Annotated in this window: 197 protein-coding genes, 7 tRNA genes, 3 rRNA genes, 4 pseudogenes and 1 riboswitch (2 of these 212 cut by a window edge); of the genes and pseudogenes, 140 read left to right on the forward strand and 71 right to left on the reverse strand. The window is 65.8% G+C overall.

Annotated features, from left to right (window positions below; genetic code table 11):
- The 3 genes in view from pheS to AC1MDG_RS07560 are tightly spaced (at most 48 nt apart) and all read left to right on the forward strand, a layout consistent with a single transcriptional unit that may run on beyond the window.
- Positions 1–154, forward strand: the 3' end of a protein-coding gene (gene pheS, locus AC1MDG_RS07550; RefSeq protein ID WP_479808418.1) for a phenylalanine--tRNA ligase subunit alpha. It extends 908 nt beyond the left edge of the window; the window shows 154 of its 1,062 coding nt (coding positions 909–1,062); its start codon lies beyond the left edge, outside the window; it ends in the stop codon at positions 152–154.
- A gap of 2 nt (positions 155–156) precedes the next feature.
- A complete protein-coding gene (pheT, locus tag AC1MDG_RS07555) occupies positions 157–2,700 on the forward strand; it encodes a phenylalanine--tRNA ligase subunit beta (protein WP_479808419.1) in 2,544 nt (847 codons plus the stop codon).
- Between the two features lie 48 nt (positions 2,701–2,748).
- Positions 2,749–3,429: a 4'-phosphopantetheinyl transferase family protein gene (locus AC1MDG_RS07560; protein WP_479808420.1), complete on the forward strand. Its 681-nt coding sequence runs from the start codon at positions 2,749–2,751 to the stop codon at positions 3,427–3,429.
- A gap of 44 nt (positions 3,430–3,473) precedes the next feature.
- Here the strand turns inward: AC1MDG_RS07560 and AC1MDG_RS07565 are convergent, their stop codons facing one another.
- From AC1MDG_RS07565 to AC1MDG_RS07580, 4 genes are all read right to left on the reverse strand, one after another.
- Positions 3,474–4,841 (reverse strand): M1 family metallopeptidase, encoded by a 1,368-nt coding sequence (locus AC1MDG_RS07565; protein WP_479808421.1) that lies wholly within the window; start codon positions 4,839–4,841, stop codon positions 3,474–3,476.
- A gap of 51 nt (positions 4,842–4,892) precedes the next feature.
- A complete protein-coding gene (locus tag AC1MDG_RS07570) occupies positions 4,893–8,837 on the reverse strand; it encodes a Pls/PosA family non-ribosomal peptide synthetase (protein WP_479809044.1) in 3,945 nt (1,314 codons plus the stop codon).
- 234 nt (positions 8,838–9,071) lie between these two features.
- Positions 9,072–10,037: a quinone oxidoreductase family protein gene (locus tag AC1MDG_RS07575; protein ID WP_479808422.1), complete on the reverse strand. Its 966-nt coding sequence runs from the start codon at positions 10,035–10,037 to the stop codon at positions 9,072–9,074.
- 133 nt (positions 10,038–10,170) lie between these two features.
- Positions 10,171–11,259, reverse strand: a complete 1,089-nt coding sequence (locus tag AC1MDG_RS07580) for a fatty acid desaturase family protein (protein ID WP_479808423.1) — start codon at positions 11,257–11,259, stop codon at positions 10,171–10,173.
- A gap of 167 nt (positions 11,260–11,426) precedes the next feature.
- On the opposite strand from AC1MDG_RS07580, the gene argC reads away from it, so the two are divergent.
- The 11 genes from argC (at position 11,427) to AC1MDG_RS07635 (ending at position 23,002) form a co-directional block, all read left to right on the forward strand.
- Positions 11,427–12,458 (forward strand): N-acetyl-gamma-glutamyl-phosphate reductase, encoded by a 1,032-nt coding sequence (argC, locus tag AC1MDG_RS07585; protein WP_479808424.1) that lies wholly within the window; start codon positions 11,427–11,429, stop codon positions 12,456–12,458.
- Positions 12,455–13,621, forward strand: a complete 1,167-nt coding sequence (argJ, locus tag AC1MDG_RS07590; RefSeq protein ID WP_479808425.1) for a bifunctional glutamate N-acetyltransferase/amino-acid acetyltransferase ArgJ — start codon at positions 12,455–12,457, stop codon at positions 13,619–13,621. Before argC ends, argJ begins: the two co-directional genes overlap by 4 nt.
- Positions 13,622–13,653: 32 nt before the next feature.
- Positions 13,654–14,601 carry an acetylglutamate kinase gene (argB, locus tag AC1MDG_RS07595; RefSeq protein WP_479808426.1) on the forward strand — a complete coding sequence of 316 codons (948 nt, stop codon included), beginning with the start codon at positions 13,654–13,656 and terminating at the stop codon, positions 14,599–14,601.
- A complete protein-coding gene (locus AC1MDG_RS07600) occupies positions 14,598–15,878 on the forward strand; it encodes an acetylornithine transaminase (protein WP_479808427.1) in 1,281 nt (426 codons plus the stop codon). The genes argB and AC1MDG_RS07600 overlap by 4 nt, the downstream gene beginning before the upstream one ends.
- A complete protein-coding gene (argF, locus tag AC1MDG_RS07605) occupies positions 15,875–16,882 on the forward strand; it encodes an ornithine carbamoyltransferase (RefSeq protein ID WP_043480220.1) in 1,008 nt (335 codons plus the stop codon). The genes AC1MDG_RS07600 and argF overlap by 4 nt, the downstream gene beginning before the upstream one ends.
- On the forward strand, positions 16,882–17,445 hold the full coding sequence (locus tag AC1MDG_RS07610) for an arginine repressor (RefSeq protein WP_043480222.1): 564 nt from the start codon (positions 16,882–16,884) through the stop codon (positions 17,443–17,445). The genes argF and AC1MDG_RS07610 overlap by 1 nt, the downstream gene beginning before the upstream one ends.
- Positions 17,446–17,457: 12 nt before the next feature.
- Positions 17,458–18,663, forward strand: a complete 1,206-nt coding sequence (locus tag AC1MDG_RS07615; RefSeq protein WP_479808428.1) for an argininosuccinate synthase — start codon at positions 17,458–17,460, stop codon at positions 18,661–18,663.
- Positions 18,664–18,668: 5 nt separating this feature from the next.
- A complete protein-coding gene (gene argH, locus AC1MDG_RS07620; RefSeq protein WP_479808429.1) occupies positions 18,669–20,096 on the forward strand; it encodes an argininosuccinate lyase in 1,428 nt (475 codons plus the stop codon).
- 255 nt (positions 20,097–20,351) lie between these two features.
- Entirely contained in the window at positions 20,352–21,560 is a 1,209-nt protein-coding gene (locus tag AC1MDG_RS07625) for an IS110 family RNA-guided transposase (protein WP_479805105.1), read from the forward strand.
- A 133-nt stretch (positions 21,561–21,693) separates the two neighbouring features.
- On the forward strand, positions 21,694–22,233 hold the full coding sequence (locus AC1MDG_RS07630) for a pyridoxine/pyridoxamine 5'-phosphate oxidase (RefSeq protein ID WP_479808430.1): 540 nt from the start codon (positions 21,694–21,696) through the stop codon (positions 22,231–22,233).
- A 31-nt stretch (positions 22,234–22,264) separates the two neighbouring features.
- Complete coding sequence (locus AC1MDG_RS07635) at positions 22,265–23,002, forward strand: maleylpyruvate isomerase family mycothiol-dependent enzyme (RefSeq protein WP_479808431.1); 738 nt, start codon at positions 22,265–22,267, stop codon at positions 23,000–23,002.
- Positions 23,003–23,017: 15 nt separating this feature from the next.
- Here AC1MDG_RS07635 and AC1MDG_RS07640 read toward each other — a convergent pair whose 3' ends face one another.
- Positions 23,018–23,512, reverse strand: coding sequence for a methylated-DNA--[protein]-cysteine S-methyltransferase (locus AC1MDG_RS07640; RefSeq protein ID WP_479808432.1), 495 nt, complete (start codon positions 23,510–23,512; stop codon positions 23,018–23,020).
- A 45-nt stretch (positions 23,513–23,557) separates the two neighbouring features.
- Positions 23,558–25,072, reverse strand: coding sequence for an AlkA N-terminal domain-containing protein (locus AC1MDG_RS07645; protein ID WP_479808433.1), 1,515 nt, complete (start codon positions 25,070–25,072; stop codon positions 23,558–23,560).
- A 94-nt stretch (positions 25,073–25,166) separates the two neighbouring features.
- On the opposite strand from AC1MDG_RS07645, the gene AC1MDG_RS07650 reads away from it, so the two are divergent.
- From AC1MDG_RS07650 to rrf, 7 genes are all read left to right on the forward strand, one after another.
- Positions 25,167–25,820: a DNA-3-methyladenine glycosylase gene (locus AC1MDG_RS07650; protein ID WP_479808434.1), complete on the forward strand. Its 654-nt coding sequence runs from the start codon at positions 25,167–25,169 to the stop codon at positions 25,818–25,820.
- 80 nt (positions 25,821–25,900) lie between these two features.
- Positions 25,901–26,458 (forward strand): adenine phosphoribosyltransferase, encoded by a 558-nt coding sequence (locus AC1MDG_RS07655; RefSeq protein ID WP_043480238.1) that lies wholly within the window; start codon positions 25,901–25,903, stop codon positions 26,456–26,458.
- Positions 26,459–26,627: 169 nt separating this feature from the next.
- Positions 26,628–28,856, forward strand: coding sequence for a HelD family protein (locus tag AC1MDG_RS07660; protein ID WP_479808435.1), 2,229 nt, complete (start codon positions 26,628–26,630; stop codon positions 28,854–28,856).
- A 100-nt stretch (positions 28,857–28,956) separates the two neighbouring features.
- Complete coding sequence (tyrS, locus tag AC1MDG_RS07665) at positions 28,957–30,270, forward strand: tyrosine--tRNA ligase (RefSeq protein ID WP_479808436.1); 1,314 nt, start codon at positions 28,957–28,959, stop codon at positions 30,268–30,270.
- 508 nt (positions 30,271–30,778) lie between these two features.
- Positions 30,779–32,302, forward strand: a 16S ribosomal RNA gene (locus AC1MDG_RS07670).
- 555 nt (positions 32,303–32,857) lie between these two features.
- Positions 32,858–35,983, forward strand: a 23S ribosomal RNA gene (locus AC1MDG_RS07675).
- Positions 35,984–36,194: 211 nt separating this feature from the next.
- Positions 36,195–36,311, forward strand: a 5S ribosomal RNA gene (gene rrf / locus AC1MDG_RS07680).
- Together the 16S, 23S and 5S rRNA genes form the textbook arrangement of a ribosomal RNA operon.
- Before the next feature lie 208 nt (positions 36,312–36,519).
- Here the strand turns inward: rrf and AC1MDG_RS07685 are convergent.
- On the reverse strand, positions 36,520–36,861 hold the full coding sequence (locus tag AC1MDG_RS07685; RefSeq protein ID WP_479809164.1) for a hypothetical protein: 342 nt from the start codon (positions 36,859–36,861) through the stop codon (positions 36,520–36,522).
- 73 nt (positions 36,862–36,934) lie between these two features.
- Here AC1MDG_RS07685 and AC1MDG_RS07690 point away from each other — a divergent pair.
- The 3 genes and pseudogenes from AC1MDG_RS07690 to AC1MDG_RS07700 all read left to right on the forward strand — a co-directional run.
- Positions 36,935–37,000 (forward strand): annotated as a pseudogene (locus tag AC1MDG_RS07690) (hypothetical protein); the annotation flags it as partial.
- A 171-nt stretch (positions 37,001–37,171) separates the two neighbouring features.
- Entirely contained in the window at positions 37,172–38,620 is a 1,449-nt protein-coding gene (locus tag AC1MDG_RS07695) for a hypothetical protein (protein WP_479809045.1), read from the forward strand.
- A gap of 448 nt (positions 38,621–39,068) precedes the next feature.
- The gene (locus AC1MDG_RS07700; protein ID WP_144406351.1) at positions 39,069–39,275 is read left to right on the forward strand and encodes a hypothetical protein; all 207 of its coding nucleotides are present in this window, start codon (positions 39,069–39,071) and stop codon (positions 39,273–39,275) included.
- 176 nt (positions 39,276–39,451) lie between these two features.
- Here the strand turns inward: AC1MDG_RS07700 and AC1MDG_RS07705 are convergent, their stop codons facing one another.
- Positions 39,452–40,456: a hypothetical protein gene (locus tag AC1MDG_RS07705; protein WP_479808437.1), complete on the reverse strand. Its 1,005-nt coding sequence runs from the start codon at positions 40,454–40,456 to the stop codon at positions 39,452–39,454.
- Positions 40,457–40,510: 54 nt separating this feature from the next.
- Between AC1MDG_RS07705 and AC1MDG_RS07710 the strand changes: the two genes are divergently transcribed.
- From AC1MDG_RS07710 to AC1MDG_RS07755, 10 genes are all read left to right on the forward strand, one after another.
- Positions 40,511–41,377 carry a hypothetical protein gene (locus tag AC1MDG_RS07710; protein WP_479808438.1) on the forward strand — a complete coding sequence of 289 codons (867 nt, stop codon included), beginning with the start codon at positions 40,511–40,513 and terminating at the stop codon, positions 41,375–41,377.
- 6 nt (positions 41,378–41,383) lie between these two features.
- Positions 41,384–42,376, forward strand: a complete 993-nt coding sequence (locus AC1MDG_RS07715; RefSeq protein WP_479808439.1) for an HAD-IIA family hydrolase — start codon at positions 41,384–41,386, stop codon at positions 42,374–42,376.
- A gap of 22 nt (positions 42,377–42,398) precedes the next feature.
- On the forward strand, positions 42,399–42,599 hold the full coding sequence (locus AC1MDG_RS07720) for a hypothetical protein (protein ID WP_043480326.1): 201 nt from the start codon (positions 42,399–42,401) through the stop codon (positions 42,597–42,599).
- 2 nt (positions 42,600–42,601) lie between these two features.
- Positions 42,602–43,414: a TlyA family RNA methyltransferase gene (locus tag AC1MDG_RS07725; protein ID WP_479808440.1), complete on the forward strand. Its 813-nt coding sequence runs from the start codon at positions 42,602–42,604 to the stop codon at positions 43,412–43,414.
- A gap of 13 nt (positions 43,415–43,427) precedes the next feature.
- A complete protein-coding gene (locus AC1MDG_RS07730) occupies positions 43,428–44,450 on the forward strand; it encodes an NAD kinase (protein ID WP_479808441.1) in 1,023 nt (340 codons plus the stop codon).
- A gap of 3 nt (positions 44,451–44,453) precedes the next feature.
- Positions 44,454–46,193 carry a DNA repair protein RecN gene (recN, locus tag AC1MDG_RS07735; protein ID WP_479808442.1) on the forward strand — a complete coding sequence of 580 codons (1,740 nt, stop codon included), beginning with the start codon at positions 44,454–44,456 and terminating at the stop codon, positions 46,191–46,193.
- Between the two features lie 134 nt (positions 46,194–46,327).
- Positions 46,328–48,106, forward strand: coding sequence for a CTP synthase (locus AC1MDG_RS07740; RefSeq protein WP_479808443.1), 1,779 nt, complete (start codon positions 46,328–46,330; stop codon positions 48,104–48,106).
- A gap of 27 nt (positions 48,107–48,133) precedes the next feature.
- Positions 48,134–48,796, forward strand: coding sequence for an NUDIX domain-containing protein (locus tag AC1MDG_RS07745; protein ID WP_479808444.1), 663 nt, complete (start codon positions 48,134–48,136; stop codon positions 48,794–48,796).
- Positions 48,797–48,843: 47 nt separating this feature from the next.
- The gene (gene xerD / locus AC1MDG_RS07750) at positions 48,844–49,833 is read left to right on the forward strand and encodes a site-specific tyrosine recombinase XerD (RefSeq protein ID WP_479809046.1); all 990 of its coding nucleotides are present in this window, start codon (positions 48,844–48,846) and stop codon (positions 49,831–49,833) included.
- A 22-nt stretch (positions 49,834–49,855) separates the two neighbouring features.
- Positions 49,856–50,353, forward strand: a complete 498-nt coding sequence (locus tag AC1MDG_RS07755; RefSeq protein ID WP_479808445.1) for an 8-oxo-dGTP diphosphatase — start codon at positions 49,856–49,858, stop codon at positions 50,351–50,353.
- A 70-nt stretch (positions 50,354–50,423) separates the two neighbouring features.
- On the opposite strand, the gene AC1MDG_RS07760 is transcribed toward AC1MDG_RS07755, so the two are convergent.
- From AC1MDG_RS07760 to AC1MDG_RS07775, 4 genes are all read right to left on the reverse strand, one after another.
- Positions 50,424–51,563, reverse strand: coding sequence for a bifunctional 2-methylcitrate synthase/citrate synthase (locus AC1MDG_RS07760; RefSeq protein WP_479808446.1), 1,140 nt, complete (start codon positions 51,561–51,563; stop codon positions 50,424–50,426).
- 66 nt (positions 51,564–51,629) lie between these two features.
- Entirely contained in the window at positions 51,630–52,535 is a 906-nt protein-coding gene (gene prpB / locus AC1MDG_RS07765; protein WP_479808447.1) for a methylisocitrate lyase, read from the reverse strand.
- Complete coding sequence (locus AC1MDG_RS07770; protein WP_479808448.1) at positions 52,535–54,055, reverse strand: MmgE/PrpD family protein; 1,521 nt, start codon at positions 54,053–54,055, stop codon at positions 52,535–52,537. Before AC1MDG_RS07770 ends, prpB begins: the two co-directional genes overlap by 1 nt.
- A 10-nt stretch (positions 54,056–54,065) precedes the next feature.
- Positions 54,066–54,707 (reverse strand): GntR family transcriptional regulator, encoded by a 642-nt coding sequence (locus tag AC1MDG_RS07775; protein WP_043480354.1) that lies wholly within the window; start codon positions 54,705–54,707, stop codon positions 54,066–54,068.
- Between the two features lie 176 nt (positions 54,708–54,883).
- On the opposite strand from AC1MDG_RS07775, the gene AC1MDG_RS07780 reads away from it, so the two are divergent.
- A complete protein-coding gene (locus AC1MDG_RS07780; RefSeq protein WP_479808449.1) occupies positions 54,884–56,785 on the forward strand; it encodes an acetate--CoA ligase in 1,902 nt (633 codons plus the stop codon).
- Positions 56,786–56,825: 40 nt separating this feature from the next.
- Here the strand turns inward: AC1MDG_RS07780 and AC1MDG_RS07785 are convergent, their stop codons facing one another.
- Together AC1MDG_RS07785 and AC1MDG_RS07790 are read right to left on the reverse strand one after the other, a co-directional pair.
- A complete protein-coding gene (locus tag AC1MDG_RS07785) occupies positions 56,826–57,536 on the reverse strand; it encodes a response regulator (RefSeq protein ID WP_043480356.1) in 711 nt (236 codons plus the stop codon).
- Positions 57,533–59,164 carry a sensor histidine kinase gene (locus AC1MDG_RS07790; protein WP_479808450.1) on the reverse strand — a complete coding sequence of 544 codons (1,632 nt, stop codon included), beginning with the start codon at positions 59,162–59,164 and terminating at the stop codon, positions 57,533–57,535. The genes AC1MDG_RS07785 and AC1MDG_RS07790 overlap by 4 nt, the downstream gene beginning before the upstream one ends.
- Before the next feature lie 140 nt (positions 59,165–59,304).
- Between AC1MDG_RS07790 and AC1MDG_RS07795 the strand changes: the two genes are divergently transcribed.
- The 10 genes from AC1MDG_RS07795 to AC1MDG_RS07840 all read left to right on the forward strand — a co-directional run bounded on the left by AC1MDG_RS07795 (position 59,305) and on the right by AC1MDG_RS07840 (position 69,080).
- The gene (locus AC1MDG_RS07795; protein ID WP_043480362.1) at positions 59,305–60,642 is read left to right on the forward strand and encodes a cation:dicarboxylate symporter family transporter; all 1,338 of its coding nucleotides are present in this window, start codon (positions 59,305–59,307) and stop codon (positions 60,640–60,642) included.
- Positions 60,643–60,902: 260 nt separating this feature from the next.
- The gene (locus AC1MDG_RS07800; protein WP_043480364.1) at positions 60,903–61,802 is read left to right on the forward strand and encodes a ParA family protein; all 900 of its coding nucleotides are present in this window, start codon (positions 60,903–60,905) and stop codon (positions 61,800–61,802) included.
- An 83-nt stretch (positions 61,803–61,885) separates the two neighbouring features.
- The gene (locus AC1MDG_RS07805) at positions 61,886–62,704 is read left to right on the forward strand and encodes a segregation and condensation protein A (RefSeq protein WP_479809047.1); all 819 of its coding nucleotides are present in this window, start codon (positions 61,886–61,888) and stop codon (positions 62,702–62,704) included.
- Between the two features lie 101 nt (positions 62,705–62,805).
- A complete protein-coding gene (gene scpB, locus AC1MDG_RS07810) occupies positions 62,806–63,390 on the forward strand; it encodes an SMC-Scp complex subunit ScpB (RefSeq protein ID WP_479809048.1) in 585 nt (194 codons plus the stop codon).
- A 110-nt stretch (positions 63,391–63,500) separates the two neighbouring features.
- Entirely contained in the window at positions 63,501–64,721 is a 1,221-nt protein-coding gene (locus AC1MDG_RS07815; RefSeq protein ID WP_479808451.1) for a pseudouridine synthase, read from the forward strand.
- A gap of 3 nt (positions 64,722–64,724) precedes the next feature.
- Positions 64,725–65,834 carry a prephenate dehydrogenase gene (locus tag AC1MDG_RS07820; protein WP_043480372.1) on the forward strand — a complete coding sequence of 370 codons (1,110 nt, stop codon included), beginning with the start codon at positions 64,725–64,727 and terminating at the stop codon, positions 65,832–65,834.
- Positions 65,834–66,547, forward strand: coding sequence for a (d)CMP kinase (gene cmk / locus AC1MDG_RS07825; RefSeq protein WP_479808452.1), 714 nt, complete (start codon positions 65,834–65,836; stop codon positions 66,545–66,547). The genes AC1MDG_RS07820 and cmk overlap by 1 nt, the downstream gene beginning before the upstream one ends.
- Positions 66,548–66,608: 61 nt before the next feature.
- Positions 66,609–67,292: a lysophospholipid acyltransferase family protein gene (locus tag AC1MDG_RS07830; protein ID WP_479809049.1), complete on the forward strand. Its 684-nt coding sequence runs from the start codon at positions 66,609–66,611 to the stop codon at positions 67,290–67,292.
- Positions 67,293–67,302: 10 nt separating this feature from the next.
- Positions 67,303–68,853: a ribosome biogenesis GTPase Der gene (gene der / locus AC1MDG_RS07835; RefSeq protein WP_043480377.1), complete on the forward strand. Its 1,551-nt coding sequence runs from the start codon at positions 67,303–67,305 to the stop codon at positions 68,851–68,853.
- Positions 68,854–69,003: 150 nt separating this feature from the next.
- Positions 69,004–69,080: transfer RNA gene (locus AC1MDG_RS07840), tRNA-Pro, on the forward strand.
- Positions 69,081–69,178: 98 nt separating this feature from the next.
- Here AC1MDG_RS07840 and AC1MDG_RS07845 read toward each other — a convergent pair.
- On the reverse strand, positions 69,179–70,069 hold the full coding sequence (locus AC1MDG_RS07845) for an Fpg/Nei family DNA glycosylase (protein WP_479808453.1): 891 nt from the start codon (positions 70,067–70,069) through the stop codon (positions 69,179–69,181).
- A 147-nt stretch (positions 70,070–70,216) separates the two neighbouring features.
- Here AC1MDG_RS07845 and gcvH point away from each other — a divergent pair, with 147 nt between their 5' ends.
- From gcvH to AC1MDG_RS07870, 5 genes are all read left to right on the forward strand, one after another.
- Positions 70,217–70,603 (forward strand): glycine cleavage system protein GcvH, encoded by a 387-nt coding sequence (gcvH, locus tag AC1MDG_RS07850; RefSeq protein ID WP_043480382.1) that lies wholly within the window; start codon positions 70,217–70,219, stop codon positions 70,601–70,603.
- A 135-nt stretch (positions 70,604–70,738) separates the two neighbouring features.
- On the forward strand, positions 70,739–71,215 hold the full coding sequence (locus AC1MDG_RS07855; RefSeq protein WP_011691401.1) for an FHA domain-containing protein: 477 nt from the start codon (positions 70,739–70,741) through the stop codon (positions 71,213–71,215).
- A 23-nt stretch (positions 71,216–71,238) separates the two neighbouring features.
- Positions 71,239–71,955, forward strand: a complete 717-nt coding sequence (gene ftsR, locus AC1MDG_RS07860; protein ID WP_043430536.1) for a transcriptional regulator FtsR — start codon at positions 71,239–71,241, stop codon at positions 71,953–71,955.
- Positions 71,955–72,458 carry a bifunctional nuclease family protein gene (locus tag AC1MDG_RS07865; RefSeq protein WP_043480385.1) on the forward strand — a complete coding sequence of 168 codons (504 nt, stop codon included), beginning with the start codon at positions 71,955–71,957 and terminating at the stop codon, positions 72,456–72,458. The genes ftsR and AC1MDG_RS07865 overlap by 1 nt, the downstream gene beginning before the upstream one ends.
- Before the next feature lie 241 nt (positions 72,459–72,699).
- The gene (locus AC1MDG_RS07870) at positions 72,700–73,296 is read left to right on the forward strand and encodes a MerR family transcriptional regulator (RefSeq protein WP_043480387.1); all 597 of its coding nucleotides are present in this window, start codon (positions 72,700–72,702) and stop codon (positions 73,294–73,296) included.
- Between the two features lie 144 nt (positions 73,297–73,440).
- Here AC1MDG_RS07870 and AC1MDG_RS07875 read toward each other — a convergent pair whose 3' ends face one another.
- A complete protein-coding gene (locus AC1MDG_RS07875) occupies positions 73,441–74,277 on the reverse strand; it encodes a ParA family protein (RefSeq protein WP_479808454.1) in 837 nt (278 codons plus the stop codon).
- Between the two features lie 306 nt (positions 74,278–74,583).
- On the opposite strand from AC1MDG_RS07875, the gene AC1MDG_RS07880 reads away from it, so the two are divergent.
- The 5 genes and pseudogenes from AC1MDG_RS07880 (at position 74,584) to AC1MDG_RS07900 (ending at position 79,701) form a co-directional block, all read left to right on the forward strand.
- A complete protein-coding gene (locus AC1MDG_RS07880; protein ID WP_479808455.1) occupies positions 74,584–77,979 on the forward strand; it encodes a pyruvate carboxylase in 3,396 nt (1,131 codons plus the stop codon).
- Positions 77,980–78,082: 103 nt separating this feature from the next.
- Positions 78,083–78,184, forward strand: a pseudogene (locus tag AC1MDG_RS07885) (hypothetical protein); the annotation flags it as partial.
- Positions 78,185–78,244: 60 nt separating this feature from the next.
- On the forward strand, positions 78,245–78,571 hold the full coding sequence (locus tag AC1MDG_RS07890) for a helix-turn-helix domain-containing protein (RefSeq protein ID WP_479809050.1): 327 nt from the start codon (positions 78,245–78,247) through the stop codon (positions 78,569–78,571).
- Positions 78,572–78,609: 38 nt separating this feature from the next.
- Positions 78,610–79,422 carry an IS3 family transposase gene (locus AC1MDG_RS07895; RefSeq protein ID WP_479808456.1) on the forward strand — a complete coding sequence of 271 codons (813 nt, stop codon included), beginning with the start codon at positions 78,610–78,612 and terminating at the stop codon, positions 79,420–79,422.
- Positions 79,423–79,500: 78 nt separating this feature from the next.
- Positions 79,501–79,701 carry a hypothetical protein gene (locus tag AC1MDG_RS07900; protein WP_479808457.1) on the forward strand — a complete coding sequence of 67 codons (201 nt, stop codon included), beginning with the start codon at positions 79,501–79,503 and terminating at the stop codon, positions 79,699–79,701.
- 271 nt (positions 79,702–79,972) lie between these two features.
- Here AC1MDG_RS07900 and AC1MDG_RS07905 read toward each other — a convergent pair whose 3' ends face one another.
- Positions 79,973–81,811 carry an AMP-dependent synthetase/ligase gene (locus AC1MDG_RS07905; protein WP_479808458.1) on the reverse strand — a complete coding sequence of 613 codons (1,839 nt, stop codon included), beginning with the start codon at positions 81,809–81,811 and terminating at the stop codon, positions 79,973–79,975.
- Positions 81,812–82,037: 226 nt separating this feature from the next.
- Between AC1MDG_RS07905 and AC1MDG_RS07910 the strand changes: the two genes are divergently transcribed.
- Positions 82,038–83,129: an ROK family glucokinase gene (locus AC1MDG_RS07910; RefSeq protein WP_043480400.1), complete on the forward strand. Its 1,092-nt coding sequence runs from the start codon at positions 82,038–82,040 to the stop codon at positions 83,127–83,129.
- A gap of 31 nt (positions 83,130–83,160) precedes the next feature.
- Here AC1MDG_RS07910 and AC1MDG_RS07915 read toward each other — a convergent pair whose 3' ends face one another.
- The 3 genes from AC1MDG_RS07915 to AC1MDG_RS07925 are packed head-to-tail and all read right to left on the reverse strand — an operon-like array spanning position 83,161 to position 85,279.
- The gene (locus AC1MDG_RS07915; RefSeq protein ID WP_479808459.1) at positions 83,161–83,700 is read right to left on the reverse strand and encodes a hypothetical protein; all 540 of its coding nucleotides are present in this window, start codon (positions 83,698–83,700) and stop codon (positions 83,161–83,163) included.
- The gene (locus AC1MDG_RS07920) at positions 83,697–84,494 is read right to left on the reverse strand and encodes an alpha/beta hydrolase (protein WP_479808460.1); all 798 of its coding nucleotides are present in this window, start codon (positions 84,492–84,494) and stop codon (positions 83,697–83,699) included. The genes AC1MDG_RS07915 and AC1MDG_RS07920 overlap by 4 nt, the downstream gene beginning before the upstream one ends.
- Positions 84,491–85,279, reverse strand: coding sequence for an alpha/beta hydrolase (locus AC1MDG_RS07925; protein WP_479808461.1), 789 nt, complete (start codon positions 85,277–85,279; stop codon positions 84,491–84,493). Before AC1MDG_RS07925 ends, AC1MDG_RS07920 begins: the two co-directional genes overlap by 4 nt.
- Before the next feature lie 111 nt (positions 85,280–85,390).
- On the opposite strand from AC1MDG_RS07925, the gene AC1MDG_RS07930 reads away from it, so the two are divergent.
- On the forward strand, positions 85,391–86,134 hold the full coding sequence (locus AC1MDG_RS07930; protein ID WP_479808462.1) for a lysophospholipid acyltransferase family protein: 744 nt from the start codon (positions 85,391–85,393) through the stop codon (positions 86,132–86,134).
- A 78-nt stretch (positions 86,135–86,212) separates the two neighbouring features.
- The gene (locus AC1MDG_RS07935; RefSeq protein ID WP_479808463.1) at positions 86,213–87,604 is read left to right on the forward strand and encodes a class II 3-deoxy-7-phosphoheptulonate synthase; all 1,392 of its coding nucleotides are present in this window, start codon (positions 86,213–86,215) and stop codon (positions 87,602–87,604) included.
- Between the two features lie 114 nt (positions 87,605–87,718).
- Here the strand turns inward: AC1MDG_RS07935 and AC1MDG_RS07940 are convergent, their stop codons facing one another.
- Complete coding sequence (locus tag AC1MDG_RS07940; protein WP_479808464.1) at positions 87,719–89,863, reverse strand: Stk1 family PASTA domain-containing Ser/Thr kinase; 2,145 nt, start codon at positions 89,861–89,863, stop codon at positions 87,719–87,721.
- Positions 89,864–89,965: 102 nt separating this feature from the next.
- The gene (locus tag AC1MDG_RS07945) at positions 89,966–91,318 is read right to left on the reverse strand and encodes a lytic transglycosylase (protein ID WP_479808465.1); all 1,353 of its coding nucleotides are present in this window, start codon (positions 91,316–91,318) and stop codon (positions 89,966–89,968) included.
- 243 nt (positions 91,319–91,561) lie between these two features.
- Here AC1MDG_RS07945 and AC1MDG_RS07950 point away from each other — a divergent pair, with 243 nt between their 5' ends.
- Positions 91,562–91,915 carry an Rv2175c family DNA-binding protein gene (locus tag AC1MDG_RS07950; RefSeq protein ID WP_043480419.1) on the forward strand — a complete coding sequence of 118 codons (354 nt, stop codon included), beginning with the start codon at positions 91,562–91,564 and terminating at the stop codon, positions 91,913–91,915.
- A gap of 56 nt (positions 91,916–91,971) precedes the next feature.
- On the opposite strand, the gene AC1MDG_RS07955 is transcribed toward AC1MDG_RS07950, so the two are convergent.
- Both AC1MDG_RS07955 and AC1MDG_RS07960 read right to left on the reverse strand, forming a co-directional pair.
- Entirely contained in the window at positions 91,972–93,066 is a 1,095-nt protein-coding gene (locus tag AC1MDG_RS07955; RefSeq protein WP_479808466.1) for a polyprenyl synthetase family protein, read from the reverse strand.
- The gene (locus tag AC1MDG_RS07960) at positions 93,063–93,593 is read right to left on the reverse strand and encodes a hypothetical protein (RefSeq protein ID WP_479808467.1); all 531 of its coding nucleotides are present in this window, start codon (positions 93,591–93,593) and stop codon (positions 93,063–93,065) included. The genes AC1MDG_RS07955 and AC1MDG_RS07960 overlap by 4 nt, the downstream gene beginning before the upstream one ends.
- A gap of 140 nt (positions 93,594–93,733) precedes the next feature.
- Between AC1MDG_RS07960 and dinB the strand changes: the two genes are divergently transcribed.
- The 24 genes from dinB to AC1MDG_RS08080 all read left to right on the forward strand — a co-directional run bounded on the left by dinB (position 93,734) and on the right by AC1MDG_RS08080 (position 121,610).
- Positions 93,734–94,894, forward strand: coding sequence for a DNA polymerase IV (gene dinB, locus AC1MDG_RS07965; protein WP_479809051.1), 1,161 nt, complete (start codon positions 93,734–93,736; stop codon positions 94,892–94,894).
- A gap of 325 nt (positions 94,895–95,219) precedes the next feature.
- On the forward strand, positions 95,220–95,591 hold the full coding sequence (locus tag AC1MDG_RS07970; RefSeq protein ID WP_043480429.1) for a DUF3040 domain-containing protein: 372 nt from the start codon (positions 95,220–95,222) through the stop codon (positions 95,589–95,591).
- A 387-nt stretch (positions 95,592–95,978) separates the two neighbouring features.
- Entirely contained in the window at positions 95,979–96,407 is a 429-nt protein-coding gene (mraZ, locus tag AC1MDG_RS07975; protein WP_028271726.1) for a division/cell wall cluster transcriptional repressor MraZ, read from the forward strand.
- Positions 96,408–96,595: 188 nt separating this feature from the next.
- The gene (gene rsmH / locus AC1MDG_RS07980) at positions 96,596–97,594 is read left to right on the forward strand and encodes a 16S rRNA (cytosine(1402)-N(4))-methyltransferase RsmH (protein WP_479808468.1); all 999 of its coding nucleotides are present in this window, start codon (positions 96,596–96,598) and stop codon (positions 97,592–97,594) included.
- Positions 97,591–98,262, forward strand: a complete 672-nt coding sequence (gene ftsL, locus AC1MDG_RS07985; RefSeq protein WP_479808469.1) for a cell division protein FtsL — start codon at positions 97,591–97,593, stop codon at positions 98,260–98,262. The genes rsmH and ftsL overlap by 4 nt, the downstream gene beginning before the upstream one ends.
- Positions 98,263–98,306: 44 nt before the next feature.
- On the forward strand, positions 98,307–100,109 hold the full coding sequence (locus AC1MDG_RS07990) for a peptidoglycan D,D-transpeptidase FtsI family protein (protein WP_479808470.1): 1,803 nt from the start codon (positions 98,307–98,309) through the stop codon (positions 100,107–100,109).
- Positions 100,110–100,186: 77 nt separating this feature from the next.
- Entirely contained in the window at positions 100,187–101,839 is a 1,653-nt protein-coding gene (locus AC1MDG_RS07995) for a UDP-N-acetylmuramoyl-L-alanyl-D-glutamate--2,6-diaminopimelate ligase (RefSeq protein ID WP_479808471.1), read from the forward strand.
- A gap of 6 nt (positions 101,840–101,845) precedes the next feature.
- Positions 101,846–103,321, forward strand: coding sequence for a UDP-N-acetylmuramoyl-tripeptide--D-alanyl-D-alanine ligase (locus AC1MDG_RS08000; protein ID WP_479808472.1), 1,476 nt, complete (start codon positions 101,846–101,848; stop codon positions 103,319–103,321).
- Entirely contained in the window at positions 103,318–104,427 is a 1,110-nt protein-coding gene (mraY, locus tag AC1MDG_RS08005; RefSeq protein WP_479808473.1) for a phospho-N-acetylmuramoyl-pentapeptide-transferase, read from the forward strand. The genes AC1MDG_RS08000 and mraY overlap by 4 nt, the downstream gene beginning before the upstream one ends.
- Complete coding sequence (gene murD, locus AC1MDG_RS08010) at positions 104,409–106,010, forward strand: UDP-N-acetylmuramoyl-L-alanine--D-glutamate ligase (protein ID WP_479808474.1); 1,602 nt, start codon at positions 104,409–104,411, stop codon at positions 106,008–106,010. The genes mraY and murD overlap by 19 nt, the downstream gene beginning before the upstream one ends.
- Positions 106,011–106,012: 2 nt before the next feature.
- A complete protein-coding gene (gene ftsW / locus AC1MDG_RS08015) occupies positions 106,013–107,395 on the forward strand; it encodes a putative lipid II flippase FtsW (protein ID WP_479808475.1) in 1,383 nt (460 codons plus the stop codon).
- Positions 107,396–107,401: 6 nt separating this feature from the next.
- Positions 107,402–108,502: an undecaprenyldiphospho-muramoylpentapeptide beta-N-acetylglucosaminyltransferase gene (gene murG, locus AC1MDG_RS08020; RefSeq protein WP_479808476.1), complete on the forward strand. Its 1,101-nt coding sequence runs from the start codon at positions 107,402–107,404 to the stop codon at positions 108,500–108,502.
- The gene (gene murC, locus AC1MDG_RS08025; RefSeq protein ID WP_479808477.1) at positions 108,499–109,902 is read left to right on the forward strand and encodes a UDP-N-acetylmuramate--L-alanine ligase; all 1,404 of its coding nucleotides are present in this window, start codon (positions 108,499–108,501) and stop codon (positions 109,900–109,902) included. Before murG ends, murC begins: the two co-directional genes overlap by 4 nt.
- A complete protein-coding gene (locus AC1MDG_RS08030) occupies positions 109,895–110,779 on the forward strand; it encodes a cell division protein FtsQ/DivIB (protein ID WP_479808478.1) in 885 nt (294 codons plus the stop codon). The genes murC and AC1MDG_RS08030 overlap by 8 nt, the downstream gene beginning before the upstream one ends.
- 274 nt (positions 110,780–111,053) lie before the next feature.
- Positions 111,054–112,277 (forward strand): cell division protein FtsZ, encoded by a 1,224-nt coding sequence (gene ftsZ / locus AC1MDG_RS08035; RefSeq protein ID WP_043480462.1) that lies wholly within the window; start codon positions 111,054–111,056, stop codon positions 112,275–112,277.
- A gap of 45 nt (positions 112,278–112,322) precedes the next feature.
- Positions 112,323–113,030, forward strand: a complete 708-nt coding sequence (locus AC1MDG_RS08040) for a purine nucleoside phosphorylase YfiH/LACC1 family protein (RefSeq protein ID WP_479808479.1) — start codon at positions 112,323–112,325, stop codon at positions 113,028–113,030.
- Positions 113,023–113,769 carry a YggS family pyridoxal phosphate-dependent enzyme gene (locus AC1MDG_RS08045; RefSeq protein ID WP_479808480.1) on the forward strand — a complete coding sequence of 249 codons (747 nt, stop codon included), beginning with the start codon at positions 113,023–113,025 and terminating at the stop codon, positions 113,767–113,769. Before AC1MDG_RS08040 ends, AC1MDG_RS08045 begins: the two co-directional genes overlap by 8 nt.
- A gap of 88 nt (positions 113,770–113,857) precedes the next feature.
- Positions 113,858–114,394, forward strand: coding sequence for a cell division protein SepF (locus tag AC1MDG_RS08050; RefSeq protein ID WP_043480469.1), 537 nt, complete (start codon positions 113,858–113,860; stop codon positions 114,392–114,394).
- Positions 114,395–114,511: 117 nt separating this feature from the next.
- Entirely contained in the window at positions 114,512–114,799 is a 288-nt protein-coding gene (locus AC1MDG_RS08055) for a YggT family protein (protein ID WP_043480470.1), read from the forward strand.
- 173 nt (positions 114,800–114,972) lie between these two features.
- A complete protein-coding gene (locus AC1MDG_RS08060) occupies positions 114,973–115,671 on the forward strand; it encodes a DivIVA domain-containing protein (protein ID WP_043480474.1) in 699 nt (232 codons plus the stop codon).
- Between the two features lie 133 nt (positions 115,672–115,804).
- Positions 115,805–116,371 (forward strand): signal peptidase II, encoded by a 567-nt coding sequence (gene lspA, locus AC1MDG_RS08065; protein WP_043480477.1) that lies wholly within the window; start codon positions 115,805–115,807, stop codon positions 116,369–116,371.
- The gene (locus tag AC1MDG_RS08070) at positions 116,364–117,290 is read left to right on the forward strand and encodes an RluA family pseudouridine synthase (RefSeq protein WP_479808481.1); all 927 of its coding nucleotides are present in this window, start codon (positions 116,364–116,366) and stop codon (positions 117,288–117,290) included. Before lspA ends, AC1MDG_RS08070 begins: the two co-directional genes overlap by 8 nt.
- A gap of 36 nt (positions 117,291–117,326) precedes the next feature.
- On the forward strand, positions 117,327–120,884 hold the full coding sequence (gene dnaE / locus AC1MDG_RS08075; protein ID WP_479808482.1) for a DNA polymerase III subunit alpha: 3,558 nt from the start codon (positions 117,327–117,329) through the stop codon (positions 120,882–120,884).
- Between the two features lie 15 nt (positions 120,885–120,899).
- Positions 120,900–121,610 (forward strand): SDR family NAD(P)-dependent oxidoreductase, encoded by a 711-nt coding sequence (locus AC1MDG_RS08080; protein WP_479808483.1) that lies wholly within the window; start codon positions 120,900–120,902, stop codon positions 121,608–121,610.
- Between the two features lie 4 nt (positions 121,611–121,614).
- Here the strand turns inward: AC1MDG_RS08080 and AC1MDG_RS08085 are convergent, their stop codons facing one another.
- The gene (locus tag AC1MDG_RS08085) at positions 121,615–122,073 is read right to left on the reverse strand and encodes a flavin reductase family protein (RefSeq protein WP_479809052.1); all 459 of its coding nucleotides are present in this window, start codon (positions 122,071–122,073) and stop codon (positions 121,615–121,617) included.
- A gap of 179 nt (positions 122,074–122,252) precedes the next feature.
- Here AC1MDG_RS08085 and AC1MDG_RS08090 point away from each other — a divergent pair, with 179 nt between their 5' ends.
- The 3 genes from AC1MDG_RS08090 (at position 122,253) to nrdR (ending at position 124,909) form a co-directional block, all read left to right on the forward strand.
- Positions 122,253–122,825: a hypothetical protein gene (locus AC1MDG_RS08090; protein WP_479808484.1), complete on the forward strand. Its 573-nt coding sequence runs from the start codon at positions 122,253–122,255 to the stop codon at positions 122,823–122,825.
- Between the two features lie 83 nt (positions 122,826–122,908).
- Entirely contained in the window at positions 122,909–124,276 is a 1,368-nt protein-coding gene (gene hisD, locus AC1MDG_RS08095) for a histidinol dehydrogenase (RefSeq protein WP_479808485.1), read from the forward strand.
- Positions 124,277–124,411: 135 nt separating this feature from the next.
- Positions 124,412–124,909: a transcriptional regulator NrdR gene (gene nrdR / locus AC1MDG_RS08100; protein ID WP_043480499.1), complete on the forward strand. Its 498-nt coding sequence runs from the start codon at positions 124,412–124,414 to the stop codon at positions 124,907–124,909.
- A gap of 69 nt (positions 124,910–124,978) precedes the next feature.
- On the opposite strand, the gene AC1MDG_RS08105 is transcribed toward nrdR, so the two are convergent.
- From AC1MDG_RS08105 to map, 3 genes are all read right to left on the reverse strand, one after another.
- Positions 124,979–125,737, reverse strand: a complete 759-nt coding sequence (locus tag AC1MDG_RS08105) for an SDR family oxidoreductase (RefSeq protein WP_479808486.1) — start codon at positions 125,735–125,737, stop codon at positions 124,979–124,981.
- A 16-nt stretch (positions 125,738–125,753) separates the two neighbouring features.
- A complete protein-coding gene (ppgK, locus tag AC1MDG_RS08110) occupies positions 125,754–126,557 on the reverse strand; it encodes a polyphosphate--glucose phosphotransferase (protein WP_011691448.1) in 804 nt (267 codons plus the stop codon).
- Between the two features lie 71 nt (positions 126,558–126,628).
- A complete protein-coding gene (gene map, locus AC1MDG_RS08115; protein ID WP_043480504.1) occupies positions 126,629–127,507 on the reverse strand; it encodes a type I methionyl aminopeptidase in 879 nt (292 codons plus the stop codon).
- A gap of 125 nt (positions 127,508–127,632) precedes the next feature.
- Here map and AC1MDG_RS08120 point away from each other — a divergent pair, with 125 nt between their 5' ends.
- Positions 127,633–127,797, forward strand: a complete 165-nt coding sequence (locus AC1MDG_RS08120; RefSeq protein ID WP_144406352.1) for an SPOR domain-containing protein — start codon at positions 127,633–127,635, stop codon at positions 127,795–127,797.
- A gap of 57 nt (positions 127,798–127,854) precedes the next feature.
- Here AC1MDG_RS08120 and panB read toward each other — a convergent pair whose 3' ends face one another.
- A complete protein-coding gene (gene panB, locus AC1MDG_RS08125) occupies positions 127,855–128,760 on the reverse strand; it encodes a 3-methyl-2-oxobutanoate hydroxymethyltransferase (protein WP_043480506.1) in 906 nt (301 codons plus the stop codon).
- 268 nt (positions 128,761–129,028) lie between these two features.
- Here panB and glnA (AC1MDG_RS08130) point away from each other — a divergent pair, with 268 nt between their 5' ends.
- The 6 genes from glnA (AC1MDG_RS08130) to AC1MDG_RS08155 all read left to right on the forward strand — a co-directional run bounded on the left by glnA (AC1MDG_RS08130) (position 129,029) and on the right by AC1MDG_RS08155 (position 136,674).
- Positions 129,029–130,369: a type I glutamate--ammonia ligase gene (gene glnA / locus AC1MDG_RS08130; RefSeq protein ID WP_043480507.1), complete on the forward strand. Its 1,341-nt coding sequence runs from the start codon at positions 129,029–129,031 to the stop codon at positions 130,367–130,369.
- 9 nt (positions 130,370–130,378) lie between these two features.
- Entirely contained in the window at positions 130,379–133,390 is a 3,012-nt protein-coding gene (locus tag AC1MDG_RS08135; protein ID WP_479808487.1) for a bifunctional [glutamine synthetase] adenylyltransferase/[glutamine synthetase]-adenylyl-L-tyrosine phosphorylase, read from the forward strand.
- Positions 133,391–133,580: 190 nt separating this feature from the next.
- Positions 133,581–135,029 (forward strand): amino acid ABC transporter substrate-binding protein/permease, encoded by a 1,449-nt coding sequence (locus tag AC1MDG_RS08140; protein WP_479809053.1) that lies wholly within the window; start codon positions 133,581–133,583, stop codon positions 135,027–135,029.
- Positions 135,026–135,775, forward strand: coding sequence for an amino acid ABC transporter ATP-binding protein (locus AC1MDG_RS08145; RefSeq protein WP_043480514.1), 750 nt, complete (start codon positions 135,026–135,028; stop codon positions 135,773–135,775). The genes AC1MDG_RS08140 and AC1MDG_RS08145 overlap by 4 nt, the downstream gene beginning before the upstream one ends.
- A 99-nt stretch (positions 135,776–135,874) precedes the next feature.
- Positions 135,875–136,390 (forward strand): GNAT family N-acetyltransferase, encoded by a 516-nt coding sequence (locus AC1MDG_RS08150; protein WP_479808488.1) that lies wholly within the window; start codon positions 135,875–135,877, stop codon positions 136,388–136,390.
- 59 nt (positions 136,391–136,449) lie between these two features.
- Positions 136,450–136,674 (forward strand): AsnC family protein, encoded by a 225-nt coding sequence (locus AC1MDG_RS08155; protein WP_479808489.1) that lies wholly within the window; start codon positions 136,450–136,452, stop codon positions 136,672–136,674.
- A 131-nt stretch (positions 136,675–136,805) separates the two neighbouring features.
- Here the strand turns inward: AC1MDG_RS08155 and glnA (AC1MDG_RS08160) are convergent, their stop codons facing one another.
- The gene (gene glnA, locus AC1MDG_RS08160) at positions 136,806–138,230 is read right to left on the reverse strand and encodes a type I glutamate--ammonia ligase (RefSeq protein ID WP_011691460.1); all 1,425 of its coding nucleotides are present in this window, start codon (positions 138,228–138,230) and stop codon (positions 136,806–136,808) included.
- A gap of 303 nt (positions 138,231–138,533) precedes the next feature.
- On the opposite strand from glnA (AC1MDG_RS08160), the gene AC1MDG_RS08165 reads away from it, so the two are divergent.
- Positions 138,534–138,971: an RDD family protein gene (locus AC1MDG_RS08165; protein ID WP_479808490.1), complete on the forward strand. Its 438-nt coding sequence runs from the start codon at positions 138,534–138,536 to the stop codon at positions 138,969–138,971.
- 10 nt (positions 138,972–138,981) lie between these two features.
- Here AC1MDG_RS08165 and AC1MDG_RS08170 read toward each other — a convergent pair whose 3' ends face one another.
- The 3 genes and pseudogenes from AC1MDG_RS08170 to AC1MDG_RS08180 all read right to left on the reverse strand — a co-directional run bounded on the left by AC1MDG_RS08170 (position 138,982) and on the right by AC1MDG_RS08180 (position 140,649).
- On the reverse strand, positions 138,982–139,614 hold the full coding sequence (locus AC1MDG_RS08170) for an NAD(P)H-binding protein (protein ID WP_479808491.1): 633 nt from the start codon (positions 139,612–139,614) through the stop codon (positions 138,982–138,984).
- Positions 139,615–139,687: 73 nt separating this feature from the next.
- Positions 139,688–139,771 (reverse strand): annotated as a pseudogene (locus AC1MDG_RS08175) (hypothetical protein); the annotation flags it as partial.
- Positions 139,768–140,649 carry a helix-turn-helix transcriptional regulator gene (locus tag AC1MDG_RS08180; RefSeq protein WP_479808492.1) on the reverse strand — a complete coding sequence of 294 codons (882 nt, stop codon included), beginning with the start codon at positions 140,647–140,649 and terminating at the stop codon, positions 139,768–139,770. The gene AC1MDG_RS08180 and the pseudogene AC1MDG_RS08175, both read right to left, overlap by 4 nt.
- 102 nt (positions 140,650–140,751) lie before the next feature.
- Here AC1MDG_RS08180 and AC1MDG_RS08185 point away from each other — a divergent pair, with 102 nt between their 5' ends.
- The 4 genes from AC1MDG_RS08185 to AC1MDG_RS08200 are packed head-to-tail and all read left to right on the forward strand — an operon-like array spanning position 140,752 to position 144,085.
- Complete coding sequence (locus AC1MDG_RS08185; protein WP_479808493.1) at positions 140,752–141,774, forward strand: MFS transporter; 1,023 nt, start codon at positions 140,752–140,754, stop codon at positions 141,772–141,774.
- A 20-nt stretch (positions 141,775–141,794) separates the two neighbouring features.
- Positions 141,795–142,676: an aldo/keto reductase gene (locus AC1MDG_RS08190; RefSeq protein ID WP_479808494.1), complete on the forward strand. Its 882-nt coding sequence runs from the start codon at positions 141,795–141,797 to the stop codon at positions 142,674–142,676.
- A gap of 21 nt (positions 142,677–142,697) precedes the next feature.
- Positions 142,698–143,717, forward strand: coding sequence for an aldo/keto reductase (locus AC1MDG_RS08195; RefSeq protein ID WP_479808495.1), 1,020 nt, complete (start codon positions 142,698–142,700; stop codon positions 143,715–143,717).
- Positions 143,718–143,770: 53 nt separating this feature from the next.
- A complete protein-coding gene (locus tag AC1MDG_RS08200; protein ID WP_479808496.1) occupies positions 143,771–144,085 on the forward strand; it encodes a nuclear transport factor 2 family protein in 315 nt (104 codons plus the stop codon).
- Positions 144,086–144,155: 70 nt separating this feature from the next.
- On the opposite strand, the gene AC1MDG_RS08205 is transcribed toward AC1MDG_RS08200, so the two are convergent.
- From AC1MDG_RS08205 to lipB, 4 genes are all read right to left on the reverse strand, one after another.
- Complete coding sequence (locus tag AC1MDG_RS08205) at positions 144,156–144,518, reverse strand: DUF3817 domain-containing protein (protein WP_479808497.1); 363 nt, start codon at positions 144,516–144,518, stop codon at positions 144,156–144,158.
- Between the two features lie 120 nt (positions 144,519–144,638).
- The gene (locus AC1MDG_RS08210; RefSeq protein WP_043480530.1) at positions 144,639–145,403 is read right to left on the reverse strand and encodes a DUF4191 domain-containing protein; all 765 of its coding nucleotides are present in this window, start codon (positions 145,401–145,403) and stop codon (positions 144,639–144,641) included.
- An 89-nt stretch (positions 145,404–145,492) separates the two neighbouring features.
- Positions 145,493–146,500 (reverse strand): lipoyl synthase, encoded by a 1,008-nt coding sequence (gene lipA, locus AC1MDG_RS08215; RefSeq protein WP_479808498.1) that lies wholly within the window; start codon positions 146,498–146,500, stop codon positions 145,493–145,495.
- Complete coding sequence (gene lipB, locus AC1MDG_RS08220; RefSeq protein ID WP_043480535.1) at positions 146,497–147,165, reverse strand: lipoyl(octanoyl) transferase LipB; 669 nt, start codon at positions 147,163–147,165, stop codon at positions 146,497–146,499. Before lipB ends, lipA begins: the two co-directional genes overlap by 4 nt.
- A gap of 113 nt (positions 147,166–147,278) precedes the next feature.
- Between lipB and AC1MDG_RS08225 the strand changes: the two genes are divergently transcribed.
- Positions 147,279–148,982, forward strand: coding sequence for a serine/threonine protein kinase (locus AC1MDG_RS08225; protein WP_479808499.1), 1,704 nt, complete (start codon positions 147,279–147,281; stop codon positions 148,980–148,982).
- 13 nt (positions 148,983–148,995) lie between these two features.
- Here AC1MDG_RS08225 and AC1MDG_RS08230 read toward each other — a convergent pair whose 3' ends face one another.
- Positions 148,996–149,889 carry a TIGR01777 family oxidoreductase gene (locus AC1MDG_RS08230; protein WP_479809054.1) on the reverse strand — a complete coding sequence of 298 codons (894 nt, stop codon included), beginning with the start codon at positions 149,887–149,889 and terminating at the stop codon, positions 148,996–148,998.
- Positions 149,890–149,962: 73 nt separating this feature from the next.
- On the opposite strand from AC1MDG_RS08230, the gene AC1MDG_RS08235 reads away from it, so the two are divergent.
- Positions 149,963–153,526 (forward strand): S41 family peptidase, encoded by a 3,564-nt coding sequence (locus AC1MDG_RS08235; protein ID WP_479808500.1) that lies wholly within the window; start codon positions 149,963–149,965, stop codon positions 153,524–153,526.
- 149 nt (positions 153,527–153,675) lie between these two features.
- Here AC1MDG_RS08235 and AC1MDG_RS08240 read toward each other — a convergent pair whose 3' ends face one another.
- The 5 genes from AC1MDG_RS08240 to AC1MDG_RS08260 all read right to left on the reverse strand — a co-directional run bounded on the left by AC1MDG_RS08240 (position 153,676) and on the right by AC1MDG_RS08260 (position 159,908).
- A complete protein-coding gene (locus tag AC1MDG_RS08240) occupies positions 153,676–154,107 on the reverse strand; it encodes an OsmC family protein (protein ID WP_043480541.1) in 432 nt (143 codons plus the stop codon).
- Positions 154,108–154,360: 253 nt separating this feature from the next.
- Entirely contained in the window at positions 154,361–154,711 is a 351-nt protein-coding gene (locus AC1MDG_RS08245) for a hypothetical protein (RefSeq protein WP_043480543.1), read from the reverse strand.
- A gap of 163 nt (positions 154,712–154,874) precedes the next feature.
- The gene (gene sucB / locus AC1MDG_RS08250) at positions 154,875–156,632 is read right to left on the reverse strand and encodes a 2-oxoglutarate dehydrogenase, E2 component, dihydrolipoamide succinyltransferase (protein ID WP_479808501.1); all 1,758 of its coding nucleotides are present in this window, start codon (positions 156,630–156,632) and stop codon (positions 154,875–154,877) included.
- 126 nt (positions 156,633–156,758) lie between these two features.
- The gene (lpdA, locus tag AC1MDG_RS08255; RefSeq protein WP_028270850.1) at positions 156,759–158,141 is read right to left on the reverse strand and encodes a dihydrolipoyl dehydrogenase; all 1,383 of its coding nucleotides are present in this window, start codon (positions 158,139–158,141) and stop codon (positions 156,759–156,761) included.
- A 237-nt stretch (positions 158,142–158,378) separates the two neighbouring features.
- Positions 158,379–159,908 (reverse strand): leucyl aminopeptidase, encoded by a 1,530-nt coding sequence (locus tag AC1MDG_RS08260; RefSeq protein WP_479808502.1) that lies wholly within the window; start codon positions 159,906–159,908, stop codon positions 158,379–158,381.
- 321 nt (positions 159,909–160,229) lie between these two features.
- Between AC1MDG_RS08260 and AC1MDG_RS08265 the strand changes: the two genes are divergently transcribed.
- The 4 genes from AC1MDG_RS08265 to AC1MDG_RS08280 all read left to right on the forward strand — a co-directional run bounded on the left by AC1MDG_RS08265 (position 160,230) and on the right by AC1MDG_RS08280 (position 165,500).
- On the forward strand, positions 160,230–161,168 hold the full coding sequence (locus AC1MDG_RS08265; RefSeq protein ID WP_479808503.1) for a proteasome assembly chaperone family protein: 939 nt from the start codon (positions 160,230–160,232) through the stop codon (positions 161,166–161,168).
- A 48-nt stretch (positions 161,169–161,216) separates the two neighbouring features.
- Entirely contained in the window at positions 161,217–162,548 is a 1,332-nt protein-coding gene (locus tag AC1MDG_RS08270; RefSeq protein ID WP_479808504.1) for an MFS transporter, read from the forward strand.
- A gap of 65 nt (positions 162,549–162,613) precedes the next feature.
- Entirely contained in the window at positions 162,614–163,873 is a 1,260-nt protein-coding gene (locus AC1MDG_RS08275) for a DUF4192 family protein (protein ID WP_479808505.1), read from the forward strand.
- 304 nt (positions 163,874–164,177) lie between these two features.
- Positions 164,178–165,500, forward strand: coding sequence for an RNA polymerase sigma factor (locus tag AC1MDG_RS08280; protein WP_043480555.1), 1,323 nt, complete (start codon positions 164,178–164,180; stop codon positions 165,498–165,500).
- Positions 165,501–165,633: 133 nt separating this feature from the next.
- Here the strand turns inward: AC1MDG_RS08280 and AC1MDG_RS08285 are convergent, their stop codons facing one another.
- On the reverse strand, positions 165,634–165,855 hold the full coding sequence (locus tag AC1MDG_RS08285) for a DUF7455 domain-containing protein (RefSeq protein WP_028270844.1): 222 nt from the start codon (positions 165,853–165,855) through the stop codon (positions 165,634–165,636).
- 223 nt (positions 165,856–166,078) lie between these two features.
- On the opposite strand from AC1MDG_RS08285, the gene AC1MDG_RS08290 reads away from it, so the two are divergent.
- The gene (locus AC1MDG_RS08290; protein ID WP_479808506.1) at positions 166,079–168,187 is read left to right on the forward strand and encodes a DNA gyrase/topoisomerase IV subunit B; all 2,109 of its coding nucleotides are present in this window, start codon (positions 166,079–166,081) and stop codon (positions 168,185–168,187) included.
- Between the two features lie 92 nt (positions 168,188–168,279).
- Here AC1MDG_RS08290 and AC1MDG_RS08295 read toward each other — a convergent pair whose 3' ends face one another.
- Positions 168,280–169,287, reverse strand: coding sequence for a M56 family metallopeptidase (locus AC1MDG_RS08295; protein ID WP_479808507.1), 1,008 nt, complete (start codon positions 169,285–169,287; stop codon positions 168,280–168,282).
- Positions 169,288–169,293: 6 nt separating this feature from the next.
- On the reverse strand, positions 169,294–169,680 hold the full coding sequence (locus AC1MDG_RS08300; protein WP_479808508.1) for a BlaI/MecI/CopY family transcriptional regulator: 387 nt from the start codon (positions 169,678–169,680) through the stop codon (positions 169,294–169,296).
- A 274-nt stretch (positions 169,681–169,954) separates the two neighbouring features.
- Between AC1MDG_RS08300 and AC1MDG_RS08305 the strand changes: the two genes are divergently transcribed.
- From AC1MDG_RS08305 to AC1MDG_RS08320, 4 genes are read left to right on the forward strand one after another with little or no spacing between them, the layout of a single operon-like run.
- Positions 169,955–171,553 (forward strand): cytochrome ubiquinol oxidase subunit I, encoded by a 1,599-nt coding sequence (locus tag AC1MDG_RS08305; RefSeq protein WP_479808509.1) that lies wholly within the window; start codon positions 169,955–169,957, stop codon positions 171,551–171,553.
- A gap of 19 nt (positions 171,554–171,572) precedes the next feature.
- A complete protein-coding gene (gene cydB / locus AC1MDG_RS08310) occupies positions 171,573–172,622 on the forward strand; it encodes a cytochrome d ubiquinol oxidase subunit II (protein ID WP_479808510.1) in 1,050 nt (349 codons plus the stop codon).
- Positions 172,623–172,628: 6 nt separating this feature from the next.
- Positions 172,629–176,189, forward strand: a complete 3,561-nt coding sequence (gene cydD / locus AC1MDG_RS08315; protein ID WP_479808511.1) for a thiol reductant ABC exporter subunit CydD — start codon at positions 172,629–172,631, stop codon at positions 176,187–176,189.
- A 9-nt stretch (positions 176,190–176,198) separates the two neighbouring features.
- A complete protein-coding gene (locus AC1MDG_RS08320; RefSeq protein ID WP_479808512.1) occupies positions 176,199–177,263 on the forward strand; it encodes a GNAT family N-acetyltransferase in 1,065 nt (354 codons plus the stop codon).
- Between the two features lie 35 nt (positions 177,264–177,298).
- Here the strand turns inward: AC1MDG_RS08320 and AC1MDG_RS08325 are convergent, their stop codons facing one another.
- Positions 177,299–177,817 carry a DinB family protein gene (locus AC1MDG_RS08325; protein WP_479808513.1) on the reverse strand — a complete coding sequence of 173 codons (519 nt, stop codon included), beginning with the start codon at positions 177,815–177,817 and terminating at the stop codon, positions 177,299–177,301.
- A gap of 9 nt (positions 177,818–177,826) precedes the next feature.
- Complete coding sequence (locus tag AC1MDG_RS08330) at positions 177,827–180,325, reverse strand: DNA gyrase/topoisomerase IV subunit A (RefSeq protein WP_479808514.1); 2,499 nt, start codon at positions 180,323–180,325, stop codon at positions 177,827–177,829.
- A 53-nt stretch (positions 180,326–180,378) separates the two neighbouring features.
- Between AC1MDG_RS08330 and AC1MDG_RS08335 the strand changes: the two genes are divergently transcribed.
- From AC1MDG_RS08335 to AC1MDG_RS08350, 4 genes are read left to right on the forward strand one after another with little or no spacing between them, the layout of a single operon-like run.
- Positions 180,379–183,099, forward strand: coding sequence for a bifunctional acetate--CoA ligase family protein/GNAT family N-acetyltransferase (locus AC1MDG_RS08335; RefSeq protein WP_479808515.1), 2,721 nt, complete (start codon positions 180,379–180,381; stop codon positions 183,097–183,099).
- A 41-nt stretch (positions 183,100–183,140) separates the two neighbouring features.
- Positions 183,141–183,881 carry a DUF5998 family protein gene (locus tag AC1MDG_RS08340; protein WP_479808516.1) on the forward strand — a complete coding sequence of 247 codons (741 nt, stop codon included), beginning with the start codon at positions 183,141–183,143 and terminating at the stop codon, positions 183,879–183,881.
- A 1-nt stretch (position 183,882) separates the two neighbouring features.
- Entirely contained in the window at positions 183,883–185,121 is a 1,239-nt protein-coding gene (locus tag AC1MDG_RS08345) for an alkaline phosphatase family protein (protein WP_479809055.1), read from the forward strand.
- The gene (locus tag AC1MDG_RS08350) at positions 185,114–185,836 is read left to right on the forward strand and encodes a thymidine kinase (protein WP_043480579.1); all 723 of its coding nucleotides are present in this window, start codon (positions 185,114–185,116) and stop codon (positions 185,834–185,836) included. Before AC1MDG_RS08345 ends, AC1MDG_RS08350 begins: the two co-directional genes overlap by 8 nt.
- Positions 185,837–185,840: 4 nt before the next feature.
- On the opposite strand, the gene AC1MDG_RS08355 is transcribed toward AC1MDG_RS08350, so the two are convergent.
- Complete coding sequence (locus tag AC1MDG_RS08355) at positions 185,841–186,386, reverse strand: flavodoxin domain-containing protein (protein WP_479808517.1); 546 nt, start codon at positions 186,384–186,386, stop codon at positions 185,841–185,843.
- A gap of 99 nt (positions 186,387–186,485) precedes the next feature.
- Positions 186,486–187,952 (reverse strand): septation protein SepH, encoded by a 1,467-nt coding sequence (gene sepH, locus AC1MDG_RS08360; protein WP_479808518.1) that lies wholly within the window; start codon positions 187,950–187,952, stop codon positions 186,486–186,488.
- 357 nt (positions 187,953–188,309) lie between these two features.
- On the opposite strand from sepH, the gene AC1MDG_RS08365 reads away from it, so the two are divergent.
- Positions 188,310–188,609: a DUF4193 domain-containing protein gene (locus tag AC1MDG_RS08365; protein ID WP_043480587.1), complete on the forward strand. Its 300-nt coding sequence runs from the start codon at positions 188,310–188,312 to the stop codon at positions 188,607–188,609.
- A 40-nt stretch (positions 188,610–188,649) separates the two neighbouring features.
- Here the strand turns inward: AC1MDG_RS08365 and AC1MDG_RS08370 are convergent, their stop codons facing one another.
- Positions 188,650–189,138 (reverse strand): DUF3093 domain-containing protein, encoded by a 489-nt coding sequence (locus tag AC1MDG_RS08370; protein ID WP_043480590.1) that lies wholly within the window; start codon positions 189,136–189,138, stop codon positions 188,650–188,652.
- Between the two features lie 106 nt (positions 189,139–189,244).
- Here AC1MDG_RS08370 and dut point away from each other — a divergent pair, with 106 nt between their 5' ends.
- The 4 genes from dut (at position 189,245) to AC1MDG_RS08390 (ending at position 191,760) form a co-directional block, all read left to right on the forward strand.
- The gene (gene dut / locus AC1MDG_RS08375) at positions 189,245–189,793 is read left to right on the forward strand and encodes a dUTP diphosphatase (protein ID WP_479808519.1); all 549 of its coding nucleotides are present in this window, start codon (positions 189,245–189,247) and stop codon (positions 189,791–189,793) included.
- Positions 189,794–189,888: 95 nt separating this feature from the next.
- Positions 189,889–190,593 carry a DUF3710 domain-containing protein gene (locus AC1MDG_RS08380; protein ID WP_043480592.1) on the forward strand — a complete coding sequence of 235 codons (705 nt, stop codon included), beginning with the start codon at positions 189,889–189,891 and terminating at the stop codon, positions 190,591–190,593.
- A complete protein-coding gene (locus AC1MDG_RS08385) occupies positions 190,586–190,978 on the forward strand; it encodes a hypothetical protein (RefSeq protein WP_479808520.1) in 393 nt (130 codons plus the stop codon). Before AC1MDG_RS08380 ends, AC1MDG_RS08385 begins: the two co-directional genes overlap by 8 nt.
- Positions 190,975–191,760, forward strand: a complete 786-nt coding sequence (locus AC1MDG_RS08390; RefSeq protein ID WP_479808521.1) for a DUF3159 domain-containing protein — start codon at positions 190,975–190,977, stop codon at positions 191,758–191,760. The genes AC1MDG_RS08385 and AC1MDG_RS08390 overlap by 4 nt, the downstream gene beginning before the upstream one ends.
- Before the next feature lie 12 nt (positions 191,761–191,772).
- Here AC1MDG_RS08390 and AC1MDG_RS08395 read toward each other — a convergent pair whose 3' ends face one another.
- Together AC1MDG_RS08395 and AC1MDG_RS08400 are read right to left on the reverse strand one after the other, a co-directional pair.
- Entirely contained in the window at positions 191,773–192,531 is a 759-nt protein-coding gene (locus tag AC1MDG_RS08395; RefSeq protein ID WP_479808522.1) for a potassium channel family protein, read from the reverse strand.
- Entirely contained in the window at positions 192,532–193,203 is a 672-nt protein-coding gene (locus tag AC1MDG_RS08400; RefSeq protein ID WP_043480599.1) for a potassium channel family protein, read from the reverse strand. It abuts the gene before it with no gap.
- 155 nt (positions 193,204–193,358) lie between these two features.
- On the opposite strand from AC1MDG_RS08400, the gene AC1MDG_RS08405 reads away from it, so the two are divergent.
- The 13 genes and pseudogenes from AC1MDG_RS08405 (at position 193,359) to AC1MDG_RS08465 (ending at position 208,432) form a co-directional block, all read left to right on the forward strand.
- Complete coding sequence (locus tag AC1MDG_RS08405; RefSeq protein ID WP_479808523.1) at positions 193,359–195,335, forward strand: APC family permease; 1,977 nt, start codon at positions 193,359–193,361, stop codon at positions 195,333–195,335.
- On the forward strand, positions 195,332–196,693 hold the full coding sequence (locus AC1MDG_RS08410) for a class I SAM-dependent RNA methyltransferase (RefSeq protein ID WP_479808524.1): 1,362 nt from the start codon (positions 195,332–195,334) through the stop codon (positions 196,691–196,693). The genes AC1MDG_RS08405 and AC1MDG_RS08410 overlap by 4 nt, the downstream gene beginning before the upstream one ends.
- 154 nt (positions 196,694–196,847) lie before the next feature.
- Positions 196,848–199,658, forward strand: coding sequence for an aconitate hydratase AcnA (gene acnA / locus AC1MDG_RS08415; RefSeq protein WP_479808525.1), 2,811 nt, complete (start codon positions 196,848–196,850; stop codon positions 199,656–199,658).
- Between the two features lie 148 nt (positions 199,659–199,806).
- A complete protein-coding gene (gene dxs, locus AC1MDG_RS08420; protein ID WP_479808526.1) occupies positions 199,807–201,780 on the forward strand; it encodes a 1-deoxy-D-xylulose-5-phosphate synthase in 1,974 nt (657 codons plus the stop codon).
- Positions 201,777–202,337: a DUF402 domain-containing protein gene (locus tag AC1MDG_RS08425; RefSeq protein ID WP_479808527.1), complete on the forward strand. Its 561-nt coding sequence runs from the start codon at positions 201,777–201,779 to the stop codon at positions 202,335–202,337. The genes dxs and AC1MDG_RS08425 overlap by 4 nt, the downstream gene beginning before the upstream one ends.
- Complete coding sequence (locus AC1MDG_RS08430; protein WP_479808528.1) at positions 202,334–202,894, forward strand: hypothetical protein; 561 nt, start codon at positions 202,334–202,336, stop codon at positions 202,892–202,894. Before AC1MDG_RS08425 ends, AC1MDG_RS08430 begins: the two co-directional genes overlap by 4 nt.
- A gap of 35 nt (positions 202,895–202,929) precedes the next feature.
- Positions 202,930–203,148 (forward strand): helix-hairpin-helix domain-containing protein, encoded by a 219-nt coding sequence (locus AC1MDG_RS08435; RefSeq protein ID WP_043480605.1) that lies wholly within the window; start codon positions 202,930–202,932, stop codon positions 203,146–203,148.
- A gap of 87 nt (positions 203,149–203,235) precedes the next feature.
- Positions 203,236–204,213, forward strand: a complete 978-nt coding sequence (locus AC1MDG_RS08440) for an aldo/keto reductase (protein ID WP_479808529.1) — start codon at positions 203,236–203,238, stop codon at positions 204,211–204,213.
- Complete coding sequence (locus AC1MDG_RS08445) at positions 204,213–205,235, forward strand: nucleoside hydrolase (protein ID WP_479808530.1); 1,023 nt, start codon at positions 204,213–204,215, stop codon at positions 205,233–205,235. The genes AC1MDG_RS08440 and AC1MDG_RS08445 overlap by 1 nt, the downstream gene beginning before the upstream one ends.
- 93 nt (positions 205,236–205,328) lie before the next feature.
- Positions 205,329–206,147, forward strand: coding sequence for an ECF transporter S component (locus tag AC1MDG_RS08450; protein ID WP_479808531.1), 819 nt, complete (start codon positions 205,329–205,331; stop codon positions 206,145–206,147).
- A gap of 4 nt (positions 206,148–206,151) precedes the next feature.
- Positions 206,152–206,562 (forward strand): annotated as a pseudogene (locus AC1MDG_RS08455) (CbiQ family ECF transporter T component); the annotation flags it as partial.
- A 167-nt stretch (positions 206,563–206,729) separates the two neighbouring features.
- The gene (locus AC1MDG_RS08460; RefSeq protein WP_479809166.1) at positions 206,730–206,960 is read left to right on the forward strand and encodes a hypothetical protein; all 231 of its coding nucleotides are present in this window, start codon (positions 206,730–206,732) and stop codon (positions 206,958–206,960) included.
- Positions 206,957–208,432: an ABC transporter ATP-binding protein gene (locus tag AC1MDG_RS08465; protein ID WP_479808532.1), complete on the forward strand. Its 1,476-nt coding sequence runs from the start codon at positions 206,957–206,959 to the stop codon at positions 208,430–208,432. The genes AC1MDG_RS08460 and AC1MDG_RS08465 overlap by 4 nt, the downstream gene beginning before the upstream one ends.
- A gap of 80 nt (positions 208,433–208,512) precedes the next feature.
- On the opposite strand, the gene AC1MDG_RS08470 is transcribed toward AC1MDG_RS08465, so the two are convergent.
- The 9 genes from AC1MDG_RS08470 to AC1MDG_RS08510 form a co-directional block, all read right to left on the reverse strand.
- Positions 208,513–210,699 (reverse strand): 3-hydroxyacyl-CoA dehydrogenase NAD-binding domain-containing protein, encoded by a 2,187-nt coding sequence (locus tag AC1MDG_RS08470; RefSeq protein WP_479808533.1) that lies wholly within the window; start codon positions 210,697–210,699, stop codon positions 208,513–208,515.
- Positions 210,696–212,009 carry a thiolase family protein gene (locus tag AC1MDG_RS08475; RefSeq protein WP_479809056.1) on the reverse strand — a complete coding sequence of 438 codons (1,314 nt, stop codon included), beginning with the start codon at positions 212,007–212,009 and terminating at the stop codon, positions 210,696–210,698. The genes AC1MDG_RS08470 and AC1MDG_RS08475 overlap by 4 nt, the downstream gene beginning before the upstream one ends.
- A gap of 212 nt (positions 212,010–212,221) precedes the next feature.
- Positions 212,222–213,562, reverse strand: a complete 1,341-nt coding sequence (locus AC1MDG_RS08480; RefSeq protein WP_479808534.1) for an HRDC domain-containing protein — start codon at positions 213,560–213,562, stop codon at positions 212,222–212,224.
- A gap of 57 nt (positions 213,563–213,619) precedes the next feature.
- Positions 213,620–214,270, reverse strand: a complete 651-nt coding sequence (locus AC1MDG_RS08485) for a DUF3000 domain-containing protein (protein WP_043480615.1) — start codon at positions 214,268–214,270, stop codon at positions 213,620–213,622.
- A gap of 61 nt (positions 214,271–214,331) precedes the next feature.
- A complete protein-coding gene (locus AC1MDG_RS08490; RefSeq protein ID WP_479809057.1) occupies positions 214,332–215,420 on the reverse strand; it encodes a threonine aldolase family protein in 1,089 nt (362 codons plus the stop codon).
- Between the two features lie 37 nt (positions 215,421–215,457).
- Positions 215,458–216,162: an SDR family oxidoreductase gene (locus AC1MDG_RS08495; protein WP_043480617.1), complete on the reverse strand. Its 705-nt coding sequence runs from the start codon at positions 216,160–216,162 to the stop codon at positions 215,458–215,460.
- Positions 216,159–217,568, reverse strand: coding sequence for a DUF6421 family protein (locus tag AC1MDG_RS08500; RefSeq protein WP_479808535.1), 1,410 nt, complete (start codon positions 217,566–217,568; stop codon positions 216,159–216,161). The genes AC1MDG_RS08495 and AC1MDG_RS08500 overlap by 4 nt, the downstream gene beginning before the upstream one ends.
- Positions 217,569–217,724: 156 nt before the next feature.
- Complete coding sequence (gene msrB, locus AC1MDG_RS08505; RefSeq protein WP_479808536.1) at positions 217,725–218,210, reverse strand: peptide-methionine (R)-S-oxide reductase MsrB; 486 nt, start codon at positions 218,208–218,210, stop codon at positions 217,725–217,727.
- 14 nt (positions 218,211–218,224) lie between these two features.
- Positions 218,225–218,716, reverse strand: coding sequence for a hypothetical protein (locus AC1MDG_RS08510; protein WP_043480619.1), 492 nt, complete (start codon positions 218,714–218,716; stop codon positions 218,225–218,227).
- A 222-nt stretch (positions 218,717–218,938) separates the two neighbouring features.
- On the opposite strand from AC1MDG_RS08510, the gene AC1MDG_RS08515 reads away from it, so the two are divergent.
- Positions 218,939–220,183, forward strand: a complete 1,245-nt coding sequence (locus tag AC1MDG_RS08515; RefSeq protein WP_479809058.1) for an alpha/beta hydrolase family protein — start codon at positions 218,939–218,941, stop codon at positions 220,181–220,183.
- Here the strand turns inward: AC1MDG_RS08515 and ybaK are convergent.
- Genes ybaK through AC1MDG_RS08530 form a run of 3 tightly spaced genes read right to left on the reverse strand, consistent with a single transcriptional unit; the run spans position 220,167 to position 222,076 of the window.
- Complete coding sequence (ybaK, locus tag AC1MDG_RS08520; protein ID WP_479808537.1) at positions 220,167–220,679, reverse strand: Cys-tRNA(Pro) deacylase; 513 nt, start codon at positions 220,677–220,679, stop codon at positions 220,167–220,169. The two genes, AC1MDG_RS08515 and ybaK, sit on opposite strands and share 17 nt — an antisense overlap.
- Positions 220,680–220,692: 13 nt before the next feature.
- Complete coding sequence (locus AC1MDG_RS08525) at positions 220,693–221,154, reverse strand: SufE family protein (RefSeq protein WP_043480622.1); 462 nt, start codon at positions 221,152–221,154, stop codon at positions 220,693–220,695.
- A gap of 10 nt (positions 221,155–221,164) precedes the next feature.
- A complete protein-coding gene (locus tag AC1MDG_RS08530; RefSeq protein ID WP_043480623.1) occupies positions 221,165–222,076 on the reverse strand; it encodes a sulfurtransferase in 912 nt (303 codons plus the stop codon).
- A gap of 218 nt (positions 222,077–222,294) precedes the next feature.
- Here AC1MDG_RS08530 and zapE point away from each other — a divergent pair, with 218 nt between their 5' ends.
- Complete coding sequence (gene zapE, locus AC1MDG_RS08535; protein WP_043480624.1) at positions 222,295–223,332, forward strand: cell division protein ZapE; 1,038 nt, start codon at positions 222,295–222,297, stop codon at positions 223,330–223,332.
- A 75-nt stretch (positions 223,333–223,407) separates the two neighbouring features.
- On the opposite strand, the gene AC1MDG_RS08540 is transcribed toward zapE, so the two are convergent.
- The 6 genes from AC1MDG_RS08540 to AC1MDG_RS08565 all read right to left on the reverse strand — a co-directional run bounded on the left by AC1MDG_RS08540 (position 223,408) and on the right by AC1MDG_RS08565 (position 224,385).
- The gene (locus AC1MDG_RS08540) at positions 223,408–223,665 is read right to left on the reverse strand and encodes an antitoxin (protein ID WP_209745833.1); all 258 of its coding nucleotides are present in this window, start codon (positions 223,663–223,665) and stop codon (positions 223,408–223,410) included.
- Positions 223,666–223,839: 174 nt separating this feature from the next.
- Positions 223,840–223,914: transfer RNA gene (locus tag AC1MDG_RS08545), tRNA-Val, on the reverse strand.
- A gap of 37 nt (positions 223,915–223,951) precedes the next feature.
- A tRNA-Gly gene (locus tag AC1MDG_RS08550) sits at positions 223,952–224,024 on the reverse strand.
- A 55-nt stretch (positions 224,025–224,079) separates the two neighbouring features.
- A tRNA-Val gene (locus AC1MDG_RS08555) sits at positions 224,080–224,154 on the reverse strand.
- Positions 224,155–224,195: 41 nt separating this feature from the next.
- Positions 224,196–224,266: transfer RNA gene (locus AC1MDG_RS08560), tRNA-Cys, on the reverse strand.
- Between the two features lie 46 nt (positions 224,267–224,312).
- Positions 224,313–224,385, reverse strand: a tRNA-Gly gene (locus AC1MDG_RS08565).
- Between the two features lie 317 nt (positions 224,386–224,702).
- Between AC1MDG_RS08565 and AC1MDG_RS08570 the strand changes: the two genes are divergently transcribed.
- The 7 genes from AC1MDG_RS08570 to ribD form a co-directional block, all read left to right on the forward strand.
- Positions 224,703–224,777: transfer RNA gene (locus tag AC1MDG_RS08570), tRNA-Val, on the forward strand.
- Positions 224,778–224,880: 103 nt separating this feature from the next.
- The gene (locus AC1MDG_RS08575) at positions 224,881–225,762 is read left to right on the forward strand and encodes a PD-(D/E)XK nuclease family protein (RefSeq protein WP_043480625.1); all 882 of its coding nucleotides are present in this window, start codon (positions 224,881–224,883) and stop codon (positions 225,760–225,762) included.
- Between the two features lie 64 nt (positions 225,763–225,826).
- Positions 225,827–226,414, forward strand: a complete 588-nt coding sequence (gene def, locus AC1MDG_RS08580) for a peptide deformylase (protein WP_479808538.1) — start codon at positions 225,827–225,829, stop codon at positions 226,412–226,414.
- Entirely contained in the window at positions 226,411–227,331 is a 921-nt protein-coding gene (fmt, locus tag AC1MDG_RS08585) for a methionyl-tRNA formyltransferase (RefSeq protein ID WP_479808539.1), read from the forward strand. The genes def and fmt overlap by 4 nt, the downstream gene beginning before the upstream one ends.
- Positions 227,328–228,974: an RsmB/NOP family class I SAM-dependent RNA methyltransferase gene (locus AC1MDG_RS08590; protein ID WP_479808540.1), complete on the forward strand. Its 1,647-nt coding sequence runs from the start codon at positions 227,328–227,330 to the stop codon at positions 228,972–228,974. Before fmt ends, AC1MDG_RS08590 begins: the two co-directional genes overlap by 4 nt.
- Positions 228,975–229,019: 45 nt before the next feature.
- On the forward strand, positions 229,020–229,712 hold the full coding sequence (gene rpe / locus AC1MDG_RS08595; RefSeq protein ID WP_043480630.1) for a ribulose-phosphate 3-epimerase: 693 nt from the start codon (positions 229,020–229,022) through the stop codon (positions 229,710–229,712).
- Positions 229,713–229,772: 60 nt separating this feature from the next.
- Positions 229,773–229,925, forward strand: a riboswitch (FMN riboswitch).
- A gap of 116 nt (positions 229,926–230,041) precedes the next feature.
- Positions 230,042–230,686 carry the 5' portion of a bifunctional diaminohydroxyphosphoribosylaminopyrimidine deaminase/5-amino-6-(5-phosphoribosylamino)uracil reductase RibD gene (gene ribD / locus AC1MDG_RS08600; protein WP_479808541.1) on the forward strand. 534 nt of this gene lie beyond the right edge of the window, so the window shows 645 of its 1,179 coding nt (coding positions 1–645); the start codon lies at positions 230,042–230,044; its stop codon lies off the right edge, out of view.

Genomic DNA, 230,686 nt, shown 5'->3' on the forward strand with positions numbered 1-230,686 from the left:
CCGCGCCGCCGGCATCGATCCGGACGTCTATTCAGGTTTTGCCTTCGGCATGGGCATCGAGCGCACCCTTATGTTCCGCAACGAGGTGGGCGACATGCGCGACATGATCGAAGGCGATGTACGTTTCAGCGAGCACTTCGGGATGGAGATCTAACAGTGCGTATCCCACTTTCCTGGCTGCGTGAATTCGCGCAGGTACCGGCCGGAGCAACGGCCGAAGACGTCATGGCAGAACTGGTCAAGGTCGGTTTTGAAGAAGAAGCAGTCCACCGCCCCACGGACGCACTCCGCGGTCCCGTGGTGGTGGGCCAGGTACTGAGCCTGGTCAAGGAACCGCAGACCAACGGCAAGACCATCAACTGGTGCCAGGTCCGTGTGGTCCCCGAGGGCCAGGAACAGACCCTCACCGGTGAGGGCATCGACCCGTCCGGCGTCCAGGGCATCATCTGCGGCGCCCACAATTTCGTGGAAGGTGACAAGGTCGTCGTCACCCTTCCCGGTGCCGTGCTGCCCGGCGACTTCCACATTTCCGCCCGGAAGACCTACGGCCACCTGTCCGCCGGCATGATCGCCTCGGTCCGTGAACTGGGCATCGGCGAGGACCACGACGGCATCCTGGTGCTCTCCCGGATCGGGCTGGATCCCGAAATCGGCACCGACGCCATGGAACTGCTGGGCCTCTACGACCAGGCCGCCGAAATCAACGTCACCCCGGACCGCGGCTACGCGTTCTCCATCCGCGGCGTTGCCCGCGAATACGCCCACGCCACCGGGACAGCCTTCACGGACCCGGCGTCGAAGGTGCAGGCACCGGCCGAACTTGCTGGCGGCTACGGCGTCAAGCTCAACGACGACGCTCCCATCTACGGCAAGCCGGGATGCGACCGTTTCGTGGCCCGTACCGTCCGCGGCGTTGACGCCACCAGGCCGACGCCGCCGTGGATGGTCTCGCGCCTGCGGCTGGCCGGCATCCGCTCCATCTCGCTGCCGGTGGACATCTCGAACTACGTGATGCTGGAACTCGGCCAGCCCACGCACTGCTATGACCTGGATAAGCTGTCCGGCGACATTGTGGTCCGGCGCGCCGTGGCGGGGGAGAAGATCACCACCCTGGACGACAAGGAGCGGAAGCTCGACGTCGAGGACCTCCTCATCACCGACGGTTCCGGCGCGATCGGCATAGCCGGTGTCATGGGCGGCGCCGCCACTGAGGTCAGCGATTCGACGTCGAACGTCCTGGTTGAAGCAGCGCACTTCGACGAGGTGTCGATCGCCCGGTCACGGCGCCGGCACAAGTTGCCCTCCGAAGCGTCCAAGCGCTTCGAACGCGGCGTGGACTGGCAGGTTGCCGGCATCGCCGCGCAGCGGGTGGTTGACCTCCTGGTGGAGCTGGCCGGCGGTACGGCCGATGAGGCCGGGACCGACGTCGGCACGGCACCTGACGCCGTAAGCATCGAGTTGCCGGCGGCATTCGCCGCGGCCCGGATCGGCATCGACTTCACCGAGGAACAGATCGTCACGTCGCTTGAGGACCTCGGCGCTGCCGTGGTGAAGAACGACGCCGGCTGGACCGTCACTGCCCCGAGTTGGCGGAACGACCTGGAAACCAAGGAAGACCTTTCCGAGGAAATCGCCCGGCTGGTGGGCTACGACCAGATCCCGGCGACGCTCCCCGTAGCGCCTCCCGGCCGCGGGCTGACCCGCGTCCAGCAGCAGCGCCGCCGCCTGGTCCAAGCCCTGGCCGACGCGGGGCTCACCGAGGTCCTGGCCTACCCGTTTGTTTCGAAGGCGTCCAACGACACCTTCGGCGTGGCTGAGCAGGGGGTGGAGCGCAAGGCCGTCAAGCTGGCAAACCCGATCAGCGAGGAACAGGGCTACCTGCGGACGTCCATCCTGCCCGGACTGATCGAGGTGGCCAAGCGCAACCACTCGCGCGGCTTCCGCGACCTGGCGGTCTTCGAAGCGGGACTGGTCTTCCTGCCGGGGGACACGGTGGGTACCGCCTCGATTCCGCCGCTCGGCGTCAAGCCCGCGGACGAGGTGCTGGATGCCCTGTACGACGGCGTTCCGGACCAGCCGCTGCACGTCGCCGCGGTCCTGACGGGCCACGATTCGCCTGCTGCCGCGTCGCACACTCCGCGTGCCTGGGACTGGGCCGACGCGCTGGATATCGCCCGGCTCGCCGGTGATGTCCTCGGTGTCGAGATCGTCGTCAGCCAGGGCCACCACCAGGCCTACCACCCGGGACGGACCGCTCAACTGTCGCTGCGCTCCGGCGAAGTGATCGGCTACGCCGGTGAACTGCACCCCAAACTGCTGGCCGCTCATGACATGCCGGCACGCTCCGTGGCGCTTGAGCTCAACGCTGATGCACTCTTCGAAGCCGCCGCGGACGTCATCGTGGCCAAGCACATTTCCGGCTTCCCGGTGGCCACCCAGGACGTTGCCCTGGTGGTTCCCCAGGACATCCCTGCTGACGAGGTCCTGGCCGCCCTCCGCGAAGGAGCCGGCGAACTGCTGGAGGACGTGGCGCTGTTTGACGTGTACGCAGGAAAGGGCATCGACGACGGCAAGAAATCGCTGGCCTTCGGCCTCCGCTTCCGTGCCGCCGACCGGACGCTGACGGCCGATGAAGCCTCTGCCGCACGCGAAAGCGCCGTGGCTGTGGCTGCCGAACGGTTCGGAGCCGTTCAGCGCTAAGCCGTTCAGCGCCGGTTCCTTCGGCGCCTGCACGTGGAAGGGCGGGCCATGGCATCACAACTTGTTGTGCGTGCCTGCCCGCCCTTTGGCATGTCCGGGCCGGATGCCGCCGAGGCGGTCGCAGGGCTGGAACGCAGGGCCGGTGAACTCCTGGACCGCCCTGAACTCGAGCGTGCCCGTGCCATGGTGCCCCGGGCACGCGCGGATTTCCTCGCCGCCCGGATTTTCCAACGGCTGTTGGCCGCGGAGCTGCTCGGGGTGAGCGCTCAGGACCTCTCCGCCAGGTACAGCTGTACGCAATGCGGCGCCGGGCCGGGCGTTTCCCACGGGCGGCCGGGTTACACCCTGGACGGAGTTCCGGTGCCCCTGCTGCTGAGCCTGTCCCGGGCTGCCGGCTGGACCCTGCTGGCGGCTGTGACGGCGCCCGCTGCGGGGCAGCGGCTGGGCGTCGACACCGAGGATCCGCAGCGGTTGGAGTTTGAGGGCTTCGACACGGTGGCGCTGACCCCGGCTGAGCGACGGGCCGTGGAGCCGTTGCACGGGACTGCCCTGCTGCGTGGGCGTGCCCGGCTGTGGGCGCGGAAGGAGGCCTTCCTGAAGATGACAGGGGAGGGCCTCAGACGGGCGCCTGAGGCGCTTGACGTTCTTGACCGGCCCGGCATCCGGGACCTGGTCTCCGCCGAATCGGGGCTGCCGGACGATCTGGTTGCCGCCGTCGCCCTCGGCTGAAGCGCCGGCACCGTGAAACGCCCGCCGGGATGAAGCGCAGGCTGCTACCGGACGGGCAGGGCCGGCAGCGCCTCCTCGAACAGCCAGGGGTGGAGCAGGGATTCCGAATCGATTCCGGCTACGCGGTCCGCGGTCTGGATGAACCCGGCAGTGGAGACCGATCCGTGGCGGTTGCTGGCCGCCCAGTCGTGCAGCAGCGCAAAAAAGGCGAGGTCGCCGCACCGGATCCGCAGCGCATGCAGTGCGAGGGCGCCGCGCTTGTATACCCGGTCATCGAACATCAGCTCCGGCCCGGGGTCACCGACCATGAGATCCTGGCGTTCGCCGTCGAGCTTCCGCCAGGCGGCCGCAGCGCGGTCCGCAACGCTCATGACCCCGGCCGCCTCGGACCAGATCCACTCCGCGTAGCACGCGAAGCCTTCGTGCAGCCAGATGTCGCTCCACGCCGCAACCGTCAGGGAATTGCCGAACCACTGGTGGGAGAGTTCGTGGGCGATCAGCCGCTGCGACTCCCACCCCGTCGTCAGGTGGTTGGGGCCAAGGATGGCGAGCGTCTGGGCTTCCAAGGGAATTTCGAGCTCGTCCTCCGCCACCACCACGGTGTACTCCTGGAAGGGATAGGGGCCGAAGCTGTTGACGAAGGCCCGCATCATCTCCGGCTGTCGGGCCAGGCCGCGGCGTGCAGCATCCGCCAGGGCGGCAGGCGCTGCGACATGCTGGGCCACGCTGCCGGGAACCGCGGTGGTGTCGAGGGTCAGCACGTCATAGCGGCCGATCTGGACCGTGGCGAGGTACGTCGCCATCGGTTCGGCCTGCTCGTACGTCCAGGTCTCACGGCTGGAGCCTGTCTTTCGGGAGACCAGCAGGCCGTTGCAGACGGCCCGGTAGTTGGCGTCCGTGGTGACGGCGATCCGGTAGCTGGCCTTGTGGTGGGGGTGGTCGTTGCAGGGGAACCAGGAGGCGGCGCCGTTGGGCTGGCCCGCCACCAGCACGCCGTCGGTAAGTTCCTCCCAGCCCACCTCGCCCCAGAGGCCGCGGCGGGGAGCAGGATTTCCTTCATACCGGATGTCCAGCGTGAAGCGGTCGCCCGGCAGCAGGGCTGCGTCGGGGAAAACCACCAGCTGCTCCGCCCGCTGGCTGAACCTGCGCACCCGCTTGCCGTTCAGGGACACCTTGACGGCGCGCAGTCCCGCGAGATCCAGGACAACGGCCGACGTCGGCCGCTCCGCTTCCGCATGCAGGACTGCCCGGCCGCTCAGCTTGTTGCTGGCCAGTTTGTAGTCCAGGTCCAGTTCGTACCGTGTGACCCGGTAGGCGTTCGTGCCGTGCCCGGGGACGTAGGGATCCGGCGAGCCTGACGTCTCGTCCGGCCGGCGCGTGCCGCCAGGGCTGGATGGTGCTGCAAAACTCATAAACTGGCCTTCATCTCGCGGAAGTGGACGCCGGGGTTGACCGTGCTGGAGCTACTTGAGCCGCGGAGCCGGCACTGCCGGTCCGGCCCACGGGCTCACCGGATTGCCCATCCAGTACGTCGCGGCGGGAACGGTTTCCCCGCGCATGACCAAGGATGCCGGACCCACCGTCCCACCCTTCGCGATGCGTGCCCGCGGGAGGATGACGCCGTGTGGTCCCATGGTGGCTCCATCTTCGAGCGTAACAGTGTCAATGCTCATGATCCGGTCGTGGAAAAGGTGGGTCTGGACCACGCAGCCCCGGTTGACCGTCGAGCTTTCGCCCAGCGTCACAAGGTCCGCTTCCGGCAGCCAGTAACTCTCGCACCAGGTGCCGCGACCGATCTTCGCACCCAGCCCGCGCAGCCACCACACCAGGGCCGGAGTGCCTGACGCTGAACGCGCGAACCACGGTGCGCTCACCATTTCGATGAAAGTATCCACTACCTCGTTCCGCCAGATGAAGGAACTCCACAAGGCGTGCTCGCCGGGTTTGATCCTTCCCACCAGCAGCCATTTGGCCGCCACGGCGCTGGCGGCGGCTGCGGCACCTGCGCCGAGGATCACGATGCCGCCCAGGAGCGCTGCGATGCCGTAGCCCCACGCGGAGGCGAGCCAGTCGAAGGCGAGCATGACGCCGGCGGCCAGGCCGACGGTGAGCACTACCGGAATGAACCGGCAAAGCTCCCACAGGGCGCGCGCCACCTTCAGCCGCCGCGGCGGCTGGAAGGTCAGGGTGTTGTCCGTGGCGATGGCAGTACGCCGCAGCCGGACCGGAGGACTGCCCAGCCAGGAGGTGCCCGCTTTGGCCTTGGCCGGGGTGGCCGAGAGGACGGCCACCAGCGAGTTCTTGGGCACGCTTCGTCCCGCCCCCGTCATTCCGGAGTTACCGAGGAAGGAGCGTTTGCCGATCTTGGCGGGGGCAATCCTCATCCAGCCGCCGCCCAGTTCATAGGAGGCCACCATGGTGTCGTCCGCGAGGAAGGCGCCTTCGCCGACGGTTGTCATTTTGGGCAGCAGGAGGACGGTGGAGGCCTCCACGTTCTTGCCCACCTTGGCTCCCAGCAGGCGGAGCCAGACCGGCGTGAACAGGCTGGCGTAGATCGGAAACAGGACATCCCGGGCCAGGTCGAGGACACGTTCCGTGGCCCAGACCTGCCAGCCGATCCGGCTCCGCACCCTGAAATACCCTTCCTTGAGTCCGACGCCCAGCAACCGGGTGGTGGCAAGGATCAGCAGGAGGTTGGTGACGAACCAGGTGAGCGCCGCCAGGGGCAGCGAGGCAAGGACCTGGGGCGCGGCGGCAGATAGGGACTCGCTGCCGCGGATGAACATGAACACCACGAACGCCGCGGCGGCGGCGGAAAGGTAGGGGATGGTGGCCAGCACCGCTGATGCTGCAGCAAAGGCCGCGAACCAGAGCCGCCCGATCAGCGGGTGCGCCGGGGGCGGCATGTCCGGCCACGCCTGCTTGGCCTTGCCGATCCGCTCGGCGGGGGAACCTGAGACCAGCTGCCCGGCCTTGACCTTTCCGAGGACCGCCGACCCCGGCTCCACCTGGGCGCCGGCTCCGATACTCGTGCCGGGCATGAGCGTGCTGCGTGCCCCCACCGTTGCGCCGGCCCCGACATGCACCCGGCCGATGTGGACGGAGTCGCCGTCGATCCACCAGCCGGAGAGGTCCACTTCCGGCTCGATGTTGCAGCCGCGCCCCAGGGACAGCATTCCCGTAACCGGCGGCAGTGAATGCAGCTGGACGTCATTGCCGATCTTTGACCCGAGCGCCTTCGCATAGTAGGGAACCCAGGGAGCACTTGCCAGGCTGATGGCGCCCGACAGGTCCTGGATCTGTTCCGCCAGCCACAGCCGCAGGTGCACCTTGCCCGACCGGGGGTACGTCCCGGGAACCACGCTGCGGAGGAGCGTCCGGGCTGCCAGGACCGAAAGGGCCATCCGTCCGGCCGGGCTCACGAAGACCAGCCATGACGCAGCCACCCACCACCAGGAGACAACCGGAGCAGCCGTAAAGCCGGCAAGGGATGCCAGCAGGTTGTTGGCAACCATCACGTAGGTCAGCCAGCGCATGCCCACCAGAATGTGCAGGGGGACGCCCATCAGTGTCTGGAAAACCTGCGATTTCCGTGCCGTGGGCCGGACCTCCCGCTCAGGCGCCGGCCCGGCAATTCCCTCGGGCAGGGATTGCCGGGCGGCGTCGATGAGCGCCCCGACCCGGGGAGTGGCGTAAATGTCGGCCACCGTAATCGTGGGATAGCGGACCCGCAATGCCGATACCAACTGGGCAGCAGCAAGTGATCCGCCGCCGTGCGCGAAGAAGTCCGCATCCAGGCTCGACGCCGGTGTACCCAGCACGCTGCCCCACTGCTCCACGATCCAGCGCGCGTCGTCGGGAAGGTTCAGCGGGGCCTTGTCCGCATCAGCGGCTCCCGCTCCGGCCAACGGCCACGGCAGGGAGTGCCGGTCCACTTTTCCGCTGGTCTTGGTGGGCAGCGATTCCACCACGGCCAGGAGCGGGATGAGCGGTGCCGGGAGGCTGTGTCCCAGTAGTTCGCGGGCCGCGGCGAGATCGAGTTCCGCGGTGCCGGCAGCGGCGAGGTAACCGACGAGGATCTGGTTCCCCGCCGCCGTCGTGCGCACCGCTGCCGCCGCTCCGGCGACATCCGGCAGGGCCTGCAGTGCGGCGTCAATCTCGCCGAGTTCAATCCGCCGGCCCCCCAGCTTCACCTGCTCGTCGGCGCGTCCCATAAAGATGAGGCCCGCCGCCTCGTAGCGGACCAGGTCTCCGGACCGGTAGGCCCGGTTCCAGCCGAGGGACGGCATGGGCGCGTACTTTTCCGCATCCTTGGCGGGGTCGAGGTACCGGGCCAGCCCCACGCCGCCGATGATGAGCTCGCCCACCTCTCCTTCCCCCACCGGAACGCCGTTGGCATCCACCACGGCAAGGTCCCAGCCGTCCAGCGGCAGGCCGATCCGCAGGGGGCCCGGCACGCCCAGCGGCGCCGCGCAGGCAACCACGGTGGCTTCCGTGGGGCCGTAGGTGTTCCAGACTTCCCGGCCGTCGACGGCGAGGCGCTCCGCGAGCTCCGGGGGGCAGGCTTCGCCGCCGAAAATAAGCAGCCTCACGTTCTCCAGCGCTTCGCCCGGCCACAGCGCAGCAAGGGTGGGCACCGTCGAAACCACCGTAATCCCGTGGCTGATCAGCCACGGGCCGAGGTCCATGCCCGTCCGGACCAGGGACCGCGGGGCAGGAACAAGGCAGGCTCCGTAGCGCCAGGCCAGCCACATTTCCTCACAGGACGCGTCAAAAGCCACGGAGAGTCCGCCCAATACCCGGTCCTGGGGGCCGATCGGTTCGTCCTGCAGGAAAAGCCGGGCCTCGGCATCCACGAATGCCGCTGACGAGCGGTGCTGGACGGCCACACCTTTGGGCGTGCCCGTGGAGCCTGAGGTGAAGATCACCCAGGAGTCGTCGTCGGGCTCCGGCATCCGGGGGTGCGGGAACGGCCGGGGACGCTTGCTGTCCGTGACGATCCGGCCGTCGGCCCGGAGGATGGCGGCGACGCGGGCTTCGCTGAATACCAGCTTGGCGCGCTCGTCGGGGTCATCGGCGTCCACCGGCACGTAGGCCGCGCCGATCAGCATGATGGCCAGGATCGAAACGTAGAGCCGGTTGGTGCCGGACGGGATGCGGACGCCGATCTTGTCGCCGGCACCGAGGCCCGCCAGGTGAAGCTCCCGTGCCGTGGCCCGGACGTCGGCCATCAGCTGCGCGTAGCTCAGGCGCCGGTGGCCGTCGTCCAGGGCCGAAGCCTCGGGAAAGTTCCGGGCCGTGTCTTCGAGGATGTCGATCAGCGTGCGCTCCGGAGGCGCAGCGGCGGCGCCCGGCAGTTGCGGCGGATGCACGTTCCGCACGGCCGGAAGTGCCGCGCGTCCTGCCAGGGCGCCGGTCTCCGGCACGGGGGAGGATCCGGGCGCAAGCGGTTGTTCAGTCACGGGGTGATTCTTTCCGCTGAAGATGAACAGAAGGTGTCGCAGTTCGCCGGACGTTCGCCAAGGGTTCGCGTCCCGTTTACGGGCCCGTGTTAGCGGCCGCTATGACCTGGGCGCGTGTTACCGGGCCCTATGACCTGGGCCCCAGGACCTGGGCCCGTGGGCCTGGGCCCGTGCGCCGGATCAGGGAACCAGGATGATCTTGCCGGTGGTGCGGCGCTGTTCAAGGTCGTCGTGCGCCTGCGCTGCGTGAGCCAGGTCGTAGCGCCCGCCGATCCGGACCTTGAGGTTCCCGTCTGCGGCCGCCGCGAAAATCTCGTCGGAGCGCCAGCGGCGTTCCTGGGCGTTGCGGAGGAAGTGGTTTATGGTCGGCCGGGTCAGGTACAGGGAGCCGCCGGCATTCAGGCGCTGCGGATCGAACGGGGGAACCGGGCCGGATGCGGCGCCGAACAGAACCAGCGTGCCGCGGACACGCAGGGCGGAGAGGGAGCCGTCGAAAGTGTCCTTGCCGACGCCGTCGTATACGGCATCCGCGCCGGTTCCGTCGGTCAGTTCCCGGACTTTGGTGGAGAAACCGTCATAGGGGATGACGTGGTCGGCGCCGGCCTCGCGGGCCAGCTTCGCCTTGTCGTCGGTGGAGACAGTGGTGATGACGCGGGCGCCCTTGGCCTTGAGCAGCTGGATCGCCAGCAGCCCCACGCCGCCGGCCCCGGCGTGAAGCAGGATGGTGTGGCCCGGCTCCACGCGGAAAGAGGAATTGATGAGGTAGTGGGCAGTGATGCCCTGGAGGGGGAGGGCCGCCGCCGTGAAATCGTCCACGCCGCGGGGGACAGGCAGCGCCTTGTCCTCGTCCACCAGGATGTAGCCCGCGTAGCAGTTAGTGCCTTCGGCCGTAGCTACGCGGTCGCCCGCGGAGAAGACCGTGACGCCTTCGCCGATTTCCTCAACGGTGCCGGATGCCTCTGAACCCGGGGTAAACGGATACGCGACTTTGTACGTGCCGCTGCGCTTGTAGGTGTCGATGAAGTTCACGCCGGTGGCAGAGACTTTCACCAGCAGTTGGCCGCGTCCAGGTACCGGACGCTCCACTTCCGCGAGCTGCAGGACCTCGGGCCCGCCCGCCTGGCGGGCAACAATTGCGTGCATCATCTGTCTCCTTCCCTGGGCTGGGATTTCCAGGCCCGGATACAGGAACCATCCTAGGGACACCACCGCCAACGACGAAGTGACGGCCGGTAACCGGCCGTCACTTCGCAGCGAACGGGAATTTGGGGCCGTGTGCCTAGTAGCGGCGGGTAACGGTGGCCATGGGGCACTCGAAGTGGCGCCCGGCGGAGAGGCCCACGTCATTGAGGTAACGGACGATGATCCCGTAGGACTGCAGCAGCGTGGTCTCCGTGTAGGGGACCTGGTGTTTGGCGCAGAACTCCCGGACGATGACGGCGGCCTTGTCCAGCTGGGGGCGGGCCATGTCCGGGAAGAGGTGGTGCTCGGCCTGGCGGTTGAGGCCGCCGAGCAAAATGTCCATGAAGCGGCCGCCGGAAATATTCCGGGAGGTCAGGACCTGGCGGCTGAAGAAGTCAACGCGGCTGTCCGCCGGCAGGACCGGCATGCCCTTGTGGTTCGGGGCGAACGAAGCGCCCATGTAGAAACCGAAGACGGCGAGCTGGACGCCGATGAACGCCAGCGCCATGCCCCACGGCAGGAAAGTGAAGGCGAGGACCGGCAGCAGGCTCAGTCGTGCCACGAGGATGGGCATTTCGACCCAGCGGTGCGTGACCTTGGCGCGCCGGAAGATGAACTTGACCGAATCGATCTGCAGGCCGAGCCCCACCAGGAACAGGAGCGGGAAGAAGAACCAGCCCTGCTTGCGCGTGAGGAAGGAGAACCGTCCCTGCCGGTCGGCAACCGCTTCGGTGTGGAAAGCGATGGGCCCCGGTGCGATGTCGGGGTCCTTGGAAATGACGTTCGGGTGGTTGTGGTGCGCGCCGTGTTTCTGCTCCCACCAGGAATAGCTCATGCCGGCCACCGAGGTGGCGAGCAGCCTTGCGGCCCAGTCGTTGGCGCGGCGCGAGGCGAAGATCTGGCGGTGCCCGGCCTCGTGGGCCAGGAAGCTCAGCTGGGTACAGATGATGCCCAGGGCGGCTGCGATGAGGAGCTGGAACCAGCTGTCACCGATGAGCGCGAAACCGAACCAGGTGGCGGTCATCAGGAGCACCAGGACGGAGAAGACCGTGATGTAGAAACCGACGCGGCGTTCCAGCAGGCCGGCGGCCTTGACGCTCTTGAGGAGCTCGGAATAGCTCAGGACAACGGCGTTCGGTTGCCGGACACGCGACTGCGGGCGCTCCGAAGTGGTTGTGGGGGTCATGGACTCGGGGCCTCGTAACTGTTACGGGCAACGCTGCAGCCGACATTCGGACCGCACGGTCAGGATCACCCTTGTTCAAGCATACGCTGGGCGGCCTAACCCGGGCAGGCATGAGTGTATGCATAAATATCGGATTCTATGCATAGTCTTGCTGTATAGTCGTTTCCATGACTATTTCTGTTGCCGTTTCCGGTGCCAGCGGTTACGCCGGCGGCGAGGTGCTTCGCCTGCTGGCCGGACACCCCGACGTCACCATCGGCGCCATCACAGCACACAGCAACGCCGGTTCCAGACTAGGCGAATTGCAGCCGCATCTCCATGGTCTGGCCAGCCGCATCCTTGAGGACACCACCGTGGAGAACCTCTCGGGCCACGACGTGGTGTTCCTGGCGCTTCCGCACGGAGCCTCCGCTGAAATCGCGGCGCAGCTTCCCGAAGGAACGGTAGTGATCGACGCCGGCGCGGACCACCGCTTGGAAGATGCCGCCGCCTGGGAAAAGTTTTACGGCTCCCCGCACGCCGGAACGTGGCCGTACGGACTCCCCGAACTGCCGGGGCAGCGGGAAAAGCTGAAAGGAGCCACACGGATCGCCGTACCGGGTTGCTACCCGACGTCGGCCCTGCTGGCCCTGACTCCCGGGTTCGCCGGCAGCCTCCTCCAGCCCGACGACGTCGTGATCGTTTCGGCCTCGGGCACCTCGGGTGCCGGGAAAGCCGCGAAGGTGAACCTGATCGGCTCTGAAGTCATCGGCTCGATGAGCCCCTACGGCGTGGGCGGCGGCCACCGGCACACGCCCGAGATCGAGCAGGGGCTGGGCAACGCCGCAGGCGAGCCCGTCACAGTGTCCTTCACTCCCACCCTCGCTCCGATGAGCCGGGGCATCCTCACCACGGCAACCGCCCGCGTGAAGCCGGGCGTGACGGCAGCAGAGCTGCGAAGCGCCTGGGAAGAGGCGTACGACGACGAGCCGTTCGTGCACCTGCTTCCCGAGGGTCAGTGGCCCGCCACCAAATCCGTGCAGGGCTCCAACCACGCCGTGATGCAGCTGGCGTTCGACGCGCACACCGGCCGCGTCGTTGTCACCTGCGCCATCGACAACCTGACCAAGGGGACGGCCGGCGGCGCCGTGCAGTCCATGAATATCGCCCTTGGCCTGGCGGAAACCGCCGGCCTCAACCTGCAGGGAGTTGCCCCGTGAGCGTCACCGCCTCCAAAGGATTCCGCGCCGCCGGCGTCAAAGCCGGCCTGAAGGCGTCCGGGAAACCCGATCTTGCCCTGGTGGTCAACGACGGCCCGTCGAAAGCGGCGGCCGCGGTGTTCACCTCGAACCGCGTTGCCGCGGCGCCCGTCCACTGGTCGCGCGAAGTGGTGAAGGACGGCCGTGTCGACGCCGTGATCCTCAACTCCGGCGGCGCCAACGCCTGCACCGGCCCGCAGGGTTTCCAGAACACCCACACCACCGCAGAAAAGACTGCGGAAGCCCTGGGCGTCTCGGCCACCGACATCTTTGTTTGCTCCACCGGCTTGATCGGCGAGCAGCTGCCCATGGACAAAGTCATCCCGGGGATCAGCGCTGCCACGGCGGCCCTCAGCGCCGACGGCGGCCCGGCTGCGGCCACGGCGATCATGACCACCGATTCCGTGTCCAAGGAAGCCGTGTTCACCGGCAAGGACGCCGAAGGCAACGAATACACCATCGGCGGCATGGCCAAGGGCGCAGGCATGCTTGCTCCCGGGCTGGCCACCATGCTGGTGGTCATCACCACCGACGCGGACGTCCAGCCGGAAATGCTCGACGTCGTGCTCCGCGACGCCACCCGGGTCACTTTTGACCGGGCGGACTCGGACGGCTGCATGTCCACCAACGACACCGTGGTGCTGCTGGCATCGGGCGCATCCGGCGTCGTGCCCTCCGCAACGGAATTCGGGGCGGGACTGACGCAGGTCTGCGCCGAACTGGCCCGCAAGCTGATCGGCGACGCCGAGGGCGCCAGCCATGACATCGCCATCCGCACCTTCAATGCCGCCAGCGAGAAGGACGCCGAGATCGTCAGCAGGGCAGTGGCCCGTTCCAACCTGTTCAAGGCGGCCATCTTTGGCAAGGACCCGAACTGGGGCCGGGTACTTTCCGCCGTCGGCACCACCGACGCCGTGTTCGAGCCGGACCAGCTGAACGTTTCCATGAACGGCGTGCAGATCTGCCGCAACGGAAGCATCGGCGAGGACCGCAGTCTGGTGGACCTGGAGCCGCGCGAGGTCCACGTCGGGATCGACCTGCAGGCCGGCGAAGCCGAAGCCACGATCTGGACCAACGACCTCACGCACGACTACGTCCACGAAAACAGCGCCTACTCAAGCTAGGTGGCGCACCCACCTTCCGGGGAGACAGCAGCATGAACACCCAGACACGCGAGACAACCTCTATCGGTCCCGATACAACCAAGGCCGCCCAGGACAAGGCGGGAACCCTGATCGAAGCCCTGCCGTGGATCCAGCGCTTCGCCGGATCCACCATGGTGATCAAGTACGGCGGCAACGCCATGGTCAACGACGACCTGCGCCGGGCGTTCGCCGAGGACGTCGTCTTCCTGCACCACGTGGGCATCCACCCGGTGGTGGTGCACGGCGGAGGGCCGCAGATCAACGCCATGCTCAGCCGCCTCGGCATTGAGTCCGAGTTCAAGGGCGGGTTGCGCGTCACCACACCCGAGGCCATGGACGTGGTCCGCATGGTGCTGACCGGCCAGGTAGGCCGCGAACTTGTGGGCCTGATCAACTCCCACGGCCCCTACGCCGTCGGCATGTCCGGTGAAGACGGCGGCCTGCTGCGCGCCGTCCGCACCGGAACCGTCGTGGACGGCGAGGAAGTTGACCTGGGCCTCGTCGGGGAAGTCGTGGGCGTCAACCCCGAGGGCATCGTGGACATCCTCGCCGCCGGCAGGATCCCGGTGATTTCCACCGTTGCCCCGGAAATATCCGACGACGGATCCACCACCGGGCAGGTGCTCAACGTCAACGCGGACACCGCGGCGGCCGCCGTTGCATCGGCGCTGGGTGCCTCCAAGCTGGTCATCCTGACCGACGTCGAGGGCCTCTACGCGAACTGGCCGGACAAGTCGTCGCTGATCTCGTCCCTGACGGCCTCGGAGCTGCGGGAAATGCTGCCGCGGCTCGAATCGGGCATGATCCCCAAAATGGCCGCCTGCCTGCAGGCGGTTGACGACGGAGTGGAGCGCGCACACATTGTGGACGGCCGCCTGCCGCACTCCATGCTGCTGGAAACATTCACCACCGCCGGAATCGGCACGCAGGTGGTCCCGGACGAGGAAACGAACGTATGAGCCAGATAGAAAAGTCCCCGGTGGTTGAGCTCGTCGAAACCAAAGGCCACACCACAGGAGCCGAATGGCTGGCCCGCTACTCCTCCTCCCTCATGGGAGTCTTCGGCACGCCGCAGCGGGTCCTGGTCCGCGGCGCCGGGTGCCTGGTCTGGGACGCCGACGGCAAGGAGTACCTCGACCTGCTCGGCGGCATCGCCGTGAACGCCATGGGCCACGCCCATCCGTTCGTGACGTCCGTCATCTCCAGCCAGCTGGCCACCCTGGGCCACGTGTCCAACTTCTTCACCAGCCCCACGCAGATTGCGCTGGCCGAAAAGCTCCTGGAACTGGCCAAGGCTCCGGCCGGTTCCAAAGTGTTCTTCGCGAACTCCGGCACCGAAGCCGTGGAGGCCGCCTTCAAGCTGGCGCGCCGCAACTCCGGAGCCGAGGTGTCAGCCGGCCCCGGCGAAACAGTCAAACGGCGCACCAAAATCATCGCGCTCGAGGGTGCCTTCCACGGCCGCACCATGGGCGCCCTGGCGTTGACCGCCAAGGCCGCCTACCGGGCGCCGTTCGAACCCCTGCCCGGCGGTGTTGTCCACATCCCGTTCGGGGACATCGACGCACTCATCGAGGAAATCGATGAAACCACTGCGGCTGTCTTCCTCGAGCCGATCCAGGGCGAAGCCGGCGTCCGGCCGCTGCCCGCCGGTTACCTGAAGGCCGCCCGCGAAGCGACCACGAAGGCAGGCGCGCTGCTGATCCTCGATGAGGTCCAGACCGGCATCGGCCGCACCGGCAAATGGCTGGCCAGCGAAGACGCGGGGATCGTCCCGGACGCAGTGACGCTCGCCAAGGGCCTGGGCGGCGGTTTCCCGATCGGGGCACTGATTACCTTCGGCCCGGAAACGTCCTCGCTCCTCACCGCAGGCCAGCACGGCACCACCTTCGGCGGGAACCCGGTGGCCACGGCCGCCGCGCTGGCCACGCTGCACGCGATCGAGAGCCAGCGCGTCCTGGACAACGTCCGTGCGGTGGGGGAGCACCTCCGCTCGAAGCTGGCGGCAGTCGACGGCGTCACGGAAGTTCGCGGCGAAGGCCTCCTGATCGGCTTTGACCTGGACGCGGACATCGCGCCCGCCGTCGTGGCCGCAGGACTGGACGCCGGCTTCATCGTCAACAGCCCCGGTCCGCGGACCATCCGCCTCGCCCCGCCGCTGATCCTGACGGCCGAACAGGCCGACAGCTTCATCCAGGCCCTGCCCACGCTCCTCCAGACCGCAAAGGATGCCCAGTGACCAGCTCCGCAACAACCCGTCACTTCCTCAAGGACACCGACCTCACTCCTGCAGAACAGGCCGAGGTCCTGGACCTTGCCGTCCGGATGAAAGCCGCACCCTACAGCGTCCAGCCGTTCGCCGCCCAGGGCAGCGGGCGCAAGACCGTTGCGGTCATCTTCGACAAGACGTCCACCCGGACCCGGGTCTCCTTCGCCACCGGCGTGGCGGACATGGGCGGAAACGCCCTGATCATCAACCCGGGTGAGGCGCAGATCGGCCACAAGGAATCCGTGGAGGACACCGCCAAGGTCCTGGAGCGCATGGTTTCCACCATCGTCTGGCGCACCGGTGCACACTCCGGACTGGTGGCCATGGCCGAAAACTCCAAAGTCCCGGTCATCAACGCTTTGTGCGACGATTACCACCCCTGCCAGCTGCTGGCCGACCTGCTGGCCGTCAAGGAACACAAGGGCGAGCTCAAGGGCCTCACCATGAGCTACCTCGGCGACTCCGCCAACAACATGGCGAACTCCTATCTGCTGGCCGGGGTGACCGCCGGGATGCACGTGCGCATTGCTGGGCCGGACGGCTATCTTCCGGCTGCGGAGATCGTCGCTGCCGCGGAGGAACGGGCCGCGGAAACGGGCGGCTCGGTGCTGATCACCACGGACGCCGCCGAAGCGCTCAAGGGGGCCGACGTCGTCGCCACCGACACCTGGGTGTCCATGGGCCAGGAAGCCGAAAAGGAAGCCCGGCTGCAGCTGTTCCGCGACTATTCCGTCGACGAAGCGGCGATGGAACTCGCGGCGCCGGACGCCGTCGTGCTTCACTGCCTGCCGGCGTACCGGGGCTATGAGATTTCTGCCGGGGTCATCGACGGTCCGCAGTCGATTGTCTGGGACGAAGCCGAAAACCGCCTCCACGCCCAGAAGGCGCTGATGGCGTGGCTTATGCACCGGTCCGGCCTGGCCTTCGTGGACGGTCTTTCCCCCGTTGAAGGCACCGGGGAGAGCACGTTCTAGTGTCCACCAACCCTCCGGCGGCTCAGGGCGCAAGCCCCGCCACCAAAACCGCCAGGCTGGCGCGGATTACCGCGATCCTGACCGGCGAATCCGTCCGCTCGCAGGCAGAACTTGCCGCGCTGCTGGCGGACGACGGCGTCCAGGTCACCCAGGCCACGCTGTCCCGCGACCTCGTGGAACTCGGCGCCGTCCGGGTCCGCGGCAAGGACGGCGTGCTGGTGTACGCCGTCCCGGGTGAGGGCGGGGAGCGCGCAGCCAAGGCCGGGGTTACCCAGGAAATCCTCGACGCCCGGCTTGCCCGGCTGTGCGGGGAACTGCTGGTGACTGCCGAAGCATCGGCGAACATCGTGGTGCTCCGGACCCCTCCGGGCGCGGCGAACTTCCTGGCCCTGGCCATCGACCACTCGGTCATGCCATCCATCCTGGGGTCCATCGCCGGGGACGACACCGTGCTGCTGGTTACGCGGGACCCGCAGGGCGGCGCGGACGTGGCCGCCCGCTTCCTGCAGTTCGCCGAAGAAGCCGGCCATAAGCTTGAAGACAACCAAGAACCAAACAACTAAGGAGCATTTGAAGTGACTGAGCGTATTGTGCTGGCCTACTCCGGTGGCCTGGATACTTCCGTAGCGATCGGCTGGATCGGTGAAGCCACCGGTGCCGAGGTCATCGCCGTGGCCGTCGACGTCGGACAGGGCGGCGAGTCGCTGGAGACCATCCGCCAGCGTGCACTGGGCTGCGGCGCCGTCGAAGCCTACGTGGCCGACGCGTCCGATGAGTTCGCCAACGAATACTGCATGCCCACGCTGAAGGCCAACGCCCTCTACCAGGGCCACTACCCGCTGGTCTCCGCGATCTCCCGCCCGGTGATCGTCAAGCACCTGGTCAAGGCCGCCCGCGAATTCGGTGCCACCACCGTGGCGCACGGCTGCACCGGCAAGGGCAACGACCAGGTCCGCTTCGAAGTGGGCATCCAGACCCTCGGGCCTGACCTGAAGTGCATCGCCCCGGTCCGCGACCTCGCCCTGACCCGCGACAAGGCCATCGCCTTCGCCGAGGAAAAGGGACTGCCGATCGAGACCACCAAGAAGAACCCGTACTCGATCGACCAGAACGTCTGGGGCCGCGCCGTCGAAACCGGCTACCTCGAGGACATCTGGAACGCCCCCACCAAGGACATCTACGACTACACCGCCACCCCGGAATTCCCGCCGGCACCGGATGAAGTCACCATCACCTTCGAAGCCGGCGTTCCGGTAGCGATCGACGGCGTCAAGGTCACCCCGCTGCAGGCCATCAAGGAACTCAACCGCCGCGCCGGTGCCCAGGGCGTGGGCCGGATCGACGTCGTCGAGGACCGCCTCGTCGGCATCAAGTCCCGCGAAATCTACGAGGCCCCCGGTGCCATGGCGCTGATCACCGCGCACAGGCACCTGGAGGACATCACCGTCGAGCGCGAACAGGCCCGCTTCAAGGCCACCGTGGGCCAGCGCTGGTCCGAGCTGGTCTACGACGGCCAGTGGTTCTCCCCGCTCAAGCGCTCCCTGGACGCCTTCATCGAGGACACCCAGAAGTACGTTTCCGGTGACATCCGCATGACGCTGCACGGCGGCCAGGCAGTGGTCAACGGACGCCGCTCCGACACCTCGCTCTACGACTTCGATCTCGCAACCTACGACACCGGCGACACCTTCGACCAGTCGATGGCGCGCGGGTTCATCGAGCTGTGGGGCATGTCCGCCAAGGTTGCCTCCGGCCGCGACATCCGCGTCGCAGGAAAGTAGCCCGCGTGGCTGAGCAAAAGTCCGAAGCCACGAACACCGGCGCGCTGTGGGGCGGCCGGTTCGCCGGCGGCCCCGCCGATGCCCTCGCCGCGCTGAGCAAGTCCACGCACTTCGACTGGCGGCTGGCCCGCTACGACATCGCCGGGTCCAAGGCGCACGCCCGCGTGCTGCACAAGGCCAGGCTGCTGGACGACGCCGAGCTGGAAGGCATGCTCGCCGCACTGACGCAGCTGGACGAGGACGTCGCCTCCGGCGCCTACCTTCCGGCCGAATCCGATGAGGACGTGCACGGCTCGCTGGAACGCGGACTGATCGAGCGCGCCGGCACCCAGCTCGGCGGGAAGCTCCGCGCGGGCCGGTCCCGCAACGACCAGGTGGCCACGCTGGGGCGCATGTTCCTGCGCGACCACGCCCGGATCATCGCCCGCGGCGTGCTCGCCACGATCGATGCCCTGATGGAGCAGGCCAAGGCGCACCAGGGCGTGGCCATGCCCGGACGCACGCACCTCCAGCATGCGCAGCCGGTGCTGCTCAGCCACCACCTGCTGGCCCATGCCTGGGCGCTGCTGCGCGATGTGCAGCGGCTGCAGGACTGGGACAAGCGTGCAGGGGTTTCGCCCTACGGTTCCGGTGCGCTTGCGGGCTCCTCGCTGGGCCTGGACCCGGAGGCAGTGGCGGCGGAACTGGGCTTCTTCTCCGCGACCCACAACTCGATCGACGGCACCGCCTCGCGCGACGTCTTCGCCGAGTTCGCCTGGATCACGGCCATGATCGGCGTGGACCTGTCCCGGGTGTCGGAGGAAGTGATCCTGTGGGCCACCAAGGAGTTCTCCTTCGTGACCCTGCACGATTCGTACTCCACCGGTTCCTCAATCATGCCGCAGAAGAAGAACCCGGACGTGGCGGAACTGGCCCGCGGCAAGGCGGGACGCCTGATCGGGAACCTGACCGGGCTGCTGGCCACGCTCAAGGGCCTGCCGCTGGCGTACAACCGCGACCTGCAGGAGGACAAGGAGCCGGTCTTCGACGCCGCCGACACGCTGGAAGTCCTGCTTCCGGCCGTCTCCGGCATGATTGCGACGCTGAAGTTCAACACCGAACGGATGGAGTCGCTGGCTCCCCAGGGCTTCGCGCTGGCCACGGACATTGCCGAATGGCTCGTCCGGCAGGGCGTTCCGTTCCGTGAAGCCCACGAACTCTCCGGTGCTGCCGTGAAGCAGGCCGAAAGCCGCGGAGTCGAGCTCTGGGACCTGACGGACGAGGAATACGCGGCTATCTCGGAGCACCTGACGCCTGAGGTCCGCACGGTCCTGTCCACCGAGGGATCGCTCAACAGCCGCAACTCCCAGGGCGGGACGGCACCCGCCGCCGTCGAACGCCAGCTCGTCGCGCTGGAAGCCGAGCTTGCCGGCGTGCGGGAGTACGCGGGCTGACAGCCAGACGCTCGTTACCTTTTTCGTAGCCCAGTTCTGTTGCAGGATGTGGGTGTGCTTGCCTGACCGGCCCCGGCATGATTATCACGCTCTGTCGTTGGATGATCCTGAGAGTGTTGTCACCGGGGTCCGGGCGGGTGGCAGGGTGACCGCTAATAGGGGCAGGACAGTTTGGGAACGTCGTGCGTAACGTGGGTGCGGGGCTCTGACACCGAGGGTCAGGCTGGCACGAAAGTCAGTGTCCAGGACCGGGAGGTGCGCCAGGTGATCAGGAACCACGAAAACGTTGAAGTGTTCATCGGATTGGATGTCGGCAAGGGCGAGCATCATGCTGTTGCCTTGGACCGGACCGGGAAGAAGTTGCTGGACCGGGCCCTGCCCAACGACGAGACCCGGATCCGGGAGATCCTGGCCGAGCTTGAACACCACGGCCGAATCCTCGTGGTGGTCGACCAGCCCGCGACGATCGGCGCGCTCCCGGTTGCCGTGGCCCAGGCCGCAGGGACGCTGATCGGCTACCTTCCGGGTTTGGCGATGCGCCGGATCGCGGACCTGCACCCCGGGGAAGCAAAAACGGACGCGCGGGATGCGTTTATCATCGCCGACGCCGCCCGCACCATGCCCCATACTCTGCGCTCGGTCCAGCTCGCAGACGAGCAGACCGCCGAGCTGACCATGCTCTGCGGTTTCGATGATGACCTGGCCAAACAGGCCACCGCCACCTCGAACCGGATCCGTGGCCTGCTGACGCAGATCCACCCGGCACTCGAACGCGTCCTGGGACCCCGGCTGGACCACCCCGCGGTCCTGGATCTGCTGCGGACCTGGCCCACACCCGAAGCGCTTCGCCACGCAGGACGGCGCCGGATCGGGAACCGGCTGACCAAGCTCGCGCCCCGGATGGGCGAACGCCTCGCCGATGACATCATCGAGGCCCTGGGCCAACAGAGCGTGACCGTTATCGGCACGAACGCCGCAACCATCGTCCTGCCTGAACTGGCCGGCATGCTCGCCAGGATCCACGAAGGCCGCGCCACCGTCTACACCCAGGTCGAAGACCTCGTGGAGGCCCACCCTCTTCACCAGGTCCTGATGTCTTTGCCGGCCGTCGGCATCAGGACCGCAGCACGGATCCTCACCGAAGTCGCCGGCAAAGACTTCCCCACCGCCGGGCACCTGGCCTCCTACGCCGGCCTGACTCCGGTGACATGGCGCTCCGGGTCCTCCATCCGAGGCGACCGCGCCTCCCGAAGAGGCAACAAAGTCCTCAAACGCACCCTCTACCTCTCCGCATTCGCAGCCCTCAAAGACCCGCTCTCCCGCGCCTACTACGACCGCAAACGAGCCGAAGGCAAACGCCACAACCAAGCCCTCATCGCCCTTGCCCGACGCCGCTGCGACACCCTCTACGCCATGCTCCGCGACGGCTCCCTCTACCAGGCAAAATCACCCGCAGCAGCTTGACAAAAAACATAGGGACACTCTCACTTGTTGCGACCATTTGGCCGGCGCTCTCTCACTTTCCTCAAGAAAGCGAGAGAGCGTTGCCAATGTTCATGCCACAACTGAGAGAGCGTTCTGCGTTTATGGTGGGTGCATGAGCGAATCCTTCCGCCGGTACCTGCGTGCCCTGCCGGATTTCCCTGAGGCCCTGCCGGATTTCGATCCCTCGACAGCCCCGGCAGACCCGGCCGAGCTGTTCCGGCAATGGCTGGCAGAGGCGCTTGCCGCCGGGGAGCCCCAGCCGCATGCGTGCAGCCTGGCTACTGTGGGGGCCAACGCCCAGCCTTCGTCCCGGATGCTGATCCTCAAGGACATTGACGACGACGGCTGGCACATCGCAACCTCCCGCACCTCGCGTAAGGGGAAGGAACTCGCGGCCACTCCGAAGGCGGCGCTGAACTTCTACTGGCCCCTGCAGGGCCGGCAGGTCCGCGTGGCCGGGGGCGTCGTGGAGCTGTCCGCCGAGGCCTCGGCAGCGGACTGGCACGCACGGCCGGGCGCCGACGGCAGCGACAATCCGGACTGGCGGCTCTACGCCGTCCAGCCGCACGAGATTGAGTTCTGGCAGGCCCGCCACGACCGCCGCCATGTCCGCCACCGCTATGGTCCCGGTCCGGAGCGCGGCTCGCGTTAAGAGCGATTAACTGTCCGCTACGATGGCGGGTATGACCGCAATCACACCGGACGCGCTGCTCGCCGAACTCCATAAAGCTGCCGACGTCGTTGCCTCCCAGGCCGGCAAACTCGCCGAAGAAGACGTCACGGCTCCCTCGTTATTGCCCGGCTGGACCCGGGGCCATGTCCTCGCGCACCTCACCGGTATTTCGAACGCCATGGCCCGGCAACTTGAATTTGCCGCCCGCGGAGAGACGGTGGACCTTTATGACGGCGGTTTTGAAGGCCGCACCAAGGCCATCGACATGGCCGCAGGCCACACCCTTTCGCAGCACCGCGCCGATCTGGATTCTGCGCTGGAACGCGCCCTCCGGGCCTTCGATTCGCTGGATGCCGGCGGCTGGCAGGTGCCGATTTCCTATCGCGGCGGAGTGGTGCTGGACGGTGGCTTGGCCCTCTGGCGGGAACTCACGATCCACGCCTCGGACCTGAACACAGGACGTGGCCCGGAAACCTGGAGCCGGCCATTCTGCGAGCACCTGTTCGATTTCCTGGCAGCCCGCGTGCCGGAGGGCCAGCGGTTCGTGCTGCAGTCCCTCGGCCTGCCGCCGGTGACCATCGGCACGGGAATACGGTCCACCGTCATCAACGGCATGCTCACGGACATTGCGGCATGGCTAGCGGGGCGCGAGCCCTCGCTGGGCAGCCTGCGCGCATCTGCCGCTGCCGACGGTGTGGATCTTCCGGAGCTCCTGCCCTGGCCCTCAGGCGTTCCGGCCAGCAAGTAGGGTTGCCGGCCGCAGTCAGCGTTGTTCGCGTCCCAGCAGGCTTTCCTTGACCGCAACCCCCCACCTGAATCCGCCCAGCGTGCCGTCCGTCCGCACCACACGGTGGCACGGCACGAACAGGGCTGCCGCGTTAAAGGCGCAGGCGCTTGCGGCGGCCCGGACAGCTTTCGGGTTCCCGGACAGCGTCGCATACTCGGTGTAGGTCACGGGCCGGCCCGGGCTCACGGTCCGGAGGACATCCCAGGCATGGCTGCGGAACGGTCCCGATTTCTGCAGGACCGGCACACGCATGGCAGGCTCCGGGTCGCCGGCGTAAAAGGCACTGACGGCGTCCGAGATGTCGCCAAGTTCCATGACCGGGACGAACTCATCCGGTAGCAATTCGGGATGGATCTGCCCGGTCAGCTCCGCAGCCTCCGCGGTCCAGCCGGACGCCAGGACGGCGCCGTCGCGGGCAATGATGGTGAACGGACCGTCCGGGGTGGACAGGGTCAGCAGTTGGGCTTTCATTTCGTCGCTTTCGTGGGTTAAATCTTCGGGATTAACTCTTCAGGGTTAACTTGCCGCAATGGCCGGCAAAGCCTGCCGCCTCGGTGTGCGCCTGGAATGCCTGGCGGCAGCACGCCAGAGATGCATGGTGGCATAGGAGCGCCAGGGGCTTGCTTCGGTGAAGTCCGGTGTGAGTTGGCGAGGTTGCCGCCCAGCGGCCTGTCGGTCGCCATCGAGGGCGAGGATGCCGTTGCGCACGGCGGCGTCGTTGGCCAGGAACACATCCGGTGCCCCGAGCACCCGCATGGCAACGTATCCCAGGGTCCACGGTCCCACCCCCGGCAGTGGCAGGAGCTTGGACTGCAGGCTTGCGAGGTCGTCGCCGTAACCGAAGTCCAGGTCCCCGGCGGCCATGGCGGCGGCGGCCGCACGGACGGAGTCGATCCGCCGCTGCGGACCACGCAGCAGGCTGAATCCCGCGTCCGCGATCTGGGCCGCGGTGGGGAAGAGCCGGTGCAGGCCGTCCGCCGGCACCAGGCTCCCGCTTCCGCAGGCGGACAACTGGGTGAGCGCGGTCCGGGCGGCCGCGACCGTGATTTGCTGGCCGATCATGGCCCGGACCAGCAACTCCTGCGGATCCAGAGCACCGGGCATGCGCATGCCCGGGAAGGTCTTGACAGCTGGCGCCAGCCGCGGATCGGCTTCCAGCGCACTGTCGATGGCCACCGGATCGGCGTCGAGGTCCAGGAGCCGCCGGACCCGGCTCAGCAGTGACGGCAGGTCCCTGAGGTCCACCGCCCCGATGGTGAGGATCAGGGGCCGCCCCGGGGCGCCGGCGTCGTACTTCACACTGAAGCGGGCATCAGCATGGGGGAGTCGCAAAGTCCTCGCGTAGGAGGTTGCGGTGCCGGCCTCGATCCCGGGGATGGACCGGACGGCGAGGAAATCGAAGACGCCCGGATCGAACGGTTCACGGTAGGGCAGGTTCAGCGTCAGGGCCGTCGTTGCGGCCGGCGTCCGGTGGTGGCGCGCAGTGCCCCGGAGAGCCGTCGGCGTCATGTCGAAGACCTCGCCGATTGTTTCGTTGAACTGGCGGACGCTGCTGAATCCGGCCGCGAAGGCCACGTCGGCGAGCTTCATCTGCGTGGACACCAGGAGCGTCCGTGCGGTTTGCGCCCTGCTGGCCCGCGCCAGGGACAACGGGCCGGCGCCCAGTTCGTGGCTGAGGATCCGGTTGAGCTGCCGGGATGAGTAGCCGAGCCGAGAGGCCAGCCCCTCCACGCCGTCGCGGTTGATCACGCCGTCGTTGATGAGGCGCATGGCCCGCCCCGCGATGTCCGAACGGAGGTTCCATGCCGGCGTGCCCGGGACGGCTTCCGGCAGGCATCGCTTGCAGGCCCGGTACCCTGCGTCATGGGCCGCCGCGGAGGTTTCATAGAACGTGACGTTCTCCGCTTTCGGCGTCCGGGCCGGGCATGAGGGCCGGCAATAGATGCCCGTGGTCCGGACAGCGGTGTAGAACTGCCCGTCGAAACGGGTGTCGCGGGCATCGATTGCCCGGTACCGCTGCCAGAAGTCCATGGCTCCATCCTGTCAGCTCCGGGAACCCGGTGCTAGCGGAAATCGGACACGGCCGTGGGGTCCGGCTGAAAGCGGTCTTTGTTAAAGTCGATGCATGAGCTCCAGCCCGCCGCGCCCCGGACACGAACATGCCGTGCGGCAGTTGCTTTCCGGGGACGCCCGTCACGTGGCGCCCCTGGTGCTCGGCGCCGTCCTCACCTATGACAGCCCCGAAGGTACGGTTTCCGTGCGGATCACCGAAGTGGAGGCGTACCTTGGCCCGCACGACTCCCTGCACCCGGATCCCGGCTCCCACACCTTCCGCGGACAGACCGGACGCAACAAGCCCATGTTCGGACCGGCCGGGCACCTCTATGTCTACTTCACCTACGGGATGCACTATTGCGCCAATATTGTCTGCGGTCCGCCCGGAACGGCGTCGGCACTGCTCCTGCGGGGCGGAGAAATCGTCGACGGCGAGGATCTGGCACGTACCAGGCGCCCGACGTCGAAATCCTCCAAGGACCTGGCCAGCGGACCCGCACGGCTGGCGACGGCACTGGGACTGACGACGGCGGACAGCGGCCGGGACGCGCTCGCCGAACCGTTCAGGCTGGAGCTGCCGGTGGCGCGGGCACGCGACATCAGCACCGGGCCGCGGGTGGGGGTTTCGGGGGCTGGCGGCAGCCACGTCTATCCGTGGCGGTACTGGCTGACCGGCGATCCCACGGTCTCCCGCTACAAGGCCGCGAAGGCCCGTCCGGCCTAGGTCCGGGCGCTTTAGGTGCCCGGATCATGGCTTAGGGGCCGGATCGTGAAGATTGGCCGCCACCGGCATAGGGTGGATGGGTGAATCAAAGCGAGCCTGGCCAAGCCAGAAGAAGCGTTCCCGTGGACCAGCTGATCAACAGCCTCTGCGCCACGGTGCCGGACTATCCCAAACCCGGAATCATCTTCAAGGACCTGACCCCCGTCTTTGCCAACGGCTCGGCGTTCAGGGCCGTGGTGGAAGCACTCGTCGAGCCGTTCAAAGGACAGTTCGATGCCGTGGCCGGGGTGGAGGCCCGCGGCTTCCTGCTGGCGGCCGCTGCTGCCTACGCCACCGACACCGGTGTGATCACGGTGCGGAAAGCCGGAAAACTCCCTCGCAAGGTGGTCGCGGAGGACTACGCGCTGGAATACGGCACTGCGACGCTCGAACTGCACACCACTGATCTTCCGGCCGGGAGCCGGGTGTTGATTCTCGACGACGTCCTTGCCACCGGCGGAACTCTCGGCGCCGCCACACGGCTGTTTGAACGCTGCGGGGTCCATGTTGCCGGCGTGGGCGTGGTCATGGAACTTGGTGAACTGCGCGGCCGTTCTGCACTCAGCGGCCACCGGGTCCGCTCGCTCATCCGGCTCTGAGGGGTACTCCGGCCCGGAGCCGGCAGCGTCACCGCCGGCCCGGCACCCGGCGCAGCGGCGCAGCGGGGGAGCGGGGTGTGGGAAACCGGGCCACTGAAATGTTTCAGGCGCGTTCATCAAAATGGTTGTAGAATGGACGGTCTGTCTTTTGCGATAGGGGAAAGTCTCGATGCTCGACGCTGATTTGGCCCATGAACGGGACTATGTTGCCGGACTGTATGCCCGCCTTGATGAGTTACGCGAGGAAAAGCGCACTCAGCTTGCCCAGGTCCGCCGTGCCGGTGCCGTGGGAACCATGCAAAATGTTTCCGAAAGGGACGCCTTTGCGGCCCTTTATGAGGACCGCCTTGCCCAGCTGGACGCTGTGGACGACCGGCTGGTTTTTGGCCGCCTCGACCTGGATTCGGGGGAGGCCCAGTACATCGGCCGTATCGGGCTGACCACTGACGACCTCCAGCGGCTCATGGTTGACTGGCGCGCGCCCGAGGCCGGGCATTTCTACCAGGCCACTGCTTTCGACCGCCAGGGCGTGCGCCGCCGGCGCCACCTCATTCTGCAGGGCCGCGAAGTCAAGGCCATTGAAGACGACGTCCTCGACGCCGACATGCTGGCCGACAACGAATCGCTCCAGGGGGAGGGAGCGCTGCTGGCCGCCCTGAACTCCAAGCGCACCGGACGCATGTCCGACATTGTCGGCACCATCCAGTCGGAGCAGGACCGGATCATCCGCTCCTCCATCTCCGGAGCCGTCGTCGTCCAGGGCGGGCCCGGAACGGGCAAGACCGCCGTTGCGCTGCACCGCGCCGCGTACCTCCTCTACACCCACCGTGACCGGCTGAAGACCGCCGGCGTACTGCTGGTGGGTCCGTCGTCGTCGTTCATGAAATACATTGAGCGCGTGCTGCCGTCACTCGGCGAGACGGGCGTGGTCATGGCGAGCGTCGGCCGGCTGATGCCCGGCATAAATGCCGTACCCGAACAGGAAGCGGACGTCGCTGCCGTCAAGGGCAGGCTGGATATGGCCGAGGTGGTTGCCAACGCCGTGACCAACCGGCAGCGCATACCGGCTGAGAACCGGATCCTAGAGGTGGACGGCCGCAAGCTGGTCCTGACTCCCCGCCAGGTGCGCCGGGCCCGGGAAAAGGCCCGCGCCAGCCACAAGCCGCATAACGAGGCGCGCCTGACGTTCGTGAAGATCCTGCTCCGCGAGCTCACCGAGCAGATGACCGAGCTCGTCGAGGCCGGCAGCATCGGCAACAATGCGGACCGTTCGTATCTCGCCGAGGACGTCCGGACTGCCCGCGATGTCCGGATCGCACTGAATCTGTGCTGGATGCCGATGACCCCGGAAAAGCTCATCTCCGAGCTGTTCAGCAAGCCGGCCATCCTGGCAGCCTGCACGCCCCACCTGACTGACGCTGAACGCGCCCTCCTCAGCCGTCCGGCAGACAGTCCCTGGACCGAAGCCGACGTGCCGCTGCTGGATGAAGCCGCCGAACTGCTGGGCGAGCTTGATCCCGCAGCCGGCCGCGGACTGGCCCAGCAGGAGCACGACCGTGCCCGGGACATCGCCAACGCCAAGCAGACCCTGGTGAACATGGAAACCGCCGGGGTCGATGTGCTGATGACGGCCGAGGAACTTGTCGACCAGAACCAGGAACGCGAAGCACGGCTCACCGCCGCGGAACGGGCCACCAGCGACCGCACGTGGGCCTTCGGGCACATCGTTGTCGACGAGGCGCAGGAACTGTCTCCGATGCAGTGGCGGCTGTTGGTGCGGCGTTGCCCGCTCAAGTCGTTCACGATCGTGGGCGACATCGCCCAGACGAGTTCCGTGGCCGGCGCCAAGTCCTGGCAAAGCGCGCTGGAGCCGATGTTCGGCGACCGCTGGCAGCTCGAGGAACTCACGGTCAACTACCGCACGCCCTCCCAGATCGCGGAGGCGGCAGCCCGGATGGCCACCGCCGCCGGCCTGGTGATCTCTGCTCCCAAGGCCGTCCGGGAAGGCCGCTGGTCGCCGATCGTCGACCGCGTCGACGACGGGGCAGTCGTCAGCAGGCTCGTTGAGGTGCTTCCGGACGAGCTGGACGCGCTCGACGGCGGCCTGCTCGCCGTGATTGCCGACGGCGACCTGCTGCCGCAGGCCACTTCGGCACTGCGCGCTGCCTACGGCCGCCGTGTAGGTTCCGGCGCCGGCAGCTACGAGCAGGACATCGTCGTTATCAGCCCGCGGGAAGCCAAGGGCCTGGAGTTCGACGGCGTTGTTGTGCTGGAGCCCTCCATGATGCTCAATCAGGAGCACGGACGCGTCGGGGACCTCTACGTGGCCATGACCCGGCCCACCCAGCGGCTGCGGCTGATCGCAGCTGCACCGGTGCCTGCAGGCATCGAAAGATAATCCCGGGGGCGGGAGGGCCGGATTATCGCGGCCTCCCGCCCGCGGCCCGAGCGCTGTCACGCAGCGCTCGGAGCCGGGCAATCCTGCTAACTTAGATCACGTGTCCCAACTAAATGATCTCGAGTCCCAGCAGAACGATCCGACCTTTGCCAACATCTGGCAAGAGCTCAACTGGCGCGGCCTGGTCCACGTTTCCACTGATGAAGTGGAACTGGAGAAGCTGCTCGCCGGGGACCCGATCACCTATTACTGCGGTTTCGATCCCACCGCACCCAGCTTGCACCTCGGCAACCTCGTGCAGTTGCTTCTGATGCGCCGCCTTCAGCTCGCCGGCCACAGGCCGTTGGGCCTGGTTGGCGGATCCACCGGCCTGATCGGTGATCCGAGGCCGACGGCGGAACGCACCTTGAACACCAAGGACACCGTTTCCGAATGGGTTGGGTACCTCCAGGCCCAGGTCCGGCGCTTCCTGAGCTTTGACGGCGAAAACGCCGCCAGAATGGTCAACAACCTCGACTGGACCGCCCCGCTCAGCGCCATCGACTTCCTTCGCGAAATCGGCAAGCACTTCCGGGTCGGCACCATGCTCCGCAAGGATGCCGTTGCCTCCCGACTCAGTTCGGATGAGGGCATCAGCTACACAGAGTTCAGCTACCAGATCCTGCAGGGCATGGACTACCTTCAGCTCTTCCGTGACTACGGCTGTGTCCTGGAGACCGGGGGGTCGGACCAGTGGGGCAACCTCACCAGCGGCACCGAACTCATCCGCAAGGTTGAAGGCAAGCACGTGCACGCGCTGGGCACGCCGCTCATCACCAATTCGGACGGCACCAAGTTCGGAAAGAGCGAAGGCAACGCCATTTGGCTTGATCCGGAGATGTGCAGCCCCTACGCCTTCTACCAGTTCTGGCTCAACACCGCTGATGCCGACGTTGCCGCGCGGCTGAAGGTGTTCACCTTCCTGACCCGCGCAGAGATCGAAGCCCTGGAAGTTTCGATTGCCGAGCGTCCCTTTGCCCGCGAAGGCCAGCGCAAGCTCGCCTTCGAAGTGACCTCACTGGTCCACGGCGTGGAAGCTACGGAGAAGGTCATCGCCGCCTCCGCGGCGCTCTTCGGCGGCGGTGATCTCGCGGCGCTGGACGAGCAGACCTTGTCGGCCGCGACCGCCGAACTGCCCTCGGCGCGTGTTGACCCGGACGGAATGGGCATCGTGGACCTGCTGGTGGCTTCAGGGCTCTCGGACAGCAAATCGGCCGCCCGCCGGACAGTCGGTGAAGGCGGCGCCTATGTGAACAACACGAAGGTCACCGATCCGGATGCAGTTATTCCTGGCAGCGAACTGCTGCACGGGCGCTACCTGCTTCTGCGCCGCGGGAAGAAGAACCTGGCAACGGTGGAAGTGGCTGCTTCCTAGGGTCGGGCGCTTCCAGGAACTCATGTGCACGCTCCTTTCCGGCCGATTTGCGCGGCCGGGGAGGAGCGTGTAATGTTTTCTGAGTCGCCGCCGCTGAGTGGTGACAAACCCCCTACAAATGAGAAGCAATTCTTCATGCGCAAGTCGCAAAAATGAAAAGTTGCTTCGTATTACGCTGGGCGGATTCACTCCACCAAGTGAACTTCGGAAGAATAACCGGATTTGCAAAGTGGAAATGAATGAAATAAGATGGAAACATCGCAGCGAGGAAATGATAACAAAGAATTCAACGGAATTCAAATTTGTTTGAAAGTACTCGAATGTGTCTGTTGTTTGAGAACTCAATAGTGTGCCAAGTTTGTTGATACCAATTTATTTTATGGATTGGTTGAATGTGCTGGATTGTCCATCCCGTGGATGGTCTGGTGTTTTTGGCTGGTTTCAAATTTTGTGCAGTCTGGTTCCGCGTTTTCCCGTGGTGCCTGGTTGTGTCTGTTTTTGTTTTACTTCAACGGAGAGTTTGATCCTGGCTCAGGATGAACGCTGGCGGCGTGCTTAACACATGCAAGTCGAACGATGATCCCAGCTTGCTGGGGGATTAGTGGCGAACGGGTGAGTAACACGTGAGTAACCTGCCCTTAACTCTGGGATAAGCCTGGGAAACTGGGTCTAATACCGGATATGACTCCTCATCGCATGGTGGGGGGTGGAAAGCTTTTTGTGGTTTTGGATGGACTCGCGGCCTATCAGCTTGTTGGTGAGGTAATGGCTCACCAAGGCGACGACGGGTAGCCGGCCTGAGAGGGTGACCGGCCACACTGGGACTGAGACACGGCCCAGACTCCTACGGGAGGCAGCAGTGGGGAATATTGCACAATGGGCGAAAGCCTGATGCAGCGACGCCGCGTGAGGGATGACGGCCTTCGGGTTGTAAACCTCTTTCAGTAGGGAAGAAGCGAAAGTGACGGTACCTGCAGAAGAAGCGCCGGCTAACTACGTGCCAGCAGCCGCGGTAATACGTAGGGCGCAAGCGTTATCCGGAATTATTGGGCGTAAAGAGCTCGTAGGCGGTTTGTCGCGTCTGCCGTGAAAGTCCGGGGCTCAACTCCGGATCTGCGGTGGGTACGGGCAGACTAGAGTGATGTAGGGGAGACTGGAATTCCTGGTGTAGCGGTGAAATGCGCAGATATCAGGAGGAACACCGATGGCGAAGGCAGGTCTCTGGGCATTAACTGACGCTGAGGAGCGAAAGCATGGGGAGCGAACAGGATTAGATACCCTGGTAGTCCATGCCGTAAACGTTGGGCACTAGGTGTGGGGGACATTCCACGTTTTCCGCGCCGTAGCTAACGCATTAAGTGCCCCGCCTGGGGAGTACGGCCGCAAGGCTAAAACTCAAAGGAATTGACGGGGGCCCGCACAAGCGGCGGAGCATGCGGATTAATTCGATGCAACGCGAAGAACCTTACCAAGGCTTGACATGGGCCGGACCGGGCTGGAAACAGTCCTTCCCCTTTGGGGCCGGTTCACAGGTGGTGCATGGTTGTCGTCAGCTCGTGTCGTGAGATGTTGGGTTAAGTCCCGCAACGAGCGCAACCCTCGTTCCATGTTGCCAGCGCGTAATGGCGGGGACTCATGGGAGACTGCCGGGGTCAACTCGGAGGAAGGTGGGGACGACGTCAAATCATCATGCCCCTTATGTCTTGGGCTTCACGCATGCTACAATGGCCGGTACAAAGGGTTGCGATACTGTGAGGTGGAGCTAATCCCAAAAAGCCGGTCTCAGTTCGGATTGGGGTCTGCAACTCGACCCCATGAAGTCGGAGTCGCTAGTAATCGCAGATCAGCAACGCTGCGGTGAATACGTTCCCGGGCCTTGTACACACCGCCCGTCAAGTCACGAAAGTTGGTAACACCCGAAGCCGGTGGCCTAACCCCTTGTGGGAGGGAGCTGTCGAAGGTGGGACTGGCGATTGGGACTAAGTCGTAACAAGGTAGCCGTACCGGAAGGTGCGGCTGGATCACCTCCTTTCTAAGGAGCACCTACAATCACCCTGCCTCATGTATGTGAGTGTTCGGGGGTTGTCAGGAGTACGCCCGTTGCGCAGACGCTAGTTCTGCGGCGGGTGCTCACGGGTGGAATATCAACGAATAGCGGCCGCATGGTTTTGTCCTTGCCCAGTACGGATGTGCTGCTCTCTTGTGGAGCAGGGTGTCCTGGAACGGCGGGGGCGGAGTTGGTGCGGTTTAGTGTTTGGCACACTGTTGGGTCCTGAGGCAACAGGACCATGGCATGGCCGGTGTTTCCTTTGCGGGAGGCTCCGGTGGTGGTGTGGGTTTTGTTTGTTTCTGGTTTCCCGGCTGCAGCGAGCATGCACTGTTTGGGTGTGTGGGGTGTGTGGTACGGGGTTGTTGTTTGAGAACTACATAGTGGACGCGAGCATCTTTTATAAGAAGCAATTTCCAAGAATATGAACCTGGATCTGGCTGCGCGTGATGATGATTCCTTGTCTTTCGGGGCGGGGGGTGGTTGTTGGGTGTGGTTGGTTTCTGTGGTTCTCTCGAAAATTTCTGATTGATCTTTTGTGGTCAAGTTTTTAAGAGCACACGGTGGATGCCTTGGCATTAGGAGCCGAAGAAGGACGTAGGAATCTGCGATAAGCCTGGGGGAGTCGATAACCGGACTGTGATCCCAGGGTGTCCGAATGGGGAAACCCCGCCAGGGACGCGAGTTACCTGGTGACCCGCATCTGAACACATAGGGTGCGTGGAGGGAACGCGGGGAAGTGAAACATCTCAGTACCCGCAGGAAGAGAAAACAATAGTGATTCCGTTAGTAGTGGCGAGCGAACGCGGATCAGGCTAAACCGTTCCATGTGTGATAGCCGGCGGGCGTTGCATGGTCGGGGTTGTGGGACTTTCCGTTCTGTCTCTGCCGGGACAGTGGGGTGTGATGTGCAGGCATAGGTGAACGGTCTTGAAAGGCCGGCCAGAGAGGGTGTGAGCCCCGTAACCGTAATGTTGTGTACCGCCTGGAGAGTATCCCAAGTAGCACGGGGCCCGAGAAATCCCGTGCGAATCTGTCAGGACCACCTGATAAGCCTAAATACTCCCTAATGACCGATAGCGGACCAGTACCGTGAGGGAAAGGTGAAAAGTACCCCGGGAGGGGAGTGAAACAGTACCTGAAACCGTGTGCTTACAATCCGTCGGAGCCAGTCTGATTCTGGTGACGGCGTGCCTTTTGAAGAATGAGCCTGCGAGTTAGTGTTACGTCGCGAGGTTAACCCGTGTGGGGCAGCCGTAGCGAAAGCGAGTCTGAATAGGGCGTTGCAGTGGCGTGATCTAGACCCGAAGCGAAGTGATCTACCCATGGCCAGGTTGAAGCGACGGTAAGACGTCGTGGAGGACCGAACCCACTTCAGTTGAAAATGGAGGGGATGAGCTGTGGGTAGGGGTGAAAGGCCAATCAAACTTCGTGATAGCTGGTTCTCCCCGAAATGCATTTAGGTGCAGCGTTGCGTGTTTCTTACCGGAGGTAGAGCTACTGGATGGCTAATGGGCCCTACAAGGTTACTGACGTCAGCCAAACTCCGAATGCCGGTAAGTGAGAGCGCAGCAGTGAGACTGTGGGGGATAAGCTTCATAGTCGAGAGGGAAACAGCCCAGACCACCAACTAAGGCCCCTAAGCGTGTGCTAAGTGGGAAAGGATGTGGAGTTGCGAAGACAACCAGGAGGTTGGCTTAGAAGCAGCCATCCTTAAAAGAGTGCGTAATAGCTCACTGGTCAAGTGATTCCGCGCCGACAATGTAGCGGGGCTCAAGTACACCGCCGAAGTTGTGGCATTCACATTTTATCCAAGCCTTTGTGGTTCAGGAGTGTGGATGGGTAGGGGAGCGTCGTGTGGGCAGTGAAGTCGCGGTGTAAACCAGCGGTGGAGCCTACACGAGTGAGAATGCAGGCATGAGTAGCGAAAGACGGGTGAGAAACCCGTCCGCCGAATGATCAAGGGTTCCAGGGTCAAGCTAATCTGCCCTGGGTAAGTCGGGACCTAAGGCGAGGCCGACAGGCGTAGTCGATGGACAACGGGTTGATATTCCCGTACCGGCGAAAAACCGCCCATGCTGAACAGGGGATACTAACCGCCCGAGACCTGACCAATCACCCTTGTGGTGTGCGGTTTTTGGTGGAGCGCGGGACCTGATCCTGGGAGGTAAGCGTATTAACAGGTGTGACGCAGGAAGGTAGCCGAGCCGGGCGATGGTTGTCCCGGTCCAAGGATGTAGGGCGAACGGTAGGCAAATCCGCCGTTCATGATGCCTGAGACCTGACGGGACCCCCGTAGGGGGGGATTCGGTGATCCTATGCTGCCTAGAAAAGCATCGACGCGAGGTTTTAGCCGCCCGTACCCCAAACCGACACAGGTGATCAGGTAGAGAATACTAAGGCGATCGAGAGAATTATGGTTAAGGAACTCGGCAAAATGCCCCCGTAACTTCGGGAGAAGGGGGGCCCCAACCTTGATGGACACATGCTGTCCGGAGGGGATCGGGGCCGCAGAGACCAGGGGGAAGCGACTGTTTACTAAAAACACAGGTCCGTGCGAAGTCGCAAGACGATGTATACGGACTGACTCCTGCCCGGTGCTGGAAGGTTAAGAGGACCGGTTAGCCGCAAGGCGAAGCTGAGAATTTAAGCCCCAGTAAACGGCGGTGGTAACTATAACCATCCTAAGGTAGCGAAATTCCTTGTCGGGTAAGTTCCGACCTGCACGAATGGAGTAACGACTTCCCCGCTGTCTCAACCATAAACTCGGCGAAATTGCAGTACGAGTAAAGATGCTCGTTACGCGCAGCAGGACGGAAAGACCCCGAGACCTTTACTATAGTTTGGTATTGGTGTTCGGAGTGGCTTGTGTAGGATAGGTGGGAGACGTTGAAGCCCGGACGCCAGTTCGGGTGGAGTCATCGTTGAAATACCACTCTGGTCACTTTGGACATCTAACTTCGGCCCGTAATCCGGGTCAGGGACAGTGCCTGATGGGTAGTTTAACTGGGGCGGTTGCCTCCTAAAAAGTAACGGAGGCGCCCAAAGGTTCCCTCAGCCTGGTTGGCAATCAGGTGTCGAGTGTAAGTGCACAAGGGAGCTTGACTGTGAGAGAGACATCTCGAGCAGGGACGAAAGTCGGGACTAGTGATCCGGCGGTACATTGTGGAATGGCCGTCGCTCAACGGATAAAAGGTACCTCGGGGATAACAGGCTGATCTTGCCCAAGAGTCCATATCGACGGCATGGTTTGGCACCTCGATGTCGGCTCGTCGCATCCTGGGGCTGGAGTAGGTCCCAAGGGTTGGGCTGTTCGCCCATTAAAGCGGTACGCGAGCTGGGTTTAGAACGTCGTGAGACAGTTCGGTCCCTATCCGCTGCGCGCGCAGGAAATTTGAGAAGGGCTGTCCTTAGTACGAGAGGACCGGGACGGACGAACCTCTGGTGTGTCAGTTGTACTGCCAAGTGCACCGCTGATTAGCTACGTTCGGATGGGATAACCGCTGAAAGCATCTAAGCGGGAAGCTCGCTTCGAGATGAGATTTCCATACACCTTGTGTGTGAGAGGCCCCCAGCCAGACCACTGGGTTGATAGGCCGGATGTGGAAGCGAGGACTAACGACTCGTGAAGCTGACCGGTACTAATAGGCCGATAACTTACACCACACACCACTGCGTGAACGGCATTCAAAAGACGTTCACACCAAGCACTGGTAAAAAGATAACAAGACTGCTTGCGTCCACTATGTGGTTCCCAACCAACAAACCCGTTGCTTGAGAACCAAAAAACTACATAACAACACCACAACTGCCCTACCAGGCAGAGCATGTTGTAACCACAAAATTTCCCGACCCGCCAGGGTTGTGGAGCAAGGGTTACGGCGGTCATAGCGTGGGGGAAACGCCCGGTCCCATTCCGAACCCGGAAGCTAAGACCCACAGCGCCGATGGTACTGCACCCGGGAGGGTGTGGGAGAGTAGGTCACCGCCGGAACACCATTCAGGTCGAGAGCCCCAACCACACGGTTGGGGCTCTCCCACTTTAACCAAACAACAAAACTTTCACCCCTGTATTTGCATAGCGGTGGCTGTATCGCGAATGAATAACAAGGTTAGAATTTTGCCCTGTATCAAGGACCTTTAAGATATCCTCGGGTTCGGACTGCTGACCGGCTCCACTGTGGCTGCGGCGGCGTTCCTGACTACAACTTTGGGGGAAGTGGTTCGATGAAGCATCGGGGTATCTGGTCTACGGCGGCAATGCTTGCGCTCTGTTTTGCGATGGCGGTTCCGCCGGCCGCTTCGGCCGTAGTTGACCCGCCGTCGCCGACGCTGACGGCGGAGCCGACCACGGTGGCTCCGTCGGCGACATCAACTCCGTCCTCGACGCAGCCGGCGGGGGACCCGACCCTTTCGCCGTCGAACGCCGCCCCTGAAACCATTTCATCTCCGAGCGCCACAGCAACAAATACTGAGGCTCCCGGCAGCGCCTCCCGAACCACTGTTCCGGAGGCCACGGTCTCAACACCCGGACAGGATGCCATCGAGGCAGAATGGCAACGCCTAGGCGGCGCGGCGGGCGCGCTGGGTAATGCCGTCAGCGCAACAGAGTGCGGACTGAGCCAGGACGGATGCCGTCGCCAGTTCCAGAATGGAAAGATTCATTGGACGGCCGGCACGGGTGCATTCGCTACTGCCGGGGACATTGGTGCAGTCTGGGCTGCCCACCAGGAGGAAGCCGGTCGAATCGGGTACCCGGTAGGGTCGGTGGCCTGCCAGCCGAGCCCCTCCATCTGCCAGCAAAGTTTCCAGCGAGGGTTCATCGTTTCGACCGGCGGCGTCGGGACTTTCGCCGTGTACTCCCCGTACTCGGCGGTTTGGACCGCGTACGGTGCCGCGGCCGGGAGACTGGGCGTCCCCGTCGCAGCTGAAAAATGCGACGCCGGCGGCGCAGGCTGTTCACAGAGGTTCCAGCGCGGCTCCATCGTCTGGGCGGCAGGCAGCGGCACCGTTGCCCTCTACGATCCCTACTACAGTGTTTGGACCGCAAACGGGATGGGAGCCGGAAGACTCGGCTACCCGGTCTCCAACGAACGCTGCACCGCCAGTGGTTCCGGCTGTGTGCAACAGTTTCAACGTGGCTACGTGGCGTGGGTCCCTGGCATCGGTACGACGCTGGTCGCCGGGATCTACTCCTCAGTGTGGACCAATAACGGTAGTGAATCCGGCCGCCTGGGCCTTCCGATAGCGTCGGAAGCCTGCGGCCTGGTAAATAGCGGATGTTTCCAGAGATTTAGTGGCGGGTCGATCTACTGGAACGCCGGCAACGGTGCGTACGCGGTGTACGGAGGCTATGCGCAGATCTGGAGCCAGTACGGCAAGGAAGCCGGCCGGTTAGGCTATCCGGTCTCCGGTGAGCAGTGTGGACTTACAGGTCCGGGGTGCGTCCAGTCGTTCCAAGGCGGTTACGTATATTGGGCCGCGGGGATTGGATTCCATTCCGTATATGGTGTGTACGGCCAATTGTGGGGCGCAAAAAGAGCCCAAAACGGAGCCTTGGGCTACCCCGTGTCAGAGGAGTCCTGCCAGGTGAGTACCTGTGTCCAGCGTTTCGAGGGCGGGGCCATTCAATGGACAGCGGGCCAAGGAACTGCGCTTCGTTATTCGGAATGGGGATACTGCCGGGCGCTGAACGTTGGAGCTACCAAATACTCGGGCGGGGGCGCTGCCCGGGTGTCGTTCGCGATATCCCAGGGCTATGGCACCACTCCCGTGACCTTCACCAACTGCGTGAAGCGCGATGGAAAATATGTTCACGACTGGACAGTCGGCGGATACGCCGGGGAAAGCGGATTCGCCCGACCAGGGGTGGCAACAGGACCGACAACCGGGAAGTACTCTCCGACCGGATCGTATTCCATCACGCTGGCATTCGGTCTCTCGAATCCGGGAACGTCCCTCCCGTATCAGACACTCAATCCCTATTCCCGCTGGGGCGGACGCCTCAACACAAACTACAACAAGTATTTTGAATCCAGTGCAGATGTCTTCCCGGACGAAAATATGTGGTACTACGCCACCCGGCCGTCCGGAGATTACCGTCAGGGTGCTGTCATCAATTACAACCGGCCGCCGGATTCCAACATTGTGATGGATGCCGGATTCGCAATTTTCCTTCACGCAAATCCAGTTCCCACCTGGGGATGTATTTCTCTCAGCGAGGCCAACGTCGTCAGGTATCTTCAATCCGCCAACTACGGGGACCGGCTCATCATGGGAGTCAGTAACGATGTCTTTGAATAGGCGCAGAATCCGGAGGACTGTCCTGACAGTCCTGGCAGCCCTTGTCGCCGGCAGTGCCACGCTTGTTGCGTGCACTCCCGCGGGACCCTCATCGGGCGGGGCAACATCATCGTCTGGCGCACAGTCGGGCTCCTCGGGATCGTCGGCCAGCCCGAGCCCCTCGAACACGGCCCAAGTGGGAAGGGACGGGCGGACTGTTGACCCCGCAGCCAAGGCTGGATCCTGCACGCTGCTGACGGAATCAGACATCAAAAGTGCTTTGTCCTCATGGGCCACCGGGCTCCAGCCTGGGCAGGGAGAAGTATCAACGGACCGAGACGGGACGGCGATAGACTCCTGCGTCTACGCACTGGAGTCGGGAGCCGGGACGGATCACAGCGCTGTCATCGAGCAAAGGGAGTTCAAGACCCCGCAAGACTTGGTTGCCAGCGCTCCATTCGGCCTGTTGATGAAGGCGGAGGCAATATCGGGCTTGCGCGGGGACGCCAAGTACGGCGTGAACACCCTGACGGGGAGTACTGAGTACGTCGTCGTCTCGGTACTGGACAAGACCTCATCCAAGCTGCTCGTCTCCGTGCCGTCCGGCACGGCAGTACCAGAGGGCACGAATGCGAAGGAGATGCTGGTGGCCCTTGCGAAGAAGGCCGGCTTCTAACAGACCCGCCTATGATCATGGTCACTGTTGCCGCCTCGTGTCTTCGGGCCGGTGCCCGCCCGGCCCTGCCTCGCCTAGAATTGGGTGAGATGTACGGACTTCGAAGCGCTTGATTTCGGGTTGCGTGACAGAACGAAACACGAATAAGAGCGGCTGCAATCGCGCCAGTGGTCAGCTCATAACGGGAGGTAGCCAACATGGCTGAGCACAACGGCGGAAATCGAAACGGTAAAGACCGCGGCGGCTACGGGGGCGGCCGGCCTTCGGGCGGGGGACCGTTCCGGGCATCGAATAATTCCGGCGGCGATCCCCGCGGATTCCGCTCCAAGGATGATCGTAGCGATCGTCCGTCGCGTGAGGGCGGGGAGCGTAAGCCGTTTGGTGATCGTCCGTCCCGCGAAGGTGGCGGAGAGCGCCGCGGCTTCGCCGGTGGCACAGGTGACCGCGACCGTAAGCCGTTCGGTGATCGTCCGTCCCGTGAGGGCGGGGAACGTCGGAGCTTTGGTGGTGGCGGCGCCGGTGACCGTAAGCCGTTTGGTGATCGTCCGCGCCGCGAGGGCGACGGCGAACGTCGCAGCTTTGGCGCCGGTGACCGTGACCGGAAGCCGTTTGGTGATCGTCCGTCGCGTGAGGGCGGGGAGCGTCGCAGCTTTGGCGCCGGTGACCGTGACCGGAAGCCCTTTGGCGCCGGTGACCGTGACCGGAAGCCCTTTGGCGCCGGTGACCGTGACCGGAAGCCCTTTGGCGCCGGTGACCGTGACCGGAAGCCCTTCGGCGCCGGCGACCGTGACCGGAAGCCCTTCGGCGCCGGCGACCGTGACCGTAAGCCGTTTGGTGATCGTCCGTCGCGTGAGGGCGGGGAGCGTCGCAGCTTTGGCGCCGGCGACCGTGACCGGAAGCCGTTTGGTGATCGTCCGCGCCGCGAGGGCGACGGCGAACGTCGCAGCTTTGGCGGCGGCGATAACCGGAAGCCCTTTGGCGACCGCCAGGAACGTGCTCCCAGGAGCTTTGACCGTGGCGAATCCGGCCCCCGCGACTTCGGACGCGACCGCCCCGAGGACCGGCCAGCCCGCGTACCCAACGCCCGCGACCTGCGCAGTGCCAACCGCCCGGACCGTGAGCGCTCTCCCCAGATTGATGAGGATGTCACAGGCCAGGAACTGGACCGCGCCACCAAGCACGAGATCAAGACCCTCGAACCCAAGAGCGCGGAGTGGGTTGCACGCCACCTGGTGATGGCAGGCCGCCTCATTGACGAAGAACCGGAACTTGCCTTCCAGCATGCCCTGGCCGCCAGCCGCCGCGGCGGACGTCTGTCTGCTGTGCGCGAGGCAGTAGGCCTGACCGCCTACGCCGCAGGACACTACGGCGAAGCGCTGCGCGAGTTCCGCACCTACCGGCGGATCAGCGGCTCCAACGTGCACCTGCCCGTCATGGCCGACTGCGAACGCGGACTGGGGCGTCCGGACCGGGCCCTTGACGTCGCACGCTCCGAGGAAGCCAACGACCTCGACGCACCCGGCAAGGTTGAACTGGCCATCGTGGCCGCCGGGGCCCGCACGGACCTTGGCCAGCTGGACGCGGCAGTAGCCGAACTGGAAATCGCGCAGTTGGACATGAACCGCGCGTTCTCATACAGCCCCCGCCTCTTCCGCGCCTACGCAGACGCCCTCGCGGCAGTAGGCCGGACCGAGGAAGCCGCAAAGTGGCAGCGTCAGGCAGTGGTGGCGGAGAATGCGCTCGGCCTCGGCGCGGACGAGGAACCGGACATCATCGACCTCGGCTGGGACGAGGAAGAGGAAGCCCGTGAAGAGGAAGCACGCCGCCGCCTGCTCGCCCAGCAGCAGGCCGACAGCGCGCCTGCCGCATCGCCGGGTGTCCGCGACGACAGCCAGTCGGCCGTCGTCGAGGCTGCCGCCTCAGACGCAGCTGCCATTGACGAAGGCTCCGACGACGCCGAATCGGACTTCTTCGACTCCGACGACGCTGAATCGGATGAAGACTCCGTTGAAGAGGACGAACTCGAAGCCGGCACCACAGAGGAATCCGCCGACGATGCCCGCGATGCGGATGCCGCGCAGCCGGACCATGAAAGGGAATAACTGCGCATGAGCGGCGCCTCACTGATCTCGAGCTTCGACGCCCTGCTGTCGGACCTTGACGGAGTTGTCTATGCCGGTCCCCACGCCATTCCGGGCGCCATTGAGGCGCTCCGCCAGCTAGCCGGAATCGACGTCGGACTTGGCTACGTGACCAACAACGCGTCCCGGACCCCCGCGCAGGTGGCGGCCCATCTGCGCGAGCTCGGCGCGCCCGCGGAGGACGAGCAGGTAGTCAGTTCCTCGCAGGCTGCCGGCGAGCTGCTGGCGGGCCTCCTTCCGGCGGGTGCACGGGTTCTGGTGACAGGGAGCCCGGCCCTGGCGCATGAAGTGGAGCTGGTGGGACTGACGCCGGTCCACAGCGCCAAGGACAATCCGGTGGCCGTGGTCCAGGGGTTCAATCCCGAGATTGGCTGGAAGGACCTCGCCGAGGCCTCGTATGTCATAGCAGGCGGCGCCCTCTGGGTTGCCACCAACACGGACATGTCCATCCCGCAGGCCCGAGGCATCGCTCCGGGCAACGGAACCCTGGTGGCGGCCGTGGCGGCGGCCACCGGACAGCGGCCGCTCGTGGCGGGAAAGCCGGAGGCGCCGCTGTTCCGCACCGCAGCCAAGCGGCTAACCTCCGACCGGCCGCTGGTCGTGGGCGACAGGCTGGACACGGACATCCTCGGCGGGAACAACGCCGGCTTCGCCACCGTGGCGGTGCTCACCGGCGTCGACACCCGGGAATCCATCCTCGCCGCCCGCACGGCGGAGCGCCCGGACTACCTCATCAACGACCTCAGCGATCTGTACCGCCCGTACCCCACTGTGGAGGAGCACGACGGCGGCACGTTCCGCTGCGGTGCGGCTTCCGCCGTCGTGCGGGGAGAAGCAGTGCACATCAGCGGAGTTCCCGGTGACCTGGATTCGTGGCGGGCGGCCTGCTCGGCGTGGTGGACGGCGAATCCGCAGGCAGACGCTCCGCTGGCACCGTCCGTCGAGTGGCTGACGCACTAGGCCGACTCACTAGACTGGGAACATGACCGAGCTGAACAACTTGTCGGAAGCCGGCCGCAGCGTAAGCCGGGTGGGAGACGCGTCTGTTGACGCTGCCCTCAACCGTTTGACGGACATCCAGGGACTTCCCGTTGACGGGCATGCGGAGGCCTACTCGGCTCTTCATGATGCGCTGCTGGATGCGCTTAATGACGACGACCCGTCGGCTGAGGGTGACGCCTGAGTATGGCGAGGCTTGATCAAATGCTCGTCACCCGGGGGCTGGCGAGGTCCCGCACCCACGCCGCGCGCCTGATTGCCGAAGGCAAAGTCAGCTCGGACGGCACGGTTCTCGCGAAAGCCTCGGTGCAGGTGGACGACCTCACGCCCCTGGACGTTGCCGATGACGGGCGGGACAGCTACGTCAGCAGGGCCGGCCACAAGCTGGCCGGTGCACTGGATGCCTTCCCGGACGTCACCGCCGAAGGAAAGCGCTGCCTGGACGCCGGCGCCTCCACCGGCGGCTTCACGGAGGTGCTCCTGCGGCGCGGCGCGGACCACGTGGTGGCTGTCGACGTCGGACACGGGCAGCTGGTGCCCCAGCTCCGGGACGACCCCCGCGTATCCGTGCACGAGGGCCTCAACGTGCGCTACATGACGCCGGAAGGGATCGGCGGCCCCGCCGCGCTGACGGTCGCCGACCTGTCCTTCATCTCGCTGACCCTGGTGCTGGAGCCGCTGGCGGCGTGCACGCATCCCGGCGGTGACCTGGTCCTGATGGTCAAACCCCAGTTCGAAATCGGCAAGGACCGGCTGGGCCGCACCGGAGTGGTGAATTCCGAGCGTGAACGCCGGATGGCGGTAGAGAAAGTCGCCAATGCGGCGCTGGACGCTGGGCTCGAACTACGCGGCCTCGCGGCAAGCCCGCTGCCCGGCCAGGACGGAAACGTCGAATACTTCCTGTGGATAAAGCGCAGGATCACTTCAGACTTGCCTAAGATCGAAGAGCGGGACGCAGCCGTTGCTGCGTTGCTCGGAACAATCTGGCCGAACCACTAGAAAGCGGAACCCGATGAGCAGGCGTGTACTGGTCCTTGCCCACACCGGCCGCGAGGAATCACTGAAGGCTGCCTGGGAGGCGTGCGTCCAGCTGCACGCCTCAGGCATTGTTCCGGTGATGCAAAAATCCGAACTCAAGGACATGGAAGGGTTTTTCGGCCGGCTAGAAGACCCCGTTGAGATCCTTCACGACCACATCCAGCTCCCCGACGTCGAGCTGGTCATGGTGCTCGGCGGGGACGGCACCATCCTCCGCGCCGCCGAACTCGTCCGGGAAGTGGACGTGCCGCTCCTGGGCGTCAACCTGGGCCATGTGGGCTTCCTCGCCGAGAGCGAGCGGGCAGACCTTGCGCAGACGGTGGAATGGATTGCGAGCCGCGACTATACCGTGGAAGAACGAATGACCATCGACGTCCAGGTCTGGGTCCGCGGTCAGAAGATCTGGCACACGTGGGCACTGAACGAGGCCGCCATCGAGAAAGGCAACCGGGAACGGATGCTTGAGGTTGTCACGGAAGTGGATGAACGCCCGCTGACATCGTTCGGCTGCGACGGCGTGGTGATGGCAACCCCCACCGGCTCCACGGCTTACGCCTTCTCGGCAGGCGGTCCCGTGGTCTGGCCCGAGGTGGAGGCGCTGGTAATCGTTCCCATCTCGGCGCACGCGCTGTTCGCCAAGCCGCTGGTGGTCTCGCCCCGGTCCAGGCTGGCCGTGGAGGTCCTGAACCGGACCGACGCCCAGGGTGTGCTGTGGTGTGACGGCCGCCGTTCTGTGGACCTGCCGCCGGGCGCCCGCGTGGAAGTGACCCGATCGGCCACGCCGGTGCGGCTCGCGCGGACGCACCAGACACCCTTCTCCGCAAGGCTGGTCCGTAAGTTCCAGCTGCCCATCCACGGCTGGCGCGGCCCCATGCCCCAGGCCGAGTCCGTCCACACCGGACCCGTGCCCATCATCCGAACCCCCAGGCCCATGGCGACGCCGCCGGGTCCCCGGCACGCCGGGACGTCCGAGACAGATCCGACGACTGCGAAGTGAATCATGCTTGAAGAACTGAGAATCCGCGACCTCGGCGTCATCACCGACGCAACCCTTCCGCTCGGCCCGGGCCTCAGCGTGGTGACCGGCGAGACCGGCGCCGGCAAGACCATGGTGGTCACCGCCGTCGGGCTCCTCCTGGGTGCCCGCTCGGATGCCGGCGCCGTACGCAGCGGCGCGAAGAGCGCCTCGGCGGAGGCCGTCCTGAAGCTGGACGCCGGCCACGCAGCCGTCGTACGCGCGTTGGAGGCGGGTGCTGAGGTTGAAGAGTTCGATGGCGGCGCCGAACTGATCCTCGCCCGTCGCCTGGGTGCGGACGGACGCAGCCGTGCGTACCTTGGCGGGCGCGCCGCCCCGGTGGGGGTCCTCGCGGAGATCGGCGAAAGCCTGGTGGTGGTCCATGGCCAGTCGGACCAGATCAGGCTGAAGGGGGCGCCAGCCCAGCGCGGTGCCTTGGACAAGTTTGCCGGCGACGCCCTGGCGGGCCCGCTCGGTACATATCAGTCGCTGTACAGCCACTGGAAGGCCAGCCAGGCGGAGCTGGACACGCTGCGTGGTGCCGCACGGGACAGGCTTCGGGAAGCGGAATCGCTGCAGATTGCCCTGGCAGAGATCGACGACGTGGATCCGCAGCCGGGGGAGGACGAGTCCCTCAAGGCGGAGGCCGTGAAACTCGCCAATGTCGAAGAACTCAGGATTGCGGCAAACACCGCGCACCAGGCGCTCATCGCGGAGGACTACGGGGACGAGGGCGACGCCACCACCCTGGTGGACGCGGCTAAACGGACCCTGGAACATGTGGCCGAGCACGACGCCGAACTCGGCGCGGCAGCCGCGCGCCTGGCGGAGGTCGGTTTCCTGCTGAACGACATCGCCACGGAACTGGCGAGCTACCAGGCCGGGCTGGATTCGGAGGGGCCGGAGCGGCTCGCGGAAATCGAGGACCGGCGGGCTGCCCTGGCAAAGCTGGTCCGCAAGTATGCCCCCAGCATCGACGAGGTCCTGGTGTGGGCGGAGAACGCGCGTGTCCGGTTCGACGAACTGCAGGACGACTCCACCCGGATCGAGGCGCTGGACGCAGAGGTCGCCCGGACCGAGGCTGAGCTGAAGAAGCAGGCCACCGCGATCAGCAAAATCCGCGGCAAGGCCGCCAAGGAGCTGTCGGCACGGGTCAGCGCCGAATTGAAGGCCCTGGCCATGGCCGACGCGACCCTGGTGATCACCATCGAGCCCGCCGCCCAGCTGATGCCGTACGGCGCGGACGAGATCTCGTTCCTGCTCCAGCCCCACTCCGGCGCACCGGCCCGTCCGCTGGGCAAGGGTGCCTCCGGGGGCGAGCTTTCCCGCGTGATGCTGGCCATCGAGGTGGTCCTCGCCGCAGTGGATCCGGTGCCCACCTTTGTGTTCGACGAAGTGGATGCCGGCGTGGGCGGGCGGGCAGCCGTCGAGATCGGCAGGCGGCTGGCCATGCTGGCGCAGCATGTGCAGGTCCTGGTGGTCACGCACCTTCCTCAGGTCGCGGCGTTCGCGGACCAGCACATCACCGTCACCAAAACATCCGTCAGAGGGGCCGACGGCGGCACCGCCACCGGGTTCACCTCCAGCGATGTGCGGCTCCTCGATGGCCCGGAACGGGTCAAGGAGCTGGCCCGGATGCTGGCCGGCCAGGAAGATTCAGAAACAGCCCAGGCCCACGCCCAGGAGCTTCTGGACGACGCCAAGATGCTGCCGCAGCGGGCCTGAACGGCACTGCGAGAACCATCACATCGGCCGGCCCGCCGCCCGCGTTTTACAGGTAAACCTTGATCAGTGTCCCGCTGCGGGGGAGACTGAGTCATTTGGGGAATCCGATTTTCGACCCGTGGAAGGCTCAATTGATGATAGGCTCGAATTCCGTGGTGCAGCGATCAAATTCCCGTGTAAATTCCCGGTTCCCGGGCTCGTCCAAGACGACCAAACACATCTTCGTCACCGGCGGTGTGGCGTCCTCGCTAGGCAAGGGACTGACGGCTTCAAGCCTCGGCCACCTGCTGCGGGCACGCGGTTTGTCTGTAACTATGCAGAAGCTCGATCCCTACCTGAACGTGGATCCGGGCACGATGAACCCCTTCCAGCACGGCGAAGTCTTCGTGACTGACGACGGCGCCGAGACGGACCTGGATGTCGGCCACTACGAGCGCTTCCTCGATGAAAACCTTGAGGGTTCGGCCAACGTTACGACCGGCCAGGTCTACTCCACGGTTATCGCCAAGGAACGCCGCGGCGAGTACCTGGGCGACACCGTCCAGGTCATCCCGCACATCACCGATGAGATCAAGCGCCGGATGCGGCTTCCTGCCGAAGGCAAGAACGCCCCGGACGTCATCATCACCGAGATCGGCGGAACCGTTGGCGATATCGAGTCGCAGCCCTTCCTCGAGTCTGCCCGCCAGGTGCGCCAGGACATCGGCCGCAACAACGTCTTCTTCCTGCACGTCTCCCTGGTCCCGTACATCGGGCCGTCCCAGGAACTGAAGACCAAACCGACGCAGCACTCCGTTGCCGCGCTCCGCTCCATCGGCATCCAGCCCGAGGCGATCGTGATCCGTTCGGACCGCGAAGTCCCGCAGGCCATGCGCGACAAGATCGGCCGCATGTGCGACGTCGACCTCGACGCCGTCATCGGCTGCCCGGACGCACCGAGCATTTACGACATCCCCAAGACCCTGCACACGCAGGGGCTGGACTCCTACATCGTGCGTGCGCTGGACCTGCCGTTCAAGGACGTTGACTGGACCAGCTGGGACAAGCTGCTCGAAGCGGTCCACAATCCCAAGCACGAAGTGGAAATCGCCTTGGTCGGCAAGTACATCGACCTGCCGGACGCCTACCTTTCCGTCACCGAGGCCCTGCGTGCCGGCGGCTTCGCCAACGACACCAAGGTCAAGATCCGCTGGGTCCCCTCGGACGAGTGCGAAACACACGAGGGCGCAGTCAACTCGCTCGCCGGCGTGGACGCCATCTGCGTGCCCGGCGGGTTCGGCATCCGCGGCCTGGAAGGCAAGCTGGGCGCGCTCAAGTTTGCCCGCGAAACCAAGCTGCCGGTCCTGGGCCTGTGCCTCGGCCTCCAGTGCATGGTCATTGAGTACGCCCGGAATGTGGTGGGCCTTGAAGGCGCGTCATCCAGCGAATTCGAACCGGACTCGAAGTACCCGGTGATCGCCACCATGGAAGAGCAGCTGGACATCGTCGACGGCAAGGGTGACCTTGGCGGCACCATGCGCCTTGGCCTCTATGAAGCCAAGCTGGACGAAGGGTCCGTGGTCGCAGAGACCTACGGCACCACCAAGGTGAGCGAGCGGCACCGCCACCGCTACGAAGTCAACAACAAGTACCGTGACCAGATTGCGTCGAAGGGGCTCGTGTTCTCCGGAACGTCCCCGGACGGCAAGCTGGTGGAGTACGTGGAGCTTCCCCGCGAGGTCCACCCGTACTACGTGGCCACCCAGGCACACCCCGAGCTGAGCTCCCGCCCCACCCGGCCGCATCCTCTGTTCGCGGGCCTCGTCAAGGCTGCGCTGGATCACCAGAAGGGCGGGGACATCCTTCCCGCCGCAAACGGTTCGGAAGCACCGGCTGATGCTGGCGGTTCCGCCCGCAAGGTCTCGGCCAAGTAGTCACCAACTAAATCAAAGGACGGCGCGATGCCCGGTATGCCTGAAACCCCCCATGCTGCACGGCAGGTTTCGGATGCGCCGAGCCCGCGCCGTCTTTTGTCGTCACGGAAGGTCTACGAAGGCCGCATCTGGGACGTGGTCAGCGACAGTTTCCAGCTCAGTGAACACGGCGACGAGCTGGTGCGCGACTACATCGACCACCCGGGTGCGGTAGCTGTCCTGCCGATGAACGAAGCCGGCGAGGTCCTGCTGATGAAGCAGTACCGGCATCCGGTAGGCATGGACCTGTGGGAGATCCCGGCCGGGCTGCTGGACATCGAGGGCGAGGACTTCGTGGTGGGTGCCGCCCGTGAGCTTGCCGAGGAAGCGGACCTGGCGGCCGGGACCTGGAACGTGCTGGCTGACTTCTTCAACTCGCCGGGGTCCTCGAGCGAGGCGATCCGCATTTACCTCGCCCGGGATTTGAGCGACGTGCCGGATCACGAACTCCACGTCCGAACGGATGAGGAAGCGGAGATCGAACTGCACTGGACGCCGTTGGAGGAAGCCGTGGCGGCCGTCCTGGAGGGCCGGCTGCACAACCCGTCCGCCGTCGTCGGAATCCTGGCTGCAGCGGCGGCACGCGCGGACGGCTTCGAGCGTCTGCGTCCGGCAAACGCCCCCTGGCCGGCCCATCCCAGCCAGCGTTGATGGGCAGCACCGTCACTCCCGCACCGGAACGTGCCGGTGCTGAACCAATGCGTGCTGAGCCAGTCCGTGCCGAACAAGCACCGGCGGAAGAGGCACGGCCCCGCAACGCCATAGACCGCGCCGTGAACGATTACCTCCAGCACATGGGAGTGGAGCGGGGGCTGGCTGCGAACACCCTGTCGGCCTACCGCCGCGACCTTGCCCGTTATGCAAACTACCTCGCCGCTTGCGGCCCGGTCCGCCCGGGCGACGTCACCCGGCGGCACGTTACCGGGTTTGTGCAGGCATTGTCCGACGGTTCCGACGGCGGGACTGCGCTCGGCGTCAGGTCCGCCGCGAGGACCGTCGTCGCGGTCCGCGGCCTCCATAAGTTCTGGGCACTCGAAGGAATGACGACGGCGGATCCCGCCAGCGATGTCCACCCGCCCATGCCCGGCAAGCGGCTGCCCAAGGCCATTAGCGTGGACGAGGTCACCCGGATCCTCGAAGCGGCCGGCACGGACACGGCAACTGGCCTGCGGGACAGGGCCCTGCTGGAATTCCTCTATTCCACCGGTGCCCGTATCAGCGAGGCGGTGGGCCTGGACGTCGACGACATATCCCTCCAGTCAGAGCAGGCCGGGCCGGCCATCGTCCGGCTCTTCGGCAAGGGGTCCAAGGAACGCCTGGTGCCGCTTGGGTCCTACGGAGCGCGTGCCCTTGACGCGTACCTAGTGCGCGGCCGGCCGCTGCTGGCCGGCAAAGGCAAGGGTACGCCGGCGCTGTTCCTGAATGCCCGCGGCGGCCGGATCAGCCGGCAGAGCGCGTGGACCATCCTCAAGGCTGCCGCGGACAAGGCCAACATCACCAAGGATGTTTCGCCGCACACCTTCCGCCACTCCTTTGCAACGCACCTCCTGGAAGGCGGGGCGGATGTCCGCGTGGTCCAGGAGCTCCTGGGACATGCCTCCGTGACCACCACGCAGGTTTATACGCTGGTAACGGCTGACACGTTGCGGGAAATCTACGCCGCCGCCCACCCCCGGGCGCTGGGCTGAACCGGCGGGCTAGTCTGGTTCCATGAACTCGACCCCCGTAACGCTCTGCTTCCTGCTTCGGGATCGACCTGGCGGCGGAACTGAGGTGCTCCTCGGCCTCAAGAAGACCGGCTTCGGCAGAGGCAAGATCGTGGGACTGGGCGGTCACGTGGAGCCGGGGGAGAGCGACGCCGAGGCGGTGTGCCGGGAGGTCTTCGAAGAAGCCGGCGTCACCGTGCTCGAGCGTGACCTGCGCCCGGCCGGCGTCGTGGAGTTTGTTTTCCCTGGCCGCCCGGAATGGAACATGTACACCACCCTGTTTACCACCCGCCGGTGGCAGGGCGAGCCGGCGGAAAGCCGCGAAATTGCGCCCGAATGGTTTGATACGCTCTCGCTGCCGGTGGACCGCATGTGGCAGGATGCGGACCACTGGCTCCCGGTGGTGCTGGAAGGCCGGACGGTGGATATTGTGGTCACCCTCAACGCCGACAATGAAACGGTGGCTTCTTCCGTGAGCGTCCTGCGGAACCTCTCACAGTGAAGAACGACGCCGGCCCGGTCACCTCGGAAGGGTGACCGGGCCGGCGTCGTGCGATCCCAATGTTCAGCGTTTACGAAAGGTGTCGTTCCTCCACGCCGTTGTACTCGCTCAATGGACGGATCAGGGAGTTGGATTCCAGCTGTTCCATGATGTGCGCTGTCCAGCCGGTGATGCGGCTGGCAACAAACAGGGGAGTGAACGTGGCGGTGTCGAAACCCATGAGGTGGTAGGTGGGGCCGGTGGGGTAGTCCAGGTTGGGCTTGATTCCCTTGGCCTCGTCCATGGCGCTCTCCAGTCCGTTGTAGAGTCCCAGGAGCTCCGGCCGGCCGTAGTGGGCGATCATCTTGTCCAGTGCGGCCTTCATGGTGGGGACGCGGGAGTCGCCGTGCTTGTAGACGCGGTGGCCGAAGCCCATGACCTTCTTCTTCTGCGCCAGGGCATCTTCCATCCACGTCTTTGCCCGGGCGGCAGCTTCCTCCAGCGATTCCTCGGAGCGGATGCCGATCTCATCGAAGGTGTGCATGACGGCTTCGTTGGCGCCGCCGTGGAGCGCACCCTTCAGGGCGCCGATGGCTCCGGTCACGGCGGAATGCAGGTCCGAAAGCGTGGACGTGATCACCCGGGCCGTGAACGTGGACGCGTTGAAGGAGTGCTCCGCGTACAGGATCATGGACACGTTGAACGCCTCAACCACTTCCGGCACCTGCTCTTCGCCGAAGGTCATCCAGAGGAAGTTGGCGGAATAGTCCAGGTCGTCCCGGGGCTCCACCAGTTCCAAGCCATGGCGGCGGCGCTGGTCGTACGCCACCACCGCCGGCATCGCGGCGAACAGGTCGATGGCCTTCTTCATGTTGGCTTCGCGTGAAGAATCCTCGGCGAGTTCGTGCCGGGCTCCCATCACGGACGCCGCCGTCCGGCACACGTCCATCGGGTGGGAAGTGGTAGGGAGCGCGTCGATGACCTGCTTGACGACAGGATCCAGCGGCCGGCCGGCACGTTCCCGGGCGGTGAACTCCGCGAGCTGTTCAGGCGTCGGCAGTTCGCCGTTCCAGAGCAGATAGGCCACTTCTTCGAAGCTGCACTTGGCGGCGAGCTCCTGGACGGGGTAGCCGCGGTATAGCAGTGAGTTCGTGTCCGAATTGACCTTGGACACCGCGGTGTAGTCCACCACGACGCCGGCGAGGCCCTTTTTGATCTCATTTTCAGCCATGCTGAAACTCCTTCGTTCCTGATGCTGTGTGCCGGCCGAAGCCGGAAGTCCGTCGATGGATGGGGGTCAGTTGGTACCGGGAATCCTGAAGTTGAAGACTCCGGTGTCGAAGCGGTTGTAGGCCTCGTAGTCCACGAGGTCGTACAGCCGCGCACGGGTCAGCATGCTCTTTACCTGTGCCTCCTGGGTGCCGTCGGACCTGATCGATTCCAGAGTACGCTCAGCTGCCCCCATGGCACTACGGAGCAGCGTGACCGGGTAGATGACCATGTTGACGCCGACGCCCTGCAGTTGCTCCACGGTGAAAAGCTCGCTCTGGCCGAACTCGGTCATATTGGCGAGGATGGGCACGTCCACTGCGTCGCGGATGGCCTGGAACTCGCTGAGGTCCTTCATGGCCTCCGGGAAGATGGCGTCCGCCCCGGCCTCCACGAGGGCCTTGGCCCGGTCCTGGGCGGCCTGGAGCCCGTCCGTGGCCCGGATGTCCGTCCTGGCCATGATCAGGAAGTTCGGATCCCTGCGGGCGTCCGCTGCTGCACGGATGCGTTTGGTGGCCGTATCCAGGTCCACCACGTTCTTGCCGTCCAGGTGTCCGCACCTCTTGGGGTTGAACTGGTCCTCGATGTGCAGGCCGGCGAGGCCTGCGTTCTCGATCTCCTGCACCGAGCGGGCCACGTTCATGGGCTCCCCGAAGCCCGTGTCGGCGTCGACGATACTGGGCAGGTCGGTCATGCGGGCAATCTGCCCGGCGCGCGTCGCCACCTCGGTGAGCGTGGTCAGGCCGATGTCCGGCAGGCCGAGGTCGTTCGCCAGCACTGCGCCGGAAATGTAGACCCCGGCGAAGCCCTTCTCTTCGATGAGCCTGGCCGAGAGCGGGTTGAACGCGCCGGGGAACTGCTGGATGGTCCCCGACGCCAGGAGCTCGCGGAACCGGATCCGCTTCTGCTCCGGTGTGACCCTCGAATACAGCATTAGAAGAGTCCCTTCGGGGCAGCCGCCAGGTCGATCACGCCGTCGGCCGCCTTGATGTTCAGCTGGTCGAGTTCACCGGCGGCCAGCTCCGGGAGCCGGGCCGCGGCGGCGAGGAAGCGTTCGATCTCCTCTTCGGCGACGACGCCGGCCGCGAGGGTGCGGAACTTGTTGACGTACTGCTCCCGGGCGAACGGCCGGGCGCCGAGCGGGTGGGCATCGGCGACGGCGATCTCATCCGTGATGACCGTGCCGTCGTTGAGCGTGATCTCCACGGATCCGCCGAAGGCCTTCTCTGCGATGTCGAGGGAGTGGTAGCGGCGGGTCCATTCCGGGTCCTCGACAGTGGTGACCTTCTGCCATAGATCCACGGTGTCGGGCCGGGCAGCCCGCTCGGGTGCGTAGGAGTCAACATGGTGCCAGGCGCCGTCCTGCAACGCGACCGTGAAGATGTAGGGGATCGAGTGGTCCAGCGTTTCGCGGCTGGCCGTGGGGCTGTACTTCTGCGGGTCGTTGGCGCCCGAGCCGATCACGTAGTGGGTGTGGTGGCTGGTCTTGATCAGCACCGACTTCACGTTGGCCGGGTCGGTGACCTCGGGGCGCTCGCCGTGAAGCTTCCGGGCGAGGTCGATCCAGGCCTGTGCCTGGTATTCGGCGGAGTGTTCCTTGGTGTATGTGTCCAGGATGGCGCGCTTGGCTTCGCCGGGAGTGGGCAGCGGCACCATGTAGGAGGCGTCCGGTCCGTCCAGCATCCAGGCGATGACTCCGTCTTCCCCTTCGTAGATCGGTACCGGCGACGTCTGGCCGCGCATGGAACGGTCCGCCGCTTCGACGGCCATCTTCCCGGCGAAGGCCGGTGCATGGGCCTTCCAGGTGGAAATCTCGCCCTTGCGCGACTGGCGCGTTGCGGTGGTGGTGTGCAGGGCCTGGCCCACGGACTGGAAGATGGTCTCGACGTCGAGCCCCAGCAGGGTACCGATGCCGGCGGCGGCGGATGGGCCCAGGTGGGCCACGTGGTCGATCTTGTGCTTGTGCAGGCAGATGGCCTTGACCAGGTTCACCTGGATTTCGTAGCCGGTGGCGATGCCGCGGATGAGGTCGTGTCCGCTGGAGCCGACGTGCTGGGCGACGGCAAGGATCGGCGGGATGTTGTCGCCCGGGTGGGAGTAGTCCGCTGCCAGGAACGTGTCGTGGTAGTCGAGCTCACGGACGGCGACACCGTTGGCCCAGGCGGCCCATTCCGGTGCCACGCGCTCGTCGATGCCGAAGACCTTGGATCCCTTGCCGCCGGTGGTGGGTCCGTGGGTGAGAGCCTGCGCGCGGGCCGCAACGATGGGGGCCCGGTTCAGGGAGGCGATGGCCACGGAGGCGTTGTCGATCACGCGGTTGATCACCATGTCCGTGACCTCGTCCGTGACGGCGACGGGATCGGTGGCGACCTTGGCGATCTTGTAGGCGAGCTGGTCCTCGCGGGGCAGGTTTTCCTCGCTTTTGTAAACGCGGACGTGGTGTTCCTTGACCATGGTGCTCCTTCTAGTGAGGGGTATGCGTGACTTTGACGTGGGAAAGACTGCGGTGGAGGTGAAGGGTGGTGGCGGCTTCGGCCAGCCGGGGATTGCCTGCTGCGATCGCTTCGGCAATGGCGGCGTGCTCGGCGGCTGCCGCGGTGAGCCGCTGCGTGTCGTCGGCCGCCAGGCGGCGGACCCGGACCAGGTGCACGCGCAGGCTGCGCATGGCCTGCGCCAGATAGGAGTTGGAAATGGCCGCGTCGATGGCCGCGTCAAGACGGCCCGCCAGCTCGTAGTAGGCGTGGCGGCCCGGATCGCTGCCGTTGATCAGTGCCGGGGCCTGGAGCAGCTCAAGCCGGAGCTTCTCGAAGGTTGCGGAGTCGCCGCGCTCGGCGGCCAGGGCGGCCGCCTTGCCTTCCAGGGTTTCGCGCAGTTCGAAAAGTTCGTCGATGTCTTCCAGCGAGATGTCGGTGACGACGACGCCGCGGCCGCCCGCCGTCGTCGTCAGGCCCTCCGCGGTGAGCCGGCTCAGGGCTTCCCGCAGCGGCGTGCGGGAGATGCCGAGGCGCTCGGACTGCTCCACTTCCGCGAGGACAGTTCCGGGCAGGAGGCGCCATTCGATGATGTCATCGCGTAATGCCGCGTAGGCCCTGTCGCTGGCGCGCAATCTCTGCCTCCTTCATTGGTTGACGATCTTCAGTGTATACACAGAAGAGTATTCTGCCCAGCAATTGCTCCGTTTGGGCGAATATTCTTTAGATTTGTATACACAGACTCTTGTGCCCGCTTCCCGGCCCGGACTAGCATGGCCCTCATCACAATGTCGTGGACGGGATGCATTTCATGGGTACCAAGAGTTATCAGGACAGCTATGCACAGAGCCTGGCGAAGCCCGAAGACTTCTGGTTGGAGGCCGCCGGAAAGATCTCCTGGTCAGCGCCGCCGACGCAGGCCCTGGACTCGAGCCGGGCGCCGCTTTACAGGTGGTTTCCGGACGGCGCCCTCAACACCTCCTACAACGCACTGGACCGCCATGTGGAGGCGGGCCGGGGCGCGCAGGATGCCTTGATCTATGATTCCGCCATGCTCGGAACCCGGCGGCGCTTCAGCTACGCGGAACTCACGGAGCTTGTGGCCCGCTTTGCCGGGGTTCTCCGGCGGCGCGGCGTGGGCAAGGGGGACAGGGTTGTCATCTACATGCCGATGGTCCCGGAAGCCGCCATCGCAATGCTGGCAACCGCGCGGCTCGGGGCGGTCCATTCGGTGGTCTTCGGAGGGTTTGCGCCGAAGGAGCTTGCGGCCCGGATCCGGGACGCCGCTCCCGCTGTGGTGGTTACGGCGTCCGGCGGAATTGAGCCATCGCGCCGGATCGAGTACCTTCCCGCCGTCGATGAAGCCCTCCGCCTCGCCGGGACTCCGGGACTCCCCGTGATCGTCGCGGCCAGGGAGGGGTTTGCGTCCTCGGCGTCTGACCACCGGGGGTGGCTGGACTGGGACACCGAGATGGCCGCCGCGGAACCGGCGGCGCCGGTGGAGGTCAAAGCCACCGATCCGCTCTACATCCTCTACACCTCCGGAACCACGGGTGCACCCAAGGGCGTGGTGCGGGACAACGGCGGCCATGCTGTGGCGCTTAGCTGGACCATGGAAAACGTCTACGGCATCGGCCCGGGGAACGTCATGTGGACCGCCTCCGACGTCGGCTGGGTGGTAGGGCACTCCTACATCGTCTACGGCCCGCTGCTGGCCGGCGCGACCACCGTCCTCTATGAGGGAAAACCGGTAGGGACCCCGGATGCGGGTGCCTTCTGGCGCGTGATCCAGGACCACAAGGTCAACGTCCTGTTCACCGCTCCCACCGCGCTGCGCGCCATCCGCAAGGCGGATCCCGAAGCGAAACTGCTGCGGGACTACGACGTCTCCAGCCTGCGAACGCTTTTCGCGGCGGGGGAGCGGCTGGACACTGATACCTTCCACTGGGCCGCGCAGACCCTGGGCGTCCCCGTGGTGGACCACTGGTGGCAGACCGAGACCGGCTGGGCCATCTGCGCCAACCCGCGGGGGCTGGAAGAGCTCCCCATCAAGGCAGGCTCTCCCAGCGTTCCGATGCCGGGCTTCAAGCTCAACATCGTGGACGGCCTCGGGGAGGACGTCGAAGCCGGGACGGAAGGGAACATCGTGCTCGGCCTGCCGCTGCCGCCCGGAACGCTGACCACTCTGTGGGGCGACGACGAACGCTACATCTCCTCCTACCTCCAGGCATTCGAGGGTTCCTATGCCACCGGTGACTCCGGCTACCGGGACGAGGACGGCTACGTCTTCGTGATGGGCCGCACCGACGACATCATCAACGTGGCCGGGCACCGGTTGTCCACCGGTGCCATGGAGCAGGTCATCGGGCAGCACCCGGCGGTTGCCGAGTGCGCGGTGATCGGCCTGGCTGACCCGCTGAAGGGCCAGCGGCCCAGCGGCTACGTGGTGCTGAAATCGGGAGTTGACGTGCCGGAGGACATCCTGGTCAAGGACCTGATCGCTATGGTCCGCCGGGACATCGGAGCCGTGGCGGACTTCAAGCACGTGGCGGTGGTGGAAGCCCTGCCCAAGACCCGTTCCGGCAAGATCCTCCGCAAGACCATGCGGCAGATCGCCGACGGCGAGGAGTACGTCGTGCCGTCCACGATTGAGGATGCCGGGGTGATCGACCAGCTGATCGGGACCCTTCGCCCGGCCGGACCCGGGAACTAGCAGTCAGACGAATCAGCCGCGCGCTCGCCGGCGCTGAACTTCAGGCCCGGTTCCAGCGGTATTCGTTCTCCGGCCTGCCCGGCGCACCGTAGCGGGCAGTCCGGGAGACTGTTCCGGCGTCCGCGAGGTATTCGAGGTACCGCCGGGCCGTCACGCGGGACATCCCCAGTGCATCCATGACCTCGGTGGCCGAGACAGCGTCCGCCTGCCGCTTCATGAACTCCTGCACAGCGTCCAGGGTCGAGGTCGACAGGCCCTTGGGAAGCGGCAGCTCACTCGGCGCCCGCAGGCTCGCGAAAGCCTGGTCTACGTCGCTTTGCGATGCTCCGGACCTGGCCCCGCCCGCACCGGCCGCAAGCTGGTCCCGGAACTGCCGGTAGCTGGCCAGCTTGTCCGCAAAAGTGGCATAGGTGAACGGCTTGATGAGGTACTGCACGACTCCGATGGACACGGCACTGCGCACGATGTTCAGTTCACGCACGGCGGTGATCGCAATGATGTCCGGCAACAGTCCTGATGCCCGCATCCGCCGGGCGATGTCCAGGCCATGGAGGTCGGGAAGGTTCATGTCCAGCAGCACCAGTTCCACGGGATTGCCGGCGGCAGCAAATTCCGTCAGGAGACGCAGCGCCGATTGGCCGTCAGGGGCCGTGCCCGCCAGGGAAAAGCCTTCGAGCCTCCCCACATAGGCGCCGTGCGCTGCCGCGGCTACCGGTTCGTCCTCAACGACGAGGACCCGGATATCGCTCATGAAGTCTCCTTGGTGGTGCCTGCTGCGGGAAGGAAGATGTGGAAATGGGCGCCGCGCGGGTTGGTGATGGCCACGGTGCCGCCCAGCCGGTGGACGGCCTGACGGACCAGCGCCAGGCCCAGCCCCCGGCCGTACGTGCCGCTCGCCTTGGTGCTGAACCCGTGCCGGAACACGTCGTCCACGGCATCGGGGTCGATTCCGTGTCCGGAGTCCTCCACCGTGATCTCCACGCCCCGGACCCCGGACTCCACCGACAACTCCACCCATTTGGGCGCCGGAGCGTCGGCCGCTGCGTCGATGGCGTTGTCAAGGAGATTGCCAAGAATGGTCACCAGGTCCTGGACAGCCACACCGGCCGTACCGGCAGTGCTGTTTGCCTGCAGGCCCAGTTCAACGCCGCGTTCGTGCGCCTCGGCCGCCTTGCCCATGAGGAGTGCGCTCAGCACGGGCTCTTCCATGGCACCCACCATCTCATCCGTGAGCTGCTGGCTGAGCTCCAGGTCCTTGGTGGCAAAATCCAGTGCCTCGTCCGCCCGTCCCAGCTCCATCAGCGAAACGATCGTGTGGAGGCGGTTGGCGTGCTCGTGGGTTTGGGCGCGCAGTGCGTCCGACAGGGTACGCATGGTTTCCAGTTCGCTGCCCAGCGACTCGATCTCCGTGCGGTCGCGGATGGTTGCCACGGTCCCGAACACTGCCGGGCGCTGCCGTCCGGCCGATGAGGCCGGCCCCACCGCTGGTCCCTGGTTGACCACCAGGACACGCGGGCCGGCCAAGTGGATTTCATCCTGGGCTGCCCGGCCGGACTCGAACAGGTCCTTCAAGCTGGGTGCCAGCGGGAGACTGCCGAGCAGGGCTGCGTCGCCCGGATCGCCCCCCGACGGCCGCGGCGCGAGCCCCAGCAGCTCGGCCGCCTGGTCGTTGTACATCACCACCCGGCCCTTGGGATCGATGAGGATCACCCCCTCGCGAACGGAATGTAGGACGGACTCGTAGTACGCGAACAGCTGGGCGAGCTGCTCGGGTCCCCAGCCCCGCGTGACATTGCGCAGATACCGGCCCAGCAGCCAGGACGCCACCGAGCCGCCCACCAGGAGGGCAAAGGCTATGGCCAGCAGCGCCGGCAGGCGGCCGGAGACGGCAACGTCCACCGTCCGGACCGTCACCCCCGCTGCCACCAGGGCCTTGACGTTTCCCGACGCGTCCTTGACCGGCGCTATGGTCCGTACCGAGGGGCCCAATGTCCCGGCCGTGATTTCGGTGAACACCTGTCCGTTCAGGGCGGCGTCGATGGATCCGATATACGGCTTGCCGAGTTCCTCGTCGCGCGGATGCGTCCAACGGGTCCGGTCCGGAGCCATGATGGTGATGAAATCCGCGTCGGCGTCGCTCATCACGTGCAGGGCGTAGGGCTGCAGCACCGCGGACGGGTCGGCGGACCCCGCTGCCTGCAGGACCAGGGGGTTGTCCGCAATGGCCGTGGCGATGCCGGACATCCGCCGGCCGGCTTCGTCGTAGGCATGGTCGCGGGCGTCGATAAAGGTGGCCGTCCCGACTATCGCGGTCAGCGCCAGCATGAACAGCAAATGCGCCACGAACAGCCGGCGCGCGATGCTCCACTTGTGCCTCATTCCAACCTTCCACGACCAATATGAACGCAACGGTGAGCCAGGTCACGCCATGCCCAATGATGGATATCACACCGGACGGACGTGCAGAGCCCAGAGACTGTGCCGCAACGTCTTCCAGATTATCCATAAGGAGACACATCATGGCTTCTCAACGAGGAGAGTCAGCTGCGCCTGTCAAGGCAAAGCGCAAAGGACTCGACAAGTCGCACTACCTCTACATTGCCGTCATCGTTGCCGTGATCCTCGGCGCAGTGATCGGCCTCATGTTCCCGGAGGTCGGCAAATCACTCAAACCGCTGGGCGACGGCTTCATCAAGCTGATCAAGATGATGATCGCTCCGGTGATCTTCTGCACCATCGTCCTGGGCATCGGCTCCATCGCGAAGGCTGCCACTGTCGGCAAGGTGGGCGGCCTGGCGCTGGGCTACTTCATCGTGATGTCCACCTTCGCGCTGGCCATCGGCCTCGTGGTGGGCAACCTCATCCACCCCGGCGAAGGCCTCAAGCTGACGCCGTACGATCCCAATAAGAAGGCCGCCACCGACAGCACGGTTGACTTCCTGCTGGGCATCATCCCGGGCGACATTCCGGTGCTGCCCACCCTGCTGGCCGCGATCCTCGTCGGCTTCGCACTGCAGAAAATGGGCCCCCAGGGTGCCCCCATCCTCAAGGCCATCGGCCACGGCCAGGCGCTTGTCTTCCGCATCCTCATCATGGTCATGTGGCTGGCGCCGGTTGGTGCCTTCGGTGCCATCGCCGCAGTTGTCGGCGCCACCGGCTTCCAGGCGATCGTGAGCATGTTCACCCTGATGCTGGCGTTCTACATCACCTGCGCACTGTTCATCGTCGTCATCCTCGGCGGCCTCCTGCAGGTCGTGGCCGGCGTCAACATCTTCCGCCTCATGAAGTACCTGGCCCGGGAATACCTGCTGATCTTCTCCACGTCCTCCTCCGAAGCCGCCCTGCCGCGCCTCATCGCCAAGATGGAACACCTCGGTGTGTCCAAGCCGGTCGTGGGCGTGACGGTTCCCACCGGATACTCCTTCAACCTTGACGGCACCGCCATCTACCTGACCATGGCATCCCTGTTCGTGGCGAACGCCATGGGCACCCCGCTGGACCTTGGCGCGCAGATTTCCCTGCTGATCTTCATGATCATCGCTTCCAAGGGCGCAGCAGGCGTCACCGGCGCCGGCCTGGCCACCCTGGCTGCAGGCCTGCAGGCCCACAAGCCCGAGCTGCTTGGCGGCGTCGGCATGATCGTCGGCATCGACCGCTTTATGTCCGAGGCCCGCGCCCTGACCAACTTCACGGGGAACGCCGTGGCCACGGTCCTGATCGGCACCTGGGTCAAGGAAATCGACGGCGGCCAGGTGGAGCGTGTCCTGTCCGGCGAAGAGCCCTTCGACGAGCAGACCATGATCGCCGGCCACCACACCGAACAGGAAGTTGCGGCACCGGCTCCGGCCCGCGCCTGAACTGCCCCCTGAACGGCCGGACCGAACCAACGGCCCAAGCCAACAACTGAACCGCCCGTGCAGGATCATCCTGCACGGGCGGTCTTTTTGCGCCGGGCCCACCAACCTTCGACCTTTACCAGAAGGTCAAGGCTCAGGCAAGGGCGTGTGTCAAGTTCCGTTGAATCGCGGATGCGGCGCTGTAACCTTGGTGGGAAGAACCATAGGCGCTGAACACTCAGCGGCAGGACATCAACGTCATCGAAAGTGTGGATAGATACGTGAGCAGCGAACAGGGTTCAGCAACTCTGGAAGGCACCGAACTCGACCTGGAAGACGCCGTCATGGGTCCTACCGGTCGCCCCTACCGCGAATTTCCCGAGCCTGCGCCGCTCTCGTCCCATGGCCCCGCCCGTGTGATCGCCATGGTGAACCAGAAGGGCGGCGTCGGCAAAACGACCTCCACCATTAATCTGGCCGCCGCGCTCGCCGAATACGGCCGCCGTGTCCTGCTGGTGGACTTCGACCCCCAGGGCGCGCTGTCCGCAGGCCTTGGGACCAATCCGCACGAACTGGACCTGACGGTCTACAACGTCCTGATGGACCGCAAAGTGGACATCCGGGACGCCATCCAGCACACCGGCGTCGAAAACGTCGACCTGCTGCCCGCGAACATCGACCTTTCTGCCGCGGAAGTGCAGCTAGTCAACGAAGTGGCGCGTGAACAAGTGCTGGACCGTGCCCTGAAGAAGGTTGAGGACGAATACGACGTCGTCCTGATTGACTGCCAGCCGTCGCTTGGCCTGCTGACTGTCAACGCCCTCACTGCGGCGCACGGCGTCATCATCCCGCTGATCTGCGAATTCTTTGCACTCCGTGCCGTGGCGCTGCTGGTGGAAACCATCGACAAGGTCCAGGACCGGCTGAACCCCAGGCTCCAGGTGGACGGCGTGCTGGCCACGATGTACGACGCCCGCACGCTGCACAGCCGGGAAGTCATCAGCAGGTTGGTGGAAGCCTTCGGGGACAAGGTTTTCGAGACTGTCATCAAGCGCTCCATCAAGTTTGCCGACGCCACAGTGGCCGCGGAACCAATCACCAGCTACGCCGCCAACCACATCGGTGCCGACGCGTACCGGCGCCTGGCCAAGGAACTGATTTCGCGCGGCGGCGCGCCCTAGCCAAGGTCGTGGCACTGGCAGGCACCCCGCTCGCACCCGCGGGCCCGCAGGCGGACCCGGCGGAACTCCCGGCAGCCGACCCGCTGGCCGGGTCCGGGAAAAAACCCGGCTTCGAAGTCCGGCTCGCCAACTTCACCGGCCCCTTTGACCTGCTGCTCGGCCTGATCAGCAAACACCAGCTGGACATCACCGAGGTGGCCCTGGCCACGGTGACCGACGAATTCATCAAGTACATCAGGAACCTCCAGCAGCTGGGCGAGGAGTGGGCGCTTGACGAGGCCAGTGAGTTCCTGGTCATCGCAGCTACGCTCCTCGACCTCAAGGCCGCCCGGCTCCTGCCGGCAGGGGAAGTCGAGGACGACGAAGATGTCGCCTTGCTCGAAGCGCGCGACCTCCTCTTCGCCCGCCTGCTCCAGTACAAGGCCTTCAAACAGGTGGCCGGACTGATCAACTCCACGCTTGAACTCGAAGCCCGCAGTTTTCCCCGCCAGGTTGCCCTTGAAGAGCACTTCGCGGCGCTGCTTCCGGAACTCGTGTGGCGGCACACGCCCGGGCAGTTCGCCGCCCTGGCGGAAGCCGCGCTGAAGCCCAAGGAAGCAGCCCCCATCGAGGTTGGACTGGCGCACCTGCACGGGAGTGCCGTCAGCGTGAAGGAACAGGCTGAAATCCTGGGACTGAAGCTCCAGGCAGGACGGCCGTTGTCCTTCCGGGCACTGATCGCGGACGCCGAGTCGACGCTGGTTGTGGTGGCCCGGTTCCTGGCACTCCTGGAAATGTTCAGGGACAAGGCGGTAGCGTTCGACCAGCTCCTCCCGCTGGGCGACCTGACGGTCCACTGGACGGCGGGACGCGATGACTGGAGCAGCGAAAATCTCACCGAGGAATACGAGGAGCAGCCGTGAGCGCCAACGCCCCGGATCCCGGAACCGCCGGGGAAGCTGACAGCGGCTTGAACGTCGCCGAACTTCCCGGCGGCGCACGTGCCGCCATCGAGGCGGTGCTGATGGTCATTGACCAGCCGGCCACCGCCGTCGAACTGGCCGCCGGGCTCAATCTCACGGTTGACGCCGTGGAGCAGCTCCTGGCGGAACTTCAGCGTGAGTATAACGGCTATACTGTTAATGCCCCGGACTCGGACGTTGCCAACACTGCTCTTATGAACACTGCCGGCAACACCTCCAGACCCCGGGGTTTTGAATTGCGGAATATCGCCGGAGGCTGGCGCATCTATTCCCGTGCGGATTTTGCCGACGTCGTGGGCGGGTTCGTTCTGGAAGGACAGACAGCCAGGCTGACGCAGGCGGCGCTGGAAACGCTCGCCGTCATCGCTTACCGCCAGCCCGTCTCAAGGGCCAGGGTGTCTGCAATTCGAGGAGTTAATGTTGACTCTGTCGTGCGGACGCTGATGCAGCGGGGACTGATTGAAGATTCGGGGACCGATCCCGAATCCGGAGCCGTCCTTTACCGCACGACGTCGTATTTCCTGGAACGCATGGGAATCGGCTCGGTGGCTGAGTTGCCGCAGCTTTCACCCCATCTTCCAGGGCTTGAAGGCATCGAAGAGTTCTACGACGCCGGAAGAATGTAGGCAGTATCCATGCCTGCGCACGAGTATCCACCAGGGCGGATTAAATTCGCCCGGCTGGCTAGTGTTGTCGGGAGACAACCATCGCCGGCCAACATAACGAAGGACGGGTCATGACACAGGCGGGACGCCAGGGTTCACCACGTAACAGTTCGGGACGCAACAGCGCCGAACAGAGCAAAGCGGGACAGAAAAGGGCCGGACGCAATCCGGTGCAGGGCGGTGCCAGCCGTGCCGGCGGCGCCAGCGGCGCAGGCTACAAGGGAGGCGGCGACCGCCCCTTCAAGCGCCCCAAGCCCCGCGAAGAGGCATTCGTCGATCCGGACCTGCAGGGTCCGGCCGGCGCACCGGCAGACCGCCCGGCGGCCGGCGACTGGAAGCAGGGCAAACCTGCCGCCCGGAAGCCCGGTTCTCGCAAGCCCGGCGCCGGCAAGGTGCCCGGCACTCCCGGCGCGCTGAAGCCCAAGCCGCGGTCCGCTGCAGCCAAGACATTCGGCACGCGCGCCTTCGGCGGCGAACGGTTCGGGCAGAACCTCGGCGCCGTCCGCAAGCCTTCGCGCAAGCGCGGACCCCGCGGCGATGTTCCGCAGTCCGAAATGCACGATGCAGACGGCATCCGCCTGCAGAAAGTCATGGCCTCCGCCGGCGTCGCTTCACGGCGCGTGTGCGAGGAAATGATCTCTGAGGGACGCGTCGAAGTGGACGGCAAGGTGGTCACTGAACTCGGCGTCCGCGTCGACCCGAAGACGGCAGTGATCCACGTCGACGGCCTGCGCATCCAGCTGGACGAAAACATGGTCTACATGGTGTTCAACAAGCCCAAGGGCGTTGTGTCCACCATGGAGGACCCGGACGGCCGTCCGTGCATCAGCGACTTCGTCCGCAACACCCACGGCGAACGCCTCTTCCACGTGGGACGGCTCGACGTCGCCACCGAGGGGCTGCTGCTGTTGACCAACGACGGCGAACTCGCCAACCGTTTGACGCACCCGTCCTACGAGGTACCCAAGACGTACCTGGTCCAGGTCCGGGGCCCCTTCCCGCAGGGAATCGGCGCGCAGCTGAAGGCCGGCGTTGAACTCGAGGACGGGTTCGCGTCGGTGGACTCGTTCAAGCTGGTGGACTCCACTCCGGGCCACGTGCTGATCGAGGTCGTGCTGCACTCCGGCAAGAACCGCATCGTGCGCCGTCTCTTTGACGCCGTCGGCTTCCCCGTGCTCCGGCTCGTGCGCGTCAAGGTGGGTCCCATTGGCCTGGGAGACCAGCGCCAGGGCAGTATCCGCAACCTCGGCAAGCAGGAAGTCGGCCACCTGCTGGCATCCGTAGGGCTGTAGCGCATGTCTGCCTTTCGCACCCACGGCCGCGGGCACCTGAACGGACCTGTGGTGGTTATCGGCACGGGGCTGCTGGGAACCAGCATCGGCCTGGGGCTCCGTGGCCGCGGAGTATCCGTGTTCCTGTCCGACCCGTCGCCCACCAACCAGGCAGTCGCCGTCGATATCGGGGCAGGCCTTCCGTTGTCGCGCCTTGGCGACGAGCAGCCCGAACTCGTTGTGGTGGCCGCGCCGCCGGATGTCACGGCGGACGTGGTGGAACGCTCCCTGGCTGATTACCCCGGCGCAACAGTGGTGGACATCGCCAGTGTGAAGGCGGGCATCCTGGCCGACCTCCGCGGGCGGGGTGTGGATCTTTCCCGCTACGTGGGGACGCATCCGATGGCCGGCCGGGAGAAGTCCGGGCCGGTGGCGGCCCGCGGTGAGCTGTTTACCTCCATGCCGTGGGTGGTTTGCCCTTCCGGGGAAACCTCGCCCGGTGCATTGCAGGCCGCCCGTGCCTTGGCAACCGACCTCGGCGCAGTGGTGGTGCAGTTCGGTGCCGAAGAACATGACCACGCCGTGGCGCTTGTGTCGCATCTTCCCCAGGTGATGTCTTCGCTGGTGGCCAGCCGGCTGCAGGGCACGCCCTTGCACGCCCTGTCCCTGGCCGGAAACGGCCTGCGCGACGTCACCCGCATTGCGGCCAGCGACCCCACGCTGTGGGTCCAGATCCTCGGCGCGAATGCCGGCCCGGTGGTCGAAATCCTGCACGGGGTCCGGGAGGACCTCAACCGGCTGATCGGTACCCTCGAAGATCCTACGGCCCCCGGCGCCCGCCTCGACCTGGCACAGCTGATCAGCGAGGGCAACGCCGGGCAGGCCCGTATTCCGGGCAAGCACGGCGGACCTCCGCAGGCCTATTCCTGGTTGACCGTCCTGGTGGACGACCGGCCGGGCCAGATTGCCCGCCTCCTGACGGAGATCGGCGAAATCGGGGTCAACCTTGAAGACCTGCGGCTGGATCACTCCTCCGGGCAGAATGTAGGAATGGTGGAACTGTCCGTTTTGCCCAACAAACATGATCTGCTCATCGAAGCTCTCAACGACCGTGGATGGCGGGTACTGCAGTAATGACACAGGAACTCATCGAAACCGTGCCCATGCTTCGCCAGGGCAGGCCGCTGGTGGTGGCCATCGACGGCCCTTCGGGATCCGGAAAATCCAGTGTGAGCAGGGAAGTGGCGCGACGCCTCCGCCTGGCCTACCTGGACACCGGCGCCATGTACCGGGCGCTCACCTGGTACTGCCTGGACAGGGGTATCGACCTAGGCGACGCCGCTGCCATCGAGCAGGCCTCCGAGGACCTGCCGCTGGTCGTCAGCACCACCCCGAACGAAGAATACGTACGGATCGGCGGCGTCGACGTCACCCAGGCCATCCGGGAACCGGCCATCTCCTCGGCCGTCAGTGCCATCGCCACCACGCTCGGCGCACGGAAGGAACTGGTCCGCCGGCAACGTGAGCTGATCGAGGTCCACCACCGCCGCATCGTGGTGGAAGGACGGGACATCACCACCGTTGTGGCGCCGGGCGCCGAAGTCCGCATGCTGCTGACCGCGAGCGAGGAGGCGCGGCTTCGCCGCCGGGGCGTCCAATTGGGCGGCACGCAGAGTGCCGAACAGTTGGCGGCCCAGGTCACCCAGCGCGACGCCAAGGACTCCACGGTGGTCAATTTCACCACGGCGGCGGACGGCGTTGTCACCCTGGATTCCTCGGATCTGGACTTCGACGGCACCGTTGACGCGGCCCTGGGCATCGTCAACAAGGTCCTCAACCGTGACTGACGACGGCGGCCGCCGTCCGGGCCCGCCCGCAGCGGGCGGCGCCCTGCCCGGTGCGTGGACCATGGCCTGGAGCCGCCCGGTCGGCTGGATGCTGGACCACATCGTCTACCGGACAACAGTCCACGGACGGGACAACGTTCCGGCAGCTGGGCCTGTGATCTTCGCCGGCAACCACATCAGTTTCCTGGACGGACCCGTGATGTTCGGCGCATCACCGCGCCCCATGCACATCCTCGTTAAGAAGGAAATGTTCAAGGGGTTCCTCGGGCGCGTCCTCACGGCCTCGGGCCAGCTTCCGGTGGACCGTTCAGGCGACCGTGCTGCGCTGCAGCTAAGCAAGAGCGCGCTCGACGCCGGCAGGTGCGTGGGCATCCTTCCTGAAGGAACCCGGGGGAGCGGCGAAGCCTCCACCATAAATAACGGGGTGGCCTGGCTCGCGCTGAACTCCGGCGCGTCCGTGGTTCCCGTCGCCATCCTGGGCACCAGGATCGGCGGCGAACACCTCGACGCCGTTCCGCGGCCGGGCCGGAGGCTGCACGTCAGCTTCGGCAAGCCCCTCGCTGTAGGGCGCAGGCCCGGCGACACAGGGCGTGTTTCAATGGACAGGGCGGGAAATGAGATCCGCGCTGCACTGGCACGGCATGTCCAGCAAACGATTCAACTCAGCGGGCAGCCTTTGCCCGGCGCGGATTCCCCGCAAGAACGTCATGAAGAAGTAGCCGGGACGCCGGCAGATCACCACTAAGGAAAGTGCAATGAGCGATACGACTCAAACCTCCGGCAAATTTGGCGCCGGCGAAGACGAATACACGCCCACCGGCACGGACCAGGTGGCGGAGCATCTTGCTGCCCTGGACGATGACGAGGCCGAGCTTCGCGCCGCCTCCCTCCGGGCCGGCCTGGACGATTACGAACTCGACGAAGAAGACGCCGCCCTCCTGAGCGGTCATTACGACGACCAGGACTTCGACGGTCCGGTCAAGCTCGATCCGGTCCTGGCCATCATCGGCCGGCCGAACGTGGGCAAGTCCACGCTGGTGAACCGTATCCTGGGCCGCCGCGAAGCCGTGGTGGAGGACACCCCGGGTGTCACGCGTGACCGTGTGATGTACTCAGCCACCTGGAACGGCCGGAACTTCACGGTTGTCGACACCGGCGGCTGGGAGCACGATGCCCGCGGAATCCACGCCCGCGTGGCCGAACAGGCCGAGATGGCTGTGGAACTCGCCGACGCCGTGCTGTTCGTCGTGGACTCCGCCGTCGGTGCGACCGCCACGGACGAAGCCGTCGTGAAGATGCTCCGCAAATCCAAGAAGCCGGTCATCATGGTGGCCAACAAGGTGGATGACTTTGCGCAGGAAGCCGACTCGGCAACGCTCTGGGGCCTCGGCTTCGGCGAACCGTACCCGGTATCGGCACTGCACGGCCGGGGTGTCGCCGACCTCCTGGACCACGTCATGGACACCCTGCCCGAGTACTCAACCATCGAGGGACTGGAGCGCTCCGGCGGCCCGCGCCGCATCGCCCTGATCGGGCGACCCAACGTGGGCAAGTCCTCGCTGCTGAACAAACTGGCCGGCTCCGAACGCGTTGTGGTGGACAACACCGCCGGCACCACGCGCGACCCCGTCGACGAGTTCATCGAACTCGGCGGACGCACGTGGCGCTTCGTCGATACCGCCGGCATCCGCCGACGCCAGCACATGGCGCAGGGCGCAGACTTCTACGCCTCACTGCGTACGCAGAGCGCCCTCGAAAAGGCGGAGGTCGCCGTCGTGCTCCTCGCCGTGGACGAGGTGCTCAGTGAACAGGACGTCCGCATCCTGCAGCTGGCCATCGAATCCGGCCGTGCACTTGTCCTTGCGTTCAACAAATGGGACCTGCTGGACGACGAACGCCGCACCTACCTTGAGCGCGAAATCGAGCAGGACCTGGCCCACGTCGCCTGGGCGCCGCGGGTCAACATTTCGGCTCTGACCGGCTGGCACAAGGACCGACTGGTTCCTGCACTGGACACTGCACTGGAAAGCTGGGATAAGCGAATCCCCACCGGACGCCTGAACGCCTTCCTCGGCGAACTGGTGGCTGCGCACCCGCACCCGGTCCGCGGCGGCAAGCAGCCCCGCATCCTTTTCGGCACCCAGGCGTCCAGCCGTCCGCCGAAGTTCGTCCTGTTCACCACCGGTTTCCTGGATCCGGGATACCGCCGCTTTATCACCCGGCGTCTCCGCGAGACCTTCGGGTTCGAGGGAACGCCGATCGAGGTCAACATGCGTGTCCGCGAAAAGCGTGGCAAGAAGCGTTAATTACGACACACCTCGCCCGTGGCACCCGCAAAGTGTCACAGGCACCCTCCGGAATCGTGTAAGCTTTTGGAGGTGGTTCGGCCGGACTGCTGAGGTAAAAATCCCGGGGCAACCCAGGAGGAAAACCGAGGCGGAGAACGGCGGAACTAACGGGCTGTAGCGCAGCTTGGTAGCGCACTTGACTGGGGGTCAAGGGGTCGCAGGTTCAAATCCTGTCAGCCCGACCAGCAACAAAACCGCCCCGCTCCGGGAGTTATCCCGGAGCGGGGCGGTTTTTTGTTTTTCATTCCACCCGGCCGCGGCCGGGTGGACTGTTCCCTGCGCCCTACTTGAGGAACTTGGACGTCCTCCGGTCCGCGAGGATCTTGCCGCCTGTCTGGCAGCGCGGGCAGTATTGCAGCGCCCTGTCGGCAAACGACACTTCCCGGACCGTGTCTCCGCAGACGGGGCAGGCCTGGCCGGTCCGGCCGTGGACGCGCATGGTGCTCCGTTTCGCGTCCTTCAGCTCATTCGGCGCCTTTCCCACGGCCTCTGCCACGGCGGCACCCAGAATGTCGTGGACAGAGTCGTAAAGGAGGCGGACTGCCTCCGCGTCCAACGACTTTGCGATGGCGAAGGGTGAAATCCGGGCCGCGTGGAGGATTTCGTCGCTGTAGGCGTTGCCGATCCCGGCGATCACCCCCTGGTTCCGTAACAGTCCCTTAATTTGCTGGCTGCTTGAGGAAAGAATTCCGGCGAACTCGTTAAGTCCGAACGTGTCGCTCAACGGATCAGGGCCCAACGTCGCGACGGCGGGGATCTGCTCCGGATCCCGGACCACGTAGAGGGCCAGGCTTTTCCTGGTACCTGCCTCGGTGAGGTCGATCCCCAGATGGGATTCTCCGCCGTCGGGTTCGGGTCCGCTCCTGGCAAACTCCAGCCTCGCGGCAATATACCCCTTGCCCCGCGCCAGGACGGCGTTCGACGGCGATTCGGTGTACCGCAGCCACCCCGCCTTGGCCAGGTGGAAGGCGAGATAGATTCCGCCCGCATCCAGGATGATGAACTTTCCCCGGCGCTGGACATCGGAAATGGTGCGGCCTTCCAGCGCTGTATACGGCGGGTCCGCCGTCTTGAGGGCCGCGAAGGACACGATCTGGATTTTCGTCAGCACGGCTCCACGAAGCCGGGCGCCCAGGAAAGCGCTCAGCCCGGCCACTTCGGGAAGTTCTGGCATGCCACTACTGTGCCACAAGGGCCCGACGGAGGCCTCCCTGCCGGGGCAGTTGATATGCATATACTTTCAGCGGCGGCTTGTTCTACAGACCTCCGTTGACATTGCTGATTGACCAACATTCCTGGTTGACCCGATGAAAGGCCCCTGATGAGCAACATTCCCGAAGACCTGTCCTACACTGCCGAACACGAGTGGGTTTCCGCCCCGAGCGCTGACGGCGTGGTGCGGGTGGGCATCACTGATTTTGCCCAGGACGCACTGGGTGACGTCGTGTACGCGCAGATGCCCGAAGTCGGCACCAAAGTGACGGCCAACGAAGTTGTGGGCGAGGTTGAGTCCACCAAGAGCGTCAGCGACATCTATGCTCCCGTGAGCGGGGAAGTCGTCGCCAGGAACGAGGCCCTGGACACCGACTCCGCGCTCATCAATAGCGATCCTTACGGCGAGGGCTGGCTGATTGAGGTCAAGCTGGCTGAGGCCGACGCGGTGGAGTCCCTGCTCAGTGCATCGGAGTACGAACAACAGGTAGGCTAAAGATAACCGGCATGGAGGTCCGGCTGTTGAGGGATTAACAGCCGGACAACACGCCGTAGGACCGGATCTGCCAGGCTTTTCCGGAGGGCACGCGTTGTTTGCAGGGGGACATCTGCAACGGAAGAGGAGGAATCCATGGTTGGTCACGAAAATAGCCACAGCGGTGGTGATTACGGCACGGGCGGAGTGAAGGCTTCGGAGACCACCTCGATCCACCTCACGCCAATCCGTGACGAGCCGATCATCGCGCCCAAGCTCTCTCCGGAGGAGCGGGTCGCAGTGGAAGCCCTTCCTTACGGCTCAGCGCTCCTGGTCGCCCACAGCGGCCCCAACACCGGTGCCCGCTTCCTGCTGGACTCCGACGTCACCACTGCCGGGCGGCACCCGGACGCAGACATCTTCCTTGACGACGTCACGGTGTCCCGCCGCCACGTCGAATTCCGCCGCACGGCACGAAGCTTCGAAGTGGTGGATACGGGCAGCCTCAACGGCACCTACGTCAACCATGACCGCGTGGACAGCGTGGAACTCAAATCAGGAAATGAAGTCCAGATCGGCAAGTTCCGGCTCACTTTCTACCTCAGCCCTGCCCGCGCAGCAGGCAACGTCTGATCCCGGGGTAGTTGCCTGTGGCACTGGCACAACCGGAACGGCGCGGACCCCAGGTCCTGAACATCGGGGAAGTACTCGCGCAGCTGAGCGACGACTTTCCCGGCATGACCGCGTCCAAAATCAGGTTCCTTGAAGAAAAAGGCCTGATCAACCCGCAACGCACCCCCGCCGGCTACCGGCAGTATGCAGACACGGACGTTGAGCGGCTCCGGTTTGTGCTGGCCCTTCAGCGGGACCAGTATCTCCCGCTGAAGGTCATCAAGGATTACCTCGACGCCATTGACCGTGGTGAACGCCCGGAGAACCTGCCGCCCGGCGTCACAGTGTCTCCTCGGATCGTGTCGGACGAACTCGCCACCGAGCTGCAGAACAAAGTACGCAGGCTGAGCGAGGACCAGCTGCGCGCCGAGTCCGGCGCCAGCGTGCCGCTGCTGCGGTCCCTCCTCGAATTCGGCCTGATCGGCCACGTCAACGGGAAGTTCGATGAACACGCCCTGCAGGTGGCCCGCGCCTGCGTGCAGCTGGAAAGCCACGGCCTCGAACCCCGCCACCTGCGGCCGTTCCAGGCCGCCGCGGAGCGGGAGTTCGGGCTGGTGGAGCGTGCCGTTGCGCCGCTGACCTCCCGCAAGGACGCAGCTTCCCATGCCCGTGCTGCCGAGGCAGCCCGGGAAATCAGTGATCTCTGCCTGACGCTGCACCGTGCCCTGGTGCAGGACCGTATATCGCGAATGGATATCTGATGATTGAAGTCGAGATCGTGGGTGTGAGGATCGAACTGCCGTCTAACCAGCCGCTGGTGCTGCTGCGGGAGATCCACGGGGAAAGGCACGTGCCTATCTGGATTGGCACCCCGGAAGCCAGCGCCATTGCGTTGGCCCAGCAGGGTGTGGTGCCACCGCGGCCCATGACGCACGATCTCCTGATCGATGTTGTCGAGTCGCTGGGCCACTCCATTGTCAGTGTGAACATCGTCGCCGTCGAAGACAATATCTTCTACGGACAGCTTCAGTTCGAAAATGGCACCACCGTCAGTTCCAGGGCCTCGGATGCCCTTGCCCTGGCGTTGCGGGCCAAGTGCCGCATCTGGTGCGCCGACTCCGTCATGGATGAGGCCGGGGTCAGGATCACCGAGCATGACGAGGGTGAAGACACCGAGCCCGGTCCGACCGTGGACGAAGAGCGCGAACTGCGGCGGTTCAGGGAGTTCCTGGACGACGTGGAACCGGAAGACTTCGACGGCTGAGATCACGTTAAGGTTAAAGTTGAGGCTGAAAGTTTCGACACGCCCCTGAAATGGGGCCAACGTCTTTGACCTTGGGGCGCGGCGGGCCTAACGTCGAAGTTATCAAGTTCCCATTGCATACAACAGCCGCGCAAGTCACACTGGAATGTGCGGCCACGGCTGAATTACACGGATGAATTTCAGATCCGCGATCGCTGTTGCTGCGACTTCCTTAGGGGAGCATAAGACGAGGAGGGTCCACGTGAGTCCGAAAGGCGAAGCGGGCGAGCTAAAGCAGGCTTCAACGACAGGCGTTGCCCTGCCCGCGAGCGGTGCTCAGGGCCTCCTCTTCACGGAAGACCTCCCCGTCCTGGACGAAGACGCGGGTTACCGCGGACCGACCGCCTGCAAGGCCGCAGGGATCACCTACCGCCAGCTGGACTACTGGGCGCGCACCGGCCTGGTTGAGCCCGCCGTCCGGGGCGCTGCAGGTTCCGGTTCGCAGCGTCTCTACGGCTTCCGCGACATCCTGGTGCTGAAGGTAGTCAAGCGGCTGCTGGATACGGGAGTCTCACTGCAGCAGATCCGGTCCGCCGTGGAGCACTTGCGCGAACGCGGCGTCGAGGACCTGGCGCAGATTACCCTCATGAGTGACGGCGCGAGCGTCTACGAGTGCACGTCTGCGGATGAGGTCATTGACCTGGTCCAGGGCGGCCAGGGCGTTTTCGGCATCGCGGTCGGCCGGGTATGGCGCGAAGTGGAAGGGAGCCTCGCGGCGCTTCCCAGCGAGCACGCCGTCGAGCAGTCCTTTCCGGATGACGAGCTCAGCAAGCGCAGGGCCGCCCGCAAGACCGGCTAAAACCGCAAGTGCGCCTGACACCGTGCCTTAGCGGACCCGCAAGCAACAGAAAGGCCGTCTTCCGGATGGAAGGCGGCCTTTCTGTTGAGTTCTTGTACCGGGTGAGTCCGGGTGCTGCCTTCGACGGCGTCCCCGGGGTATCCGCTACCGAAGGCTGCGTTCGCGGAGGGCCCCGGCGGAATCCGCGCCGTTGGAGGCCAGGAGGTTGTCGAGGAGCGTGTTGAAGAGGCTGGCCGCGTTCTTGGCGGAATCGCCCGGCCAGTGGTGCACGGAATGCGCCGCACCCTGGATTTGCTGCCAGTTTGCCTGTTCCGGGATGTGCGGGGTCAGCAGCAGTTCGCCGAACATCGACTGCATCTCGGCGAGGCGGAAGGCGTGCTCGGAGGAACCCGAGCGTACGCGGTTGGCAATAATGCCTGCGGGGGAGAGGCTGGGTGCGAACTCCTGGCGGAACAGCTGGATGGCGCGCATGGTGCGCTCAGTTCCGGCCACTGAAAACAACCCGGGCTCGGCAACGAGGGCCACTTTGTCGCTTGCGGACCATGCCATCCGGGTCAACCCGTTCAGCGAGGGCGGGCAGTCAACAAGGATCAGCTGGTACTTGTCCGTGCCGGCCAGAACCGCCGAGAGCCTGCGCAGATCCCTGCGGCCCAGGTCCGGGCGGTCGTAAATGCCGGTATATGCGGAGCCCACAGCAACGTCCAGCACGGCGGGCCGGGCTCCGTTGTAGTTTTCCCGGGCCACCCACCCGCTGGTGACCACGTTCTCCGCAAGCTTGGCGCGGCGCGGGCTCTTGAGCATCCGGCCGATGTCCAGCTGGTCGTCCGGCTGGACACCCAGTGCCGTGCTGGCATCCGCATGCGGATCGAGGTCCACCACGAGGGTGGGGATGCCGGCGGCCAGGGCCGCAGATGCCAATCCGGTGGTGACGGAAGTTTTGCCGACCCCGCCTTTGAGGCTGCTGATGCTGACTACTTGCACTTGAAAAACCAATACCTAACGCCGGTTGCCGTGGTGGGGTAGTGCCGGCTCCGGCTCCCCGGAGCGGAGGGCGCGCGTAAGCACCCCCGAACCATCATATGTTGCCGCGGTGTTGGATCCCGTTTCATCGGGCGTGTGTGCGGCGCATCCCACGCTGCCCTCAGGGTCGCCGCCGGTTGGCTCTGCCTAATCCAGCTGAGATGACGGATAATCTTGTGATGGTCGACACAATGATTTGTGTTTCCACGCGCCCGTCTTACACACTGTGACCACTTATCGATACACCCGCAATGATGCAGGAGAAGTATGTTTTCCAAAATTCTGGTGGCTAACCGCGGCGAAATCGCGATCCGCGCCTTCCGTGCCGGCTACGAGCTGGGCGCCAAGACTGTAGCCGTGTTCCCCAACGAGGACCGTAACTCCATCCACCGCCAGAAGGCTGATGAAGCGTACCTGATCGGTGAAGAGGGCCACCCTGTCCGCGCGTACCTGGACGTTGACGAAGTGGTCCGCGTGGCCAAGGAGTCCGGCGCCGACGCCATTTACCCCGGCTATGGCTTCCTTTCCGAGAACCCGCGGCTGGCCCGGGCTGCCAAAGAGGCCGGTATCACCTTTGTCGGCCCGCCGGCGGAGGTCCTTGAACTGGCCGGAAACAAGGTTGCCGCCCTCGAAGCGGCGCGCGCCGCCGGCGTTCCCGTCCTTAAGTCCAGCCAGCCTTCAAAGGACCTGGACGAGCTGATCGCGGCCGCGGATGAAATCGGCTTTCCCATTTTCGCCAAGGCCGTAGCCGGCGGCGGAGGTCGCGGCATGCGCCGCGTGGACACCCGCGAGGCTCTTCCCGAGGCGCTGCAGGCTGCCATGCGCGAGGCCGACGCCGCATTCGGTGATCCCACCATGTTCCTGGAACAGGCCGTTCTCCGCCCCCGCCACATTGAGGTCCAGATCCTGGCCGATGCCGAGGGCAACATCATGCACCTCTTCGAACGCGATTGCTCCATCCAGCGCCGCCACCAGAAGGTGGTGGAGATCGCTCCGGCCCCGAACCTGGATGAAGGGATCCGCCAGGCGCTCTACCGCGATGCGGTGAAGTTCGCCAAGGCGCTCAATTACGTCAACGCCGGTACCGTGGAGTTCCTCGTGGACACCGTCGGGGAACGCGCCGGCCAGCACGTGTTCATCGAGATGAACCCGCGCATCCAGGTGGAGCACACGGTCACCGAGGAAGTCACCGACGTGGACCTGGTCCAGGCCCAGCTGCGCATCGCGTCCGGCGAGACGCTCGCTGATCTTGGCCTGTCGCAGGACACCGTCCAGCTCAAGGGCGCCGCACTGCAGTGCCGCATCACCACCGAGGATCCGGCCAACGGCTTCCGGCCCGACGTCGGGAAGATCACCGGTTACCGTTCCGCCGGCGGTGCCGGCGTACGGCTCGACGGCGGCACCGTCTACTCGGGTGCCGAGATCAGCCCGCACTTCGACTCCATGCTGGTCAAGCTGACCTGCCGCGGCCGCGACTACCCCGCAGCCGTGGCCAGGGCGCGGCGTGCCTTGGCTGAATTCCGCATCCGCGGCGTATCCACCAACATCTCCTTCCTCCAGGCTGTCCTGGACGATAAGGACTTCATTGCCGGCGATGTGGCCACCAGCTTCATCGATGAGCGCCCTGAGCTGCTCAAGGCCCGCGTTTCCGCGGACCGCGGCACCAAGCTTCTGACCTGGCTGGCAGAGGTCACCGTCAACAAGCCCAATGGCGACCTCACGGTCCACTCGGACCCCGCAGCCAAGCTGCCCGCCGTCGGGGACACCCCCGCCCCCAAGGGTTCGCGCCAGCGCCTGCTTGAGCTGGGTCCCGAGGGATTTGCCAAGGCCCTGCGCGAGCAGCAGGCGGTCGCCGTCACCGACACCACCTTCCGTGACGCCCACCAGTCACTGCTTGCCACCCGGGTCCGTACCCGCGACCTCGTGGCGGCCGGCCCTGCCGTGTCCGCACTGCTTCCCGAGTTGCTGTCCGTGGAGGCCTGGGGCGGTGCCACGTACGACGTCGCCCTGAGGTTCCTCGGCGAGGATCCGTGGGACAGGCTGGCCGCGCTGCGCAAAGCACTGCCGAACATCTGCCTGCAGATGCTGCTCCGCGGGCGCAACACCGTGGGCTACACCCCGTACCCCGAGGAAGTCACCGAGGCATTCGTCAACGAGGCCGCAGCAACCGGCATCGACATCTTCCGGATCTTCGACGCCCTTAACGACGTCAACCAGATGGCTCCGGCCATCCGGGCTGTCCGGGCCACCGGCACCGCCGTCGCGGAAGTTGCCCTCTGCTACACGGGCGACATGCTCGATCCGGACGAAAAGCTCTACACGCTGGACTACTACCTCGAGCTGGCGCAGAAGATCGTCGACGCCGGCGCCCATATCCTCGCCATCAAGGACATGGCCGGGCTGCTGCGTCCGGCCGCCGCTGCGAAGCTTGTGGCGGCCTTGCGGGAACGCTTTGACCTCCCGGTCCACCTGCACACCCACGACACCGCAGGCGGGCAGCTGGCCACGCTCCTGGCAGCCGTGGACGCGGGAGTGGACGCAGTGGACGTCGCGTCGGCTTCGCTGGCCGGCACCACCAGCCAGCCCTCGGCCTCCGCCCTGGTTGCCGCCCTGGCCCACACGCCGCGCGACACCGGCCTGGGGCTGGCCAAGGTCAGCTCACTGGAACCCTACTGGGAGGCCGTGCGGCGCGTCTACGCTCCGTTCGAGTCAGGCCTGCCGGGCCCCACCGGCCGTGTCTACCAGCACGAGATCCCGGGCGGCCAGCTCTCCAACCTGCGGCAGCAGGCCATGGCCCTCGGCCTCGGCGAACGGTTCGAGGCCATCGAGGACATGTACACCGCAGCCGACCGCATCCTGGGCCGGCTCGTGAAAGTCACCCCGTCCTCGAAGGTGGTGGGCGACCTTGCCCTGCATCTCGTTGGCCTCAATGCCGATCCTGCGGACTTCAACGAAAACCCGCAGAATTACGACATTCCGGATTCCGTCATCGGCTTCCTCTCCGGCGAACTGGGCGACCCTCCCGGAGGCTGGCCGGAGCCGTTCCGCACCAAAGCCCTCCAGGGCCGCAGCATCAAGGTACGGGACGCCGAGCTGAGCGCCGAGGACAGTGCAGCGTTGAAGGGCGACTCCAAGACCCGCCAGCAGACCCTCAACCGCCTGCTTTTCGAGGGCCCCACGAAGGACTACCAGAAGAGCGTGGAGACCTACGGCAACCTCTCCGTCCTGGACACCCGTGACTACCTCTTCGGCCTCCAGCGCGGAGCCGAGCACGAGATCGAACTCGAGAAGGGCGTACGGCTGATCGCCTCCCTCGAAGCCGTATCGGAGCCGGACGAGAAGGGCATGCGCACCGTCATGTGCACGCTCAACGGACAGTCCAGGCCCGTTGTGGTCCGCGACCGCTCCGTGGTCAGCAATGTCAAGGCAGCCGAAAAAGCGGATGCCAGCCAGCCGGGCCACGTTGCCGCACCGTTCGCCGGTGCTGTGACCCTCACGGTCAAGGTGGGCGACGCCGTCAACGCAGGCGACACCGTTGCCACCATCGAGGCCATGAAGATGGAGGCCTCCATCACGACGCCGGTGGCCGGCACCGTTTCGCGCCTCGCAGTCGGCGCCGTGGAACAGGTACAGGGCGGAGACCTGCTGCTCGTCGTCGAGTAACACGCACATCAAGTCAGACACAACGGAAGGGCCTCCCGGCATTCTGAACTGCTCCCCAAAAGTTGGACTGAAAATTCAGTTCTGACTCTCGGGGAGCAGTTTCATGGTTAAAGGCAGTTCGTTATCTGTAGAGCAGCGCGGGGCCGCAGTGGCTCTGTTTGAACGTGGTTGGGGTACCAGAGCTGTAGCAACAAAGCTTGGAGTAGGTACGAAAGCAGTCCTCCGTTTATACGACAGGTGGCGCGTTCGCGGAGATACTGCTCTTGTGACCAAACCAGTGAAGCGGCTGTATTCGTTCGAGTTCAAGCTCAATGCTGTGCATCGATACATCTCCGGCGAGAACAGGGTGGCCCTAGCCAAGGAGCTCGAGCTGTCGTCGCCACACCTGATCACAGTGTGGGCAGGGCAATATAGGGCTGAAGGTGAGGAAGGCCTGCGCCCGAAACCAAAAGGCCGGCCAAGGAAGAACCCGGAGGTTCCCGCGCAGCCGGAACCCGAGCTGCAGAGGCTGCGCCGCGAGAACGAACGCCTGCGCGCAGAGGTGGCCTTCCTGGGAAAAGTAAACGCCTTGAGGGACGGGGAACAGCGCTAAAGGTTCGCGCTGTCATCGCCCTCAAGGCTGAGCACCGGTTGGAAGTTCTCCTGGACGTAGCCGGGTTAGCCCGGTCTACGTTCTTCTACCACCAGTCCCGACTCAATGGCCCCGATCCGCGGGCATCCCTGAAGGCTGTTATCAGAGAGATTTTCACAAAGAACCACGGCCGGTACGGGCACCGGCGGATCCATATCGAACTCCTCAAGCAAGGCTGGAGGGTCGCCAAGAAGAGCGTCCTGAAGCTGATGCGTTCCCTGCGTCTGGTCTGCAAGGTCCGAAGCAGGAAGCGGTACAACTCCTACCAGGGCGAGCAGGGCATCGTGGCGCCTAATCTGCTGAAACGGCAGTTCGAAGCGGACGCCCCAAACCAGAAGTGGGTCACGGACGTGACGGAGTTCAGCGTGGGCGAGCGGAAGCTCTACCTCTCACCGATCATGGATCTTTTCGACCGGCAGATCATCTCCTACGCGATTGGGACATCCCCAAATCTGGAGCTGGCCAATGCCTCCCTGCGTGGCGCCTTGGGAGCGCTGGAGGAAGGGCAGAAACCACTCGTGCATTCCGACCAAGGGTTCCAGTATCAGCACAACTCCTGGCGCACGCTCTTGGCCAACGCCGGCGCAGTCCAATCCATGTCACGCAAAGCCAACTGCTACGACAACGCCGTCATGGAGAACTTCTTCGGACACCTCAAGGAAGAGCTCTTCCGACGTGTCCGGTTCCTCAGCACCGACGCACTTGCAACAGCGCTGCACCAATACATCCGCTGGTACAACACCGACAGAATCTCGACAAAGCTAAAGGGCCTAAGCCCGATCCAGTACCGTGCCCAGGCCCTCGCAGCTTAGGGCACAGGTGGTCGGTGCAACTTTTTGAAGACTATTCGAAGCTAGAAAGCCTTGGGGCCGGCCGATAGGATTACCGGCATGAGCGCCAAGGATGAGAAGCCAGCGACCAAGCGGCAGGTGAGCGCGCGGGTTGCAATCGTCTTCATCTCAGGAGTCGTGGGCAGCGTCCTGGTATCACGGTTGGTACCTCAGGTTGAATGGGTGGCTCTCCTTCCCGTGGGGCTAGCTACCGGAATCATCATTCAGGATGTGATCACCCTGATGCGACGGGGTTCGTGACATATAGCCCGGACCTCGCCACACGACGGATGTCAGCCGATTTGCTCGATCCGCCTAGGTTTCGCACGTAAGTAAGTCCTACGCGAAGAAGGCCCCGTCCCAGTTGGGACGGGGCCTTCTTCGAAGAGCCGAATCGCTAGCCGCTAAAGTGAAGACGTCGCACATTTGCGAGTCCAACTTTTGGGGACCGGTTCATTCGCCGGGAGGCCCTTCCGCTTTACAATCAATGCCGTATATCAACCAGTCCGGCAACCGCCGGGACGGACCAGCGCTAGTGCTGTCCGGACGGCTCCGTGCGGGCCGGGCGCGGTGCAGCATACATTTCGCCGATGACCGATTCGAAGTCCTTCATCACCTGGGCCCGCTTGACCTTCATGGACGGGGTGAGGTGACCGGATGCCTCGGTGAAATCGGACGGCACGATCCGGAACGACTTGATGGCCTCCGCCTGGGACACGGACTGGTTGGCGCGGGTAATCAGGTCCTGGACGGCTGCCTTCACCACCGGATTGCCTGCCGCCTCGGCAACGGTGGTGCCGGCCGGCAGGCCGTGACGCTGCAGCCAACCCGGCAGGGCTTCCTCATCGAGGGTGACCAAGGCGCCGATGAACGGCATGTTGTCTCCCACCACCAGGACCTGTGAGACGAGGGCGTCGGCACGGATCTGGTCTTCCAGCAGGGCGGGTACCACGTTCTTGCCGCTGGCTGTCACGATGATTTCCTTCTTGCGGCCCGTGATGGTCAGGAAGCCGTCTGCATCCATTTGACCGATGTCGCCTGTGCGGAACCAGCCGTCCACGAAGGTGTCGGCGGCGAGGTCGTCGCGCTTGTAGTAGCCGCGCATCACGCAGACGCCCTTGGCGAGGATCTCGCCGTCGTCGGCTATTTTCACCGCATTTCCCGGCAGGGGAGCGCCCACCGTCCCGATCCTGATGAGCGACGGAGTATTGACGGTGATCGGCGCAGTGGTTTCGGTCAGGCCGTAGCCTTCGAGGATCTGCATGCCGATGCCCTGGAAGAAGTGCCCCAGGCGTTCTCCCAGCGGTCCGCCGCCGGACACTGCGTGGGCCACCTGGCCGCCCATGGCCGCGCGAAGCTTGCTGTAGACGAGCTTGTCGAACAGCGCGTGGCGGAGTTTGAGGCCGAACCCGATGGAACCGGCCTGCCGGGCCCGCGAGTAGGCGATGGCGGTGTCTGCGGCCTTGTGGAAGATAGCACCCTTGCCGCCGTCCTCGGCCTTTGTCAGCGCGGAGTTGTAGACCTTTTCGAATACGCGCGGCACGGCGAGGATGAACGTAGGCTTGTAGCTCTGCAGATCCGGCAGGAGGTGCTTGATGTCGGGGGTGTGCGCCACGGTGACGCCGGCTGCCACGGCCAGGACGGAGATAAACCGTGCGAACACGTGGGCCAGCGGCAGGAACATGATGGTCCGCGCCTGCTCGTGGACTATGCCTGACAACGACGTGGCGAGGGCGTTCTCGGACAGCTCCACGAAGTTGCCGTGCGTCAGTTCGCAGCCCTTGGGCCTTCCGGTGGTGCCTGAGGTGTAGATGATCGTCGCGACGTCGGCCAGGGAAGCCAGGCTCCGGCGGGCTTCCAGGTCCGCGTCGCTGACCGCGGTCCCCGCGGAGCGCAGCCCGTCCAGCCCGGCACCCTCAAGCTGCCAGACGTGGGCGAGGGAGGAAAGTCCCTCGGACGTGGCTGCCTGCCGGATGACGTCCTCGTGGTGCGCCGACTCGCCAAAGGCGGCGACGGCACCGGAGTCGCCCAGGTTCCAGGCAACCTGGCTGGGGGAGGACGTTTCATAAATGGGAACGGAGATGCCGCCCGCGAACCAGATGGCAAAGTCCACCAGCGCCCACTCGTAGCGGGTGCGGGACATGATGCCGACACGGTCGCCGGCGGCCACGCCGCTTGCCATGAGTCCCTTGGCCAGGACGCGGACGTCGGCGAGGAAATCCGTGGCAGAAATGTCCTGCCACTGTCCGGCGGCATCGAGCCGCGAAAACAGGGAAGGGTTCGAGGCCTTGGCGGCCTGCCGCAACACCAGGTCGGTGATGTTGGTTTCCGGGGGTACGTTCACCAAGGGCGGAACACTGAATTCGCGCACGATAGCTCCTTTGTTATCCATAGACCCGCAGAGGGTACTGATAACACTAGTACGCCCGTTGCGGAGGTGTGTCCTGTTTCACCTACTGGCGAGTAACTTTACGATTAAGTGCCTGAAACCCGCCACTCCCGCCCGCCGGGAGCCGTCCCCGGAAGCATCTCGGGGGCCCTGCCCGGCAGGGCTGGCTCCGCCGGAAAACGGGGGCCGGGCAATAGACTAGGGAACCATGCACACACCTTCGCCCGGCGACCTGCCCAGACCCTATCGACGGACCGCCGCCTGGCGCCGCAGGAAGCCCGCCGGGCAGGATGCGCTGGCCGCCAGCCAAAGCTTCCGTGAGCATCTCCGGCTGGGGCGCAAAGGGCTGGCGATCGGCGTGGACATCGGAGGCACGAAGGTTGCTGCCGGCGTGGTCGATGCCGACGGCCGCATCCTCAGCCAGGCCAGGCGCTCCACGCCCGGGAACGACCCGCGGGCGGTCGAACAGGTGATTGTGGAACTCGTGGAGGAGTTAAGCCGCGGCCACCGCATCTGGTCGGTGGGAATCGGCGCGGCCGGGTGGATGGACCTCGACGGCGGGACGGTGCTGTTCAGCCCGCACCTCGCCTGGCGCAATGAGCCGCTCCGGGACAACCTCCAGCGCCTGCTCCGCCGTCCGGTGCTCCTGACCAACGACGCCGATGCTGCCGCGTGGGCGGAATGGCGCTTTGGTGCCGGGCAGGGACAAAGCAGGCTCGTCTGCATCACCCTCGGTACGGGGATCGGCGGTGCCATGGTGATGGACGGCCGGCTGGAACGCGGCCGCTTTGGCGTCGCGGGTGAATTCGGCCACCAGATCATTATGCCCGGCGGCCACCGCTGCGAATGCGGAAACCGCGGCTGCTGGGAACAGTACGCGTCCGGAAACGCCCTGGGCCGCGAAGCCCGCGAACTGGCCGCTGCCAATTCGCCCGTGGCACAGGAACTCCTGAAGGCCGTGGACGGTCACGTGGACCGCATCACCGGGGCCATTGTGACGGAACTGGCCAAGGCGGGGGACCCCACCTCCCGAGAGCTGCTGGAGGACGTCGGGGAATGGCTGGGCCTGGGGCTGGCCAACCTGGCTGCCGCGCTGGACCCTGGAAAGTTCGTGATCGGCGGAGGCCTGTGCGATGCGGGGGAACTGCTGGTGGCCCCGGCGCGGAAGGCCTTTGCCCGCAACCTGACCGGGCGCGGGTTCCGGCCGGCGGCGGAGATCGCACTGGCAGCGCTGGGGCCCAACGCCGGGCTCATCGGGGCCGCAGACCTGTCGCGTGTCAGCAGCAGGATGCACGGCTAACAGTGGATTCAGCGGGCCTCGGCCCAAAAAACTAAACCCGGGCTCCGTCGTCGTGCTCGTCCTTTTCCTGCGGCAGCTGCATGATCAGGTAGATCACCGACACGACGAACGCGGCGACGATACCCAAAATCGCCATCAGCGGCGCGGACCTCCAGAACATTGCGGACAGCACCAGCGCGACGGGCCCGCCCACGGCTCCCAGCCAAGCCAGAACGGTCAGCGGATCCGTACCGGCCAGGCTCGGCGGTTCCTCCGGAACGAATGGCTCGTCATCATCGGCCTCGTAGTCACGCGGGCCGCTACCGGCGTCCGTTCCTTCCGCGCCTGCGCGGTCCGTCCCGGGCTGCCGGCCGTGTACGGCGGCCCCGCGTTCGGACGCCGGGGGCTCGGTCGGAGCTGTGCCCGCCAGGCCCAGGGGATCGAAGTCACGGAACGGCCGTTTGCTCGGCCCGCTGCCGCCCCCTCCCGGAGCCGGAGTGTCGGTGCCCTCGAGGCGGGCGACAAGGTCGAGCCAGACGGCGTCGTCCTGGTTGGCGCTCTGGTCCGAGGAATTGGAGTCGGATCTGGTCATCGGCCGTGTCCTTCAGGGCTAGCGGGGAAGGCGTCCACGTTTCCCGAAACCACGGCACGGATGAAGTCCGTGGTCCCGCTGAAGATCTCCTCGGCGTCGTTGTCCAAGGTGGCTACATGGTAGCTGTTTTCCAAGGCGCTCATGTGGAGCCCGGCGTTGGTGAGGCCCCGGCGCAGCGCCACGATGCTCGAGTCGGACACCACATGGTCCACTGTGGAGCGGAACACGCGGACGGGTGCAGTGATCCGGGGCAGCAGCCGCCGGGTGTCCTTGAACATCTTGTTGAGCTCATGGGCCGCCGCCACCGGTGTCCGAGGGTACGCGCCCTCGTCAGTGTCCGGTTTGAGGATGTCATTGGCAATGGCGGGAGTGCTCTTCAGGACCAGCTTCAGGATGCCGGCAAGCGGCGCGCGGGGATCATCGATGACCAGGCCTGGATTGACCACAATCGTGCCCGCCACGGGACGCAGTGCCGCCACCCTCAAGGCCAGGGCCCCTCCCATGGACAGCCCTGCCGTGAACACGTGGTCGCATTCGGCCTCGAGCTCGAGGTAGGCCTTGTCGTAGGCGGAATACCACTGCTGCCAACGGGTCCTGGCGAGTTCCTGCCAGCTGGTGCCGTGTCCCGGCAGGAGAGGCATGCGCACGGCAAATCCGGCGTCGGCCAGCGATTGCGCCCAAGCCCGCACACCGTGCGGGCTTCCGGTGAAGCCATGGGAGACGGCAACGCCGATTGAGGGGCCGTCGCCCGTAAAGGGACTGCTCAAGGGGCTGTGGTCGGCGGCGATGCTCATGGTGTCTCCGAGGATACGTGGTGGGGCGCGTGCTCATGGAAGAAGGCGGCCGAATGTTCGAAGATGGCAGGGGCATCGTTGTCCAGCGTGGCCACGTGCCCGCTCCTGGGCAGCGGCACCACGCGAAGCTCCGCCGACCCCAGCCGTCGCCTGATCAGCTCAAGGGACGACGGCGGCACCACCTCGTCGGTCTCTGACTTGAAAACCAAAACCGGCGCAGTTACCCGCGGCAGTCCGCGCCTGGCAGCTGCAAACAGTTTCTTCAACTGGTGGACAGCGGCGAGCGGCGTCCGCGAATAGTCGCCGTCCTCCGTCGTGGCCGCGGTGGGGTTGGCCTCCACGATCGGTACCGTGGTCCGCTGGACGTACTTCAGGATGCCGATGATCCTCACCCTGCGATCGTAGAAGCTGAGCCCGGGATTGACCACGGCTACGCCGGCAACCGGATGGCGGGACGCCGTGCGCAGGGCGACGGCGCCTCCCATGGAGAGGCCGGCGACGTAGCAGGTGTCCGTCCGGCCCGCGAGCTCAAGGTAGGCGGCCTCGAACGCGCCGGCCCATTCACGCCAGCCGGACCGGGCCAGTTCGCGCCAGTCCGTTCCGTGTCCGGGCAGGAGCGGGACGGAGACGGCGAAACCCTGCTCTGCGAGGTGCAGTGCCCACGGCATGACGCTGAGCGGACTGCCCGTGAAGCCGTGGCAAATGGCAACGCCGATCCTCGCGTTAGGTCCATGGCCGGGGTAGCTGAAAGCGGCAGGCACAGTCGGTTTGCTGCTTTCTCTCATGTGCCCATCGTGTCACCATTCGCCGCAAATCTCACTAGAGTAGGGTTGCATTGAAGTGCTGGCCGGACCCGACGGAGGGCCGGCCGGACGCCTTCCGGAGAGGTACACCACGTGTTTTATTGGTTCATGAAGACGTTCGTTCTGGGACCGGTGCTGAAGCTCCTGTTCCGGCCCTGGGTCAAGGGGCTCGACAACGTCCCCGCGGAAGGCGCCGCCATCCTGGCGTCCAACCATTTGTCGTTCTCCGACTCCATCTTTATGCCACTGATGGTGCCGCGTCCCGTGGCCTTCCTGGCGAAATCGGAGTACTTCACCGGCACGGGCCTCAAAGGCAGGCTGACTGCACTCTTCTTTCGGCTGACAAACCAGCTGCCCATGGACCGTTCCGGGGGAGCGGCGTCGGCGGCATCGCTGAACGCCGGCATGGACGTCCTGTCGCATGGTTCGCTGCTGGGCATTTATCCCGAAGGGACCCGCAGCCCCGATTCGCGGCTGTACCGCGGAAAAGTCGGTGTCGCGAAACTCGCCCTGCAAGCGAGGGTTCCCGTGATTCCGGTTGCCATGATCGGAACAGACAAGGTCCAGCCCATCGGAAAGCGGATGCCGAACATCAGGCGCATCGGCATGATCTTCGGTGAACCGCTGGACTTCAGCCGCTACTACGGCATGGAAGAGGACCGGCTGATCCAGCGGTCCGTGACCGACGAAATCATGTACGAACTCATGCGCCTGTCCGGGCAGGAGTACGTGGACGAGTACGCGGCGGTGGTTAAACTTCGCCTGGCGGGGAAGCCCGCGGACGGCTCCACCGGCTCCGGCGGCGGCAGCGGTCCCGCGGAGGCCGGCCAAGCCTGACGCCGGTTCTGTGACGGCGGTTTGGGTCGAATGACGGTTGCGGTGCGGAAACCCGGATACGGGAACTAGTCTTATAGTGTGACTGAGCTATCTGCAAAACCTGCCTCCCTGCTGACCAGTACCGCCCAGAGCGGTGCCGCCAACTATCCGGGACTGGACCACTGGCGGGAGCTGCCGGTTTCCCAGCAGCCCAGCTGGCAAAACAAAGAGGTCTTCGACGCGTCCGTGAAGGAACTTTCCGTCCTTCCCCCGCTCGTGTTTGCCGGTGAGGTGGACATCCTCCGTGAACGGCTCGCCGCTGCCGCGCAGGGCAAGGCGTTCCTGCTCCAGGGCGGAGACTGCGCCGAAACCTTTGAAGCCGCAACCGCGGACAAGATCAGTGCGAGGGTCAAGACGATCCTGCAGATGGCCGTCGTCCTGACCTACGGCGCGGCGATGCCCGTGATCAAGATGGGCCGCATGGCGGGCCAGTTCGCCAAGCCGCGCTCCTCCAACGATGAAACGCGCGAAGGCGTCACGCTGCCGGCCTACCGCGGCGACATCGTCAACGGCTATGACTTCACGCCCGAGTCCCGCGCCCATGACGCCAGCCGGATGCTCAAGGCGTACCACACCTCGGCGTCCACCTTGAACCTGATCCGTGCCTTCACGCAGGGCGGTTTCGCCGACCTGCGTCTCGTCCACCAGTGGAACAAGGGCTTCACGGAGAACCCGGCGCACGCACGCTACGAGTCGCTGGCGCGCGACATCGACCGGGCCATCAAGTTCATGGCCTCCTGCGGGGCGGACTTCGAGGCGCTCAAGCGCGTGGAGTTCTACGCGAGCCACGAGGCCCTGCTGCTGGACTACGAACGTGCCCTGACCCGCATCGACTCGCGGACCGGCCTGCCGTACGACACCTCGGCGCATTTCCTGTGGATCGGCGAACGCACCCGCGAACTGGACCACGCCCACGTGGACTTCCTGTCCCGCGTCCGCAACCCGATCGGCGTCAAGCTGGGCCCCTCCACATCCGGCGACGACGCCCTGCGGCTCATCGACAAGCTTGATCCGGACCGCGAACCCGGCCGCCTGACCTTCATCACCCGGATGGGCGCCGGCAACATCCGCGAGAAGCTCCCCGCCATCGTTGAAAAGGTCACGGCATCCGGTGCGCAGGTCCTCTGGGTCACCGATCCCATGCACGGGAACACGGTCACGTCACCCAACGGCTACAAGACCCGTAACTTCGATGACGTCATCGACGAAGTGCGCGGCTTCTTTGAGGTGCACCACTCGCTGGGCACCGTTCCGGGCGGCCTGCACGTCGAGATGACCGGCGACGACGTCGCGGAGTGCCTCGGCGGCGCCGACCCCATCGACCAGGAGGCATTCCTGGACCGGTACGAATCGGTCTGTGATCCGCGCCTGAACCACATGCAGTCCCTGGAAATGGCCTTCCTCGTCGCAGGGGCGCTGTCCAAGCGCTGACCCGACGCAGGGGTTGACCCAACGCACCCTGATTGACCAAAAGCTCCGCCCGGCTGGACCAGCCGGGCGGAGCTTTTTGTGCGGGAGCCTTCTCCGGGCGGCCTGCGGCAGTGCTCAGACGACGGTGAGGGTGACGACGGAGCCTTCAGGGACCTGGGTGTTCACCGGATCCTGGTCACGGACGGTGCCGAAGAAACCGCCCAGGATATTGTTGACCCGCACTTCGAATCCGAGCTTCTCCAACGCCTTGCGTGCATCATTTGCCTGCTTGCCGATGTAACTGGGCACGTCCACGAGTTTGGGCCCCTTGGACACCGTGAGGGTCACCGTTTGCCCCCGGGTGAGCGTGCCGGAGGACGGGTCCTGGGCCACCACGGCCCCCTTGGGGACCTTCTTGTCGTTAACCGTTTGCGGTGAAATCACTGCCTTCAAACCGGCGGCCTCAAGTGCCTTGACTGCCGCTCCCTGTTCCTGCCCGCGGACGTCCGGCACCGGAATGGGCTCGGGCCCCTTGGAGACAGTGAGGCTGACGGGCGTACCATGCCGTGCCGGGGTGCCCGCCGCCGGATCCTGGGCGAGGACAGTGCCGGCCGGCTCGGATTCGCTGTAGGTCTCCGTGACGGTTCCCAGGGCCATTTCGGCGCCGTTGAGTTCGTTCTTTGCCTCATCCAGCGATTTGCCGCTCATCCCGGGCACTGGAAAAAGCTGGGGGCCCTTGGAAACAAACAACGACACCATCTGGAACTTGCGGATCTCCCGCCCCGCCTCAGGCTCGGTGCCCACGACGAGCCCGGCCCGGATGTCGTCGTCGAAAACGTCCTTGGTGGTGGACTGGAACCCCGCCGTGCCAAGCAGTTGATGCGCCTCGGCTACGGTTTTGTTGGCCACCCTGGGAATGGTCCCCGGGGAGCCGGGTCCCATGCCGAAGAACCAGCCGGCGCCCGTTGCCAGCAGTGCTGCGATCACCAGGATGATGATCCAGAGAAGGCCGCGACGACGCGGGTTGCCTTCGCGGAGGGACCGTACCGGAGTGGAGGCTGCTTTGGACTGGGCTTTGGCGGCGTCGCGGTCCTGCCTGCGTTGTGCCCGCTTACTCAGGGGGACCGCGGTGTCCGGTTCATCATCATCCGGCTCGCCGAAAGCCGGCTCCGGCCCGCCCGGGGCGGCCAGGGGGCCGAACTGGCCCGGCCGGTGCGACGCCGACAGCACCGTGGTGGGGTTGCTCTGGCGGGAAATAATCTCCGTTGGATGCTGTCCGGCGGAGAGGATTTCCGTGTGGTCCTGGCGTACCTGGGCCTGCGACCCGGGGGGAGGATTCGCGGACGGGTTACCCGGCGGGTGCGCGGGCGGGCGGAGCCCCGCCGGCGAATGGGCGACGGCGGCGATGGCAGCCGGGGGCTGGAGGTCCAGTTCCGCGTCAGTCAGGTTGGTCCGGATGTGCCGGAGCTCCGACAGGAGCGCATTGCCGTCGACCGGGCGCTGCTCAGGGTCCCTTGCCGTGCACCACTGCACCAGCTCATCCACTTCGGCAGCGAGCCCCGGCACCACCGCCGAGGGGGCCTCCACTGACGAATTCACGTGCTGATAGGCCACCTGGATGGGGACTTCGCCGTCGAAAGGCTGCTTTCCGGTGATCATTTCGTACAGCATGATGCCCACCGAGTAGATGTCGCTGCGGGCATCCGCCTGCCGCCCGAGCACGAGCTCCGGTGAAAGGTACGCCACGGTGCCGATCAGCGCCCCGGTGCTCGTTGAAGCAGTGACCGCGCGGGCCAGGCCGAAGTCACCCACCTTGATTCGGCCGTCGTCCGCGATCAGGACGTTCTCGGGTTTGATATCCCGGTGGATCAACCCCGCCGCGTGTGCAGCGCCAAGCCCTTCAACCACGGGGTCGATCAGTGCCAGGGCAAGCCGCGGTGAGAGCGCCCCTTTTTCCTTGATGACGTCCCTGAGCGTGTGGCCCTTGATGTACTCCATCACCAGGTAGGCGGTGTGCCCGTCGCTGCCTTGGTCAAGGACGCCCACCACGTGGGCGTGCGACAACTTGGCGGCGGCCTTCGCTTCCCGGCCAAGCCTGTCCAGGAAATTGCCGTCGTTAACGAGGTGCGGATGGAGGACTTTCAGTGCGACATCGCGCTCCAGCCGCTGGTCCGTTGCCAGGTAAACGGTGGACATTCCGCCGCGCGCCAGCCTGGACTGCACCCGGTAACGGTTGTCCACCAGCGTTCCAACGAGGGGGTCCGACACTTTATCCTGCACCTTACGATCCTAAGTGCTACACGGAAACGGGCCCGAATCGACATGCGATCCGGACCCGTATCGTTACCCTCGCGGCACCGGATTCACCAGTGCCGGCACGGTTTAGCCGAAGTTCTTCTTGTGCGCCTTGATCGCTGCCACGTATGCCTTCGTGTCGTCGAACATGCCGTTCTTGCTGACGGAGTACTGGCCCTGGTAGTAGCCTGCGATGGCGTGGTCCAGGTCCTTGCTGGAGTTGATCAGCTGGCGGATAATCGCCACGCCTGCCGTGGCGTTGTCGTACGGGTCGAGCAGGTTCAGCTTGCGTCCCACGAGGTCGGAGGCCCATTGGCCCGATGTCGGGATGACCTGCATCGTGCCGATGGCGTTGGCGGGCGAGACTGCGCGCTGGTCGAAGCCGGACTCCTGGTAGGCGAAGGCCAGGGCAAGCGAGGGATCAACGCCCATCCGGCGTGCCGTGTCCGCGACGATCGACTTCATCTGTTCCCGGGTGGGTACGGGGGAAGCGTTGAGCAGGGCCTTGTTCTGGTTTGCGGACGAGACCACAGCAGCGGGGTAGGTGAAGCCCAGGAATGAACTCGGCACCAGGGGAGTGACGCTGCCGGCCGGCTGGATCGACGACCCGCCGGGGATGGCCAGTTTGTTGCCGGGGTAGATAACGCTGGTCATGGTCAGCTTGTTCGCCGACAGGATATCCGAGAGCTTGACCCCGTGCTTGGCGGCGATGGCGGACAACGTATCGCCGGACTTCACGGTGTAGGAGCCGGAACTGGGGGCCGGGGCCGGAGCGGGAGCCGCCGGAGCCGGTGCGGCCGGTGCCGGAGCCGGTGCGGAGGCCTGGCCGCTGCCGATCTTGATCTTCTGGCCGGGGTAGATGATGGAGCTCATGTTGAGGCCGTTCCAGCTCAGCACCTCGGACAACTTGACGCCGTGCCGTGCCGCGATGGCGCCCAAAGTGTCACCGGACTTGACGGTGTAGACGCTGCCGCCCGTGCTGGCAAGGGCGGGGGCCGCCGGCTTGGACGCGGGAGCGGAGGGGGCAGGAGCCGAACCGGTCAGCTTGATTTTCTGGCCCGGGTAAATGATGGTGTTCGGCTGCAGGTTGTTGAGCTTCAGGACGGCGTTGGTGTCCAGGCCGTAGCGACCCGCTATCCCGCTGATGGTGTCACCGCGCGCAATGGTGTACTCGGCCGGCGCGGAGGGCTGGGCGGGGCGCAGGGATGCGGGGATGGCAGTGGAGACCGATGCTGCGGGAATGACTCCGGACTTCAGTGCCGCTTCCTGGGCCTGGATTGCCGCAGCGAGCGTTGCGGGCACGGTCCGCGGACGGGTTTCCGCCGCCGCCGGCTGGGCGATGGCCAGCGAGGAGAGGACGACTGCCGGGAGAGCGGCCGTCGTGGCCGCAATCATAGGCAGGCTCGGCCTGGGGTGCTGCTTTGGCGATCGGGTCGTCATGGGAGTGATCCTCTTCTCAGCGGCGAATGCTGTCGGTCAGGCCGTTGTTACGAATGATACTAGTGTTACTAAAGTTAGTGTGGATGCAAATGTGATCTATGTGAATCTCTCACGAATTGTCGGTTAGCACAAGAAATCTTTGGCATTGGATATATGCCTTTTTTCGGAGTGTCGATTTAGGCCATCAGGCCGCCGCTTCGCGCTGACTAGGCGCAATAGCGCCCGCCGTGGCAATCTTGATCCGTGAGTACTGTAGAAAGCCTTGTAGGCGAATGGCTGCCGCTGCCCGACGTTGCAGAAATGATGAACGTTTCCATCACTAAGGTCCACGGATTGCTGGACGAAAAGGCGCTAGTGGCCCTGAGGGTCGGCGAACGCCGGATCAGGTGCGTTCCCGCCGGCTTTATGCAGGACGGCCATCCCGTAGAGAGCCTGAAGGGGACGATTGTGGTCCTCTCGGATGCGGGCTATTCCGACGAAGAACTCATTACGTGGCTGTTCACTCCGGATGAATCACTGCGGGGCCGTCCGATTGATGCCCTGCGCGAAGGCCGGAAGACCGAGATCCGCCGCCGGGCACAGTCCCTCGCCTGGTAGTCCGCGTCCCGCAGCACTATTGATGCATGGCGGGCGCCGTGGCCGCGCCGCGGGCGTCAGGCGGCGCGGCTGACCGTCGCCTCGGCGAGTTTCCGCAAGGCGGTCTTGGGGAGGTCTTCCAGCGGCAGCAGGTCAAGTTCGGCAAAGGCGGCGCGGCCGAATTCCTCGATCAGCACTTCAGTGGCCTGGAGAGCGCCGCAGTCCACAATGATGCGGCGGATTTCCTCCACATCAGCGTCGGTCAGGTCGGGGCTGCCGAGTTTCGCATCGAGGAAACGGGATTCCTCCGGGGAAGCCTGGTCGAGGGCGAAGGCGACGAGGACCGTGCGTTTCCCTTCCCGGAGGTCATCGCCGGCAGGCTTGCCGGTGGTAACGGGATCACCGAATACGCCGAGTACGTCGTCCCGGAGCTGGAAGGCTTCACCAAGCGGCAGGGCGAACGCTGAATAACCGCGAAGCAGTTCATCGGAGGCGCCGGCCAGGGCACCTCCGAGGGCGAGCGGGTGCTCGGTGGAGTATTTCGCCGATTTGAACCGGATGATGGACTGGGCCCTGCTGACGGCTCCCGCCCGGTCGCGCATGGGGCCTGCGACTTCTTCCAGGATGTCAAGGTACTGGCCCGCCATTACTTCGGCGCGCATCAAGTTGAAGATCAGCCGGGCCTGGCTGCCCGAGGCCGCCGCCTGGCCAATGTCCGTGAACGTTTCCTCGCTGAAGGAAAGGCAGAGGTCGCCGGTCAGTATGGCTGCGGCATGGCCAAAGCGTTCGCTGTCCAGGGCCCAGCCCTGGTCCTCATGCAGTTGGCTGAACCGCCGGTGCACACTGGGGCCGCCGCGCCGGGTATCGGAACGGTCGATGATGTCATCATGAATCAGCGCCGCCGCCTGGAAGAGCTCCAGTGCGGATCCGGCGGTGACCACCTCGGCGGCAGCGGGCTCTCCGCCGGCCCCGCGCCAACCCCAGTAGCACATCAGTGCACGCAGCCGCTTGCCGCCGGTGACCAGGTTGGAGATGGAGCCCATCAGCGGATCAATGTCCTGCGAAATGGCGGACATCACAGACTGGCGTGTGGCCAGGAAGTCATTGAGCTTGCCGGCGACGGCGGCTACGAAGGCCGTCTGTTCAAGGCGCAGCTGCTCCGCGACCGTCACTTCGCGGACTCAGCTGCGACGTTGGCGCCGATGGTGAACGTGGAGACCCCGCCGGTTTCCACCACCGCAATGTTCACTGTTTCATTGTCACCGCGCAGGAAATCCTTTGACGCGACGGCGCCCACATTCTCGCCCGGCACCGCTTTGAAGCCCTGGGCCTCCAACTCCTTTGTATAGAAAGCCATGACGGCGGCGGCGGGAGAGCCGATGTTGCCCACCAGGGCCGCGGTGGCCGGAGCAGACGTCTTGTCAAAGCTGCTGGAGACCACCCTTGCGCCCGGCATCACGGGCAGCAGCTTTTCCGGGAAGCCGGCGACGAGTGCGCCAACGGCCGCGGTGGTCCCGGGCGACGCGGTAGGGCTGGCCGGGGCTGTGGTGGTTACCTGCCCGGTGGCGGAAGCTGAAGCGCTGGCGGTCCCGGTGGCCTTGGCTCCGGGATCGGCGGGGGTGCACGCCGCCAGGGCAAGCACCGCGCCAGCCACAATCACGGCGCGGCCCGCAGGCTTAAGCTTTCCAATTACCTTCACAGGGACAGTCCTCCTGGTGTTGTTGCCGGATGCAGCCTCCAGTTTAGTCAGTACCACGGCATAGGATTGAAGGCGTGGGGTCGGAACAGGATAAACAGCAGCTCGAAGCGACCCTCCGGGAGCTCCGTCGAAGCAGCATCATGCATGTGGACATGGACGCTTTTTTCGTCTCCGTGGAACTCCGGAGCCGCCCGGAACTGGTCGGAAAACCGGTCATCGTCGGGTATCCCGCGGACCGTTCGGTGGTGCTGTCGGCTTCGTACGAGGCGCGGAAATTTGGCGTCAAGTCTGCGATGCCCATGGCCATAGCGGCGCGCATGTGCCCGTCGGCGATCATCATCGAGCCAAGGCACAAGCTCTACTACGAAGTCTCCGCGCAGCTGATGGCCATCTTCGGCTCGATCACGGACCTGGTGGAGCCGCTGAGCGTCGACGAAGCCTTCCTTGACGTCGGCGGAGCCATCCGCAGGCTCGGGAGTCCGCGCGAGATCGGCGGGATCATCCGTCGGCGCGTGCGGGAAGAACTCGGCATCACCGCGTCCGTCGGCATTGCGGCCAGCAAGTTCGTGGCCAAGATAGCGTCCACCCGGTGCAAGCCTGACGGACTCCTGCTGATCGGGCCGGATGAGACCGTGGCCTATCTGCACAGCCTTCCCGTCAACGCGTTATGGGGCGTGGGGGCTAAGACCGGCGAGGTGTTGGCCCGCATGGGGATCCGCAGCGTGGCGGATGTTGCCGCAACTCCGCCGTCCGCCCTGAAGAAGCTGCTCGGGGCGTCAGGGGAGCACGTGTACCGGTTGTCCTGGGGGATTGATCCCCGGCCCGTGACTCCGGTCCGCCTCGAGAAGAGCATCGGTGCCGAGGAAACGTTCGCCGTGGATACAGCCGACGACGCCCTCCTCCACCGAGAGCTGCTGCGCCTTTCGCACCGGACAGCCGAGCGGCTGCGAAGCACCGGAATGGTTGCCAGGACCATCTCCCTCAAGCTCCGCTACACGGATTTCTCCACCATCACGCGCAGCCGGACGGTGCACGCCCCGGTGGACAGCGCCCAGCTGATCTATGCCGTCACGGTCCAGCTCCTCGAGTCGCTCGGCCCGCGGGCCATGACGGTACGCCTGGTCGGCGTGAGGGCCGAGCAGCTTGAGGATGCTGCGCAGACCTCGCTGCAGCTGAGCCTGGACCGCCGCGACGACAACTGGCGGGCGGCGGAACAAGCCCTGGACAGGGTGGCGGAAAAGTTCGGTTCGAAGTCGGTGCTCCCAGCCCGGTTGCTGGACCCCCACAACGCGGCCGATTGACCGCCCTCACCCGCAGCGGACAGTGGCTTTTCGGCCGGCCGGCGTACCCGGAGGGCGCCGTCCCGCAGGCGCCCGGCCGCTGCCCCGGCAGCCCCGCCGCAGCGTCTTTCAGAACAGGGCGCAACAAACTATCCTTAGATATACATAGATTTCGAACGTCTGGACATACTAAAAAGCCTTCCTGGTCCGCCCGCCGTCCGAATGCGTGGAATCCGGTGTTCCGATATACGGTGGCCGGGAACCTCCTGCGCATGCCGGTCGTTATCGGATTGACAACATTAAGGCCACGGCAGGTCCGGACGTTGGCCGACTTAAGGAGGTCGTGATGCCGCTCTCGGAGCACGAACAGAAGTTGCTCGAGCAGTTGGAGAAGCAGCTGCACGAGGACGATCCGAAGTTTGCCAATTCAATGGGATCGGATCCGGGCCGTAACTGGTCCACGCGCCACATCGTGATCGGCGTGCTGGCCACCTTGGCCGGTGTCCTCCTCCTGCTGGTGGGCGTATCACTTCAGAGCATTTTTGTGGGTGTCCTCGGATTTATCGTGATGGGAGCCGGAGTCTATTTCGCAACGATGCGCAGCTCCGCCGCCGGGAAAGCGAAATCAACCGGCGGCAAGAAAGCCGGCAAGGGGCGCAGCTCATTCATGAGCAGCCTTGAGGAACGCTGGGACGAACGCCGCCGCGGCGAACCGTAAAAGCCCGGCCATAACGACCCGACGGTGACGGCCGTCCTTTAATCCTCCACTTTGCACCACCTGCCCCTGGCAGGCCTGCAGGAAGACCCGCCCAGGCGGGTCTTTTGCATTTAAACCCCCCATTCAAGGGCGCGACACCGGCGGCGGCCGGGCGGCCCGCCGTCGTACTTCCCCTGGGCGCCCGTGCGCGCCACCCGACGCTGAAATCCCTCCACTTTCCACCACCGGCCGTTAACCCCGGAATTACGGGGAAGGATTCCTCCAATCCAAGGACGAATCTTCCGTGTCGCGTTGACTGTGGAGCGATGTGGAGTAAAGTGGAGCAGGTAAGAGGGTAGTGGCAGCACAGGGGACGTGCAGCTCCTGACGACAGACAGGCGGGTGGCCATGTTTCTTGGCACTCATTCGCCGCGTTTGGACGAAAAGGGGCGGATCATCCTCCCAGCGAAGTTCCGCGAGGAACTTGCCAGCGGACTGGTACTCACAAGAGGCCAGGAACGCTGCATCTACGTCTTCAGTGAGCGGGAATTCGAACGGATTCACGAGCAAATGCGGGAGGCGCCCATCTCCTCCAAGCAGACTCGTGACTACATCCGGGTTTTTCTCTCTGGAGCCTCGGACGAGGTACCTGACAAGCAGGGGCGCGTGACTATTCCTCCCGCGCTCCGGGCATATGCAGGTCTTGGCAGGGAGCTTGCCGTTATCGGCGCCGGCTCCCGCGCGGAGATCTGGGATGCCCAGGCCTGGAACGAGTACCTGGCTGAGAAGGAAACCTCCTTCTCGGAAACCGACGACGCCATCCCGGGAATCTTCTGAGGCCCGGAGGCGACAACGGAAGCGTTTCTTGAACGAGATCTCCAGCCGCCCATCCGAACGTTGTCCTGGCTCACTTCCCCGGAGCCAGGCTGACGCCCGGATAGGCGCGGATGGGGATCTGGCTTAAGAAGCGCACCAAGGACCACCGAGGCCCGCAACGGCAAACATAGGCACGAAAGGACGAAGGTATGAGCGATCCCAACCAGCCAAAACCCACGTCCGAACGCCATGTGCCGGTCCTCAAGGACCGGTGCATCAATTTGTTGGCCCCGGGAATCGAAGCGGCCCGCAAGCGGGGCGAGACGCCCGTGGTCATCGACGCAACACTGGGAATGGGCGGCCACTCCGAAGCCCTGCTCCAGCGCTTTCCGGACCTCCACCTGATCGGGATCGACCGCGACGAAGAAGCGCTGGCCCTCGCCGGGGAGCGGCTTAAGCCCTTCGCGGACCGCACCGACCTGGTCCACGCTGTTTACGACGAGATCCCGGACGTTCTCCGGGATCTTGGCGTTACGGAAGTCCACGGGGTCCTCATGGACCTGGGGGTCTCCTCCCTCCAGCTGGACGAACGCGAACGCGGCTTTGCCTACTCCTTTGATGCACCCCTGGACATGCGCATGGACACCGGCCGCGGCCAGACTGCCGCGGACGTGGTGAACAACTACAGCGAAGAGGACCTTGTCCGCATCATCCGCAAGTGGGGTGAGGAGAAGTTCGCCGGCAGGATCGCAAACCGCATCGTGGCTGCACGTGAGTCGAAGCCGTTCACCACCACTGGCGAACTGGTTGACACCATCCGGGCCGTGGTTCCGGCCGGCGCGGCAAAGACCGGGGGGCACCCGGCCAAACGGACCTTCCAGGCCCTGCGGATCGAAGTCAACGAAGAACTTGATGTCCTGGAACGGGCTGTGCCGGCCGCGGTGGCCGCACTCGCCATGGGAGGCCGCGTGGTGGTGATGTCCTACCACTCGCTGGAGGACAAGATCGTCAAGAAGGTTTTCCAAGCCGGCTCCAAGTCCTCAGCGCCGTTGGGGTTCCCGGTGGAACTGGAAGAACACAAGCCTGAGCTCAAGACCCTGACCAAGGGCACCGAGGTGCCCACCGCCGATGAAGTCGCCGAAAACCCGCGCGCAGCGTCCGCCCGTTTGCGGGCAGTTGAACGAATCAAAGCCAGGAGGGCCGCATGAGCACCGCCGCTGCTAAGAACTTCCCAGTCGTGTCCGGCACGGCGGCCCGTGCCCTCACGGGGATCAAGCCTTCCGGAGGATCCGAACGGAAACTGCGGACCCCGCTGTCCGTGGTCCGGTCCACTCCGCGCAAGCGCAGGGCACCCTTCGTGGTGCTCTGCTTCGCGCTGCTGGCCGTGGCGCTGATGGCGGTCCTGGTGCTCAATATCTCCGTGTCAACAGCGCAGTACCAGCTGGTGCAGCTCCGCAGTGAGCAGTCCACGCTGACAAAGCAGAACCAGGACCTGACACAGCAGGTCCAGAACTTCGACGCTCCCCAGAACCTGGCTGCCAAGGCCACTGAATTGGGCATGGTGGCTTCCACCGGCAAGGGCCAGATCGATCTGTCCACGTTGACTGTCAGCGGCAGTCCGAAGCCCGCAGTGAAGGGAGACAAGCCCGGGGCCATCATCGCTGCGCCGGCTGTCGCCGGTCAGCTCACGGTGGTTCCGCCCGCTACTACCAAGGACCCGCTGGCCGCCCGTAAGCCCGCAGAGGCAGCAGCTCCCGCCCCTGCGGCAGCAGCTCCCGCCCCTGCCGCTGCGGCCCCGGCAGCTGCCCCGAAGCCGGCTGTTGATCTCCACGGCGGATCCGTGCCGGCACCGAAGCAAAAAACGCCGGGACAGTAACTGACAGGACTGACCACCCAGTACGCAAGCAGCAAGGACTCACCGTGGCGAAGAGCACCGGCAAGAAAACAACCGCAAAAGTGCCCAACGCCACCAGACGGCTCCGCCTCGGCCTGGGCATGATGCTGGCGTTGCTGCTTGTTGTCGGCGGCAAGCTGTTCATGGTCCAAGGGCTGGATATCGGCGGAATGGCCGAGGCCGCACTGAACAACCGCCTCACCCCGATTGAGCTCCCTGCCGAGCGCGGCAGCATCCTGGACGCCAACGGGACAGTCCTCGCCAACAGTGTTATCCGCTACAACGTGGTGGTGGATCAGCGCGTCAACACCAAGACCGAGTCATTCAAGCGCCTGGACACCGTCGGCGGGAAGGACGAGCTCGTCACCGTGTCGAGGGACAAAGGCATCCAGGAGTTGGCTGCGGTGCTGGGGCAGGACCCGGCAGACGTCAAGGACGCACTGACGGGGGAGAAGCCCTACTACATCGTGGCGAAGGACCTCAAGCCCGACATGGAGGACCGGATCTCCAAGCTGCAGATTCCGGGAATCGTCACCGTCGGCACCAGCAAGCGCGTCTACCCCAACGGCGCCGTAGCCGGCGGCATCATCGGGTTCCTGCAGGACGGGACAACCGGCCAGGCGGGGCTGGAGCAGACACAGGATGACGTACTCAAGGGAACGCCCGGCAAAAGGCTCTTCGAGATCGGAGCCGATGGCCTGCGCATCCCGGTTGGCGTGGACGAACTGACGCCCGCCGTCGACGGCAAGGACATCCGCCTCACCCTCAACTCGGACCTGCAGTACTTTGCCCAGCAGGCCATCCAGAACCAGTCGGACAAGCTGAGCGCCGAATGGGGCGTCATCATTGTCCAGGACATCAAGACCGGCAACATCATCGCCATGGCAGACACCAACGCCCCGGACCCCAACGACCCCGGCAAGGTGGCCGCCAAGGACCGCGGCGTTCGCTCCGTGACAGCCGCCTACGAGCCGGGTTCCGTGGAAAAGATGATCACCGCCGCGTCCGTCATCGAAGAAGGCAAGTCCAGCCCGTTGGACCATTTCACCATCCCGCCGTCCCTCGTCGTGGACGGCCAGGTCTTCACGGACTCATTCGACCACGGGACCGAAGAACGGACCCTGGCCGGCATCCTGGGCTGGTCCATGAATACCGGAACTGTCATGGCCGGCCAGCGACTCACCAAGGAACAACGCCACGACTGGCTGCAGAAGTTCGGGATCGGCGAAGCACCCGACATCGGTCTTCCCGCCGAAGCGAGCGGCATCCTCACGCCGGCTGACCAATGGGACGGCCGGCAGGAGTACACCGTCCTGTTCGGTCAGGGCGTTTCGCAATCCACCCTGCAGACCGTCCGCGCCTACCAGTCGATTGCCAACGACGGGGTGATGCTTCAGCCGCGCCTGATCGACAGCTACATCAGCCCGGACGGAACCGAGGAGAAGGCCCCGGCGAAGGAAAGCCGGCAGATCGTGTCAAAGGAAACGGCCAAGCAGGTGCGGGACATCCTGGAGAGCGCAGTGACCGAAGGCCAGATCAAGGATGCGGCCATTGACGGTTACCGCGTCGGCGCCAAGACGGGAACCTCCGAATCACCGTGCGATGACGGTAAATCCGGGTACTGCGGCTACACGGCCTCCATGGTGGGGATGGCGCCGATGGACAATCCGCGGTTTATTGTTGAAGTTGTCCTGCAGCGTCCCAAAGGCAGTATCTATGGAATCACCAATGGTCCGGTGTTCCGCTCCGTGATGAGCCAGACCCTGCGGACATACAACGTCCCGCCATCAACGGGCGAGCCGGTCAGGCTGCCCCAATACGTCAAGTAGCACGTCCACAACATCGTACGCACCACGGGAACGTCCCCTACGCCCGGTGTGATCCACTAGCGCCAACGGAGATCCACTTGTCAGAGCACCATGCCCCAGGCAGTACCGACGCGACGAGCGGCACGGTTCCCGGTTCCGGGTTCCGGCCGACCGCCGTTGCCGCGGTGCCCCTCGGCACCATCGGCGAGTCTGTCGGCGTCGTCGTCCCGGGAGCGTCCAGTTCCATCCCCGTTACCGGGATTTCACTGAATTCCCGGACAGTCCAGCCGGGTGACCTTTATGTCGCCCTGCCCGGTGCCACGAGGCACGGAGCCGACTTCGTGTCGCAGGCCGTCACGGCAGGTGCCGTTGCGGTACTGACGGACGACGACGGCGCCAGGCTCCTGGCGTTGTCCGCTGACACTCCCGTGCCGGTCCTGGTGGTTGACGAGCCCCGCACCGCTGTGGGCGGGCTCGCAGCGCTGATCTACCAGAGCCGGCCCGAGGGCGGGACGGCGCCCTCGCTGTTCGGTGTCACCGGCACCAACGGCAAGACCACCACCACGTATTTCATCAATGCCCTCCTGCAGGCGCTGGGCCGCAGGACCGGCCTGATCGGTACCATCGAGATCCTCGCCGGCGGCGAGCCCATTCCCAGCCTGCTGACGACACCGGAGTCCACAGACATCCACGCCTTGCTGGCCCTGATGCGCGAACGCGGCCTGGACGCGGCCTCGATGGAGGTTTCCTCGCACGCAGTATCGTTCCACCGGGTGGACGGGGTGCAGTTCGACGTTGCCGGGTTCACCAACCTCACACAGGACCACCTGGACCTGCACGGAACCATGGACGAATATTTCCAGACCAAGGCCCGGCTCTTCACGCCGCCGCACGCCAAATCAGCAGTGGTCACCGTGGACGACGACTGGGGCCGCCGCCTCGCTGCCGGTGCCGGAATCCCGGTCACCACCCTGGCAACCGCCCAGGGGTTCGACCCCGCCGCCTCAGCGGCCGACTGGGCCGTCATGGACCCTGCCGCCCGGGGGCTCGGCACCCAGTTCCGGCTGCGGCACCGTGACGGCACGGAGCTCCGTGTGCACACGGGCCTGCCGGGCAGCTTCAACGTTTCCAACGCCGCCCTCGCGACCGTCATGGTCCTGGCCAGCGGGGTTGACCCGGCAGCGGTGCAGTCTGCCCTCGATTCGGCCGATCCGTTCACCGTTGCCGTCCCCGGCCGCATGCAGCTGGTCTCCACAGCGCCGGCCGCCGTCGTCGACTTTGCCCACAACCCGGATGCCCTGCAGCGTGCGCTCGAGGCTGTGCGCTCCACCGAACCCGGCTCAAGGGTGATCGTGGTCTTCGGGGCCACGGGGCAGCGGGACCAGGGCAAGCGCCCGGCCATGGGGGCCATCGCCGCAAGGCTTGCGGACGTGGTGATCATCAGCGATGACGATCCCCATGACGAGGACGCTGCGGCTATCCGCGCGGACGTCCTGGCAGGGGCACGTGAGGCCAAGGAATCCGGGGGCCTCGGCTGCACGATTCTGGAATCCTACCCGCGCGACGCGGCGATCCGGCAGGCTGTCGACATCGCACAGCCCCGGGACACTATCCTCGTGGCCGGACGAGGCCACGAGGTCTGGCAGGAAGTCCAAGGCGTCAACCTGGCGCTCGACGACAGGGTGGAGCTCCGTGAGGCCTTGACAGCCCGCGGATTCACCGTTCTGGATGACGACCGGATAGAGTCCTAGACCGAGATGATTGCATTTACTGCGGCGGAAATTGCCGAAATTACAGCCGGCCGCCTTGCCGCCGATCCAACCCTTACGCCTTCGGCAGTAGTCACCGATTCCCGGGAAGCAACGGAGGGTTCCCTCTATGTAGCCAAGCCCGGTGAGGCCGCTGACGGCCACGACTTCATCGGCGCAGCCTTCGAACGCGGCGCCGTCCTCGCGCTGGTGGAACGGAACGTTGCCGACGACGCCGGCAGTCCGTATCCCTCCATCGTGGTGCAGGATGCGGTCCTTGCCATGGGAGCACTGGCCGCCGAAGCCGTGCGCCGGATCCGTGCCCGCCGCGAGGCGGAGGGTTCGGGATTCACCGTCATCGGCATTACAGGTTCCGCCGGGAAGACCACCACCAAGGACCTCCTCGCCGGAATCCTCTCCGCCGAAGGCACCACCGTGTCCCCCCAAGGCTCCTACAACGGCGAGGTGGGCGTTCCGCTCACCGTCTTCCGGGCCGGGTTCGACACCCGCTACCTGGTGATCGAGATGGGCGCCACCGGGATTGGCCACATCCGCTATCTCGCGGACATGGTCAAGCCCTCGATCGGAGTGGTCCTGGGTATCGGAACAGCCCATGCCGGTGAATTCGGCGGCGTGGACAACATCGCCGTAGCCAAGGGCGAACTGCTTGAAGCCCTTCCGGACAGCGGAACCGCTGTGATCAACCTGGATGACGGCCGTGTAGCCGCGATGAGGAGCAGGACCACCGCGAACGTCCTGGGCTTCTCAGCGCAGTCGGCCGACGACGTCCCGGGTGCCGACTTGCGTGCCGTCAACGTCGAGACCAACCCGGCCGGAAATCCCGAGTTCGAACTCTTCTTTCCCGGCGAAGCCGCCGGGAACCAGGTACGCAGCCGCCTCATCGGCGCCCACCACGTCACCAACCTCCTGGCGGCGGCCGGAGCGGCCTACGCTGCCGGCGTCACGGGCGAGCGGATTGCCGCCTCCCTTAGCGCGCAGACCGCCGCCAGCCGGTGGCGGATGGAACGCACCGAGCGGCCCGACGGCGTGACCATCATCAATGATGCTTACAACGCCAACCCCGAATCCATGCGTGCAGCCCTGCGGACGCTGGCAGACCTCGGCCGCGGACGCCGCACCTGGGCCGTTCTGGGCGCCATGCTGGAACTGGGCGACGAGTCCATTCGAGAGCACATGGCAGTGGGCACGCAGGTGGTGCGACTCAACATTTCCCGTCTGGTCGTGGTTGGCCGCGAGGCACGTTCGCTCTATGTCTCCGCCGTCAACGAAGGCTCCTGGGGTGACGAATGCGTCTTCACCGAGTCAGCTGACGAGGCCTACGATCTGCTCCAACGCGAACTCGAACCAGGCGATCTTGTCCTCTTTAAATCCTCCAACAGCGTGGGTCTGAGGCATCTGGGCGATCGGATAGCATTACCCCCACAAGCCCGAGCAACCGCCAATGAAGGGAGCGAGTCGCTGTGATTGCACTGCTCATCGGCGCTGGCCTGGCCCTGCTGTTTGCATTGGTGGGAACCCCGCTGTTCATCCGTCTGCTTGTACGGAAGAGCTACGGCCAGTTCATCCGCGACGACGGTCCCACCTCGCACCACACAAAACGCGGCACCCCGACCATGGGCGGCACTGTCGTGGTCTTCGCAGTCCTGCTGAGCTACGCGCTGACGCACCTCATCATGTGGATGATGAATCCCAGGTCACCCGGGCCGTCGGCCTCCGCGCTGCTGCTCCTGTTCCTGATGGTGGGGATGGGCCTGGTGGGATTCCTGGACGACTTCATCAAGATATCCAAGCAGCGCAGCCTTGGACTGAACGCCAAAGCCAAGCTGGTACTGCAGGGCGCCGTCGGCATCATCTTCGCCATCCTGGCCTTGAACTTTCCCAATGCCGACGGCGTCACGCCAGCATCCACCCAGATCTCCCTGGTGCGGGACATTCCGTGGCTGAACCTCGCTTTCGGCGGAACTGTCCTGGGCGCCATTCTCTTCGTACTGTGGTCCAACCTGATCGTGACGGCAGCCACCAATGGCGTTAACCTCACGGACGGCCTGGACGGGCTCGCGGCCGGGGCATCCGTGATGGTGTTCGGTGCCTACACACTGATGGGCATCTGGCAGAGCAACCAGGCGTGCGGCTCACCGCGCCAGACCGGCGGCGGCTGCTACTCCGTCCGCGACCCGCTGGACCTGGCGCTGCTCGCCGCGATCCTGAGCGCGGCCCTGGTCGGCTTCCTGTGGTGGAACACCTCCCCGGCGAAGATCTTCATGGGCGACACCGGCTCGCTGGCCATCGGCGGAGCCGTCGCAGGCTTCGCCATCCTGTCCCGGACCGAACTGCTGCTCGCCTTCATCGGCGGCCTCTTCGTCCTGATCACCCTCTCAGTGATCATCCAGGTGGGCTACTTCAAGGTCACCAAGGGCAAGCGCTTCTTCAAAATGGCACCGCTCCAGCACCACTTTGAACTCAAAGGCTGGGCGGAAGTCACCGTGGTGGTCCGGTTCTGGATCCTCGGCGGCCTCTTCGTCGCCGCGGGTCTGGGTATCTTCTACGCAGAATGGGTGGTCCTGCTGTGAGCAGCCCTATACCTTCGCCGCTGGCGACGTCCCCCCGGCTCGAGAACCTGGTCACCTGGGACTCGGATTGGGCAGGCCTCAGGGTGGTCGTGACGGGAATCGGCGTGTCCGGCTTCGCCGCCGCAGACACCCTGATCGAGCTCGGTGCCCGGGTTGTAGTGGTGGATGCCGCCACCAGCGCAAAGGCCCGTGCCCAGGCGGACACCCTGAAAATCGTGGGTGCCGTGGACGTCCTCCTCGGCGAGGACGCCGTGCACTCCATGCCGAAGATCGACGGCCAGAAGCCGGATTTGATTGTGACTTCGCCCGGGTGGCGCCCGGATCAGGCCCTGCTCGCATTGGCTGCACGGACGCACGTCCCGGTCTGGGGCGATGTTGAGCTTGCCTGGCGGGTGCGCGAGCGGGCGGGCCGAAAGACCGCGGACTGGCTGACCATCACCGGAACGAACGGGAAGACCACCACGGTGGGCCTCACCGAGTCCATGCTGCAGGCCGCCGGGCTCAAAGCCATTGCCGTCGGCAACGTCGGAACACCCATCCTTGACGCCCTCCGGGATCCGGTGGAGTACGACGTCCTTGCCGTGGAGCTGTCAAGCTTCCAGTTGCACTGGAGCCACTCCGTCTCGCCGGTCGCAAGTGTCTGCCTCAACGTCGCCGAGGACCACGTGGACTGGCATGGATCCTACGCTTCGTACCTGGCCGACAAAGCGAAGGTCTATGAGCAGACGCAAAAGGCCTGCATTTACAACGCCGAGCAGATCGAAACCGAACGCATGGTGGAGAATGCGGACGTGGTGGAAGGGTGCCGCGCCGTAGGCTTCACCACTGTGACGCCGGCCATCAGCATGCTTGGTGTGGTGGAGGGCCTCCTGGTTGACCGTGCCTTCATCCCCGAACGCAAGGACAGCGCGGCCGAGCTTGCGGCCATGGCGGACCTCGGTCCGGTGGCCCCGCGCCACATGGTGGCCAATGCACTGGCAGCCGCAGCACTGGTCCGGGCGTACGGCGTGGAACCGAAGGCGGTGCGCCAAGGACTGAAGAGCTACATCCCGGGAGAACACCGCATCCAGCTTGTTGCCCGCCACAATGATGTGCTGTGGATCAACGACTCAAAAGCCACAAACCCGCACGCCGCGGCAGCCTCGCTGTCCGCGTTCAGCAACGTCATCTGGATTGCCGGCGGGCTCTCCAAAGGCGTGAGCTACGACGAACTGGTGCAGGAACAGGCGCCGCGACTGAAAGCCGTAGTCCTGATCGGAGCGGATACGACCGCGCTCTCGGATGCCCTCAAGCGACACGCGCCCGATGTCCCCGTGATCGGGCGAACGAAAGGCGAAACTGAAGACGTGCAGTCTGCCGAAACGGGCGATGCCGGCACGGTGCCCTCGCCGATCTACGGGGAAACTGTGATGGCCCAGGCCGTTGCCGCAGCGGCACAGCTGGCTTCTCCGGGAGACACTGTGCTCATGGCCCCGGCGGCTGCTTCCATGGATCAGTTCTCTTCCTACGCTCACCGTGGCGACGCCTTCATTGAAGCTGTCCGCGGGCTCGTGGAAGGGCAGGCTCAGACCGGCGAGGAGTAACAATGGTCAGCACGCCCACCCGTGCCCCGGCTGCCAGGCAGCGGGGCGCAACCCCGCTCCCGCCCACCCCGCGGACGGGAAAAGCGGCAGGTTCCTCGCGGACGTCGCCAACGGCCCAGGCACGGGGGAGCGCAGGGAAAGGCCATGTACCGCCGCTGGCCAGGCTCCGCGGCTGGTACCGGAGCTTCTGGGCGAAGCTGGAAGGAACCGGCAAGTCACGCAACGGTTCCACGTACTACCTGATCCTGGGTTCCACCCTCGCGCTCACGGCCATCGGCATCATGATGGTGCTTTCAGCATCCAGCGTCGAAGCCATTGCCGCGGGAGAGTCGCCGTACACGGCAGCACTCAAACAGGGCATGTTCGCCGCAATCGGCGTCTTCCTGATGTTCGTGCTGTCGCGTGTCAATGTTGTGTGGCTCAAGCGCCTGGCCTGGCCGGGGATCGCAGGGGCCTATGTGCTCCTGGTCCTCGTGCTGCTGATCGGTACCAGCACCAACGGCAACCAGAACTGGATTGAATTCGGCGGCATCACTTTCCAGCCCTCAGAAGCGGCCAAGCTCGCCCTGGCACTATGGATGGCCACCGTGCTGGCGGTCAAAGCCAAACTGCTCCACCGCTGGCAGCACGTTGTGGTTCCCGTCCTTCCTGCCGCCGCCGGAATCATCGGGCTGGTCCTGGCCGGGAACGACCTCGGCACAGGCATGATCATCATGATGATCATGGCCGCCGCACTCTTCTTCGCCGGGGTCCCGCTCTACATGTTCGGTATTGCGGCCATGGTAGCCGTGGCCGGCGCCGGGTTCATGGCTGTGACGAGCTCCAACCGGATGTGCCGCATCACCTCATGGTGGACCGGAAACTCCTGCGGCGAAGGCATTGACGCCAACTACCAGTCAACCAACGGCTTGTACGGCCTCGCCTCCGGTGGTTGGCTGGGGGTCGGACTGGGCCAAAGCCGGCAGAAGTACAGCTGGATCCCGGAAGCCCACAACGACTTCATCTTCGCGATCATCGGCGAGGAACTCGGCCTGGTGGGCACCGTCGTCGTGCTCGTCCTCTTTGCCATCCTGGGTGCGGCGATCTACCGCGTGGTGGTGGCGCAGGAGGACCTGTTCCACCGTGTCCTTGCAGGGACCATCATGGTGTGGCTGCTGGGCCAGGCCACCGTCAACATGTCCGTGGTCACCGGACTCGTGCCGGTCATCGGGGTGCCGCTGCCGTTCATTTCCTATGGCGGTTCGGCCCTGCTGATGTCGCTGTGCGCCGTCGGCGTAGTGTTGTCGTTGGCCCGGGAACAGATGACGCCAAGCGCTCAGCCCAAGCGTCTGCTCAAGTTCCGCATCAAGGGCGGGCGCCCCCACCCCACACGAAAGCGTAAATAGCACTTAATGAATGCCGAGTCTTTGTCAGTAGTCCTTGCCGGCGGCGGAACGGCCGGGCACATCAGTCCGCTGCTGGCCATCGCGGCCGCGTTGCGGGACGTGCGTCCGGACGTTCGCCTCCTGGCTGTGGGCACGCCCAGCGGAATGGAAACCAGGCTGGTCCCTGCGGCCGGACTCGAGCTGGCCACCATCAGCCGCGTGCCGTTTCCCCGGCGGCCGTCCCTCGACCTGCTGAGACTGCCGGGACGGCTTGCCGGTGCGGTACAGCAGGCCGGGAAAATCCTCGACGACGCTCAGGCGGACGTGCTGGTCGGGGTCGGCGGCTACGTCTGCACCCCGCTGTACCTTGCCGCCCGGCGCCGGAAAATCCCCATCGTCATCCACGAAGCCAACACCCGGGCTGGTCTGGCCAACAGAGTAGGTGCCCGGTTCAGCAGCCATGTCGGCGTCGCGTTCGCGGACACGAAGCTGCGGGGGGCCCGCCACGTCGGCATGCCTATGCGCAAGGAGGTGTCCGGGCTGGATCGTTCCGCCTCCCGTCAGGCGGCACGTGAGCTGCTGGGGCTGGACCTGCATATGCCCACGCTTATCGTCACCGGCGGCTCATCCGGCGCGCAGAGCATCAACCGGACGATTGCGGCCTCGGTCGAGGCACTTGCCAAGGCCGGCATCCAGACCCTCCACATCACCGGGAAGGGCAAAACGGTCCTCGACGGCGGCGGCAGGCCGCTCGCTGCAGACGGCTACCGCCAGGTGGAGTATGTCGACGGGATGGAGAACGTTTACGCGGCCGCCGACCTGCTGTTGGGACGTGCAGGAGCAGCCACGGTCTGCGAAACCGCTGCCGTGGGCGTTCCGGCCGTGTTTGTTCCGCTGCCGATCGGCAACGGTGAACAGGCCCTCAATGCCGCCGGCCCGGTGGCGGCCGGCGGGGCGCTGGTTGTTGACGACGAATCGTTCACGCCGGAGTGGGTCAGCCGTGAAATCATCCCCCTGCTCACAGATCCCGAACGGCTGGCGAAAATGGCAGTAAGCTCCGAATCCCTCGGTATCCGAAACGCAGATCGCCGCATGGCCGATCTGGTCCTGGAAGCGGTAAGCAAATGACCACGTCCACAGCAGGCACGGCCGCGCGGAGCCTGGAATCCCTGGGCCGCGTGCACTTCATCGGCATTGGCGGAGTCGGCATGTCCGCGGTGGCACGCATCATGGTGGCCCGCGGCGTCCCGGTGACGGGCTCCGATGCCAAGGACCTTCCGGTCATGGCGGACCTCGCGGCTGCCGGGGCGGGAATCCACGTGGGTTATTCCGCAGGCAACCTGGGCGCGGCCCAGACTGTGGTGGCCGGCTCCGCCATCCGTGCGGACAATCCGGAACTCCAGGCCGCGCGTGCCGCCGGGCTGCCCGTGCTGCACCGCTCGGAGGCGCTGGCGGCAGCCATGGCGGGCGACAGGGTGGTCACGGTGGCCGGAACCCACGGGAAGTCAACCACAACGTCCATGGTCACAGTGCTGCTGCAAGGTGCCGGCCTGGACCCCACCTTTGCGATCGGTGCCAACGTCCCGGCCCTGGGGGTCAACGCTGCCAGCGGCACGTCGGACATCTTTGTTGCCGAGGCCGACGAATCCGACGGATCGTTCCTCAACTACCGTCCGCACATTGCGGTTGTCACCAACGTGGAACCCGACCACCTTGACTACTACGGCACCGCCGAAGCCGTCTACGAGTCGTTTGACCGCTTCACTGAACTGCTCCCGGCCGACGGCGTTCTGGTGGCCTGCGCCGATGATCCCGGTGCCCGTGCCCTGGCGGAGCGGACCAAGGCCCGGGGCACCACCAGGGTGGTCACCTACGGCACCGCTGAAGATGCGCAGCTGCGGCTGTACGACGGCGGCCCGGGCGACGTGTGGGTATCCACCGGCACGGCACGGTTTGCGCTGGAACTCCAGGTTCCCGGACGCCACAACGCGCTCAACGCTGCAGCCGCATTTGCCGTGGCACTGGAACTAGGCGTCGCGCCCGGAGCGGCGGCCGGCGCCCTGGCCCATTTCACCGGAGCGTCACGACGCTTTGAGTTCAAGGGAGAAGGCCGCGGCGTGCGGGTGTACGACGACTATGCCCACCACCCCACGGAAGTCCGGGCGGCGCTGGCTGCGGCACGTTCCGTGGCACGCGACCACAAGGTGCACGTTCTTTTCCAGCCGCACCTGTTTTCCCGGACCCGGGAGTTCGCGGCAGAGTTTGCCGAGGCACTCAATACGGCTGACACCGCCCTGGTGCTGGACATCTATCCCGCCCGGGAGGATCCGATTCCCGGGGTCAGCAGCCAGCTGATCGGTGATCGCCTCGCCGGTGGCGGCCGGTTGGTGGCGGCGGACGACGCCGTCCGGGCCGTTGTGGCCAACGCGGCTGCGGGGGACATTGTGCTCACCGCCGGTGCGGGCGACGTGACGGCCTACGGCCCCCTGATTGTGGAGGCACTGCGGGCGGAGGCGCCGGGTGGCTAGCACGCGCCGGCCAACCTACAAGACCGGCGCGCCGGCCTCGCAGGGGAAGGGCGAGCCGGGGAAGGCCCAGCCGGGGAACGGCAGCGGGGACGTTATATCCGCCTCGAAGGCCGCGCCCGCGGCCGATGGCGCATCCCGTCCCGCAGCCGCTACCGACAACGTGCTGTCCTTCCCGGAACCCAAGGGCAAGCGGATCCGGCGCAACATCATCCTGGCCGCGGGTACCGTAGCGGCACTCGTGGCCGGCCTGCTGGCGGCAGCCGTCTACTCGCCGGTGTTCGCAGTTCAGACCGTGTCGGTGGACGGCACCAAGATGCTGACGCCCGAGCAGGTCAAGGCCGCACTCGAGCCATTGCGCGGCAGGCCGCTGCCGCAGGTGAATGACGACGAGGTGAAACAGCTGCTGCAGCCGCTGGTCCAGGTCAGGGACTTGACGACGGAAGCGCGTCCGCCGTCGGTGCTGGTAGTGCACATCCATGAACGCACGCCCGTCGCCCTGGTCAAGCAGGGGGAAGTCTTCCAACTAGTCGACGTCGACGGGGTGCAGCTTGGGACCACCCAGGATCCCGGCAGCATCCAGCTGCCGGTGATCGACGGCGGGGCGGGAGTGATCGGCAAGGATCTCTTCAAAGCCATCACCGGAGTGCTGGCCGCGCTGCCTGCCGACGTCCTCGCCAGGCTCTCCGACGCCTCGGCGAAGTCCGTTGACGCCGTCGAACTCAAACTCGTGGACGGACAGACAATTGTCTGGGGCAACGCGGGGGAGAGGGAACTCAAAGCCAAGGTGCTGGCGGCCCTGCTCAAGGCGCCCGCCGACCCCCGGAACCCCGTCCAGGTCTACGATGTCAGCGTGCCGCGGCATCCCGTGACACGATAGTGGACGACGTCCCGGGGCAAGCGCCGGGACAGGCATTCAACCCCGCTGTGGAACCAGTGGACCGGCGGCCGTGGCGTCAGGAGATTTCCGCTCTATTTAGCGGGTATTCCCACGACACGCGGAGCAGGTCATTGAATGTCTCAGGCATAGGAAATAGCGTCACAACATGAGTTACTTGACATAACTATAACCCTCAAGTCGAAGGTTAAGGTTAGAAGATTCAAGTAAGACTCCATCAGTTTTCGCAATAGGACACGAACAAGGGACACGTAACGTGGCAGCTCCGCAGAATTACTTGGCCGTCATCAAGGTCGTCGGCATCGGCGGCGGTGGCGTGAACGCAGTCAACCGCATGATCGAAGTCGGTCTCCGCGGTGTCGAATTCATCGCAATTAACACCGATGCCCAGGCTCTGCTCATGAGCGACGCCGACGTCAAACTTGATGTGGGCCGCGAGCTGACGCGTGGACTTGGCGCCGGCGCAAACCCGGAGGTCGGCAAGCAGGCGGCCGAGGACCACGCCGACGAGATCGAAGAGGTCATCCGGGGCGCAGACATGGTCTTCGTCACCGCTGGCGAAGGCGGCGGCACCGGCACTGGCGGCGCCCCCGTGGTTGCCCGCATCGCACGTTCGCTCGGCGCCCTCACCATCGGTGTTGTCACCCGCCCGTTCACCTTTGAGGGCCGGCGTCGCGCAGGGTCCGCCGAGGCGGGCATTGACGCCCTCCGCGACGAAGTGGACACCCTGATCGTGATCCCCAATGACCGGCTGCTGTCCATCAGTGACCGCAATGTCTCCGTCCTGGACGCCTTCCGCTCCGCCGACCAGGTCCTGCTGTCCGGTGTCCAGGGCATCACCGACCTGATCACCACCCCGGGCCTGATCAACCTTGACTTCGCGGACGTCAAGTCCGTGATGCAGGGTGCCGGCTCCGCCCTCATGGGCATCGGCTCGGCCCGTGGAGAGGACCGCGCCGTCAAGGCTGCGGAACTGGCCATCGCATCCCCCCTCCTGGAAGCATCCATCGACGGCGCCCACGGCGTCCTGCTGTCCATCCAGGGCGGCTCGGACCTGGGGCTCTTCGAGATCAACGAGGCCGCCCGCCTGGTCCAGGAAGTTGCCCACCCGGAGGCCAACATCATCTTCGGTGCCGTCATCGACGACGCCCTGGGCGACGAGGCCCGTGTGACGGTCATCGCAGCAGGCTTCGACGACGTCAAAGCCACCTCGCCGTCGATGGACCAGTCGCAGCCGCAGGCCGCCCCCCAGCGTCCGGCTGCGCCCACCTCGGCTCCTGCCGCGGCGCAGGCGCCGGCACAGCACGTCCAGCCGGTCCACGCCGGCATCGGCGCTTCGGGCCTGAGCAACTGGGGCCAGCAGCGTCCCTCGGCGGTCCCCGCCGACTCGGGCTTCGACGTCGACCTTCCCTCGGTTGTGGAGCCGGACCTGTCCGGCAGCCGCTCGGACGACCTGGATGTCCCCGACTTCCTGAAGTAGGCCTTGCGGGACGTTTTGTCAGCTAGTCAGTAAGCGGTGTTTTGATTGTTTTGGTGGCGAACCGAAGTCCGGCCCGGCGTCTGGGTTGCATTTACAGACGCCAGGGCCGGCAACCTCGCCCTCCATGTGGGAGACGACCCCGCCGACGTCCATCGCCGGCGCGAATCCCTTGAGGCTGAAGTGGGGCTGCCGGCAGGCGCCTTCCAGTACATGAACCAGGTTCACGGCAATGCCGTGGCCTATATCGGCGATGCGACGGACAGCCCGGAACCCGGCGGCCCCACTGCCGACGGGATGGTGTCCTCAGGGCGGCCGCTCGCCGTGATGGTGGCGGACTGCGTCCCGGTGGTCCTCGCCGGAACGGCAGCAGGAGGAAATCCGATCCTGGCTGTTGCCCACGCAGGACGCCCGGGAGTCGCCAGCGGCGTCATCCCCGAAACCCTGGCGCGCATGCGCGCCGAGGGGGCTGATGACATCCGGGCCTGGATCGGTCCTTCGATCTGCGGATCCTGCTACGAAGTGCCGGAAAGCATGCGGGCGGAGGTTGCGGAAGCCGTACCTGCGACCTGGTCAACAACGTCCTGGGGCACCCCCGGCCTGGACCTTCCTGCCGGAGCGCGCAGCCAGCTTGAGGCACATGGCGTCACCGTGGAGTATTCCGGACCCTGCACCCTTGAAAATGAAGAGTTGTTCTCCTACCGCGGCGACCCGGCCACGGGCCGGTTCGCCGGGTTGGTGTGGATCAGTGAGTGAGACCCTTGACGTGACGGCCCCGGACGACCCCCGCCTGATCGACATCAAGGAGCGCCTTGCCGCGGTCCGGCGCAGGATCGCGGCCGCCACGGAAGCCGCAGGCCGCCCGGACAACCCGCCGGAGCTCATAGTGGTCACCAAGTTCCACCCCGCCGACGACGTGCGCAGGCTGGCAGCGCTGGGTGTAACGGATGTGGGGGAGAACCGGGACCAGGAGGCGTCGGAGAAGGCCGCCAGGCTCAGCGATCTGGGACTCCGGTGGCACTTCGTCGGTCAGCTGCAGAGCAACAAGGCCAAGTCCGTCGTCCGGTATGCCCACGCCATACACTCCGTGGACCGGCCGCAACTGGCAGCAGCGTTGGCCAAGTCCATTGCCGCGGAGCAGGAGCGGACCGGCAGGGCCCCTCTCGAGTGCTTTATCCAAGTGAGCCTGGACGAGGACGCCGGGAGCCACCGGGGCGGAGCAAGCAGGCTCGAGGTTCCCGTGCTGGCGGACCAGTTGGCGGGATCACCCGGGCTTGTACTTGCCGGCGTCATGGCTGTGGCTCCCCTCGGTTCGGATCCTGACGCGGCCTTCGCCAAACTGGCGGAGATATCAGCGCAGCTGGTCAAGGACCACCCTTCGGCGTCGGGGATTTCGGCCGGCATGAGCCAGGATCTTGAATCCGCCATCAGGGCGGGTGCGACACACCTGCGAATAGGGTCGGATATATTGGGTTCGCGTCCTGCGTTGGGGTAGCGTCAAAGCATTGGAAGAGAATGGCGGGGATTCCAATGCTGTCAAGTCAACTCAGCGGCCCGCTTACGGACACGATTAGGAGTCGACCATGGCTGGCGCTCTGCGCAAGACAATGATCTATCTTGGGCTCGCCGATGGCGATGAACACTACGAGTCTGAGCACCACACACCGCAAAAGGACGAGGACGATTCAATGGAGCATGACCGCGAGGAACGCCGGGCACCGGCGCCCGTTCGCGAGGTCGCCCGTGAAACGCCGACTCCACACGCCGCCGAAGAGGAATATCGCGCACCTGTGACACCTATCAAGCGCGCGGCTTCGAGCCGCGAAGAGACCACCGGACTCCGCCAGATCACCACGATCCACCCGCGGTCCTACAACGACGCCAAACTGATCGGTGAAAGCTTCCGTGATGGCATCCCCGTCATTATGAACGTCACGGACATGGGCGAAGCCGACGCCAAGCGCCTGGTCGATTTTTCGGCCGGGCTGGTGTTTGGTCTCCGCGGCAGCATCGAACGGGTTACCAACAAGGTGTTCCTTCTCTCGCCGTCGTACGTGGAGGTCATCGGCGATGACAAGAAGGTCAGCGAGACACAGGCCAGCTTCTTCAACCAGAGCTAGCAGCGGACCAGTAAGGATGCCAGGCAGGCGACCTGTCTGGCATCTGTGCTGAAATAGACAAGAACGGCAACAGGACACTGCGGTATCCGGAATGAACATGGAGATATGAGTTAACTCATGGGAATTGTTTTCGGACTTGTCTATATCGCTTTACTATTCGTATTTGTGGCTTTGATCATCCGTTTGGTCTACGACTGGGTGCAGATGTTTGCGCGCGAGTGGAGGCCGAGGGGCGCCGCGCTGGTGGCGGCCCACACTGTCTACTCCGTCACAGATCCGCCCCTCAAGGTGCTGAGGCGCCTTATTCCACCCCTCCGATTGGGCGGGATTTCGCTGGATCTCGGGTTTTTGCTGTTGTTCATCGCTATCAGCGTGGCTATGGCAATCGTGAAGAATCTCGCGTAATTTTCATTACAGCTTGCGGCGCACTGACAGGCGGGAAACCGCCATCCACGGCATCGCGTAGAAACTCCGGTTTGACACCTCAGTGTTGAATTAGAGGAACCAGACCATATTTAGGTACCGTAGTTTTGACGGCCGGAAGGCCTACTGACTAACTAGACCAACGAGGTGACCAGATGGCTTTGACGCCAGAAGACGTTGTCAACAAGCGCTTTCAGCCGACCAAGTTCCGCGAAGGCTACGACCAGGACGAAGTTGACGACTTCCTGGACGAAATCGTCGTCGAACTGCGCCGCCTGAACCAAGAGAACGACGAGCTTCGCAAGAAGCTTGCCGAGAGCGGCTCAGGCACGCCCGCCAGCTCCGCAGCAGCGGCGCCGGTGGTGGAAAAGGTCCCCGCCCCGGTCAAGGCTGAGAAGGACGAGTCCCGTGCCAAGGCTGAAGCCGAGGCCAAGGCCGCTGAAGCCAAGAAGAAGGCTCCCGAGCCGGCAACGGCACTTGCTCCGGTTCCCGCCCCTGCTGCTCCTGTTGCGGCCAACGCCACGGCGGAGTCTGCCGCCGGCCTCCTCGCCATGGCACAGCAGATGCACGACAAGCACGTCGCCGACGGCCAGCAGCAGAAGGACAAGATCATCGCCGAGGCGCAGATCGAAGCCAGCAGCCTGGTCAACGACGCGCAGGAGAAGTCCCGCAAGATCCTGGGTGCCCTGGAGCAGCAGCGGTCCGTCCTGGAACGCAAGGTGGAGCAGCTGCGCGGCTTCGAGCGCGACTACCGTTCACGCCTGAAGGCCTACATCGAAGGCCAGCTCCGCGACCTGGACGCCCGCGGTTCCGTGGCTGCCCCCGAGGTTGGCGACGGCAGCCCCGCCGTTTAGCAAGTATTCTGAAAGCCGGTGGCTGAGGACTCCTCGGCCACCGGCTTTTGCCATTAACCGCCAACGGTGCGGTCCATGGCGGGCAGCAGCAACTTCCTACCAGTCCCGGGACTGGCTCCTGAATGAAAGCTTTATGACTGACGAAACAGCACCTGCCGCAGCGCAGCCAGCAACGACCCAGGCCCGGCCGCGAAAGTCGGTCCTGCTGTCGCTCTTCGCCGGCTTCGCTGTCTTCGCCTACGTCTTCGACCAGCTGACCAAGCTGTGGGTCACAAGCACCATGGTGGAGGGGGAGCGTATTCCGGTGCTGCCCCCGTTGCTGCACTGGTATTACATCCGCAACTCCGGAGCCGCCTTTTCCATTGGCGAGAACGTGACCTGGGTCTTCACCATCATCATGGCCGGCGTTTCGATTGCCATTCTGTTGCAGCTGCGCAAACTCGGCTCGGCGTGGTGGGCCCTGGCCCTCGGCCTGCTCCTCGGCGGCGCCCTGGGGAACCTCACGGACAGGCTGTTCCGTGAACCGTCGTTCGCCATGGGCCACGTGGTGGATTTTATCCAGCTGCCCAATTTCGCGATTTTCAACATTGCCGATTCCGCCGTGGTGTCCGCCGTCGTGATCATCTGCCTGCTGACGCTCCGGGGCATCTCCCTCGACGGTTCACGGCTCCAGAAGACCGCGGAGGGCAAGGATGCCTGAGAAACTGACCGTTCCCGAAGAACTCGCCGGCACCCGCGTCGACGCGGGCCTCGCCAGGCTCATGGGAATCTCCCGCTCCCAGGCGGCCACCCTGATCGCCGAAGGCAATGTCAGCTCCGGTGGAAAGGCAGTGGGCAAGTCCCTGAAGCTGGCCTCCGGCGCCGTGCTGGAGGTCGTTGTTCCCGAACGGCGGGACCCGTTGGAAGTCGTGGAGGAAGTTGTGGAAGGCCTGAAAGTACTGCTGGACGACGAAGACTTCGTGGTTATCGACAAGCCGGTGGGCGTGGCCGCGCACCCGTCCCCGGGCTGGGTGGGACCCACCGTCGTGGGGGGACTCGCGGGGTTGGGTTACCGGATTTCGACGTCGGGTGCCCCCGAACGGGCGGGCATCGTGCACCGCCTCGACGTGGGTACGTCCGGGGTCATGGTGGTGGCCAAGTCGGAACGCGCCTACACGGCGCTCAAGCGCGCCTTCAAGGAGCGCACGGTGGACAAGGTGTACCACGCAGTGGTCCAGGGGCTGCCGGATCCCCTCGTGGGCACGATCGACGCGCCCATTGGCCGCCATCCGGGCCATGACTGGCGCTTCGCTGTCATCGAAGACGGCCGCGAATCCGTGACCCACTACGAGGTCCTCGAGGCCTTCGGTAAGGCATCCCTGGTTGAAGTGCACCTCGAAACAGGCCGCACCCACCAGATCCGTGTCCACTTTTCCGCCCTGCGCCACCCCTGCGCGGGCGACCTGACCTACGGGGCGGATCCGCGGCTCGCGGCGACGCTCGGCCTGACCCGGCAGTGGCTCCACGCCCGGCAGCTCGGCTTCGACAGCCCCCGCACCGGGGAACGCGTGACGGTCACCAGCGAGTACCCGCAGGATCTCGCGTACGCACTCGAAGTTCTGGCTTCCGGGGACGCCTGAGCCGGAACTGTCGCTGCCCGGCACTAGAATGGTCCGGTGACTTCCAGCAATGACTCGTTCGTCCACCTGCACACCCATACCGAATACTCCATGCTGGATGGGGCTGCCCGCCTGGGGGAGTTGTTCGACGAAACCGAACGCCTGGGGATGCCTGCCCTCGCCACGACGGACCACGGCTATCTTTTTGGTGCGTTCGATTTCTGGCGCAAGGCGACTGACAAGGGCATCAAACCGATCATCGGCGTCGAAGCCTATGTGACTCCCGGGACCGCCCGCGGCGACAAGAGCCGTGTCCGCTGGGGCGAGGAAAGCCAGCGCAAGGACGACGTCTCCGGCGGTGGCTCCTACACCCACATGACCCTGCTGAGCTACAACAACGTGGGCATGCGGAATCTGTTCCGGGCCTCGTCCATCGCGTCGTTGGACTCGGTCTTCGGCAAATGGCCCCGGCTGGACCGTGAGCTGCTGAACACCTACTCGGAGGGGCTCATCGCCACCACCGGCTGCCCGTCAGGCGAGGTCCAGACCCGGCTGAGGCTCGGCCAGTACCGCGAGGCCCTGGAGGCTGCTGCGGAGTTCCGCGACATCTTTGGTGCGGAGAACTACTTCTGCGAGCTGATGGACCACGGCCTGGACATTGAGCGGCGCGTCACGGGCGACCTTCTGCGTCTGGCCAAGGACCTGAACCTGCCGCTGGTGGCCACTAACGACCTGCACTACACGCACGAGCACGACGCGAAGGCGCATGAGGCCCTGCTGGCCATCCAGTCAGGTTCCACCCTCCTGGAACCGACCTACGACAACGGCGGCTCGCGTTTCGCCTTCTCAGGCAGCGGCTATTACCTGAAGTCACCGCAGGAAATGCGTGAACTTTTCCGCGACCACCCTGAGGCGTGCGACAACACGCTCCTGATCGCCGAGCGCTGCGAAGTGTCATTCAATACCGGCGCCAACTACATGCCCCGGTTCCCTTGCCCGGAAGGGGAGGATGAAACCTCCTGGCTGGTCAAGGAAGTCGACAAGGGACTCCACTACCGCTACCCCCAGGGCATCCCGGACAAGGTGCGCAAGCAGGCCGACTACGAGCTGGAAGTCATCACCTCCATGGGCTTCCCGGGCTACTTCCTGGTGGTTGCCGACTTCATCAACTGGGCCAAGAACAACGGGATCCGGGTGGGTCCCGGACGTGGCTCGGGTGCAGGCTCCATGGTGGCGTACGCGATGCGCATCACCGACCTTGATCCGCTGCACCACGGCCTGATCTTCGAGCGCTTCCTCAACCCGGACCGCGTTTCCATGCCTGACTTCGACGTCGACTTCGATGACCGGCGCCGCTCCGAAGTCATCGACTACGTCACGCGCAAGTACGGTGACGAGCGCGTCGCCATGATCGTCACCTACGGCACCATCAAGACCAAGCAGGCGCTGAAGGACTCCTCGCGTGTGCTGGGCTACCCGTTCAGCATGGGCGAGACGCTGACCAAGGCGCTGCCGCCGGCCGTGATGGCCAAAGACATCCCGCTGGCCGACATCCAGAACAAGGAAGCCAAGCGCTACGGCGAGGCCGGCGACTTCCGCCAGCTGATCAGCACCGACCCCGAAGCTGCCAAGGTTTTCGAAACAGCACTGGGCATCGAAGGCTTGAAGCGGCAGTGGGGCGTGCACGCCGCCGGTGTCATCATGTCTTCGGACCCGATCATCGACGTGATCCCGATCATGCGCCGCTTCCAGGACGGCCAGGTCATCACCCAGTTCGACTATCCGACGTCCGAAGGCCTTGGCCTGATCAAGATGGACTTCCTGGGCCTCCGAAACCTGACGATCATTTCGGATGCCCTGGAAAACATCAAAATGAACCGCGGCATCGAACTCGACCTCGAAACCCTGGCCCTCGACGACACCGCGTCCTACGAGCTGCTGGCCAGGGGCGACACCCTCGGCGTGTTCCAGCTTGACGGCGGCCCCATGCGCTCCCTCCTCAAGCTGATGAAGCCTGACAACTTCGAAGATATCTCCGCGGTGCTGGCGCTCTACCGCCCGGGTCCCATGGGCGCCAACGCGCACACCGACTACGCGCTGCGTAAGAACAAGATCCAGGAAGTCATTCCGATCCACCCGGAGCTTGAGGAACCGCTCTCCGAAATCCTCGGCGGCACCTACGGGCTGATCGTGTACCAGGAGCAGGTGATGGCCGTGGCGCAGAAGCTCGCCGGCTACTCCCTCGGCCAGGCGGACATCCTGCGCCGCGCCATGGGCAAGAAGAAGAAATCAGAGCTCGACAAGCAGTTCGCCGGCTTCTCCCAGGGCATGCAGGACAACGGTTACTCCATGGAAGCCGTGAAAACACTCTGGGACATCCTGCTCCCGTTCTCCGACTACGCCTTCAACAAGGCGCACTCGGCCGCCTATGGTGTGATTTCCTACTGGACCGCGTACCTGAAGGCGCACTATGCGCCGGAGTACATGGCCGCACTGCTGACCTCGGTTGGCGATGACAAGGACAAATCGGCGATCTACCTCAACGAATGCCGGCGCATGGGCATCACGGTGCTGCCGCCCGACGTCAACGAGTCAGCCCTCAACTTCACCCCTGTGGGCAACGACATCCGCTTCGGCATGGGCGCCATCCGCAACGTCGGCGTGAATGCCGTCGAAGCCATGGTGGCGGCGCGTGAAAAGGAAGGCGCCTACACGTCCTTCAAGGACTACCTGATGAAGGTGCCCGCGGTGGTCTGCAACAAGCGCACCATCGAATCCCTGATCAAGGCCGGTGCGTTCGACTCCCTGAACCACCACCGCCGGGCACTGGCCATGATCCACGAAGAGGCCATTGACTCCGTCATCACCCTCAAGCGCAACGAGGCGATCGGGCAGTTCGACCTCTTCGCCGGTTTCGACGAAGCCGAATCCGAGGCGTCGCTGAGCATCGAAATCCCCGACCTGCCGGAGTGGGAGAAGAAGGACAAGCTCTCCTTCGAACGCGACATGCTGGGGCTCTATGTCTCGGACCATCCGCTGCAGGGCCTCGAGGGATTGCTGAGCCAGCACGCGGACCAGTCCATCACCTCGATCATCGCGGAGGACGGCCCGCACGACGGTGCCATCATCACCATTGCGGGCATGATCACCTCGCTGAGCAGGAGGATCGCGAAGGCCAGCGGCAACGCCTATGCCCGAGCGGAAATCGAGGACCTGGGCGGTTCCATGGAGGTCATGTTCTTCGGCCAGGTCTACGGTCCCATTGCGTCCGTTCTCGCCGAAGACCTGATCGTGGTGGTCAAGGGAAGGCTGCAACGGCGCGACGACGGCGCCGTCACCCTGAACTGCATGGAGCTGTCCGTCCCGGACCTCAGCGAGGGCCTGAACGGGCCGTTGGTGATCACCATGCAGACTCACAAAGCCACCGAGGCCGTGGTGACGGAGCTGGGAGACGTGCTCAGGACGCACCGGGGCAACTCCGAAGTCAGGCTGCACCTGCAGGGGGACACCAGGGTGGAAGTGATGGCGCTTCCGGTCCATCTGAGGGTCAACCCGAGTCCGTCCCTCTTTGGCGACCTGAAAGTGCTCCTCGGACCGACCTGCCTGGACAGCTAGTTGCCGGAACCTTCCGTGAAGCCGGCACCGGGCACGGCGGTGATTTCCGGTGCCGGGCGCGGGTTCGGCGCCGCACTGGCGGCCGTCCTGGCAGCTGAACAATGGACGGTCTACGGCATCGTCCGGCCGGGATCCGCGGCGACTACCGGGCCCTGCGCCGGCGTGCGGTTCCTGGAATGGGACATTGCGCATTCGTGCCCGGAAGACGTGGCCGAGGTGCTTGCAGGAGCCAGCATCGACGTCGTGGTGAACAATGCGGCGGTGGGCAGCAGCCACAAGGCGCTCGGCTCAGTTGACGCCGCTTCCCTCTGCCGGCTTCTGGACAACAACGTCGCAGGCGCCGTGCGGGTGACCCAGGCATCCCTCGCCGGGCTGCTCCGGCCGGGTCAAAGCGGCCGCAGGCCCCTCGTGGTCAACGTGTCATCCAGGCTGGGTTCGGCAGCACTGCAGGCGAAGGGCGCATTCGCCGGCTTCGGGACGAGCTATGGCTACCGCCTGAGCAAGGCGGCGCTCAACATGCTGACGCTGAGCCTGCATGAGGAATTTGGCGCGGAAATGGACGCATGGTCCGTCCACCCGGGGGCGCTGAAGACCGGAATGGGATGCGCAGGAGCGTCGAAGGAGCCCGCAGCGGCGGCCAAGGAGCTCCTGCGCGAGTTCAACGACCACCGCGGCACCGGTCCGCGGTTCTTCGAGCTGGGCTCGTCCGTGTCCCTGCCCTGGTAGCTCCCTAGATTTCGTAGTCGAGGGGAACAGGCTGGCCGTAGGCGCCCGAATGGTAGAGCAGCGGCGAGCCGTCCTGGCCCACCTGTCCTTCCACGACCTCCACAACGACAACCGCGTTGTTCTCAAAGGAGAGGCGCATCTGTATCTTGCCGATCAGCCAGCCCGCCACGTCCTTGAGGATGGGCACGTCGTGGGGTCCGAGTTCCCAGTGGTCGCCTTCAAAGCGGTTCTTGGTCCGCGCGAAGCGGTCGGCGAGTTCCTGGTTGTCCAAGCCAAGCATGTGGACACCGATGTGCGTGGTGTTGGCTATGGCGGGCCAGGAGCTGGAGCTGCGGGCCATGTTGAAGGTAAAGCGCGGCGGCTGGGCCGACAGGGACGCCACGGAGGTGGCCGTGAATCCGTACGGGGTGCCGTTGTAGTTCACCGTGATAATCGCCACACCGGCCGCATGCCGTCGGAACATCTCCCTGAACGTGCCTTCGAAGGCTGCCTCGTCTGAGGTCACTGTGATCTAACTCCCTGCTGAAATAATCCTGGGTGGGTCTTGCTAGCCAGCGTATGGGGCGCCCGGTGCTGTGCGTGACTTGGTTACCTGCCGCGTCACTTGTTTAACGGCCGTGAACGTTTGTTAATGTTTGTTTCATGACACAGCCATCAGGCACCGGCCCGGTTCCGCAGAATCCGAAGCATTCCGGGGATCACGGCAACCCGCCCGCCTATGGTGAACTTTACCGTGGTGACGGGCCTTCATGGCGTCTGCCGGCCCTCATAGCCGCTGCCGGGATCCCGGTAGGACTTCTGTGGTGGCTGCTGGCGCCCGGCGGCCTGAACCTTTTGTCCGGCGATCCCTCCCTGGCCACCGGCACGAATGCCGAAGGCTGGCTTCCCAGGGACCTCGTGCTGGCCGGCCTGTTCCTGTTGGCGGGTTGCGTGACCGGGGTCCTCCTTAACGGAAAACGAACCGGGGTCCCCGCGCCCGCTGCGGTGCTCTTCGCCGTAGCCGGCGGGGCACTCGGCGGACTCATCGCATGGCAGACGGGGGTCCTGGCGGGGCAATGGTGGGGCCCGGACGAAGACACTGCCCGGAACGCCAGTATCGCGTTCTCGCTCCGCGCCTTCGCTGTGTTGGCCATCTGGCCGGCGGCGGTGGCGATTGCGGTTTTCGTGGCAAACCTGTTCAGCCTCCTGGGCAAACCGCCGGCGCAGGACACCTAGGCCTGCAGCCCGGCGAATTAGCCCTTCCGGGGCAAAAGCCACCAGGGAACGAAGCTTCCGCCCAAGGCACGTAAAATGGGCGGGTGACCATTTCTCCCGACAGCCCTGCTCAGACCACCGCCCCGGCCATCGACTACCGCACCATTGACCTGCGCGGTCAGCGCCTGTCCCTGGCCGGACTCCGATCGGCTGTTCCCCGCGCCCGGCACCAGACCATGGCCGACGCCGAACAGAAGGTCACGGACATCATCACTGCGGTCCGCTCCCGGGGCTTCGCGGCGCTGAGTGAATTCGCAAAGACGTTCGACGGCGTCGAGCAGGAGCACCCGCGCGTGTCCGGCGCAGCGCTGCGCGCAGCCCTGGAGGAGCTGGACCCGGCAGTGCGGGCCGCGCTGGAAGAGTCGATCAGCCGCGCGCGCAAGTTCGCTGACAGCCAGCGGCCGGCAAACGTCGACGTCGAACTGGGCGAGGGCGCCGTCGTAAGCCAGAACTGGGTGCCGGTGGGCCGCGTGGGGCTGTATGTTCCCGGCGGGCTGGCGGTCTACCCGTCGTCGGTCATTATGAACGTCGTGCCTGCGCTGGCTGCCGGCGTTGCCTCCATTGCCCTGGCGTCGCCTCCCCAGAAAGACTTCGGGGGACTCCCGCACCCCACCATCCTGGCCGCAGCGGCGCTGCTGGGCATTGATGAGGTGTACGCCATTGGTGGCGCCCAGGCCATCGCGGCTTTTGCCTACGGTGTTCCGGCGGATGATGCGGAGGCAGCCCTGGATCCGGTGGACGTGGTGACCGGGCCCGGGAACATCTTTGTTGCCACGGCCAAACGGCTGGTCAAGGGTGTGGTCGGCATCGATTCCGAGGCCGGCACCACGGAAATCGCCATCCTTGCGGACAGCAGCGCCCGCCCGTCACTGGTGGCCGCTGACCTCATCAGCCAGGCCGAACACGATCCCAAGGCAGCCTCGGTCCTCATCACCGACTCAGAGGACCTGGCGGAGGCCGTCCGCGCGGAACTTGCCGTGCAGGCGGGCTTGACCAAACACTCCGCGCGGGTGCGGGAAGCCTTGTCCGGCCCGCAGTCCGGCGTGGTGCTGGTGGATAACCTGGAACAGGGAATCGCAGCCTGTGACGCTTACGCTGCGGAGCACCTTGAGATCATGACGGCGGATGCCCCGGTTGTTGCTGCCCGCATCCGCAACGCGGGAGCGATCTTTGTGGGGGACTACAGCCCCGTCAGCCTGGGGGACTACTGCGCCGGGTCCAACCATGTGCTGCCGACCAGCGGCACGGCAGCTTTCTCTTCCGGCCTCAACGTCACCACGTTCCTGCGTGCCATCCAGGTGGTCAACTACAGCAAGCCTGCCCTCGAAAAGGTCAGCGGCTACATCGTCAGCCTCGCCGGAGCAGAGGACCTCCCGGCCCACGGCGAGGCCGTGACGGCGCGATTCGCCTAGGGCGACTAACCACTACATGTAGTAATTACAGGCTTGTTATTCCGCTACATGTAGTCGTAAACTAGGGTGCAAGAAGTACCAGTCCGCCGAGCTGAAGTTCGGCCGGTTCAAGCTCGGCCAGGGGAAGGAAATAACGTGTATTGCCCGTTTTGCCGTAACCCTGATTCCCGCGTGGTGGACAGCCGGATGGCAGACGACGGCTCCGCCATCCGCCGCCGCCGACAGTGTCCCGAATGCGGACGCCGCTTCACCACCGTGGAAACCACCAGCCTCACGGTGATCAAGCGCTCCGGCGTCGGCGAGCCGTTTAGCCGGAGCAAGGTGATCAACGGCGTGCGGAAAGCCTGCCAGGGCCGGCCCGTGACCGAAGATGACCTTGCGATGCTGGCGCAGGAGGTCGAGGAAACAATCCGCGCTTCCGGCGCTGCGGAAATCGACGCCCACGAGGTGGGCCTGGCCATCCTCAGCCCGCTCCAGAAACTGGACGAAGTGGCCTATCTCCGCTTCGCCAGCGTCTACCAGGCCTTTGAATCGCTGGAAGACTTTGAGACCGCCATTTCCATCCTTCGCCATGAAGCGGAAGTCGAAGCCAAGGCGGCAAAGGGCAAGAAGTCCGAGAAGAGCCCGCTCTAGACTCCGGTGGTGGCAGCGGAGGGGAAGCCGACGCCACCACCGGCACCAACCCCCGGATTCCGGTTGCGGTCAGCGGCCGCCGGCGACGGGGAGTACGGCTCCGGTAATGTAGCCGGCTTCGCCCGACAGCAGCCACACCACCGCAGCGGCAATTTCGTCCGGTTCGGCGCCCCGGCCCATGGGGATGGTCGGATTCAGGCGCTCCACCCGGTCCGGCATTCCCGCGGCTGCGTGCAGGCCCGTGTTGGTGCTTCCGGGTGCGACGCAGTTGACGCGGATTCCCTGCGCAGCGACTTCCGAGGCAAGCCCTACCGTGAGGACATCAACGGCCCCCTTTGACGCTGCGTAATGCGCCCAGGTGCCCGGTGAGCCTGCCTTCGTTGCGGTGGAGGAGATGTTCAGTATGGATCCGCCGCGTCCGCCCCTGGCCGTGCTGAGCCTCCGCACCGCTTCCTGGCAGACATAGATCAGTCCGGACACGTTGACGTCCATGACACGACGGACCGTCGCCGCAGGAACGTCCGCGAGGTTGCCGATGAGGTTTCCGGTGATCCCGGCATTATTGATGACCGCCGTGACGGCGCCCAACGTCGCCGCTTGATCGAACATGGACCCGACGGCTTCGGGATCGCTGACGTCCGCCCGATGCGCAAGCGCGTTGCCGCCGCCTGCCCGTATCTCCTGCACCACGGACTCAGCTCCGGCCGAGTCCGCGGAGTAATTAACCAGAACGGCATAACCGGCCTGTGCCGCGCGGAAGGCTATGGCGGCGCCGATTCCGCGGCTGGCTCCGGTGACGACGGCGACGTCCCCGCCTGTGGCAGTCATGGAACCGGCAGCCCGCCTACTTGGCCAGTTTGTGCGTGAGTGCGACCTCGATGGCCGCGCCCACTATGCCGGCATCGTTCTTGAGCTCGGCCGGGACGATCTTGGTGCGCAGCTTCATGTGCGGCAGGTACTCGTCGGCCCGCTTGGAGATGCCGCCGCCGACGATGAACAGTTCGGGGGAGAACAGGAATTCAACATGGGAGAAGTAGCGCTGGAGCAGCACGCTGTACTCGGTCCAGCTCAGGCCGTCGCGTTCACGGGCCACGGCAGAAGCCTTGCTCTCGGCGTCAAAGCCGTCGATCTCAAGGTGTCCGAGCTCGGCGTTCGGGACCAGCTTGCCGTTAAAGATGAAGGCCGAGCCGATGCCCGTTCCGAGGGTAATCACAAGGACAGTGCCGGAGACACCCGCACCGGCACCGTAGCGGGCTTCGGCCAGACCGGCGGCGTCGGCGTCGTTGATGACCTCCACCGGGCGGCCCAGCCGTTTGGTCAGCAGGGTGTCAATATCCGTATTGAGCCAGGACTTATCGACGTTGGCCGCGGAATGGACCACCCCGTGCTGGATGATGCCGGGGAACGTCACTCCGATCGGCGAGTCGGGGGACGGCGCGTCCGGCCGTGCGTCGAGCTCAGCGACCACTGCGGCGACCGTTTCGGCGACCGATTCAGGCGTCGCGGGCTGCGGCGTCGGAACGCGGAAGCGGTCGCCCACGAGCTTGCCCTTTTTGAGGTCGACGATGCCGCCCTTGATTCCGGTTCCGCCGATATCGATTCCGATCAGCGGGGCGTTCTTGGTTGACTTGTCGTCCTTCTTGGCCAATGTGATTCCGTTCGTGGCTGTGGGCGGGCAAAGGGTTTACAGGCAAAAATTCCGGCGGGCCGGGAGGGTGATCAGGGCAGGGTAAGGATTTCTGCGCCGGATTCGGTGACGAGGAGGGTGTGCTCGAACTGGGCGGTGCGCTTGCGGTCGCGCGTCACCACGGTCCAGTCATCGGCCCACATGTCCCACTCAACCGTACCGAGGGTCAGCATCGGTTCAATGGTGAACACCATGCCCGTTTCCATGACCGTGTTGTAGGCGGGAGCGGCGTCGTAGTGCGGAATGATCAGGCCGGTATGGAAGGCCTCGCCAACGCCGTGGCCGGTGAAATCCCGGACTACGCCGTAGCCAAAACGCTTGGCGTAGGACTGGATGGCGCGGCCGATGACGTTGATTTCACGTCCGGGTGCCACGGCCTTGATGGCACGGTTGAGGGATTCCTTGGTGCGCTCCACCAGGAGCCTGGACTCTTCATCCACATCTCCCACCAGGAACGTGAAGTTCGTATCGCCGTGGACACCCCCGATGAACGCGGTGATGTCGATGTTCAGGATGTCGCCGTCCTGGACCACCGTGCTGTCCGGTATGCCGTGGCAGATCACTTCGTTCAGCGACGAGCACAGCGACTTGGGGAAGCCCCGGTAGCCCAGCGTGGACGGATAGGCATGGTGGTCCAGCAGGAACTCGTGGCCGATCTTGTCCAGCTGGTCTGTCGTTACGCCGGGTTCGATGTGTTTGCCGACCTCGACGATGGCCTGGGCGGCGATCCGGCTGGCAACCCGGATCTTCTCGATGGTCTCCGCGGATTTCACCTCCGAGCCGGTGAATTTCTCCGGACCCGGCCTGCCCACATACTCGGGGCGGGGAATTGACGCCGGGACAGGCAGCTGCGGGCTGACGGTTCCCGGGACCAGCGTGCCGGTGGGTGCAGTCGAGGCAAGAGAAGGCATAGATTGATCATATAAGCAGGCACAGAAGCCCATGTAACGGACAGCCGGATCGGAACCCGATGACGCCCTACGTTACGTGGATCACTTTCAGCGGGCGCGGAGCCTGAACGATGCGAGGAGCAGCGATGACCGAGTACTGGTACAACGTCAAGACCCATGAGGTGGAAGAGGACGCCATGTCCGACTGGACGCAGCTGATCGGGCCGTACAAGACGCGCGCCGAAGCCGAGCATGCGCTGGAGAAGGTCAAGGCACGCAACGAGTCTTGGGAAAAGGGCGACGAAGACTAAGTCGCCAACCAGGCGGAGCGAACCACGCGGCGCGGCCGGGGCGCGGCCTGGGGCCGGCTAGAACGAGTGCTCGGGGCCGGGGAACTGGCCCGTCCGTACATCGTCTCCGTAGGCCTTGGCCGCATTGCTCAGCGACGTGCGCAGGTCAGCATATTGTTTGACGAACTTGGCCATTTTGCCGCCGCGAAGTCCCGCCATGTCCTGCCACACCAGGACCTGGCCGGTGGTGGTGTTGCCTGCGCCGATGCCCACGGTGGGAACTGCAATGGCGGCATCAACGGCTGCGGCGGTGGCGGCCGGGACCATCTCCATCAGGACGCTGAAGGCGCCGGCGTCGGCGAGTGCCACGGCATCATCGATCAGGCGCTGCGCGTCATCGCCCCGGCCCTGGACCCGGTAGCCGCCCAGTGAATGCTCGCTCTGCGGGGTGAAGCCGATGTGCGCCATCACCGGAATGCCGGCCTGGACCATGGCCCGGACGGTGTCCGCGTAGAACTTGCCGCCTTCGATCTTCACGGCATGGGCAAGTCCTTCCTTCAGGAAACGGACTCCGGTGGCCACGGCCTGCTCGGCCGAGACCTCGTAGCTTCCGAATGGAAGGTCGGCGACCACCAGTGCCCGTTTGGCTGACCTCGCCACGGCGCGGCACAGCGGAAGGAGCTCGTCCACGGTGACCGGGAGGCTGGTTTCGTTACCGAACACGTTGTTGGACGCGGAGTCCCCGACCAGGAGCACCTCGATGCCCGCTTCGTCGAAGATCTCGGCCGTGTACTGTTCGTAGGCCGTCAGCATGGCAAAGTGCTCGCCTTTGTCCTTGGCCTGCTGCAGGTGATGGGTCCGGATTCGTGCCACGGGCTTTTTGGCGGTGTCCGACGGCGTTGCGGGCGCGTCGGCGGGACCGTTGCCGTAGGGAGCAGGTACTTCAGCGGACATGCTGGAATCGGAACTGTTGCTTGTGGCCATGGCTAGAGCGTAGTGCGGTACTGCGCGTCCTAGCTACCGGACTGTCCGCCCGTTCCGGTGAATCGCGTCACAAAGCGGCGCCCCCGAAGGCCGGTAGCGTCCCCGGAGCCCGGTTCAGCGTGCCGGTCTGCGTGTTAACGCTGTGTTACGCGGAGGTCCGGCTCCAACATTCGGCGGGAATGCTTAGTAAAGTGAATCGTGAGCTGCCGCCGGCTCTATGGAATACGGACCCGGGGCATCAAAATGTTGATCCGGAGAAGAGGCCATAATGGACCGCCAGCAAGAGTTTGTCCTGCGGACGATCGAAGAGCGAGATGTACGGTTCGTGCGTCTGTGGTTCACGGATGTCGTGGGTTCACTCAAGTCTGTTGCGCTTGCCCCCGCCGAAGTTGAGGGCGCCTTCGAGGAAGGCCTGGGCTTCGACGGCTCTGCGATCGAAGGCCTGGCCCGCGTGTTCGAATCGGACATGCTGGCGCAGCCGGACCCTTCCACGTTCCAGATCCTGCCGTGGCGCGGGGAAACCGAACAGACCTCGCGCATGTACTGCGACATTCTGACGCCCGACGGCGAGCCCTCCGCGGCGGACCCCCGCAACGTCCTGAAGCGCACCCTTGCCAAGGCCGCAGACATGGGCTTCACCTGCTACACCCACCCCGAGATCGAGTTCTACCTGCTGAAGTCGCAGGAGCCGGGCCCGGACGGCTCGCCCGTCCCTGTCGACGAGGGCGGCTACTTCGACCACGTCCCCGGCGGCGTCGCACAGGATTTCCGCCGCACCGCGGTCACCATGCTCGAATCCGTGGGTATCTCCGTCGAGTTCAGCCACCACGAAGCCGGTCCCGGGCAGAACGAGATCGACCTCCGCTACGCGGACGCGCTGCAGACGGCGGACAACATCATGACCTTCCGCACCGTCATCAAGGAAGTGGCCCTGCAGCAGGGCACCTACGCCACCTTTATGCCGAAGCCGTTCACCGCCCACCCGGGGTCCGGCATGCACACGCACTTCTCGCTTTTCGAGGGCGACACGAATGCCTTCTATGAAGCCGGTGCCGAGTTCCAGCTGTCCAAGACGGCCAAACAGTTCATCGCGGGCATCCTCAAGCACGCCCCCGAGTTCACGGCCGTGACCAACCAGTTCGTGAACTCGTACAAGCGGCTGTGGGGCGGCGGCGAAGCGCCCAGCTACCTGAGCTGGGGCCACAACAACCGCTCCGCGCTGGTGCGCGTCCCGCTGTACAAGCCGGGCAAGGGCCAGTCCGCCCGGATCGAATACCGCGGCATCGATTCCGCAGCCAACCCCTACCTCGCCTATGCGGTGCTGCTGGGCGCAGGGCTCAAGGGCATCGAAGAGGGCTACGAGATTCCCGCCGCCGCCGAGGACGACATCTGGTCGCTCAGCTCGGCCGAGCGCCGCGCCATGGGCCACGATCCGCTGCCGGCGAGCCTGCACGACGCGATCAGGACCATGGAGGACTCCGAGCTCATGCCGCAGATCCTTGGCGAGCAGGTCTTCGAGTACTTCCTGCGCAACAAGCGCGCCGAATGGCAGGACTACCGTCTCCAGGTGACGCCCTACGAGCTGCAGCGTAATCTCGGCATCCTGTAGGGGGCAGAGGTGAGCCTTGCCCGTCGCCTGATCTCCGCCGGTTTCAGTGACCTGGAAAAGGGGGAGCGGTTCCTGGCTGCCCGGGAACTGGAAGGGATCGACCAGGAGGCACTGTTCGCGGGCTTCCACCTGGCTGCCAACCCGGACACCGCGCTGCAGTCGCTGGTGCGCCTGATCGAAAAGCATCCCGACCTTCGGAAACTCGCTGCCGCGGACATTGACACGAGCGAGCCGCTCTACCGGGTCCTGGGCGCCTCGGAAGCCCTGGGCGAGTTCCTGATCCGCCACCCGGAGCACCTTGACGCTTTCGATGTGGTGGCGAGCCCTGAGCCGGTCGCCGCGGATGCGGGGGAACTGAGGTCGAGGCTCCTGCGGTCCGTGCAGGCCGACCCGAAGGCGCGCAGGCCCGTGGCCGGACTTTCCGGCCCGGACGCCTACGTGGCCCTGCGGACCGCGTACCGCAGGGGCGTGGTGGACCTGGCGGTTAAGGATCTGTGTGCCGCCGATCCGCTGGACTTCATGCCCGCCGCGGGCGCCGAACTGGCGGATCTCGCGGGCGCGGCCATCGAAGCGGCCCTGGCCGTATCGCGGGCGGAAGCAGGGGAACAGTTCGACGCGGCGGAAGTAGCCGACGTCGGGCTGGCCGTTATCGGCATGGGCAAATGCGGCGCCCGCGAACTCAACTACATCTCCGACGTCGACGTCATCTATGTGATCGAAGCTGACGGACTCGACGACGCCCGTGCCAACACCATTGGCACCGCCCTTGCCACCGGGATTTCGCGGGCCATCATGTCCATTGGCCGGGAACCCGGCCTGTGGGAGGTGGATGCCAACCTGCGGCCCGAGGGCAAATCGGGACCGCTGGTGCGGACGCTGGCGTCACATCAGAGCTACTACGCCCGGTGGGCCGAAAGCTGGGAGTTCCAGGCACTCCTGAAAGCGCGGACAATTGCCGGGGACGCGGAGCTGGGCGCCCGGTACGAGGAAGCGGTCCTTCCCCTGGTCTGGGGTTCGGCGAACCGGGAAGGTTTCGTGGAGTCCGTGCAGGCCATGCGCCGGCGGGTCACGGACAACATTCCCGCGGAGGAGGAACAGCGCCAGATCAAACTGGGCCGCGGCGGCCTGCGGGACGTCGAATTCACGGTCCAGCTGCTGCAGTTGGTGCACGGCAAGGCCGATGAATCCCTCCGTCAGCGTGACACCACCTCGGCCATCGCGGCGCTCTCGGCCGGCGGCTACATCGGGCGGACCGACGCCGCCGAGTTCGACCACGCCTACCGGTACCTGCGGCTCCTGGAGCACCGGATCCAGCTCTTCCAGCTGCGCCGGACCCACCTGATGCCGGTGAGGGAAGAGGCACTGCGCGCCCTCGCGAAGGCTGTACTGGGTCCGTTCGCCCGTGAACGCCCGCATCCCGATGCCCTGCTGGCGGCCTGGCAGAAGACCAAACGCTCCGTCCGCGAACTGCACGAGCGAATCTTCTACCGCCCGTTGCTGAACACTGCCGCCAAGCTGAGCAGTGAAGAGGCGCGCCTGACCCCGGAAGCAGCACAAGGCCGGCTAGCCGCCCTTGGGTATCTGGATCCGCGCGGCGCCATGCGGCATATTGAGGCGCTCACCGCCGGCGTCAGCCGCCGTGCCGCCCTGCAGCGCCAGCTTCTGCCCATCCTGCTCGGCTGGCTCGCCGACGGTGTGGACCCCGACGCCGGTCTGCTGGGTTTCCGCCGCGTCAGCGAGGCGCTGGGAACAACGCACTGGTACTTGGGGATGCTGCGGGATTCGACGGCGGCCGCCGAGCGGCTATGCCATGTGCTCTCCAATTCCAGGCTCATCACCGACCTCCTGGAAGTTTCCCCGGAATCGGTGGCGTGGCTGGGGACTGACAAGGATCTGGCCCCGTTGGGATTCGAGGCCCAGTGGTTGGAAATCACGTCGAAAATGTCCCGGCATGAGGATCCGGAAAGCGCCATGCGGCTCATCCGGCTGATACGGCGCCGGGAGATTCTGAGGGTCGCCATTGCGGACAGCGCAGGCCTGCTGGACCAGGACCAGGTGGGCTCTGCCCTCGCGGACACGGACCGCGCAGCCGTGCTGGGAGCCCTCCGCGTTGCCGAAGGAATCGTGGCTGCGGCGGGTCCCCTGAAGACGAAGGTCCTGGTGGTGGCAATGGGCCGCCAGGGCGGCCGGGAAATCGGTTATGGCTCGGATGCGGACGTTATGTACGTGCACCGCGGGCTGCCGGGGGCCTCCGACGAGGAGGCGCAGAACCAGGCCGCGCAGATCGTGGGACACATTTCGAACCTGCTGACGCAGCCGCTCAAGCCCGCCATCCTGGCCGAACGGGTGCTGATGGTGGACGCCGACCTGCGGCCTGAAGGCAAGAGCGGCGCCATGGTCCGTTCCCTGGATTCCTATGCCGAGTACTACCGCCGGTGGTCGCTGGTCTGGGAAGCCCAGGCACTGCTGAGGGCCCTGCCCATCGCGGGGGATGACGATCTTGCCGCCGGCTTCGTGGAGCTGATCGACCCCATCCGCTATCCGGCCGAACTTTCGGAGAAGGACGTGCGGGAAATCCGCCGGGTCAAAGCCAGGGTGGAAGCAGAGCGGCTGCCCCGGGGCGCGGATCCCGCACGGCACCTGAAGCTGGGCCGGGGCGGCCTGAGCGACGTCGAGTGGCTCGTCCAGCTGCTGCAGCTGCAGCATGCGGGCAAACACCCCGAACTGCGGACCACGTCCACCGTGCCGGCCCTGGAAGCCGCTGCCTCACTCGGATTCCTGGAGCGGGGCGAGGCCGAACTCCTGCTGCAGGCATGGCGCCTTGCGAGCCGCATCAGGTCGGCCAACGTGATTTGGACCGGCCGCGCGTCCGACCTCCTGCCCTCCTCCCGCAGGGACCTGGAGGCCGTGGCCCGCTGGTGCGGTTACCAGCCCGGCAACGCGGCAGCGCTCGAAGAGGACTATTTGAGGCTCAGCCGGCGCGCCCGCGCGGTGTTCGAGCGGGTCTTTTACGGGCAGTAGCCGGAGACGGGGCACAGGCTCTCCGGTGCAACGGGCCAAATGCGAGTAGCCTCGAGGTGTACTTTTCCGGTCTTCGGACCGGTTGCCGCATTTACCAAGGGGTTGTATCAACTTGCCCAGACTCCAAAAGACCGTCGCCGCCCGGCCGCGGACGGCCACGGTCATCGGAGCATTCCTGGCCTTGGCCGCAATGCTCTTCAGCGCCGCAGGTGCCGCCGCGGCACCGGCGGACACACCTGCCGCCACAGCGGCTGCGGCCGCCTCAGCGCAGCCGGCCGCAGCGCCGTCGAGCCTTTCCGGGAAGACCTTCGTGATCGGCACGGATACCACGTTCGCGCCGTTTGAGTTCCGTGACGCCGGCGGAGAGCTGACCGGCATCGACATGGAGATCATCCGTGAGATCGCCACGAACCAGGGATTCGCTGTCGAGATCAAGTCGCTCGGCTTCAACGCCGCCCTGCAGGCGCTCTCCTCCAACCAGGTGGACGGCGTCATCGCCGGCATGTCCATCACCGAGCCCCGCAAGCAGATCTACGACTTCTCCGACCCCTACTTCGAGTCGGGCGTTCAGATGGCCGTTGCCAAGTCCAACACGGACATCAAGGGCTACGAAGACCTCAAGGGGAAAACCGTCACCGCCAAGACCGGCAGTGAGGGCGAAACGTTCGCCAAGTCGATCGCCGACAAGTACGGCTTCACGGTCAAGTCCCTGGACCAGTCCGCCACCATGTACGAACTGGTGAAGTCAGGGAACGCTGTTGCCGTTTTCGACGACTACCCGGTCCTGGCCTACGGCATCAGCCAGAACAACGGCCTCAAGGCTGTGTCCGAAAAGGAAAAGGGCGGCTCCTACGGCTTCGCCGTCAACAAGGGCCAGAATCCGGAACTGCTGAAGGCATTCAACACCGGGTTGGCGGAGCTGAAGTCCAGCGGCAAGTACCAGGAAATCCTGGACAAGTATCTCAAGGACCCCACCCAGGCTGCAGAATCCAGCTTCTGGGACCTGCTGGCCAACAGCTTCCCGGCACTGATGAAAGGCCTTGGCAACACTGTCCTGGTCACCGCTATTTCCTTCGCCCTGGCCATGCTGATCGGCCTCTTCATGGGATTCCTGAAGATCTCCACCAGCGTGGTGCTCCGCGGGATCGCCACCACCTTCGTCAGCATCTTCCGGGGAACCCCGCTGCTGGTCTGGGCCTTCTTCTTCTATTTCGGCATTCCCCAGCTGACCGGCCAGCCGATCGACATCTGGGTGGCGGGCGTGCTGACGCTCAGCCTCAACGCCGGCGCCTACATCACCGAAATCGTCCGCGGCTCCATCCAGTCCGTGGACCCGGGCCAGCTCGAAGCCAGCCGCAGCCTGGGGCTCGGGTATGCCAAGTCCATGCAAAAGGTGGTGGTGCCGCAGGCCTTCAAGATCATGACGCCCTCCCTGATCAATCAGCTGATCATCATGCTCAAGGACAGCTCGCTGCTGCTTGCCATCGGTTTCGCCGAACTGTTGTACCAGGGCCAGCAGATTTACGCCGGAAACTTCCGGATCACCGAGACCCTGCTGATAGTGGCGGTCATGTACTTCGTGGTCATCATGCTGCTGACCAAACTGGCCAACGTTGCGGATAAGAGGTTCAACAAATGAGCACGGCAGTCACTGCACCCAGCAAGATCTCCGTCAAGGAGCTGACCAAGTCCTTCGGTTCCAACCAGGTCCTCAAAGGCATCAACGCCCAGGTCGCCGAAGGCGAGGTGGTCTGCGTGATCGGGCCATCCGGGTCGGGCAAGTCCACCTTCCTGCGGTGCCTGAACAAGCTGGAGGACATCACCGGCGGCCACGTCACGGTGGACGGCTTCGACGTCACCGACCCCAAAGTGGACATCAACGAGGTCCGGCGGCACATCGGCATGGTCTTCCAGCACTTCAACCTGTTCCCGCACATGTCCGTGATCGAGAACATCATGCTGGCTCCCGTGGAGTCCAAGAAGCAGGGCAGGGACGAAGCGCGGGCCAGTGCCCTGAAGCTGCTGGAACGCGTCGGACTCGCCGAGAAGGCGGATGCCCGCCCGGCCTCCCTCTCCGGCGGCCAGAAGCAGCGCGTGGCGATCGCCCGGGCGCTGGCCATGAATCCGGACATCATGCTCTTTGACGAGGCAACGTCCGCACTGGACCCCGAAATGGTGGGCGAGGTGCTGCAGGTGATCAAGGACCTTGCCCGCGACGGGATGACCATGGTGCTGGTCACCCACGAGATGGGCTTCGCACGCGAAGTGGCAGACCGCGTGCTGTTCATGGCCGACGGCGTCATCTGCGAGCAGGGACGCCCGGAGGATCTGTTCGGCAACCCCCAGCAGCAGCGCACCCGGGATTTCCTCTCCAAGGTGCTGTAACGGCGGGGAGCGTCCCGGGGCAGACAGTCCGTTACCGGCCCGGAGGCCATCATGTCCGGGGGTGGCGGGGCACCCGCAGGTGTTGGGTACGCTTCTTTTATGCCTGACGACGTGTGGCTCATCGCCCTGAAGAACCTCGACGACGACGCGCGGGCAATCAAGCTCGGCGAAATCGCGGAACTGGAGCTCGCCGCCGGACAGCAGGACTTCGCCGGCGATCCGCTGCGCATGATGCTTGTGGCGCTGGAAGAGGATTCACGCGTCCCCTACGTGGTGGACTCCGGCGGTGCAGCAGTTGGGGTGCTGACGCTCCAACGCGGCGCGGCATCGCTCGCCGGCTGGGCCGATGACGGGTCAGTGTGGCTGCTGCGCGGATTCCTCATCGACCGCCGCCGCCAAGGCCAGGGCCTGGGCACCCTCGCGGCCTCTGCAGCGGTGCGGGAAGCCGCGAAACTGACGGCCAGGCTTCGCGGGGGAGAGGCCGGCGTCGTCCTTTCCGTGAACGAACGCAACCCCGCCGGTCAGTCAGCATACCGCAAAGCGGGATTCGAGGACCGGGGGCTGTACCTCGGCGGAAACGCCGGGCCGCAGCGGACCATGTACCGGGCCTTCTGAGCCGCCGCGGCGGTCGCCAGGGCGTCAACTTGGGTTGACGCTGGCTCCTGCCGTCAACTATGGTTGACGGCAGGAGGCGGGCCGTGAAGACACTCATCGGTTCAATGGACGGCAAGGGTCCGGCGGAGGCGCTGTACGCCGTCGCGGAGCTCCACAAGGAACTCGCGCGCACTGAAACGGAGGCTGTGCTCCGCGCGCGTCAGGCGGGACTTTCCTGGGAGGCCATTGCCGTGTGCCTCGGCGTGAGCAAGCAGGCTGTCCATAAGAAGTACGGCAAGCGGTGAGATAGTTCGCCCGTGCAGCCGGGACGGTATTTAAATGTTGGGCCTGCGACACAAAAAAGTCCGCATGTACTGCCGTGGCAGCACATGCGGACTTTTCAGTGGACTAAACGGGGTTCAGGTCCGGGATCTGACTAGACGCCGTAGTACAGCTCGAACTCGTACGGGTTCGGGCGCAGGGAGAGCGGACGGATCTCGTTCTCGTACTTGTACTCGATCCAGGTGTCGATCAGGTCCTGGGTGAACACGCCGCCGGCCTGCAGGAACTCGTTGTCCTCGGCCAGTGCATCCAGGGCTTCCTCGAGGGTGCCCGGAGCCTTGGGGATGTCCTTGGCTTCCTCGGCGGGGAGCTCGTAGAGGTCCTTGTCGATGGGAGCCGGCGGTTCGATGCGGTTGCGGATGCCGTCAATGCCGGCCATCAGCTGGGCAGCGAACGCCAGGTACGGGTTGGACGAGGGGTCCGGAGCGCGGAATTCGATGCGCTTGGCCTTCGGGTTGGAGCCCGTGATGGGGATGCGGATACCGGCGGAGCGGTTGCCCTGCGAGTAAACCATGTTTACGGGAGCTTCGAAGCCCTTGACCAGGCGGCGGTACGAGTTGACCGTCGGGTTGGTGAAGGCGAGGACGGCGGAGGAGTGCTTCAGCAGGCCGCCGATGTACCAGCGTGCCATGTCGGAGAGACCGGCGTAGCCCTTTTCGTCGTAGAACAGCGGCTCGCCACCGTTCCACAGCGACTGGTGGCAGTGCATGCCGGAGCCGTTGTCACCGAAGACGGGCTTCGGCATGAAGGTGACTGACTTGCCCCAGGCATCGGCGGTGTTCTTGATGACGTACTTGAACTTCTGCAGGTCATCCGCCGCGTGGGTCAGCGTGGTGAACTTGTAGTTGATCTCAGCCTGGCCGGCGGAGCCGACTTCGTGGTGGCTGCGCTCGACCTCAAGGCCGGCTTCGTCCAGGGCAACACACATGGCGTCGCGCAGGTCGGCCTGCTTGTCAGTGGGGGAGACCGGGAAGTACCCGCCCTTGACGGGGGTCTTGTAGCCCAGGTTTCCGCCTTCTTCTTCGCGGCCGGTGTTCCAGTGGGCTTCTTCGGAGTCGATCTTGTAGAAGCTGCCCTGCGGGGAGGACTGGTACTGGACGTTGTCGAACACGAAGAATTCGGCCTCGGGAGCGAAGAACGCGGTGTCTGCGATGCCGGTGGATGCGAGGTAGGCCTCAGCCTTCTCCGCCACACCGCGCGGGTCGCGGTGGTAAGGGTCACCGGTGCGGGGGTTCACGATGGAGAAGTTCAGTGCGAGGGTCTTTTCCATGCGGAACGTGTCCAGGAACGCCGTGGTCACATCCGGGATGAGCTGCATGTCCGACTCGGCGATGCCCTGGAAACCGCGGATGGACGAACCGTCGAAGAGCTGGCCGTTGATGAAGAAGTCTGCATCAACGCTCTTGGCCGGCACGTTGAAGTGCTGCTGCACGCCAGGAAGGTCGGTGAAGCGGATATCGACGAACTTAATATCTTCGTCCTTGATGAACTTGAGGACCTCGTCCGCAGTCTTAAACATCTATGCTCCTTACGCATAAGTAATAACTGGCTGGAAAGCCATATGGTCCAGCGCAATCCGACGGCGCGAAAACACAAAAGTGTCCCCGCTCCTAGCTCGCTAGCAACTGTTACCACCCTAGGGACACGGGATTTCCCGTCCGTGTCCGCTATGTTTCCGGCAGGTTACATAACCGCCTGATATGTAAACGCTATACGGTGTCCACACTGTGGTCCATCCGCATCCGTAGAGTGAACTTCTCCGCAACGTTCACCGGCGGAATTCGATGACCCGCGGCCGCCTTCCAACGGATAGGCTTGATCCGTGGTAGATCGCAGAGACATAGGTTCCTGGCTGAGCGGGCCGGACACCTCCGGCATTTCAAAATATCCGGGGGAGCGCCTCGGCCTGCCCGAGGCGGGCCGAGGCTCGATCGCACGGGCGGGCCGCCGGATCCTGGCCATCTCCATTGACTGGGGGCTGGCACTTTTGATCAGCAATTACGCGTTCGGCGGCGACCCGTGGGCAACGCTGGCCATTTTTGCGGCGGAACAGATCCTGCTGATCGGCACGCTTGGCTACAGCATCGGCCACCGGCTTCTGGGCATCCATGTGGTGCGCCTGGGTGGCGCTCCGGCAGGCCCGTTGGCCGCGCTGGTCCGCACCGTGCTGCTGTGCCTGGTGATCCCGGCGGTCATTTTTGATCCGGATCACCGCGGCCTGCACGATAAGGCAATGAATACCGTCCTCGTGCGTATGTAACAGCCCCGACTTAGTCCCCGGCTTTGAGGGTTCCCGCAGTGATTGTGGCGAGGTCGTCACGGAACATTTCGGGCTCACTCTCCAAGGGGAGGTCCACAATATCCTCGGCTCCATCGAGGGATTCCACCGAGTCTTTAGTCAGCAAAGTGAAGACGGTGGTGAGGTCGTCCTGGTCGGGTCCGTGGTCGGAGACGAGTTCGAGAGTTCTGTGGTCGGCGGCATCAAGGTGAAGACTGTCGATGAGGACGCGCGCGATCTGGTCCCTGGCGATGACGCCGTCGGCGGGTGAGCCGGACTGCCGCCTGTCGCCCTGCAACATGACGATCTTCCGCTGGTCGGGCTGGTTGTAGTCAAACCAGCCGGGGCGCACGATCGTGTACGGGTTACCGCTGGCGCGGATGAGCCGCTCACTGCGCAGCTTCCACTGGGCGTAGGCCACGCCTGGTCGTGTGGTGCCGATTGCAGTCATGAGCGCGATGCGGACGCGACGGCCGCCCAGGGCTTTGAGGATGTTGGCGACTCCGGTGTAGTCGTTGTCCCGCACGTCCCGTTCGCTGGTGGTGGTTCCGTGGGTGAACACGATCGCGTCCACTCCGGCGAGGGCCGGGCCGAGGGTTTCGGGACGGGTCAGGTCCCCAATCACCCGGTCTACACTTTCGGGAAGAAGGGGGGGCAGCGCGGGTCTGGTCGCGCACGAGCGCCCGGACCGCGTAACCCTTTTGCAGCGCCTCGGTCACGGTGTGGCGGCCGACGCTGCCGGTGGCGCCGACGATCAAAACGGTGGAGGGACGTTTGCTCATTTCTTCTCCTTGACCGCGGCCGTTTCCGGTTCACGCTGGGTGGCGGCCCAACTGGCGAGGACCTTCAGTGCGTCCTCGGAGGGTGTCCCTGGATCTGCTGTGTACACGTTGATGCGCAGTCCCGGGTCTGCGGGGAGCTCCAGCGCTTCAAAGCTCAAGTCCAAATCGCCCACGACCGGGTGATGGAGCCGCTTCCGGCCGGCGCGGTGGTACTTCACATCGTGCCTGGCCCACCGGGTGCGGAACTCCTCGCTTCGGGTTGAGAGTTCCCCGATCAGGTCCGTGAGGTCCTTGTCGTACGGGTTTTTTCCGGCCGTGGACCGCAGGACAGCGACGATGTCGTCCGCCGCGCGTTCCCAATCGGCGAAGAACTCCCGCGCCTTCGGGTTCAGGAAGGTGAACCGTGCGCTGTTCGGCGGGGTGGTCTGTTCGGCCATCAAGTCCAGATAAAGCGCACGGCCCAGCTCGTTGGCTGCGAGGACATCCCCGCGGTCGTTGCGGACCCAGGCCGGTGCGGCCGTGATGGCATCAATGACGCGTTGCACGCTCGGCCGCACTGTCTGCGGGCTGCGCTTGCGCCGTACACGGGGAGCGGCGGTGGCGGCGCGGGCCAGGTCAAAAAGGTGGGCCGTTTCGGCCTCGTCGAGCTTCAGGGCACGCCCGAGGGCTTCAAGGACGCTGTCCGAGGCACCGGTGAGGTTTCCCCGCTCAAGGCGTATGTAGTAGTCGATACTCATCCCGGCGAGCATGGCGACTTCTTCGCGGCGCAGCCCGGTAACGCGCCGGTTTCCGCCATAGACGGGCAGCCCGGCCTCCTCAGGCGTGATCCTTGCGCGCCGGGAGGTCAGGAACTTCCGCACGTCATCGCTGTGTGTCATGGCTTCCACGCTACGCCGCCGCCCCGGAACGAGGGAGGCACGGGCGTTACCCGGAACGGCCGTGACTCCCGGCCCGCAAGGAACCGAGGTTGCATTGAAAGCATGGAACCTGAACCCGCAACCGCTCCCCGCGCGGCCGTGATCCTGGCGATCATCCTCGTCAGCTACTTCATGATCCTGCTGGACAACTCGGTCATCTTCACTGCCCTGCCGAGCCTGCAGGAGGACCTGCAGCTGAGCACCGGTCAGCTGTCCTGGGTTCAGGATGCCTACACGCTGGTCTTCGGCGGACTGCTGCTCCTCGGCGCCCGGGCTGGGGACTTGCTCGGACGCCGGCGCGTTTTCGTGTTCGGGCGGGTGATGTTCTCGATCGCGTCGCTCCTGATCGGACTGGCGCCGGCGGGCTGGTGGGCCATCGCCGGCCGCGCCGTGCAGGGCATCGGGGCTGCGATCGTCGCGCCCGCCTCGCTGTCCCTGCTCACGGCGAGCTTCCCGGAGGGCCGGGAGCGCACCCGGGCCGTCGCTTTGTACGGTGCCACCGCAGGGATTGGTGCCAGCGTGGGGCTGGTCATTGGCGGGGCGCTGGTAGGGCGGATGCCGGGTTCCATTCCGCTCGTGGCAGGCGTCCTGGTCACTCTTGCCGGGATGTTCTGGCTCAGCCGGGTCGGCGTCGACTCCGCATACCTGACCGGAGTGGCTCTTGCCATGATCCTCATCGGCGCCGGTCCGGGTCTCGCTTTTGCGCCCCTGACCTCGTTCGGCATCATCGGCGCGCCCGCGCGCAGGTGCGGCATCGGGCCTGGTGAACACCTTCCACCGGGTGGGCACCTGCCTCGGGCTTGGTATCGCGGTCGCTGCCGCAGCGACCGTCCCGGCCACGGGTTCTGCCGTGGTGCACCTGGCCGGGCAGGTCAGCGTCGCCCTCGGGACGGGCAGTGTCCTCCTGGTCCTTGCCCTGGCCGTCACCGTGGCCCTCATCCTGCCCGCAGACGTGGCTGGGCGCCGCGCCAGGACAGCGCAGTCGGAGTCGGCCACTGCGCCGCAGCTCCAACAGGTCCGTTGACCATTAAAGCCAGCTGCATCAAGGGGGTAATGACGTGCCCTCCCACAACTGCGCACCTCTGAATACCGTGAAAGACATGGACATGAAACTTACTCTCAACAACGGCATCCCGATGCCGGCTCTTGGCCTGGGCGTCTTCCAAAGCGCCCCCGAGCAGACCACGGCCGCGGTCGAGGCCGCGCTTGCTGCCGGCTACCGGCATATCGACACGGCCGCCGCGTACGGCAACGAGCGGGAGGTCGGTGAGGGCATCCGCCGCTCGGGCATGGATCGTTCGGAAGTATTCATCGAGACCAAGGTCTGGGTCAGTGACTACGGCTACGACCAGGTCCTGCATGCCTGGGACAAAGCGACGGGAAAGCTTGGCGTGGACTACCTGGACCTGTTCATCCTGCACCAGCCGGCCCCCGACCGGTTCGAAAGAACCATCGCCGCGTACAGGGCGCTGGAGACCCTGCTTGCTGAGGGCCGCGTGCGGGCGATCGGCGTCAGCAACTTCATGCCGCACCACCTGAAGCAACTGCTTGACTCGACCGACGTCGTCCCGGCCGTGAACCAGATCGAGCTGCATCCCTACTTCGCCCAGCGGGACGTCCAGGCGATGGACGCCGAACACGGCATCCTGACCCAGGCTTGGTCGCCCATCGGCGGCATCACGTTCTACCCCGGCTGGGGCGAGAACCGCCGGAACGTCATGCGCGACCCGGCGATTGCCGCCGTCGCCCGGGCCCACGGCAAGACACCTGCCCAGGTGATGCTCCGCTGGCACCTGCAGCAGGGCCGCTCTGCCATCCCCAAGTCCACCAACCCGGCACGGATCGCTGAAAATTTCGACGTGTTCGACTTCGAGCTCACTGCCGATGAGCTCGCGGCGATCGACGGGCTGGACACCGGCGTGCGCAGCGGGCCGGACCCGGACGAAGCCCGGACTGAGCGGTTTGCCATGCCGATCCCCGAAGCCTAAGACGAAAGAAAAGGAACCACTATGGAATACCGTCCGCTTGGCCGCACCGGGGTGCAGGTCAGTCCCCTATGCCTCGGCTCGATGATGTTCGGCCCCTGGGGCAACAACGATCACGCCGACGCAACCCGCATCATCCGCCGCGCCCTCGATGCCGGCATCAACTTCGTCGACACGGCGGACGTCTACTCGGGCGGCGTGTCCGAGGAGATCGTGGGGAAGGCCCTGGCCGGACGGCGCGACGACGTCTTCCTGGCCACGAAGTTCTTCATGCCCATGAACGAGGACGACCCCAACCAGCGCGGCGGGTCCCGCCGCTGGATCATGCGCGCGGTGGAGGATTCCCTCCGCCGGCTGGACACCGACTACATCGACCTCTACCAGGTGCACCGGCCCAGCCCCGATACCGACGTCGAGGAGACCCTCGGCGCCCTCACCGACCTCGTCCGCCAGGGAAAGGTCCGTTACATCGGCTCCTCGTCGTACTCAGGATCGCAGATCGTCGAAGCCCAGTGGGCCGCCCGGGAACGCAACCTGGAGCGGTTCGTCACCGAACAGCCGCCCTACTCGATCCTGGTCCGCGGCATCGAGGAAGACATCCTCCCGACGGTGCAACGCCACGGCATGGGCACCCTCACGTACAGCCCGCTCAGCGGCGGGTGGCTCTCCGGCCGCTGGCGCAAAGATTCGGCGTCCGCACCCACCTCATCCGCGCGCCCGAACGCCCGGTTCGATATGACCAGCCCGGCCAACCAACGAAAACTCGACATCGTTGAGGGACTGGCCGGGCTCGCCGAACAAACCGGGCTGACGCTCATCGAGCTGGCCATCGCGTTCGCGATCAACCACCCGGGCGTCACTGCGGCCATCGTCGGACCGCGCACCATGGATCAGCTCGAGTCCTACCTGCCCGCCGGCGACATCAAACTAAGCACCGACGTGCTGGACCGCATCGACCAGCTCGTCGCGCCCGGAGTGACCGTCAACCCCGACGACAACAGCTACGGTACCCACGAACTGACGCCAGCGGCGCGACGCCGGTGACAGACGTGACCGCAGCAGCATTAAGAGCGCTCCATGATGCCCTCTGCAGGGCGATGGTCGACGGGGACGTGGCAGAGCTGGCCAGCATCCTGGCCGACGAATTCTCCCTTACGCACATGACCGGATACGTTCACTCAAAGTCTGAATGGCTTGATGCCATCGAAACCGGCCAGATGCAGTACCACCGGATGGAAACAGCCGAGGCCACCATCAGCGCGGAAGGAACTACGCCCGGGCTGACCGCCCGCACACTCACCGACGCCACGATCTGGGGATCCAGGGCCACCTGGCGACTGGTGTTGCAATCCTGGTTCGAACCCTGTGGAGACGGTTGGGTCGTAGCACGCACCGTCGCATCCACATGGTAAGTGCCGCGGACCCCGTCCCCGCGGACCCCGTCCAACCCGGCCGCTGCCATGTGCGCCCGCCGCGCGTGGCTCAGACGCCGGCGGTCTGGTGCTCCTTGGCTGCGTGCCGTTCGGCGCCGGCCGCCGTCAGGTGGCCGCGCCTGACCGCCCAGCGCTCGAACAGGACCGTGGCGAAGGGGAACACGGCGGAAACCCCGGCGAAGAAGGCTACGGGAAAGGGCCACCGCTGCAGCCGCCACAAGGCCAGGGCCGCTACGCCGTAGGCAATGAATAAGGCACCGTGAACTGGTCCGGCAATCACCACGCCAAGCTCCGAAGTCCGGGCAACCCATTTGAAGTACATGCCGGTCAGAAGAGCTGCCCAGCTGAAGGCTTCGGCGACGGCGAGGATCCGGAAGGCCCGGATGACGGTTGATTTTGAGGGAAGTTTCACGGTACTCCGGTTTCTTCTGAGGCTTCTTCTGACGACGGTCCGGCGGACCTGGCGGCAGGCCCAAAGCAAACGCCCCGGTTGCCGGCAAGATGGCCGGTTTCCGGGGCGTTGCTTGTGCTGTTAGCGGCCGCGGGCTGCTTTGCGGTCCGGCCGGGCTTTGTAGGGATCGATACCCTTGGGGATGGGGAGGCGGCTTCCCAGCGAGGAAATGCGCTTCGATACCGCATTTACCTCAAGCTTGGTGAGTTCCTTGTCCAGCTTGTTCATCTTCTTGGCAACCTGGCTGATGGGCACCTGTCCCTCACCGCGGCCGCTCTCGATCACGTGGACCGTAACGTTGGGCAGGATACGTGCCAGTCGCTTGCGTTCGGCGTCGACCAGGGGCCGGACCCGGTGGGTGGGGCCTTCACTGACCAGCACGACACCCGGGCGGCCGATGGCGCGGAAGACGGCGTCCTGGGTGCGGGGGTTGACCGCAACCGGCTGGTCCTCGGTGATCCAGCCGCGCTTTAGCGTGCCCAGGGCGGCGCCGGAAGCGCCGGGCTGGTTTTCGATCTGGGCGAAGGCGGCGCGCTCAGCACGGCGCGACAGAATGAGGGTGGCGGCAAGCAGCCCAAGGGGGATGCCGATGATCAGGCCCGTGATCCAGTTTTCGAGGAGGAACCCCACCAGGAAGCTGACTGCTACCACGCCCAGGAAGGCAAGCAGCATCATCCAGACCACCATGGGGTCGTGGCGGCGCGTCATCTGGAAGACTTCGTTGATCTGCTTCAGCCTGCTGGGCTTCTTGACCTTGGCTTCCTTCGGCTTGCGAGAGAAGAGGCCACGCTTCGGAGCGTCGGAGGCTGCCGGAGTCGGTTTGCTGGAATCAGGGGAATTCGCCATAGTGCCTTAATTCTACGTGATTTATGCCTGAGGGCCGGACGCCGGATTGCTCCGGTGCCGGCCCTCAGGCACAAATGTTACGAATGGTCCTAGTGGTGTGCTGCGATGAGGGAGCTGGCTTCCTGGCGGGTGCTGCCGGAGCTCTCGATGTGGGCGAGTTCGGCCGGGATGTCCCAGCCCTTCTTGCGCATCGCGGTGGCCCAGAGCCGGCCGGCACGGTAGGAGGAGCGGACCAGCGGGCCGGACATGACACCGAGGAAGCCGATCTCCTCGGCCTCCGTGGCGAGGTCCACGAATTCCTGCGGCTTGACCCAGCGGTCCACCGGGAGGTGCCGTTCGGACGGGCGGAGGTACTGGGTGATGGTGATCAGGTCGCAGCCGGCCTCGTGCAGGTCCCGGAGGGCCTCGGAGATTTCCTCGCGGGTCTCGCCCATGCCCAGGATCAGGTTGGACTTGGTGACCATGCCCAGGTTCCGGCCCTGCGTGATGACATCCAGGGACCGCTCGTAGCGGAACGCGGGGCGGATGCGCTTGAAGATCCGCGGCACGGTTTCGACGTTGTGCGCGAAGACCTCGGGCTTGGAGTCGCAGATCGCGGCGATGTGCTCGGGTTTGCCGGAGAAGTCCGGGATCAGCAGTTCGACGCCGGTGCCCGGGTTCAGTTCGTGGATCTTCCGGACCGTTTCGGCGTAGAGCCACACGCCCTCGTCGGCGAGGTCGTCCCGGGCCACCCCGGTGACGGTGGCGTAGCGCAGCTGCATGGCCTGGACCGAGCGGGCCACCTTGGTGGGTTCGAACATGTCCACCGGGGAGGGCTTGCCGGTGTCAATCTGGCAGAAATCGCAGCGCCGGGTGCACTCGGAGCCGCCGATCAGGAAGGTCGCTTCCTTGTCTTCCCAGCACTCGAAGATGTTCGGGCAGCCTGCTTCCTCGCACACGGTGTGCAGGCCTTCCTTCTTCACCAGGTTCTTGAGCTGGACGAACTCCGGGCCCATCTGGACCTTGGCCTTGATCCAGTCCGGCTTGCGCTCCACCGGTGTGGCCGCATTGCGCTGCTCAATACGCAGCATCTTCCGGCCTTCTGGTGCCAGTGTCACAGTAGAGCTCCTTCGGGGCTTGAAACGAGTGCTTCTTCGTGCTTGCGGAATTCTTCCACTACCCGGTCCGCGATATCGCCGGGGGTGATGGTTCTGCCGGCCTCGATGGACATCGTGGTGACGCCGGCATCGGTGATGCCGCAGGCAATGATCTGGGCATACGGCGCCAGATCATTGTTGCAGTTGATGGCGATGCCGTGCATTGTGACCCCGTCCAGGACGCGGATGCCGATCGCTGCGATCTTGCGGTCCGGCCCCTTGTCGTCGGCCTTGATCCAGACGCCCGCGCGTCCCTTGATCCGCTCGGCATTAATGCCGTAGTCGGCCATGACGGCGATCATGACGGCCTCGAGCCGTTCAACGTAGTCGCGGATGCCCGAGCGGTTCTTCAGCTTCAGGATCGGATACGCGATCAACTGGCCCGGACCGTGCCAGGTCAGCTTGCCGCCGCGGTCCACGGCGACGACGGGCGTCCCGTCGAACGGCCGTTCGTGGTCTTCTGTGAGCTTGCCTGCCGTGTACACGGCGGCGTGCTCAAGGATGAGGACTGTACTGGGTGCTTCAGCTGCGACGACTTTGTCATGGAGTTCGCGCTGGATGTCCCAGCCCTTCATGTAATCAACGAAATCCGGAGCAAGACCCAGCGTGGAAAACTCAAGAGTCATGGTATCCAGCTTAGACCCCGTCAGCCGTAGAGCCGGGTTCTGTGGTTAAGCTCTCACTGGGGTGCCTGTGGATAACTTCTGCGGGATTCTGCCGATTCCGCTATTCCTTGGGTATGGAGAAATTCGAGTACGACGGCGCTCCGGACGACGGCGGGCCGGCAACCTTTCCGGCGGCGGCAGCCCCGGATGCGGCCGGCCCCGGAACCCGAGGCGCCACCCCGGAGGTTCCGGGATATAAGGTCGGGCGGCAACTCGGCCGCGGCGCCAGCGCCAGCGTGTGGCTTGTCCGGGAAGAGCTGACTCTCCGCGAGTTTGCGGTGAAGTGCTTCGAGCCCTCCGAACCCCTTGCGCCGGAGGCCTGCGCCGGCTATCCGGCCCGGGGGAGCCGGGAGGCCGGGGATGCGGAAGAGGCCGTGCGCCGTGAACTCCGGATTATCTCTGCACTGGACCACGACCACCTGGTGAAGGCGCACGATGTTGTCCGGCTCCGCGGTCCGGCGGACGGCGGCCTGGGGCTGGTCATGGACTACGCCGCCGGCGGGTCCCTGGCCCAGCTGGTCACCTGCCGCGGGCCGCTCGGCGTAGGCGAAACGGTGACGGTGCTGACTCCCCTCGCGCAGGCCCTGGGATATCTGCACGGCAAGGGTTTCACGCACTCGGATGTTGCACCGGGCAACGTGTTGTTCACGGCCCATGGCAAGCCTCTGCTTGCCGACCTTGGCGTCACGCGCATGGTGGGCGACGCCGCAGATTTGTCTTCTGCCGGCACCGACGGGTTTGTGGACCCGGCACCCGTCGATGCCCTGCGGGCGGGGCTGCAGCCCGAACGGGATGTCTATTCGGCGGCGGCGATCGGCTGGTACTGCCTGACCGGGAAGGCGCCTGAAGTCGGCCAGGACCGTCCGCCCCTCTCACTCCTGGTCCCGGGCGTGCCGCCGGCTCTCGCCGCCGCATTGGAGGCGGGCTTGAAGGAGGACCGCCGGGAGCGTCCGACAGCCCTGGAGTTCGCCGCTGCTATCTACCGGAGCGCAGACGCCGCCCCGGTGGACCTCACCGGGGCGGTCCACCCCACGGTGCTCCCACAGCTACTGACGCGCCGTAACGTTCCGCCGTCGCGCCAAGCCCGCCGCGCGGCGAAGCTGCGCGCCTGGCGGCGGCGCCTGGGCGGTTCAGGCCGTTCCCTGAAGCGAAAGGGCCGCACCCCGGGCCGGCACGCAGGCGGCAACCGGCGGTGGATCGGTGCCGCGGTCGCGGCGATTGCCTGTTCGGGTATCGCTGCGGTGTGGTTCCTGGCCGGGCCACAACCGGCCCCGTGGCAGGCCCCGTGGCAGGCTGCGGGGCCTGAAGTGATCCAGGTGCCGTCGGAGCCGGGAGCCCCGTCGGGGACCGGGGCCGGCCCGGCTCCGGCGGATGCCCGGCAGCTGGCGCATTCGCAGCAGCCCGAAGTGGCCGCGCGGGGGCTGGCGGCACTGAGGTCGGCTGCGTTGAACTCGGGCCAACTGGAGCTGCTTGACGAGGTCAACCTGGCGAATTCCCCGGCTGCCGCGGCTGACGCCAAGATCAGCGGGAGGTTAAAGGAAGCCGGTCACGTCCTGACGGGCTTCGACACCACCCTGACGCGTGCCGAGGCAGAGCCTGGCGGCTCGGACTCACGAGCGGTGGTGGCGATTACCGTTGCCAACTCCGCGTACCGGGAGACGGACGCCGGTGGAAATGTCGTGGCGGTGGAACCTGCCGGACCGGAGCAGCAGCTTCGCCTGGTGCTGGTCAGCTCCGGCGGGAGGTGGCGGATCCAGGAGATCCTGCCTGCCGCCTAGGTTGTTGATAGACCTAGTCCTGGCCAGTGGCCCAGGCTGCGGCCAGGGCAAGTGACGGATGCTGCCACTCGAACCCGGCGTCGGCCAACAAAGCGGGCTCCATGCGCTGGCTCCCCAGCAGGAGTTCGTCGGCCAGCTTGCCCATGACCAGCCGCAGCACAGGCGCGGGCACCCGGAAAACGGCCGGCCGGTGGAGTGCGGCGGCAAGCCGGGAAACCAGGGCATTGACGTCCGCTGTTTCTGGGGCGCAGACGTTGACCGGGCCCGACAAGGGGGTGTCCAGCAGGAAGCTGAAAGCCGCGGACACGTCCGGCAGCGTGATCCAGGGCCAGCACTGGCGCCCATTCCCCAGCGGGCCCCCGAGGCCGAGCCGAAGCAGCGGCAACAGCCGTCCCAACGCGCCTCCCGACCTGCTGAGCACCACCCCTGTCCGCGGAGTGACAACGCGGACGCCGGCGGGAGCCCCGTGCGCCGCTGCTTCCCATTCCTGGCAGATCTTCGCCATGATCCCGGTTCCGGCCGGAGAGTTCTCCCGGAGCACGGCGGCTCCGCGGTCCCCGTAATAGTTGGAGCCCGACTGGCTGATGAAAACCTTCGGCGGCTGCTCCGTCTGCGCCATTGCTGCTGCCAGGGTGCGGGTGGGGTCCAGTCGCGAGCGGAACAGCTCATCGATGCGTCTCCGCGTCCACGGCCGGTCTCCGATCCCGGCCCCGGACAGGTTGATCACGGCGTCAGCGCCCTCAAGGTGTGCCGGATCAAGCTGTCCGGCCGCCGGATCCCAACGGAGTTCGTCGGCGGCCGCGGGTGCCCGGCGCACCAGCCGGAGGACCTCATGGCCACCCGAACGCAGATGGGTGGACATGTCGCTTCCGATGAGGCCTGAGGCGCCGGCCATGATGATTCGCATGATCCATCTCACCATGTCCGGCACGGCGGCGGAACCTCCCGTCCGGCCCACGTACTTTGACTATGATCTAACGATGACCTCTTCGAGCTACTTCCGTTTCCCGCATCTGCACGGCGATCTGGTCACCTTCGTGGCCGAAGATGATGTCTGGATTGCGCCCCTGGACGGCGGCCGCGCCTGGCGGGTTTCCTCGCTTCAGCTGCCCGCCCGGAACCCGCGTTTCACGCCTGACGGCAAGCGCCTGGTGTGGACGGTTGTGCAGGGGACAGCGCCTGAAGTTGTCACTGCGGATGTCGACGGCGGAGGGTACCGTCAGCTGACGTACTTCGGCCACGCTTCGACCCGGGTCAAGGGCTTCACCGCTGCCGGCGATGTCCTGGTCACCAGCGCATTCCGGCAGGCCGAAAGCCGGCACACTCACGCCTACAGCGTTCCGCTGGAGGGCGGCTGGTCGGAGGAACTCGCCTTCGGGCCCGTCGAGTCGGTGGCGTTCGGTCCCGAGAACGGCGATGAGCGCCCTGTGGTTGTGGCCAGTGTGCTCTCGCGTGAGCCGGCCTGGTGGAAGCGGTACCGCGGCGGAACCGCCGGAAAGCTATGGATCGACGCCGACGGCAACGGGGAATTCGAACGCCTTGTCCCGGAATTGGACGGCAACCTTGCGGACCCCATGTGGGTGGACGGGCGGATTGCCTTCCTTTCGGATCACGAAGGTTACGGAAACCTGTATTCGGTGCTTCCGAACGGCACCGGTCTGCGCCGCCACACCGACCACGAGGATTTCTACGTGCGCCATGCCGCCACCGACGGCAAGCGCGTGGTGTTCGAATCAGCCGGAGAGCTCTGGATGGTTCCCGACCTGGATTCAGGGGCAGTAAAGCTCGAAATTTCACTGGGATCGGCGTCCCAGGGACGGAGGCCTGCGCTCCTGAAGACCACCCGGCACCTCGGCGGCGTGATTCCGGACCACACCGGCACCTCCAGCGCGGTCGAGGCGCACGGAACCATCCACTGGCTCCGCCACAAGGACGGACCCTCGCGGGTCGTGGAGGCCACACCCGGTGTCCGTGCCCGCCTGCCTCGGCCCCTCAGCGATGGCCGTATCGCCTACGTCGCCGACCATGACGGCGCGGAGGCCCTGTACATCAAGGAAATTGCACCGCAGGTGGCCGGAGGCCGGCCAGCGCCGGCGCCGGCGCCGCAGCCCAGCCCGGCCGGGGAGCCGGAAACCGGAGCGTCCCTGCCGAAGCCAGTACCGGCTTCCGGGACGAACGTCCCCGCCGTGGCATCACACGCGGGCGATGACTCACTGGAGCCGCCAGCAGGGCAGGATCGTAGCGGTGCCGCAGAGAACGCCGCGCACGGCGCTGAAGGCGGAAGCGATGTCGCCGGCAGTGCGCCGGAGCGCGCGGCCTCAGAGGCAAGCGGGGCAGGCACCGCCCGCCTGCAGAAGATCGATTTCCCCAAGTCCACCCGGGCCAGTGCCATGGAAGCCAGCCCCGACGGCCGCACCCTTGCCGTCGGGACTTCCTTCGGCGACGTCTACCTGGCCGATACCCGGACCGGGGCCATCAAGCTGGTCACCAGCATCGGCGAGGGCACCATCGACGGCCTCTGCTGGTCCCCGGACTCGGCGTGGCTCGGCTGGTCCGAACCGGTCACTTCCTTTGGCTCACGCAGCCGGCTCCGGATTGTTAAAGCGGACGATCCGGAGTTCCGGATCGTAGACGTTACGGACGGACGCTTCCGCGATGCTTCGCCAGCGTTCACTCCTGACGGCAAATTCATCGCGTTCCTGTCCAACCGGAGCTTCGACCCCGTATACGACGGACATTCCTTTGATCTGTCCTTCCCGAGCCCCATCAAGCCATACCTCGTGGCACTGGCAGCCGACACGCCGGCGCCCTTTGGCCCCTCGGTAGACCTCACGGACGGACCGGACGGACCGGACGGCGAATCCGGCGGAACCGGGGCAGACAACGCCGGCGTAACCGGCGCCGGTCCCGGCATGCCCGCCGTCCGGGTGGACGCCGACGGGCTGGCGCACCGTGTCATCGGAGTTCCGGTTCCGCAGGGCAACTATTCTGCACTCGAGGCCACGCCCGGAGCGCTGCTCTGGCTGGACAATGCCCTCGCCGGCGTCACCGGAGACGGCCGTGCCAGCACCGACGATAAGGACGCCGCCCCCAGCCTGGTGCGTTTTGACATGGCACAGCGCAAGACCGCCACCATCGTGGACGCCCTGGACAGCTACCGCGTGTCGGGTGACGGCCGGAAAGTGGTATTCCTTCACGACAAGCAGATCCGGGTGGCGCCTGCCGACGCCAAGGGCGGTGAGGATTCCGGCCAACTGGTGAAGGTGGATGTCAGCCGCATCCGCGTGTTCCTGCAGCCCTTGAGTGTGTGGGGCCAGGCGTTCGATGAGGCCTGGCGGCTCCAGCGCGACTTCTTCTGGACCGAGGACATGGCCGGACAGGACTGGGAATCCGTGCACCGGCGCTACCGCCCGATCGTGGACCGGCTCGGCTCGCATGACGACCTCGTGGACCTGCTGTGGGAGCTGCACGGCGAACTGGGAACATCCCACGCCTACGTTCGTCCGGCAGCTGTGACCGAGAACGGCAGCAACGGGCAGGGCCGGCTGGGAGCGGATCTGGCGTTCACGGAGGAAGGGTGGGAGATCACCCGGATCCTGGCCGGGGAGTCGTCGGACCCGTTGGCAACTTCACCACTGACCAGGCCGGGGGCAGACGCCAAGGCGGGGGACATCCTGCTCGCCATCGACGGAGTGGAGCTGTCACGGACGCTGACACCTGCCATGCAGCTTGTCGGTGCCGCAGGAAAGGCCGTGGAGCTGACCCTGCGCAACGGCGCCGCCCACGGCGGGGCCGCAGGCAAGCAGCGCCGGATTGCCGTTGTGCCGGTCAAGGACGAGGAACGCCTGCGTTACCAGGAGTGGGTGGCCGGCAACCGCCGGACAGTACGTGAGGCGTCCGGCGGAACCTATGGCTACCTGCACATCCCGGACATGATGGCGAACGGCTGGGCACAGCTCCACCGCGACCTTGATACCGAGACTGCACTCGACGGGCTGATCGTGGACGTGCGGCGTAACCGGGGCGGCCACACGTCCCAGCTTGTTGCCGAACTCATTGGCAGGAAGGTCACCGGGTGGAGCATGCCCCGCGGTGAGAGGCCCCGGACGTACCCGCACCATGCGCCGCGCGGCCCGGTGGTCATCCTGACGGACGAATTTGCCGGCTCGGATGGCGATATCATCACCCAGGTGTCCAAGCTGCGCGGGATTGGGCCTGTCATCGGCACCCGGACCTGGGGCGGTGTGGTGGGCATCGACAACCGATTCTCCCTCGCGGACGGCACCGGAGTGACGCAGCCGCGCTACGCCACCTGGTTCAGCGGCGGCGTGGGCTGGGGTGTCGAGAACTACGGCGTCACGCCTGACATCGAGGTCACGTTTCCGCCGCACGCCTACGCAGCCGGGAGGGACCCCCAGTTGGAGTACGGCATCGGCGCCCTCAAGGAAATGATCCAGGAACTTCCCACGGACCGGCCGCCGCTTCGCGAGGGCTACCGGCGGCTGCTCCCGGCGCCGCTGCCGGCCCGGACCAGCGAGGCGTAGCGGCAGGGCGGCCCGGACACACGAAGCCCGGGCAAACAAAAGCCCGGACACACGAAGGCCCCGCTCCGGCCCCGATAGGGGGGCAGGAGCGGGGCCTTCGCTGTATGGCGGTGCGGCATCCAGGGGGAGCGGCCGTGTTCCGCCCGTGCCTAGGAAGCGGCGAGCGTGGCGTCCATGGTGATGTCGATGCTGGCCAGGGCTCCGGAGACGGGGCAGCCGACCTTGGCTTCCCCTGCGATCTTCTGGAACTCCTCTTCCGAAATACCCGGGATCGTGGCGTTCACCGTCAGGTGGCTCCCGGTGATGCCGGTGCCCGGCACGAAGGTCACATCGGCCTTGGTGTGGACCTCTTCGGGCGTGTGGCCTGCCTGGGCAAGGGCATGGCTGAATGCCATGGAAAAGCAGGCCGAGTGTGCTGCGGCGATCAGCTCTTCAGGGCTGGTCTTGCCTTCTGCCTGCTCGGTGCGGGCCTTCCAGGTGACTGCGTAGGTGCCCAGACCGGAGCTGTCCAGCGTCGTGTTGCCGGAACCCTCCATCAGGTCGCCGTTCCATACGGTATGCGCGGTGCGTGTTGCTGCCATATCCACTCCTCAGCTTAGGTTCAGATCCGGATCGGGCTTCCGCCCGAACCTTCGCACCAATCCTATGGACTCAGGAGCCGCGGTGCACGGCCTGTCCGCTGTCAGAGGATTATGACCGGACGCATTGGCACCGTGGAGCTCAACCAGGCACCGGCGCAGGAACAACGACGGCGACGCCCCCTCACCGGGGAGCGTCGCCGTCGTCGCGAGCCGATTGCCGCCGCTGGCGGGGAAGGCTACTGCCAGCCCGCGGCTACTGCCAGAGAGTGGCGATAGCCACGTTCAGCAGGGCCAGGCCGCCCACGCTGTGTGCGAGGCCCTTGCTGATCGGCTCGTCCTTCTTGTATTTCCGGCTGCCCATGAAGGCCAGTACGGCTACCGCAAGTGCGATGGCAAATTTGACGCCGAGCTTGAAGTAGTTCGCGTCCATGTTGAGGGCCGGGATGAGCCCCATCATGACGATGCCGGTGATGAGCTGCAGCGCGGCGCCGTCAAACTGGCGGGGATGCACCGTGGGCTTTTTCATGTTGCCGATCCAGATGCCGACGATCATGGCTGCGCCGATGATGTGGAGGAAGACCATGACGTTGTAAACGATGTTCATGGGCCCCAGTCTAGCCAGACGGTTCTACGCATCGTAGTAAGCCCCGCGGAACGGAATGGCGACGATTTGGTAACCAAAACGTGGTCCCTACGACGACAGCGGCGCAGGACCTCCGGTGTTCACCACCGGTGCCTGCGCCGCCGTCGTTGTTTGGATACTCGGGTTACAGCCCCAGGTCCGCCTCGAAGGCGCCTGCCTCAAGGCGGGCCTTGAGTGTCTGCAGGAACCGTCCTGCGTCGGCGCCGTCCACCAGGCGGTGGTCGTACGTCAGGGAGAGGTACATCATCGAACGGATGGCGATCGAATCGTCGCCGTTTTCGTCGGAGACCACCACGGCGCGCTTGACGATCGCGCCGGTGCCGAGGATGGCCACCTGCGGCTGGTTGATGATCGGAGTGTCGAAGAGTGCGCCCACGGAACCGATGTTGGTGATGCTGAAGGTTCCGCCGGAGAGCTCGTCCGGGCCGATCTTGCCGTTGCGGGTGCGGTCGGCGACATCGGCGATCTTGCCGGCCAGGCCGGCCAGGTTGAGGTTGCCGGCGTCGGCAATGACCGGAACCAGGAGGCCCTTGTCCGTATCCACGGCGATGGCCAGGTGCTCGGCGTTGTGGTAGGTGATCTCCTGCTTGTCCTCGTCATAGGAGGCGTTGACCTTCGGGTGCTGCTTCAGGGCTTCGGCAACGGCCTTGGCGATGAAGGGCAGGAAGGTCAGCTTGGAGCCGTTCTGCGCCTGGAAGGAGTTCTTGGCCTTGGCGCGGAGTTTGGCGACCTTGGTCATGTCCACTTCGTGCACCTGGGTCAGCTGGGTGGAGATGTCCAGCGACTCGCGCATGCGGCGGGCGATGACCTGGCGGATGCGCGGTGCCTTCTGCACGGTGCCGCGCAGGGAAGAGTCTGCTGCTGCCGGGGCTGCCTGCTTGGAGGCGCCCGGGGCCGGAGCAGCGGCGGCGGGAGCAGCCTTCGCCTCGGCGGCGGCGAGCACGTCCTGCTTGCGGATGCGTCCGCCCACACCGGTGCCGGTCAGCGAGGAAATGTCCACGCCCTGCTGGTTGGCGAGCTTGCGCACCAGGGGTGTGACGTAGCCGGACTCGGCCGGGGCGGCGGATTCTGCCGCAGGTGCAGCAGCCGGTGCTTCCTGCTTGGGAGCAGCCGGTGCTTCTTCCTTGGCGGGAGCCGCGGCCGGGGCGGGCGCTGCGGCCGGTGCTTCCTGCTTCGGTGCTTCGGCGGCGGGTGCTTCCTGCTTGGGTGCCGGTGCTGCGGGAGCAGCGGCCGGTGCGGCAGCGCCGGAGCCGATGACGGCAAGAACGGAACCAACCTCAGCGGTCTCGTCCTCGTTGACGCGGATTTCCTGCAGGGTGCCGGCAACGGGGGACGGGATCTCGGTGTCAACCTTGTCGGTGGATACTTCGAGGAGGGGCTCGTCAACTTCGACAGAGTCGCCGACGGCCTTGAGCCAGCGCGTCACGGTGCCTTCAGTGACGGATTCCCCGAGGGCCGGAAGGGTTACTTCGTGGCTTTCGCCGGAGGCGGCGGGGGCAGCTTCAGCAGCGGGGGCCTCAGCGGGAGCGGGCGCCTCAGTGGAGGGTGCCTCTTCAGCCGCGGGTGCCTCTTCGGCGGCGGGGGCCTGTTCGGCCTGAGCAGCCTCGGCGGGTGCAGCTTCCTCGGAAGCGCCGGCGGAACCGGAGCCGTCACCGATGCGGACGAGCGGAGCGCCGACTTCGGCGGTCTCATCTTCGGCGACAAGGATTTCCTCAATCACGCCAGCAATCGGAGAGGGGATTTCGGTGTCTACTTTGTCGGTGGAAACCTCGAGCAGCGGCTCGTCCACCTCTACCCGGTCACCTACCTGCTTGAGCCAGCGGGTGACGGTTCCTTCGGTGACACTCTCACCGAGGGCGGGCAAGTTAACGGATTCAGACATGTCGTCCCCGTTCTCCTTATTGATCTTTAGTGCGGATGATTGCTGCCGTGTTCGAGCTTAGTGCACCCTGCGGATCATGCCGGGTGCACTAAGCTCTGGGGTCTTGCGGTGGTACTGGCGGAAGTCCTAGCCGTGGAGGGCTTTGCCCGCGAGGGCAAGGTGGGCCTCGCCCAGGGCCTCGTTCTGGGTCGGGTGGGCGTGCAGCAGCTGCGCCACGTCCTCCGGGTAGGCTTCCCAGTTCACGATCAGCTGTGCTTCGCCGATCTGCTCGCCCATGCGGGAACCGATCATGTGGACGCCCACCACGGGGCCGTCCTTCTGGCGGACCAGCTTGACGATGCCGCCGGTGCCCAGGATGGAGCTCTTGCCGTTTCCGGCGAGGTTGTATTCCTGGGTTTCCACCTGGTCGTCGCCGAACTTTTCCTTGGCTGCCTTTTCGGTGTAGCCCACAGTGGCGATTTCAGGCTCGGAGTAGGTGACCTTGGGGATGTTGACGTCCTCAACGATGACCGGCTTCAGGCCGGCGATTTCCTCGGCCACAAAAATGCCCTGCTGGTAGCCGCGGTGGGCCAGCTGGACGCCCGGGACGATGTCGCCCACGGCGTAGACGTTGCCGACGCCGGTGTGCAGGCGTTCGTTGGTGATGACGAAGCCGCGGTCAATCGTGATGCCTGCTTCTTCGTAGCCAAGGTTGGCGGTGACCGGTCCGCGGCCGACGGCCACGAGGAGCAGGTCGGCTTCGAAGGTCTTGCCGTCCACGAGGGTGACCTTGACGCCGTCGTTGTTCTGCTCAACGCCCTGGAAGAACACGCCGGTGGAGAACTTGATGCCGCGCTTTTTGAACGCACGCTCGAAGTTCTTGACGATCGCAGCGTCCTCATTGGGGACCAGCGAAGGCAGACCTTCAACGATGGTGACGTCCACGCCGAAGGACTTCCAGACCGAAGCGAACTCGACGCCGATCACGCCGCCGCCCAGGATGATGGCGCTCTTGGGGATGTAATCCATGGTGAGGGCTTCGTCGGAGGTGATGACCTTGCCGCCGATTTCCAGGCCCGGCAGGGTGCGGGAGTAGGAACCCGTGGCGAGCACGATGTTCTTGCCCTTGTAAGCGGTGCCGTTCACGACGACGGTGTCGGTGCCCTGCAGTTTGCCTTCACCCTCGATGACGGTGATGCCCTTGGACTTGATCAGGCCCTGCAGGCCCTTGAACTTGCCGGCGATGATGCCGTCTTTGTACGCGTTGACTGCGCTCATGTCGATGCTGTCCAGCGTGACGTTGACGCCATACTTCGCGGAATCGCGGGCGTGGTCGGCGAGCTCGGCTGAGTGCAGGAGGGCCTTCGTGGGGATGCAGCCGTTGTGCAGGCAGGTGCCCCCGAGTTTCCCCTTCTCCACGAGGCCTACTGTGAGGCCAAGCTGAACGGCGCGGAGGGCCGTGGCGTATCCGCCGCTGCCACCGCCGAGTACCAGGATGTCGAATTCTTGCGCAGTTGCCTGATCGGCCACTTAGACGCTCCCTCGCGTGAACGATGACACGAGAGTACGCATCATCTGGTCTTGGAACTTGCTCTGCCGTGATTATGCCAGCAGGCAGGTTCTCTTGCATTTGTGACTACCGCAGTTCACCTTAGCGAACCACTTATCCATGCTCCACCTTGTCACGGCGTTTGTGGAGCGCTTGTGTCGAGTGTCACGCGGCTTTGTGGCGGACGGATCATGACCCGCCACAAAGCCGCGAGCGGCTTAACTGGCCGACGCCGCCAGCACGTCTTCGACATAGGCCACAAGGGTGCGGACCGTGCACCCCGTGCCCTGCTTCGGGGTGTAGCCGTAGGGGCTGCCGTTGTTAAAGGACGGACCGGCGATGTCGATGTGGGCCCACGGGATCTGCTCGCCGTCCTTGCCCTTGCCGACGAACTCACGCAGGAACACGGCGGCGGTCATCATGCCGCCGTGGCGCTCACCGATGTTGGCAAGGTCCGCAACCTCGGACTCGATGCTGGCGCGGAGCTCCTCCGGCAGCGGCATTGGCCACACCAGTTCGCCGGCGCGGTCCGCCGCGGCCTTGAGCGGTCCGGTCACGCTGTCCGAGCCCATAACGCCGGCCGTCCGGTTGCCCAGGGCGATCAGCTGCGCGCCGGTCAGGGTGGCGACGTCGATGATGGCGTCCGGGTACTCCTGGCTGGCGGCCACGATGCCGTCGGCCATGACCAGCCGGCCCTCCGCATCCGTGTTGAGGACCTCGACGGTTTTGCCGCCGAACATCGTGAGGACGTCCGCCGGGCGCTGCGCGGCACCGGAGGGCATGTTTTCGGCAATGCACAGCCACGCGGTCGCCTTGACGGGAAGGCCCAAGCCAGCGATTGCCAGCACGGTGTTAAGTACGACGGCGGCGCCCGCCATATCGCTCTTCATGTCACCCATGCCGAGGGCGGGCTTGATGGAGATTCCGCCGGTGTCAAAGGTGATGCCCTTGCCCACCAGTGCGATCTTGGCAGTTGCCTTGGACGGCGCGTACTCCACCTTGACGAGCCGCGGCTGCCTGGTGGATCCCTTGCCAACACCCATGATCCCGCCGAAGCCCTCCTTTTCGAGGCGCTTTTCGTCCCATACGGTGACCTTGACCGGCAGGCCCTTGGAGAGTTCCTTGGCGGCATCGGCAAAGGACTCGGGGAAGAGGTGGCTGGGCGGCTGGTTCACGAGTGAACGGGTTGCATTGACAGCCTTCCCGATCAGGACCGAGCGGTTCAGCAGGGGCTGCAGGTCCTTGTCGGCAGCGAAGTCGGTAAAAATCACCACGTTCTTCACGGGTTCCTTGCGGCCGTTGGCCGCGGAACGGTGCTCGGTAAACGAGTACGAACCCATCGCGGCGCCCTCGGCGATGGCCGCTACGTCGGCGGGTGACGCCGTCGGAAGCGCCAAAGTCACCGTCGCGAGTCCGGCAAGCTGGCGGACGGCGGAGCCTGCGGCGCGGCGCAGCGCTTCTTCCGTCAGTTTTCCTCCGGCGCCGGGCTTGCCGACTCCTGCGAGCACCAGGACGGAGGCACCGGCTTCCGGAAGGCCGGGCAGCCGGTGGACCTGGTCGGCCGCGCCGGTGAGGCCAAGAACCTTCAAGGACTCCGCGATCGCCTCGGCGGACTTGGCCGTCAGCGGGTTGTCCAGCAGCACAGGACCGTCGGGACCCTGGGCCACGCCAATGACCAGGGCGTCCGTGGGTGACTTCTTAACGTCACGCGCAATGACGCTAAGTTTGATTTCAGTATTCTTGACCACGAGGATCAGTCCTCAATTCTCTGTGATTTTCGGGCAGGAAGCGCATGTTGGGCGCCCCGCCATGGAACGGGCCGTTGTCGGCTTGAGACGCAACCCGGTGTCTGCAAGGCCGTCCGTAGGGCCAGTTCCGATCGTAGTCTCTCCGCTCCGGGCGCGTTGAATTTGGTGAGACCTGAAGCACATTTCCGGTGCGGACGGCCGGTGCGGAATGGTTCGGCAGGCCGGTGCGTTGTAGCAAATATCCGGCGGATCTGCGCGGATCCCCCCAACCCAGAGCGCTGCCGACACCCGCCTCCGCCGCCACTTCGAAAGGAACATGCCGTGCTGGAACGGATTTCCGGCTCTCTGCTGGACCCCGATGCTCTCTATGTGAGCAACGCCGAGCTGTTCGACAACCCGGAACTCCGCGGGCTCAATCTGGTGATGGGTTTCACGGGATTCGCGGATGCCGGCCACGTGGTCAAACAGATCACGGCCGAGCTGCTGGACACCCTCGAATCGGAGGTCGTGGCCGTCTTCGACGCCGACCAGCTGATCGACTACCGCTCGCGCCGGCCGCACGTGACGTTCGTCGAGGACCACCTCCAGGACTACCAGGCCCCCAGCCTGGCCCTGTACCGGCTGGTTGACGGGCTGGGCAAGCCGTTCCTGTTCCTGGCCGGTTTCGAGCCGGACCTGCAGTGGGAACGGTTCGCCCGCGCCGTCGTTCGGATCGTGGAGCACCTCGACGTGAACCTCGTGACCTGGGTCCACTCCATCCCGATGCCTGTTCCCCATACCCGGCCGGTGGGAGTCACCGTCCACGGCAACCGTCCGGAGCTGATCGAGGGGATCTCCGTCTGGAAGCCCACGGTGGAGGTGCCCGCAGCCGTGGGCCACATCCTGGAACTGCGCCTCACCGAAGCCGGCCGCAACATTGCCGGGTACGTCATCCACGTTCCGCATTACCTTGCCGAAGCCGAATATCCCAATGCGGCCGTGGCCGGCCTTGAGTATCTCGGTGCGGCCACCTCGCTGATGCTGCCGACTGACCGGCTGCGGGAAGCAGGCCGTGAGGTCGGGCGCCAGATCGCCGAGCAGCTGGAGGCCTCCGAAGAAGTCCAACAGGTTGTTGCACGCCTGGAGACCCGCTACGACGAGAAGGCCGAGGGCACGGTACGCCGTTCCCTGCTGGCCGATGAAAACGATGAACTGCCGAACGCTGATGCGCTGGGCGCCGCGGTGGAGGCCTATCTCGCCCGCGAAGAACCCCGCCAGTAAACCGACTCAATAAATAGGACTTATGCCGGAGGCGGGCATAATGGAGAGGTGACTGCACCGCGCGCCTGGCTCATCTGGACCGTCGGAATATTTGCGTATCTGGTCGCGGTCAGCCAGCGCACATCCTTTGGCGTGGTGGGACTTGAAGCGACCGAGCGGTTCCACGCCGCCGCCGCGGAAATCTCCTTCTTTACCGTGCTGCAGCTGCTGGTCTACGCAGGGCTCCAGATCCCGGTGGGAGTCCTCGTTGACCGGCTGGGGTCCCGGACCATGATTGCCGGGGGAGCGGTCCTCATGGGACTTGGCCAGCTCCAACTGGCCTTCGCGGAAAACATTCCGGGCGGCGTGCTCGGCCGTGTGCTGGTGGGCGCCGGGGACGCTATGACCTTCATTTCGGTGATCCGGCTGATTCCGCTGTGGTTCGCGCCGGCGAGGGTGCCGCTCATCACGCAGCTGACAGGTATGTCGGGTCAGCTCGGGCAGCTCTTCAGCGTCGTCCCGTTTGCCCTGATACTCCATGCCGCAGGCTGGACCCCGGCATTCCTGACGCTCGCTGCGATGTCCGCGCTCGCCGTCGTCCTGGTGCTGGCCGTGCTGAAGGACCAGCCGCCAGGCCACCCCAGCCCGGAACCCGGCCAGGGACTGAGGGCCACCGGCATCTCCCTCTCCAGCGCCTGGCGGCAGCCCGGCACCAGGCTGGGGCTGTGGAGCCACTTCACGATCCAGTTCAGCGGCACCGTGTTCGCCATGACCTGGGGATACCCGTTCCTCATTTCCGCGCAGGGCCTCGATGCCGCCACGGTGTCCGGCCTGATGTCCATCTATGTGGCCGCAGCCATCGCCGCCGGTCCGCTGATCGGCAGGTTCGTTTCCAGGCATCCCCTGCGCCGCTCCACGATGGTGCTCCTGATTGCAGCCACGACGGCGGCTGCCTGGGCCGCTGTGCTGCTGATGCCGGGCCGGTCCCCGCTGTGGATGCTCGCCGGGCTGGTGGTGGTGCTGGCCATCGGAGGTCCCGGGTCCATGATCGGCTTCGACTTTGCCCGCACCTTTAATCCCGCACACCGGATCGGAACCGCCACCGGAATCGTCAATGTGGGCGGATTCATCGCAGCGCTCGTGGCCATCTACCTCGTCGGCGTCGTGCTCGACGTCCTCCACGCCACCGGGTTTTCCCGGGGGGAGCTCTACGGCCTGGATCCGTTCCGCATCGCGCTGAGCGTCCAGTTCGTGCTGATCGGCATCGGCTCGGCCGCTATCATCGCCACCCGGAGGAAGGTCCGGCGCCAGATGGCCGCACAGGGTGTCGTTGTGCCGCCGCTTCTCAAGGCCCTCGCTCAGCAGCGCCGGCGGAACCTGGAGCGCCGGCGGGCTGAATAGGCCCTGTTTCCACATAGCAAAGGCCGGCTCTTAACCTGGGGCGCCGGCCGTACAAGTCTGGATGCATGACACCTCCGGAACGACCGACTCCAGAACGACTGACCATCACCGGCCCTGAGGACATCCTGGGCTTTATTCCGCACTCCCTCGGCTACTGGCCGGCCAACAGCCTGGTGGCCATGACCATGCAGGGGAAACGCCTCGGCGCCACCCTCCGCGTGGACTTGCCCGTACTCGACTCTGATGCGGGGCTGCGCCGGTTTGCGCGCACTGTCAGGGAGTATCTTGAAGCGGACCACGACGCCGACGGCACCCTGCTGGTGCTCTTCAGCGATGAAGGATGGTTCGCCGGCGCAGACTCTGTTCCCGGCGGTGTTCCCGCCGGAGTGCCGGCGGAGGGGACTTTGGCATGGCTTTTGGCAGCACTGGAGGTGGAGCTGGAAGTATCCGGGCGTCCGGTCCGCGACGCCTGGTATGTCGGAGAGGCCTTCTGGCGGAACGCGCATTGCTTTGACCCGTCCTGCTGCCCGTTTCCCGGGCGCTCGGTGGACGAGATCAGGGACAGCAGGCTGAACGCCGAGATGGTTTTCCGGGGCAGCAGCGTGGGGGAGGACCCTTCCGCCGCAGCCGTTGCCCCGCCCGTGGCGGCCCGGGCCGACGGGTCCGTGCTGGAATCCGAAGAGCGCTGGGCCAAGGAACTTGTTGCGCTCCGGGGGAGCCGATCCCAGTTCGCCATGGTCCTGGATGTCTGGGGGCGCGTACTGGCAGCTGACCCGGGGACGCTCCTTCCGGCAACGCTGGCCGGGTACCTGCGGGCTTCGTTGCGCGTGCCCCATTGGCGGGACGCCGTACTGGTGATGAGCGCAGCGGGCCGGCAGGCAGCGGAGCAGGGTGCGGAGGACTTCGGGATCTTCGAACCGGACGGTGACTTGCCGGTGGTGTCACCGCCCCTGGGCGGACTACCGGCGGCGTCCCCGGCTGAGGATGCTGCCTACCCGGTCCCCGGCTACGGGGATGTGCTGTTGGGGCTGGCGCCGGCTTCACCGCGCTGGAACCGGATGCGGACGCTGGAAGTGGTCCTTCTGCAGCTGGGCGCGGCAGGCGGAGGCGAAGGCGGTGCGGCGTCGCTGACGGGACGGGGCTGGATCGAATGGTGCCGGGGCAGGGGCTCGTTTGCCCATGCCCTGTTGGACCAGGCCCTCGCAGTGCACCCTGGATACCGGCTGGCTGGGCTCTTGTCCGAACTGGTCAGCCGGGGGACGCTCTGCGGATGGGCAGGGCGCCGCGACGCCGCGTGGCAGAAGTTCGAAACAGACGCGGCGTAGGGCCGGGCTGTCCGGGCGGACGCCCGGCAGGGCAAGGCAGCCCGGCCGAAACATTGGGGCCTGCGGACCGCCGTGAGGCGCCGATTGGGAAAATCATGAGACAATGGTTGCCGAGACCCGGTTGGGTCCGTGAATCAAGTGCATGTAGTGATGCCCGGAAACGGGAACATTACGGCCGTTCCGGCAGTTCTACTTAATGACTCTGCCGGCCGCGATCGCACCTGATGTGAATCACGGACTTGACAGGGTCATAGTGGTGTTGCCCGCATGGTGATTCCACAGACCGCCGCTAGAAAGGTTTTCTGTGACCCCGTCTTCCGCGAAGAAGGAACCCGCCGACCAGGCCGAATTGTCCCCTGAGGAGAAGAAGGCGGCGACGAGCGCCAAGCGTGCCGCCACGCGTGCAGCCAATAAGGCTGTCAAGGATGCTGCTTCCGCCGAGGGCGGCGCCCCGGCCAAACCCGAGCCCAAAAAGCGCGGACCCAAGCCCGGCGCCAAGGCTGCCGCCGAGGCCGGCAAGACGCGCACGTCGGACGACGACGATACAGAGGATGTCGAACTGGATGAAGATCTTGACGACGTCACTCCGGATCCGTCCGAACTGAGCGAGGAGGAAGCCGCCAGCAAGACCGGTGCCGCTGCCACCGGGTCCGGCTTCGTCTACTCCGACGCCGACGACGACGACGCGCCTGTCCAGCAGGTCATGTCCGCCGGTGCTACGGCCGACCCCGTCAAGGACTACCTGAAGCAAATCGGCAAGGTTGCCCTGCTGAACGCTGAACAGGAAGTGGACCTCGCCCTTCGCATCGAGGCGGGCTTGTTCGCCGAAGAGAAGATCGCGGCTGACGACGGCTCCATGGATCCGAAGCTCAAGCGCGAGCTCGAGTTCGTCATCCACGACGGCAAGCGTGCCAAGAACCACCTGCTGGAGGCCAACCTCCGTCTCGTCGTCTCCCTGGCCAAGCGCTACACCGGCCGTGGCATGCTCTTCCTCGACCTCATCCAGGAAGGCAACCTGGGCCTCATCCGTGCGGTCGAGAAGTTCGACTACACCAAGGGCTTCAAGTTCTCCACCTACGCCACCTGGTGGATCCGCCAGGCCATCACGCGCGCCATGGCCGACCAGGCCCGCACCATCCGTATTCCGGTGCACATGGTCGAAGTCATCAACAAGCTGGCCCGTGTGCAGCGCCAGATGCTGCAGGATCTCGGGCGCGAACCTACGCCCGAAGAGCTGGCCCTCGAACTGGACATGACACCCGAGAAGGTCGTCGAGGTCCAGAAGTACGGCCGCGAGCCGATTTCCCTGCACACGCCGCTGGGCGAAGACGGCGACTCGGAATTCGGTGACCTCATTGAGGACTCCGAGGCCGTGGTCCCGGCCGACGCGGTGAGCTTCACCCTGCTGCAGGAACAGCTGCACTCGGTGCTGGACACCCTCTCCGAGCGCGAAGCCGGCGTTGTCGCCATGCGGTTCGGCCTCACCGACGGACAGCCGAAGACTTTAGACGAAATCGGCAAGGTCTACGGAGTGACGCGTGAGCGTATCCGCCAGATCGAATCGAAGACGATGTCCAAGCTGAGGCACCCGTCCCGGTCCCAGGTCCTGCGCGACTACCTGGACTAACCCGCCCTCACACATGGGAAAGGCCCCGCCAATTGGCGGGGCCTTTCCCATGTCGTGGCATCGTCCGGAAGTCGACGGCAAGCAAACAGGGCCCCTCCGAAGCGGAGGAGCCCTGTTCTAACCAGAGAGTTGCTTAGTCCACCGATACCGGCGGCTTCTCGTGAAGCCGGCCCGTCTCGTCGTGCCAGTCGGAACTCAGCGGCTTGAGCGTCGCTTCGACTGCCCGTGCGTGGTGGCCGCAGAAGAGCAGCTCCCCGCCGGAGGACTCAAGAACAACCCGGACGTACGCCTGTGCTCCGCAACGATCGCACCGGTCCAGTGCGTTGAGCGTGCGGTCCGCAACTGCTGTTGTCATTTCGGCCTCCTTAGTAGATCTGTATATCTATATAACCAGCATTCGAAGCAAAACCATGACAAGGATGGATCACTTTCGCTGTGCGCGTATCACCGTTCCGTAACGGGGACCGCGCGTTGCCGCGGCTGCTGGAGTGGCTGGCGGGCGTCCCGGCGCGGGCCGACTAACCTAGGAAGAGCGTCAAAAGCATTAGTAGTCCCGTCACTGAAGGAGTTCACAACCCGTGGCACCAAGTTCTGATTACACCGCCCGGCACCTGTCTGTACTGGAAGGCCTCGAGGCCGTCCGTAAGCGCCCGGGCATGTACATCGGTTCCACCGACTCCCGCGGCCTGATGCACTGCCTGTGGGAGATCATCGACAACTCCGTCGACGAGGCGCTGGCCGGGTTCGGCCACGACATCAAGATCATCCTGCACGCCGACAATTCCGTCGAGATCCACGATGACGGACGCGGGATTCCCATCGACGTCGAACCCAAGACCGGACTGACCGGCGTCGAGGTTGTCTTCACCAAGCTGCACGCCGGCGGAAAGTTCGGCGGCGGCTCCTACACGGCGTCCGGCGGCCTGCACGGAGTGGGCGCCTCGGTGGTCAATGCGCTGTCCTCCCGGCTGGACGTGGAAGTGGACCGCGGCGGGAAGACCTACAAAATGTCCTTCCGGCGCGGTGAGCCGGGGCGGTTCAAGGACCCCGGGACGAAGCCCGACCCCGCTGCGACGTTCGAACCGTTCGTTAATGACTCCGTCCTGGACGTCGTGGGCAAGGCCAAGCGCGGGGTCACCGGCACCCGGATCCGCTACTGGGCTGACCGCCAGATCTTCACCCCGGACGCCAAATTCTCGTACGACGAGCTGGCCGCACGTGCCCGGCAGACGTCCTTCCTCATCCCGGGCCTGAAGCTGACCGTCCGCGATCAGCGCAGGATCCCGGGCACGCCGGGCGAGCTGGGCGGCCACGAGGAAGTCTTCCATCACGACGGCGGCATCTCCGAGTTCGTGGACTTCCTCGCCGCGGATCCTGCGGTCACCGACACCTGGCGGCTGCACGGCTCGGGCAAGTTCAAGGAAACCGTTCCGGTCCTGGACGAGCGGGGCCACAGCCAGCTGGCCGAGGTGGAACGCGACTGTGAAGTGGACGTGGCTCTCCGCTGGGGAATCGGCTATGACAGCACGGTCCGCAGCTTCGTCAACATCATCTCCACTCCCAAGGGCGGGACGCACCAGTCCGGGTTCGAACAGGCACTGGTGAAGACCTTCCGCAAGGCTGTTGAGGCGAACGCCCGCAAGCTCAAGGCCGGCAACGACAAGATCGAGAAAGATGACATTTTCGCAGGGCTGACTGCCGTGCTGACCGTACGCCTGGCCGAGCCGCAGTTCGAGGGCCAGACCAAGGAGATCCTCGGCACGTCCGCGGTGCGGGCCATTGTGGCCCGGGTGGTGGAGAAGGAGATCAACGCGAAGCTGAACTCGGCCAACCGCAATGACAAGGCCCAGTCCGCGCTCCTCCTGGAGAAAATCGTCAGCGAGATGAAGTCCCGCATTTCGGCGCGCGTCCACAAGGAGACGCAACGCCGGAAGAACGCACTGGAGACGTCATCGATGCCCACGAAGCTCGCCGATTGCCGCACCGATGACGTGGTCCGCTCGGAGCTGTTCATCGTGGAGGGTGACTCCGCGCTGGGAACAGCCAAGCTTGCCCGCTCCTCCGACTTCCAGGCACTCCTGCCGATCCGCGGCAAAATCCTCAACGTCCAGAAGGCCTCGGTGGGGGACATGCTGTCCAACGCCGAGTGCGCCGCGCTGATCCAGGTGGTGGGTGCAGGGTCAGGGCGCAGCTTCGACATCGGCGCCGCACGCTACGGCAAGGTGATCCTCATGACCGACGCCGACGTGGACGGCGCCCACATCCGCACTCTGCTCCTCACGCTCTTCTTCCGTTACATGCGGCCCATGATCGATGAGGGCCGGGTGTTCGCCGCAGTGCCGCCGCTGCACCGGGTGGAGGTGATCAACGCGGGGCAGAAAGCCAACGAGATGATCTACACCTACTCCGAGGCCGAGCTCCACGTCCTGCTGGCCCGGCTGGCCAAGGAGGGCAAGCGTTACAAGGAGCCCATCCAGCGCTACAAGGGCCTGGGTGAAATGGACGCCGAACAGCTGGCGGAAACCACCATGGACCCGCGCCACCGGACACTTCGGAAGGTGGGGATCGAAAACGCCAAGCAGGCCGAGGAAACGTTCGACCTGTTGATGGGCTCGGACGTCGCGCCGCGCAAGGACTTCATCATCGCCGGCGCCGCGAGCCTGGACCGGGAGCGGATCGACGCCTGACCCTTGGAACCGGATAGCCGGGTAGTAGCGGGCCGGGCAGTACCCGGCGGCCGACTGCCGTCCGGCCGCCCACGGGGCGGCCGGGTGTCCTGCTAGCCGAGCAGCCCCGGGACGATCAGCAGGGCTGTGGGCACCGCCAGCAGCAGCAGGCAGCACGCCAGGACAAGGGCCCGAAGCGGTGCCGACAGCGGGTCCTTGGGGGACAGGAGCCGGCTCACCCTGGATGCTGTGGTGCCGGCCGAACCGGCGCCTCCGGACGCCCCCTGGATGCCGCCGTCGACAATTCCGTCTGCTGCCGACGGAAGTCCGGCGCCGCCGTTGAATGCCACCCGGGTGGCGGGCACACCGCTTGGCCCGCTGGCAACAATGGCAATGGCCTTGATCAACGTGGCTTTGCTTTCGGTCTTCAGCGCGACGTCGTCAGCGAGCATTTCGATCAGCGAGCTCACGGCTTCCTGGGCGAGGCGGGTGGTCGGAAGCCAGGGGAGGGCCTGGCGCCACGCCGCGAAAGCCCACAGCAGGAGGTGGTGGCGCTGGCTCAGGTGGGCGTTTTCGTGGATCAGCACAGCACGCAGTTCCGCAGGCTCCAGGGCCGCCATCAGGCCGTCGCTCAGGACCGTGACGGAGCGGGCGCCGCCGGGGAGGCAGTAGGCCACGGGGGAATCGTGGTTGATGACCACGGTTCCGGGACCGTCCGTCGACGGGGACGCCAGGAGCGCCAGGAGCTCGCGGTGGCGCCTGCGCTGGCGTTCGATCCGGTAGTAGGTGAGCAGCAAGGTAAAAACGAGGTGGGCAGTGAGGAGGGCGGCCGCCGACAGCGCAAAAAGATGCCAGAAGCCCAGCGCCGTCGTGGGGGCATTAAAAAGGACCATGCCGGCCAGTGCGCCCAGGCCGGCCAGGAGATTGTCACCGATCGGCTCGAGGCCGTAGACCAGCATGGCGCCAATCATTGACAGGCCGCCGGCGAGGCCGATTGCCTGCCAGAGCAGCATGGCGGTGAACGGTGACCGGGCCGGCCATTGCGCGCGCGAGAGAAGGATAGGCACCGGCCACGCCAGGACTATCGCCAGGACCGCCAGCAAATATGAGGTCCAGAACATGCGCTATTAGATGTGGCCAAGCAGTTTGCGCAGAGTTTCGGCTTCACTTTCGGTGACGGAGCCAATAAAGCGGGCAAGGACGGCTTCGCGGTCCGGCGCCGAGCCCAGAACTTCATGCATCAGCTCTGCGGTGTGGTCCGCCCGGCTGGAGACGGCCTGGTAGCGGTGGGGACGGGTGCCGCGTTCGCGCTCAACCAGCCCCTTCTTCTCCAGCCGTGACAGCACGGTCAGAACGGTGGTGACGGCGAGATCCTTGCCTTCGTGGCCGGCGTTGCCGCCCTGGGCCTGGGTGCTCTGCGCCAGCAGGTCCCTCAGGGTGTTGGCGGTGGCCGCTTCCTGGCCTGCCCAGAGCAGATCCATCACTGCCCGTTCCAGTTCACCAAGACTTGCCATTCCGTACATCCTTCTTAAAGGTCCGATCCGCGAAGCCGGAGCGGCAATCGCGGAGCGTAGTTCGAATACTTAAGTTCTAAATTTACCTCTTTTTTGACTTTCTTTCTACATGAGGTAGAACAGTCGGCGCGTCGCGCCCTTGCCAGTGGCTGCGGCCAGTGGAACTGTTGTTTACACTGCATGCCGAAAGTGTTCTACACTCTGTAGAAGTTGGTCTTCTACGAGGTGTAGAAGACTTGGACTGATGAAAGCCTAGCCAAAAGTAGGGACTGCCTTGGACGCTTTGGAAATCGCACGCTGGCAATTCGGAATCACTACCGTGTACCACTTCATGATGGTCCCGCTGACCATCGGGCTGGGCCTCGTGGTGGCAGTCATCCAGACGGTCTGGTACCGCACCGGCAAACCGGAGTATCTGCGCATGACCAAGTTCTGGGGGAAACTCTTCCTCATCAACTTCATCATGGGCGTTGCCACCGGCATCGTGCAGGAGTTCCAGTTCGGAATGGCCTGGAGCGAGTACAGCCGCTTCGTCGGCGACGTGTTCGGGGCGCCGCTGGCGCTCGAGGCGCTCCTGGCCTTCTTCGTGGAATCCACCTTCCTGGGGCTGTGGATCTTCGGCTGGAAGCAGCTCAAAAGGGGAGTCCACCTTGCCTGCCTCTGGATCGCTGTGGTGGGCTCCGTGTTCTCCGCGTACTTCATCATCGTGGCCAACAGTTGGATGCAGCACCCCGTCGGTGTGGAAATGATCAACGGGCGCCCGGTCATGACCGACGCCTGGGCCGTTTTCACGAACAACACCGCCCTCGTCGCCGTCCCGCACACCCTCTTCGGTGCCCTGGCCGTGGCCGGAGGCTTCCTGCTGGGCATTGCCTGGTACCACCTGTGGCGCCGACGCCATGACGGGATCGACACTGTGGGCGCGGACGGCAAGGTCATTCCCGGTGAAGCGGACATCCCGGGCCGGGACAAGGCTGACCACAAGGTGTGGATCCGCTCGCTGCGCATCGGCGCCGTCGTTGCCATGATTTCCTTCTCCGGCACGGCCCTCACCGGAGACCTCCAGGGCAAGCTCATGTTCGAACAGCAGCCCATGAAAATGGCCGCGGCCGAGGCTGCGTGCCACGACGGCACCGGCTTCTCTGTCCTGAGCGTCGGCAACCTCGGCTCGAAGAACTGCGACGACATCGTCGCTGTCATCGAAGTTCCCGGGATTCTGTCCTTCCTCGCCAAGGGCGATTTCACCACCGAGGTGAAGGGCGTCAACAGCCTGCTGGACCAGTACAAGGCCGACTACGGAACCCACCTTCCGGACAACCCCATCTACGGTGACCGGGCCGGGCAGGAAATCGAGTACGTTCCGGTCATGGAAGTGACCTACTGGGGCTTCCGGATGATGATCGGATTCGGCGGGCTGGCCGCCCTGGCGGCACTTGTGGCCCTCTGGGTGACCCGCAAGGGCACCGTGCCGGCCTCCCGCGGCCTGATGCGGCTCGCCGTCGTCGGCGTCCTGGCGCCGTTCGGCGCGAATGCCGCCGGCTGGATCTTCACCGAAATGGGCCGCCAGCCGTTCGTTGTGGCACCCAATCCCGATCCCAGCGGCATCGACCAGGTCTTCATGTTCACCGCTGCCGCCGTCTCACCCGGCGTTTCCGCCGGGGAACTGCTCACCTCCCTGGTGGTCCTGACGGCCGTGTACGCCGTGCTGCTGGTGGTGGAGGTGAAGCTGCTGGTGAAGTACATCCGCGGCGGCGTCGTGTCCGCCATGCCCGAACTCGCCCACGCCCCGGTTGACGAAAACGAGGACGCCACACCGGGCTCCGGCACCGGCAAACCCGGCGGCTCCGACGACGTCCTGGCATTCGCCTACTAAGCGCAGAGGAAATTCGACAATGGAACTGCTGCCCACCATCTGGTTCATCGCCATCGCGGTGTTGTGGACGGGATACCTCTTTCTCGAAGGATTCGACCTCGGCGTCGGCATGCTGATGAAGCTCTTCGCCCGCAATAACACCGAACGCCGCGTCCTGCTCAACACGATCGGACCCGTCTGGGACGGCAACGAGGTATGGCTGCTGACCGCCGGCGGCGCCACGTTCGCCGCCTTCCCGCTCTGGTACGCCTCCCTGTTCTCCGCCCTCTACCTTCCCTTGCTGCTGGTCCTCGTGGCCCTCATCTTCCGGGCCGTGGCTTTCGAATACCGCGGCAAGGTGGACACGGACCGCTGGCGCGCGGTGTGGGACTGGGCCATTGCGGCCGGCTCCCTCGTTGCCGCTTTCGGCGTGGGCGCGGCACTGGCCCTGACCACCACCGGGCTTCCGCTCAACGCCAACGGTGACCGCGAAGGCGGACCGTTCGCCTGGTTCAGCGGTTACGCCGTCCTGGGCGGGCTTGCCGTGGTGTGCTTCTCCCTGCTGCACGCGCTGGCGTTCCTGGCGCTGAAGACCGACGGCGACGTCAGGCACCGTGCCCGCAACTGGTTTGTCCGGCTCCTGCCGGTCCTCCTGCTCCCCATCGCCGGCTGGGCCATCAGCGTCCAGCTTCTCAGCGGCGAGGTGTGGACCGTCGCGGCGGTTGCCGCTGGCGTTGTGGCAGCAGTGTTCGCCTGGCAATTTGGTCGGAACGGCCTGGAAGGGAAGGCGTTCCTGTCGCTCGGGGTGTTCCTGCTCCTGGGCAGCGCCTCCATCTTCGGTGCGGCCTTCCCGGTGGTGCTTCCCTCCACCATCAGCCCGGACTTCAACCTGACCATTTCCAATGCCTCATCCTCCGACTACACCCTGGGACTCATGAGCATCGTGGCCTGCGTGGGACTGCCGCTGGTGCTGGCCTACCAGGCCTGGACCTACTGGGTGTTCCGCCGCCGCGTCAGCGCCGCGCACATTCCGGAAGCCCACAGCTTCCTTCCCGCCATCGCCGCCAGGGCGCTGGCACCCAAGGACTAGGACCACATGAGACCGCAGTTCCCGGCCGGACCCGCAAACCGACTGGCCCTCTACTGGCTGGGCCTCCTCGCAGCACTCAAGGCGCTGTCACTGGTGCTGATGGGCCAGGCCGTGGCATCCGTCCTGGCCGGGCTGGTAACCCAGAGCCCGGCGTGGGCAGACCAGCTGGGCTGGGGACTTGCCGGCGTGATCCTTCGGTCCCTGACTGTGTGGGCGCAGGGCGTGGCGTCCCGCCGGGCCGCCCTCGGGGTCAAGGAAGAACTGCGCGCCGCCTTGTTGGAACGTGCGTTGAGGAACGGCACGCGTGCTGCAGGTCCGTCCGACGGCGGCCTGGCCATCCTGGCCACCAGGGGCCTCGACGCGCTGGACAGCTACTACACGCAGTTCCTGCCGGCCCTTGTCAACTGCGCCGCCATCCCGCTCCTGCTTGGCGCCCGCATCCTGTTCGCCGACTGGGTCAGCGCGGTGGTGATCGTGCTGACCGTGCCGCTGGTACCTGTCTTTATGGTGCTGATCGGACGCTATACCGAGGACCGGGTCCGGGCCGCGCAATCGGCCCTGGCCCGGTTGTCGGGCCACATGCTGGAACTGGCCAAAGGGCTGCCCGTGCTGGTGGGGCTGGGCCGGGCCAGCGCCCAGCGCAAGGCGCTGGAGGATATTTCCGAGCAGTACCGGTCCCGCACCATGGAAACCCTCCGGACGGCCTTCCTTTCCGCCCTGGCCCTCGAACTGATCGCCACGATCTCGGTGGCCGTTGTGGCCGTCTTCATCGGCGTGCGCCTGGTGCACGGGGACATGGCGCTGGAGGCCGGGCTGCTGGCCCTCATCCTGGCACCCGACTGCTACCTGCCGCTGCGGGAACTGGGCACCGCCCACCACGCCAGCGACGACGGCCGTGCCGCCCTGGCCGAGGTCACCGCGGTCATGGATGCGCCTGAAGTCCAGCCGCTGGTGCCGCAGGACGGCCTCAGTGCGGAAGGCAGCCCGCAGCCCCTGGAGAAGGCGTCCGACGTCGGCGCGGACCTTCCGGTGATTACCGTCCGGGGCCTGACGGTGACTTATGGCGGACGGTTGGAACCCGCCGTCGGACCGCTCAGCTTTGAGGCGCCGGCAGGCCGGATCACCGCCCTCGACGGCGCCAGCGGCGCGGGCAAGAGCACCATCCTGGGCGTCCTGGCCGGAACCGTTGGCACCGGCGGCGGTGCTGTGGTGAGCGGACGCATTGCGGGGTTCGTGCGGTCGGACGTGGCCTGGGTGCCGCAGCACCCGGTCATGGTGGCGACAAGCGTCCTGGCCGAAGTGCGGCTCTACCTGACGGACGGTGCCGACACCGGCACCGCTGCCGCTGACTCTGCCGCTGCCGCACAGCGCTGCCTCGTGGCAGCCGGAGCAGGACACCTGGCCGGAAAGCACCCCGCCGAGCTCAGTCCGGGGGAGCTGCGCAGGGTTGCCCTGGCGCGTGGCCTGGCGCGGATTGAGGCCGGTGCCACGCTGCTGCTGCTCGACGAACCCACTGCGCACCTGGACCGCGAATCCGCCAACGTGGTCAACGAAGCCATCCTGAAGCTGCGCGGCCGGGCCACCGTCCTGCTGGTGGCCCACGACCGGATCACCCGGGAACTCGCGGACCATGTAGTGGCCGTGTGGGCGGCCTCTGCCCCGGCACGGCCGGTTCTGGACCCTGCCGCCGCGGCCGTAGCGGCGCGGGCGGTGGAACCGGCCGCCGGTCGGACAGCGGACGGCACTCCGGCCACGCCCGCCGTCACCCCGGCCGCCACGCCCGCCGGCACCGCGGCCCGCACGCCTGCGGATGACGGCGGCGCTGTCCCGGCTCCGGCCAGCGGCAACACCCCGGCCCGGATCTTCCGGCTCCTGCGGCCGGAGTCCCTCAAATTCGGCGCGGCCGGCATCGTGGGGGTCCTGGCGGCGTTGTTCGCGGTGGCCCTTGCGGGCCTGTCCGGCTGGCTCATCATCCGGGCCAGCGAGCAGCCGCCCATTCTCTACCTCCTCACCGCCATCGTGGGTGTGCGGTTCTTCGGCATCGGCAGGGCCGTCCTGCGCTACACCGAGCGGCTCCTGCTGCACGACGCCGTGTTCGCCTCGCTCACCAGGCTGCGCGGCCGGCTGTGGGATTCGCTGAGCCGCCGGGCCCTCTCCCTGCGCCGGCTCCTGCAGGGCGGCAACGTCCTGGGCACAGTGATTGACGACGTCGACACCGTACGGGACCTGCTTCCCCGGGTGGTCCTGCCGCCCGTCACAGCAGTAGCGGTGGGGGCCTCTGCCGTGGCGGCCACTGCGCTGCTGCTGCCGGTGGCGCTGCCGGCAGCCATCGCCGCCGCGCTGGTGTCCCTGGTGGCCGCACCGGCGGCTGCCCTCCTGACGGACAGGATGTCCGCCCAGGCCGAACAGCGGCTGCGTTCCGGGGTCCTGCGTGACGTTGCCGCAGCGCTGGATGCGCGGGCCGAACTGCACGCCAACGGTGTTGCGGGCCCGGTGCTGGCCGCCATCGGCGACGCCGACAAGGAGGCAACCGCCGCCTCGCAGCGCTCCGCGTGGGCGGAAGGACTGGGCCAGGCGCTCACTGTCCTGGCCTGCGGCGCCGCCGCCCTGGCCAGTGCTGTGCTGGCCGGACCCCAGGTGATGGACGGCTCCGTTGCGGCGGCCACCGCCGCCGTCGTCGTCCTGCTGCAGCTCGCCCTAGTGGATCCGTACGCCGCCATCACGACGGCGGTCCGACAGTACCCGGCGCTCCGCCAGGTCCTGGACCGGATCAGCGAGGCCGGTGTGCTGGATGCCCCCGCCACAGGCGAACCAGGCATATCCGATGCCCGGGCAAGGGGGGCACAAGCATCGAACGCCGGGACCGGCGGGCTGGAGCCAGTCGACCCGCGCTCCGGCGGGCAGCCGGGCCTGGAGCTCCAGGCCCTGTCCGCGGCCTGGCCCGCAGGACCGGTGGTCTTCACGGGCGTCTCCGCGACCGCGGAACCCGGCCGGTGGCTGGCCGTGACAGGCGCCTCCGGATCCGGAAAATCCACCCTGCTGGCCGTTATGCTCGGGTTCCTGCCGCCGCACTCCGGACGGATTGCAGTCAGCGGACGGGTGGCATGGTGCCCGCAGGAAGCCCACCTTTTCGATTCCACCATCCGCGGCAACCTCCTGCTGGGCCGGCCGGAGGGCGCGGCCGGCACGGCCGAAGAGGAGATGGCCGAGGCCCTGGCTGCCGTGGGGCTCGAGCCGCTGCTGCGCCGGCTGGAGGACGGTGCCGACACCCGGATCGGGCCCGGCGGCGCGTTCCTGAGCGGCGGCGAACGCCAGCGGTTGGCTGTCGCCAGGACGCTCATGACCGGCGCCGATGTGATCCTGCTGGACGAACCCACCGCGCACCTGGACGCGGAGGCGGGCAGGGAAATGCTGGCTGACCTCCGCAGGGGGCTCACTCGGCGGACCGTGGTGCTGGTCACCCACAATCCTGACGACATTGACCCGGCGGACCGCAGGCTGGACCTTGACGCAGGAGCGGGCACCGTCGTCGTTCCGGTTCTGGCGGGGGGCGGGGCCGGCAGCTAGCCTGTTGCCATGCTGAACGACGATGCCCCGGTGCCGGGATCCTGGCGAAATGCACTCACCCGGGCGGGTTTGGTGTGGCGTCCTGCGGCGGAGGGTGACATTGAGGCGTGGGCTGCCCTGATCGCCCGGACGGCCGAGGCTGAACGGCCGGTGTGGTTCGAGCGCGCCGCCGACCTCGAGCAGATCCTGCAGTCAAAAAAGAACCCTCCGGCCGCCAACACCATCCTGGTGCTGGATGGCGGGAAGGTTCCCCGCGCCTACGCCCGCATCACGAAGAACAGGGAAGGCGACAAAGCCTACGGCTTCGGCTGTGTCGACCCCGCCTGGCAGCGCCGGGGGATCGGCACGGCCTTGCTGGGATGGCTGAGCGAACGGACCCTCCAGCGCTTCGCGGAGGATAGCGCACCTGAGGACGGCGCCCCCGGGGACAATGAGCCCTTGCGGGAGCGCCCCGTGCCGCGTCTGCGGATCCACATGGAGCAGCAGCACGAGCACCAGCAGCAGCTGCTCCGCAAATCCGGATTCCGGGTGGTCCGCTATTTCAACGAGATGCACCGGCGCCTGGACGGCACTGCCCTTCCGGAGGTGCGGCTCGATGACGGGCTGGACCTCGTGACCATGCACGCGGAGCTCAGTGAAGGCGTCCGGCAGGCCCACAACGCGGCCTTCCGCGACCATTGGGGCAGCGAGCCGCGGGATGAGGAGTCCTGGGGTTTCACCGTCAATGATCCACAGGCGAGGCCGGACCTGAGCGCCGTGGTCCTGGACCGTGCCTCAGGGACCGTCGCGGGCTACCAGCTGGCCAGCCACGATCCGGACAGCGCGGCGTCCCGTGGCTACAGCGAGGGCTACACGGACCTGCTGGGCGTCCGCCGTGAGTATCGCGGACGCGGTATCGCCCAGGCCCTGCTCGCTGACGCGATGCGGCGCTTTGCGGCGGCCGGGATGGACCGCGCTTCCCTGGATGTCGATTCAGAGAATCCCACCGGCGCACTGGCCCTCTACGAAAAGATGGGGTACGCCGCAGTCAACCGGAGCCTGGCCTGGGACAAGGAGCTTCCGGAGGGCAGCTGATCCGGTGCTCAGCCAACTGTCGTCAGCGGCGGACGTCAGGCGTCGATGTCGTGCAGGTGATGGACGACGTCGTGAAGGAAGTACTGCGCGAGGGTCATGACGGTGAACTCCGAACCGTTGCTCCGGAAGCCTTTCCGGCCCCATTCGTCCTCGTGCACGGCGGCGAACGACCCCGCGATCTGTTCTCCCTCGGATGTCAGTTCAACACTGACGACCGCGGGGTCCGCGTTGGCGTAGTCCTGCTCCACGGCGGTCTTGTCCTGGTCCCAGTTCTCGAAGCGGGCGTTGTCCTCGCTGAGCATCAGGTTCAGCCGGTGGTCGAAAAGGCCGAAGACGTCCCGGACATGCGAGGCGTACTCCAGTACGGACCACGTGGCGTCGTCCGGGCGTTCCGCGACGTCCGGCCGACGCAGCGCCGCCCGCCAGCGGGGAAGCATGTTGGTGACACTCCCGGGAACCGTGGCCGGAGTGACCGTCGAGGCGTCGAAACCGCATTCCGGGCAGACCCGGGTCAGCACCCAGGTCCAGTCCTTTTCGTCAGGGATGATAGGCATGCCAGTAGTCTAGGCCCGGGTCATGCTGGGCCCAATGGCGTCCACTGCCTGCGACAGCGGGATGCCGGAGCCGTCCCGGCGGCCGTGTTCCTGCGGAAGCGACCGCGCCACCCCGGCCAGCGAGGACGCCTTGGCCGGGCCGTGTCCGGCCCACGCGATGAGGAGGGTATCCTCGCCCTTCAGGAACCGGTGCGCACGGACTCCGGCAGTGGCCCGGCCCTTGGCCGGGTACTCCGCAAAAGCAGTGACTTTCCCGGCCCCGGGAGCCGTGCCCGGCAGGGCGCCTTCGGTCCCGGACACCGTCACCACAACGGCGTCCTCGTCGCCCGGGGCGACGGTGCCGAAGAACAGCACCTGGTCCCCGGCGGCCAGTTTGATCCCCGCCATGCCGCCCGCGGTGCGGCCCTGCGGCCGGACATTTGCCGCGCTGAAGCGCAGCAGCTGGGCCTGCCTGGTCAGGAACACGAGGTCGACGTCGTCGGACCCGGCCGGTTCAACGCCCACCACCGTGTCCTTGTCCTTGAGGGCAATGACTTCCCAGTCCTCGCGGTTGAGGGGGTAGTCGGGCTGCACGCGTTTGACGATGCCCTGCGCCGTACCGATCGCCAGCACGGAGTCCAGCGGAGCGAACGCAACCAGCGTTTCACCCTTCAGCAGGGTGATGAAGTCCTTGGCGGGCACGCCGCCGGCCAGGTTGGGAAGCCCGGACATCGGCGGCAGTACGGGCATGTCCATGACCTGGAGGCGCAGCATCCGGCCCAGGGATGTGACGGCGGCGATCTCGCCGCGCGCGGAGGTTTTCACCACGGACCGGAAGACGTCGTGCTTTGACCGCGGTCCGGACTCGGCGAGGGGTTCCTGGTTGGAGGTCCGGGCGATCTGTCCGCTGGCGGTCAGGATGGCCCAGCAGGGGTCGTCGGCGATTTCGAGTGCGAGCGGGGCCGCCTTGCCCTTGCCGCCGGGCGCAGCAGCCAGCGCGGCGACGGTGGGGGAGACCGCTTCGGACTCGAGCAGGACTGTCCGGCGGGGCGTGCCGTACTTCTCGGCAATGTCGCCGAGTTCGTCGGACACCAGTTCGCGCAGGCGCTGGTCCGAACCGAGGATGGCCTCCAGTTCCGCGATTTCGCGTTTGAGCTGGTCCTGCTCCTTTTCGAGCTCGATCCGGGAGTACTTGGTCAGCTGCCGGAGCCGGAGTTCCAGGATGTAGTTCGCCTGGATCTCGGTGAGGTCGTAGATCGACATGAGGCGTTCTCGGGCGGCGGCAACCTCGTCGGAGGACCGGATGATCTGGATGACCTCATCGATGTCCACGATGGCGATCAGGAGGCCCTCCACCAGGTGGAGGCGGTCCTTTTTCTTAGCCAGCCGGAAGGCCGTCCGGCGCCGCACCACGGTGATGCGGTGGTCGACGTAGACGGAGAGGAGCTGCACCAGCCCCAGCGTCTGCGGCTGGCCGTCCACCAGCGTCACGTTGTTGATGCCGAAGGAATCTTCCATGGGCGAGTAGCGGTACAGCTGCTGGAGCACGGCGTTCGGGTTGAAGCCGTTCTTCAGCTCGATGACCAGCCGCAGCCCGTGCTTGCGGTCGGTGAGGTCCACGATGTCGCTGATGCCGGTCAGCTTCTTGCCGTTGACGGCGTCCTTGATCTTCTCGATCACCTTCTCCGGGCCCACCATGTAGGGAAGTTCGGTGACCACCAGGCCGGTGCGGCGGGCGGACAGCTGCTCCACCTCCACCTTGGCGCGGGTCTTGAACGAGCCACGGCCGGTGGCATACGCGTCCCGGATGCCGTCCAGTCCCACGATCCGTCCGCCCGTGGGCAGGTCCGGGCCGGGGACGAAGCGCATGAGGTCCTCGAGGGTGGCCTCCGGGTTCGCGATCAGGTGCCTGGCGGCGGAGATGACCTCCACGAGGTTGTGCGGGGCCATGTTCGTGGCCATGCCGACGGCGATGCCGGTGGCGCCGTTGACCAGCAGGTTGGGGAAAGCCGCCGGGAGGACATCCGGCTGGGTCAGCTGGTTGTCATAGTTGGGGACAAAGTCCACCACGTCTTCGTCGAGGTGGTCGGTGAGGGTGAGCGCCGCCGCCGCGAGGCGGGCCTCTGTGTACCGCGGGGCCGCCGGGCCGTCGTCGAGCGAGCCGAAGTTGCCGTGGCCGTCGATCAGCGGCAGCCGCAGCGAAAAGTCCTGTGCCATGCGCACCATGGCATCGTAGATCGCCGTGTCGCCGTGCGGGTGCAGCTTGCCCATGACTTCGCCCACCACGCGGGCGCTCTTCACGTGGCCGCGGTCCGGACGCAGGCCCATCTCGCTCATCATGTAGAGAATGCGCCGCTGCACCGGCTTCAGGCCGTCACGGGCGTCCGGGAGGGCCCGCGAATAGATGACTGAATAGGCGTACTCGAGGAACGAGCCTTCCATTTCCGACGTGACGTCGATGTCAACAATGTTCTCGGTGTAGTCCTGGACGGCGTCCCCTGCCGGGGCGGAACTTTGGCGGCGGGCCATGGGGCTGGTGGATCCTTAACGGTTTACTGGCGAATTTTAGCTAGGCTAAGCCTATGGTGGATCAGCCCGGGGACGGCGTATATCCGGAATATTGGGAAGCCGATGTCGTTCTGCGGGACGGAGGGACGGCTCATTTGCGCCCGATCCACCCCGCAGATGCCGACGCCGTACAGGCTTTCCATACCGGCCAGTCGCAAAAATCCATCTACATGCGGTTCTTCGCCTTCAAGGCGCGGCTCTCCAGCAAGGAGCTGAAGCGCTTCACGGAAGTGGACTACAAGGACCGGGTGGCGCTGGTGATCACCATCGGCGGTGAAATCCTGGGCATCGGCCGCTACGACCGGCTGGCCGATCCCGAAGAAGCCGAGGTTGCCTTCAATATAGCCGACGCCCACCAGGGCCGCGGCATCGGGTCGATCCTGCTTGAGCACCTGGCCGCCGCCGCCCGCGAAAACGGGATCCGGAAGTTCAGTGCCGAAGTGCTGCCGGAAAACCGCAAAATGCTGATGGTCTTCTCCGACGCCGGCTACGACGTCAAGAGGCACTTCGACGACGGCGTCGTGAGCCTGGAGTTCAACATCGACCCCACGGAAAAGTCCCGGGCCGTGATGGAATCACGGGAGCACCGCGCGGAGGCGCGCAGCATCCAGGGGCTGCTGGCGCCGTCGTCGGTGGCCGTGATCGGTGCCAGCCGCAAATGGGGCACCATCGGCTACCAGCTGCTCGAACACATCATCGAAGGCGGTTTCACCGGGCCGGTCTATGCCATCAACCCCGAGGCACTCGAACTCGCCGGCATGCTGTCCTTCGCCAGGCTCTCGGACGTGCCGGACCCTGTCCGGCTGGCCATCATCGCCGTGCCGTACGAGGAAGTACCGAACGTGGTGGCTGACTGCGCAGCCGCAGGCGTGAAGGGCGTTGTGGTGGCGACGGCCGGGTACGCCGACGACGGCGAACGCGGGCTGGGACGGCAGCGCGAGCTGGTCCGCCAGGCCAGATCCAATGGAATGCGCGTGATCGGACCGGCATCCCTGGGCATCGTCAATACCAACCCCGCCGTGTCCCTGAATGCGTCGATGGCGCCGAGCCTGCCGCGCCGCGGCGGTCTGGGCCTGTTCAGCCAGTCCGCCGCCATCGGAGTGGCCTTGTACGCGGCGTCCAGCCGGCGCCGGCTGGGCCTCTCGACCTTCCTGTCGGCCGGCAACCGGGCGGACGTCTCCGGCAACGACATGATGCAGTTCTGGGAAGACGACGCCGACACCGCCGCGGTGGGGCTGTACCTGGAATCCATCGGCAATCCGCGTAAGTTTTCCCGGCTGGCGCGGCGCCTTGCCCGCACCAAGCCCGTCATTGTGGCGAAGTCGGACGCCACGGGCCTCCAGCTGCCCCCGGGGCATGCGGTGCGGACCACCCAGGCCCCCGCCGGCGCCCTGGACGCGATGATGCGCCAGTCCGGCGTGATCCGGGTTGAAACCATTGAACAGCTGATGGACGTGGCACAGATTGTGGCCGGCCAGCCGCTGCCTGCCGGGGCGGACATCGCCGTGTTCAGCAACTCCCGCGCGCTCGGCAAAGTGGTGGCGGACAGTGCCGCAGCCAACGGGCTCGGGGTTGAACAGATTGTCACCGACGTGGATCTCGACGCCGGCATGTCCCTGGCGCTGCCTGCCCTCCGCGAGAGCCTGGCCAGGACACTCGCTGCGGACTCCGTCCACGCCGTGGTGGTGGCGCTGCTGCCGGCACGGGGCCTGACCGTGGAAAGAATTGCCGGAGTCCTGGCGGAATGCTCCGCCGCGGCCGGGAAACCGGTGGTCGCCGCGTTCACCGGGATCCTGGACCCGTCCGTCTACGTCGAGGGAATGGTGGGGGCCGAAGCCGGGCCGGTGCACTCCGTGGAGCATGAGTCCGCAAGCGGATCAGTGCCCTGCTACTCCAATCCCGGCGCCGCCGTCGCGGCGCTCGCCGCCGTGGTCAAGTACGCCGAGTGGGTGGACCGCGACCAGGGCCTGTTCGTGGAGCCGGAGGGCTGCGAGCCGGAAAGTGTCAGGACCGAGCTTGAGGAAATGCTCCATGACGTCCCCGGTGAACAGCTGGTGCAGCTTGACCCTGCGAGGGCAGCAACGCTGCTGGCCCATTACGGCATCCGCGTTGTTCCGTCCGAGGGGTTCGAGACGCCGGACCAGGCCGTGGCGGCCGCGGAGCGGTTGGGCTGGCCTGTGGTGCTCAAGACAACGGACCCGGCACTGCGCCACCGGCTGGATCTGGGCGGGGTGCGGCTGGACATCCAGGACGCGGACTCCCTGCGGCGGAACATCGTTGAAATGCACCGCGCCCTGGCGCCGTACGGCTCGCCGTCCATGGAGGTCCAGACGATGGCGCCTGTGGGGCAGGCCTGCACCTTCCGGGCGATTGAGGATCCGCTGCTGGGCCCGGTGGTTTCCTTCGGACTGGCCGGCGACGCCGTGAACCTGCTGGAGGACTGGGCCCACCGGGTGCCGCCGCTGTCCGGCGCCGATGTCCACGATTTCATCCGCGCACCGCGGGCAGCCCGGAAACTGTTTGGCTACCAGGGCCTGCCGGCCGTGGATGTCGCGGCGCTGGAGGACATCGCTGCGCGGTTGACCCGGCTCAAGGACAACCATCCCGAAATAGCGCTCGTTGAGTTCAATCCTGTCCTGGCCGGCCCGCGGGGCGCATCGATCCTGGCGGCCGATGTCCGGATCGCGAACGCAGCCCAGCGGACCGACAGCGCCCGGCGTGCGATGCGGAGTTAGCACAGTTAGCAAGTGCCCAGCCGATCTGTGAAAATGGGGTAATGAGTCCCCAGCCTCCCACGTCGAAGCCGCAAGCACCCCGAACCGGCCACCAGGCCCCGCACAGCCATAACGCGCATGACCACGGTGCCCAGGGCCAGAGCCTTGACGGGGCCCTCCAGCAGGCAGGCTTCTACCCCCGGCTGGTAGCCGATGTTGTTGACGATGCACTGGACGGCCGCGACTGCATGGCGCACCTTGTGCACCTTGAGACCCATTTCGACCGGGCAGAAGTCCGCCGCCACATCACCGTGCTGGTGCTGACGGACGACATGCTGGTCATCGCCCACGTTGACGACCAGCAGTTGGACGAGGCCGGGGAACAGATCGTCGCCCAAATCTCCACCGAGTCCGTGCCCGTGGCGCAGATCCGCTCCGTGGTGCTGAGCTACATGTACGCCCAGCCGCAGAACTACAAGCCCTCCGATCCTGTCCGGGAACTCACCCTCTCCATCGCCTGGTCCGGCGGCCAGCGGCTGGACATGGGACCGGCCAGCTGCGGGGATCCGCAGTGCGAGGCGGACCACGGCTACAGCGGCACCATCGCCCAGGAAGACATTGTGCTGCGCATCAGCGCCGAAGCTGACGGCCTGCAGGCCGTCCAGGACGCCAAGCTGTTCGCCCGGGCGCTTCGTGCGGTCAACACCGGTTCGCCGGCGCCCGTGCCGCACAGCCCCGTGTCCGCGCCGCGACCCCGCACCGGTGTCTTCGGAAACCGCCTCAGCCGCGGGCACCAGCGCTGAGATGACGCCCGGAAACAACCGTGAACCGTCAGCAATAGCCGTCGCGGAGGGAACCCCCGCTCCTTCGTCGATGCCCGCCGCGCCCGCGTTCGGTCAACGCTCCATCGCGGAAGTCCTCACCAGTGCGGCAGCCAGCCTTGGGATTGAGGGCTTCGATAACCGGTTGAACCTGCCTGCCGCCAAGCGGGTGTGCGTGGTCCTGGCAGATGGCCTGGGCCGCGGCCTGCTGAAACAGAAGTCGGCGCACACCCCCTTCCTCCGGTCCGTGATGCAGCAGGGACAGGGAAAGGTGCCGGTAGCCCTGGATTCCGCTTTTCCCTCTACCACTGCATCCTCCCTCGCCAGCTTTGGAACCGGGCTCCCGGCCGGCCAGCACGGACTGGTGGGCTACGACGTCCTGGACCCGGCACAGGACAAGGTTGTCAATATGCTGGGCAACTGGGACGCCGGAGTGGACCCCCGGGAGTGGCAGCCCTTTCCCACGGTGTTCGAGCGCGCCGCCGCCCACACCGACGTCACCACCATCAGCCTTCCCCAGTTCGGCGACTCACCCATGACGCAGGCTGCCCTGCGGGGTGGCCGCTTTATCGCCGCCGCAACTCCGCATGCCAGGACTGCCGCAGCGGCCGACGCCATGATTGCTGCCGAAAGCTCCCTGATGTACTTCTACGTCAACGACCTGGACAAGGCCGGACACCGTTATGGCTGCCAGTCGGCCCAGTGGGAACACCAGCTTGAAGAACTGGACGCCACCGTCAAGCGGCTTAACGCCACCCTTCCGCCGGGCACCACGGTCCTTTTGACGGCGGACCATGGCATGCTCGACGTTCCCGAATCACAGCGCCTCGACTACTCGGCGGATCCTGACCTCGTTGCCGGGGTCCGGCACACAGCGGGGGAGCCGCGCATGGTGCACCTGTACCTTGAGCCGGACGCCGGGGAACAGGACCGCGCCAGGCTCATCGGGTCCTGGCGGGAACGGTTCGGCGACAGGATCTGGGCGTTCACCCGGGAGCAGGCCGTGGCCGCCGGGCTGTTCGGCGATGTCCGGCCGGAGGTCAGCCCGCGCATCGGGGACGTGATGATCGCCGCCCGGGATGCCCTGGCGTTCTACGACACGCGCCGAGTGCGCCCCACCGCGCTGGAGGTCGTAGGACAGCACGGATCGCTGACCAAGGCGGAGCGAGAGGTTCCGCTGTTGTGTTTCCAGGCTCAAGGCAGAAAGGGAGCGCGTGGCTGAACTCGTTTTCTTCTCAGGCACCATGGACTGCGGGAAATCCACCCTGGCCCTGCAGATGGACCACAACCACCGTGCCCGCGGGCGCGGCGGTGTCCGGTTCAGCCGCAACGACCGGGCGGGCGGTGCAAGGATCTCCAGCCGACTCGGACTGGAGACGGACTGCGTTGAGGTCCAGGACACCACGGATTTCTGGGACGAAGTGATCGAGCGGCGCACCCGCGGCCTGCGGGTGGACTACCTCATCTGCGACGAAGCCCAGTTCTACTCGCCGGAGCAGGTGGAACAGCTGGCCCGGATTGTGGACGAGATCGACGTCGACGTGTTTGCGTTTGGGATCAGCGCGGATTTCCGGACCCGGCTGTTCCCGGGATCGCAGCGGCTGATCGAGTTGGCGGACCGCGTCCAGGTCCTGCAGGTGGAGGCCTTGTGCTGGTGCGGACGCCGGGCCACCCATAATGCACGGACCATTGACGGAGTGATGGTCACCGAAGGGGCTCAGGTGGTGGTGGGCGACGTCGACATGGCCGGAGATCCGGCGTCCACCGGCACAGCGGACCACGCCCCGGTGGTGGGCTATGAGACATTGTGCAGGCGGCACTTCATGCGGCGGGTTACGGCCCACGGAGCCAACGTCATGGCCCAGCAGGACCAGTTGCTGCCGTTCGAGGTGGACGCCTGCCTGTGGCACGGTTCCGGGGAAACCCGGCGCAGCTGACCTGCTAGGCCGGGGCGCTGCCTGCCGGCGCGGACGGAGCAGGGTTAGCCAATTGGGCGGTTACCTCATCCGTCCAGGCGTCGACAGCAGCCCAGTCCCGCAAATCCCCGAACTGGCCGCCGGTGAGGCGGAACAACACCCGGAGCAGTGCCGGCATCTGGGCGGCCTCGTAGACACCGGAGAAGAGTTTGTGGCCGCGAAGCTCAACGTCCTTGGCGAGAACTCCCGCCAGGCGTGCCTGTTGTATCGCCGCACCCCGCTTGCGGAACGGCTTTGGCAGGGCGTCCGACATCCCCACGCTGAAGGCCCAGACAGGTCGCTTGGCCAGCTCAGGCGCATGGCGTGCAAGAAACGCGGCGGCCGGGGGCAGCCACGCCTGGTTGTGGATGGCGCTCCCCACAACAACAGCCTCGTACGAGGAGACCGACCCGATGTCCTCGACGGACCTGCACTCGACCTTCCCCATTTTGACCGCAATCCGGGAAGCTATGTGCTGGGCGATCTCGCGGGTGGAACCCAGTGCACTTGCATAGGCGACAAGAACAGCCATGATGAAGCCTCCTACCTTCCGACTTCCAGTCTCCTTGAAACGTTGCCGGCTGGAAGGTGCCAAAAGTCCTGTTGCGGGCACAGGCGAGGCAGGACCGGCTTAGTCGCCGCGTGCGCCGAAAACTATCTCATCCCAACTGGGTACGCTGGAGCGCTTGGGTTTTGACGGCTGCCGCTCCGGTTGCTCGGCTTCCCGGTCATTCCTGGCTGCGTCGTTCCGGGCTGCGTCGTTCCTTGCCGGTGCCGGAGCGTCGTCCCGGACCCGGCGGGGGCTCCCGCCGCCCAACAGCTCATCCAAGCCCACGTTCGGGGCGGATTCGCGGTTCCAGCCGGACTGGCGGCCGGGGGCCGCTCCCCTCACGGGAGCGGACTCCGCACCGGCAGTTTCATCGCGTGGCGGGGCAGAATCGATCGTGGCCGGAGTGCTGCCGGACTCATCAGCGGATGCTTCGTCCGGACCCGTCACCGGGCGCAGGGGAGAGGCCACGATGGTGATTTCACGGGTTTCGGTGCTGACGCCGTCGTGGAGTTTCAGCCGTTCGTCGTCGTCCTCGGTGTGGCGCGGGGCCAGGCTCAGGCGGGACAGCACGGAGGCGCGGACCTCCCGCTTACGGGTGAACGAGTCGCCTTTGGCGGCCGGTGCAATGGCTTCCTCGCCGCTTTCTGGCGCTGTCCCGTTTTCGTCTGCCTCGGGTTCCGCTACTACATCGGACGGACGCGGGTGGGCCGCCGGAACACCGTTGGTGAGCAGCAGTGCCAAGGCATCGTCGCCATCTTCGTCCACGCCCAGCCGTTGGCCGCGCCGTGACCGTAGCATGTCGAGCAGCCCGTCCGGATCCTTTCCCGGCTGGCCGGCGGCCGTCCGGGCGGCTGCCGCCTCGGCGTCTGTCTCAAAGTCGAACGGCCGGTCGGAAACCGCTGACAGGCGGCGGGCAGGGACCGGGCCGTCGAGCGGTTCCAGTTCGCTGAGCTGCTGCGCCCACCGGTTGGCATTGTGCAGGGACTTGCGGGCCGGACTGAAGGTCCACATGGCCGGCGGTTCCTCGCCGATGCTGGCGTGCCGGCCGGGATTGGTCTCGAAGCGGGCGACGACGGTCCACGTGCCGTCCGGGCGCCGCCAGGAGTCCCATTCAACCGTTGAGGACTCGATGCCGTGGGCGTTGAGGCGGTGTGCCACCATGTCACCCAGGGTGGCGGGGCTGTCCCCGAAAGCGGAGCGGTAGACGTCATGGCCCGGTGCCGGGGAGGCCACCTCGATTTTTCGGGCCTGCTGGGCCACGTACTCGCGTTCCGCCAGGACGGGGCCTTCGTAGCGCTGGACCTTGGCCAGGGGAATGCCTGAGAGGTCTGCTACCTCGGCCGCCGTGGCCCCGCTTCGGATGCGCGCCTGGATGTCCCGCGGGGACATGGCAACGGGCGCAACTGTAGCGGCTACTTTCGCCGGAGAGCGGCTGGCCGCGAGCCGGAGAGCTTCGTCGATAGGCAGCTGGAACATCTCGCCGCCGGTGCCGCTCAACAGGAGATGCTCTCCGTCGTCGTGGACGCCTACAAGCCGTAGATCCTGCATACAAATCCTCCACCCTGGCATTACTGACATTCGAAACTCTGCCACCCGCCAGTCGCTTTTCCGGGGAAGGGAGAGGGCGCGCCGCGATATTCCGCGACTTTCCGGGGTTTGCCCCTCCATCGGGCCGCCCCGGTCCGCCCCCTGCCGGGCGTCCGGTTGCATGCTGCCCGAAGACCTCTCGCTTTCGGGCTTTGGTTAGGTGAAAATGGGCGCCTGCGCCGGGCACAAAATCAGGCAGCCCGGCGTTGACATCGGTGAACCGGACCGGCGCCATGCCAAGGGGCATCATGATTCCCGGGGCGCTGCCTGCCGGGACCGGCGATCCAACCGAACAAAGCGGAGTGTGAACAGAAAATAATGGCGACAGATTATGATGCGCCGCGGAAATCAGAAGAGGAACTGAACGAGGATTCCATCGAGGAGCTGAAGACCAGGCGCGCGGAAAAGCCGACGGCGGTGGTGGATGAGGACGAGTCCGACCTTGCCGAAGGCTATGAGCTCCCGGGTGCAGATCTGTCCGGCGAGGAACTTTTGGTACGCGTCCTGCCGGCCCAGGCGGATGAATTCACCTGCTCGTCATGCTTCCTTGTCCGTCACCGCTCGCAGATCGCCCGCGAGAAGGACGGTTTGCTGTTCTGCAAGGACTGCGAGGGCTGAGAGCGTCGGGGGCTGCTCGCCGGCGCGTGTGCGCGTGTGCTCAGGCGCCGGTCAGGACGGCGGTCAGTTCTGCCGGGTGCCGCGTTGACGTGAGCCAGTATGGAGTCGGATCGGAGGGGTCGGTGATGTCGATCTTCACCACGGGGTCAACCCAGCCGCGGATGCAGAGGTATGCCAGTCCGTTCAGGCGCGGGCCGCGCTCTGCGGTCGCCTCCTTGCCGCTGAACGGGGTCACGGTTCCTATGTACCGGCGTTCAATGGTGGCGCGCCCCACCTGAAGGGTCTCCGCCGTCACCGTGATTGAGGGCGTGGACAGGACCAGCAGTACGGTGATGATGGCGAAAAGCACCAGCGCCGCCGTGATGCCGGCCGCCATGCTGATCGGAGCGAAAACAAGGATGCCGGCGCCGGACAGGCCAGCCGCCACCAGCCAGATCCAGGGGCTGGGGCGGATCTTCTCGTTGTAAAGAACGGTTGTTCCGCGGGGTGTGCTGTTGGGGGCAGGCACAGCTGCACTAGATTCCGGCATAGGCCCAGCTTTCCACTTTTCCCGGGCTATTTCACCTTGGCCGGGCGCCGAACGGTACCAGCGGCGGCTAGGCCCGGGTGTGCCGCTGGCGTTAGAGTGAATGACTGTGACTGAAGAAACTGCAGCCGTGACTACTTTGCCGTCGGACTCCCCGGAAGGCAGCGCTGCCGCCTACGGATCGCCCACCCTGTCCGTGCAGCTGAAAATGCTGGATGACGGCCTCGAAGCGCCGTCCTACGCCCACCCGGGCGACGCCGGGGCGGATCTGCGGGCGCGCGAGGACGTGATCCTTGAACCGGGTGAACGCCGGCTGGTGCCCACCGGAGTCTCGATAGCCCTGCCGAACGGCTTCGTGGCCCTCATCCACCCGCGTTCGGGGCTCGCCACCAAGCACGGACTGACAGTGGTCAACGCCCCCGGAACGGTCGACGCCGGATACCGCGGCGAGATCTCCGTGACCCTGCTGAACACGGACCGGGAGAAAGCCATTGAGCTCCGGCGCGGCGATAGAATTGCACAGATGGTCATTCAGCGCGTGGAGTACGCACAGTTTGTGGCCGTCGCGGAATTGAGCGACTCAGTCCGCGGTGACGGCGGCTTCGGTTCCACCGGTGGTTTCGGTTCGGGCGGCGGCTTCGCAACACCGCAGGCCTAGGCCCGGGGCGCCGCCAGGCACTGCCGGCGCTGCATGACTTACCGCGCGGCCCGGGTGGCACGGCGGGACAAGATCACAACTAAGGAGACAACCCGATGGTTTTTGGGCGTGGCAAGAAGGCCAAGAAGGACCAGGCAGCAGAGCCCGGGGAAACCCTGGAGACTGCAGGCTCTGACGAGGAGAGCACCGGCCGCCAAGCCACGGGACCCTTTGACGTCTCGGAGATTGACAGCACCGACGGCTACGTGGATCTCGGCGCCCTGCTGATTGCACCGCGGGAAGGCCTCCAGCTTCGGCTTGAGATAGAGGAAGCCACGCAACGGGTTGTGGCCGTCACCATGGACCTTGACGGTTCGAGCCTCCAGCTCCAGGCCTTCGCTGCCCCGCGCACCGAGGGACTCTGGGACGAGATCCGGGAGCAGATCGGGCAGTCCGTGGGAAGCCAGGGCGGCCAGGTCGAAGAAATCCCCGGTGCCTTCGGCACCGAACTGGTGGCTAAGCTTCCGGCAGGAACTGCCGACGGCGCGGCCGGCTACCGCGTGGCCCGCTTCATCGGCGTCGACGGTCCCCGCTGGTTCCTCCGCGGCGTCCTGGGCGGTGAGGCCGCCCTGGACCGCGATGCCGCGGCGAACCTCGAATCGCTGTTCCGCCAGATCGTGGTGGTCCGGGGCGAGAGCCCGATGCCTCCGCGTGACCTGCTGCAGCTTCGCCTGCCGAAGGACTCCGCTCCGGCGCCCCAGCAGGGCGCACCCGAGTTCCAGCAACCCGAGCGCGGTCCGGAGATCACCCAGATTGGCTGATCCGGCCGGCCAATATCCGCAGCCCGAACTTTCCATTGGTGGATTGCCGGAGCGGGGCCGGGTGCTGTGCCGTGGCTTCATTGAGTCCGTGACGTATGTTCCGGCCACCCAGGTTGCCACGTTCACCGCGATTGTCATGGACCACGACCTCCCGCCCGCCAAGCGCGGACCTGCCCCGGCCGGCACGGAACCGCGGTCGGCCCGGAAACCCGGGGGTCCGGGCCGGCGCGACCGGCTGCGGGTCGTGTGGCTCGGCCGGCGGCGGGTACCCGGCGTCGACCCTGGGTGTGAACTCAGGCTGGAAGGCATGCTGACTGTGCGCGACGGTCTTCCCACCATGTTCAACCCCCGCTACGAGATACTGTCCCGCCAGGAGAACCAATGACGACGCCCGAGAACCCGGATCCCGCAGCCAGGCCCGGCCAGCCGCGCCCCACTCCGGAGTCGCCGTCAGTTGCCGACCTCGCGGAAGGCTACGCCGCGAAGGCCGGCCTGCACCGCTCGGAGGACGGCAGCATCGACGTGCTCAAGAGTGCGGGCGGTGTCCAGGGCATCGCGGAGAGCATCGTGCCCGGACTTGTCTTCCTCGTGGCCTTCACCGTCACCCGGGAGCTCACCCTGTCCCTGGTGGGCGCCCTGGCTGCGGCCGCTGCCTTCACGGTTGCCCGCCTCGTCCAACGCCGCCCGCTGACCCAGGCGCTGGCGGGGATCGCCGGCGTCGGAATTTCCGCGTGGCTTGCGAACACCACCGGCAAGGCCGAGAACTTCTATGTCCTCGGGTTCTTCACCAATGCCGCGTACATCGCCGGCATGGTGCTGTCCATTGCGCTCCGCTGGCCCATTGCGGGCCTGCTGTTCGGCTTTATCCGGAACGAGGGCCTGGACTGGCGCAAGGACCCGGCCCGGGTCCGGGCCTACCGCCTGGGCACCTGGGTGATCGTTGGCGTCCTGGCCCTGCGGCTCCTCGTTCAGGTGCCGCTGTACCTCCTCGGCGAGCAGGGCCTGGCCGGCCTCGCCACCACACGGCTTCTGATGGGGGCGCCGCTGTACATCCTGGGCATCTGGGTAGCGTGGCTCATCACCAAGCCCGTTGTGCCGTCGGAGCCGCCGGCTCCGTCACCGCCGCCGGGTGCACCGTCACAGCCGGGTCCTCCGCCGCTGCCTTAGCCGGCGGAACGTTCAGCCGTCGAAGCCGTCGTCCTCGGGCGCCTGCTGTTCCTGCCGGGCGGGGAGGTGGCCTTCTTCCCCCGCGGCCTGCTCCGATTCCCGGTCCTGCTGCTGCTCGGGGGAGAGCAGCGCCCTGAGGTCGTCTTCGGCGGCGATGGTGGTGACGAAAAACAGTTCGTCACCGCCGTCGAGCACGTCGTCCCGGCTGGGAGTGATGGGGGCCTGGTCCCGCAGGATCGCCACCAGCGTTGAGTCTTCGGGCCAGTCGATGTCTCCCACAGTGAGTCCGATGACGTGTGAGTCGTGGGGAACGGTGAATTCGACAAGGGACGAAACCCCGGTCTGCAGGGTGAGCAGCCGGACGAGGTCGCCGATTTCCACCGCTTCCTCGACGAGTGCGGTCATGAGCTGGGGGGTGTTGACTGCGACGTCGACACCCCAGGAGTCGTTGAACATCCAGTCGTTCTTGGGGTTGTTGACGCGTCCCACGGTGCGTCCGACGCCGAACTCGGTCTTCGCCAGCAGGGACACCACCAGGTTGACCTTGTCGTCTCCTGTGGCTGAAACCACCACGTCGGCGTCGTCGAGCTTGGCGTCCTGGAGTGTGCTCAGCTCGCAGGCGTCGCCGACCAGCCAGTGCGCCCCACGGAGCCCGCTGCGCCCGATCACTTCCGGCTTCAGATCGATCAGCAGGATCTCGTGTTTGTGGGAAAGAAGCTCACGGGCGATCGAGGAACCGACGCTCCCTGCCCCGACGATAACGACTTTCACTTACTGCTCCTTGGGTGGTTCTTTGGCAAGAATGTGGCCTACCTCTGCGCTGCGGTCCACGCGCAACATGGCATGGACAGTGTCGCCCTCCTGGTAGGACGTGCCGGGGCCGGGTAGCATCCCTTCGCCGAACCTGGTCAGGTAGGCAATCCGGATGTCGGCCACCTTCTCGATGGCGGCCAGCGGGTGCCCGATCCAGGCCGGGTCGAGGTCGATTTCGGCCAGGACCAGCCGGCCTGACGGCTCACGGAAGTCACCGGCAAGGTGCTGTTCCGGCAGGATCCGGCGCAGCACCTGGTCCGCGCTCCAACGCACGGCCGCCACCGTGGGAATGCCCAGGCGCTGGTAGATCTCGGCGCGGCCGGGGTCGTAGATCCTGGCCACCACATGGGGCACGTGGAAAGTCTCGCGGGCCACCCGGGTGGCCAGAATGTTGGAGTTGTCACCGCTGGACACTGCGGCGAAGGCATAGGCCTCACTGACGCCGGCCTGCTTCAGGGTTTCGCGGTCGAACCCGACTCCGGTGACCTTCCGGCCGGAAAAACCGGTGCGGAGCCGGCGGAAGGCACGGTCGTCCTGGTCGATGATGGCCACCGAATGGCCCGCATCCTCGAGGGTATGCGCCAGCGTTGCTCCCACGCGGCCACAACCCATGATCACGAAGTGCGCCACCCGTGCCTCCTCAGTCTTTTTCCTGTTGCTGCGTAAGACTCTACCGGCCGTCCGGGCCGCCCGTTCCGGTGTCCGGCAGATACTGCGCGGCGACGGCGGAGGCACCGGGCGGATCCTGTCATGACATCGCGTCCGAATCAGACTAGCTTTGTGGAGTGCTGACAATATTGAATGCCGTCAAACGGGTTCTCGTCGGGCGGCCATTCCGCAATGACCGGCTCGCCCATACCTTGCTGCCAAAGCGGATCGCGCTTCCCATTTTCGCCTCCGACGCCCTGTCCTCGGTGGCCTACGCGCCCGACGAAATCCTCCTGACCCTGGCCCTGGCGGGCGTCAGCGCCGTGGCCTTCTCGCCCTGGGTGGGGCTGGCCGTCATGGTAGTGCTGTTGACCGTCGTCGCGTCCTACCGGCAGAACGTCCACGCCTACCCGTCCGGCGGCGGCGATTACGAGATCGCCAACGAAAACCTGGGCAAGTTTGCCGGGCTCACGGTAGCGTCAGCGCTGCTGGTCGACTACGTCCTGACCGTTGCCGTGTCGATGTCCTCGGCCGCAGCCTATCTGACCACCGCCGTGCCCTCGCTGCACGGCGAGCGGGCCCTCATTGCGACTATCGGCGTCATCATTCTGGCCCTGGTGAACCTTCGCGGCATCCGGGAGGCCGGCAGCGTGTTCGCCGTCCCCACGTACATCTTCATGGCCTCCATCCTCGGCATGACTGCCGTCGGCATCTTCCAGGCCCTCACAGGCCAGTTAGGCAAGGCGCCGTCGGCGGATTTCACGATCGTTCCGGCCGCCGGCTTCGACGAAGGGCTGGTGGGCCTGGCCGGAGCGTTCCTGTTGCTGCGGGCGTTCTCCTCGGGTGCCGCGGCGCTTACCGGCGTCGAAGCCATCAGCAACGGTGTGCCGAACTTCCAGAAACCCAAGAGCAAGAACGCCGCCACGACGCTGCTTTTGCTCGGCGTCATCGCCGCCTCCATGCTTGCCGGCATCATCTACCTGGCCAACGCCACCAAAGTGCACATTGTGCTGGACCCCGCCACGGAATTCCTGCTGGACGGCCAGCCCCTCCCCGAGGGCTACATCCAGAATCCGGCCATCAGCCAGATCGCCCAGACCATCTTCGGTGAAGGATCCATCCTTTTCTACGTGGTGGTCGCCGCCACCGGCGTGATCCTGGTGTTCGCGTCCAACACGGCCTTCAACGGCTTCCCGGTCCTGGGTTCGATCCTGGCCCAGGACGGCTACCTGCCCCGCCAGCTGCGCACCCGCGGCGACCGGCTGGCCTTCAGCAACGGCGTCCTGGCCCTGGCCGCCGGAGCCCTCGTGTTGATCCTCGCCTTCGACGCGGACGTCACCAAACTCATCCAGCTGTACATTGTGGGAGTCTTCATCTCGTTCACGATGAGCCAGCTCGGCATGATCCGGCACTGGGGCCGGGAGCTGAAGCTCGCCAGGGATCCGGCCATCAAGCTGCGCATGCTCAAGTCGCGCATCATCAACACGATCGGCTTCGGCATGACGGCGCTGGTCCTGGTGATCGTGCTGATCACCAAGTTTGAACAGGGGGCCTGGATCGCGCTGCTGGCGATGTTCGTGCTCTTCCTGATCATGTGGAGCATCCGCGCACACTACGACAACGTTGCCAAGGAACTGTCCGTGGACGAGGATTCCTCGCCCCGCGCCCTGCCGTCCCGGGTCCACGCCGTGCTGCTGGTTTCCCACGTCCGCAAGCCTGTGCTGCGGGCACTGGCATATGCCCGGGCATCGCGGCCCTCGCGGCTTGACGCCATCACCGTGGACATCAACTCCGAAGAAACCGCACACACCCTGGCCGACTGGGAAAAGCTCGAAATTCCGGTGCCGCTGACGGTCCTCGCCAGCCCGTACCGGGAAACGGTGACCCCCATCATGGAATACGTGAAGAACATGCGGCGGGATTCGCCCCGTGACCTGATCGTGGTCTACATCCCCGAGTACGTGGTGGGTAAATGGTGGGAACAGCTGGTCCATAACCAGACGGCCCTGCGGATCAAAACCCGACTCCATTTCGAGCCGGGAGTCATGGTTGCCAGTGTGCCCTGGCAACTGAAATCGTCCGAAGAAGCCAAGAAATTGCAGGATATCCAATGAGCCCCGAGACCCAGACCCGCACGCACGCCGAACTTGTAGTGGACATCGGGCCTATCGCCCACGGCGGCCACTGCGTTGCCCGCCATGAAGGCCGCGTGGTTTTTGTCCGCCACGCCATTCCCGGCGAAAAGGTCCGGATCCGCCTGACGGACGCGGGCGAGGACTCAAAGTTTTGGCGCGCCGACGTCGTGGAAGTTCTCGAGGCGTCGCCGGACCGCCTGGCCCATTTCTGGCACGTGGCCGATTCCCTGCGGTCCTGGTCCCATGGCCACCCTCCGGTAGGCGGTGCAGAGCTGGGCCACGTGTCACTTGGACGCCAGCGAAGCCTCAAGGCGGACGTCCTGGCGGAACAGCTGAAGCGGCTCGCCGGCGTCGAACGCGTCACGGAGGTGGAAGCTGTCGGCGCGGCCGCCGCCACAGGCGACCACAGCCCTGGTGCGCCCGGTCTGGGCTGGCGCACACGGGCCAGCTTTACCGTGACACCCGCAGGGAAGCTGGGCATGCACGCCCACCGGTCCGACCAGGTCATTGCCATCCGCGAGATGCCATTGGCCGTGTCCGGTATCAACGACCTCAGGCTCTGGGACATCGACCTCACGGGCATTGAGCGCGTCGAAGTGGCAGCCCCCGCCAACGGATCGCGCCCGCTGGTGCTGCTGGCCCCGGCCGCAGGCACCCGCGCAAAGCGCCTCAGCGGGATCCTTGCCCAGCTGCCCGACGACGTCTCGGTGGCCAGCTTCGATCCGGCCAAGGGGGAGGCGCTGCAGCTCCGCGGACGCACGTGGGTGCAGGAGTCGGCCGCCGGGCACGAGTTCCGGGTCACGGGGGAGGGCTTCTGGCAGATCCACCGGGATGCTCCGGAGACACTCGTCGGGGCGGTGAAGGGATTCCTGCACGACGGCGGGTACCTGGAGCCCGGCGCGGTGGTCGCGGACCTGTATGCCGGGGCAGGCCTGTTCACCGCCGCACTCGCGGACGCCGTGGGCGTGACCGGCTCCGTGCTGTCCGTTGAGGGTGCCCCCGGCACCAGCCGCGACGCGCGGAAGAACCTGCACGGGGCGCCGCAGGTGGAGATCGTGCAGGGACGCGTGGAGCGCGTCCTGCGCCAGAAGCCCCGTAACTTCGATGCCCTGGTGCTGGACCCGCCCCGTGCCGGCGCGGGCAAGGCAGTGGTCAGCCAGCTGATGGCGGCAGGACCCCGGGCCGTCGCCTACGTCTCCTGCGATCCGGCGTCGTTCGCCCGGGACCTGGGGTACTTCCGGCAGGGCGGCTGGCAGCTCGCGGGGTTGCGGGCGTTCGATCTGTATCCGCACACGCACCACATGGAGACAGTGGCGTTGCTGACGCCCCCGGCCTGATGTGACTAGGATGGGCGTAGTAGTCCCACGTCGCGCGCCGAATTCTCGGCTGACCCCATGCTCTTTTGTATGACCTTGTACTAATTAGGATGACCTAACTAGCAAGCGGTCTACCGCGCGACAAAGATGAAACTGTTGCGAGAGGAGTCCTGCGATGAGCATTGTGGACAGCTTCGGTTCAAAAGGCAAACTTAATGTAGCCGGTACCGAATACGAAATTTTCCGGTTGAACTCCGTTGAAGGTGCAGAAAACCTTCCGTTCAGCCTCAAGGTATTGCTTGAAAACCTGTTGAGGACCGAGGACGGCGCCAACATCACGGCCGATCACGTCCGAGCACTGGCCGGTTGGGATCCCAGCGCCGAGCCCGACACTGAAATCCAGTTCACGCCGGCGCGTGTGATCATGCAGGATTTCACTGGCGTGCCCTGCGTTGTGGACCTCGCCACCATGCGTGAGGCAGTCAAGGAACTCGGCGGCGACCCCAAGCGGGTTAACCCCCTGGCACCGGCCGAGATGGTGATCGACCACTCGGTGCAGATCGACGCATTCGGCAACTCCGGCGCACTGGAGCGCAACATGGAGATCGAATACCAGCGGAACGGGGAGCGCTACCAGTTCCTCCGCTGGGGCCAGACCGCGTTTGACGACTTCAAGGTCGTCCCGCCGGGAACCGGCATCGTGCACCAGGTCAACATCGAATACCTGGCCCGCACCGTCATGACCCGCGAAGTTGACGGCGTCGTCCGGGCATACCCGGACACCTGCGTCGGCACCGACTCCCACACCACCATGGTCAACGGCCTGGGCGTGCTGGGCTGGGGCGTGGGCGGCATTGAAGCCGAGGCGGCAATGCTGGGCCAGCCCGTGTCCATGCTGATCCCGCGCGTCGTGGGCTTCAAGCTGACCGGGTCCATCCCGGCCGGCGCCACCGCCACCGACGTTGTCCTGACCATCACCGAGCAGCTGCGCAAGCACGGCGTGGTGGGCAAGTTCGTGGAATTCTACGGCGAGGGTGTGGCGGCGGTGCCGCTGGCCAACCGCGCCACCATCGGCAACATGAGCCCGGAGTTCGGCTCCACGGCCGCCATGTTCCCGATCGACGACGTCACCCTCGAGTACCTGCGCCTCACCGGCCGCTCGGAAGAGAACGTGGCCCTCGTGGAGTCCTACGCGAAGGAACAGGGCCTTTGGCACGATCCTTCCAAGGAGATCAAGTTCTCCGAGTACCTCGAGCTGGACCTGTCGACGGTTGTTCCGTCGATCTCCGGCCCGAAGCGCCCGCAGGACCGCATCGAGCTCACGGACGCCAAGGAGCAGTTCCGCAAGGACATCCACAACTACGTGTCCATCGAAGACGGAAGCGTGGACGAGTCCCTGGAAGAGTCCTTCCCGGCCTCCGATCCTCCCTCCTTTACCCACGCTGATTCGCACACCACGGAAACGGCCCGGGTCGAGTCCGCCGCCAACGGCGCCCACGGACGTCCGTCCACCCCGGTGCACGTTGTCACCGCGGACGGCCGCGAGTTCGAGCTGGACCACGGCGCGGTGTCAATCGCCTCGATCACCTCCTGCACCAACACGTCCAACCCGTCCGTGATGCTCGCCGCAGCACTGCTGGCACGCAACGCCGTGGACAAGGGCCTGGCCGCGAAGCCGTGGGTCAAGACCTCCGTTGCCCCCGGCTCCAAGGTGGTCACCGACTACTACAACAAGTCCGGCCTCACCCCCTACCTGGAGAAGCTCGGCTTCTACATCGTGGGCTACGGCTGCGCCACCTGCATCGGCAACTCCGGCCCGCTCGACGCCGAAATCTCCGAGGCCATTCAGGCCAACGACCTTTCCGTCACGGCCGTGCTGTCCGGTAACCGCAACTTCGAGGGCCGGATCAACCCGGACGTCAAGATGAACTACCTGGCCTCCCCGCCGCTGGTCATCGCCTACGCCCTGGCCGGAACCATGGACTTCGACTTCGACACCGACGCACTCGGCCAGGACGAAGCCGGCAACGACGTCTTCCTGAAGGACATCTGGCCGAACCCGGTCGAGGTCCAGAAGGTCATCGATTCCTCGATCGACAAGGAGATGTTCGCCCGCGGCTACGAGGGCGTCTTCGACGGCGACGACCGCTGGAAGGCCCTCGACACCCCTGCCGGCGACACCTTCGCCTGGGACGAGAAGTCCACCTACGTCCGGAAGCCCCCGTACTTCGAAGGCATGAAGGCCAAGCCGGAGCCCGTCACGGACATCACCGGCGCCCGCGTGCTGCTCAAGCTCGGCGATTCCGTCACCACCGACCACATCTCCCCGGCCGGTTCCTTCAAGTCGGACACCCCTGCCGGCCAGTACCTGCTGGCCAACGGTGTGGAGCGCAAGGACTTCAACTCCTACGGCTCACGCCGTGGCAACCACGAAGTCATGATCCGCGGCACCTTCGCGAACATCCGCATCAAGAACCAGCTGCTCGACGGCGTCGAGGGTGGCTTCACCCGCGACTTCACCCAGGCAGACGGCCCCCAGGCGTACGTCTACGACGCCGCCCAGAACTACCAGGCAGCCGGCACCCCGCTGGTGGTCCTGGCAGGGAAGGAATACGGCTCCGGCTCGTCCCGTGACTGGGCAGCCAAGGGAACCGCACTCCTGGGCGTCAAGGCTGTCATTGCTGAAAGCTACGAGCGCATCCACCGCTCCAACCTGATCGGCATGGGCGTCCTGCCGCTGCAGTTCCCGGCCGGCGAATCAGCCGCAACCCTGGGCCTGACCGGCACGGAAACCTTCTCAGTCGAGGGCGTCACCGCCCTCAACGATGGCACCACCCCGAAGACCCTCAAGGTCACTGCCACGGCTGAAGACGGCTCCGCCAAGTCCTTCGATGCGGTCCTCCGCATCGATACCCCGGGCGAAGCCGACTACTACCGCAACGGCGGCATCCTGCAGTACGTGCTGCGCCAGATCTCCGCCAGCTAGCGGCAGAGGTCACAACCGGCACCACCAAAAGCCCCGGCCTGTCACCGACAGGCCGGGGCTTTTGCGTTGCGGCGGGCGGTCACTGCGCCCGTCCCGCCGGCGAGGCGTTAGAGTTAAAAGGCATGTCTACCACCCGAAGGAGGCCCCGTTGGGAATTTTGGACACCATCCGGAATCCGCAGGACCTGAGCAAGTTGACCGAAGAACAGCTGTCCCAGCTGGCTGCGGAGGTCAGGAGTTTCCTGATCGGAAACGTGTCGCAGACGGGTGGCCACCTCGGACCGAACCTCGGCGTCGTGGAACTGACCATGGCCGTGCACCGCATTTTCGATTCCCCCCGTGACAGCATCGTGTTTGACACCGGGCACCAGTCGTATGTCCACAAGCTCCTCACCGGACGCCATGACTTCAGCACCCTTCGCCAGGAAGGCGGCATGTCCGGCTATCCGGACCGGGAAGAGTCCGAGCACGACATCGTGGAAAGCTCCCACGCCTCCTCGTCGCTGTCCTGGGCCGACGGCATCTCCCGCGCCCGGCAGCTGACCGGCGACGGCGACCGCTACGTGATTGCCGTGGTGGGGGACGGCGCCCTGACCGGCGGCATGGCCTGGGAAGCGATCAACAACATCGCCGCGGATAAACGCCGCCGCGTGGTGATCGTCGTGAACGACAATGGCCGTTCGTATGCGGCCACCGTGGGCGGCTTCGCTGACTATCTCGCATCGTTGCGCCCCACCATCGATTCCTTCCGTGCAGCTCCTGCTTACGAGGGCACCCTGGACTGGTGGAAGCGGAAGCTCCAAAACGGCGGACCGGTGGGCCAGTTCACGTACCGCAGCCTGCATGCCATGAAGAAGGGCATCAAGGACTGGTGGGCGCCGCAGGGCATGTTCGAGGACCTGGGCATGAAGTACATCGGCCCCGTGGATGGCCACAACCTCCAGGCGATGGAGCATGCACTCTGGACCGCCAAGAACTATGCCGGCCCGGTCATCGTGCACGCCATGACCGAAAAGGGCCATGGCTATGCGCCGGCGCGCGCCCACGAGGCCGACCAGTTCCACGCTGTGGGCATCATCGATCCCGAAACCGGGGAGCCCACCGAGGCTGGCGGCGCCCAATCCTGGACGTCGGTGTTCGCCGATGAGATCGCCGCCATCGCCGATGAGCGCAAGGACATCGTGGGCATTACCGGTGCGATGCTCATTCCTGTAGGCCTGCACAAATTCGCCGCACGGCACCCGGAGCGCGTCTTCGACGTCGGTATTGCCGAACAGCACGCGCTGACTTCCGCCGCGGGCATGGCCTTCGGCGGGCTCCACCCCGTGGTGGCCGTCTATGCGACGTTCCTGAACCGTGCCTTCGACCAGCTGCTCATGGACGTGGCCCTGCACAAGGCAGGGGTGACGATAGTCTTGGACCGTGCCGGCGTCACCGGCCCCGACGGCGCCAGCCACCACGGCATGTGGGACATGGCCATGGTCCAGATTGTGCCCGGCCTCCACCTGGCTGCCCCCCGCGACGCAACCAGGCTCCGCGAAGAACTCCGCGAAGCCGTGGCCATCGAGGACGCACCCACCGTGGTCCGGTATTCCAAGGGCAGCGTGGGCGCAGAAGTGGAAGCCCTCGAACGCCTTGGCGACGGCGTGGATGTGCTGGCACGCCGCCCTGCGGGCTCCAACGAAAACGACGTACTGATTGTCAGCGTCGGCGCCATGTCCGAACTCGCCCTGGACGTTTCCAACCGCCTGGGCGCGCAAGGCATCAGCTCCACCGTGGTGGACCCCCGCTGGCTGCTGCCGGTCCGGAAATCCATCATTGCGCTGGCTGCCCGCCACCGGTTGGTCATCTGCATCGAAGACGGCGTCCGGGCCGGCGGCGTGGGTTCACGCATCCGGCAGGAAATGCGCGCCGCAGGCGTGGACACCGCCCTCAACGAGGTGGGGCTGCCCGTGGAGTTCCTGGACCACGGCACCCGCGCGCAGGTGCTGGAACGGGTCGGTCTCACGGCCCGCCAGATCACGCACGACGTCGTTGCGCAGGTTTTGGGGACAAAAGTTCCTTTTGCCCGTCCCCTGCCAGGCCAGGAACATCCGACTACGGGGAGCCTGCCTAAACTGTGATTTCGCATGAGGCCACACCCCCGGAGAGCCTGAACCCGGGAGACCTGGTGGTGGCACGGAACCGCAAATGGGACGGCGGAGCCCACTGGGTGGTCCCGGGCAGCTACCTCGGCGAGGACCGCCACGGCTGGTGGATCTTCCAGCCCGAGGGATCGTTTATTTCGCGGCCCGGGGCAGCCTTCCACGCGAGGTCCGATGCCGTGCTTCTGGTTCCACGGACCGGGGACTACGTTGCCACTTTCTACGATGACGACTACCCGGGGGACTTCCGGGTGTACGTGGACCTGGCCGTGGGCCACGGCTGGAACCACCTCCGGCCCGGCACGCTGGAATTCCACGTGATCGACATGGACCTCGACGTGATCCGGTCCGTGACCCGGGGCGTCTACATCGACGACGAGGACGAATTCGCCGAGCACCAGGTGAGCATGCACTATCCGCGGGACCTCGTGGACCGCATGCTCGCGGAGACAGAACAGCTTTACCAGGCCGTTAAGGCGCAGCAGGCACCGTTCGACGGCACAGACGCCGAGTGGTTTAGGAGAGGACGGGCATGAGCGGAATCATCAGGGTCTACAAACGCGACGACGAAGGGGTCCTGCTGTTCCGGGAGGCCTGGTTCGATGAGGACTACAGCCAGTTCGTGATGAATCACGGCGTGGTGGGACACCAGAGCAAGACGGACGAAACGGACGTTGCCGATGCCGCGGCCGCGGAAGGCCTGATGGACGCTTTCGCGGTGCAATGCGCCGAGGACGGCTATGCCGAGCTTGCCGACGAAGAACAGTTCTGGGTGGTGGCCCAGTACGCCTTGAAAACCAAGGACGGCACGGACCGTGACCGCTACCTCGAGGAAAAAGCCAAAGACGCCCTCATCAGCCACCTCGCCTGGCGCGGCCTCGGCACCGTGGAACGAAGCGAGTTTGGCGACGCCAAACTCAATATCTTCTGCCTGTGCCCGGACGTCAACAAAGCCGTGAATGCGATCAAGGTCTGCATCCGCGGCGAGGACCTGGACTTCACCAAGCTCAGCATCGCGGCGGCGCCGTTTGCGGATCCGGAAGCGTTTAAGCTCAAGCACTCGCCGAAACCGGCTTCGGGCTTTACCCTCTAAGAGGGGGGCAACCGACTCACTGGGAGGCATCCGCTATGGCGCCAAAATCCGTTCAACCAGGCCGCACCCCGATTCCCCGTGGAATTGGTGCGCCTGCCCGCAGGGCCATGGCCCATGCCGGACTGGAAACCTTGGAACAAGTGGTCCAGTTCGGTCAACGGGAACTGTCGAAGTTGCACGGAATGGGCGTCAAGACCATGGCCCAGCTCGAAGATGCCATGGACGAGCACGGACTCGAGTTCCCCGCGGTCTGAGCGGCCTTCCGGATACTCGCACGGCACTGGACGCCCCCGGACTGGAGGGCGTCCGGACCGCCGGCGTGGCCGTTATAGGCTGATTTCATGACTGAATACCGCCGCCTTGGAAATTCCGGATTGACCGTCTCCGTTGTGGGACTCGGCTGCAACAACCTGGGCCGGGCCAATACCGTGACGGAGTCGCAGGAGGGGACCGACGCCGTCGTTCATGCCGCCCTGGACGCGGGCATTACGCTTTTTGACGTCGCGGACACCTACGGCAAGGAACCAGGAGTCAGCGAAACCATGCTGGGTAAGGCCCTGGCCGGCCGGCGCGAAGACGCAATTGTCGCCACGAAATTCGGCATGGACATGCGCGGAGCCAACGGCAACGACTTCGGTGCCCGCGGGTCACGCCGCTACATCGTCCAGGCCGCCGAGGCCTCACTGCGGCGGCTCGGCACCGACTGGATCGACCTCTACCAGTTCCATACCCCGGATCCGCTGACCCCCATCGACGAGACCTTGGCCGCCCTCGACGACCTCGTGACCAGCGGGAAGGTCCGTTACGTGGGCCACTCCAACCGGGCCGGCTGGCAGATCGCCGAGGCCGAATTTGTGGCCCGCGCCCGTGGCGGTGCGCGGTTCATTTCCACCCAGAACCACTACAACCTGCTGGACCGCCGCGCTGAACTCGAAGTCACGCCTGCTGCCGAAGCCTACGGCCTGGGCGTGCTGCCGTACTTCCCGCTGGCCAACGGGCTGCTGACCGGCAAGTACGCGCCGGGCAAGGCCCCGGAAGGCTCCCGCCTGAGCCACACCCGCACCAACCTGGTCAACGACGCGGACTGGGGCCAACTGGAGAAGTTCAGCAAGTTCGCCGCCGAGCGCAACCTCAGCGAGATCCAGGTGGCGTTCTCCTGGCTGGCGGCCCAGCCGTCCGTCAGCAGCGTGATCGCGGGCGCCACCCGGCCGGAGCAGGTCCGCGAGAACGCAGCCGCGGTGGCCTGGGTGCCCAGCACGGACGAACGTGCCGAACTGGACGAGATCTTCCCCCGCACGCCCAAGGTGGCACTCTTCTGATGCATTCGGTCCTGATGGACGTGGACACCGGGATCGACGACGCCCTGGCCCTGGTGTACCTCCTGTCCCGCCCCGACGTCCGCCTGCAGGCCATCACCTGCACCGCCGGAAACGTGGGGGCGCGGCAGGTGGCCCTGAACAACCTGGCCCTCCTGGAGCTGTGCGGCACACCGGGAGTCGAGGTGGCGATCGGCGCCGAGGTGCCGCTGGAAATCCCGCTGGTTACCACGGAGGAAACCCACGGACCGCAGGGAATCGGATACGCGGAACTTCCACCCCCTGCCGGCCGGATCTCGGACCGGCATGCCGTGGACGTCTGGGTGGACGAGGCGCGGAAGCACCCCGGCGAGATCACGGGCCTCATTACCGGCCCATTGACCAACTTCGCCCTCGCCCTCCGCCGGGAACCGGACCTGCCGCGCCTGCTCAAAGGGCTGGTGATCATGGGCGGCTGCTTCTACTACCAGGGCAACACCACGCCGACGGCGGAGTGGAACGTTTCGGTCGATCCGCATGCCGCGAAGGAAGTCTTTGCCGCCTACCGCGGCCTCCCGGAGGACAAACTGCCGGTGGTGTGCGCTCTTGAGACCACCGAACTCATCGAGATGCGGCCCGAACACCTGCAGCGCCTGGCCGAAGCCGCGGGCACCGGTCCCGAACTCGTACTGCCGGGCCAGCCTGAGGGTCTCCGCAGCAGCTCCGGCAACCCCCTGGTGGCGTGCCTGTCCGACGCCATCCGCTTCTACATGGAGTTCCACCGGCTCTACGACCAGGGCTACGTGGCCCATGTGCACGATGCCTTCGCTGCCTGTGTGGCCGTGGGACGGACGGAATACACCGCCCGGCCGGCCACCGTTGACGTCGAAACAGGATCGCCACTGCTGATGGGCACCACCGTGGCCGATTACCGCGGACTCTGGGGGCTGCCGCCGAACGCCCGCATCGTGGCGTCCAACAATCCGAAGCAGTGCTTTGATGAGCTCATCAATTCAGTGGGAGCACTGGCCAGGCGGCTGGCCTAAGATGGTAGCTGCGCCGAGGTGACATAGGCGCACGTTTGCCGATCCCGGTACCGGTGTACCCGCGGAACGCAACCCACAGCCAAAGGAACAGCCATGTCACAGCAATCCCGGACCCTACCCGCGCCTGCACAGGCGGTCCGCAACCGCCGCCTCCTCGAAGCGCTCGGCGCGGTATCCATCGCAGCCACCTTCACCTTCCTCGTCCTGACGCAGCCCGCGGATATCACCAGCGGGCTGGCAAGCGGATCCACCCTGGTGGCCCTGGGCGGGTTCCTGCTGGGAGCCATCCTCCTGATCGTCGGAGTGCTGCCCACCCTTCCCACCTCCACCCTGGTGCTGATCCCCGTGGCACTGGTCCTCAACATCGCCCTCGGCCAGATCATGGGATCCACCGGCCTGCCGTTCTACTTCGACGCGATCGGCACAGTCCTCATCGCCGTCCTGGCAGGCCCGGCGGCGGGGGCAGCAACGGGCGCCCTCAGCAGCGTCGTCTGGTCCTTCATCAATCCCACGGTGCTGCCCTTTGCCGCCGGCGCTGCGCTCATCGGTTTCCTGGCCGGCGTAGCCGCCCGCTACGGTCTGTTCCGGCGCTTCTACCTTGCCCCGGTGGCCGGCTTCGTGACGGGCATCCTGGCCGGCGTCGTCTCCGCACCCATCGCGGCTTTCGTTTTCGGCGGCACCTCCGGCGTCGGTACCGGCGCCATCGTCAGCGCCTTCCGGGCCATGGGCGATACGCTCCTGGCTGCCATCACCAAGCAGGCATTGATTTCGGACCCGATGGACAAGGCCATTGTCTTCGCATTAGTCGCGATGCTGGTGTACGCGCTGCCGCGCCGGACCGCGCTGCAGTTCCCTTTTGTGCGCCGTTTCAACGTGCTGGCCGGCAAGAAACAGGGAACTCCGGACGCCTGATCCCGTGCCCGCCCCGTTGTACACAGCTGCCCGCCTGAAAACTCCCGCTCCGCTCAACCCGCTGACCGCATTGGCGGCGGCCGTAGCGACTGCGGCCATCACGACGGCGGTTTCCAGTTGGGCAGTCTCCCTTACCGTGGCCCTGGGCTGCGCCGCGCTGGCGGTGCGCGCCGGAGTGGCCGGCCGGCTGGCACCCGCAGCAGCGGTGATCCTGGCGCCCTTTTGGCTGTCGCTGCTGGTCCTGCACGGACTGTTCTTTCCCGAGGGCAGGACGGTCCTGGCTGAGTGGGGCGCCGTGCGGGTCACTGCCGAGGGGCTTGGTTTTGCGCTGGACATGGGAGCACGGACGGCCGCCTATGTCATGGTGTTCCTGCTCTTTTCGTTCACGGTCCGGGTTCCGGACCTGGTGGCAGTGATGTCAGCGCGCCGTGTGCCGCCGCAGTTCGGCTATGTCCTGGCGTCCACCCTGACGCTGGCGCCGGCCATCACCGGCCGGCTGGTGCGATCCGGCAGGCCCAGGAATCTAGGGGACTGGTTCTTGGTGGCGGCCCGCTGCCGCGGCTGGCAGCGGCACGGCTGCAGATGCTGCCGCTGGTCCTCGCACTCATCCAGGACGCCGGGGAGCGGGCGCAGGCGCTTGAATCACGCGGTTTCAACGGCACCCGGGCGCGCACCAGCTACCGGGACGTGCCGGATACCGCCGCCCAGCGCGGATTCCGGGTCCTTGCGCTGCTGCTGGCCGCGGCCGCGGTGGCACTTCGGATATCCGGCCAATGGCCCGGCATACAGTGGCCCTGGGGAGTGCAGCCATGAGGGCAGCAGCCTCTCTGGAGGCCAGGATCGAGGCCTTCAGCTACCACGGTGACGACGCGCCCGTACTCCACGACGTGGACGTGAGCGCAGCGCCCGGCACACTCACCGCAGTGCTGGGCGGCTCCGGCAGCGGGAAGTCAACCCTCGGCAGGCTGCTGGCGGGCTGGCTGTCGGGCGGGAACTCCGGCCGGTTCACGGGCAGCCTCTGGTCCGGGCAGGTGGGCTTCGTTCCGCAGGATGCCGCGGCCCTGCTGTCCACCGTGGGGTCCACCGTTGCAGAGGAGCTGGCGTTCGGCCTGGAAAACCAGGGCATGGACAGGCGCCGCATGCGCGCGGAGGTGGCGCGTGCCGCCGACGCAGCTGGACTGACGGCACTGCTGGAACGCGATCCGGCCACGCTCTCCGGCGGTGAACTGCGGCGGCTGGCCGTGGCCTGTTCTGCCATTACGCGCCCGGGTGTCCTGGTGTTGGATGAACCGCTCGGCTCGCTGGACGAAGCCGGCGCCGCCTCGGTCCGTGCGCTGGTCCGCGGCCTCCTTGACTCCGGCACCGCCGTCGTCGTGTTGAGCCAGACCGCGGATGAACTTGCCCGGGCAGCAGGGCAATGGCTCGTGCTCGACGGCGGCACTGTCACCGCCCGCGGCACGCCCGGCGAGCTGGCGGGCGCCCCCGCCCTGCTGCAGTCCGGCGTCGTCATTCCCGCCCTGGCGGGCTTCGGTTCCGGACCCCGCCGCCGGACCGCCGGCCCGTCCGCAGCTGCCCGCCGTCCCGGTGGGACGGAGGTGCCTGCTGCCGTCCTGGAGCTGGACAGCATCACGTTCGGCTATCCTGCCGGCCGCCGGGAACGCCGCGGAAACCGGGGGACACAGCGGGGGGTGCTGTGCGGGCTTGGCCTCGCTGTGGCGCCGGGTGAGATCGTGGCTGTGACGGGTCCGAACGGCGCCGGGAAGTCCACCCTGCTCCGGCATTTCAACGGCCTGCTCCGCCCGGACCGGGGATCCGTCCGGATTCTCGGCAAGGATATTGCCGGGGTTCCCACGGGACGAGTGGCTGACCGGGTGGGCCTGCTGTTCCAGCAGCCGCGGGACCAGCTCTTCGAACGCACCGCCCTGCGTGAAGTGCTTTTTGGACTGGACCGGACATTCGGGGCGGCGGCGGACACGAAGGCACGGGCCGCGCTGGCCGCCGTCGGACTCGGTGACCAGCTGGAGATCCATCCGCATGAGCTGCCGGCATCCCGGCAGCGGCTCCTGGCCCTCGCCACCGTGCTCGCCCGGGACCCGAAGCTCATTGCACTGGACGAACCCACCGTGGGGCTGGACCGCCACGGCCGCGAACGCCTTGATGAAGCCGTTGGCGCCGCAGCGGAGCGGGGTGCCGCCGTCGTGATGGTCACGCACGAGCTCGACTACGCCCGGGCCGCCGCCCACCGGGTCCTGGTGCTCAGGGACGGCACACTGCGGGAACTATGACCCCCTCGGGATACAGCAGCGCCGCCGCCCGCACCGGGAAGGGTGCGGACAGCGGCGCCGTGTGACTGCGAAGCGTAACGCTAGGCCGCGGCCGCCGCGGACGCTACACCCGGCGCCAGGAACCTCTTGCCGTTGACGCGCTCGGAGGCCCCCACCCGGTCCAAATACGGGGTGATGCCGCCGAGGAACATCGGCCAGCCGGCGCCCAGGATCATGCAGAGGTCGATGTCTTCCGGTCCGGCCACCACGCCTTCGTCCAGCATGAGTCCGATTTCCTCGGCCAGCGCGTCCTGTGTCCGGCGGAGGACTTCCTCACCCGTCGAGGGGGAGGTGCCGAAGGACAGCAGCGCCAGCGTTTCGGCCGGAATGAACGGCTTGCCGTCCGGGGCCTTCTCCGGCGCCCCGTTCTGCACAGCCCACAGGGATGTCACGCCGTTGTCGATCAGCTTCTGCAGGTTCCGGGACACCGTGAAGCGGTCACCAAACGCGGCGTGGAGGGATTCCTGGACGTGCTGCGCCACCGGCAGGCCCACCATGGCACCGAGCGTGAACGGGGTCATGGGCAGGCCCATCGGGCGCAGCGCATTGTCCGCCACGTCGGCCGGAGTCCCCTCATCGAACGCGGCGGTCACTTCGCCCATCAGCCGCAGCAGGATGCGGTTGACCACAAACGCCGCGGCGTCCTTGACCAGGACAGCGGTCTTCTTCAGGCCCTTGGCGAGCTCGAACGCGGTGGCCAGCACGGCGTCGTCGGTCCTGGGCGCACGGACGATCTCCAGCAGCGGCATCACGGCCACCGGGTTGAAGAAGTGGAAGCCCACCAGGCGTTCCGGGTGCTCCAGGTCCGCAGCCATCGCAGTCACGGACAGCGAGGACGTGTTGGTGGCCAGGATGCACTCGGGGGAGACGATCGCCTCCACCTCGGCGAACACCTGCTTCTTGACGTTCAGCTCCTCAAACACGGCCTCGATGACGAAGTCGGCGTCGGCAAACGCCTCCTTCGATACCGAGCCGGTGACCAGCGCCTTGGTGCGGTTGGCGGCGTCGGGACTGATCCGTTTTTTCGCCAGCATCTTGTCCACTTCAGCGTGGACGTAGCCCACGCCTTTGTCCACGCGGGCCTGGTCGATGTCCGTCATCACGACGGGCACCTTGAGCTGCCGGGCGAAGAGCAGCGCAAGCTGGCTGGCCATCAGGCCTGCGCCCACCACGCCCACCTTGGTCACGGGCCGGGCCAGTTTGCGGTCAGGTGCACCGGCCGGGCGCTTGGAGCGCTTCTGCACGAGGTCCAGGAACGCGTACACCGTGGAGCGGAATTCGTCGGTCTGCATGAGGCCGGCCAGGGTCTCGCACTCGAGCGCTGCCGAGTCCGCCTGGCTCATGGTCCTGTTGGCCTCCATGATGTCCAGCACCTTGGCCGGCGCGGGTGAGGCATTGGACGTCTTGGATTCCACGAAGGCGCGCCCGGCGGCAACGGCCGCCGTCCAGCGCTCGGCAATTGCCGGGTCGGAGGAATCGACGGCGTTGGGCCGTTCAGGGGCTGCCGCACCCGAAATGACGCTCGCGGCCCAGGCGAGGGACTGTTCCACGAAGTCCGCGGGTTCGAACATGGCGTCGGCAATTCCCAGCCCGAAGGCCTGCGGACCGGTGAGAGTCCGGTTGTTGCTGAGCGGATTCTCGATCATCACCTTGACGGCGTTTTCCGGCCCGATCAGCCGCGGCATGATGTAGACGCCTCCCCAGCCGGGAACCAGGCCGAGGAAGGCTTCGGGAAGTGCCAGCGCTCCGGCTCCGGTGGACACCGTGCGGTAGGTGGACTGCAGGGCGATTTCCAGCCCCCCGCCCAGGGCCACGCCGTTGATGAAGGCGAAGCTGGGAACGCCGAGGTTTGCCAGGGTGGCATAGACGTCGTGCCCAAGCTGGGCCATCCAGAGGCCGTGGTCCCGGTTGTTGAGGGACTTGACGGCGGACAGGTCGGCACCGGCCACCAGGTAGTACGGCTTGCCGGTCACGCCGACGCCCACGATCTCGCCGCGGGCGGCCCGGTCCTTGAGCCCCTCGAGGACAGTGCCCAGCTCCACCAGGGTGTTCGGGCCCAGGGTGGTGGGCTTGGAGTGGTCCAGGCCGTTGTCCAGGGTGATGAGTGCGAAGGTTCCCGGGCTGGGCCTGCCACCGGTTGCCGGCAGCTGGATGTCCTGCACATAGGAATGCGTGACGGTCTCGTCGGGGAAAAGATCGGCAAGCTTGCGGAAATCTGCGGCGCTCATGCTGCGGCTCCTTCAGTCTCGGTGGTGGCAGTCCCGGTCGGGGGTGCAGTTTTGGTTGCGTGTGTGTCGGTTGGTGACAGGACGCCGCTGTAGCCTGTGTATTCCGAGTGACGCGGGTTTTCCCAGATGACGGTGGCGCCCATGCCCAGGCCGATGCACATGGTGGTCATGCCATAACGGACCGAGGGGTCCTCTTCGAACTGGCGCGCCAGCTGGTTCATCAGGCGCACTCCGGACGAGGCCAGGGGATGCCCGACGGCGATCGCGCCGCCGTACCGGTTAACGCGGGGATCGTCGTCGGAAATACCGAAGTGGTCCAGGAAGCTCAGCACCTGGACGGCGAAGGCCTCGTTGATTTCGAACAGTCCGATGTCCGCGATGCCGAGGCCGGCGTTCTTCAGTGCCTTCTCCGTGGCAGGAACCGGCCCGATGCCCATGACTTCGGGCTCCACGCCGGCGAAGGCGTAGCTGACCAGGCGCATCTTCACCGGCAGTCCGAGCTCCGCGGCGGCATCTGCCGAGGCGAGCAGGGCCGCAGTGGCGCCGTCGTTCAACCCGGCCGCGTTGCCTGCAGTGACCCGGCCGTGGGGACGGAATGGCGTGCGCAGTGCTGCAAGGTCCTCACGGGAGGTTCCCGGCCGGGGCGGTTCGTCAACGGTGTTGACGGTCCAGCCCTGCCCGGGCTTCATCGTGGCCACCGGCACCAGATCCGGCTGGATCTGGCCCTTCCCGTAGGCCGCTGCCAGCTTGTCCTGGGAGGCCACGGCGTAGGCGTCCGTGCGGTCCTTCGTAATGGCCGGAAAACGGTCGTGCAGGTTTTCCGCGGTGTTTCCCATGTTCAGGGCCGCGGGATCCACCAGGCGCTCGGACATGAACCGCGGATTGGGATCGGCTCCCTCGCCCATGGGGTGGTTGCCCATGTGCTCCACTCCGCCGGCGATAACGACGTCGTAGGCGCCGAAGGCAATCCCGCTGGCCGTGGTGGTCACCGCGGTCATCGCTCCGGCGCACATGCGGTCCACGGCGAAGCCCGGAACGGTACGGGGGAGTCCTGCCAGCAGGGCGGCCGTGCGGCCGATGGTGAGCCCCTGGTCGCCCGTCTGGGTGGTGGCGGCAACGGCCACCTCGTCGATGCGGTCCGCGGAGAGCGAGGGGTTGCGGCGCATCAGTTCGCGGATGCACTTGACCACGAGGTCATCAGCGCGGGTTCCGGCGTAGATGCCCTTTTCGCCCGCACGTCCGAACGGGGTCCGGACGCCGTCCACAAAAACGACGTCGCGGACGGTCCTGTGATTTCCCCTGCCGGGGATTCCGCTGCTCTGTGCTCCGCTGTTGTCTTTTCCGCTGTGGGGTTGGCTCACGTGATACTCCTCATTGAGACATTGGTGCCGGCCGCACGCCAGTGCCAGCGGCGGGCCGGGCGGCATAGACCTCAATGTTACTCGTGAGTAACTTAGCTGGCAAGGACCCTGGGGGCCGTATGTCCGGTTACGGCCAGCCTGGGAGGACACGTCCGGGAAGCCTAGCTTCCCGCGCCGGGAGCGGCCTTGGGTTCCTTCGGTTCCTTGGGCGGCAGCGGCTGCGGACTAAGGAACGCGGCGGTGATCAGGGGAGCCGTCAGCTCGATCTGCCAGGGCCTGGCACCGAGTTCACCGAGCTCCTCGGCGATCCCTTCCTCGCTGAGCTCCGCGGGCGGACGCCACGCCACCCGGCGGAGGAAGTCGGGCGTGAGAAGGTTTTCGACGGGCAGGTTCAGCTCGTCGGCTTTGTCCTGCAGGAGGGGCCTTGCAGTGGCCAGGCGTTCGGCTGCGGCCGGGTCCCTGTCCGCCCACACGCGCGGCGGCGGCGGTGCGTTGGTCGGCAGGTGCAGCGGCGGCAGCTCCTCCATGGCCCGCGCCGTAGCGATGCACCGCAGCCAGCGGGGGGCCTCCCGCTGGGCGGCCCGTCCGTGGAAGCCCTTGGTGCCCAGCAGTTGCGGCACGGTGGCGGGCATGGCCTTGGCTGCCGCCACAAGCGCAGAGTCGGGGATGAGCCGGCCGGGGGCAACGTCGCGCTTGCGGGCCAGGGAGTCGCGTTCCAGCCACAGTTCGCGGACCGCGGCCAGCTGGCGGCGGTCCCTGATCTGATGGAGTCCGGAGGTCTTGCGCCAGGGATCCACGCGGGGCGGGGCGAGCCCGGCCGCGAGGATGGCGGCGAATTCCTGTTCGGCGTATTCAAGCTTCCCGTCGGCCTGGAGCAGCTCGATGAGTTCTTCGCGCAGCTCGGTGAGGACTTCGACGTCCAGGGCCGCGTACCGCAGCCAGGGTTCAGGGAGCGGGCGCGTGGACCAGTCGGCGGCGGAATGTTCCTTGGCGAGGCCGAAGCCGAGCAGTTGTTCGATGACTGCCGCCAGGCCTACCCGTGGCAGTCCCGCCAGCCGCGCGGCCAGCTCGGTATCGAACAGTTTGTGAGGCCACATGCCCAGCTCGGACAGGCACGGCAGGTCCTGGCTCGCTGCGTGCAGGATCCACTCGACACCGTCCAGGGCGTCGTTGATGATCTGCAGGTCACCGAAGGGTTCAGGGTCGATGAGCCACGTCCCCGAGCCTTCGCGGCGGATCTGTACCAGGAAGGCCCGTTGGCCGTATCGGAACCCCGATGCGCGCTCGGCGTCCACCCCGGCCGGGCCCGTCCCCGCGGCAATGGCGGCGGCGCAGCGTTCCAGTCCGGCGGGAGTTTCAATGACCAGTGGTACCCCGTCGCGTGGCGAGTCCAGGTCGATGACCTCGGGGACCAGGCTGTCAAAGCCTTCCACCGTGATGTGGGGAGTGATGTCAGCAGCCGGGACGCCGGCTGTGGTGTGTTCCGGATTTTGAGGGGTCATGATGCCTTCAGTTTACCGACATCGCGCTGGAGGGCGCCCCGCCGTAGCCAGCCATGGTCAGTTGCGCCGCCTGCGGGGCAGGGCGGAGACGCCCTCCGGCAGCGGCGGGAGTCCGGCGAACGTGCAGACCATGTCCGACCACGCCTCCAGGTGCGACCGGATATCCGGCCCTTCGGGCGTCCAGGATGCCCGCAGTTCAATGTCGATGGAACCCGGCCGGTCAGCGAGCGTGCCGAAGCTTTCGGACAGGATCCTGGTGGCTGTTCCGCCTGCCTCGCGGTAGGGCGCCTTGTGGTTCTCCAGCGCTTCGACCAGCCAGGTCCACGCCACCGAGCCGAGCATTTCGTCGTTTCCCATCTCCGCCTCCAGCTGGGCGCGGATGTAGGTGACGATCCGGAACTCCCCGTCCCAAACAGCCGAGCCGTCGGGATCGTAGAGCAGGATGAACCGGCCGGTGGCGAGTTCCTCTGCTTCGTCGTCAACAGTTCCCGCGGCGCGGACAAGCGCGGCGGAAACCGGTCCGTGGACGGCGGCAGGGGCCGGTCCGGGGACAGGCCCGATGACCTCGGCTCCGAGGGCCACGGCGAAGGGCGCCAGCCGTGAGGGCGCCGGGATCTCGTCCAGGTGCAGCTCACTGCGGCACCGTGCTTTTCGAAGGGATCCCAAAGCGGAAAGGAACTCCGCGGGAACCTGGGCGAGTTCGTTCACATTCGCAGGTTACGCAAATTGTGGCGCCGATCCCGGCAGGCTCGCCGCCCCGTGCGGCCGGTCAACCGGCCGCCAGCTCCCGCTTGATGGCGGCGACGAACGAATCCACGTCCTCTTCGCTCGTATCGAACGAGCACATCCAGCGGACCTCCCGGGCGGCTTCGTTCCAATCGTAGAAGCGGAAGGATTCCCGCAGCCTGTCCGCAACGCCTGCGGGCAGGATGGCGAACACGCCATTGGATTCCGTCTTCTGGGTGGGTTCCACGCCGTCGATCCCGTCCACTGCTGCGCGCAACCGGGCAGCCATTGCGTTGGCGTGCCTGGCCGAGCGAAGCCACAGGTCGCCCTCCAGCAGGGCGATGAACTGGGCGGACATGAACCGCATCTTGGAGGCCAGCTGCATGTTCATCTTGCGGAGGTAGACCAGCCCCTGCGCGGCGCCGGGGTTCAGCGCCACCACCACTTCGCCGAACAGCAGCCCGTTCTTGGTGCCGCCGAAGGAGAGGATGTCCACGCCGGCGTCGCGGGTGAACGTCCGCAACGGCACGTCCAGGTGGGCCGCGGCGTTGGCCAGCCGGGCGCCGTCCATGTGGAGCTTCATGCCCTTGGCATGGACGTGGTCCGCGATGGCGCGGACCTCCTCGGGCGCGTAGCAGGTGCCCAGCTCGGTGGTCTGCGTGATGGACACCGCCAGGGGCTGGGCGCGGTGCTCGTCTCCCCATCCCCATGCTTCCCTGTCGATCAACTCCGGGGTGAGCTTTCCGTCCGTGGTGGGGACTTGGAGGAGCTTGATCCCGCCGATCCGCTCCGGGGCGCCGTTCTCATCCATGTTGATGTGGGCTGTCGACGCGCAGATCACCGCGCCCCAGCGGGGGAGCAGGGACTGGAGGGAGAGGACGTTGGCTCCCGTTCCGTTGAAGACGGGGAAGCATTCGATGCCCGCCCCGAAGTGCTCCTCCATGAGCACCTGCAGCCGTGCCGTGTAGTCGTCTTCGCCGTAGGAGACCTGGTGGCCCTCGTTGGCAGCCGCCAGCGCTGCCAGGACTTCCGGGTGGACGCCCGAATAGTTGTCGGACGCGAACCCCCGGACAGCAGGGTCGTGGAGCCGGGCCGCGGTGGCGGCAGGGGCAGTTTCAACTGTGGTTGTCATCGCTTTGGTCACGCTTTCAGTCTAGGGATGTCCGCCGTTATCGGCTAAGGACCAGCCGCCGGCCGTTCAGTTCAGCCGCGGGGGTGGTGAAAAGTCCGACGGCGGCAGCGGCCAGGTCGGTCACGTCGGTGAAGCCGGGGAAGCTGCGGGACGGGGACCGTTCACGCATGGCTGCGTCCACGAGGCCCTTCACCACGAAGATGACCGCGGCGCTGTGAGTCCCGCTGCTGAAGCCTTCGGCGACCGCCAGAGTCCATGCTTCGGCGGCGGCCTTGGCGGCGACGTAGCTTGCGCCCGCTGCCGTTGGTGTTTCAGCGGCAGTGGAGGTCACCATGGCGAAACGGCCGGTTTCCGAGGCGGCGAGGTCGTCGTAGAACACCCGCGTGACGTTCCGCAGGGTGGTGACGGCTGAGCGTTCCAGGAAGTCCCAGTCCTCGTCGCTCTGGTCGGTGATGCCCTTGGCGCCGCGCCAGCCGCCCACAAGGTGGATGACGCCGTCGACCCTTCCGGCAGTGGCGGAAATGGTGGCGTGCAGCGCCCGTACGTCGGCCAGGCTGGCGAGGTCGCAGGCCAGGGGAGTGACGCCGTCGCCCGCTTCCGCGGCGGCAGCCTCGATCCGGGGACCGTCCGAACCGACCGTAACGACCGTATGGCCGGCTTCGCGCAGCGCGCGTGCGGCCGCGATCCCGGCCGGACCGCTGCCGCCGGTGACAACCACGTTCAGGGGGTGTCCGGCACTCATCCGGCGTTCATGGCCCGCGTGTCGCCGGCGGCGCCGCTGCCGGTGTCTGACGAGCCGGTGATCCCGGCGGTGGACTCGATGACCGGACGCATCTTCTTCTCGAGGGCTTCATAGAACATCGACAGCGGGAATTCGTCGTCGAGCACCTGGTCGGTCAGGCCGCGCGGCGGTCCGGCCAGCGGCAGCGCACCCGGGCCCTTGGCCCAGACGGACGCCGGGTTCGGCGTGACGGTCCCGGAGATCAGCTCGTACGCTGCCAGCCAGTGGGCCATCTTCGGTCGGTCGATCGAGCGCCAGTAAAGCTCCTCGATCCGGGCGCCGAGCTCAACCACGACGTCGGCAACTTCATCCCAGTCAATGCTGAGCTTGCTGTCGGTCCAGTGGAGGACACGGTGCTGGTGCATCCAGGCGAAGAGCAACTGGCCGCCGAGGCCGTCGTAGTTGCGGACCCGGCTGCCGGTGATGGCGAAGCGGAAGATCCGGTCGAAGATGACGGCATACTGGACCAGCTTGGCGTGACGGCGGGCTTCGGAGGCAGCCTCTTCGTCCTTTTCGATCTTCACGCATTCGCGGAAGGCCGTCAGGTCACAGCGGAGTTCCTCCAGTGAGTACAGGAAATACGGCATGCGCTGTTTGATCATGAACGGATCGAAGGGCAGGTCCCCGCGCATGTGGGTGCGGTCATGGATCAGGTCCCACATCACGAACGTTTCCTGGGTGAGTTCCTGGTTCTCCAGGAACTCCGCCGCTTCGGCGGGGAGCTCCAGCCGGGTGATATCGGCAGCAGCCCCGAGCACCCGGCGGAAGCGGGCTGCTTCCCGGTCTGCGAAGATGGCGCCCCACGTGAACGTCGGGGTTTCCCTGACGGCGACGGTTTCCGGGAACAGCACCGCGGAGTTGGTGTTGTAGCCCGGCGTGAAGTCAACGAACCGGATCGGAACGAAGAGCTTGTTGGAGTACTCGCCGTCCTCGAGGCCGGCAATGAACTCCGGCCAGATGACCTCGATCAGGACGGCCTCCACGAGGCGGCTGCTGCTGCCGTTCTGGGTGTACATGGGGAAGACCACCAGATGCTGCAGCCCGTTGACGCGGTGCTGCTGCGGCTGGAAGGCGAGCAAGGAGTCCAGGAAATCCGGCACGCCGAATCCGCCGGCGGCCCACCGGCCGAAGTCGCTGACCAGGAGTTCGAGGTAGCGGGCGTCGTGCGGAAAGGCGGGGGCCAGTGCGTCGACAGCAGTGCAGATGGTGCTGACGTGTGCGGCAGCAGCTTCATGGTCGGCGGTATCCGGGACGGAGCCGTCCTGGACCTGGAGGGCCTGGAGTGCCGTCGCGGCGGCCTTGATCCGCAGCCATTCCGGGTGGTTTTCGGTGAGCCGGGCCGGGGCGGTGAGAGCGGTCGTAGTCATCGTCGGCGATCGCCTTTCTGGTTGCTTGGAGCTTCTACGGCGAGCGTAGCAAGCAAACAGATCTCCTAATGCAAAATCAGCCTGAGCATAAGAAAGACTTGTGCAAGTGGATCAGCAGCCCCGCCCCAGCCCTAGCGGGCGCAGGGCTGCCGTCAACTACCTGGGGTCTTCAGCCTTAACCAGGGTCAGCGATACGGAGTTGATGCAATAGCGCTGGTCCGTGGGAGTGCCGTAGCCCTCGCCCTCGAAGACGTGGCCCAGGTGCGAGTCGCAACTCGCGCAGCGCACCTCCACCCGGTCCATGCCCATCGTGCGGTCATGGATGTAGCGGACAGTGCCGTCGGCAAGGGGCGCCCAGAAGGACGGCCAGCCGCAATGGGAATCGAATTTCTCATTGCTGGTGAACAGCTCCGTGCCGCAGGCGCGGCATGTGTAGACGCCGGCGGTGTGGGTGTCCCAGTACTCGCCGGTGTAGGGCCGCTCGGTGCCTGCCTGCCGGAGCACCCGGTACTCCTCCGGCGTCAACTCCTGACGCCATTCCTCGTCGGTCTTCTCAACCCGTGGAGCGGCATTTTCCGCCACCGATCCATCGGCGGGGACCTGGACGGGCGTGACTTTCGGCTTGTTGCTAAAGATGCTCATGGCTACAACAACGCTCAGGAGTCCCCGATAAATCCCGAGCCGGCATACAGGTGCAGCACCGGCAGCCCCAGCTGGTCCTGGGCCTTGTTGGCCCAGTCGGTGTGGAAGGTGTCGGAAATGGCATGCGGCCGCGTGATGACGACGGCCTGGCCTGCGCCGACTTCCTTGACCTTTGCCACGAGTCCCTGCACGGCGCCGCCGTCCACCACCTCGCCGGTGATTCCGCCGCCGATTCCTGCCAGGGCGTTGAGCGATACCGCAAGGGTTTCGGCGGCGGCGGCGCGCTCGGTTGCAGGATCCGGGGCGTGGGAGGTCAGTTCGCGGAAGGCCTTCGCGACGTCCAGGAGGGACAGGTTTTCGAGGAAGTCCACCAGGAGGTGCCGTTCCGTGTTGGCCGGGACCAGCACGACAAGGGGCGCGTCACCCCCGTCCACCAGGCGTTCGATGTTTACGCGGTCGTCCGCACCCAGCGGCTCTTCTGTCAGAATGACGATTGGATCGCTCATGCCCCCAGCCTAGTCCCGGCCCGGGCTTCCCGCACGAATTTCGACCGGGCCGGTCCGCGCCCTCAAGTGCCCCTGTGCCGCCCCGCACGGCGTGCCCGAATATGTCCCGGGGCCGGCAGCAGTAAGAATGGATCCATGGCATCCATCCCGGGGCTGCGCCCGGCCACACCTGCAACTCCGCTTCCTTCCGGGGGCGGGCTCCGACCCGCCTCAGACGCCGGTATGTCCTCCAGTGCCAAATGGGCAGTGGGCGGCGTTATTGCGGGCGGCGCCGCGGCGGGCCTGCTGGGCGCCGGGTCGTCAGCCCTTGCCCTCTACTTCGCGCGGCGGGTTATCACACCGGTGCGGGTGCGCGATGAGAACCAGGAAGTGCTGGCGGTCATCCGTGCCGCGGACGGCCTCCAGGTCATCCTTGCCGCCACCGACGACGCCACCGTGGAAGGTGTGTACGGCTTGTTCTTCGACGGCGGCCGCGGGCACGCACGAATCGGCAGGATCGTCTCGTACTCACCCGCCGAACGCACCGTGCTGCGCGAGGTGGAAGCCGTCTACTCCGGGGATCTCACCACGGCACGCCGGGGCTACTGGAGCGGTGCCGCTCATCCGGATCCCGCGTCCATCGGGCTGTCGGCCGATGACGTGGACATCGACGTCGAGGGCGGGACCGCGCCGGCCTGGCTGGTGCGCGCGCCGGCGCCTTCGGATACCTGGGCCATCATGGTCCACGGCCGCGGCGCCACCCGGCAGGAGTGCCTGCGTGCCCTGCGCCCGGCACAGGAGCTCGGCCTGACCAGCCTGGTGATCTCCTACCGCAACGACGGGCTGGCGCCGTCGGCCCCCGACGGCCGCTATGGCCTCGGTTCCACCGAATGGCGCGACGTCGAGGCAGCCATCAGTTTCGCCCTCGCCAACGGCGCCAGGGAGGTCGTGTTGTTTGGCTGGTCCATGGGCGGCGCGATCTGCCTGCAGACGGCGGACCTTTCACGGCACCACAACCTGATCCGGGCCATGGTGCTTGACGCGCCGGTGGTTGACTGGGTGAACGTGCTGGCGCACCACGCGCAGCTGAATCGCATCCCGTCTGCCGTGGGACGCTACGGACAGCTGATGATGGGCCACCCCCTCGGCCGGCGCCTGACCGGGCTGGCGGCGCCGGTGGACCTGAAATCGATGGACTGGGTCTCCCGCGCCGTGGAACTGCGGACTCCCACGCTGATCCTGCATAGCGTCGACGATGAATACGTACCCTATGGACCCTCGGCAAGCATCGCCGAGAAGAACCCCGAGATGGTCACTTTCGAAACCTTCCAGGACGCACGGCACACCAAGGAATGGAACGTCGATCCGGAGCGCTGGGAAGGCCTGGTCACCGCGTGGCTGCGGCTGCAGCTGGCTCCCCGCGCTAATCCCGGCTCCCGCACCCGGATCCCCGGCGCCGACCGCACTGCCGCTATCGGCCCGGAGTAACCTTCGGGCCGGTTCCGATGCGGGCAGTAATGGCGCCGGTGAGCTTCACCAGGTGTTCCGGGTCCAACTCGATGTCCAGGCCGCGCCGGCCGCCGGACACCAGGATGCTGTCCTGGCCGAGTGCGCTCTCATCCAGGACGGTGGGGGAGGGCTGGCGCTGTCCCAGCGGTGATATTCCGCCCAGGACGTACCCGGTCCTGCGCTGGGCCGTGGCAGGATCCGCCATGGCGGCCTTCTTGCCGCCCAGAGCCGCGGCCATTGCCTTCAGGTCAAGGTTTCCATGCACAGGCACTATCCCCACCGCGAGCCGGCCGTCAACGTCCACCATCAGGGTCTTGAAGACCCTGCCAGGATCCACTCCCAATACGTCGGCGGCTTCCATGCCGTAACTGGCAGCCGAGGGGTCGTGGCTGTACGGATGCAACACAAAAGGAACGCCGGCCGCGGCGAGTGCTGCCGTGGCCGGCGTTCCCTGGGAAGCCTGCTTGCGCGTCATGCTGTGCCCTGGCCTAAGCCTTCGGGGCAGCGGACGCGGCGACCTTGCGCTTGATGCGTCCCAGCATGGCCGTCATTCCCCGCATACGCAGGGGAGTGATGGCACGGGTGAGCCCCAGGAGTTCGGGCATGTCGTCCGGAACCGCCAGGATTTCCGTCGCCGTGAGACCGTCGAGCCCTTCGTGCAGGACGCCTGCGAAGCCGCGGGTGGTCGGTGCTTCCTTCGGTGCTTTGAAGTAGAGCCGTACGCTGTCCGGCGAACCGGCGTCGTTCTTCTCAGTCTCAATGGTCAGGAACAGCGGTGACTGGCACTCCACAACCTGCTCCAGCAGTTCCGGATGGTCCTTCAACCGGTCCGGCAATTCGGGGAGCCCCTGGGAGAATTCCAGCAGCAGTTGCAGCCGCTCGGGTTCGGTCAGGGCCTGGAAGTCATCAACTATTTCCGCAAGGGGGGCGGGAAGGGCGTGGGTATTCATCAAGGCCAGTTTACGCCGGAACCGTTCCGCGCTCTGTTCCCTTGGCGATGGGCACACGGACAGCGTTGCCCCACTCGGTCCAGGAGCCGTCGTAGTTGCGGACGGTGTCAAAGCCCAGCAGGTACTTCAGGGCGAACCACGTGTGGCTGGAGCGCTCGCCGATCCGGCAGTAGGCCACGACGTCGTCGCCTTCCGTGAGGCCCGCTTCGCCGAGGTAGAGGGCTTCGAGTTCGGCCCGGTTGCGGTAGGTGCCGTCCTCGGCAGCCGCCCGGGCCCACGGGATGGAGGCTGCGGTGGGGATGTGGCCGCCCCGCAGGGCGCCTTCCTCCGGGTAGGCGGGCATGTGGGTGCGCTGGCCCGTGTATTCCTCGGTGGAGCGGACGTCAATCAGCGGCTTGCCGAAGTGGGCCAGCACATCTTCCTTGAAGGCGCGGATCGGTGCGTCATTGCGCTCGACCTCCGGGTATTCGGCAGGAGCGGGGACAGTAACATCCGTGGTGAGTGCGCGGTCCTCGGCAATCCACTTGTCGCGGCCGCCGTCGAGCAGCCTGACGTCCTCGTGGCCGAAGAGCGTGAATACCCACAGCGCGTAGGCTGCCCACCAGTTGGATTTATCGCCGTAGATCACCACGGTGCTGTCCCGGGAAATGCCCTTGGCTGCGGCCAGGGCCGCAAACGCCTTGCCGTCCACGTAGTCGCGGGTGACCTCGTCGTTCAGGTCGGTGTGCCAGTCGATCTTGACGGCCCCCGGGATGTGGCCGGTCTCATAGAGCAGGACATCTTCATCAGACTCCACCACCACGAGTTTGCCGTCGGCCAGGGCGCCGCCGTCGATGGCAGCCGCCAGCCACTCGGTGGAGACGAGGCGCTCCGGGTGCGCGTACGCTGCGAACTTGTCGTTCTCTTCAACTGGGTAGGACATGGGGATGGCCTTTCACTGAAACGGTCATGGGGCCCCTGCCGACGGAAAGCGTCGCTGCGGCGGGCCAGTTCCAACACTAGCCACGCCCCGGCGGTTATGCCCCACTGCGTTCACAGGGGGAAATATGGCCTTGGTCACGTGGGCTCGCCGCGTTATGAGGCCGGTGCCGCATTGCCGGTATCCTTTCTGGGGACACGAGACCAGCAGAACGGACCACCTTGGTACAGATCGAACAGCTCTCCGCGCGGACACCGTCTGTTTCCGTGGATGAACTCCTCAAGGGTTTCTATCCCTCCCCGCGGTTCGGAGAGGTTTCCTTTGCCAGCTACCGGCCCGATTCTTCGCAGCCGAGCCAGGCCGCAGCGGTGACGGCGCTGGAATCCTTCGCAACCGGTGTGGGCGCCAACGGAAGCTCCGGACTTTTCAAGAAGCTGTTCGCGAAGAAGGACAACTCCCGTGCCGGCATCTACCTGGATGGCGGCTTCGGCGTGGGCAAGACGCACCTGCTCGCCTCCCTGTGGCATGCGTCCCCGGGTCCGAAGGCCTTCGGCACCTTCGTTGAGTACACCAATCTGGTTGGCGCACTGTCCTTCCGCAAGACGGTTGAAGCGCTGAGCAATTACAAGCTCGTGTGCATCGACGAATTCGAACTCGACGATCCGGGCGATACGGTCCTGATGTCACGGCTCATGCGGGAGCTGGCCGACGCCGGCGTCAAGCTGGCCGCAACCTCGAACACCCTCCCCGGTTCACTGGGGGACGGGCGGTTCGCTGCCGTCGACTTCCAGCGGGAGATCCAGGTGCTGGCAGACCAGTTCGACGTCGTCAGGATCGACGGCGAGGACTTCCGCCACCGCGGACTCCCGGCAGCGCCGGCTCCCTTGAAGAACGAAGACCTGACTCACCACATGCAGGCGGAATTCCACGGCAAGACCGTGGCCCGGGATGATTTCAAAACCCTCATCAACCACCTTGCCGGCGTCCACCCCAGCCGGTACCGGCAGCTTCTGGCGGGCATCGAGGGTGTGGTGTGGCGTGATGTGGAAACCATCACCGAGCAGGCGGTGGCCCTACGGTTCGTGGTGCTGGCCGACCGGCTGTACGACAAGGACGTGCCCATCCTGGCCAGCGGGGTCCCGTTCGATCAGCTCTTCACGGAAGAGATGATGACCGGCGGCTACACCAAGAAGTACTTCCGGGCGGTGTCCCGTCTCACGGCTCTGGCACGCGAAGGCCAGAACCACGAACCGTCCTAGCTCTTAAACGCCAAAGGTGCCGGCGCCGCCTCACGGCGGGACCGGCACCTCGCTGACGTTCCTGGGTTATTAGCCCTACGGCCGGGGTTCTCCGGCTACAGGGGGCTCTCCGGCGACGGGAGGTTCGTCGACTGGAGCCGCGTGCGGCTTCGGGTCGACCTTGTCCACGAGGCCGGCTGCGCCTTTCTGGACGGAATCGATCTTGTCGGCGTACTTTCCGCCGGTCTTTGAGTCGATGAAATCACCGGCTTTGCCGATGCCGTCCTTGATGGCCTGTTCATTGCCACCAACCAGTCGCTGAGCCTTGCCCTTTAGATCGTCCAGAATACCCACGGGCACCTCCCTTCTGTCGCGGAGCCAGATTGCTCCTCCGCTTTCGATCCTAGCCCCGAGTCACCGGGCGTGCCAAGGGCACGCGCCGTGGGGTTGTCTAGTGTCCAGGTGCCCTATTTCGGGAGCTTCGTTCGCGTCTGGACAACAAAAAAGCAGCTCCGGAGAGCTGCTTGATGGTGGGCGATACTGGGATCGAACCAGTGACCTCTTCCGTGTCAGGGAAGCGCGCTACCGCTGCGCCAATCGCCCGCAACCGGAAGGATCCGGAGTGGAATTAAAGAAAGAGAGCGGACGACGAGATTCGAACTCGCGACATCCACCTTGGCAAGGTGGTGCTCTACCAGCTGAGCTACGTCCGCATTCAGTCCATGCCGGCCGGGCCGGTGGTACTTCAACAAGCAAGTTGCCTTGCTCTGGTGGGCGATACTGGGATCGAACCAGTGACCTCTTCCGTGTCAGGGAAGCGCGCTACCGCTGCGCCAATCGCCCAAATGTTCTCCGGGATTAACCGGATACCAAGGTTTTCACCGAGGTGGGTACGGGATTCGAACCCGTGTATACGGCTTTGCAGGCCGCTGCCTCGCCTCTCGGCCAACCCACCGTGTAAGCCAGGTTCCGAAAAACCTTCGCCATGACAGTGTCCTGCGAGCGGACGACGAGATTCGAACTCGCGACATCCACCTTGGCAAGGTGGTGCTCTACCAGCTGAGCTACGTCCGCATTATTGTCAGCATTTCCGTGCCGCATTCGGCATTTCCTCGCGTTCCAACGAGTAAGAACTCTATAGGAGGTTCAGGGAACTTACAAATCGGGGCGTCGTCATCTGCTCCGGATGGCCCCGCTTCCTTGAAATCTAGGGGATTTTCCTAATTACAGATGTGTAATTCGGCGCTGGCGACGCGTCGGTTGTCCCTTCCGGGAAGTTTCGACGGCCGCCGGCGGGCGGACCCTCCGGCGACGCAATTCGGGGCCGGAAGGGTGCGGAGGCCTTCGATTTTCCAAATAGCGTCGGGGTGGGCTAGCATTCAATGGCATTGGGGCGATTGGCGCAGTGGTAGCGCGCTTCGTTCACACCGAAGAGGTCACTGGTTCGAACCCAGTATCGCCCACCAATGAATGGCCCGTTCCGCTGACCAGCGGAACGGGCCATTTCGCTTTTCGGCCGCGTCTCCTGCGCCCCGCAATCCTGTCGGCCCTTCATGAAAGAGTGTTTGCATGACAGATCCACTGCTTGCCCACGCCACGGAATACGGGCGGATGTATGCGCGCTCGACCTCCGAGTCGTTTTCCGTTCCGTCCATCACCACCGTCATCGGCCAGCAGCCCCACGGCCTTGACGGCTGGTTCGGGTACATGGGGGCAAACAGCCTGGCCAGCGATCCGTTGCTCCCCGGTATCCTGGGCAGTCCCGCCAAAGTCCGCCAGGCCGTCAGCCGTGCGGCAAAGGCCGCGGAGGCGTACCGGGACGACGCCGCAAAGCGCGGAGACCGCGTGCATAACTACTGCGAACAGGTTGCGCTCCGGGCCCTCGGGCGGCCCCATCAGATGAAGGAAATGCGGGAGGCGCTGGCGGCAAACGGCGAGGAAGCGTTCGCAGCGCGCTTCGACGAGTGGTGGGAACTCTTTGGTGTTGAGCCCGTTGCGCCGGAAGTCACCGTCTGGAACAAGACCGTGGGCTACGCCGGCACCCTTGACCTCGTTGCCAGGATCAACGGCAGGACCTGCATCATCGACTACAAGACCAAGGGCACCACCCGGGACGGAACCGTCAAGCCGTTGGATGACAAAGTGGTCATGCAGCTGGTGGCCGGAATGAAGGCCGAGGAAAGCCTCGTCGATCCCGTCGCGGGGGAGTGGGAACCGTGGCAGCACGGCGACTCCCCGATCCTGCTGGCGGTGGCCATCGGGCAGACGGAGGTCCGGCCGATGCGTGCCAACCCGGAGGTGCTCAAGCACCACTGGTGGAAGTTCTGCGCCCTCAGGCGGGTCTGGGAGATGTCGGCCGACACCGTTAGTGCCGGAACGGCCCTTCTTCCGGTGGCGCCGCCGTCGTTGCCCGCGGCACCGCCCGCACTTCAGGCTGTGCCCGGCAGGTAGCCGGCCAACTAAACTGGACTGGATCCCTACCGCCTATCCCGTATCACCGAAGGACAGATTGCACATGGCCATTATGAATATCCGCATCATCGGCGACCCTGTGCTGCGCACAGTTGCCGAACCCGTGACGGAATTCGGGCCGGAACTCGCAAAACTCGTTGCAGACATGACCGAGACCATGGAGGATGTGGACGGCGCAGGCCTGGCAGCGCCCCAGGTCGGTGTCAGCAAGCGGGTTTTCACCTACCGCATCGGCGGAGTAGAAGGCCACATCATCAATCCGGTGCTTGAAAACAGCGAGGACTTCCAGCCCGACGAAGTGGAGGGCTGCTTGTCCATCCCGGGCCTTGGCTTCCCCGTCCGCCGCCGCCGCGCCACACGGGTTACCGGCGTCGACCTCCATGGCAATCCCGTCACCGTGGACGGCGAAGGCATGCTGGCCCGCTGCTTCCAGCACGAGACAGACCACCTGGACGGCATCCTCTTCACGGACAGGCTCGAGGGCGAAGACCGCAAGGCCGCCCTGCGTTCCATCCGCAATGCAAACTACGACGCAATTACCGAACGTACGACGTCGAAGCGTGCCAAGACTGTAGGTTCCAGTTTCGGGGGCGGCAGCTTCGGCGGCGGCAGTTTCGGCGCCGCCGAGTGAGGGTACTCTTCGCCGGTACTCCGGCCGTCGCGGTACCGTCCCTCAACGCTTTGGTGCAGGCCGGCTTTGACGTCGTTGCCGTCCTGACCCGTCCGGACGCGCCGATCGGACGCAAACGGGTGCTCACGCCGTCGCCCGTTGCCGCGCGCGCCGCCGAACTCGGCATAGAGGTCATCCATGCCGCGAAGGTTGACGCGGAGGTGACCGCCCGGATAGCCGCCATCGCTCCGGATGCGGCAGCCATCGTGGCCTATGGAGGCCTCATCCCGCGCGCGGCGCTTGATGTTCCCCGGCACGGCTGGATCAACCTGCACTTTTCCCTGCTGCCGGCCTGGCGCGGTGCCGCACCGGTGCAGCGGGCCGTGATGGCCGGCGACGACATCACCGGGGCGGTGACGTTCCTCCTCGAAGAAGGGCTGGATACCGGCCCGGTGTTCGGCACCCTCACTGAGGGCGTCCGCCCGGATGACACTTCCGGTGACCTGCTGGAACGCCTGTCGCAGAGCGGCGCTGTGTTGCTCGCGCAGACCCTTTCCGCCATTGAAGCGGGACGGGCAGTAGCTGTTCCGCAGTCGGGGGACGTGTCCCTGGCACCCAAACTCGGCATCGATGACGGACGGATCGACTGGCACCAGCCGGCCCTCGCCATCGGGCGCCGTGCCCGCGGCGTCACGCCTGAACCCGGCGCCTGGACCACCTTGGACGGTCAGCGCGTGAAACTCGAACCGGTTGCGCTCCGGACCGACGCTCCGGCATTGCCGCCGGGCCAGGTGCTGCTCGACGGGAAGAGCGTTCTGGTGGGTACTGGCTCCCACCCCGTTGAGCTGACGCGGATACAGCCCTCGGGCAAAAAGATGATGGCCGCCGCTGACTGGGCGCGCGGACAGGCAGCACTGGAAGGTGTGGTATTCGAATGAGTGAGTCCGGAACGGGCGGCAGCGGCCGCGGCAAGGGCCCCCGTCAGGGGAACACCGGCGGCGGAGCAGGAGCAGGCGGGCAGTCAGGGGGTTCGTCCGGCAGCCGCCGCCAAGGCAGCCAGCGGGACGCCCAGGGCCGGGAACGCAACCGCGGCCCGAAGCGGAACTTCAGCGAGAACGCTCCTTCCCAGCGCACGCGGCGTGCTGACCCGGCACGGCTGGTGGCTTTTGAGGTGCTGCGTGCCGTCGCATCGGAAGACGCCTACGCAAACCTGGTCCTGCCGGCCCGGATCCGCCACCACGGCCTGGACAAACGGGACGCCGGCTTCGCCACCGAACTGAGCTACGGGGCCCTGCGCGGGCAGGGGACCTACGACGCCATCCTGGCCCGCTGCGTCGACCGGCCGCTGGACCAGCTGGATCCTGCCATCCTCGACGCCCTGCGGATCGGTGCCCACCAGTTGCTGGCCATGCGCGTACCAGCCCATGCGGCCCTCGACCAGACCGTGGGACTGGCGCGCGCGGTCATTGGCGCCGGGCCGTCCGCCCTGATCAACGCCGTCCTGCGCAAGGTCTCCGCGCACACCCTGGACGAGTGGCTGGAGCTGCTGGTCAGCGACGAGCAGGACGAAACCCGCGTGGCCTCCATCCGCTACGCCCACCCGGAGTGGATTGTCCGCGCGCTGCGGCAGTCGCTGGTGGCGCACGGCCGCCCGGTCAGCGAAATCAACGAACTCCTTGAAGCAGACAACGCTGCGCCGGTGGTCAACCTCGTGGCGCTGCCAGGACTGGGGAACCTGGACGAAGCGCTGGAAGGCGGCGCCACGGCCGGGGAACTCGTGGAAGGCTCAGCGCTCTCCAGCGGAGGAGACCTCGGGCGGCTGGCGTCCGTGCGTGAGGGCAGCACCAGGGTGCAGGACGTGGGCTCCCAGCTGGTGGCCCGCGCCATGGCCGCCGTGGATCTGCATTCGGCGGATCTGCAGTCGGTGGATCCGCAAGCAGTGGCTGCGGAAGGCGCGGATGTGCAGTCCGCCGGCCGGGGCGGCGAAAAATGGCTGGACCTTTGCGCCGGACCGGGCGGCAAGGCAGCCCTGCTGGGTGCCCTTGCCCGGCAGCAGGGGGCCACCCTGCTGGCCAACGAACCCGCCCCGCACCGTGCCAAGCTGGTGCGGCAGGCGCTGGCCGCGGTCCCGCATGAGGTCTGGCATGTCCGGACCGGGGACGGCCGCGACGTCGGAACTGAAATGGCGGGGACTTTTGACCGCGTGCTCGTCGACGTCCCCTGCAGCGGACTTGGCGCCCTGCGGCGCAGGCCGGAGTCCAGGTGGCGGCGGACGCCCAAGGACCTCGCTGACCTGGGGCCGCTCCAGCGGGAACTGCTTAAGTCAGCCCTGGACGCAGTCCGCCCCGGCGGCGTGGTGGCGTACGTGACCTGCTCGCCGCATCCGGCCGAAACCACCGCCGTGGTGACCGACGCGCTGCGCAAGCGGGACGACCTGGAATTGCTCGACGCCGGCGCGGCGCTGGATAAGGTCAGCCTGCCAGGGCACCTCGAGGCCGGCCATGACATGACAGCCCAGCTGTGGCCCCATGTGCACCGGACCGACGCCATGTTCCTGGCACTCATCCACAAGAAACCCTGATCCTCCGCCATACCCGATCCCCCCGCCTCAGTGAAAGGAGCCGACATGGCTCAGTGCTGCATCAACCCCAGCATCCTCTCCGCCGACTTCGTCAACCTGGAGGCGGAGCTGCGCAGAATCAGCAACGCCGATGCCGTCCACGTGGACGTCATGGACAACCACTTCGTGCCGAACCTGACCATCGGACTGCCCGTGGTCCAGCGCATCCAGGCCGTGAGCCCGGTGCCGCTGGATGCACACCTGATGATCGCCGACGCCGACCGCTGGGCGCCCGCCTTCGCCGACGCGGGACTCGCCTCGGTGACCTTCCACGCTGAAGCCTCGATTGCGCCGATCAAACTGGCCCGGGAACTCCGCGCACGCGGGGCCAAGGCCGGCATGGCGCTGCGCCCCGGCACCCCGGTGGAGCCCTACCTGGACATGCTGTCCGAACTGGACCTGCTGCTCATCATGACCGTGGAACCCGGCTTCGGCGGTCAGTCGTTCCTGGACCTGACGCTTCCCAAGATCAAGCGCGCCCGGGCAGCCATCGACGGCTCCGGCACCGGGGTGGCACTGCAGGTGGACGGCGGCATCACCGAGGAAACCATCGTCCGGGCCGCCGAAGCAGGAGCCAACGTCTTCGTGGCAGGCTCTGCCGTGTACGGTGCGGAGGACCCCGCCGCGGCGATTGACCGCCTCCGGGCAGCCGGCTCACGTGCTGTTCCGTCCGCGGCACACTCTGTTTCGGAATCATGACGGAGTCTGACGGGAATACACGGGCCAGTCACTCAGTTGTGACAGAATAACAACACACACTACGTGCTCCGGGGTCGGTGTAAGTCCGAACCGGCGGTGACAGTCCGCGACCCGCGAGCCGGCACAGATCCTCTCCAGGAACTGTTCCGGCGGACGGTTGAACCGGTGAAATTCCGGTACCGACAGTTAAAGTCTGGATGAGAGAAGCACGTACAGCTGTTACTGCACTGCCCTTCGGGCGGTGCAGCATTGCGCTGTCGTATACCCCCGGAGCCTCGCGGTTCTCGAGGGAAGGAACGACGAACGCTTTGACGCCGCAGACAACAGTTATGTTCAGTGCTGCCGAGATCGATGCCATGGAGGCAGCCCTCGACGCCGCGCTCCTGGGACCCCGCGGGGCAAACCCGCTGGTGGGCGCCGTCGTCGTCGGACCCGATGGCCGGCAACTCGTGACCGGTTACCACCGGGGCGCCGGGACGGCGCACGCCGAGGCTGACGCCATTGCCCAGGCCGGCATGAAGGGCATCGACCTGGCCGGATCCACCATGGTGGTCACCCTCGAACCCTGCAACCACTGCGGACGGACCGGTCCGTGCGCCCAGGCCATTATCGACGCCGGCATCTCTTCAGTGGTGTACGCCGTCGACGACCCCCATGATCCCGCCGCCGGGGGAGCCGCAACGCTGCGGGCCGCGGGCGTCAGCGTACGTTCCGGCCTCTCCGCCCGCGCGGCGTTCGAGCTGAACCGCCGCTGGTTCGAAGCCGTTCTCAGCCAGCGCCCGTTCGTCACCCTCCACATCGCCCAGACCCTGGACAGCCGCATCGCGGCAGCGGACGGCACCAGCCAGTGGATCTCCAGCCCGGAATCCCTCGCGGACAACCACGCACTCCGCAGCCGGGTTGACGCCATCCTGGTGGGCACGCAGACGCTCCTGGTGGACAATCCCCGGCTCACCGCCCGGGACCCGTCAGGG

The sequence above is a fragment of the Arthrobacter sp. AIWTK1 genome, from assembly GCF_056680535.1.

What these genes read in the sequence shown, in the direction of transcription:
- AC1MDG_RS07560 (WP_479808420.1), top strand. Translation starts at nt 2,749, where the DNA reads ATGGCATCACAACTTGTTGTGCGTGCCTGCCCGCCCTTTGGCATGTCC.
- AC1MDG_RS07565 (WP_479808421.1), bottom strand. Translation starts at nt 4,841, where the DNA reads ATGAGTTTTGCAGCACCATCCAGCCCTGGCGGCACGCGCCGGCCGGAC.
- AC1MDG_RS07575 (WP_479808422.1), bottom strand. Translation starts at nt 10,037, where the DNA reads ATGATGCACGCAATTGTTGCCCGCCAGGCGGGCGGGCCCGAGGTCCTG.
- AC1MDG_RS07580 (WP_479808423.1), bottom strand. Translation starts at nt 11,259, where the DNA reads ATGACCCCCACAACCACTTCGGAGCGCCCGCAGTCGCGTGTCCGGCAA.
- argC (WP_479808424.1), top strand. Translation starts at nt 11,427, where the DNA reads ATGACTATTTCTGTTGCCGTTTCCGGTGCCAGCGGTTACGCCGGCGGC.
- argB (WP_479808426.1), top strand. Translation starts at nt 13,654, where the DNA reads ATGAACACCCAGACACGCGAGACAACCTCTATCGGTCCCGATACAACC.
- AC1MDG_RS07600 (WP_479808427.1), top strand. Translation starts at nt 14,598, where the DNA reads ATGAGCCAGATAGAAAAGTCCCCGGTGGTTGAGCTCGTCGAAACCAAA.
- AC1MDG_RS07630 (WP_479808430.1), top strand. Translation starts at nt 21,694, where the DNA reads ATGAGCGAATCCTTCCGCCGGTACCTGCGTGCCCTGCCGGATTTCCCT.
- AC1MDG_RS07635 (WP_479808431.1), top strand. Translation starts at nt 22,265, where the DNA reads ATGACCGCAATCACACCGGACGCGCTGCTCGCCGAACTCCATAAAGCT.
- AC1MDG_RS07640 (WP_479808432.1), bottom strand. Translation starts at nt 23,512, where the DNA reads ATGAAAGCCCAACTGCTGACCCTGTCCACCCCGGACGGTCCGTTCACC.
- AC1MDG_RS07645 (WP_479808433.1), bottom strand. Translation starts at nt 25,072, where the DNA reads ATGGACTTCTGGCAGCGGTACCGGGCAATCGATGCCCGCGACACCCGT.
- AC1MDG_RS07650 (WP_479808434.1), top strand. Translation starts at nt 25,167, where the DNA reads ATGAGCTCCAGCCCGCCGCGCCCCGGACACGAACATGCCGTGCGGCAG.
- AC1MDG_RS07660 (WP_479808435.1), top strand. Translation starts at nt 26,628, where the DNA reads ATGCTCGACGCTGATTTGGCCCATGAACGGGACTATGTTGCCGGACTG.
- AC1MDG_RS07685 (WP_479809164.1), bottom strand. Translation starts at nt 36,861, where the DNA reads ATGGCATCCTGTCCGGGTGTTGAGACCGTGGCCTCCGGAACAGTGGTT.
- AC1MDG_RS07700 (WP_144406351.1), top strand. Translation starts at nt 39,069, where the DNA reads ATGAAGGCGGAGGCAATATCGGGCTTGCGCGGGGACGCCAAGTACGGC.
- AC1MDG_RS07710 (WP_479808438.1), top strand. Translation starts at nt 40,511, where the DNA reads ATGGCAGGCCGCCTCATTGACGAAGAACCGGAACTTGCCTTCCAGCAT.
- AC1MDG_RS07715 (WP_479808439.1), top strand. Translation starts at nt 41,384, where the DNA reads ATGAGCGGCGCCTCACTGATCTCGAGCTTCGACGCCCTGCTGTCGGAC.
- AC1MDG_RS07720 (WP_043480326.1), top strand. Translation starts at nt 42,399, where the DNA reads ATGACCGAGCTGAACAACTTGTCGGAAGCCGGCCGCAGCGTAAGCCGG.
- AC1MDG_RS07725 (WP_479808440.1), top strand. Translation starts at nt 42,602, where the DNA reads ATGGCGAGGCTTGATCAAATGCTCGTCACCCGGGGGCTGGCGAGGTCC.
- AC1MDG_RS07730 (WP_479808441.1), top strand. Translation starts at nt 43,428, where the DNA reads ATGAGCAGGCGTGTACTGGTCCTTGCCCACACCGGCCGCGAGGAATCA.
- recN (WP_479808442.1), top strand. Translation starts at nt 44,454, where the DNA reads ATGCTTGAAGAACTGAGAATCCGCGACCTCGGCGTCATCACCGACGCA.
- AC1MDG_RS07740 (WP_479808443.1), top strand. Translation starts at nt 46,328, where the DNA reads ATGATAGGCTCGAATTCCGTGGTGCAGCGATCAAATTCCCGTGTAAAT.
- AC1MDG_RS07745 (WP_479808444.1), top strand. Translation starts at nt 48,134, where the DNA reads ATGCCCGGTATGCCTGAAACCCCCCATGCTGCACGGCAGGTTTCGGAT.
- xerD (WP_479809046.1), top strand. Translation starts at nt 48,844, where the DNA reads ATGCGTGCTGAGCCAGTCCGTGCCGAACAAGCACCGGCGGAAGAGGCA.
- AC1MDG_RS07755 (WP_479808445.1), top strand. Translation starts at nt 49,856, where the DNA reads ATGAACTCGACCCCCGTAACGCTCTGCTTCCTGCTTCGGGATCGACCT.
- AC1MDG_RS07760 (WP_479808446.1), bottom strand. Translation starts at nt 51,563, where the DNA reads ATGGCTGAAAATGAGATCAAAAAGGGCCTCGCCGGCGTCGTGGTGGAC.
- prpB (WP_479808447.1), bottom strand. Translation starts at nt 52,535, where the DNA reads ATGCTGTATTCGAGGGTCACACCGGAGCAGAAGCGGATCCGGTTCCGC.
- AC1MDG_RS07770 (WP_479808448.1), bottom strand. Translation starts at nt 54,055, where the DNA reads ATGGTCAAGGAACACCACGTCCGCGTTTACAAAAGCGAGGAAAACCTG.
- AC1MDG_RS07780 (WP_479808449.1), top strand. Translation starts at nt 54,884, where the DNA reads ATGGGTACCAAGAGTTATCAGGACAGCTATGCACAGAGCCTGGCGAAG.
- AC1MDG_RS07785 (WP_043480356.1), bottom strand. Translation starts at nt 57,536, where the DNA reads ATGAGCGATATCCGGGTCCTCGTCGTTGAGGACGAACCGGTAGCCGCG.
- AC1MDG_RS07790 (WP_479808450.1), bottom strand. Translation starts at nt 59,164, where the DNA reads ATGAGGCACAAGTGGAGCATCGCGCGCCGGCTGTTCGTGGCGCATTTG.
- AC1MDG_RS07795 (WP_043480362.1), top strand. Translation starts at nt 59,305, where the DNA reads ATGGCTTCTCAACGAGGAGAGTCAGCTGCGCCTGTCAAGGCAAAGCGC.
- scpB (WP_479809048.1), top strand. Translation starts at nt 62,806, where the DNA reads ATGGTCATTGACCAGCCGGCCACCGCCGTCGAACTGGCCGCCGGGCTC.
- AC1MDG_RS07815 (WP_479808451.1), top strand. Translation starts at nt 63,501, where the DNA reads ATGACACAGGCGGGACGCCAGGGTTCACCACGTAACAGTTCGGGACGC.
- AC1MDG_RS07820 (WP_043480372.1), top strand. Translation starts at nt 64,725, where the DNA reads ATGTCTGCCTTTCGCACCCACGGCCGCGGGCACCTGAACGGACCTGTG.
- cmk (WP_479808452.1), top strand. Translation starts at nt 65,834, where the DNA reads ATGACACAGGAACTCATCGAAACCGTGCCCATGCTTCGCCAGGGCAGG.
- AC1MDG_RS07830 (WP_479809049.1), top strand. Translation starts at nt 66,609, where the DNA reads ATGGCCTGGAGCCGCCCGGTCGGCTGGATGCTGGACCACATCGTCTAC.
- der (WP_043480377.1), top strand. Translation starts at nt 67,303, where the DNA reads ATGAGCGATACGACTCAAACCTCCGGCAAATTTGGCGCCGGCGAAGAC.
- AC1MDG_RS07845 (WP_479808453.1), bottom strand. Translation starts at nt 70,069, where the DNA reads ATGCCAGAACTTCCCGAAGTGGCCGGGCTGAGCGCTTTCCTGGGCGCC.
- gcvH (WP_043480382.1), top strand. Translation starts at nt 70,217, where the DNA reads ATGAGCAACATTCCCGAAGACCTGTCCTACACTGCCGAACACGAGTGG.
- AC1MDG_RS07855 (WP_011691401.1), top strand. Translation starts at nt 70,739, where the DNA reads ATGGTTGGTCACGAAAATAGCCACAGCGGTGGTGATTACGGCACGGGC.
- AC1MDG_RS07865 (WP_043480385.1), top strand. Translation starts at nt 71,955, where the DNA reads ATGATTGAAGTCGAGATCGTGGGTGTGAGGATCGAACTGCCGTCTAAC.
- AC1MDG_RS07880 (WP_479808455.1), top strand. Translation starts at nt 74,584, where the DNA reads ATGTTTTCCAAAATTCTGGTGGCTAACCGCGGCGAAATCGCGATCCGC.
- AC1MDG_RS07900 (WP_479808457.1), top strand. Translation starts at nt 79,501, where the DNA reads ATGAGCGCCAAGGATGAGAAGCCAGCGACCAAGCGGCAGGTGAGCGCG.
- AC1MDG_RS07910 (WP_043480400.1), top strand. Translation starts at nt 82,038, where the DNA reads ATGCACACACCTTCGCCCGGCGACCTGCCCAGACCCTATCGACGGACC.
- AC1MDG_RS07915 (WP_479808459.1), bottom strand. Translation starts at nt 83,700, where the DNA reads ATGACCAGATCCGACTCCAATTCCTCGGACCAGAGCGCCAACCAGGAC.
- AC1MDG_RS07920 (WP_479808460.1), bottom strand. Translation starts at nt 84,494, where the DNA reads ATGAGCATCGCCGCCGACCACAGCCCCTTGAGCAGTCCCTTTACGGGC.
- AC1MDG_RS07925 (WP_479808461.1), bottom strand. Translation starts at nt 85,279, where the DNA reads ATGAGAGAAAGCAGCAAACCGACTGTGCCTGCCGCTTTCAGCTACCCC.
- AC1MDG_RS07945 (WP_479808465.1), bottom strand. Translation starts at nt 91,318, where the DNA reads ATGACGACCCGATCGCCAAAGCAGCACCCCAGGCCGAGCCTGCCTATG.
- dinB (WP_479809051.1), top strand. Translation starts at nt 93,734, where the DNA reads ATGCATGTGGACATGGACGCTTTTTTCGTCTCCGTGGAACTCCGGAGC.
- AC1MDG_RS07970 (WP_043480429.1), top strand. Translation starts at nt 95,220, where the DNA reads ATGCCGCTCTCGGAGCACGAACAGAAGTTGCTCGAGCAGTTGGAGAAG.
- mraZ (WP_028271726.1), top strand. Translation starts at nt 95,979, where the DNA reads ATGTTTCTTGGCACTCATTCGCCGCGTTTGGACGAAAAGGGGCGGATC.
- rsmH (WP_479808468.1), top strand. Translation starts at nt 96,596, where the DNA reads ATGAGCGATCCCAACCAGCCAAAACCCACGTCCGAACGCCATGTGCCG.
- ftsL (WP_479808469.1), top strand. Translation starts at nt 97,591, where the DNA reads ATGAGCACCGCCGCTGCTAAGAACTTCCCAGTCGTGTCCGGCACGGCG.
- AC1MDG_RS08000 (WP_479808472.1), top strand. Translation starts at nt 101,846, where the DNA reads ATGATTGCATTTACTGCGGCGGAAATTGCCGAAATTACAGCCGGCCGC.
- murD (WP_479808474.1), top strand. Translation starts at nt 104,409, where the DNA reads ATGGGTGGTCCTGCTGTGAGCAGCCCTATACCTTCGCCGCTGGCGACG.
- ftsW (WP_479808475.1), top strand. Translation starts at nt 106,013, where the DNA reads ATGGTCAGCACGCCCACCCGTGCCCCGGCTGCCAGGCAGCGGGGCGCA.
- murG (WP_479808476.1), top strand. Translation starts at nt 107,402, where the DNA reads ATGAATGCCGAGTCTTTGTCAGTAGTCCTTGCCGGCGGCGGAACGGCC.
- murC (WP_479808477.1), top strand. Translation starts at nt 108,499, where the DNA reads ATGACCACGTCCACAGCAGGCACGGCCGCGCGGAGCCTGGAATCCCTG.
- AC1MDG_RS08050 (WP_043480469.1), top strand. Translation starts at nt 113,858, where the DNA reads ATGGCTGGCGCTCTGCGCAAGACAATGATCTATCTTGGGCTCGCCGAT.
- AC1MDG_RS08055 (WP_043480470.1), top strand. Translation starts at nt 114,512, where the DNA reads ATGGGAATTGTTTTCGGACTTGTCTATATCGCTTTACTATTCGTATTT.
- AC1MDG_RS08060 (WP_043480474.1), top strand. Translation starts at nt 114,973, where the DNA reads ATGGCTTTGACGCCAGAAGACGTTGTCAACAAGCGCTTTCAGCCGACC.
- lspA (WP_043480477.1), top strand. Translation starts at nt 115,805, where the DNA reads ATGACTGACGAAACAGCACCTGCCGCAGCGCAGCCAGCAACGACCCAG.
- AC1MDG_RS08070 (WP_479808481.1), top strand. Translation starts at nt 116,364, where the DNA reads ATGCCTGAGAAACTGACCGTTCCCGAAGAACTCGCCGGCACCCGCGTC.
- AC1MDG_RS08085 (WP_479809052.1), bottom strand. Translation starts at nt 122,073, where the DNA reads ATGTTCCGACGGCATGCGGCCGGTGTGGCGATTATCACGGTGAACTAC.
- AC1MDG_RS08090 (WP_479808484.1), top strand. Translation starts at nt 122,253, where the DNA reads ATGACACAGCCATCAGGCACCGGCCCGGTTCCGCAGAATCCGAAGCAT.
- AC1MDG_RS08105 (WP_479808486.1), bottom strand. Translation starts at nt 125,737, where the DNA reads ATGACTGCCACAGGCGGGGACGTCGCCGTCGTCACCGGAGCCAGCCGC.
- map (WP_043480504.1), bottom strand. Translation starts at nt 127,507, where the DNA reads ATGCCTTCTCTTGCCTCGACTGCACCCACCGGCACGCTGGTCCCGGGA.
- AC1MDG_RS08120 (WP_144406352.1), top strand. Translation starts at nt 127,633, where the DNA reads ATGACCGAGTACTGGTACAACGTCAAGACCCATGAGGTGGAAGAGGAC.
- panB (WP_043480506.1), bottom strand. Translation starts at nt 128,760, where the DNA reads ATGGCCACAAGCAACAGTTCCGATTCCAGCATGTCCGCTGAAGTACCT.
- glnA (WP_043480507.1), top strand. Translation starts at nt 129,029, where the DNA reads ATGGACCGCCAGCAAGAGTTTGTCCTGCGGACGATCGAAGAGCGAGAT.
- AC1MDG_RS08140 (WP_479809053.1), top strand. Translation starts at nt 133,581, where the DNA reads ATGCTCTTCAGCGCCGCAGGTGCCGCCGCGGCACCGGCGGACACACCT.
- AC1MDG_RS08145 (WP_043480514.1), top strand. Translation starts at nt 135,026, where the DNA reads ATGAGCACGGCAGTCACTGCACCCAGCAAGATCTCCGTCAAGGAGCTG.
- AC1MDG_RS08150 (WP_479808488.1), top strand. Translation starts at nt 135,875, where the DNA reads ATGCCTGACGACGTGTGGCTCATCGCCCTGAAGAACCTCGACGACGAC.
- AC1MDG_RS08155 (WP_479808489.1), top strand. Translation starts at nt 136,450, where the DNA reads ATGGTTGACGGCAGGAGGCGGGCCGTGAAGACACTCATCGGTTCAATG.
- glnA (WP_011691460.1), bottom strand. Translation starts at nt 138,230, where the DNA reads ATGTTTAAGACTGCGGACGAGGTCCTCAAGTTCATCAAGGACGAAGAT.
- AC1MDG_RS08180 (WP_479808492.1), bottom strand. Translation starts at nt 140,649, where the DNA reads ATGACACACAGCGATGACGTGCGGAAGTTCCTGACCTCCCGGCGCGCA.
- AC1MDG_RS08185 (WP_479808493.1), top strand. Translation starts at nt 140,752, where the DNA reads ATGGAACCTGAACCCGCAACCGCTCCCCGCGCGGCCGTGATCCTGGCG.
- AC1MDG_RS08190 (WP_479808494.1), top strand. Translation starts at nt 141,795, where the DNA reads ATGAAACTTACTCTCAACAACGGCATCCCGATGCCGGCTCTTGGCCTG.
- AC1MDG_RS08195 (WP_479808495.1), top strand. Translation starts at nt 142,698, where the DNA reads ATGGAATACCGTCCGCTTGGCCGCACCGGGGTGCAGGTCAGTCCCCTA.
- AC1MDG_RS08200 (WP_479808496.1), top strand. Translation starts at nt 143,771, where the DNA reads ATGGTCGACGGGGACGTGGCAGAGCTGGCCAGCATCCTGGCCGACGAA.
- AC1MDG_RS08210 (WP_043480530.1), bottom strand. Translation starts at nt 145,403, where the DNA reads ATGGCGAATTCCCCTGATTCCAGCAAACCGACTCCGGCAGCCTCCGAC.
- lipB (WP_043480535.1), bottom strand. Translation starts at nt 147,165, where the DNA reads ATGACTCTTGAGTTTTCCACGCTGGGTCTTGCTCCGGATTTCGTTGAT.
- AC1MDG_RS08225 (WP_479808499.1), top strand. Translation starts at nt 147,279, where the DNA reads ATGGAGAAATTCGAGTACGACGGCGCTCCGGACGACGGCGGGCCGGCA.
- AC1MDG_RS08230 (WP_479809054.1), bottom strand. Translation starts at nt 149,889, where the DNA reads ATGCGAATCATCATGGCCGGCGCCTCAGGCCTCATCGGAAGCGACATG.
- AC1MDG_RS08235 (WP_479808500.1), top strand. Translation starts at nt 149,963, where the DNA reads ATGACCTCTTCGAGCTACTTCCGTTTCCCGCATCTGCACGGCGATCTG.
- AC1MDG_RS08240 (WP_043480541.1), bottom strand. Translation starts at nt 154,107, where the DNA reads ATGGCAGCAACACGCACCGCGCATACCGTATGGAACGGCGACCTGATG.
- AC1MDG_RS08245 (WP_043480543.1), bottom strand. Translation starts at nt 154,711, where the DNA reads ATGAACATCGTTTACAACGTCATGGTCTTCCTCCACATCATCGGCGCA.
- sucB (WP_479808501.1), bottom strand. Translation starts at nt 156,632, where the DNA reads ATGTCTGAATCCGTTAACTTGCCCGCCCTCGGTGAGAGTGTCACCGAA.
- AC1MDG_RS08275 (WP_479808505.1), top strand. Translation starts at nt 162,614, where the DNA reads ATGACACCTCCGGAACGACCGACTCCAGAACGACTGACCATCACCGGC.
- AC1MDG_RS08285 (WP_028270844.1), bottom strand. Translation starts at nt 165,855, where the DNA reads ATGACAACAGCAGTTGCGGACCGCACGCTCAACGCACTGGACCGGTGC.
- AC1MDG_RS08295 (WP_479808507.1), bottom strand. Translation starts at nt 169,287, where the DNA reads ATGTTCTGGACCTCATATTTGCTGGCGGTCCTGGCGATAGTCCTGGCG.
- AC1MDG_RS08300 (WP_479808508.1), bottom strand. Translation starts at nt 169,680, where the DNA reads ATGGCAAGTCTTGGTGAACTGGAACGGGCAGTGATGGATCTGCTCTGG.
- cydB (WP_479808510.1), top strand. Translation starts at nt 171,573, where the DNA reads ATGGAACTGCTGCCCACCATCTGGTTCATCGCCATCGCGGTGTTGTGG.
- cydD (WP_479808511.1), top strand. Translation starts at nt 172,629, where the DNA reads ATGAGACCGCAGTTCCCGGCCGGACCCGCAAACCGACTGGCCCTCTAC.
- AC1MDG_RS08320 (WP_479808512.1), top strand. Translation starts at nt 176,199, where the DNA reads ATGCTGAACGACGATGCCCCGGTGCCGGGATCCTGGCGAAATGCACTC.
- AC1MDG_RS08325 (WP_479808513.1), bottom strand. Translation starts at nt 177,817, where the DNA reads ATGCCTATCATCCCTGACGAAAAGGACTGGACCTGGGTGCTGACCCGG.
- AC1MDG_RS08330 (WP_479808514.1), bottom strand. Translation starts at nt 180,325, where the DNA reads ATGGCCCGCCGCCAAAGTTCCGCCCCGGCAGGGGACGCCGTCCAGGAC.
- AC1MDG_RS08335 (WP_479808515.1), top strand. Translation starts at nt 180,379, where the DNA reads ATGGTGGATCAGCCCGGGGACGGCGTATATCCGGAATATTGGGAAGCC.
- AC1MDG_RS08340 (WP_479808516.1), top strand. Translation starts at nt 183,141, where the DNA reads ATGAGTCCCCAGCCTCCCACGTCGAAGCCGCAAGCACCCCGAACCGGC.
- AC1MDG_RS08345 (WP_479809055.1), top strand. Translation starts at nt 183,883, where the DNA reads ATGACGCCCGGAAACAACCGTGAACCGTCAGCAATAGCCGTCGCGGAG.
- AC1MDG_RS08355 (WP_479808517.1), bottom strand. Translation starts at nt 186,386, where the DNA reads ATGGCTGTTCTTGTCGCCTATGCAAGTGCACTGGGTTCCACCCGCGAG.
- sepH (WP_479808518.1), bottom strand. Translation starts at nt 187,952, where the DNA reads ATGCAGGATCTACGGCTTGTAGGCGTCCACGACGACGGAGAGCATCTC.
- AC1MDG_RS08365 (WP_043480587.1), top strand. Translation starts at nt 188,310, where the DNA reads ATGGCGACAGATTATGATGCGCCGCGGAAATCAGAAGAGGAACTGAAC.
- AC1MDG_RS08370 (WP_043480590.1), bottom strand. Translation starts at nt 189,138, where the DNA reads ATGCCGGAATCTAGTGCAGCTGTGCCTGCCCCCAACAGCACACCCCGC.
- AC1MDG_RS08380 (WP_043480592.1), top strand. Translation starts at nt 189,889, where the DNA reads ATGGTTTTTGGGCGTGGCAAGAAGGCCAAGAAGGACCAGGCAGCAGAG.
- AC1MDG_RS08390 (WP_479808521.1), top strand. Translation starts at nt 190,975, where the DNA reads ATGACGACGCCCGAGAACCCGGATCCCGCAGCCAGGCCCGGCCAGCCG.
- AC1MDG_RS08410 (WP_479808524.1), top strand. Translation starts at nt 195,332, where the DNA reads ATGAGCCCCGAGACCCAGACCCGCACGCACGCCGAACTTGTAGTGGAC.
- acnA (WP_479808525.1), top strand. Translation starts at nt 196,848, where the DNA reads ATGAGCATTGTGGACAGCTTCGGTTCAAAAGGCAAACTTAATGTAGCC.
- AC1MDG_RS08430 (WP_479808528.1), top strand. Translation starts at nt 202,334, where the DNA reads ATGAGCGGAATCATCAGGGTCTACAAACGCGACGACGAAGGGGTCCTG.
- AC1MDG_RS08435 (WP_043480605.1), top strand. Translation starts at nt 202,930, where the DNA reads ATGGCGCCAAAATCCGTTCAACCAGGCCGCACCCCGATTCCCCGTGGA.
- AC1MDG_RS08440 (WP_479808529.1), top strand. Translation starts at nt 203,236, where the DNA reads ATGACTGAATACCGCCGCCTTGGAAATTCCGGATTGACCGTCTCCGTT.
- AC1MDG_RS08445 (WP_479808530.1), top strand. Translation starts at nt 204,213, where the DNA reads ATGCATTCGGTCCTGATGGACGTGGACACCGGGATCGACGACGCCCTG.
- AC1MDG_RS08450 (WP_479808531.1), top strand. Translation starts at nt 205,329, where the DNA reads ATGTCACAGCAATCCCGGACCCTACCCGCGCCTGCACAGGCGGTCCGC.
- AC1MDG_RS08460 (WP_479809166.1), top strand. Translation starts at nt 206,730, where the DNA reads ATGCTGCCGCTGGTCCTCGCACTCATCCAGGACGCCGGGGAGCGGGCG.
- AC1MDG_RS08465 (WP_479808532.1), top strand. Translation starts at nt 206,957, where the DNA reads ATGAGGGCAGCAGCCTCTCTGGAGGCCAGGATCGAGGCCTTCAGCTAC.
- AC1MDG_RS08470 (WP_479808533.1), bottom strand. Translation starts at nt 210,699, where the DNA reads ATGAGCGCCGCAGATTTCCGCAAGCTTGCCGATCTTTTCCCCGACGAG.
- AC1MDG_RS08480 (WP_479808534.1), bottom strand. Translation starts at nt 213,562, where the DNA reads ATGACCCCTCAAAATCCGGAACACACCACAGCCGGCGTCCCGGCTGCT.
- AC1MDG_RS08490 (WP_479809057.1), bottom strand. Translation starts at nt 215,420, where the DNA reads ATGACAACCACAGTTGAAACTGCCCCTGCCGCCACCGCGGCCCGGCTC.
- AC1MDG_RS08495 (WP_043480617.1), bottom strand. Translation starts at nt 216,162, where the DNA reads ATGAGTGCCGGACACCCCCTGAACGTGGTTGTCACCGGCGGCAGCGGT.
- AC1MDG_RS08500 (WP_479808535.1), bottom strand. Translation starts at nt 217,568, where the DNA reads ATGACTACGACCGCTCTCACCGCCCCGGCCCGGCTCACCGAAAACCAC.
- msrB (WP_479808536.1), bottom strand. Translation starts at nt 218,210, where the DNA reads ATGAGCATCTTTAGCAACAAGCCGAAAGTCACGCCCGTCCAGGTCCCC.
- AC1MDG_RS08510 (WP_043480619.1), bottom strand. Translation starts at nt 218,716, where the DNA reads ATGAGCGATCCAATCGTCATTCTGACAGAAGAGCCGCTGGGTGCGGAC.
- AC1MDG_RS08515 (WP_479809058.1), top strand. Translation starts at nt 218,939, where the DNA reads ATGTCCTCCAGTGCCAAATGGGCAGTGGGCGGCGTTATTGCGGGCGGC.
- ybaK (WP_479808537.1), bottom strand. Translation starts at nt 220,679, where the DNA reads ATGACGCGCAAGCAGGCTTCCCAGGGAACGCCGGCCACGGCAGCACTC.
- AC1MDG_RS08525 (WP_043480622.1), bottom strand. Translation starts at nt 221,154, where the DNA reads ATGAATACCCACGCCCTTCCCGCCCCCCTTGCGGAAATAGTTGATGAC.
- AC1MDG_RS08530 (WP_043480623.1), bottom strand. Translation starts at nt 222,076, where the DNA reads ATGTCCTACCCAGTTGAAGAGAACGACAAGTTCGCAGCGTACGCGCAC.
- AC1MDG_RS08575 (WP_043480625.1), top strand. Translation starts at nt 224,881, where the DNA reads ATGACAGATCCACTGCTTGCCCACGCCACGGAATACGGGCGGATGTAT.
- def (WP_479808538.1), top strand. Translation starts at nt 225,827, where the DNA reads ATGGCCATTATGAATATCCGCATCATCGGCGACCCTGTGCTGCGCACA.
- AC1MDG_RS08590 (WP_479808540.1), top strand. Translation starts at nt 227,328, where the DNA reads ATGAGTGAGTCCGGAACGGGCGGCAGCGGCCGCGGCAAGGGCCCCCGT.
- rpe (WP_043480630.1), top strand. Translation starts at nt 229,020, where the DNA reads ATGGCTCAGTGCTGCATCAACCCCAGCATCCTCTCCGCCGACTTCGTC.